This is a genomic window from Streptomyces sp. BPTC-684, from assembly GCF_030028635.1.
GTDB classification, from domain to species: Bacteria; Actinomycetota; Actinomycetes; order Streptomycetales; family Streptomycetaceae; genus Streptomyces; species Streptomyces noboritoensis.
This window is the reverse complement of record NZ_CP124863.1, coordinates 3847917-4078602: the sequence shown is the minus strand read 5'-3', so window position 1 is coordinate 4078602 and position 230686 is coordinate 3847917. Positions and strand designations below refer to the sequence as shown.

At 71.4% G+C, this 230686-nt stretch carries 185 protein-coding genes, 5 tRNA genes, 2 rRNA genes, 1 other RNA gene, 4 pseudogenes and 1 riboswitch (2 of these 198 only partly in view); of the genes and pseudogenes, 82 read left to right on the top strand and 115 right to left on the bottom strand.

Annotation, left to right across the window (positions count from 1 at the left end; genetic code table 11):
- Together QIY60_RS18030 and QIY60_RS18025 are read left to right on the top strand one after the other, a co-directional pair.
- On the top strand, positions 1-224 hold the final stretch of the coding sequence (locus tag QIY60_RS18030; RefSeq protein ID WP_283143375.1) for a carbohydrate ABC transporter permease. It extends 625 nt beyond the left edge of the window; only the last 224 of its 849 coding nucleotides appear in the window; its start codon lies beyond the left edge, outside the window; it ends in the stop codon at positions 222-224.
- A 77-nt stretch (positions 225-301) separates the two neighbouring features.
- Complete coding sequence (locus QIY60_RS18025; RefSeq protein WP_283145988.1) at positions 302-1744, top strand: beta-glucosidase; 1443 nt, start codon at positions 302-304, stop codon at positions 1742-1744.
- A gap of 75 nt (positions 1745-1819) precedes the next feature.
- Here QIY60_RS18025 and QIY60_RS18020 read toward each other — a convergent pair whose 3' ends face one another.
- The 3 genes from QIY60_RS18020 to QIY60_RS18010 form a co-directional block, all read right to left on the bottom strand.
- Positions 1820-3301 carry a cellulose binding domain-containing protein gene (locus QIY60_RS18020; RefSeq protein ID WP_283143374.1) on the bottom strand — a complete coding sequence of 494 codons (1482 nt, stop codon included), beginning with the start codon at positions 3299-3301 and terminating at the stop codon, positions 1820-1822.
- A 552-nt stretch (positions 3302-3853) separates the two neighbouring features.
- Positions 3854-5221 (bottom strand): HAMP domain-containing sensor histidine kinase, encoded by a 1368-nt coding sequence (locus QIY60_RS18015; RefSeq protein WP_283143373.1) that lies wholly within the window; start codon positions 5219-5221, stop codon positions 3854-3856.
- A complete protein-coding gene (locus QIY60_RS18010) occupies positions 5218-5919 on the bottom strand; it encodes a response regulator transcription factor (RefSeq protein ID WP_283143372.1) in 702 nt (233 codons plus the stop codon). The genes QIY60_RS18015 and QIY60_RS18010 overlap by 4 nt, the downstream gene beginning before the upstream one ends.
- A gap of 111 nt (positions 5920-6030) precedes the next feature.
- On the opposite strand from QIY60_RS18010, the gene QIY60_RS18005 reads away from it, so the two are divergent.
- Positions 6031-6594, top strand: a complete 564-nt coding sequence (locus tag QIY60_RS18005) for a hypothetical protein (protein ID WP_283143371.1) — start codon at positions 6031-6033, stop codon at positions 6592-6594.
- Positions 6595-6607: 13 nt separating this feature from the next.
- On the opposite strand, the gene QIY60_RS18000 is transcribed toward QIY60_RS18005, so the two are convergent.
- A complete protein-coding gene (locus QIY60_RS18000) occupies positions 6608-7522 on the bottom strand; it encodes a fused MFS/spermidine synthase (protein ID WP_283143370.1) in 915 nt (304 codons plus the stop codon).
- 7 nt (positions 7523-7529) lie between these two features.
- The gene (locus QIY60_RS17995; protein WP_283143369.1) at positions 7530-7982 is read right to left on the bottom strand and encodes a hypothetical protein; all 453 of its coding nucleotides are present in this window, start codon (positions 7980-7982) and stop codon (positions 7530-7532) included.
- Between the two features lie 230 nt (positions 7983-8212).
- Here QIY60_RS17995 and QIY60_RS17990 point away from each other — a divergent pair, with 230 nt between their 5' ends.
- The gene (locus QIY60_RS17990) at positions 8213-9646 is read left to right on the top strand and encodes a tetratricopeptide repeat protein (protein ID WP_283143368.1); all 1434 of its coding nucleotides are present in this window, start codon (positions 8213-8215) and stop codon (positions 9644-9646) included.
- A gap of 219 nt (positions 9647-9865) precedes the next feature.
- Here QIY60_RS17990 and QIY60_RS17985 read toward each other — a convergent pair whose 3' ends face one another.
- A complete protein-coding gene (locus QIY60_RS17985; RefSeq protein ID WP_283143367.1) occupies positions 9866-10471 on the bottom strand; it encodes a histidine phosphatase family protein in 606 nt (201 codons plus the stop codon).
- Positions 10472-10664: 193 nt separating this feature from the next.
- Here QIY60_RS17985 and QIY60_RS17980 point away from each other — a divergent pair, with 193 nt between their 5' ends.
- The 7 genes from QIY60_RS17980 (at position 10665) to QIY60_RS17950 (ending at position 16994) form a co-directional block, all read left to right on the top strand.
- The gene (locus tag QIY60_RS17980; protein ID WP_283143366.1) at positions 10665-11546 is read left to right on the top strand and encodes a phosphatase PAP2 family protein; all 882 of its coding nucleotides are present in this window, start codon (positions 10665-10667) and stop codon (positions 11544-11546) included.
- A complete protein-coding gene (locus QIY60_RS17975) occupies positions 11467-12642 on the top strand; it encodes a hypothetical protein (RefSeq protein ID WP_283143365.1) in 1176 nt (391 codons plus the stop codon). The genes QIY60_RS17980 and QIY60_RS17975 overlap by 80 nt, the downstream gene beginning before the upstream one ends.
- Positions 12633-14219, top strand: coding sequence for a hypothetical protein (locus QIY60_RS17970; protein WP_283143364.1), 1587 nt, complete (start codon positions 12633-12635; stop codon positions 14217-14219). The genes QIY60_RS17975 and QIY60_RS17970 overlap by 10 nt, the downstream gene beginning before the upstream one ends.
- Positions 14216-15559: an AAA domain-containing protein gene (locus QIY60_RS17965; protein WP_283143363.1), complete on the top strand. Its 1344-nt coding sequence runs from the start codon at positions 14216-14218 to the stop codon at positions 15557-15559. The genes QIY60_RS17970 and QIY60_RS17965 overlap by 4 nt, the downstream gene beginning before the upstream one ends.
- 112 nt (positions 15560-15671) lie before the next feature.
- Positions 15672-16007, top strand: coding sequence for a hypothetical protein (locus QIY60_RS17960; RefSeq protein WP_283143362.1), 336 nt, complete (start codon positions 15672-15674; stop codon positions 16005-16007).
- Between the two features lie 323 nt (positions 16008-16330).
- Complete coding sequence (locus QIY60_RS17955; protein WP_283143361.1) at positions 16331-16930, top strand: bifunctional DNA primase/polymerase; 600 nt, start codon at positions 16331-16333, stop codon at positions 16928-16930.
- Positions 16921-16994: transfer RNA gene (locus tag QIY60_RS17950), tRNA-Lys, on the top strand. The genes QIY60_RS17955 and QIY60_RS17950 overlap by 10 nt, the downstream gene beginning before the upstream one ends.
- A 63-nt stretch (positions 16995-17057) precedes the next feature.
- On the opposite strand, the gene QIY60_RS17945 is transcribed toward QIY60_RS17950, so the two are convergent.
- Entirely contained in the window at positions 17058-18326 is a 1269-nt protein-coding gene (locus QIY60_RS17945; RefSeq protein WP_283143360.1) for a M6 family metalloprotease domain-containing protein, read from the bottom strand.
- A gap of 372 nt (positions 18327-18698) precedes the next feature.
- Here QIY60_RS17945 and QIY60_RS17940 point away from each other — a divergent pair, with 372 nt between their 5' ends.
- Positions 18699-20516: an EAL domain-containing protein gene (locus tag QIY60_RS17940; RefSeq protein WP_283145987.1), complete on the top strand. Its 1818-nt coding sequence runs from the start codon at positions 18699-18701 to the stop codon at positions 20514-20516.
- Between the two features lie 240 nt (positions 20517-20756).
- On the opposite strand, the gene QIY60_RS17935 is transcribed toward QIY60_RS17940, so the two are convergent.
- The gene (locus QIY60_RS17935) at positions 20757-22469 is read right to left on the bottom strand and encodes a glycosyl hydrolase family 18 protein (protein WP_283143359.1); all 1713 of its coding nucleotides are present in this window, start codon (positions 22467-22469) and stop codon (positions 20757-20759) included.
- A gap of 304 nt (positions 22470-22773) precedes the next feature.
- On the bottom strand, positions 22774-23880 hold the full coding sequence (locus tag QIY60_RS17930) for an LLM class flavin-dependent oxidoreductase (RefSeq protein ID WP_283145986.1): 1107 nt from the start codon (positions 23878-23880) through the stop codon (positions 22774-22776).
- A gap of 103 nt (positions 23881-23983) precedes the next feature.
- On the opposite strand from QIY60_RS17930, the gene QIY60_RS17925 reads away from it, so the two are divergent.
- From QIY60_RS17925 to QIY60_RS17880, 10 genes are all read left to right on the top strand, one after another.
- The gene (locus QIY60_RS17925) at positions 23984-25369 is read left to right on the top strand and encodes an amidase (RefSeq protein ID WP_283143358.1); all 1386 of its coding nucleotides are present in this window, start codon (positions 23984-23986) and stop codon (positions 25367-25369) included.
- Positions 25370-25412: 43 nt separating this feature from the next.
- A complete protein-coding gene (ehuB, locus tag QIY60_RS17920) occupies positions 25413-26267 on the top strand; it encodes an ectoine/hydroxyectoine ABC transporter substrate-binding protein EhuB (RefSeq protein ID WP_283143357.1) in 855 nt (284 codons plus the stop codon).
- A complete protein-coding gene (gene ehuC, locus QIY60_RS17915) occupies positions 26264-26923 on the top strand; it encodes an ectoine/hydroxyectoine ABC transporter permease subunit EhuC (protein WP_283143356.1) in 660 nt (219 codons plus the stop codon). The genes ehuB and ehuC overlap by 4 nt, the downstream gene beginning before the upstream one ends.
- A gap of 56 nt (positions 26924-26979) precedes the next feature.
- Complete coding sequence (gene ehuD, locus QIY60_RS17910) at positions 26980-27597, top strand: ectoine/hydroxyectoine ABC transporter permease subunit EhuD (protein WP_283145985.1); 618 nt, start codon at positions 26980-26982, stop codon at positions 27595-27597.
- Positions 27587-28372, top strand: a complete 786-nt coding sequence (gene ehuA, locus QIY60_RS17905) for an ectoine/hydroxyectoine ABC transporter ATP-binding protein EhuA (RefSeq protein WP_283143355.1) — start codon at positions 27587-27589, stop codon at positions 28370-28372. Before ehuD ends, ehuA begins: the two co-directional genes overlap by 11 nt.
- 177 nt (positions 28373-28549) lie before the next feature.
- Entirely contained in the window at positions 28550-29308 is a 759-nt protein-coding gene (locus tag QIY60_RS17900) for an IclR family transcriptional regulator C-terminal domain-containing protein (RefSeq protein WP_283143354.1), read from the top strand.
- 73 nt (positions 29309-29381) lie between these two features.
- A tRNA-Lys gene (locus tag QIY60_RS17895) sits at positions 29382-29455 on the top strand.
- A gap of 113 nt (positions 29456-29568) precedes the next feature.
- Positions 29569-30120 carry a hypothetical protein gene (locus QIY60_RS17890; RefSeq protein WP_283143353.1) on the top strand — a complete coding sequence of 184 codons (552 nt, stop codon included), beginning with the start codon at positions 29569-29571 and terminating at the stop codon, positions 30118-30120.
- Positions 30117-30599 carry a group II truncated hemoglobin gene (locus QIY60_RS17885; RefSeq protein WP_283143352.1) on the top strand — a complete coding sequence of 161 codons (483 nt, stop codon included), beginning with the start codon at positions 30117-30119 and terminating at the stop codon, positions 30597-30599. Before QIY60_RS17890 ends, QIY60_RS17885 begins: the two co-directional genes overlap by 4 nt.
- Positions 30600-30830: 231 nt before the next feature.
- On the top strand, positions 30831-32348 hold the full coding sequence (locus QIY60_RS17880) for an MFS transporter (RefSeq protein WP_283143351.1): 1518 nt from the start codon (positions 30831-30833) through the stop codon (positions 32346-32348).
- A gap of 215 nt (positions 32349-32563) precedes the next feature.
- Here the strand turns inward: QIY60_RS17880 and QIY60_RS17875 are convergent, their stop codons facing one another.
- The 3 genes from QIY60_RS17875 to QIY60_RS17865 all read right to left on the bottom strand — a co-directional run bounded on the left by QIY60_RS17875 (position 32564) and on the right by QIY60_RS17865 (position 36104).
- A complete protein-coding gene (locus QIY60_RS17875; protein WP_283143350.1) occupies positions 32564-33154 on the bottom strand; it encodes a lytic polysaccharide monooxygenase in 591 nt (196 codons plus the stop codon).
- A gap of 146 nt (positions 33155-33300) precedes the next feature.
- Positions 33301-34467 carry an SPFH domain-containing protein gene (locus QIY60_RS17870; RefSeq protein ID WP_283143349.1) on the bottom strand — a complete coding sequence of 389 codons (1167 nt, stop codon included), beginning with the start codon at positions 34465-34467 and terminating at the stop codon, positions 33301-33303.
- Positions 34464-36104 (bottom strand): peptidoglycan-binding protein, encoded by a 1641-nt coding sequence (locus QIY60_RS17865; RefSeq protein ID WP_283143348.1) that lies wholly within the window; start codon positions 36102-36104, stop codon positions 34464-34466. The genes QIY60_RS17870 and QIY60_RS17865 overlap by 4 nt, the downstream gene beginning before the upstream one ends.
- Before the next feature lie 193 nt (positions 36105-36297).
- On the opposite strand from QIY60_RS17865, the gene QIY60_RS17860 reads away from it, so the two are divergent.
- From QIY60_RS17860 to QIY60_RS17850, 3 genes are all read left to right on the top strand, one after another.
- Positions 36298-36371, top strand: a tRNA-Lys gene (locus QIY60_RS17860).
- Between the two features lie 502 nt (positions 36372-36873).
- Positions 36874-38817 (top strand): cellulose synthase catalytic subunit, encoded by a 1944-nt coding sequence (locus tag QIY60_RS17855; RefSeq protein ID WP_283143347.1) that lies wholly within the window; start codon positions 36874-36876, stop codon positions 38815-38817.
- A complete protein-coding gene (locus QIY60_RS17850; protein WP_283143346.1) occupies positions 38814-40754 on the top strand; it encodes a kelch motif-containing protein in 1941 nt (646 codons plus the stop codon). Before QIY60_RS17855 ends, QIY60_RS17850 begins: the two co-directional genes overlap by 4 nt.
- A gap of 223 nt (positions 40755-40977) precedes the next feature.
- Here the strand turns inward: QIY60_RS17850 and QIY60_RS17845 are convergent, their stop codons facing one another.
- The 14 genes from QIY60_RS17845 to QIY60_RS17780 form a co-directional block, all read right to left on the bottom strand.
- A complete protein-coding gene (locus QIY60_RS17845; RefSeq protein ID WP_283143345.1) occupies positions 40978-41988 on the bottom strand; it encodes a glycoside hydrolase family 6 protein in 1011 nt (336 codons plus the stop codon).
- Positions 41989-42289: 301 nt separating this feature from the next.
- Complete coding sequence (locus tag QIY60_RS17840; RefSeq protein WP_283143344.1) at positions 42290-42973, bottom strand: class F sortase; 684 nt, start codon at positions 42971-42973, stop codon at positions 42290-42292.
- Positions 42974-42986: 13 nt separating this feature from the next.
- Positions 42987-43538: a hypothetical protein gene (locus QIY60_RS17835; protein WP_283143343.1), complete on the bottom strand. Its 552-nt coding sequence runs from the start codon at positions 43536-43538 to the stop codon at positions 42987-42989.
- Positions 43539-43647: 109 nt separating this feature from the next.
- Entirely contained in the window at positions 43648-44427 is a 780-nt protein-coding gene (locus QIY60_RS17830; RefSeq protein ID WP_101388451.1) for an HAD-IIA family hydrolase, read from the bottom strand.
- A gap of 90 nt (positions 44428-44517) precedes the next feature.
- A complete protein-coding gene (locus QIY60_RS17825; RefSeq protein WP_283143342.1) occupies positions 44518-46017 on the bottom strand; it encodes an alkaline phosphatase family protein in 1500 nt (499 codons plus the stop codon).
- 181 nt (positions 46018-46198) lie between these two features.
- On the bottom strand, positions 46199-47269 hold the full coding sequence (locus QIY60_RS17820) for a 2-aminoethylphosphonate ABC transporter substrate-binding protein (protein ID WP_283143341.1): 1071 nt from the start codon (positions 47267-47269) through the stop codon (positions 46199-46201).
- 32 nt (positions 47270-47301) lie between these two features.
- Positions 47302-48099 (bottom strand): ABC transporter permease subunit, encoded by a 798-nt coding sequence (locus QIY60_RS17815; RefSeq protein WP_283143340.1) that lies wholly within the window; start codon positions 48097-48099, stop codon positions 47302-47304.
- Positions 48086-48946, bottom strand: a complete 861-nt coding sequence (locus tag QIY60_RS17810; RefSeq protein WP_283143339.1) for a 2-aminoethylphosphonate ABC transporter permease subunit — start codon at positions 48944-48946, stop codon at positions 48086-48088. Before QIY60_RS17810 ends, QIY60_RS17815 begins: the two co-directional genes overlap by 14 nt.
- Before the next feature lie 163 nt (positions 48947-49109).
- Entirely contained in the window at positions 49110-50162 is a 1053-nt protein-coding gene (locus QIY60_RS17805; RefSeq protein WP_283143338.1) for an ABC transporter ATP-binding protein, read from the bottom strand.
- Positions 50159-50848: a phosphonatase-like hydrolase gene (locus QIY60_RS17800; protein WP_283143337.1), complete on the bottom strand. Its 690-nt coding sequence runs from the start codon at positions 50846-50848 to the stop codon at positions 50159-50161. The genes QIY60_RS17805 and QIY60_RS17800 overlap by 4 nt, the downstream gene beginning before the upstream one ends.
- A gap of 8 nt (positions 50849-50856) precedes the next feature.
- Complete coding sequence (locus tag QIY60_RS17795; protein WP_283143336.1) at positions 50857-51978, bottom strand: TIGR03364 family FAD-dependent oxidoreductase; 1122 nt, start codon at positions 51976-51978, stop codon at positions 50857-50859.
- Between the two features lie 135 nt (positions 51979-52113).
- On the bottom strand, positions 52114-52881 hold the full coding sequence (locus tag QIY60_RS17790; protein ID WP_283143335.1) for a GntR family transcriptional regulator: 768 nt from the start codon (positions 52879-52881) through the stop codon (positions 52114-52116).
- Positions 52882-53160: 279 nt separating this feature from the next.
- Positions 53161-53919, bottom strand: coding sequence for a hypothetical protein (locus QIY60_RS17785; protein WP_283143334.1), 759 nt, complete (start codon positions 53917-53919; stop codon positions 53161-53163).
- A 113-nt stretch (positions 53920-54032) separates the two neighbouring features.
- Positions 54033-55172: an ROK family transcriptional regulator gene (locus QIY60_RS17780; protein WP_283143333.1), complete on the bottom strand. Its 1140-nt coding sequence runs from the start codon at positions 55170-55172 to the stop codon at positions 54033-54035.
- Between the two features lie 55 nt (positions 55173-55227).
- Between QIY60_RS17780 and QIY60_RS17775 the strand changes: the two genes are divergently transcribed.
- Together QIY60_RS17775 and QIY60_RS17770 are read left to right on the top strand one after the other, a co-directional pair.
- Positions 55228-56331 (top strand): Gfo/Idh/MocA family oxidoreductase, encoded by a 1104-nt coding sequence (locus QIY60_RS17775; protein WP_283143332.1) that lies wholly within the window; start codon positions 55228-55230, stop codon positions 56329-56331.
- On the top strand, positions 56328-56804 hold the full coding sequence (locus QIY60_RS17770) for a heme-degrading domain-containing protein (protein WP_283143331.1): 477 nt from the start codon (positions 56328-56330) through the stop codon (positions 56802-56804). Before QIY60_RS17775 ends, QIY60_RS17770 begins: the two co-directional genes overlap by 4 nt.
- 164 nt (positions 56805-56968) lie before the next feature.
- On the opposite strand, the gene QIY60_RS17765 is transcribed toward QIY60_RS17770, so the two are convergent.
- From QIY60_RS17765 to QIY60_RS17750, 4 genes are all read right to left on the bottom strand, one after another.
- Positions 56969-57826, bottom strand: coding sequence for a fumarylacetoacetate hydrolase family protein (locus QIY60_RS17765; RefSeq protein ID WP_283143330.1), 858 nt, complete (start codon positions 57824-57826; stop codon positions 56969-56971).
- Between the two features lie 116 nt (positions 57827-57942).
- Complete coding sequence (locus QIY60_RS17760; RefSeq protein ID WP_283143329.1) at positions 57943-58689, bottom strand: YidC/Oxa1 family membrane protein insertase; 747 nt, start codon at positions 58687-58689, stop codon at positions 57943-57945.
- A 135-nt stretch (positions 58690-58824) separates the two neighbouring features.
- Positions 58825-59139, bottom strand: coding sequence for a DUF6412 domain-containing protein (locus QIY60_RS17755; RefSeq protein WP_283143328.1), 315 nt, complete (start codon positions 59137-59139; stop codon positions 58825-58827).
- Positions 59140-59280: 141 nt separating this feature from the next.
- The gene (locus QIY60_RS17750) at positions 59281-60051 is read right to left on the bottom strand and encodes a class E sortase (protein WP_283145984.1); all 771 of its coding nucleotides are present in this window, start codon (positions 60049-60051) and stop codon (positions 59281-59283) included.
- A 188-nt stretch (positions 60052-60239) separates the two neighbouring features.
- On the opposite strand from QIY60_RS17750, the gene QIY60_RS17745 reads away from it, so the two are divergent.
- Positions 60240-61256: an SEC-C domain-containing protein gene (locus tag QIY60_RS17745; RefSeq protein WP_283143327.1), complete on the top strand. Its 1017-nt coding sequence runs from the start codon at positions 60240-60242 to the stop codon at positions 61254-61256.
- Between the two features lie 128 nt (positions 61257-61384).
- On the top strand, positions 61385-61687 hold the full coding sequence (locus QIY60_RS17740) for a hypothetical protein (protein WP_283143326.1): 303 nt from the start codon (positions 61385-61387) through the stop codon (positions 61685-61687).
- A gap of 277 nt (positions 61688-61964) precedes the next feature.
- Here QIY60_RS17740 and QIY60_RS17735 read toward each other — a convergent pair whose 3' ends face one another.
- From QIY60_RS17735 to QIY60_RS17715, 5 genes are all read right to left on the bottom strand, one after another.
- A complete protein-coding gene (locus tag QIY60_RS17735) occupies positions 61965-63275 on the bottom strand; it encodes a DUF445 domain-containing protein (protein ID WP_283143325.1) in 1311 nt (436 codons plus the stop codon).
- A 126-nt stretch (positions 63276-63401) separates the two neighbouring features.
- Positions 63402-64028 (bottom strand): DUF1707 domain-containing protein, encoded by a 627-nt coding sequence (locus QIY60_RS17730; protein WP_283145983.1) that lies wholly within the window; start codon positions 64026-64028, stop codon positions 63402-63404.
- A 54-nt stretch (positions 64029-64082) separates the two neighbouring features.
- Entirely contained in the window at positions 64083-65048 is a 966-nt protein-coding gene (locus tag QIY60_RS17725) for an ATP-binding cassette domain-containing protein (protein ID WP_283143324.1), read from the bottom strand.
- Positions 65049-65060: 12 nt separating this feature from the next.
- Positions 65061-65909: an ABC transporter permease gene (locus QIY60_RS17720; RefSeq protein WP_283145982.1), complete on the bottom strand. Its 849-nt coding sequence runs from the start codon at positions 65907-65909 to the stop codon at positions 65061-65063.
- Positions 65910-65922: 13 nt separating this feature from the next.
- The gene (locus QIY60_RS17715; RefSeq protein ID WP_283143323.1) at positions 65923-66723 is read right to left on the bottom strand and encodes an ABC-2 family transporter protein; all 801 of its coding nucleotides are present in this window, start codon (positions 66721-66723) and stop codon (positions 65923-65925) included.
- Positions 66724-66892: 169 nt separating this feature from the next.
- On the opposite strand from QIY60_RS17715, the gene QIY60_RS17710 reads away from it, so the two are divergent.
- Entirely contained in the window at positions 66893-69385 is a 2493-nt protein-coding gene (locus tag QIY60_RS17710; RefSeq protein ID WP_283143322.1) for a transglycosylase domain-containing protein, read from the top strand.
- A gap of 25 nt (positions 69386-69410) precedes the next feature.
- On the opposite strand, the gene QIY60_RS17705 is transcribed toward QIY60_RS17710, so the two are convergent.
- From QIY60_RS17705 to QIY60_RS17695, 3 genes are all read right to left on the bottom strand, one after another.
- Positions 69411-69731: a multidrug efflux SMR transporter gene (locus QIY60_RS17705; RefSeq protein WP_190091805.1), complete on the bottom strand. Its 321-nt coding sequence runs from the start codon at positions 69729-69731 to the stop codon at positions 69411-69413.
- Positions 69732-69779: 48 nt separating this feature from the next.
- Positions 69780-69844, bottom strand: a riboswitch (guanidine-III (ykkC-III) riboswitch).
- Positions 69845-69926: 82 nt separating this feature from the next.
- Entirely contained in the window at positions 69927-70259 is a 333-nt protein-coding gene (locus tag QIY60_RS17700) for a co-chaperone GroES (protein WP_067159470.1), read from the bottom strand.
- Between the two features lie 62 nt (positions 70260-70321).
- Positions 70322-70645, bottom strand: coding sequence for a DUF3618 domain-containing protein (locus tag QIY60_RS17695; protein ID WP_283143321.1), 324 nt, complete (start codon positions 70643-70645; stop codon positions 70322-70324).
- A gap of 154 nt (positions 70646-70799) precedes the next feature.
- Between QIY60_RS17695 and bcp the strand changes: the two genes are divergently transcribed.
- From bcp to QIY60_RS17680, 3 genes and pseudogenes are all read left to right on the top strand, one after another.
- Positions 70800-71267, top strand: coding sequence for a thioredoxin-dependent thiol peroxidase (gene bcp, locus QIY60_RS17690; protein ID WP_266980039.1), 468 nt, complete (start codon positions 70800-70802; stop codon positions 71265-71267).
- A gap of 145 nt (positions 71268-71412) precedes the next feature.
- Positions 71413-71893, top strand: a pseudogene (locus tag QIY60_RS17685) (HNH endonuclease signature motif containing protein).
- 57 nt (positions 71894-71950) lie between these two features.
- Positions 71951-72036, top strand: a tRNA-Leu gene (locus tag QIY60_RS17680).
- 57 nt (positions 72037-72093) lie between these two features.
- On the opposite strand, the gene rdgB is transcribed toward QIY60_RS17680, so the two are convergent.
- The 4 genes from rdgB to QIY60_RS17660 all read right to left on the bottom strand — a co-directional run bounded on the left by rdgB (position 72094) and on the right by QIY60_RS17660 (position 74442).
- A complete protein-coding gene (rdgB, locus tag QIY60_RS17675; protein WP_283143320.1) occupies positions 72094-72696 on the bottom strand; it encodes an RdgB/HAM1 family non-canonical purine NTP pyrophosphatase in 603 nt (200 codons plus the stop codon).
- Between the two features lie 28 nt (positions 72697-72724).
- A complete protein-coding gene (locus tag QIY60_RS17670; RefSeq protein WP_283143319.1) occupies positions 72725-73114 on the bottom strand; it encodes a hypothetical protein in 390 nt (129 codons plus the stop codon).
- A 114-nt stretch (positions 73115-73228) separates the two neighbouring features.
- The gene (rph, locus tag QIY60_RS17665) at positions 73229-73966 is read right to left on the bottom strand and encodes a ribonuclease PH (RefSeq protein WP_067159486.1); all 738 of its coding nucleotides are present in this window, start codon (positions 73964-73966) and stop codon (positions 73229-73231) included.
- A gap of 242 nt (positions 73967-74208) precedes the next feature.
- Positions 74209-74442, bottom strand: coding sequence for a PTS glucose/sucrose transporter subunit IIB (locus tag QIY60_RS17660; protein WP_018517946.1), 234 nt, complete (start codon positions 74440-74442; stop codon positions 74209-74211).
- 258 nt (positions 74443-74700) lie between these two features.
- Between QIY60_RS17660 and QIY60_RS17655 the strand changes: the two genes are divergently transcribed.
- Together QIY60_RS17655 and QIY60_RS17650 are read left to right on the top strand one after the other, a co-directional pair.
- On the top strand, positions 74701-75996 hold the full coding sequence (locus QIY60_RS17655; RefSeq protein ID WP_283143318.1) for a PTS transporter subunit EIIC: 1296 nt from the start codon (positions 74701-74703) through the stop codon (positions 75994-75996).
- Positions 75997-76256: 260 nt separating this feature from the next.
- Positions 76257-77519, top strand: a complete 1263-nt coding sequence (locus QIY60_RS17650) for a PTS transporter subunit EIIC (RefSeq protein ID WP_190091812.1) — start codon at positions 76257-76259, stop codon at positions 77517-77519.
- Positions 77520-77595: 76 nt separating this feature from the next.
- Here QIY60_RS17650 and QIY60_RS17645 read toward each other — a convergent pair whose 3' ends face one another.
- Complete coding sequence (locus tag QIY60_RS17645; protein WP_283143317.1) at positions 77596-78348, bottom strand: MBL fold metallo-hydrolase; 753 nt, start codon at positions 78346-78348, stop codon at positions 77596-77598.
- 200 nt (positions 78349-78548) lie between these two features.
- Here QIY60_RS17645 and QIY60_RS17640 point away from each other — a divergent pair, with 200 nt between their 5' ends.
- Positions 78549-79007, top strand: coding sequence for a type II toxin-antitoxin system PemK/MazF family toxin (locus tag QIY60_RS17640; RefSeq protein ID WP_283143316.1), 459 nt, complete (start codon positions 78549-78551; stop codon positions 79005-79007).
- 186 nt (positions 79008-79193) lie between these two features.
- On the opposite strand, the gene QIY60_RS17635 is transcribed toward QIY60_RS17640, so the two are convergent.
- From QIY60_RS17635 to clpS, 7 genes are all read right to left on the bottom strand, one after another.
- Complete coding sequence (locus tag QIY60_RS17635; protein ID WP_283143315.1) at positions 79194-80144, bottom strand: cysteine synthase; 951 nt, start codon at positions 80142-80144, stop codon at positions 79194-79196.
- A gap of 14 nt (positions 80145-80158) precedes the next feature.
- A complete protein-coding gene (locus tag QIY60_RS17630; RefSeq protein ID WP_101388485.1) occupies positions 80159-80446 on the bottom strand; it encodes a MoaD/ThiS family protein in 288 nt (95 codons plus the stop codon).
- A 97-nt stretch (positions 80447-80543) separates the two neighbouring features.
- On the bottom strand, positions 80544-80660 hold the full coding sequence (locus QIY60_RS32760; RefSeq protein WP_349253927.1) for a putative leader peptide: 117 nt from the start codon (positions 80658-80660) through the stop codon (positions 80544-80546).
- Between the two features lie 106 nt (positions 80661-80766).
- On the bottom strand, positions 80767-81189 hold the full coding sequence (locus tag QIY60_RS17625; RefSeq protein WP_283143314.1) for a M67 family metallopeptidase: 423 nt from the start codon (positions 81187-81189) through the stop codon (positions 80767-80769).
- Between the two features lie 77 nt (positions 81190-81266).
- Entirely contained in the window at positions 81267-82721 is a 1455-nt protein-coding gene (locus tag QIY60_RS17620; RefSeq protein WP_283143313.1) for an amino acid permease, read from the bottom strand.
- A gap of 340 nt (positions 82722-83061) precedes the next feature.
- Positions 83062-83643 (bottom strand): DUF2017 domain-containing protein, encoded by a 582-nt coding sequence (locus QIY60_RS17615; protein WP_283143312.1) that lies wholly within the window; start codon positions 83641-83643, stop codon positions 83062-83064.
- A complete protein-coding gene (clpS, locus tag QIY60_RS17610) occupies positions 83643-83948 on the bottom strand; it encodes an ATP-dependent Clp protease adapter ClpS (RefSeq protein ID WP_067159503.1) in 306 nt (101 codons plus the stop codon). The genes QIY60_RS17615 and clpS overlap by 1 nt, the downstream gene beginning before the upstream one ends.
- A gap of 89 nt (positions 83949-84037) precedes the next feature.
- Here clpS and QIY60_RS17605 point away from each other — a divergent pair, with 89 nt between their 5' ends.
- Both QIY60_RS17605 and QIY60_RS17600 read left to right on the top strand, forming a co-directional pair.
- On the top strand, positions 84038-85366 hold the full coding sequence (locus tag QIY60_RS17605; protein ID WP_283143311.1) for a nicotinate phosphoribosyltransferase: 1329 nt from the start codon (positions 84038-84040) through the stop codon (positions 85364-85366).
- A gap of 100 nt (positions 85367-85466) precedes the next feature.
- Positions 85467-86054 (top strand): isochorismatase family protein, encoded by a 588-nt coding sequence (locus QIY60_RS17600; RefSeq protein WP_283143310.1) that lies wholly within the window; start codon positions 85467-85469, stop codon positions 86052-86054.
- A gap of 101 nt (positions 86055-86155) precedes the next feature.
- Here QIY60_RS17600 and QIY60_RS17595 read toward each other — a convergent pair whose 3' ends face one another.
- Both QIY60_RS17595 and QIY60_RS17590 read right to left on the bottom strand, forming a co-directional pair.
- Complete coding sequence (locus QIY60_RS17595) at positions 86156-86461, bottom strand: hypothetical protein (protein ID WP_283143309.1); 306 nt, start codon at positions 86459-86461, stop codon at positions 86156-86158.
- A 122-nt stretch (positions 86462-86583) separates the two neighbouring features.
- Positions 86584-88992, bottom strand: coding sequence for an immune inhibitor A domain-containing protein (locus QIY60_RS17590; RefSeq protein ID WP_283143308.1), 2409 nt, complete (start codon positions 88990-88992; stop codon positions 86584-86586).
- A 402-nt stretch (positions 88993-89394) separates the two neighbouring features.
- On the opposite strand from QIY60_RS17590, the gene QIY60_RS17585 reads away from it, so the two are divergent.
- Positions 89395-89658, top strand: a complete 264-nt coding sequence (locus tag QIY60_RS17585; protein WP_101388494.1) for a hypothetical protein — start codon at positions 89395-89397, stop codon at positions 89656-89658.
- Between the two features lie 24 nt (positions 89659-89682).
- Here the strand turns inward: QIY60_RS17585 and QIY60_RS17580 are convergent, their stop codons facing one another.
- Positions 89683-90435 carry an RDD family protein gene (locus QIY60_RS17580; RefSeq protein WP_283143307.1) on the bottom strand — a complete coding sequence of 251 codons (753 nt, stop codon included), beginning with the start codon at positions 90433-90435 and terminating at the stop codon, positions 89683-89685.
- An 80-nt stretch (positions 90436-90515) separates the two neighbouring features.
- Positions 90516-91988 carry an RDD family protein gene (locus tag QIY60_RS17575; RefSeq protein WP_283143306.1) on the bottom strand — a complete coding sequence of 491 codons (1473 nt, stop codon included), beginning with the start codon at positions 91986-91988 and terminating at the stop codon, positions 90516-90518.
- Between the two features lie 278 nt (positions 91989-92266).
- On the opposite strand from QIY60_RS17575, the gene QIY60_RS17570 reads away from it, so the two are divergent.
- Positions 92267-92770, top strand: a complete 504-nt coding sequence (locus tag QIY60_RS17570) for an SsgA family sporulation/cell division regulator (protein ID WP_283143305.1) — start codon at positions 92267-92269, stop codon at positions 92768-92770.
- 43 nt (positions 92771-92813) lie between these two features.
- Here QIY60_RS17570 and QIY60_RS17565 read toward each other — a convergent pair whose 3' ends face one another.
- Positions 92814-94223, bottom strand: a complete 1410-nt coding sequence (locus QIY60_RS17565; protein WP_283143304.1) for an FAD-linked oxidase C-terminal domain-containing protein — start codon at positions 94221-94223, stop codon at positions 92814-92816.
- 97 nt (positions 94224-94320) lie between these two features.
- Between QIY60_RS17565 and QIY60_RS17560 the strand changes: the two genes are divergently transcribed.
- Positions 94321-95853 carry a hypothetical protein gene (locus QIY60_RS17560; RefSeq protein ID WP_283143303.1) on the top strand — a complete coding sequence of 511 codons (1533 nt, stop codon included), beginning with the start codon at positions 94321-94323 and terminating at the stop codon, positions 95851-95853.
- Between the two features lie 245 nt (positions 95854-96098).
- On the opposite strand, the gene hppD is transcribed toward QIY60_RS17560, so the two are convergent.
- Positions 96099-97244 carry a 4-hydroxyphenylpyruvate dioxygenase gene (gene hppD / locus QIY60_RS17555; RefSeq protein ID WP_283143302.1) on the bottom strand — a complete coding sequence of 382 codons (1146 nt, stop codon included), beginning with the start codon at positions 97242-97244 and terminating at the stop codon, positions 96099-96101.
- A 121-nt stretch (positions 97245-97365) separates the two neighbouring features.
- On the opposite strand from hppD, the gene QIY60_RS17550 reads away from it, so the two are divergent.
- The 4 genes and pseudogenes from QIY60_RS17550 to QIY60_RS17535 all read left to right on the top strand — a co-directional run bounded on the left by QIY60_RS17550 (position 97366) and on the right by QIY60_RS17535 (position 100095).
- Positions 97366-97845 (top strand): Lrp/AsnC family transcriptional regulator, encoded by a 480-nt coding sequence (locus tag QIY60_RS17550; protein WP_283143301.1) that lies wholly within the window; start codon positions 97366-97368, stop codon positions 97843-97845.
- A gap of 90 nt (positions 97846-97935) precedes the next feature.
- Positions 97936-98559 (top strand): helix-turn-helix domain-containing protein, encoded by a 624-nt coding sequence (locus tag QIY60_RS17545; protein WP_283143300.1) that lies wholly within the window; start codon positions 97936-97938, stop codon positions 98557-98559.
- A gap of 34 nt (positions 98560-98593) precedes the next feature.
- Positions 98594-98785: a hypothetical protein gene (locus tag QIY60_RS17540; protein ID WP_283143299.1), complete on the top strand. Its 192-nt coding sequence runs from the start codon at positions 98594-98596 to the stop codon at positions 98783-98785.
- Positions 98782-100095, top strand: a pseudogene (locus QIY60_RS17535) (MFS transporter). Before QIY60_RS17540 ends, QIY60_RS17535 begins: the two are co-directional and overlap by 4 nt.
- A 131-nt stretch (positions 100096-100226) precedes the next feature.
- Here QIY60_RS17535 and QIY60_RS17530 read toward each other — a convergent pair.
- From QIY60_RS17530 to QIY60_RS17515, 4 genes are all read right to left on the bottom strand, one after another.
- Complete coding sequence (locus QIY60_RS17530) at positions 100227-101015, bottom strand: S16 family serine protease (protein WP_283143298.1); 789 nt, start codon at positions 101013-101015, stop codon at positions 100227-100229.
- Between the two features lie 56 nt (positions 101016-101071).
- Entirely contained in the window at positions 101072-101716 is a 645-nt protein-coding gene (locus QIY60_RS17525) for a helix-turn-helix domain-containing protein (protein WP_283143297.1), read from the bottom strand.
- A gap of 445 nt (positions 101717-102161) precedes the next feature.
- Positions 102162-103946, bottom strand: coding sequence for a DEAD/DEAH box helicase (locus tag QIY60_RS17520; protein ID WP_283143296.1), 1785 nt, complete (start codon positions 103944-103946; stop codon positions 102162-102164).
- A 429-nt stretch (positions 103947-104375) separates the two neighbouring features.
- Entirely contained in the window at positions 104376-105881 is a 1506-nt protein-coding gene (locus tag QIY60_RS17515; protein WP_283143295.1) for an MFS transporter, read from the bottom strand.
- 200 nt (positions 105882-106081) lie between these two features.
- Here QIY60_RS17515 and QIY60_RS17510 point away from each other — a divergent pair.
- Positions 106082-106153 (top strand) — tRNA-Cys (locus QIY60_RS17510).
- Between the two features lie 64 nt (positions 106154-106217).
- On the opposite strand, the gene QIY60_RS17505 is transcribed toward QIY60_RS17510, so the two are convergent.
- From QIY60_RS17505 to QIY60_RS17480, 6 genes are all read right to left on the bottom strand, one after another.
- Positions 106218-106865: a hypothetical protein gene (locus tag QIY60_RS17505; RefSeq protein WP_283143294.1), complete on the bottom strand. Its 648-nt coding sequence runs from the start codon at positions 106863-106865 to the stop codon at positions 106218-106220.
- Between the two features lie 22 nt (positions 106866-106887).
- Positions 106888-109218, bottom strand: coding sequence for a hypothetical protein (locus QIY60_RS17500; RefSeq protein WP_283143293.1), 2331 nt, complete (start codon positions 109216-109218; stop codon positions 106888-106890).
- Positions 109219-109272: 54 nt separating this feature from the next.
- Positions 109273-109707 (bottom strand): hypothetical protein, encoded by a 435-nt coding sequence (locus QIY60_RS17495; protein WP_283143292.1) that lies wholly within the window; start codon positions 109705-109707, stop codon positions 109273-109275.
- Between the two features lie 168 nt (positions 109708-109875).
- A complete protein-coding gene (gene mycP / locus QIY60_RS17490) occupies positions 109876-111102 on the bottom strand; it encodes a type VII secretion-associated serine protease mycosin (protein WP_283143291.1) in 1227 nt (408 codons plus the stop codon).
- A gap of 19 nt (positions 111103-111121) precedes the next feature.
- A complete protein-coding gene (locus tag QIY60_RS17485) occupies positions 111122-112720 on the bottom strand; it encodes a hypothetical protein (protein ID WP_283143290.1) in 1599 nt (532 codons plus the stop codon).
- A gap of 81 nt (positions 112721-112801) precedes the next feature.
- Entirely contained in the window at positions 112802-113338 is a 537-nt protein-coding gene (locus QIY60_RS17480) for a hypothetical protein (RefSeq protein ID WP_283143289.1), read from the bottom strand.
- Between the two features lie 344 nt (positions 113339-113682).
- On the opposite strand from QIY60_RS17480, the gene QIY60_RS17475 reads away from it, so the two are divergent.
- Genes QIY60_RS17475 through QIY60_RS17460 form a run of 4 tightly spaced genes read left to right on the top strand, consistent with a single transcriptional unit; the run spans position 113683 to position 116536 of the window.
- Positions 113683-114135: a hypothetical protein gene (locus tag QIY60_RS17475; protein ID WP_283143288.1), complete on the top strand. Its 453-nt coding sequence runs from the start codon at positions 113683-113685 to the stop codon at positions 114133-114135.
- 36 nt (positions 114136-114171) lie between these two features.
- The gene (locus QIY60_RS17470; RefSeq protein WP_283143287.1) at positions 114172-115470 is read left to right on the top strand and encodes a hypothetical protein; all 1299 of its coding nucleotides are present in this window, start codon (positions 114172-114174) and stop codon (positions 115468-115470) included.
- Positions 115471-115499: 29 nt separating this feature from the next.
- Positions 115500-115997: a hypothetical protein gene (locus QIY60_RS17465; RefSeq protein ID WP_283143286.1), complete on the top strand. Its 498-nt coding sequence runs from the start codon at positions 115500-115502 to the stop codon at positions 115995-115997.
- Between the two features lie 2 nt (positions 115998-115999).
- Positions 116000-116536: a hypothetical protein gene (locus QIY60_RS17460; protein ID WP_283143285.1), complete on the top strand. Its 537-nt coding sequence runs from the start codon at positions 116000-116002 to the stop codon at positions 116534-116536.
- 52 nt (positions 116537-116588) lie between these two features.
- On the opposite strand, the gene QIY60_RS17455 is transcribed toward QIY60_RS17460, so the two are convergent.
- From QIY60_RS17455 to QIY60_RS17430, 6 genes are all read right to left on the bottom strand, one after another.
- Positions 116589-118916: a xanthine dehydrogenase family protein molybdopterin-binding subunit gene (locus tag QIY60_RS17455; protein WP_283143284.1), complete on the bottom strand. Its 2328-nt coding sequence runs from the start codon at positions 118914-118916 to the stop codon at positions 116589-116591.
- Positions 118913-120700: a 2Fe-2S iron-sulfur cluster-binding protein gene (locus tag QIY60_RS17450; protein WP_283143283.1), complete on the bottom strand. Its 1788-nt coding sequence runs from the start codon at positions 120698-120700 to the stop codon at positions 118913-118915. The genes QIY60_RS17455 and QIY60_RS17450 overlap by 4 nt, the downstream gene beginning before the upstream one ends.
- A complete protein-coding gene (locus QIY60_RS17445; RefSeq protein ID WP_283143282.1) occupies positions 120697-121596 on the bottom strand; it encodes an FAD binding domain-containing protein in 900 nt (299 codons plus the stop codon). The genes QIY60_RS17450 and QIY60_RS17445 overlap by 4 nt, the downstream gene beginning before the upstream one ends.
- Positions 121597-121878: 282 nt before the next feature.
- A complete protein-coding gene (locus QIY60_RS17440; RefSeq protein ID WP_283143281.1) occupies positions 121879-123516 on the bottom strand; it encodes a beta-N-acetylhexosaminidase in 1638 nt (545 codons plus the stop codon).
- Positions 123517-123706: 190 nt separating this feature from the next.
- Entirely contained in the window at positions 123707-123997 is a 291-nt protein-coding gene (locus tag QIY60_RS17435; RefSeq protein ID WP_283143280.1) for a DUF3039 domain-containing protein, read from the bottom strand.
- A gap of 30 nt (positions 123998-124027) precedes the next feature.
- Complete coding sequence (locus QIY60_RS17430; RefSeq protein WP_283143279.1) at positions 124028-124588, bottom strand: YqgE/AlgH family protein; 561 nt, start codon at positions 124586-124588, stop codon at positions 124028-124030.
- Positions 124589-124819: 231 nt separating this feature from the next.
- Between QIY60_RS17430 and murA the strand changes: the two genes are divergently transcribed.
- A complete protein-coding gene (murA, locus tag QIY60_RS17425) occupies positions 124820-126160 on the top strand; it encodes a UDP-N-acetylglucosamine 1-carboxyvinyltransferase (RefSeq protein ID WP_283143278.1) in 1341 nt (446 codons plus the stop codon).
- Positions 126161-126519: 359 nt separating this feature from the next.
- Here the strand turns inward: murA and QIY60_RS17420 are convergent, their stop codons facing one another.
- The 6 genes from QIY60_RS17420 to QIY60_RS17395 form a co-directional block, all read right to left on the bottom strand.
- Entirely contained in the window at positions 126520-126801 is a 282-nt protein-coding gene (locus QIY60_RS17420) for an HU family DNA-binding protein (protein WP_067159632.1), read from the bottom strand.
- 371 nt (positions 126802-127172) lie between these two features.
- Positions 127173-128588, bottom strand: coding sequence for an NAD-dependent malic enzyme (locus tag QIY60_RS17415; RefSeq protein WP_283143277.1), 1416 nt, complete (start codon positions 128586-128588; stop codon positions 127173-127175).
- Positions 128589-128978: 390 nt separating this feature from the next.
- The gene (locus QIY60_RS17410) at positions 128979-131390 is read right to left on the bottom strand and encodes a UvrD-helicase domain-containing protein (protein ID WP_283143276.1); all 2412 of its coding nucleotides are present in this window, start codon (positions 131388-131390) and stop codon (positions 128979-128981) included.
- A gap of 105 nt (positions 131391-131495) precedes the next feature.
- Complete coding sequence (locus QIY60_RS17405; protein WP_283143275.1) at positions 131496-132254, bottom strand: zf-HC2 domain-containing protein; 759 nt, start codon at positions 132252-132254, stop codon at positions 131496-131498.
- Positions 132251-132814, bottom strand: coding sequence for a sigma-70 family RNA polymerase sigma factor (locus QIY60_RS17400; RefSeq protein WP_101388525.1), 564 nt, complete (start codon positions 132812-132814; stop codon positions 132251-132253). Before QIY60_RS17400 ends, QIY60_RS17405 begins: the two co-directional genes overlap by 4 nt.
- 127 nt (positions 132815-132941) lie before the next feature.
- Positions 132942-133508 (bottom strand): ABATE domain-containing protein, encoded by a 567-nt coding sequence (locus tag QIY60_RS17395; protein WP_283143274.1) that lies wholly within the window; start codon positions 133506-133508, stop codon positions 132942-132944.
- 148 nt (positions 133509-133656) lie between these two features.
- Between QIY60_RS17395 and QIY60_RS17390 the strand changes: the two genes are divergently transcribed.
- Complete coding sequence (locus QIY60_RS17390) at positions 133657-133896, top strand: hypothetical protein (protein WP_283143273.1); 240 nt, start codon at positions 133657-133659, stop codon at positions 133894-133896.
- On the top strand, positions 133893-134288 hold the full coding sequence (locus tag QIY60_RS17385) for a type II toxin-antitoxin system VapC family toxin (RefSeq protein WP_283143272.1): 396 nt from the start codon (positions 133893-133895) through the stop codon (positions 134286-134288). Before QIY60_RS17390 ends, QIY60_RS17385 begins: the two co-directional genes overlap by 4 nt.
- Before the next feature lie 18 nt (positions 134289-134306).
- On the opposite strand, the gene QIY60_RS17380 is transcribed toward QIY60_RS17385, so the two are convergent.
- Together QIY60_RS17380 and QIY60_RS17375 are read right to left on the bottom strand one after the other, a co-directional pair.
- Complete coding sequence (locus QIY60_RS17380) at positions 134307-135446, bottom strand: uroporphyrinogen-III synthase (RefSeq protein WP_283143271.1); 1140 nt, start codon at positions 135444-135446, stop codon at positions 134307-134309.
- A gap of 135 nt (positions 135447-135581) precedes the next feature.
- The gene (locus QIY60_RS17375; RefSeq protein ID WP_283143270.1) at positions 135582-136913 is read right to left on the bottom strand and encodes a nitrate/nitrite transporter; all 1332 of its coding nucleotides are present in this window, start codon (positions 136911-136913) and stop codon (positions 135582-135584) included.
- A gap of 346 nt (positions 136914-137259) precedes the next feature.
- Between QIY60_RS17375 and QIY60_RS17370 the strand changes: the two genes are divergently transcribed.
- Positions 137260-138465, top strand: coding sequence for a helix-turn-helix transcriptional regulator (locus QIY60_RS17370; RefSeq protein WP_283143269.1), 1206 nt, complete (start codon positions 137260-137262; stop codon positions 138463-138465).
- A 1054-nt stretch (positions 138466-139519) separates the two neighbouring features.
- Here the strand turns inward: QIY60_RS17370 and QIY60_RS17365 are convergent.
- Both QIY60_RS17365 and QIY60_RS17360 read right to left on the bottom strand, forming a co-directional pair.
- A complete protein-coding gene (locus QIY60_RS17365) occupies positions 139520-139777 on the bottom strand; it encodes a hypothetical protein (RefSeq protein WP_283143268.1) in 258 nt (85 codons plus the stop codon).
- A 102-nt stretch (positions 139778-139879) separates the two neighbouring features.
- On the bottom strand, positions 139880-147139 hold the full coding sequence (locus tag QIY60_RS17360; RefSeq protein WP_283143267.1) for a polymorphic toxin-type HINT domain-containing protein: 7260 nt from the start codon (positions 147137-147139) through the stop codon (positions 139880-139882).
- A 554-nt stretch (positions 147140-147693) separates the two neighbouring features.
- Here QIY60_RS17360 and QIY60_RS17355 point away from each other — a divergent pair.
- Positions 147694-151164 carry an FG-GAP-like repeat-containing protein gene (locus tag QIY60_RS17355; protein ID WP_283143266.1) on the top strand — a complete coding sequence of 1157 codons (3471 nt, stop codon included), beginning with the start codon at positions 147694-147696 and terminating at the stop codon, positions 151162-151164.
- Between the two features lie 57 nt (positions 151165-151221).
- On the opposite strand, the gene QIY60_RS17350 is transcribed toward QIY60_RS17355, so the two are convergent.
- The 4 genes from QIY60_RS17350 to QIY60_RS17335 form a co-directional block, all read right to left on the bottom strand.
- On the bottom strand, positions 151222-152550 hold the full coding sequence (locus QIY60_RS17350; RefSeq protein ID WP_283143265.1) for an acyltransferase: 1329 nt from the start codon (positions 152548-152550) through the stop codon (positions 151222-151224).
- The gene (locus tag QIY60_RS17345; RefSeq protein ID WP_283145981.1) at positions 152547-154676 is read right to left on the bottom strand and encodes a bifunctional polysaccharide deacetylase/glycosyltransferase family 2 protein; all 2130 of its coding nucleotides are present in this window, start codon (positions 154674-154676) and stop codon (positions 152547-152549) included. Before QIY60_RS17345 ends, QIY60_RS17350 begins: the two co-directional genes overlap by 4 nt.
- A gap of 74 nt (positions 154677-154750) precedes the next feature.
- On the bottom strand, positions 154751-155461 hold the full coding sequence (locus QIY60_RS17340) for a hypothetical protein (RefSeq protein WP_283143264.1): 711 nt from the start codon (positions 155459-155461) through the stop codon (positions 154751-154753).
- Positions 155462-155744: 283 nt separating this feature from the next.
- Positions 155745-156704: a LysR family transcriptional regulator gene (locus QIY60_RS17335; RefSeq protein WP_283143263.1), complete on the bottom strand. Its 960-nt coding sequence runs from the start codon at positions 156702-156704 to the stop codon at positions 155745-155747.
- A 127-nt stretch (positions 156705-156831) separates the two neighbouring features.
- Here QIY60_RS17335 and QIY60_RS17330 point away from each other — a divergent pair, with 127 nt between their 5' ends.
- On the top strand, positions 156832-158112 hold the full coding sequence (locus QIY60_RS17330) for an MFS transporter (RefSeq protein WP_283143262.1): 1281 nt from the start codon (positions 156832-156834) through the stop codon (positions 158110-158112).
- Between the two features lie 143 nt (positions 158113-158255).
- Here the strand turns inward: QIY60_RS17330 and ssrA are convergent.
- The 5 genes from ssrA to ftsE form a co-directional block, all read right to left on the bottom strand.
- Positions 158256-158626, bottom strand: a transfer-messenger RNA (tmRNA) gene (gene ssrA, locus QIY60_RS17325).
- 83 nt (positions 158627-158709) lie between these two features.
- Positions 158710-159207 (bottom strand): SsrA-binding protein SmpB, encoded by a 498-nt coding sequence (gene smpB, locus QIY60_RS17320; RefSeq protein ID WP_190091858.1) that lies wholly within the window; start codon positions 159205-159207, stop codon positions 158710-158712.
- An 18-nt stretch (positions 159208-159225) separates the two neighbouring features.
- Positions 159226-160398 carry a S41 family peptidase gene (locus QIY60_RS17315; protein ID WP_283143261.1) on the bottom strand — a complete coding sequence of 391 codons (1173 nt, stop codon included), beginning with the start codon at positions 160396-160398 and terminating at the stop codon, positions 159226-159228.
- Between the two features lie 89 nt (positions 160399-160487).
- Positions 160488-161405 (bottom strand): permease-like cell division protein FtsX, encoded by a 918-nt coding sequence (gene ftsX, locus QIY60_RS17310; RefSeq protein WP_101388536.1) that lies wholly within the window; start codon positions 161403-161405, stop codon positions 160488-160490.
- Positions 161406-161454: 49 nt separating this feature from the next.
- Positions 161455-162144: a cell division ATP-binding protein FtsE gene (gene ftsE / locus QIY60_RS17305; protein WP_101388537.1), complete on the bottom strand. Its 690-nt coding sequence runs from the start codon at positions 162142-162144 to the stop codon at positions 161455-161457.
- A gap of 269 nt (positions 162145-162413) precedes the next feature.
- Here ftsE and QIY60_RS17300 point away from each other — a divergent pair, with 269 nt between their 5' ends.
- Positions 162414-162605: a hypothetical protein gene (locus QIY60_RS17300; protein WP_283143260.1), complete on the top strand. Its 192-nt coding sequence runs from the start codon at positions 162414-162416 to the stop codon at positions 162603-162605.
- An 86-nt stretch (positions 162606-162691) separates the two neighbouring features.
- On the opposite strand, the gene QIY60_RS17295 is transcribed toward QIY60_RS17300, so the two are convergent.
- The 4 genes from QIY60_RS17295 to QIY60_RS17280 form a co-directional block, all read right to left on the bottom strand.
- Positions 162692-163729 carry a hypothetical protein gene (locus QIY60_RS17295; RefSeq protein ID WP_283143259.1) on the bottom strand — a complete coding sequence of 346 codons (1038 nt, stop codon included), beginning with the start codon at positions 163727-163729 and terminating at the stop codon, positions 162692-162694.
- Between the two features lie 284 nt (positions 163730-164013).
- Positions 164014-165117 (bottom strand): peptide chain release factor 2, encoded by a 1104-nt coding sequence (gene prfB / locus QIY60_RS17290; protein WP_283143258.1) that lies wholly within the window; start codon positions 165115-165117, stop codon positions 164014-164016.
- Between the two features lie 68 nt (positions 165118-165185).
- Positions 165186-166415 (bottom strand): serine/threonine-protein kinase, encoded by a 1230-nt coding sequence (locus tag QIY60_RS17285; protein WP_283143257.1) that lies wholly within the window; start codon positions 166413-166415, stop codon positions 165186-165188.
- Between the two features lie 136 nt (positions 166416-166551).
- Positions 166552-168249, bottom strand: coding sequence for a serine/threonine-protein kinase (locus QIY60_RS17280; RefSeq protein ID WP_283143256.1), 1698 nt, complete (start codon positions 168247-168249; stop codon positions 166552-166554).
- Positions 168250-168656: 407 nt separating this feature from the next.
- Here QIY60_RS17280 and QIY60_RS17275 point away from each other — a divergent pair, with 407 nt between their 5' ends.
- The 6 genes from QIY60_RS17275 (at position 168657) to QIY60_RS17250 (ending at position 180683) form a co-directional block, all read left to right on the top strand.
- Complete coding sequence (locus tag QIY60_RS17275) at positions 168657-171899, top strand: FtsK/SpoIIIE domain-containing protein (protein WP_283143255.1); 3243 nt, start codon at positions 168657-168659, stop codon at positions 171897-171899.
- Positions 171900-172284: 385 nt separating this feature from the next.
- Complete coding sequence (locus QIY60_RS17270) at positions 172285-173652, top strand: extracellular solute-binding protein (RefSeq protein WP_283143254.1); 1368 nt, start codon at positions 172285-172287, stop codon at positions 173650-173652.
- Between the two features lie 14 nt (positions 173653-173666).
- Complete coding sequence (locus QIY60_RS17265) at positions 173667-174992, top strand: sugar ABC transporter permease (RefSeq protein ID WP_283143253.1); 1326 nt, start codon at positions 173667-173669, stop codon at positions 174990-174992.
- Positions 174989-175867, top strand: coding sequence for a carbohydrate ABC transporter permease (locus QIY60_RS17260; RefSeq protein WP_283143252.1), 879 nt, complete (start codon positions 174989-174991; stop codon positions 175865-175867). Before QIY60_RS17265 ends, QIY60_RS17260 begins: the two co-directional genes overlap by 4 nt.
- 104 nt (positions 175868-175971) lie before the next feature.
- Positions 175972-178212 (top strand): bifunctional glycosyltransferase family 2 protein/CDP-glycerol:glycerophosphate glycerophosphotransferase, encoded by a 2241-nt coding sequence (locus tag QIY60_RS17255; protein WP_283143251.1) that lies wholly within the window; start codon positions 175972-175974, stop codon positions 178210-178212.
- 257 nt (positions 178213-178469) lie between these two features.
- Positions 178470-180683, top strand: coding sequence for a CDP-glycerol glycerophosphotransferase family protein (locus QIY60_RS17250; RefSeq protein WP_283143250.1), 2214 nt, complete (start codon positions 178470-178472; stop codon positions 180681-180683).
- On the opposite strand, the gene QIY60_RS17245 is transcribed toward QIY60_RS17250, so the two are convergent.
- The 3 genes from QIY60_RS17245 to QIY60_RS17235 form a co-directional block, all read right to left on the bottom strand.
- The gene (locus QIY60_RS17245) at positions 180655-181029 is read right to left on the bottom strand and encodes an EamA family transporter (RefSeq protein WP_283143249.1); all 375 of its coding nucleotides are present in this window, start codon (positions 181027-181029) and stop codon (positions 180655-180657) included. The genes QIY60_RS17250 and QIY60_RS17245 overlap by 29 nt on opposite strands.
- A 34-nt stretch (positions 181030-181063) precedes the next feature.
- Entirely contained in the window at positions 181064-182629 is a 1566-nt protein-coding gene (locus QIY60_RS17240; protein ID WP_283143248.1) for a bifunctional glycosyltransferase/class I SAM-dependent methyltransferase, read from the bottom strand.
- A 244-nt stretch (positions 182630-182873) separates the two neighbouring features.
- Positions 182874-184106, bottom strand: a complete 1233-nt coding sequence (locus QIY60_RS17235) for a hypothetical protein (RefSeq protein WP_283143247.1) — start codon at positions 184104-184106, stop codon at positions 182874-182876.
- Between the two features lie 202 nt (positions 184107-184308).
- On the opposite strand from QIY60_RS17235, the gene QIY60_RS17230 reads away from it, so the two are divergent.
- Genes QIY60_RS17230 through rfbD form a run of 3 tightly spaced genes read left to right on the top strand, consistent with a single transcriptional unit; the run spans position 184309 to position 187309 of the window.
- Positions 184309-185376 carry a glucose-1-phosphate thymidylyltransferase gene (locus tag QIY60_RS17230; protein WP_283143246.1) on the top strand — a complete coding sequence of 356 codons (1068 nt, stop codon included), beginning with the start codon at positions 184309-184311 and terminating at the stop codon, positions 185374-185376.
- Positions 185373-186356 carry a dTDP-glucose 4,6-dehydratase gene (gene rfbB, locus QIY60_RS17225; protein WP_283143245.1) on the top strand — a complete coding sequence of 328 codons (984 nt, stop codon included), beginning with the start codon at positions 185373-185375 and terminating at the stop codon, positions 186354-186356. Before QIY60_RS17230 ends, rfbB begins: the two co-directional genes overlap by 4 nt.
- Complete coding sequence (gene rfbD, locus QIY60_RS17220) at positions 186353-187309, top strand: dTDP-4-dehydrorhamnose reductase (protein ID WP_283143244.1); 957 nt, start codon at positions 186353-186355, stop codon at positions 187307-187309. The genes rfbB and rfbD overlap by 4 nt, the downstream gene beginning before the upstream one ends.
- Here rfbD and rfbC read toward each other — a convergent pair.
- From rfbC to QIY60_RS17205, 3 genes and pseudogenes are all read right to left on the bottom strand, one after another.
- Positions 187300-187914, bottom strand: coding sequence for a dTDP-4-dehydrorhamnose 3,5-epimerase (gene rfbC, locus QIY60_RS17215; protein WP_283143243.1), 615 nt, complete (start codon positions 187912-187914; stop codon positions 187300-187302). The genes rfbD and rfbC overlap by 10 nt on opposite strands.
- Complete coding sequence (locus QIY60_RS17210; RefSeq protein ID WP_283143242.1) at positions 187902-190196, bottom strand: glycosyltransferase; 2295 nt, start codon at positions 190194-190196, stop codon at positions 187902-187904. The genes rfbC and QIY60_RS17210 overlap by 13 nt, the downstream gene beginning before the upstream one ends.
- An 80-nt stretch (positions 190197-190276) precedes the next feature.
- Positions 190277-190660, bottom strand: a pseudogene (locus tag QIY60_RS17205) (CDP-glycerol glycerophosphotransferase family protein); the annotation flags it as partial.
- Between the two features lie 689 nt (positions 190661-191349).
- Between QIY60_RS17205 and QIY60_RS17200 the strand changes: the two are divergent.
- Positions 191350-191736 (top strand): annotated as a pseudogene (locus tag QIY60_RS17200) (CDP-glycerol glycerophosphotransferase family protein); the annotation flags it as partial.
- Positions 191737-191794: 58 nt separating this feature from the next.
- A complete protein-coding gene (locus QIY60_RS17195) occupies positions 191795-193375 on the top strand; it encodes a hypothetical protein (RefSeq protein WP_349253926.1) in 1581 nt (526 codons plus the stop codon).
- A 90-nt stretch (positions 193376-193465) separates the two neighbouring features.
- Here the strand turns inward: QIY60_RS17195 and QIY60_RS17190 are convergent, their stop codons facing one another.
- Positions 193466-194092 carry a TetR/AcrR family transcriptional regulator gene (locus QIY60_RS17190; RefSeq protein ID WP_067159714.1) on the bottom strand — a complete coding sequence of 209 codons (627 nt, stop codon included), beginning with the start codon at positions 194090-194092 and terminating at the stop codon, positions 193466-193468.
- A gap of 186 nt (positions 194093-194278) precedes the next feature.
- Here QIY60_RS17190 and QIY60_RS17185 point away from each other — a divergent pair, with 186 nt between their 5' ends.
- The 5 genes from QIY60_RS17185 (at position 194279) to QIY60_RS17165 (ending at position 200386) form a co-directional block, all read left to right on the top strand.
- The gene (locus QIY60_RS17185; protein ID WP_283143241.1) at positions 194279-195220 is read left to right on the top strand and encodes an ABC transporter permease; all 942 of its coding nucleotides are present in this window, start codon (positions 194279-194281) and stop codon (positions 195218-195220) included.
- Positions 195213-196019: an ABC transporter ATP-binding protein gene (locus tag QIY60_RS17180; protein ID WP_283143240.1), complete on the top strand. Its 807-nt coding sequence runs from the start codon at positions 195213-195215 to the stop codon at positions 196017-196019. Before QIY60_RS17185 ends, QIY60_RS17180 begins: the two co-directional genes overlap by 8 nt.
- Positions 196020-196078: 59 nt before the next feature.
- Entirely contained in the window at positions 196079-197335 is a 1257-nt protein-coding gene (locus tag QIY60_RS17175) for a glycosyltransferase family 87 protein (protein WP_283143239.1), read from the top strand.
- A 67-nt stretch (positions 197336-197402) separates the two neighbouring features.
- Positions 197403-198440 (top strand): serine/threonine-protein kinase, encoded by a 1038-nt coding sequence (locus QIY60_RS17170; RefSeq protein WP_283143238.1) that lies wholly within the window; start codon positions 197403-197405, stop codon positions 198438-198440.
- A gap of 65 nt (positions 198441-198505) precedes the next feature.
- Positions 198506-200386, top strand: coding sequence for a serine/threonine-protein kinase (locus QIY60_RS17165; protein WP_349253987.1), 1881 nt, complete (start codon positions 198506-198508; stop codon positions 200384-200386).
- Positions 200387-200499: 113 nt separating this feature from the next.
- Here the strand turns inward: QIY60_RS17165 and QIY60_RS17160 are convergent, their stop codons facing one another.
- Entirely contained in the window at positions 200500-205470 is a 4971-nt protein-coding gene (locus QIY60_RS17160) for an NAD-glutamate dehydrogenase (protein WP_283143237.1), read from the bottom strand.
- Positions 205471-205973: 503 nt separating this feature from the next.
- Between QIY60_RS17160 and QIY60_RS17155 the strand changes: the two genes are divergently transcribed.
- Positions 205974-206540 carry a DJ-1/PfpI family protein gene (locus QIY60_RS17155; protein WP_101388562.1) on the top strand — a complete coding sequence of 189 codons (567 nt, stop codon included), beginning with the start codon at positions 205974-205976 and terminating at the stop codon, positions 206538-206540.
- Between the two features lie 180 nt (positions 206541-206720).
- On the opposite strand, the gene QIY60_RS17150 is transcribed toward QIY60_RS17155, so the two are convergent.
- Positions 206721-207395, bottom strand: coding sequence for a haloacid dehalogenase-like hydrolase (locus QIY60_RS17150; RefSeq protein WP_190091881.1), 675 nt, complete (start codon positions 207393-207395; stop codon positions 206721-206723).
- A 141-nt stretch (positions 207396-207536) separates the two neighbouring features.
- Positions 207537-208043: a hypothetical protein gene (locus QIY60_RS17145; RefSeq protein WP_283143236.1), complete on the bottom strand. Its 507-nt coding sequence runs from the start codon at positions 208041-208043 to the stop codon at positions 207537-207539.
- Positions 208044-208310: 267 nt separating this feature from the next.
- On the opposite strand from QIY60_RS17145, the gene QIY60_RS17140 reads away from it, so the two are divergent.
- Positions 208311-208769, top strand: coding sequence for an Rv3235 family protein (locus QIY60_RS17140; protein WP_283143235.1), 459 nt, complete (start codon positions 208311-208313; stop codon positions 208767-208769).
- Positions 208770-208797: 28 nt separating this feature from the next.
- Here the strand turns inward: QIY60_RS17140 and secA are convergent, their stop codons facing one another.
- On the bottom strand, positions 208798-211644 hold the full coding sequence (gene secA / locus QIY60_RS17135; RefSeq protein WP_283143234.1) for a preprotein translocase subunit SecA: 2847 nt from the start codon (positions 211642-211644) through the stop codon (positions 208798-208800).
- A gap of 195 nt (positions 211645-211839) precedes the next feature.
- Here secA and QIY60_RS17130 point away from each other — a divergent pair, with 195 nt between their 5' ends.
- Both QIY60_RS17130 and QIY60_RS17125 read left to right on the top strand, forming a co-directional pair.
- Complete coding sequence (locus tag QIY60_RS17130; RefSeq protein WP_283143233.1) at positions 211840-212475, top strand: GNAT family protein; 636 nt, start codon at positions 211840-211842, stop codon at positions 212473-212475.
- Between the two features lie 73 nt (positions 212476-212548).
- Complete coding sequence (locus QIY60_RS17125) at positions 212549-213718, top strand: crosslink repair DNA glycosylase YcaQ family protein (protein WP_283143232.1); 1170 nt, start codon at positions 212549-212551, stop codon at positions 213716-213718.
- 28 nt (positions 213719-213746) lie between these two features.
- Here QIY60_RS17125 and QIY60_RS17120 read toward each other — a convergent pair whose 3' ends face one another.
- From QIY60_RS17120 to mtnA, 7 genes are all read right to left on the bottom strand, one after another.
- The gene (locus QIY60_RS17120) at positions 213747-214499 is read right to left on the bottom strand and encodes a response regulator transcription factor (protein ID WP_190091886.1); all 753 of its coding nucleotides are present in this window, start codon (positions 214497-214499) and stop codon (positions 213747-213749) included.
- 224 nt (positions 214500-214723) lie between these two features.
- On the bottom strand, positions 214724-215413 hold the full coding sequence (gene raiA, locus QIY60_RS17115; protein WP_283143231.1) for a ribosome-associated translation inhibitor RaiA: 690 nt from the start codon (positions 215411-215413) through the stop codon (positions 214724-214726).
- Between the two features lie 314 nt (positions 215414-215727).
- Complete coding sequence (locus QIY60_RS17110; RefSeq protein WP_283143230.1) at positions 215728-216486, bottom strand: ComF family protein; 759 nt, start codon at positions 216484-216486, stop codon at positions 215728-215730.
- Between the two features lie 113 nt (positions 216487-216599).
- Positions 216600-218489 carry an LpqB family beta-propeller domain-containing protein gene (locus QIY60_RS17105; RefSeq protein WP_283143229.1) on the bottom strand — a complete coding sequence of 630 codons (1890 nt, stop codon included), beginning with the start codon at positions 218487-218489 and terminating at the stop codon, positions 216600-216602.
- On the bottom strand, positions 218479-220530 hold the full coding sequence (gene mtrB, locus QIY60_RS17100) for an MtrAB system histidine kinase MtrB (RefSeq protein ID WP_283143228.1): 2052 nt from the start codon (positions 220528-220530) through the stop codon (positions 218479-218481). The genes QIY60_RS17105 and mtrB overlap by 11 nt, the downstream gene beginning before the upstream one ends.
- Position 220531: 1 nt before the next feature.
- The gene (gene mtrA / locus QIY60_RS17095) at positions 220532-221221 is read right to left on the bottom strand and encodes a two-component system response regulator MtrA (RefSeq protein ID WP_188278465.1); all 690 of its coding nucleotides are present in this window, start codon (positions 221219-221221) and stop codon (positions 220532-220534) included.
- A 4-nt stretch (positions 221222-221225) separates the two neighbouring features.
- Positions 221226-222374 carry an S-methyl-5-thioribose-1-phosphate isomerase gene (gene mtnA / locus QIY60_RS17090; protein WP_283143227.1) on the bottom strand — a complete coding sequence of 383 codons (1149 nt, stop codon included), beginning with the start codon at positions 222372-222374 and terminating at the stop codon, positions 221226-221228.
- A 155-nt stretch (positions 222375-222529) separates the two neighbouring features.
- Here mtnA and QIY60_RS17085 point away from each other — a divergent pair, with 155 nt between their 5' ends.
- From QIY60_RS17085 to QIY60_RS17065, 5 genes are read left to right on the top strand one after another with little or no spacing between them, the layout of a single operon-like run.
- Positions 222530-223771: a hypothetical protein gene (locus tag QIY60_RS17085; RefSeq protein ID WP_283143226.1), complete on the top strand. Its 1242-nt coding sequence runs from the start codon at positions 222530-222532 to the stop codon at positions 223769-223771.
- Between the two features lie 28 nt (positions 223772-223799).
- Entirely contained in the window at positions 223800-224492 is a 693-nt protein-coding gene (locus tag QIY60_RS17080) for a DUF4129 domain-containing protein (RefSeq protein ID WP_283143225.1), read from the top strand.
- A complete protein-coding gene (locus QIY60_RS17075) occupies positions 224489-225694 on the top strand; it encodes a DUF4350 domain-containing protein (protein ID WP_283143224.1) in 1206 nt (401 codons plus the stop codon). Before QIY60_RS17080 ends, QIY60_RS17075 begins: the two co-directional genes overlap by 4 nt.
- A complete protein-coding gene (locus tag QIY60_RS17070; RefSeq protein ID WP_283143223.1) occupies positions 225691-226674 on the top strand; it encodes a MoxR family ATPase in 984 nt (327 codons plus the stop codon). Before QIY60_RS17075 ends, QIY60_RS17070 begins: the two co-directional genes overlap by 4 nt.
- A gap of 10 nt (positions 226675-226684) precedes the next feature.
- A complete protein-coding gene (locus QIY60_RS17065) occupies positions 226685-227995 on the top strand; it encodes a DUF58 domain-containing protein (protein WP_283143222.1) in 1311 nt (436 codons plus the stop codon).
- A gap of 93 nt (positions 227996-228088) precedes the next feature.
- Here QIY60_RS17065 and rrf read toward each other — a convergent pair.
- Positions 228089-228205 (bottom strand): 5S ribosomal RNA (gene rrf / locus QIY60_RS17060).
- A gap of 78 nt (positions 228206-228283) precedes the next feature.
- Positions 228284-230686: ribosomal RNA gene (locus QIY60_RS17055) — 23S ribosomal RNA — on the bottom strand; it runs 723 nt beyond the window's last position.

Below are 230686 nucleotides of genomic sequence, written 5' to 3'. Positions count from 1 at the left end.
TCGTGATGGCCTGGAACGACTTCTTCTGGCCGATCATCGCCCTGACCCAGAACGGCAGCCCCACGGTCCAGGTGGCGCTCACCGGGCTCGGCCGCGGCTACATCCCCGACCAGTCGGTCATCATGGCCGGCGCCCTCCTCGGCACCCTGCCCCTGCTGCTCGCGTTCGTGCTGTTCGGCAAGCAGATCGTGGGCGGGATCATGCAGGGCGCGGTGAAGGGCTGACCGGGTGCCTCACATCAACCTCCTTCCGTACGACCGCACGACCGTGCGACCAAGATGGGAGCGCTTCCATGTCTGCCATGCCTGAGCCCGCCTCCGACACCTTCCCGCCCGACTTCCTCTGGGGAGCCGCCACCTCCGCGTACCAGATCGAGGGCGCGGTCGCCGAGGGCGGCCGTACGCCGTCCATCTGGGACACCTTCTGCCGTACGCCCGGGAAGGTGTCCGGCGGGGACAGCGGGGACGTCGCCGTCGACCACTACCACCGCTGGCGGGACGACGTCCGGCTGATGGCGGACCTGAACCTCAACGCCTACCGCTTCTCGGTGTCCTGGTCGCGGGTGCAGCCGACCGGGCGCGGCCCCGCCGTCCAACGCGGGCTCGACTTCTACCGCGCGCTGGTGGACGGGCTCCTGGAGCAGGGCATCCGGCCCTCCCTCACGCTCTACCACTGGGACCTGCCGCAGGAGTTGGAGTCCGCGGGCGGCTGGCCCGAGCGGGACACCGCCCACCGGTTCGCGGACTACGCGGGGCTGGTCGCCGAGGCACTCGGCGACCGGGTGGATATGTGGACCACCCTCAACGAGCCCTGGTGCAGCGCCTTCCTCGGATACGGCTCCGGCGTCCACGCGCCCGGCCGCACCGATCCGGTGGCCGCGCTGCGGGCCGCGCACCACCTCAACCTGGGCCACGGGCTCGCCGCCCGGGCGCTGCGCGCCACGCTGCCGAAGGCCGCCAGGCTGGCGATCAGCCTCAACCCGAGCGCGGTCAGGGCCCGCACCCAGTCGCCCGCCGACCTGGACGCGCGCCGGCGCATCGACGCGCTCGCCAACCGGGTGTTCACGGGGCCGATGTTCAAGGGCGCGTACGACGAAGACCTGCTGCGGGACACCGCGCGGCTCACCGACTGGTCGTTCGTCCACGACGGCGATCTGGGCATCACCAAGCACCCCCTCGATCTGCTGGGCATCAACTACTACGCACCCTCAGTTGTATCCGCCGCCACTGACAATCGCCCCGACAGCGGCCCTGACCTGCGAGAACCCCGGCCCGACGGGCACGGCGAGAGCGCGCACACGCCGTGGCCCGGCGCCGGATCCGTCCGCTTCCACCAGCCGCCGGGCGAGTTGACCGCGATGGACTGGTCGGTCGACCCGACCGGCCTCTACGACCTGCTGATGCGCTACACCCGGGAGGCGCCGGGCGTACCGCTGATGATCACGGAGAACGGGGCCGCGTACGACGACAAGCCCGCCCCCGACGGCTCGGTCCACGACCCGGACCGCATCCGCTATCTGCACGGCCACCTCGCGGCGGTGCGACGGGCGATGCGGGACGGGGCGGACGTACGCGGGTACTTCCTGTGGTCGCTGCTGGACAACTTCGAGTGGGCGTACGGCTATGGCAAGCGGTTCGGGGCGGTGTACGTCGACTACGAGACGCTGGCCCGCACACCGAAGTCCAGCGCGCGCTGGTACGGGGAGGTGGCGCGGACGGGGGTGCTGCCGGGGGTGGTTTCTTGACGCGAGTACCGACGCGCGCCCGCGCCGGGTGGGACCGGCGGGGCGCGCGCGGGGGTTGGGGCTGTGCGGGTCGGGCTACTTGAAGGCGGCGAAGGCCTTCGTGAAGGCCAGCGGGGCCTGGAGGATGGAGGAGCAGGTCGGGTCGGCGGAGTTCTTCGCGCCGCCCGCGCACTGCTTGTCCCGGGCGCCGGACCACATGGCGAGCCGGCCCAGGCCCTTGGACTTGGCGAAGTCCACCAGCTGGGTGGCGTCGTCGACCTTGAACGTCTCGGTGTTGACGTCGTTGACGCCGATCATCGGGGTGACGGCCACGGCCTTCCAGGCGGCGGCGTCGGAGAGCCCGAGGACGCCCTTGATCTGGGCCTGGGTGGCGGTCGCGGCCTGGATGGCGTACGTGCCCATGTCACCGCTGTACGCCGGGCCGTAGTCCATCGCCATGATGTTGACGGCCGAGACGGCGACGCCGTTCTTCTTGGCGTCGGCGACGAGGTCGACGCCGGGCTGGGTGAGGCCCTCCGGCATCACGGGCAGCGTGAACGACACGTCGAGGCCCGGGTGGGACTTCTGAAGCTGGGCGACGGCCTGCGCGCGGCGGGAGTTGGCGGCGGTGTCCGGCAGGGCACCGCCCTCGATGTCGAAGTCGACCTTGGTGAGCTTGTACGCGTCGATGACCTTGCCGTACGCGGCCGCGAGCTCGGCGGTGCTCTTGCAGACGAGGCCGAGTTCGGAGCCGGCCGCGCCGCCGAACGAGACGCGTACGTCGCCGCCCTTGGCGCGCAGAGCGCCTATCTGCGCGGCGACGGCGTCGCTGCCCAGGTCGCTGACCCCGCCCCACTTCGGGGTGCAGCCGCCGCCGGAGGTGATGAAGGCGAGGTGGAACTCCTTCACTCCGGTCTTGGTGGCGGTGTCGACGAGGTCGTACGCGGGGTAGAGCGAGGTGTCGATGTACGGGGCGAAGCGGGTGGTGGTGCCGGGGGTGGGGGGTTGGGGGGTGGTGGGCTGGGTCTGCGTGGGGGTGGGCTGGGGCTTGCTGGTCGCCGTGGGCGTGGGCTTGGCCGTGGGCTGGGTGGTGGGGGTCGGCCGGGTGGTCGGACGGCCGGTCGGGGCGGGGGTCGCGCCGGTGTCGACCGAGCACTTCTCCTGGTTGATGAGGCAGCCGGTGGGGTCGCCCGCGGTGCCGGTGGATTGGGTGACGAAGCCGACGGTGACGGATGCGCCGGGGGCCAGTCCGTTCTTGTCCCATGCGGCGGGCTTCACGGTGACGTGCTGACCCTTGACGGTCCGCTCGGCGTTCCAGAGGGAGGAGAGCTTCGTCCCGGCGGGGAGGTCGAACTCCAGGGTCCAGTCGGCGAGGGCCTTGCCGGTGTCGTTGGTGACGACGTACTGGCCGGTGTAACCGCTGCCCCAGCTGGTGGTCTTGGTGTACGCGGCGCCGACGGAGGCGGCCTGGGCGGTGCCGGTGAGCGCGAAGGCCGCGCCGCCGATGACGGCCGCGGCGGCCACGGCGCCGATCGCCTTCGTCTTGCCGCTCGCGCGACGGCGGTGAGTGCGGGTCATTGTGGGTGCGCCTGCCTCTGGGGTTGGGGGTGGGGGTGGTGATGCGGGTGGGGTGCGGGCAGCACGCTAGCTCTTGGGAAACGGGCAAATGGGGTGTGGGGGGTGGGGGTTGGATCTTTTAGGGTGGGCTTAAGGGGTGGATGGGCCGCGGTTAATCCCCGGGCGGGGGAGGCCCCTCCCCGCCCCTTCCCTAAACCCACCGGGGGTGGGGGTGGGTTGAGGTGGTCTCCCGGTGGCTGCGCCCCCGGACCCCCGGGCGGGGCCGGCGGCCCCTGCGCCCCGCTTCGGGGCTGCGCCCCGGACCCTGTGCTTTGTCTGCGGACCGGTGGGGGCTGGTCGCGCAGTTCCCCGCGCCCCTAAATACGCCCGTCCGGGGCGCCCAGGGATGCCGCGCAGCGGCATTTAAGGGGCGCGGGGAACTGCGCGACCAGCCACACACGGCCCGCAGACAAACGGGGCCGGGGTGCAGGGGCCGCAGGCCCCTCAGCAGGGCCCGGAGGCCGCGCGGCGGAGCCGCAAATGTCACAGCGGGAAGGGGCGGGTGGGGGCCACTCACCTCGGAGACGGGCGGCGTGGGCGGCGGCGGGCTCGGATCCGGGACGTGGGGGACGGCGCACCCAGGCCGATCCAGACCCGGACCTCCGTGCCGCCCAGCACCGACCGGCCCAGACGGACGTCACCCCCCGTCGACTCCGCCATCCGCCGCACGATGTCCAGGCCAAGACCCGTCGAGCCGCCGCCGCTCGACCCGCGGGCCAGCGCCGCCCGCGGGTCCGCGATCCCGGCGCCCGCGTCCGAGACCAGCACGATCACCGCGTCCTCCCCGTTGTGGACGTCCACCGAGAACGCCGTCCCCTCCGGCGTGTGCCGGAACACGTTGCCGAGCATCGCATCGAGCGCCGCGGCCAGTTCGGGCCGCGCGACCGGGATGCGGACCGGGCGGTCGACGCCCGCGAGCCGTACCTCCCGGCCCTCGTCCTCCGCCAGCGCCGACCAGAACGCCATCCGGTCCCGGATGACCTCCGACGCGTCGCACCCGGCGCCCGCACCGGCCGGCTGGGTCTGCGGCTTGGCCTCCCGCGCCGTACGGATGATCGTGTCGACCTCGCGCTCCAACTGCTCGACCGCCGCCCGCGTCTGCTCGGCGGCCGGCCCCTCCCCCAGGGAGGCCGCGTTGAGCCGCAGAACCGTCAACGGGGTGCGCAACCTGTGCGACAGGTCCGCCGCCAACTCCCTCTCGTTTGCGAGTAGTTGGACTACCTGGTCCGCCATCGAGTTGAACGCCACCGCCGCCGAGCGCAACTCCGCCGGGCCCTCCTCCGGCACCCTCGCCCCCAGCTTCCCCTCCCCCAAGTCGTGCGCCGCCCCCGCAAGCCGCTGCGCGGGGCGCACCATGCGTACGCCCAGGCGGTCCGCCACCGCGACCGAGCCGATCACCAGGGCGATGCCCACGCCCGCCAGGACCAGCCACGCCGTGGCCACGCCGTTGGTGACCTCGGCCTCGGGCACGTACACCTCGACGATCGCGATCTCGCCCGAGCTCAGCGCGGTCGGCTGGAGCAGGGTGGAGCCGCCGGGGACACCGGAGATGTACGCGCGGACCACCTTCCGCGTCGCCTCCAGGTCCTTCCGCGGCGCCCGCCCCCGGCCGATCTCGACCGGCGCGCTGTCCGGCGCCGCCGGGATGTGCACGGCCATCCGGCCCGCCGCGCCCGCCTGGGTGGAGGCGACGGCCCGTTCGAGCGCGTCGCGGTCGGCGGTGATGGAGAGGGTCGGGCCGATCGCGGCGGCCTGCCGCTCGGCGTTGGAGAAGGCGCGGTCGCGCGCCATCTCCTTGATGACCAGGCCCAGCGGTACGGCGAAGGCGAGCACCACCATCAGCGTGACGGCGACCGCGACCTTCACCAGCGCCCACCTCATCGGCCGGGCTCCGACCGTGGTGGTTCCAGCTTCACACCCACCCCGCGCAGGGTGTGCAGATAGCGCGGTCGCGCGGCCGTCTCGCCCAGTTTCCGGCGCAGCCAGGACAGATGGACGTCGATGGTCTGGTCGTCGCCGTACGACTGCTGCCACACCTCGGCCAGCAGCTCCTTGCGCGGGACGACCACCCCGGGGCGCCCGGCGAGGAACGCCAGCAGGTCGAACTCGCGGCGGGTGAGGTCCAGGCGCAGCCCGTCGAGCTCGGCCTGGCGGCGCAGCGGGTCGATGGAGAGGCCGCCGACCCGGATCAGCGTCGGCGGCGGCTCGGCACCGGCGGCCCGCGCCCGGCGCAGCACGGCCGTCATCCGGGCGGACAGGTGCTCCACCGAGAACGGCTTGACCAGGTAGTCGTCCGCGCCGTCGTTGAGCAGCCGGACGATCTCCGTCTCGTCGTCCCGCGCGGTCGCGATGATCACCGGTACGTCGGTGATGCCGCGCAGCATCTTCAGCGCCTCGGCCCCGTCGAGATCGGGCAGTCCGAGGTCGAGGACGACCACGTCGAACCGGAAATGGGCCACCTCGCGCAGCGCCTCCAGCGCGGTGCCGACGCTCCGTACGGTGTGGGAGGCCTCGGTGAGGTGGCGGATGAGGGCGGAGCGAACGAACTGGTCGTCCTCGACCACGAGCACACTTGCCATGGGCGGCACCGTACGCCATTCGGAGTACACCGGTCCCGGTCGGGACGGGAGCGGGCGGGCACGGGTGAGGGGGGACACGCGTGGGGCGCGTGGGGCAGTATGGCTCCCGTTATGACCCCCATGCACCGAGGAATCGTCCACGTCTGCGCCTGGTCGCTGGCCACCGGGGCGGCGGTCACGCTCTCCTGGTGGGGCGTCCATACGGTGATGGCCGGGACGGCGTACGACCCTCCGCGCGCGGTGCCGCTCACCGGCGACGGGCACACCACCCAGGGCGCGGTGCGGCCGCTGGCCTCCTCGACGCGGCGGCCCAAGGACTCGCCGTCGCCGTCCGGACCGGGCGGCCCCTCCACCACGCCCTCGAAGCCGGGGGACTCGGCGGACGGGAAGCCGTCCGGAAGCCGCTCCCCCGCCGGGCCGTCCAACTCGTCCCCTTCGTCCCGCTCTTCGGGGAACGTGAAGGGCTACAACGTCGCCGGCGGCCGCGTCGTCTTCGACATCGGCACCGCGTCGGCGGAGCTGGTGACGGCGACGCCGGACACGGGCTGGCAGATGCAGGTGTGGAAGCAGCCGACCTGGATCCGGGTCACCTTCAGCAAGGGCACGCGCGAGGTGTCGGTCTTCTGCACCTGGTACGACCACGCGCCGACGGTGGAGCTGGACGACCGGGGCTGACCAATGGTCCGTCCTACCGGAACACCGACGGCGGCGGTACGGGAGACGGCTTGGCCGTCGCGTCCGTCACCGGGGACGCCCCGCCCGTGAAGTCGGCCAGCGCGCGGCCGTGTTCGACGCGGCCGGGGTGCGGGTCGCCCGCGATGCGGCGGGTGAACTCGGCCACCGGCAGCGGCACGTCCGAGGCGAGCAGGACCGCGTTGCCGAACCGCTTGCCGCGCAGCACGGTCGGGTCGGCGGCGAGCGCCAGCTCGGGGAAGAGCGCGGCGGCGGTGGCGATCTGGCCGCGCAGATGCGCCAGCGGCGGCCCGTCGGCGAGGTTGGCCGCGTAGATCCCGCCGGGCCGCAGCACCCGGCGCACCTCGCCCAGGAACTCGGTGCTGGTCAGGTGCGCGGGGGTGCGGGCGCCGCTGAAGACGTCGGCGACGACCAGGTCGGCCCAGCCGTCGGGGAGCTTGGCGAGCCCTTCGCGCGCGTCCAGGGAGCGCACCCGTATCCGGGCCTGCGGATCGAGCGGCAGCTCTCGGCGCACCAGGCCCACCAGCGCCGCGTCGACCTCGACGACCTGCTGGGTGGAGCGGGGGCGGGTGGCCGCCGTGTAGCGGGCGAGGGTGAGGGCGCCGCCGCCCAGGTGCAGCACCTGGAGGGGGCGGCCCGGCTCGGCGGCGAGGTCGATGACGTGGCCGAGGCGGCGCTGGTACTCGAAGGTGAGCTGCTCCGGCGCGTCCAGGTCGACGTGGGACTGGGGGGCGCCGTCCAGCAGCAGGGTCCAGCCGCGCGGCCGGTCCCGGTCCGGTATCAGCTCGGCGAGACCGCCGTCGACCGGCTCCACGACGGCCTCCGGGGCGGCCGGACGACCGCGCCGCCCGCCCGGCGCGGCCTTCGCCCCGCCCTTCGCCCCGTTCTTCGTACCGCTTCGTGCCGCCATCCGACCATTATCGGCCGCCGGCCTCGGTGATGCCGTCCGCGGCCTCGATCAGCCGGGCCGCCTCGCCGAGCGCGACGCGCAGCACAGCGGGGTCGGTGACCGCCGCCGCGTCCGGCGGCAGCAGCCAGCCGCCACCGGAGACCGGCGGCTCGGCGGGCAGCCCCGGGATGCGCAGGCCCCGCCCGCCGGTCTCGGTGCAGGCGCTGCCCGGCACGTCCCAGGCGGCCGCGGTGCCCGGCGGCACCAGGAAGCCCAGGGTGTCGCAGGCGCCGTCGTGCAGCACCGGGCCCACGGCCGCCGGGGCGACGGCGCGGCGCAGGATGTCCACCGCCTCCAGGCCCTGGCGCGCGGGCACGGTGACGAGGTCGCAGGGTTCCTCGCCGCCCGGCGGTCCGCTGACGTCCTGGGTGGGCCGGTGCCGCGCGGTCGTCGTGGTCGTCCCGGTGCCATTGATGTCCATGCCGGCCTCCAACAAGGCAACCCCCACGTGGTTTTTGCGGGTTGGCGGTATCCGCATGGTTCAACGCGGGTCCGTGTCAACGGCTACGGCGGTACGCCGCCGCAAAGGATGGCAGTTCATAGCAGATCGCGGGTGAGATATCCCTTTTGTAGCCAAACTCCGGTTGTCGGAGCCGATGTTGCCGGTACGTTCTTCCTCCGCACCACCCCGCCAAAGAGAGCTGTTGAGCCATGGCGACGTCAACGGATCCCCGTGCCGGAGCGAACTCCGCCGCACGGGCCCCCGAACGGGGTCCCGCCAAGGGCCCCAACACCGCGTTCCGGGAGCTGCGGGGGCAGCGCTCGCCGGGTGAGTTCGCGGCGGCGGTGCGCCGGGCGGCGCGCGAGATCGGCGAGCAGGTGGCCTGCGACGCGCGGTACGTCGGACGCGTGGAGGCCGGCGAGATCCGCTGCCCCAACTACGCGTACGAGCGCGTCTTCCGGCACATGTTCCCGGGTTTGACGATGGCGGAGATGGGGTTCTCGGCCCGTGAGGAGGTACGGGGCCGGGGGGCGCGTGCGGGGTGTGGTGCGACCCCGCCGTGCGCAACGCATCCGAAACACGACAACGGCACCATCGACCACGAAGTAGAACGTAACGACGAGGAGAGCGACGTGCTGCGTCGCGCATTCATGACCGGCGGCTCCGCCACCCTGGCGGCCGTCTCCCTGGGGCTGCTCCCCGAGCACGCGGCGGCCGCGCCCCAGGACGATGTACGGCAGCCGGTACGGCGGGTCGGCGAGGCCGAGGTGGGCGCGGTCGAGGAGGCGGTGCGGCGGATCCGGCTGCTGGACGACCGGCACGGCGCGAACGGGCTCTACCGCAGGGCCGCCCAGCCGCTGCGCACCGCGTACGCGCTGCTCGACGCGGGCACCGCGCGCCGTTCCACGGCCGACCGGCTGCACGCGGGCGCCGGGGAGCTCGCCATCTCGGTGGGCTGGCTCGCCCATGACTCGGGCCACTACGAGGAGGCCCGCTCGCACTACGCGGAGGCGCTCGCCACCGCCCGGCTCGCGGGCGACCCGGCCCTTGAGGCGCATGCTTTCTGCAATATGTCGTTCCTGGCCAGGGACGCGGGGCGGCCGCGCGAGGCACTGCGGGCCGCGCAGGCGGGCGGGCGCGCGGCGCGCCACCTCGGCTCGCCCCGGCTGCTCGCGCTGCTGAGCCTGCGGGAGGCGGGCGGCTGGGCCGGGCTCGGGGACCGGGGGGCGTGCGAGCAGTCGCTCGCCCGGGCGCACGCGCTGTTCGGGCGCGGCCCGGCCGAGCGGGACCCGGAGTGGATGACGTTCTTCGTGGAGGCCGAGCTGGAGATGCTGGAGGCGCAGTGCTGGTCGGCGCTGGGCGACTGGCCCCGCGCGGCCCGCCACGCCCAGCGCGCGGCGCTCCTCCAGGACCCGCGCTTCACCCGCAACCTGGCCCTGTACCGCGCCGAACTCGCCGACGACCTGGCCCGCGCGGGCGCCCCCACGGAGTCGGCGGCGGCGGGCCACCAGGTCCTGGACCTCCTCCCCGAGGTCCAGTCCACCCGAATCCAGGCCATGCTCGCCGACACGGCCCGCATCCTGGCCCCTCACGCGACGTGCCCGGAGGTGGCGACGTTCCTGGACCGGAGGGCGACGGTGTAGCTCCGCGGCCCGGGGTTTGTCTGCGGGCTGTGTGCGGCTGGTCGCGCAGTTCCCCGCGCCCCTTGAATGCCGCTGCGCGGCATCCTCGGGGCGCCCCGAAGGGGCACTTTTAGGGGCGCGGGGCTGTGACATTGTGCGGCTCCGCCGCGTGGGCGCGAGCAACCCAGCACGGTCCGCAGACGAACGAGGGGTCCTGGGCGAAGCCCCGGTGAAGGGGGCTTACAACTCCAGATGGCCCGTGTCGTTCCACCGCTCGACAGCCGGCGCCCCGTACGCCCACCCAAGGACCGACAGCGACGTCGGATCGAGCTTGATGCGGGCCGCGAAGCCGATCGGCTCGCCGAGCCAGCGCGCCGCGATCGACCGCAGGATGTGCCCGTGCGCGAAGACCAGCACGTCCCGCGAAGCGGACCGCGCCCACGCCACGACCTCGTCCGCCCGGTCCGACACCTGCGCCAGCGTCTCGCCGCCCTCGACCCCGTCGCGCCAGATGAACCAGTCGGGCCGGCCCGCCTTGATCTCGGACGGGGTGAGCCCCTCGTACGCCCCGTAGTCGAACTCCATCAGCGCGTCCCAGTCGGTCGCCCGCTCGCCGAACCCGGCCAGGTCGCACGTCTCACGCGCGCGTACCAGCGGGCTCGTGCGGACCTCGACGTCCGCCAGGCCGTCCCACGGCGCCCGGTGCAGCCGCTCGCCGAGCAGCTTCGCGCCGCGGCGGCCCTCTTCGAGCAGCGGGATGTCGGTACGGCCGGTGTGCTTGCCGGCGAGCGACCACTCGGTCTGCCCGTGCCGGGCGAGCAGTATGCGCGGTTCGGCGGCTGCCATGTCGGGTCACTCCCTGGTGCGCGTGCAGTGCGCCGAAAGTTCGGCGGAGGTTCACCTCCATCATCGCGCACCCTCGCGGCCCGCTCCCGCGTCCCTTGGGGGTGGGTGCACCGCGCACTCACGACCACCGTACGGTTGAACACCTGAACGGGGCCCGACGGGGCCCTGAAGAAGAGATGGAGAGGGTCCGGAGATGCAGCACCCCGCGCCTCGGCCCCGCTGGTGGACCGAGTTGCCGCTCATCGCCATCGTCTATGCCGCCTATTCGGCGGGCCGCCTTCTGGTGAGTGGCAACGAGTCGCAGGCCGTCGACCACGGCCTGGAGATCCTGCGCATAGAGAAATACCTGCACATCAACGCCGAGCACCCGCTCAACCGGCTCTTCACCCGCACCCCGTCGCTGGGCATACCCGCCGACTTCGCCTACGCGTCGCTGCACTACCTGGTGACGCCCGCGATCCTGGTGTGGCTGTTCCGCCGCCGCCCGGTGCAGTACCGCGCCGCCCGCACCTGGTTGATGCTCTCCACCCTCATGGGCCTGGTCGGCTTCTCGCTGCTGCCGACCTGCCCGCCGCGCCTGCTCGACGCCTCGCACGGGTTCGTCGACACGATGGCGCAGTACAGCTCGTACGGCTGGTGGGGCGGCGACGCCAGCGCGCCGCGCGGGATGGGCGGCATGACCAACCAGTACGCGGCGATGCCGAGCCTGCACGTGGGCTGGGCGCTGTGGTGCGGCGTGATGCTGTGGCGGTTCGGCGGCCGCCGCTGGACCCGGGCACTGGGCGTCGCGTACCCGCTGACCATCACGTTCGTGGTGATGGGCACCGCCAACCACTATCTGCTCGACGCGGTCGCCGGGGCGGCCGTGATGGGCCTCGGGCTGCTGCTCTCCCGGCCCGCGATGCGGCTCGCGGACGCGGTGCGCGCCCGCGTCGCACCCGGCTCGTTCGGCGCACGGGCCCCGATTGTCAGTGCCGGATGCAAGACTTCCACGGGTGAGCGAATCCCAGGGCAGCGCACGTCCGACGACTCCACCGCGGGAGCGGACGACAGCCATCCGTCAGCGGCTCGCTGAGCTGCGCGGACCCACCGCCGTGCCGCGCCCGCTGGACGCCCGGGCGCTGGCGGCCCTCGCCGCCAACCCGGGCTGCCGCCGGCGCGCGCTGCTCGACGGGGCGGGCGTCGACAAGGGCGCGCTCGCCGAGGCGCTGGGCTCCCCGTCGGCGGCGTTCGGCCAGTCCCAGTTCGCCATCGCGCGCGGCAACACGTTCGAGGCCCGCGTGAAGTCCGACGGCGGTACGGAACTGCTGCGGCTGCTGCACGAGCGCACCGGCGGCGAGGCCCCGAAGGACGCGGCCGTCCCGGACCTGGCCGCGGCCGGTCCCGAGGGCCGGGCCGCCCGGACCGCGCTCGCCCTGCGGGAGGCGACGGCGTCGGGCGGCTGGACGCTCCTGGACCACCCGATGCTGGCCCTGGAGGTGGCGGGCTCCCCCGCCTATCTGGAGCCGGACGCGGTGGTGGTCGACCCCGACGGCCGCTGGACGGTCGTCGAGATCAAGTCCTTCCCGATGATCGACGCCGCCGCCGACCCGTCCAAGGTCGGCGCGGCGGCCCGCCAGGCGGCGGTGTACGTACTGGCGCTTGAGCGGGTGGCGCGGCTGCTGGGCGACACTCCCGGCCCTGCCGACCGGGTCGCGCACTCCGTGCTCCTCGTCTGCCCCAAGGACTTCTCCAACCTGCCGACCGCCTCCCTCGTCGACGTGCGCAAGCAGTTGTCGGTGACCCGGCGCCAGCTGGCCCGGCTCACCCGGATCGAGGAGATCGCCGACGCCCTGGCGCCGGGTGCCAGCTTCGCGCTCGACCGGCCCGCCCCCGAGCTGACCGAGACGGTCGAGTCGGTCCCGGCGACGTACGCGCCGGAGTGCCTGGCCGCCTGTGAGCTGGCCTTCCACTGCCGCGACCGGGCCCGCGCGGTGGACGCGGTGACGGCCCTGGGCCGGGGCCTGCGGGCCGAGCTGGGCGGTCTGACGAGTGTCGGCGCGGTCCTGGACGCCGCGCGCGGCCGTGCGGGCGACCCGTCGGACCCGGCGGTGGCGGCGCTGCGGAGGGCGGCCGCCCTGCGGGCGGAGGCGCTGGAAGGCGCGGCGGCGGGAGGCACCGCATGTCGCTGATCGCCACCCTGGCCCGCCTTGAGGCCGTCGAGGCCGGGCGGGCCGCGCCGCTGGCCACCGTGCGCCACCGGCACCTGTCCGAGCGCCCGCTCGTCCTCGTACCGCTGACCACCTCGGGCGAGGCCGGGGCGCCGCTCGGGGCACTCGTCGGGACCGACCGCGAGGCGCCCCGCCTGCTCGTCGTGCCGCAGCCGCGCGACCGCGAGCTGCGGTTCGCGTTCCTCGCCGAGCTGGCCGACGCGGTACTGCCGCACCTGGACGCGTACGCGGACGAGGTCGAGGCCGCCGAGCGCAACGAGACCGACCCGGAGACCGGCAAGAAGGTCAAGGTCGAGGTCGAGCTGTGCGCCGACGCGCCGCAGATCCTGGTGCCGGGCCGGGCCGCGATCGACTTCGTACGGCTGCTGGGCCGGTCCATGCGCTTTCGCCGGACCGCCGAGCAGGACCCGGACACCCCGCACCCCGCGCCGCCGCGCGTCCCGCTGCTCGGCCGCTGGCTGACGCACTACGGGGAGCGCGCCCGCGTCCCCGGCTCCGCGCTGCTGCTCGCCGCCACCGACCTGCTGGGCAGGCACTGGGCGACCGGCCAGTCCAGCCTGGAGGACCAGCACCTGGGGGCGCTGCTCGCCTGGATCGACCCGCCCGAGGGCGTGAGCGGCGCCGAGGCGGCCCTGCGGGCCGAGCTCGCCCGCGACCGGGACGGCCGGCTGCTGTGCCCGCCCGCGGGCCCCGCCACCGACCCGGCCTTCGACAACAAGCTGCTCGCCCCGGCGATCGACCGCTACGACCGCGCCCGCCAGGCGCTGTACGCGGCGCAGGACGGCGAGGCGGCCGACGCGCGCCTGGGCGAGCTGAGCCGGGCCGAGCAGGAGATCCGCCGGCTGGTCGCCGACCAGCTGCGGCCCACCTGGGAGGCGGTGTGGCAGGCCCTGGACCTGCTGCGGGAGCTGCCCGGGGCGCCGCGCGCGGCGGACCGCTGGACCCGCGACCGCTGGTCGTTCACCGCGCACCGCGACCGGGTGCGGGCCGGTGAGCCGCCGCAGCCGCGCCGCGACGACGCGGTGACGGCGGCGGCCAAGCTCGCCTCGCGCGAGACCGCGCAGGCCCAGCTGGAGGCGCAGGAGGCGCTGGACGACCCGCTGGTGATGGCGGGGCGGCGGCTGGCCGGGGAGGCGTTCGCGGGCGAGGTCGTCGATGCGGTGATGGCCTGGTCGGAGTCGAAGCGGCCGAGCCCGCGCCCGCTGGTCACCGTCCGCACCGACGACGCGCCGCACCTGGCCGAACGGGCGAAGGTGTTCCGCTCGCTGGACGGCAAGCCCCAGTCGGCGGAGTTCGTGGGGTACGAGGCGGACGGCGCGCTCGTGCTGCGGCTGCTCGACAAGATGGGCCGGAGCAAGGACCCGGCGCCCGGCTCGGTGCCGGAGAAGGGCGACCGGGTGTGCTGGACGCTCTTCGAGCACGACCAGCGCGGCGGGCCCAAGCTGCCCGATCCGGAGGCCACCCCGTGGACCCACGGCGGCCCGCCGGGCGCGGACGCGGAACATCCCGACCCCCTCACCCCGGAGGACCTGCTGTGACCGTTGCCGAGCGCGGCTTCGACCCGGGTGCGGCGGCGGCCGAGGCCACCGGGAGGATCCTGCGCGACACCCTGCACGGCCAGGCCCGGGGCGTTGTCGTGGACTCGCCGCCGGGCGCCGGGAAGTCGACGCTCGTGGTGCGCGCGGCGCTCGAACTGGCCGCCGCGGGGCGCCCGTTGATGGTGGTGGCGCAGACCAACGCCCAGGTCGACGACCTCGTCGTACGGCTGGCGGAGAAGGAGCCCGACCTGCCGGTGGGACGGCTGCACAGCAGCGACGCCGACCCGTACGACAAGGCCCTGGACGACCTCCCGAACGTACGGAAGTCGTCGAAGGCCGGCGATCTGGCGGGCCTGGACGTGGTGCTGTCGACGGCCGCGAAGTGGGCGCACGTCAAGGACGTCGAGCCGTGGGCGCACGCGATCGTGGACGAGGCGTACCAGATGCGCTCGGACGCGCTGCTCGCCGTGGCCGGGCTGTTCGAGCGGGCGCTGTTCGTGGGGGACCCGGGCCAGCTGGACCCGTTCGCGATCGCGGACTCCGGGCAGTGGGCGGGGCTCTCCTACGACCCGTCGGCGAGCGCGGTGACGACGCTGCTCGCCCACAACCCCGAGCTGCCGCAGCACCGGCTGCCGGTCTCCTGGCGGCTGCCCGCGTCGGCGGCGCCGCTGGTCTCCGACGCGTTCTACCCGTACACGCCGTTCCGCAGCGGTACGGACCACGGCGACCGGCGGCTCTCCTTCGGCGTCCCGTCCGACGGCTCGGCGCCGGACCGGGCGCTCGACGAGGCGGCCGAGGCGGGCTGGGCCCTGCTCGAACTGCCGGCCCGGCACACCCCGCGCACCGACCCGGAAGCGGTACGGGCGGTGGCCCAGGTCGTCCGCAGGCTCCTGGACCGGGGCGGCGCGGCGACCAGCGAGCGCTCCCCGGAGCCGGTGCCGCTGACCGCCGCCCGGATAGCGGTCGGCACGGCCCACCGCGACCAGGCGGCGGCGGTGCGGGCGGCGCTCGCGGAGCTGGGGGTGACGGGGGTCGCGGTGGACACGGCGAACCGGCTGCAGGGCCGCGAGTTCGACGTGACGGTGGTCCTGCACCCGCTGTCGGGGCGCCCGGACGCGACGGCGTTCCACCTGGAGACGGGCCGCCTGTGCGTCCTGGCCTCCCGGCACCGGCACGCCTGCATCGTGGTGTGCCGGGCGGGCGTCGCGGACCTGCTCGACGAACACCCCTCGACCGAGCCGGTCCAGCTGGGCGTGACGGTGAAGTTCCCCGACGGCTGGGAGGCCAACCACGCGGTCCTGACGCATCTGGCGGAGCACCGGGTGGTGTGGCGGCGGTAGGGGCGCGGTGGGGGCGCGCGGGGTGGGCGAGGCCCACTTGCGGGGAGCGCGACAATGGAGGGTGGCCCGGGGCGGACTCCGGGCCGTTGAACTGCGGCAGGAGGAGACCCCGATGGCGGAGCCCGAGCGGAAAGAGCAGCGGCTGAGGCCGGCGCCGTTGCTGTTCGAGCCGGCCGAGGCCGCCGCCGACCCGGAGCACTTCTTCGACCTGGAGTCGATCGAGGATCCCCGGGAACTGCTGTCGCGCTCGACGGAGCTGGCGCTGGCGTTCCGCGCGGCGGCGGACCGGGCGGTGGAGTTCCAGGCGATCGCGGCGGCCCAGCTGGCCGACCCGCGCCGCTTCGACCGCCTCACGGCGGCGGACATCGCGGGGCGGGCGCAGTGGACCGAGGACTACGCGAAGAAGATGGTGGAGTTCGGACGGGATCTGGCCCGCGGGGCGCGTTAGGGGGTGCCCGGTCTTTGTCTGCGGGCCGGTGGGGGCTGGTCGCGCAGTTCCCCGCGCCCCTATTTGGCCTGGAGTTCGTCTGCGGACCGTCTGTGGCTGGTCGCGCAGTTCCCCGCGCCCCTGAAGGACTGTGGCTGAGCTGGGTTCTCCGGCTGCGGCCGACTACCTAAGGGGCGCGGGGAACTGCGCGCTCAGCCCCCACCGGCCCGCAGACAAAGACCGGGCACAACAAGCCGCGCAAGATACTCCGACCCGCCCCACCCCGTCCCGGTTTCCGGTAATCCGGCCGGACGGGGGCACCCGGGGCCGTAGATCTGGTGCGTATGAGCATCTTGCAGCGCGACGAGGCCCTGCTCCCCCGTGACGGCGACGGCGTCGGGGACGTGACCCCCGACGGCGCGGCCTGGCTGGCCTCGGCCGCACCGTATCCGCGCAGCACGCTCGCGCTGTGGGAGGACCGGCCGGGCGCCCCCGTCGTCCTCCCCTGCGGCTCGGCCTTCGACGTGGTCAACGTGCCCGCCGTCTTCGGGCGCCGGATGCTCGACCTGCTGTGGGGCGAGGGGGCCGGCTCCGGTCCTGTCGCCCTCCACCGGGGCCGGATGCTGCTCTTCGCCGCCCCCGGCACCGCCCACCGGCTGCCCGCCCTGCTCGACTGGGAGGAGTGGGCCGAGGTGCCGCCGCCGCTCTGCCACGGCACCGGCGACGCGGTCACCGTGCCCGGCCTCGCGCGCCCCGAGCACCCCGGCGCCGCCCGCTGGCTGGTCGCCCCGGACACCCGGCGCCCCTGGCTCCCGGGCCCCGACGTACTGCTCTGGGCGTGCGTCCGGGCCGCCCGGGACACCACCCAGGCCGACCGGCGCTTATCGATTTTTCCTCCCGCCGATCAGGATGCTAAGGTCTACGACGTCAGCAGGCGCCGCTAGCTCAGTTGGTTAGAGCAGCTGACTCTTAATCAGCGGGTCCGGGGTTCGAGTCCCTGGCGGCGCACAGACGGAAAAGGCCCCCCGCGCGAGCGGGGGGCCTTTTCGTGTCCTGCCACGAACACCACGCCTACGGCGTGACCCGCACCGTCCACCCCCCCGACCGCGTCCGCCCCGTCGCCTCGATCCGGATCCCGTCCCCCGGCACGGTGAACGTCTCGCCCACGTTCAGCGGCGCGTCCGCCAGCGCCGGGTAGACCGAGTGCTCCCAGCACGCCCCCGTGTCCGGGTGGGTGTCGAGGACCTCGACGGGGCCGGTCCCCGACGCCGACTCGCTGCGGACCCGGTAGATCAGCAGCCCCGCCGTACAGGTCGTACGGTCGTTGCCCGCCGGGTCCCGCGCCTCGATCGCGACCGCGCTGTCCTCCGAGGTCCGCACGACCGCGAGCCGGACCCCGCCCGGGCCCACCCGTACGGGCGACTCCGAGAGCGGCGCCAGGGTCAGCCGGGTGGATCCGCGCGTCGCCACGCACGCCACCTGGCGCCGGTCCAGCCACCCCAGCTTCCACTTCTGCCAGCCGAACAGGTCGGGCGCCATCCCGAACTGGCTGCCCATCACGTCCCAGTCGCCGACGTACGTGTCCCAGTCGCCCTTGCCGTCCATCGGGCGGTGGTAGAGGTCCGGCAGGTCGAAGACGTGCCCGGTCTCGTGGGCCAGCACGTTGCGGTCCGGCGGGTGCTGCTCGAAGACCGTGACGACCCGCTTGAGGTCCGTGCCGTCGACCCGCAGCGGACGGTCGAAGTTGACGACCTTCGTGGCGTCGGAGTCGACGCCCGGCGCGTACGGGTCCGCGACCAGGTAGACGATGTCGTACGCGGAGAAGTCGACCGTGGGGTCGGCGGCCGTGACGGCGTCGCGCAGGTACTCGGTGCGCCGGTCGGCGTCCCAGTCGCGCTGTATCCGGTACGCGGTGGACGGCTTCGGCATCTTCACCCAGCCCGGCTGCGGATGGGCCTTGAGCCGGAACTTCCCGTACGAGGCGCGGGCGAAGAAGTCGCTGGTCGCGGGGAAGTAGTCGGTGGCCAGGTCCTCGGGGGCGGAGACGGGCGCCGAGTCCGGGAAGGAGAGGAAGACCATCACCGCGTCGAGCGTGCGCACCGGGCGCGGATAGGCGGTGTTCCAGGTGTCCACTCCGAGCGAGTGGTGTGCGGCGGTACGGGGCAGGGCGCAGGGGATCGCGGATCCGGCGGCCACGGCGGGGCCCGCCACGAGGGTGGTGGCGGCGACCGCCGTCAGGGAGGTGAGCGCGGCGGCGGCACTGCGCAGCCGGGCACGCTCCACTCCCCCGGGTGTCAGCTGACGATCCACGTCGACCTCCGGGTACGGAATGCGGGACACCTCACCCACCTTGTGGTGGTTTGTGTGATTACGCCCTGTTCCGCTGCCCCAGGTGGGTGAGGGGCCCGACATCAGCCCGACACCCCGACGCCTTACAGAAAGTCACAATCGGTCACACGGGGATCGCCGCTGGCCAGGCGTGTGCAGAAACGATCGGCCTCGGCTCCCGGGTGCGCATGATCACGGTCGTGGAGCTGGATCGGCCGTTGCGCCTGCCTCTATGATCGGCACACTTTCCTGCGTGGATTCAGCCCCGGGCGGCTGTCGTCCACCCGTCCGACGGCCCCGACCACATCTCTGTACGACTCGAATGCACAGCGGGAGCGAGCGGTGAGCGGAACCCCCGAAGGACCGGGAGCAGCCCCCGGGACCATGCGGCCGCCGGTCACAGAGCGTCATCTGGAGGGGCCCGAGCGGCCTCTCGGCCTACCGCCCGAACGTCACGCGGTCGGGCGCACCACGGCCGGGCCGCGCGACTACCGCGCGGCCTTCGAGGCGGCCCATCTGGCGATGGCCGTCGTCGACCGGGACGGCACGGTGACCGCCGTCAACACCGCGCTGGCCGAGTTGCTCGGCTCCGAGCCCGCCGCGCTGTGCGGCCAGGCCGCCGCCGACCTCGTCGACCTCGCCGCCGACGCCCGCACCTGGCACATCTACCAGGAGGTGCTGGGCGGCAGCCGCTCCCGCTTCCGCTGCACCCGGCGCCTCAAGCACCCCGACGGGCGCTCCCTGTGGGCCGAGGTCACCGTCTCGCCGGTGCGCGGCAGCACCGGCGCGCTGCTCTCGATCACCGACATCAGCGACCGCCGCGAGCTCCAGGCGCGGCTGCGCCACCTCCAGATGCACGACCCGGTGACCCGGCTGCCCAACCGCACGCTGTTCTTCGAGCGGCTCGCGGGCGCCATGGAGGCCTCCACGTACGGGCGCGGCGGCACCGGCCGGATCGGGATCTGCTATCTCGACCTCGACGGCTTCAAGGCCGTCAACGACACCCTGGGCCACCGCATCGGCGACCGGCTCCTGTCGGCGGTCGCGGCCCGCCTCACCCACTGCGCCGACCAGTGCGGCTACGCCCGCAGCGGCGGGCACCTGGTGGCGCGCCTGGGCGGCGACGAGTTCGCGGTCCTGGTCGAGGACTCGACGGGAACCGAGCAGCTGGCGGACCTGGCGAAGTCCGTACTGGCCGTGCTCCAGCAGCCGTTCGACCTGGCCGGGCAGCGGCTGTCGGTCTCGGCGTCGATCGGCGTGGTGGAGCGGGCGGTCGCGGGGACGACGGCGACGGGCCTGATGCAGGACGCCGATACGACCCTCTACTGGGCCAAGGCCGACGGAAAGGCCCGCTGGACCCTCTTCGACCCGGAGCGCAACGCGCACCGGATGACCCGTCAGGCGCTCTCCTCGACGCTGCGGCCGGCCGTGGAGCGGGGCGAGTTCGGGCTGGAGTACCAGCCGCTGGTGGACATGGCGGACGGGGTCGTGGAGGGCGTCGAGGCGCTTGTCCGATGGAACCATCCACAGTTCGGCACACTTGCGCCGAATCGGTTCATCGGAATTGCGGAAGAGGACGGCTCGATCGTCCAGCTCGGCCGCTGGGTGCTGCGCACTGCCTGCCGGCAGGCGCGCCGCTGGCAGATCGAGCACCCCGGGGTGCCGCCGATCTTCGTGAGCGTGAACGTGGCCGTGCGCCAGGTCTGGGACTCCGACCTGGTCGCGGACGTGGCGGAGATCCTGGCCGAGACGGGCCTGGCGCCGCACCTGCTGCAGCTGGAGCTCACGGAGTCCGCCGTGATGGGCTCGGCGGGCCGCCCCCTCCAGGCCCTGCAAGCCCTGTCCGACATGGGCGTACGGATCGCGATCGACGACTTCGGCACGGGCTACTCCAACCTCGCGTACCTCTCCCGCCTCCCCGTCTCCGTCCTGAAGCTCGACGGCTCCTTCGTCCGGGGCTTCCAGTACGACGAGGGCGGCATGCACCCCAACCCCGCCGACGAGACGATCGTCGAGGCGATGGTCCAGCTCGCGCACCGGCTGGGCCTGAAGGTGACGGCCGAGTGCGTCGAGACGTCCCACCAGGCGGGGCGGTTGCGGCGGATCGGCTGCGATACGGGGCAGGGGTGGCTGTATTCGCGGGCGGTACACCCGGAGCTGATCGGGGCGATGCTGGGGGACCCGGGGTTCGTCTGCGGGTAAGTGGTGGGCTGGTCGCGCAGTTCCCCGCGCCCCTAAGAGCGCCCCTCCGGGGCGCCCCCGGGGATGCCGCGCAGCGGCATTTTTCGGGGCGCGGGGAACTGCGCGAGCAACCCAGCACGGTCCGCAGACAAACCCGGCCGCCCGCCAGAGGGCTTTCGGGAAGGGGTGGGGCGGGGAAAGGAAAACCGCCCCACCCCCGGCACGGGGTGGGGCGGCCTCCCCCCAATCGGGGGGCTCAATTCAGCACGCGCCCAGGTCCTGCCACACACCCCACTCCCCCGTGGTGCCCGGCTCCTCGCCCTGCGTCCACCACTTGGCCTTCCAGTTGTGCCCCTTGTAGGAGACCTGCGTACCGCCCGTGTACGTACCGGCCTTGTCCCAGGCCGCAGCCGTGCACCCGGAAGTGGGCGGAGTGGTCGGCGGAGTCGTGGGCGGCGTCGTCGGCGGAGTGGTCGGCGTCGTCGGCGGCGTCGTCGGGTCCGGCGTGGAGGACGGCGACGAACCCACCGCCGTCACGATCTGGTTCAGCAGCGTCGTCTTGTCGTCGAGCCCGAGCAGCGAGTACATCATCGCGCCCGCGAGCCCCCGGCTGTGCGCGTAATCCGCCCGCGCCTGGATCGACTTCTGGTTCAGGCCGGTGAAGAACTCGCCGTCCTTGTAGAAGTAGGACGCCTTCGCCTGGTCGTCCCAGAACGTCGTCGCCGGGTTGTCGACGATCCCGCCCAGCTCCTTGTAGTGGGCGATCCCCGGCTGCTGGCTCAGCGGCCGCGCCCCGGACGGGCCGGTCGCGGTCTGGGCGAGGCCGTTGGCGGAGCCCGCCGGCACGCCCTTCCAGCCGCGGTAGTAGAACTCGTACCCGAGCGTGAGCTTGGACGCCGGGAACCCGCCCGCGATCCCGTACGCCGCGTTCCCGTCCAGCCAGGAGTCGACCGCGTTCGCGATCGAGTACTTCTGGGTGCCCGGCTTGATCACGTCGGTGGGGTCGTTGGCGCCCGAGTACTGCGGCGACTGGTGGTACGTCGGCCCGTCGCCGTCCCAGGCGCCGTGCATGTCGTACGTCATGATGTTGGCGTAGTCGAGGTACTGCCCGACCTTGTCGGTCTCGATGTTCTTGATCTTGTCCTGACCGGCCGGCATCGCCGCCGTCAGCAGGTACTTCTTGCCGCCGTGCGCCGCCCCGTACTCGTCGAGCTGCTTGCGGAACTCGGCGAGCAGCAGCGTGAAGTTCTGCTTGTCCTCGGCCGCGTACTTGTTGCCGAGGTGGCCGTCGGGCGAGCCCGGGTACTCCCAGTCGATGTCGATGCCGTCGAAGATCCCGGCGGCGGTGCCGGGGCCGCCGTAGCCGCCCTCGACCGGCAGGTCGCCCTGGATGTACTGCTTGATGCAGGACGCCACGAGCTTCTTGCGGCTCGCGTCGGTCTTGGCCGCGTCCGAGAAGTACTTGGAGTAGCTCCAGCCGCCGATCGAGATGTTGATCTTCAGCTTGGGGTACTTGGCCTTCAGTTCCTTGAACTGGTTGAAGACACCGACGATGGGCTGGTCCCACTTGTCGGCGGTGCCGTCCACGCTGTCGGCGGCGCTGAAGGACTTCTGGTAGTCGGCGTACGAGTCGCCCGCGCCGTCACCGGCGCTGGCGTTGTTGTCGTCGCCCGCCGCCTTGTTGGCCTCGAAACAGGTGAGGTCGGTGGGGTGGATGTTGCCGAACGAGTAGTTGATGACGTCCAGCTTGCCCGCGATGCCCCGGGTGTCGAGGTGCTTGGGGTAGAAGGCGTTCCCGTACACGCTCCACTGGTCGTAGTACGCGATCTTCACGCCACCGGTGGAGGCGGCGGCGTTCTGGGCGTCCGCGGCGGAGGCCGCGCCGGCCGGGCCGAGGCCCGCGAAGGCGGCCAGCGCGCCGGCGGCGAGCGTCGCGGTCGTGAGGGCTGCGGCTAGAGGTCTGCGGACGGGCACGGTCGGCCTCCGGGGGGTGAGCGGAACGGCGGTTGGAGCAGTGATAGCGATCAAGCCAGGGGCGCGTCAATGGTCTGAACCAAATTGAGGACTAGACCAATTTGGGTACGAAACCGCTCGTCAGGGAGGTGGACCGAACGCAAGAACCGCCCGCCACCATCGGTGACGAGCGGTTTAAGGCTGTCTTATGGATCTTGGGCGGGCGGGTGAACGGGCTGGACCACCACTCCCGCGAAATCCAGGATTTACCGGCCGGTGATCACAGTGCAGACGCCCCGGCGAGCACCGCACGGGCCCCCCGCGATCACGCCGAGGGCGCCCCGTACACGTCCGCGATCAGCTCGTAGGAGCGCAGCCGGGCCTCCGGCCCGTGCGCGTTCGCGGTCAGCATCAGCTCGTCCGCGCCGGTCCGCTTCTGGAGCGCGTCGAGACCGTCGCGCACCTCCTCGGCGGTCCCGGAGACCACGTTGGCGAGCCAGCCGTCGACGAACTCCCGCTCCAGCGGGCTGAAGGAGTACGCCGCCGCCTCCTCCGGGGTCGGCACGAGCCCCGGGCGGCCGGTGCGCAGCCGGACCATCGACAGGGCGTTGGTGAGCGTCTGGCGGCGCGCCTCGTTCTCGTCGTCGGCGGCCAGCGCCGAGACGCCGATCAGCGCGTACGGCTGGTCGAGCACCTCGGACGGCCGGAACGACTCGCGGTAGAGGTCGAGCGCGGGCACGGTGTTCGCGGCCGAGAAGTGGTGCGCGAACGCGAACGGCAGGCCCAGGACCCCGGCCAGCCGGGCACTGAAGCCGGAGGAGCCGAGCAGCCAGATCGGCGGGCGCCCGGTGGGGCCCTGCACCGGGCCGGGGACGGCGTGGATCTTCGCGTACGGGTGCCCGTCGGGGAAGTCGTCGTCCAGGAACCGGGTCAACTCCGCGAGCTGCTGCGGGAATTCGTCCGCGCCCTCGTTGAGATGGTCGGTGCGGCGCAGGGCCGCCGCCGTCGCCCCGTCGGTGCCGGGCGCGCGCCCCAGACCCAGGTCGATCCGCCCCGGAGCCAGCGCCTCCAGCGTGCCGAACTGCTCCGCGATCACCAGCGGCGCGTGGTTGGGCAGCATGACGCCGCCCGAGCCGAGCCGGATGCGGTCGGTGTGGGCGGCGAGGTGGGCGAGGATGACGGCCGGGGACGAGGAGGCGACGCCGGGCATGGAGTGGTGCTCGGCGACCCAGTGGCGGGTGAAGCCGCGCCGCTCGGCGAGCCGGGCGATCTCGACGCTGGTGCGCAGGGCCCTGGTCGCGGTATAGCCGCTGCCGACCGTCACCAGGTCCAGCACGGACAGGGGCACGGGCGCACTGCCGAACGCCGTCCCTCGAATGTCGTCCACGTCCACCGGTCCGCTCCTCCAGTTCGTGCCGTACGGATACGACAGAAGCTAACAGGAGGGTGTCTCCGTTTTATTCCCGCTCATTCCCGGCGCACCCGCCGCCCGCCCGGCCCGCTGTCGATCAGCAAACGCGGGTACGAACCCGGGCATGACCGATCCGACGACAGGCCCCACCTCACTCGCCGATCTGACCGCCCGTCAACTCCTGGCCGGATACGGCAAGGGCGACTTCTCCCCGGTCGAGGCGGTCCGGGCCGTGCTCGACCGGACAGCCGCCGTGCAGCCCCGGATCAACGCGTTCGTCCGCCTCGACGCCGAGGCGGCGCTCGCCGGGGCCGAGGCGTCCACCGCCCGCTGGTGGGCCGGGGAGCCGCTGGGGCTGCTCGACGGGGTGCCGGTGTCCGTCAAGGACGCGCTCCCGGTGGCCGGCGGCCCGACCCTGCGCGGCTCCACGGCCCCGGCGGGACCGGGGCCCTGGGACGTGGACGCGCCCGCCGTGGCGCGGCTGCGCGAGCACGGGGCGGTGTTCGTGGGGAAGACCACGATGCCCGAGTTCGGGTGGAAGGGGGTCACCGACTCGGCGCTCTCGGGGATCACCCGCAATCCGCACGACCCCGCGCGCACGGCGGGCGGCTCCAGCGGCGGCAGCGCGGCGGCGGTGGCGGCCGGGGCGGCGCCGCTCTCGCTCGGCACCGACGGCGGCGGATCGGTGCGCATCCCCGCCTCGTTCTGCGGGGTGGTCGGGCTGAAGCCGACGTACGGACGGGTGCCGATGTTCCCGCCGAGCCCCTTCGGTTCGCTGGCGCACATCGGGCCGCTGGCGCGGGACGCCGCCGACACGGCGCTGCTGCTCGACGTGATCAGCGGCGCCGACTGGCGCGACTGGTCGGCGAACGAGCGCGCCGAGCCCGTCTCGCCGGGCCTGGCGGAGGGCGTGAAGGGCCTGCGGATCGCGTACTCGCCGTCCTTCGGCGGCCAGGTGGCCGTGCGCCCCGAGGTCGCGGCGGCGGTACGGGCGGCGGTGACCCGGCTCGCCGGGCTCGGCGCGTACGTCGAGGAGGCGGACCCGGACTTCGCGGACCCCGTGGCCGCCTTCCACACGCTGTGGTTCGCGGGCGCGGCGCGCGTGGTGGGGCAGCTCCCGTCGGAGCGGCGGGCGGCCCTGGAGCCGGGGCTGCGGGAGATCGCGGAGCAGGGCGCGCGGTACGGGGCGCTCGACTATCTGGCCGCGCTCGACGTCCGGGCGGCGCTCGGCCACCGCATGGCCCGCTTCCACCGCACCCACGACCTGCTGGTCACACCGACCCTGCCGATCACCGCGTTCGAGGCGGGCGCGGAGGTCCCGAAGGGGTCCGGCCTGCACCGGTGGACGGGCTGGACCCCGTTCACGTACCCCTTCAACATGACCTGCCAGCCGGCCCTTACGGTCCCGGTCGGCACGGACTCGGCGGGGCTGCCCATCGGCCTCCAGCTGGTCGCCGCGCGGCACCGCGACGACCTGGTGCTGCGGGCCGCGCACGCACTGGAGGGCTGAACCGGGACGCATGGCGGCGTCGAACGCGGGTAGCGGCGCCGCCATGGTTCGAGCAACTGCACGACGAACGTTTCTCGCCTCAGGGGTCGGCGCGGCCCTCGCCGCCGCCGGCTGCTCCCGGGTGCCCGACGGCGACGCGCTCGGGCGCCTCAGATCGCAGGGCACGGTACGGCTCGGGATCGCCGGAGAGGTCCCGTACGGCTATGTCGACGAGGACGGCCGGTTCACCGGCGAGGCGCCGGAACTCGCCAAAGTGATCTTCAAGCGGCTCGGCATCGACCGCGTCCAGCCCGTCGCCACCGACTTCTCCTCGCTCATCCCCGGCCTCAACTCCCAGCAGTTCGACGTCGTCTCGGCCGGGATGTACATCAACAAGGAGCGCTGCGCGCAGGTCCTCTTCGCCGACCCCGAGTACCAGATGCTCGACGCGTTCATCGTGCGCAAGGGCAACCCCAAGGGGCTCCACTCGTACGAGGACGTGGTGCGCAGCCGCGCGCGCCTCGCCACCGGGACCGGCTACGCGGAGATCAGGTACGCGGTGGCCGCCGGGCTGCCGGAGAAGGACATCGTCATCCTCCAGGACCAGGTCGCCGGGCTGAACGCGGTGGAGTCCGGGCGCGTCGACGTGTTCGCCGGGACCGCGCTCACCACCCGCGCCGTGGTGCGCAAGAGCAGCCGCGCCGAGGCCACCGCCCCCTTCGCCGCCGTCGTCGACGGCGAGAGGAAGGTCGACGGCGGCGGCTTCGCCTTCCGGCCCACCGACACCGCCCTGCGCGACGCGTTCACCACCGAGCTGAACAAGCTGCGCGCCAGTGGCGAACTCCTCCGGATCCTGCGGCCGTTCGGCTTCACCCGGGCCGAGATGACCACCCTCACCGCCGAGGAGCTGTGCCGATGACGGCCGGACTGTGGCAGCACTGGGTGCTGCCGGGCATCTGGATCACCGTCCAGCTGACCGTGTACAGCGCGGCGCTGGCCGCCGCCGTCGCCTTCGGGACCGGCATGGCCCGCACCCACCGCTCCCGGCTCGTGCGGTTCCTGGCCGGTTTCTACACCGAGGTCTTCCGGGGCACCTCCGCCCTGGTCCTGATGTTCTGGCTGTTCTTCGTGCTGCCGCCGCTGGTGGGCTGGCAGCTGGTGCCGATGTGGGCGGCCGTCCTGGCGCTCGGCCTCTCCTACGGCGCGTACGGCGCGGAGATCATCCGGGGCGCGCTCAACGCCGTCCCGCCCGCCCAGCGCGAGGCGGGCATCGCCCTGAGCCTCACGCCGTGGCAGCGGATGCGGCTGGTGCTGCTGCCGCAGGCGGTGCCGGAGATGATCCCGCCGTTCTGCAACCTGCTGGTCGAACTGCTCAAGGGCACCGCCCTGGTCTCGCTGCTCGGGGTCGGCGACGTGTCGTTCGCCGCGTACCTGGTCCGGCTCGCCACCCAGGACAGCGCGCGGATCTACAGCGTCACCCTCGTCGTCTACTTCGTCCTCGCCTTCGGGATCACCCGGGGCATGAAGGCGCTGGAGCGCCGCGCCAAGGCCAATCTGGGGGTGACGGTCAAGTGACGCACTCGGCTGGAGCGGCGCAGTCCTCCTGGGACTGGTCCGCCGTCTGGGACTTCATGCCGCGCTTCGGGGACGGGGTGCTCGTCACCCTCCAGGTCCTGGCGCTCGGCTCGCTCATCTCGTTCTCGCTGGGTCTGGTGTGGGCGCTCGGCCTGCGCGCGCCGTCCCGGCTGGTGCGGTGGCCGGTGACCGCCGTCACCGAGTTCATCCGCACCACCCCGCTGCTGGTGCAGCTGTTCTTCCTGTTCTTCGTGCTGCCCGAGTGGGGCGTGAAGTTCTCCGCCCTGACCACCGGCGTCCTCGCCATCGGGCTGCACTACTCGACGTACACCGCGCAGGTCTACCGGGCCGGCATCGACGCCGTGCCCAAGGGGCAGTGGGAGGCGGCCACCGCGCTCAGCCTGCCCGTGCACCGGACCTGGCTGGCGGTGATCCTGCCGCAGGCGGTGCGCCGGATCGTGCCCGCGCTCGGCAACTACGTCATCTCGATGCTCAAGGACACCCCGCTGCTGGCCGGGATCAGCGTCCTCGAACTCCTCCAGCAGTCGCGCCTGGAGGGCGCCTCGACCTTCCAGTACACCGAGCCGCTGACCGTGGTCGGCATCGCCTTCGTCCTCATCGCCTATCCGGCTTCCCTTCTCGTACGAGCCCTGGAGCGCCGCCTTGCCCGCTGACCCCTCCCCCACGCGCACCCCCGCCCCCTCCGACCCCGACAGCCCCCTCATCACCTTCGACAGCGTCACCAAGCGCTTCGGCTCCACCACCGTCCTGGACGACCTGTGCTTCTCGGTGCGGCCGGGGCGGCACGTCACGCTGATCGGCCCCTCCGGCTCCGGCAAGACCACGATCCTGCGGCTGCTCATGACCCTGGAGACGCCCGACTCCGGGACGATCCAGGTCAATGGGGACCGGCTGTTTCCGGCCGCCGAGCGAGAGCGCCGCCAGGCCCGGAAGAAGATCGGGATGGTCTTCCAGCAGTTCAACCTCTTCCCCAACATGACCGTGCTGCGGAACATCACCGAGGCGCCGGTGCGGGTGCTCGGCCTCTCGCCCGACGAGGCCGAGGCCCGGGCGAAGGAGCTGCTCGACCTGGTGGGGCTCGCCGACCGCCTCGACGCCAGGCCCGCGCAGCTCTCCGGCGGCCAGCAGCAGCGGGTGGCGATCGCGCGGGCCCTCGCCATGCGGCCCCAGGTGCTGCTTCTGGACGAGGTGACGTCCGCGCTGGACCCGGAGCTGGTGGCCGGGGTCCTGGACGTACTGCGGGACATCGCGACGACGACGGACATCACCATGCTCTGCGTCACGCACGAGATGAACTTCGCGCGCGACATCTCGGACGAGGTCATGATGTTCGATTCCGGGAAGGTCATCGAGTCGGGTCCGCCGGAAAAAATCTTCGCGGGACCCGAGCACGAACGCACGCGCGAGTTCCTGGGCGCGGTGCTCTGACCTCACGTTCCGGCCAGAGACCCTGACTCTGGCATATGCCGGGCGGATGCGCCCCAGCTTATGGGCCGGGGCGCATCATCAATCTCGTCAACACCCCCACCAGAAAGGGTGCTTGGCGGTTATCTTGGAACGGTGAAGCTGTCCACCTTCGCAGCCTCAACCTGCTAGGGGGAAACCGTGGCGCTGAAGCCCGAGCCGACCGCGCCGTTCCACTCGGTGCAGTACGCCTTCCGCGTCCTGGAGACGATCTCCAAGCACGCAGGCGGAGTGACGGACGTCCAGATCGCACGAGAGACCGGTCTGCCGACCGCACACCTCGCCTCCCTCCTCCTCATGCTCCGCTGCGAGGGCTATGTGGAACAGGTGGCCGACGGGGCGTACGTCATCGGCGACTCCACCGTCCTGCTGGGCTCCGGCGTGGTGCGCCAGCAGGCCCTGGAGGCCAAGCTCCAGAGCACGCTCACCGAACTGCGCGACTCGGTCGGCGCGGCGGTCTACATCAGCCGGTACATCGACGGCGAAGTGAAGATCACGCAGTACGCGGACGGCCCCCGCGCCCCGAAGGTGAACGAGTGGGTGGACTTCCGCTCGGCGGCCCACGCCAGCGCGGTCGGCAAGTGCCTGCTCACCCAGCTCGACCAGAACGGGCGGCGCGACCACCTCTCCCGCCACAAGATCGCCCGGCTCACCTCGCGGACCATCACCAACGAGCGCATCCTCTTCAGCAAGCTGGACAGCCAGCCCGCGACGGTCCCGGTCCTCGACCTCCAGGAGTACGCGGTGGGCACGGTCTGCGCGGCCGTTCCGCTCACGGCGGGCTCGGCGGTCGGCTGCCTGGCGCTCTCGATGCCGATCGAGCACGCCCACCGGCTGCGCTCGGCGGCGGACACGCTGAACCGGCGGGCGGCACCGGTGGTGCTGTCGCTGGCGATCTAGGCGTTTCGTTTCCGTAATCCGACGGAGTGCAGGAGCACCCCCTCGGACCAGGTAGTATTTTCTCTGTCAGCAGGCGCCGCTAGCTCAGTTGGTTAGAGCAGCTGACTCTTAATCAGCGGGTCCGGGGTTCGAGTCCCTGGCGGCGCACAGACAGCAGAAGCCCTTCGCGAAAGCGGAGGGCTTCTTGCGTTGTCCCTACACGTTTCCGGCCCACGGCGAACACCCTTGGCAGCCCGTCGCGCGCGAGTAATGCTGATTACATGATTACAGCCGAACAGCACGAGCAGCTTCGCGGCTGGTTCTCCGGCCGCATCCCGGACGGTCTCTACGAGCGTCCGGTCGAGGTGGTGGTCGACCGCGAGGAGATCACCGTCATCGGACGCGTCCCCGAGCCGAAGCTCGCGGACGACGCCTCCCCCGCCGAGCGCGCCGCCGCCCTCGACGGCCGCATCCAGGAGTTCCGCGAGCGCACCCGCGACGAGCGGATCGCCGTGGCCCGTGAGGCCGAGCACCGCTACGGGCGCAAGGTGTCGTGGGGCGCCGAGTGCGGCGGCCGGCGCGCGGTGTTCACCCAGGTCGCGGCCCCCGTCATGACCCGGCTCAAGCAGCCCGAACGCCAGGTCCTGGACACCCTGGTGGCCGGCGGGGTCGCCCGCAGCCGCAGCGACGCCCTTGCCTGGTGCGTACGGCTCGTACAGAGTCACACCGACGACTGGCTCGGGGAGCTGCGCGACTCCCTGGAGCGGGTACGGGAAGTCCGCGCCCAGGGACCCGACCGCGCGTCGGGGCCCGCCGAGGAGGAAAACGCATGAGCGACGCTCCGGGGATCCCCAGCGTCTACGAGTGGATGGGCGGCCAGGAGGCCCTCGACCGCCTGACCGAGGTGTTCTACGGGCACGTGCACAAGGACCCGGCACTTGCCCCGGTGTTCGCGGGCGCCCCGGCCGAGCACGCCCACCACGTGGCGATCTGGCTGGCCGAGGTCTTCGGCGGCCCCGCCGACTACACCGCGGCCCACGGCGGCCACGACCACATGGCCGGGCGCCACCTCGGCCGCGGCATCACCGAGGAGCAGCGGCGTCGCTGGATCTCGCTGCTGACGGATGCAGCGGACGAGGTGGGGCTGCCGGACGACCCGGAGTTCCGGGCGGTGTTCGCGTACTACATCGAGTGGGGCACGCGGATGGCGCTCGTCTACTCGGGCCCGAACCCGCCGCCGGTCGAAGGGACGGGTGCGACCGTGCCGAAGTGGGGCTGGAACCAGACCCCGCCGTGGCAGTCGAAGGGCTAAGCGCTCCGCGGGAAGTGGAGTGCGTCATCTGCGGGCCGGTGGGGGCTGGTCGCGCAGTTCCCCGCGCCCCTGAAGGGGCGCGGTACCGCACTGGACTTCCACAAGACCGCTTAGCCTAACCCCCGTCAACTCGCTTGCGTACGGCCCCTCCAGGGATCCCCGGAGGGGCCGTACGCATGTCTTATACATTCGTTCTAGACAGTCGTATTAAACAGCCGTACAGTTCCTGCCATGACGCACTCGCCGAGCACGAACCTCCGCGCCGGGCGCAAGGAGTGGACCGCCTTCGTCGTCCTCCTGCTGCCGCTCCTCCTGGTCTCGATGGACGTCTCCGTCCTCTACTTCGCGATCCCCTCCATCACCCGCGAGCTGGACCCGAGCGCCACCCAGCAGCTGTGGATCTTCGACATCTACGCCTTCGCGCTCGCCGGACTGCTGATCACGATGGGCTCGCTCGGCGACCGGATCGGCCGCCGCAGGCTGCTCATGATCGGAGCGGCGGCGTTCGGCCTCGCCTCGGTGACGGCGGCGTACGCGACCAGCGCCGAGATGCTCATCGCCTCCCGCGCCCTGCTCGGCGTCGGCGGCGCGACTCTGATGCCCTCCACCATGGGCCTGGTCCGCAGCATGTTCCGCGACGACAGGCAGCGCGGCCAGGCGATCGGCATCTGGTCCGCCGCCATGGCGGGCGGCATCGCGCTCGGCTCGGTGCTGAGCGGTGTGATGCTGGAGCACTTCTGGTGGGGCTCGGTCTTCCTGATCAACGTGCCCGCGATGGTGCTGCTGCTCGTCCTGGTCCCGGTCCTGGTCCCCGAGTTCAAGGACCCGGCGCCCGGGAAGTTCGACCTGCTGAGCGTGCCGCTGTCGATGGGCGCGGTGCTGCCGGTGGTCTACGGGCTCAAGGAGTTCGCCGCCGAGGGCTTCAGCGCGGCGCGGCTGCTCTCCGTCGCCGGGGGCCTCGCGGTCGGCTGGGTCTTCGTCCGCCGCCAGCGCACCAGGAAGGACGCGATGATCAGCCGCGAGCTCTTCCGCGACCGGGTCTTCGGCGCCGGGATCTCCCTCAACGCGGTCGCCGCCTTCGCGATGATGGGCTCGGCGTACTTCACCACGCAGTACCTCCAGTCGGTGCTCGGCATGGGCACGATGGAGGCGGCCCTGTGGTCGCTGGCCCCGTCGGTCGCGGTGGGCATCGCGGCCCCGACGGCGACGGCGGTCGCGGCCAGGACCGGCAAGGCCCCGGTCATCGCGACCGGCTTCGTGATCGGCTCGGCGGGCTACGGCATCCTCGCCCTCACCGGCACCGACTCCCTCTGGATCGTGCTGACCGGCGCCGCGGTGATCGCCAGCGGCATCGTGATGGTGATGGCGCTGGTGTCGGACATGGCCCTGGCGTCGGCCCCGGCCGAGAAGGCCGGCTCGGCGGCCTCGCTCCTGGAGACCGGGCAGGAGTTCGGCGGCGCGCTCGGCATGGCGGTCCTGGGCTCGATCGGCACCGCGGTCTACCGCTCCGACATGCCCGACTCGGCCCCGCCGGCCGCCCGCGAGACCCTGGGCGCGGCGGTCGCGAGCGCCGACCACGCGCTGGTGACGACGGCTCGGGAGGCCTTCGTGCACGGCATGCAGTACGCGGCGGTCGGCGGGACGGTCCTGCTGGTGGTCACGGCGGGGGTGGCTGTGGCTCTGCTGCGGGGCACGAGTGCGCGGGCGCCGGAGGCGGTTGCCGCGCGGGAGGGCGAGCTGGTGGCGTGAGCCGCGTACCTACGCGACCGCCGGGCGGGCTCACTTCGAGCCCGCCCGGCGGTCGTCCGCGTGTCGTCTGCGGGCCGGCGGGGGCTTGTCGCGCAGTTCCCCGCGCCCCTAAAGGACTGTGGCTGAGCTGGGTTCTCCGGCTGCGGCCGACTACCTAAGGGGCGCGGGGAACTGCGCGATCAGCCACAGACCACCCGCAGACAAAGACCGGGCACTTAGAACTGCACGTCCGAGCACGCGTAGAACGCGTTGCCCGTGTCCGCGATCGTCCACACCGCGAGGATCAGGTGGTGGCCGGTTCGCCCCGTGGGGATGGTGCCCTCGTGCGAGAGCGTGGGCGGCGGCTGCTTGCCGTAGAACGGGACGGTCAGGAAAGGCTGCGGGTCGAGCGCCGCGCGGGTGAGCTTCCTGCTCGGGTCCCAGCCCTGCTTGGTGAGGTAGTACCGGAAGTCCGTGGTGGCGTGCCGAGCGGTGAACTGCCAGCGGAAGGTGTACGCCTGACCCGCCGTCAGCTTGGTCGTGGGCCAGCCCGTGCCGCCGCGCGGATCGTCGAGCTGGGCGAACCGGCTGTTGCCGCCCGCGCATATCGTTCCGTCGGCGGGGCCCGCGGCCGGGAACCCCTTGGGACCCTCGACGGACTGGGGCTCCCACTGTATTTCGCCGCAGGCGTGGGTGTTGGCGCACACCTTCTGGCGGCTCAGGGGCTGGTCGGTGTAGCCATGGCCGCTGGCACTGGAGGTGGCGAGCAGGGAGGTGCCCGCGGCCGCGAGCGCGACCACGGCCGCGCCCAGCTTCTTCTTGCGCATGCTGACGCTCCTGGAGAACGTGGGGGAGTTCTGGGGACGTGGCGCACGCGTGCAATCTGGTCTGGACCAACTCACAGGCTATTCCCGCCAGTTGAGCATGTCCAGACCAATCACCACGCGGCTTCGACCCCGAGGCTCCCCCGCGTTCAGGCGCCCTGGACCCCGCCCCTGCCCGTGTAGAACGCCACCGTCAGGTCCTTCACCAGCACCCTGCGCTCGTAGTCGTCCAGCCCGACCAGACCGCGCGAGGTGAGCCGGGCGACGGTGTCGTCGACCGCGTCCACCACCGAGCCGAGCACCGCGTCCCGGTGCCGGGCGTCGATCGCCGCGACCCGCCGCCGCAGCATCGCCGCCGCCACCTCGGGCGCGTACTCGATCCGGACGGGCTGGGCCGCGTACACCTCGATCCCGACCGCCTCCGCCTCCGCCTTCAGCAGCCGGGTCAGCGCGTCCCCGACGGCCTCCGCGTCGCGCAGGGTCGGGGTGTCCTCGTGGAAGGCGTCGGCCGGGAGCTGCGAGAGGACCCGGGCCAACGCCGCCTCCACCTGATCGCGCAGATAGACCACGTGGTCCGCCACGCCCAGGGTCGCCCGCGCGGTGTCCCTGACCCGCCACACCACGAGCACCACGGCCCGCAGCGCCGTGCCGTCCGCGTCGACCGCGGGCATCGGCTCACTGCGCCAGTGCCGCAGCCGTACGTCGACCCGGTGGCGCAGCAGCAGCGGGCTCATCCACACCAGCCCCGTGCGCCGCACGCTCCCCCGGTAGTCGCCGCAGAGCGAGAGCACCCAGGCGCACCCGACCCGGCCGCGCCCCAGCCCGCCGAAGCAGACGACCGCGAGGGCCGTGCCGAGCACGAGCAGCGCCCAGCGCCCGGGCCCCATGACGCCGTGCCCACCGGTGTACGTATACGAAGGCAGCCCCAGCGCGCCCGTCACGGCCGCCGGGAGCAGCCCGGCCGACCAGACCACCGCCGCGCACCCCGCGAGCGCGGCCAGCCCCGCCGCGACGGCCACCGCCCCCGGCACCACGGGCCCGGCCCGCTCCACGAGCCCGGGGTCGCCGGGTGTGGCGGGCCGCACCGGCGCCGGCACCGGCCGGGCCGCGCGCCGGGCCGGGGCGGCCCTCGGCCCCGGCCCCGGCTGCGGCACCACGGGAGCGGGCCCGGTGTCGTCCCGGAACAGCAGGTGCACCGGGATCTCGGCGGTGGACTCACCCTTGATCACCGCGACCCGGCGGGCGCCGGGGCCGGGGACCCCGTCCTCGGGGGTGGGCGCGGAATCCGTTGTCGTCTGCATTGATGCCTCCGTCATGATTGGGGTCTCCCCTGCTCGAACGGTGGGGGCCCCTCCCTGCTCGAACGAAGTTGAGAGCTAGGGGGAGAGAGCTTGGGGAAAAGCCGCCGCCAGGTCTCGGGGCCGGGGTAGCCGTCGGCCGCGCCGCCGCGCCAGCCCTGGGCGCGTTGGAACGCCTCGACGTTGCGCCGGTCGGCCTCGCTCCAGCGCGGACCGGGCCCGGCGGTGTAGTACCGCCCGAACCCCTTCCGCAGGAGCTGCCGCCCGAGCTCGGTCACGTACGCACTGGACTGACCCGGCCGGAAGTACGCCCGGCCGGGGAAGACGGGCACCCGCACCCGGCCCGCCTGCGCGGCGACGGTCGGCCCGGCGGGAGCGCCCGGCGCACCCAGCGGGCCTGGCGGGCCCTGGGCGGGAGGCGCGGGGGGTTGGGGCGCGGCGGGCTGAGCCGTCGGGGCCGGGGCTGTCGGGGCCGGGGCCGTCGGGGCCGGGGCCGTCGGGGCCGGGGCCGTCGGCACCTGAGCCGCAGGCACCTGAGCCGGCGGCTGGGGCGGGGTGGTCGCCGCTGGCGCCGTCACCCCGCCCGCAGGTGGGATGTCCTTGCCCGCGCCCCGGACCAGCAGGCTCCACGTCTCGGCGCCGGGCAGGCCGTCGGCGCTGCGGCCCGTCCAGCCCTGGGCGCGCTGGAAGGCCTGGGTGGCCCTGCGGTCCGCCGCGCCCCAGCGCGGGCCGGGGCCCTCGGTGTAGAAGCGCTTGCCGCCGCGCGCCACCAGCATCTGGCCGAGGCGGGTCACGTACGCGTTGTCGGCGCCCGGCCCGAAGGCGCCCGCGCCCGGGAAGGCCACGGCGAGCGCCGCCGGGGCGGCGGGCGGCTCGACGGCGGGGCCGCCGGCGCCGGTGCTGAGGCCCTTGTAGCGGTAGGGCAGATAACGGCTGGAATTGCTCCAGTACCCGTACGGCGTCGCCTGCTTCCGGACCAGCGGGGGCGTCTGCTCGTACGCGACGTAGTAGGTGTGCGTGTAGTCCGTCCAGCCGCCGAAGATCACCACGTGCGAGCCGCGGGTCGGGTTGTCGGGGTTGTGGAAGAGCAGGATGTCGCCGGGCTGGAGCTCCTCCCTGGCGATCCGCACCGCGAAGGCGTCCAGGCTGCCGGTCCACTCGTTGGTGCCGAGGTTCCAGGCCATCGAGACGAACCCGGAGCAGTCCTGCCGGTACCCGTCCGACCAGTACTTCTCCATGCTGTACGGGACCTGCGCGGTCACCCACTTCTTCGCCCGGTTGATGATGTCGGCCCGGGTCATCGGCCGGAGCTTGCGCGGCGGCGGCTCGTCCGGTGGCACGGCGCCGCTCCCGTGCAGCGCGCCGGTGGCCCCCTGCTCGGTCGCGGGCCCGGTGTCCAGGCCGACGGCGTCGCCTCCTGAGGCGGCCCGGTCGTGGCCGGTTTCCGGCCCCGGCGCCCGGACGGTGGCGGCCGCGGTCCCGGCGCCGAGGACCACGCCCGCCGCGGTCGCGAGCACCAGCGCGCGGCGGGCGCCGTGGGCGGCCGGGTGGCCCCCGGCGCGCGGCGGCAGGGCGGCCGTCCGCCGCCGGTCCGCGCACCCGGCGCAGCCGCACTCGCCCGGCGGCTCGTACTCCTCGAACACCGGCACCGTCATGGGCGTCACCTGCCGCTCTCGGCGATCTTGTGGTCGTTGAAGATCTTTTCTGCGCTTCTGCACGGGCCACAGCTTTCCAACCGTCCACATAAATCGCATTTTGACGGATCAAAACGGATGAAACGAACATCTCACCGCGTGGCGCCGGTCAGAACCACCCTTCCGAGTCCGGTAGAGTTCTCGGTGTCAGCAGGCGCCGCTAGCTCAGTTGGTTAGAGCAGCTGACTCTTAATCAGCGGGTCCGGGGTTCGAGTCCCTGGCGGCGCACAGACAGCCACAGCCCCCTCACCATCGGTGAGGGGGCTGTGGTCGTTCCGAGGAGTGCGCCAGCGCCTCCCGCGCCGTGCGGCGCGTGGTACTGCCACGGGAGCTCCGCCCAAAATCCGCACGCCCTCCACAAGCGCCCCGTAAAGCCCGCCTATGACCGGTAAACAGCTCGTTTCACCCTTGTGATCAAGCCGCCGGGCGTAGAAACCTGGCTGGGGACCATCGGTTCCAAGGGGGTGTGCGGCTCCATCAGTTGGAGGCCGCGCGTGGGGTTCGGAGGGGAATGTCCCGGTTGTGCTGGCGGCGGGGTGGGGGCCCTGTTCATGAATCGGTGCCGATGGAGGCATCATGCAACCGGAAGGGCCTCCTCCCGTGTCTGGATCAAGGGGTGAGGCCTGCCCCTGACCGACCATCAGTACGTCCGCGGAGGTCGAGGGGGACCGGCGCGGACGACGGAACAACGACACACGCAAGCGGACCTTTGCGTGCGGGGGGATGACTCATGACGTCGACGCCGACCGGCGCCCGGCACCACGACGACCCGTCCCAGACCACTCAGCTCCGGATCCCGCCGCATCTGCGGTCCGGGTCCCGGCAGCGGCCGAAGAAGGCGCTGCCGCGCTACGACTACGAGCACTACAGCAGGCTGGCCGGCCCGCTCACCCAGCCGGACCCGGCGAAGCCGTACCGCGTGCGCTACCGGTCGCTGCTCTCGCAGGAGCCGCACCGGATACGCGCGGCCCTGCTGCTCGGCGCGGCCCCGCTGGTCTCGCTCGGTCTGTTCGCGTGGCTGATGCAGCCCTCGCACTGGACCGAGCGCGACCACGCCTCGCGGTCCCTGCTGGTCCTGGACATCGTCATGCTGGTCTCGATCGGTCTGATCGAGCTCTTCCGGACGATGAACGTGCTCTCCAACGCGCACGCCACGCTGGTCGCGCGCGACCCGATCCCCGTGGTGCCCGAGACCGGCACCAAGGTCGCCTTCCTCACCTCCTTCGTGCCCGGCAAGGAGCCGCTGGAGATGGTGACCAAGACCCTGGAGGCCGCGGTCCGCATCCGCCACCGCGGCCTGATGCACGTCTGGCTGCTCGACGAGGGCGACGACCCGGCGGTCAAGGAGGTGTGCGCGCGCCTGGGCGTGCACCACTTCTCCCGCAAGGGCGTCGCACGCTGGAACCAGCCCAAGGGCCCGCACCGCGCCAAGACCAAGCACGGCAACTACAACGCCTGGCTGGAGGCGCACGGCGGCGACTACGACTTCTTCGCCTCCGTCGACACCGACCACGTGCCGCTGCCCAACTACCTGGAGCGGATGCTCGGTTACTTCCGCGACCCGGACGTCGGCTTCGTCATCGGCCCGCAGGTCTACGGCAACTACGACACCTTCGTCACCAAGGCCGCCGAGTCCCAGCAGTTCCTCTTCCACGCGCTGATCCAGCGGGCCGGCAACAAGTACGGCGCGCCCATGTTCGTCGGCACCAGCAACGCCGTGCGCATCAGCGCCCTGAAGCAGATCGGCGGCCTGTACGACTCGATCACCGAGGACATGGCGACCGGCTTCGAGATGCACCGCCACGCGAACCCGGCGACGGGCAACAAGTGGCGCTCGGTCTACACCCCGGACGTGCTGGCCGTCGGCGAGGGCCCGACCGCCTGGACCGACTTCTTCACCCAGCAGCTGCGCTGGTCCAGAGGCACGTACGAGACGATCCTCAAGCAGTACTGGAAGGGCTTCGGCACCCTGCCCTCCGGCAAGCTCTTCAACTACACGATGATGATCATCTTCTACCCGATGTCGGCCCTCAACTGGATCCTGGCGGCGCTCAGTTGCGCCCTGTTCCTGGGCCTGGGCGCCTCGGGCGTGCAGATCGACCCCGTCATCTGGATGATGCTGTACGGCAACGCCTCGGCCCTCCAGATCGGCCTCTACATCTGGAACCGCCGCCACAACGTCTCCCCGCACGAGCCGGAGGGCTCCGGCGGAGTGGCCGGCATGGTGATGTCGGCGCTCTCCGCGCCCATCTACGCGCGCTCGCTGATGGACGCCGTACTGCGCCGCAAGAGCTCCTTCGTGGTGACCCCCAAGGGCGACTCGTCCAGCCCCGACACCCTCTTCGGCACCTTCCGCATCCACCTCTTCTTCATCGCCCTGTTCGGCGGCTCGCTGGTCTCGTCGTTCTTCAACGGCCACAGCCACCCCGCGATGATCACCTGGGCCACCCTGGCCATGCTGATCACGGCCGCGCCGATCATCGGCTGGCGGTGGACCGTACGGGCGGAGAAGAAGAAGCGGGGCAAGCGCAGGCGGTCCGGGCCGCCGTCCGCCCCGCACCAGCAGGAGCGCCCCCAGTGGGCGCCGGGGGCGCCACAGGGCGAGCCACAGGAGCCGCCCGCCGAGCCCGCCGACCAGACCGTGCAGATCGCCCTTGGGGGACGTAACCAATGAGATTCCGTCCTACCCGCCGTACCCGCCGCTGGGCGATCGGTACGGCGGTGGTCGTCGCGCTCGCGGGCGCCAACGGGCCCTGGCTGTACCGGTTCTCGTCGGACCAGTACCACGACTACAAGATCAACCAGCCGGGGTACAAGGCGGACAACGGCCACTGGGACATGGTCGCCATGCCCAAGGAGTTCCGGCTCAACACGATCCACGCGGCGCTGCTGCACACCGGCAAGGTCCTGCTGGTCGCCGGGTCGGGCAACAACGCCAAGAACTTCGACGCGAAGAAGTTCGACACGGTGCTGTGGGACCCGGAGAAGAACACCTTCAAGAAGATCCCCACGCCCAACGACCTGTTCTGCACCGGCCACACCCAGCTGGCCGACGGCAAGCTGCTGATCGCGGGCGGCACCAAGCGGTACGAGAAGCTCAAGGGCGACGTCACCAAGGCCGGCGGCCTGATGATCGTCCACAACGAGGACCCGGACAAGCCGATCACGCTGCCCGCGGGCACCCGGTTCACCGGCAAGTCCAACGGCAAGACGTTCGTCTCCAAGGACCCCGTCCTCGTCCAGCGCGCCAAGAAGGTCTTCGACAAGAAGACCGGCAGGTTCCTGCGCACCGAGGCCGGGCTCGGGCGGATCTACGTGGAGGCCCAGGAGTCCGGCACCGAGCACGAGACCGGCACCGAGGACAACTACCGCGTCCAGGGCCTCACCGGCTCCGACACCCGCAACGTCTACGGCATCGCGCAGAAGCTCGCCCTGGACAAGAAGGACTTCCAGGGGATCAGGGACGCCTACGAGTTCGACCCGGTGGCCGAGCGGTACATCACCGTCGACCCGATGAACGAGGCGCGCTGGTACCCGACGCTGACGACGCTCTCCGACGGCAAGGTCCTCGCGCTCTCCGGGCTCGACGACATCGGGCAGCTGGTGCCGGGCAAGAACGAGGTGTACGACCCGAAGACGAAGAAGTGGACGTACACCAAGGGGATCATGCAGTTCCCCACCTACCCGGCGGTGTTCCTGCTGCAGAACGGCAAGCTGTTCTACTCGGGGTCGAACGCGGGGTACGGGCCGGACAACGTCGGGCGCGACCCGGGCATCTGGGACTTCGCCTCCAACAAGTTCACCAAGATCCCGGGGCTGAGCGACCCGGGCCAGATGGAGACGTCCGGGACGGTGCTGATGCCTCCGGCCCAGGACGAGAAGTACATGGTGATCGGCGGTGGCGGGGTCGGCGAGTCGGCCGAGTCGTCGAAGAGGACCCGGATCGTGGACCTCAAGGACCCCGACCCGTCCTTCAAGGACGGCCCTTCGCTCACCGAGGGGACGCGGTACCCGATGACGTCCGTCCTGCCCGACGACACCCTGCTGATCAGCGGCGGCTCCAAGGACTACCGGGGCCGGGGCGGCTCCAACCTCCACCAGGCGCGGATCTACGACGCGAAGACGAACACGATGCGGCGGGTGGCCGACCCTGAGGTGGGCCGCAACTACCACTCCGGGTCGATCCTGCTGCCCGACGGGCGGGTCGTCACGTTCGGCGGGGACTCGCTCTACGGGGACAAGGACGACACCAAGCCGGGGGTGTTCGAGCAGCGCATCGAGATCTACACGCCGCCGTACCTGTACAAGGGCGGCGACAAGCGGCCCGACCTCGGGGAGGGGCCCAAGTCGCTTTCGCGGGGCGGGAGCGGGGTGTACAAGTCGAAGGACGCGGGCGCGGTGAGGACGGCCCGGCTGATCCGTCCCAGCGCGACGACGCACGTCACGGACATCGATCAGCGGTCGGTCGCGCTGGACGTGGCGAAGACGGCGGACGGGGTTCGGGTGACGGTCCCCAAGAACCGCAACCTTGTCCCTCCGGGCTGGTACATGCTGTTCGTGACGGACGGGGAGGGTGTGCCGTCGAAGGCGGTGTGGGTGGAGGTGCCGTAGCCGTCGGCGGCGGGCATTTTCCCCACCCCGCCCCTTCCCTAAAGCCCTCTGGCGGGCGGCCGGGTTCGTTGGCTGCGAGCCGGTGGGGGCTGGTCGCGCAGTTCCCCGCGCCCCTAGCCACCTAGGGGCGCGGGGAACTGCGCGAGCAACCCAGCACGGTTCGCAGACGAACAGAGCGGGGTGCAGGGGCCGCAGGCCCCGCCCCCGGGGGGCAGGGAGGGGCCTACTTCGTGTTGCGCGCCAAGCCCAGCGCGTAATCCGCCCACCACTCCCCCGCCTTCGGCCCCCCCTTGCAGTCCCCGTCCGACTCCCCCGGCCGCTTCACCCACACATACGCGTCGACCAGCCCGTCCCCCGTCCGCGTCGTCGGACGGTCGCCCAGCGCGCGGCCCGGGGGGTTGCACCAGGTCTCCTTGGGGTCGCCCCCCGTGTAGGGGCCGTTCCCGTTGCGGCTCGTGTCGATCACGAAGTGCTTGCCGGACAGCTTCGCGGAGAGCTGGTGGCCGAAGTCCCGACTCGCCGCCGTCGTCTGGAAGTTGGAGACGTTGACGGCGAAGCCGTCGGCCGCCTCCACGCCCGCCCGCCGCAGCGGCTCGTCCAGCGCGTCCGGCCGCTGCCACCCCGCGTTGCCCGCGTCCACGTACACCTTCACGCCGGGCTGCCGCTTCAGCCGCTCGACCGCCTTCTTCAGCAGGTCGTACCGCTCCTCCGCGAACTGCTGCGGCGTGCACCCGTCCACCAGGTGCAGCACCGCGTCCGGCTCCAGGACCACCGTGGCGCCCCGGTCGCCGATCCCCTGCGCCACCTTGTCCACCCACGCCCGGTACGCGTCGCCGTCCGCCGCGCCGCCCTTGGAGAACTGGCCGCAGTCACGGTGCGGGATGTTGTAGAGCACGAGCAGCGCCGTGCGGTCGGCCTTCGCCGCCGCCTCGGTGAAGCCCTTCGCCTCCGACTCCGGGTTCTCCGGGCCGATCCACTCCCCGACCGGCTGCTCCGCGATCTTCCCGATCAGCGCGGCCTTGGAGTCGTCGCCGCTCTTGCGGTACTCGGCGGCCTGCCGCGGCGCGTTGCCGTCCGGATTGACCCAGAACGGGTCGGTCCCCTTCGGCTGCTGCGCCACCTCGGGCTTCTCGTCGGAGTCGGAGGAGGACGAACAGGACGTCAGCACCAGCGCCGCTCCCGCGGCCGCCACCGCCACCCCGACCGCGCCCGTCCGCGTACCACTCCGGAACATCCGACCCCCTCAAACGTACTTTCCCGGACGCTTCCCCCGATCCATCGTGGCACACCCGCACGCATCCCCACGAGCCCGTGCCCACCGAGCGCGCACGGAAGGCGACTTGGCGTTATCCGGCCCTAGGCCGAAAGCGCACACCGGTTCTACAGTGGTCGCATCGGCCCCAGTCCCGGCCCATGTTGGCGCTGGTCCCCACCGAACCTCCCGTGGAAGTGCCGGGCTTCTCCCGCAGCCCGTGCGCCCGCGGTCGAGGACCAGCCCGGCCGGCGGCTCCGGGGGGAGCGGGCCGTCGGCCGGGCTAGGTTACGGATCCGGCCGCCGCGGGCCGTACGTCCGTCAGATAGGCCGACACCACCACGTTCGCCGTGTACGTGCGCGCCTTGCGGTCGTACGTGCCCCCGCAGGTGATCAGCCGCAGCTCCGCGCGCCCCGCCTCGCGCGGCCCGTACACCTTGTGCGCGTCGAACCGGTCCCGCCCGAAGACCTGCACGTCGTCGATGGTGAACTCGGCGACGGAGCCGTCGGTCCTGGTCACCCGCACCTTCTGGCCGGGCCGGGTGGCGCTCAGGCCGTAGAAGACGGCCGGCTTGCTCTCGGTGTCGACGTGGCCGACGAGCAGCGCCGCTCCCGGCCCGCCGGGCTGGACCCCGGCGCCGAACCAGCCGACCGTGCCCGGCCGGTCGTACGGCGGCGGCTCGACCGCGCCCGAGCTGTCGAGGCCGCGCGGCACGACGGGCGCGGTCACGCCTATGGACGGGATCTCGACACGCTGCGGCGGCGCCGCCTTCACCGGGTCGTGCGCGGGCGGCAGGGGTACGCCCAGCGGGCGCCCCACGGCCGCCACGTCACCCGTGGTGGGCGCCGAGCTGCCGCCCGGGCCGTCGGTGGCCTCGCGGCCCCACAGCCACAGGCCGAGCAGCAGGACCGCCCACGCCACCCCGGTCAGCAGCCGTCCGGTGCCGGACGTGTGCTCGGAGGACATCGCCCCGGTCGTCTCAGTCCGTGCGGCGCCGGCGCCGCACGCTGCGGCCCGCCACCGCGACCGCCGCCACGGCCGCCAGGGCCAGGCCGATCACCGCGTGCCGGGTGCCCGGGCCCTGCTCGGTGGCCTGCCGGTCCGCGAGCTGCGCGGTGCCGCCGCCGCCCGCGTGGACGGGGGCGTGCGGGGTGGCCTGGTGGTCGGGGTGCTGGTTGCCGCCGTGCACGACCGTGACGCGGCCGGAGGCCTGGCCCGAGCTGTCCTTGCAGTTCACCCAGATGTCGTAGCTGCGCGCCTGGGCGTCCGAGCGGATGCGGGCCTGTGCGAAGAGGCCCCCGTCCGCCGCCGGCGCGAACTGCGCCTGCGAGACGAAGGCCTCCGAGGTCCCGACGGCCTGCCGGCCGCTGCACACGCTGACCCGCAGGTCCACCTCACCGCCCGGGGCGATCGTGGACGGCGTCACCGTCAGTGACCCGTGCGACTCGGACTCCGCCGTGGCGGCCGCCACGGGCATCAGAGCGGTGGCGGCCGCCACGGCCGCACAGAGCGTGACCTGTCGAAAGCGCATCGTGAACCTCCTGTAAGGAAGATTCACGCGCCCCGGGCCATTCCGCATCCCGGGCGCACCCATAGGGGCGCGGGGAACTGCGCGAGCAACCCAGCACGGTCCGCAGAGACTAGATGAGCTTCACCAGATCGGCGATCGAGTCAACAGTCTTGGACGGCCGGAACGGAAAGTTCTCCACATCCTCGGGCCGAGTCAGCCCAGTCAGCACGAGGAACGTCTGCATCCCCGCCTCCAGCCCCGCGAGGACATCCGTGTCCATCCGGTCCCCGATCATCGCACTGGTCTCCGAGTGCGCCCCGATCGCGTTCAGCCCCGTCCGCATCATCAGCGGATTCGGCTTGCCCGCGAAGTACGGCTTCTTGCCGGTCGCCTTGGTGATCAGCGCGGCGACCGCGCCGGTCGCGGGCAGCGGGCCCTCGGTGGAGGGGCCGGTCTCGTCCGGGTTGGTGCAGATGAACCGCGCCCCGCCGTTGATCAGCCGGATCGCCTTGGTGAGCGCCTCGAAGCTGTACGTACGGGTCTCGCCCAGGACCACGTAGTCCGGCTCGTGGTCGGTCAGGACGTACCCGATGTCGTGCAGCGCGGTGGTGAGCCCCGCCTCCCCGATCACGTACGCCGTGCCGCCGGGCCGCTGGTCGTCCAGGAACTTGGCGGTGGCGAGCGCCGACGTCCAGATGTTCTCGACCGGCACGTGCAGGCCCATGCGGGCGAGGCGGGCCTGAAGGTCGCGGGGCGTGTAGATGGAGTTGTTGGTGAGGACCAGGAAGGGCTTGCCCGACTCCTTCAGCCCGGTGAGGAAGGCGTCCGCACCCGGGATCGGCGTGCCCTCGTGGATGAGGACCCCGTCCATGTCGGTGAGCCAGGATTCGATCGGCTTGCGCTCTGCCATGGGGCGGACTCTCCTGCGGTGTGCGCTGGACGAAGAACTGGACGGTGCCGGGTGCACCGCGCTGTGCCGTGCCGACACCGCCCAGCCTAGTCAGGAAGCCGAGATCTTGACCTGGTCGATCACCCAGTACCAGTTGTTGCCCCCGGTGTAGCGGAACCGCACCTGGGCGGTGGTGGCCCCGGCGGGCACGTTCAGGGTGAGCGACTCGGCCTTGGCGACGGTGTCCGAGGCGTACGTCTTCACCGTCACCGGCGCCGCCCCGTCGTAGGAGACGAGCACCTCGCCCTTCTGCGGGTTCTCCTGGAGGTAGTGCGTGACGTACGAGAGCGTGGCCTGCGCGCCGCCGCGCACCGGCCAGGCGGGGCTGATCAGGGTGGAGTCGAAGGTGCCGGTGAAGGACTTGTCGGTCCACTCGTCGCCGTCGGCCACCGCGAAGACGTTGCGGGCCCGGACGTTGGACTCGCGCTGCTGGTCGCGCTGGGCCTTGGTCCAGAACTCGTCGGTGGTGAACGACCAGCCGCGCCACTCGGTGACCCCGCCGCCGCCCATGCGGGAGTTGTCGACGGACCACCCGGCGGGCGGGGTGTGGGTGAAGCCGACGACGCCCGCGCCGATGCCGCTCTCGTCGACCGGCGGCTTCAGCTGCGGGCGCAGCGCGTCGAAGTCGTCCGGCGATGGCTGCGAGATCGGGCGTCCGTCGAGCCCCCACGCCGGGTCGATGGCGACGCCGAGGTGGGCGAGGGCGGAGGCGGCGACGTCGGGCATGCGGACGTCGTGGCGGACCGAGCCGGGCGTGGTGGTCCCGCCGGTGGCGATCAGGAACGTCTGGCGCTCCTGCCAGGTGGAGCCGCCGTGGCCGCCCGGGTCGGTGTGGCCGTGGTCGGCGGTCACCAGGACCAGCCAGTCCTCGTCGGCGTACGTGGCCCGGGAGGCGACCGCGTCGACCAGCTGCCCGACCTGGGTGTCCACGCCGTGGATCGCGTCCAGGTACTGCCGGCTGGCGGCCCCGTACGTGTGCCCGGCGTGGTCGACGTTGTCGAGCTGGACGAAGACCGCGTCCGGGCCGGGGGCGTTCTTGAGTCGGGCCACGGCCCGGGCGGTGGTGCCCGTGTCGTACTCCGCGCTGGGCGTGGAGACCCGGGTGTCGACCTTCGAGGAGAAGATCGTGTCGGTGATCGGCGCCCAGGAGGAGACCGCGTACGTGGAGAGCGAGGGCTTCGCCGTCTCGATGCGGGTGAGGAAGTCCGGGTACTGGGCGAAGCGCTGGCCGGTGAAGTCGTTGTCCTTGACGTTGTGCTTGTCCGGCCAGACGCCGGTGATGATCGTGGACCAGCCGGGTCCTGACATGGTGGGTGCGAAGGGGTTGGCGTAGATCGAGCTGGCGGCCGTGAGGCCGTTCGCCATCAGGGACTTGAGGCGGGGCGCGTCGGCGTCCTTGACGCGGTTGAGCAGGGTGCCGTCCAGGCCGATCACCAGCACCTTGGGGGTGCGGGCCGCGGCCCGGGCGACGGAGGCGAGGGGGCCCGCGGCGGCCGCGAGGGCGGCGGCGCCGGCGAGCAGCGAGCGGCGGGAGATTCCTGACGGGGTCACGTGGTCCTCCGGGGACGAAAGAGGGCGAGCACGGGCAGGACGACGCCCCTGGCGGTGCAGGGGCGTCGGATGGTGCGGGGCGCTGAGCGGGCTTGCGAGAGTCCGGTGCGGTAACCGGGCGCCGTCAGGGGCGCGGGGAACTGCGCGAGCAACCCAGCACGGTCCGCGGACGAACGACCGCCTAGCTACCGGTCGCGGACTTCCAAGCAGCCACGTACGACGGCAAGTTCGTGCTGATGTCGAGCCAGTTCGGCTCGAACACCTCGACGCCCTGCATCAGCTGGGCGAGGGCCCTCGCGTTGGGGTCGGTGGCCTTCACGTCCGTACGGGCCGCGAAGCCGCCGCCGATGGCGCTGACCTCCTGCTGGGCCTGCTCGGTGAGCATGAAGTCGAGCAGCTTCTTGCCGTTGGTGGTGTGCGGGGCCTTGTCGACGAGACCGGCGGCGTACGGCAGCGCGAAGGTGGTGGGCTTGCCGGAGCCGGTCGCCGGGAACCAGATGCCGAGGTTGGGCATGGTCTTGGACTGGGCGTAGTTCATCTGCACATCGCCGTTGGCGACGAGGAGTTCGCCCTTGTCCACCTTGGGGGCGAGCTTGCCGGTGGAGGCGGACGGGCCGACGTTGTTGGCCTGGAGCTTCTTCAGGTACTCCATGGCTGCCTCCTTGCCGCCGAAGTCGTGCATCGCCTTGATCACGACGGCGGTGCCGTCGCCCGCGACGCCCGGGGTGGAGTACTGGAGCTTGTTCTTGTACTTCGAGCCGAGCAGCTCCTCCCAGGTCCTGGGGGCCTGCGGGAGCTCCTTCTTGTTGTAGATGAAGCCGAAGTAGTTGTTGACGACGGCCGTCCACTTGCCCTTGGCGTTCTTCTGCGCGTCCGGCACCTTGTCGGCGCCCGCCGGGGTGTACGGCTGGAGCAGGCCCTTGGTGTCGGCCTGCTGGATGAACGGCGGCAGCGTGACCAGCACGTCCGCCTGGGTGTTGGACTTCTCGCGGACGGCGCGCTGCACCATCTCGCCCGAGCCGCCCTCGACGTACTTGACCTTGATGCCGGTCTTCGCCTCGAAGTCCTTGAAGACCTTGTCGTACCAGCCGTCGCCCTTCTCGCCCTTCAGACCGTCGGCGCTGTAGACCGTGACGACCTTCTCGTCGGACTTGGAGTCGGCGGACGAGGAGCCGCCGCAGGCGGAGAGGGTCGCGGCGAGGGCGAGGCTGCCGGTGACGGCGGCGAGCGGGGTGAGGAGGCTTCTGCGCATGACGTTTCGAACTCCTGGTGTCTGTCTGCCTGTTATCGGTAGGAGGCTTTGGTACGGATACGGGAGACCGCGAGCAGCACGAGCAGGGTCGTGCCCATGAGGACCACGGCGACGGCCGCGCCGGTGAAGAGCGAGCCCCGGTCGGTGGCGGCGAAGATCTGCACCGGCAGGGGTGTCCAGTCCGGCGGGTAGAGCATCATCGTGGCGCTCAACTCGCCCATGGACAGGGCGAAGCAGAGCCCTGCGGCCGCGTTCAGCGACGGCAGCAGCAGCGGCAGCCGCACGCGCCACAGCACGTACGAGGGCCGGGCGCCGAGGCTGGCGGCGGCCTGCTCGTACATCGGGTCCAACCGCAGGATGGCAGCAGAAACCGACTGGTAGGCGAACGCCGTGACAAGAACGGTGTGCGCGAGGATCACGATCCAGCGCGTCCCGTTGAGCAGGAACGGCGGCTTGGAGAACGCGACGAGGATCGCGAGTCCGACGACCACCGAGGGGACGGCGACGGGCAGCACGAACAAGGCGTCCATGGCCCGCTTGCCACGCTTCTTCAGCGAGGCGGCGGCGAGGGCCGCCCAGGCCCCGACGGTGAGGGCGAGCACGCTGGCGGTGAGCGCGGTGACCAGGCTGGTGGTGAGGGCCTGGAGGGAGTCGCCGGTGGTGGCGGCGTCGTAGTGGCCGGTGGTGAAGCCGGACGGGAAGGCGCCGGACCAGTTGGTCGCGAACGAGGCGGCGACCACGACGAGCAGCGGCAGGGCGAACAGGGGCAGGAAGAGGACGAAGAACACGGTCCAGGTGGCCCAGCGGCCGCCTCGGCTATGCACCAACACGTCGGCTCACCACCCGGTAGAGGCCGTACAGGCCCACGGAGATCGCGATGTTGACGACGGCGACGACACAGGCGGCCGGGTAGTCCGACTCCAGGATCGCCTTGCTGTAGACGAGCATGGGGAGGGTGGTGACCCCTTTCGCGCCGGTGAAGAGCACGATGCCGAATTCGTTGAGGCACATCACGAGGACGAGCGAGCCGCCGGCCGCGAGCGCGGGCAGCGCCTCGGGCAGCACGACCCGCCGCACGATCCGGCCGGGCCGGGCGCCCAGCGAGGAGGCGACCTCCAGCTGCGCGGTGTCGAGCTGCGAGAACGCGGCGAGCAGCGGGCGCATCACGAAGGGCGTGAAGTACGTGATCTCCGCGAGGAGTACGCCCCAGGGCGTGGTGAGGAACTGGAACGGCCCCGAGTGCGCGCCGGTCACGTCCGTCCACAGCCCGTTGGCCATGCCGACGGTGCCGTAGATGAAGAGCAGGGCGAGCGTGATGAGGAAGGACGGGAAGGAGAGGAACACGTCGATGAACCGGGCGACGGCCTTCCCACCGGGGAACGGTACGAACGCGATGACCAGCGCGAGCACGAACCCCAGCACCAGACACCCCACGGTCGACCCCACGGCCAGCCACACGGTGGTCCAGAGCGCGTCCCGGAACGCGGCGGACGCGAACACGTCCTTGTAGGGCGCGAGGGAGACCCCGTCACCGCCGTCGGGCGTCAGCGACTGCTTGACGACGAGGGCGAGGGGATAGAGAAAGACGAGGGAGAGGGCGAGGACGGGGGGCAATGCCCAGAGGGCGGTGGGCAGGCGCCGCGCTTGCCCGGTGGCCCGGGGGCCGCGCCCACGCACGGACCGCAGGCGACCACCCCGTTCCGGGTGCAGGCGCTCACCGCCCAACCGCTGTGGGCAATCGTCCCGCTGGGCTGGGGGTCCCCCCTGCTCCTTAAGAGCTTGGGGGAGGGTGGGCACGCCCCCCGGTCCCGGATGCCCGGACACTGTGGGTCCAGTAGGACTACCCATCCCCGACCCCCGCAGACAGCAGCACCGCGTCCTCCGACGCGAAGTGGAGCGTGACCTCGTCACCGAGCGCCGGGGTCGTCTTGAGCTCGCGCAGGTCGGCTTTGATGCGGTGCCCGTCCACCTCCACGTACAACCGGTGCGTGGACCCGCGCCACTGGACCTCGGCGATCCGCCCGCGCAGGGCGTTCGGCCCGTCCCCGAGCCCGACGAGGTGCGGCCGGACGCACAGCGTCGCCGACGCCCCCACCGCGACCGACTCCGTGGCCACCGCCAGCGCCGTACCGCCGAACGACACGTACCCGGGACCGACCCGCACGGGCAGCAGGTTGGCGTTGCCGACGAAGGACGCCGTGAACTCCGTACGCGGCCGCCGGTACAGCTCCTGCGGCGTACCGCAGTCCCGCAGCCGCGCCCGGTCCATCACCGCGATCCGGTCGGCCAGGGTCAGCGCCTCGACCTGGTCGTGCGTGACGTACAGGATCGAGACGTCCGGCAACTCCCGGTGCAGCCGGGCGAGTTCGGTCAGCATGCCGGAGCGCAGCTGCGCGTCGAGCGCCGACAGGGGCTCGTCCAGGAGCAGCACCCCCGGCCGTATCGCCAGCGCCCGCGCGATCGCGACGCGCTGCTGCTGCCCGCCGGACAGCTCGCGCGGGTAACGCCGCGCGTACGCCGCCATCCCCGTCATCTCCAGCGCCTCGGCGACCCGCCCGGCGATCTCGCCCTTGGCGACGAGCTTCTGCGCCTTGAGCCCGAAGGCGACGTTGTCGGCGACCCGCATGTGCGGGAAGAGGGCGTACTGCTGGACGACCATCCCGATCCCGCGCCGGTGCGGCGGCAGCGCCGTGACGTCCCGGCCGCCGATGAACACCCGCCCGGAGGCGGGCCGCACGAACCCGGCGACCGCCCGCAGCGCGGTGGTCTTGCCGGACCCGGACGGCCCGAGCAGCGCCATGACCTCGCCGGGCTCGACGGTGAGGTCGAGCGAGTCGAGAACGGTGTTCCGGCCGTACGCGACGCTCACCCCGTCGAAGCGGATGCCGGTCACGACGCTTCCGCCCGCGCCAGCACGTCCGGCAGCTCCGCCACCGAGCCGAGCACGTGGGTGGCCCCCGCCTCGTACAGCGCGTCCTTGCCGTGGGCGCCGGTCAGCACCCCCGCGACGACCCCCGCCCCGGCCCGGACCCCGCTGAGCATGTCGTACGAGGTGTCCCCGGCCAGCGCGATCCGCCGCACCGAGTCCACCGCCCCGGTCCGCAGGAGCGCGGCGAGCACCATGTCCGGGTACGGGCGCCCCCGGCCGCCCGCGTCGGCCGGGCACAGGGTCAGCTCGACCAGGTCGCGCCAGCCGAGCGCGCCGAGGATGGCGTCCTGGGTGACGCGGGCGAAACCGGTGGTCAGGACGACCGTGCGGCCTTCGGAGCGCAGCCGCTCGATGGCTTCGCGGGCGCCGGGCAGCGCGCTGACGCGCCCGCCCGCGACGAGCTCCCCGTACGCCTCCTCGAAGGCGGTGTTGGCCTGCCGCGCCCGGCTCTCGTCCCCGAACAGGTGCCGGAAGACGGAGATCTTGGACTCGCCCATGGTGGCGCGGACGTAGTCGACCATCGTCTCGGGGTCCTCGCCGAGGCTGCGCGCGGCGGCCGCGAAGGCCTGCTCGACGAGTCCGCCGTCGGCGACGGTGGTGCCCGCCATGTCGAGCACGACCAGGTTGTACGTGGTGTTGCCCATCTTCATCGACTCCCTTACCAGCCCAGCTCGTTCGCGGTGCGCTCGGCGATCGCGGGCGAGCAGGTCATGCCGCGCCCGCCCGGTCCGGTGACCAGCCACACCCCGTCGCGCACCTGCTGCCGGTGGACCACCCGGGAGGTGTCGGTGCACTGCGCGTACACCCCGGCCCAGCGGTGCCGGATCTTCGGCAGCGGGCGGCCGAGGAAGGACTCGACGACACGGGTGAGGTGCTCGTACGGCTCCTCGGTGACGTCGAAGGCGAAGGGGTGCTCGTACTCGTGCGTGTCGCCGATGGTCAGCCCGCCGTCCTTGCGCTGGACCATCAGCAGCTGCATCTTGTGCGCGGCGGCCGTCGGGTCCTGCGCCTGGCCCGCGTTGAGCGCGTCGAGCGCCTCGCTGGCGTACGCCGGGTAGTAGCGGAAGCTGTCCGCGTCCGCGACGGACGTGGTCAGCGGCTCGCCGAGCGGCTCGGTCTGCATCATCTGCAGGCGTACGCGGCGTACGGGCAGGTCGGGCACCAGCTCCCGGACGAGGCCGCCGAGCCAGGCGCCCGTGCACAGGACGACGGCGTCGCCGGTGTGCACGTCGCCGTGGTCGTCACGCACGCTGTTCTGCCCGATGACCTCGCGGACTTCACGCCCCCCGAGGAAGGTGTACCGCCCCGACTTCAACAGCTCGTTCTTCAAGGCGAGTTGGGCGGTGCGGGGCTCCACGGCCGCGTCGCGCTCGCACCACAGGGCGGCGGCGAAGTCGCCGCGCAGGGCGGGGTTGAGGGCGCGCGCCTCGTCGGCGGTGAGCAGCTTGTAGCCACGCGCTGCCGCGTCCTCGCGCGCCAACGCGGCCTCGGCGACGGCCAGTTCGAGGTCGCCCCGGACCGGGGTGAGCGAGCCGCAGGGCCGGAAGCCCAGCTCCGGCACGCGCTCCCCGATGCCCTCCCACAGCTCACGGGCCCGCAGTGCGGTGTCCAGCTCCTCGCCGCCCGCCCGGCCGCTGACCCATATCTGCCCGAAGTTGCGGAGCGATGCCCCGCGCGCCTCGCTCTCCCGCTCGATCTGTACGACCTCGTGGCCGCGTTCCACTGCGTGCCAGGCGTGCATGGTTCCCACCACGCCGGCTCCAACGACGATGACTCTCACGGCGTGAACGGTCCTCGCGGCGGGTGGCCCGGACGGGTCGGGACGGCGACGGGACGGTGAACGCGCCTTCAATGTTGGGCTAGACCCGTTACCTTTACGTTATCAGCGGTGCGGGCTTTGAGTGAGTATGTCCCCTCAATCTCCCCTGTTCCCGAGGTGGGTGGTGAAGGAGAACCGATCGCCGCGGTAGAGGGTGCGTACGCGTTCCAGGGGCTGCCCGGCGGTGTCGCGGGAGACGCGGTGGATCAGCAGCATGGGGAGCGCGGGCGGGGTGCCGATGAGCAGTGCCTCGCGGGGGGTGGCGAGGACGGTCTCGATGCGCTCGTCGGCGTCCCCGAAGGCGATGCCGAGCCGGTCGTGGAGGTAGGCGTAGAAGGACGAGTCCGGGGTGAACTCGCTGTCCAGGCGCGGTACGCGGGCCACGGCGACGTACGTGCTCTCCAGCCCCATGCGCTCGTCGTCGGCGAGCAGTACGCGCTCCATGTGCCAGACGGGCTCACCGCGCTCAAGCCCGGTCTCGGCGGCGAGCGCGGGCGGGCAGGGGAACCGGTCGAGCGAGATGAGGCTGCGTCCGGGCCGCCGCCCCTGCCGCCGTACGCCTTCGGTGTAACTCGCGAGCGAGAGGGGCTGCTCCAGCTTGGGCCCGGCGACGACGGTGCCGCGCCCCTGCCGCCGCAGCCGCCCTTCGAGCAGCAGCTCGCGCAGCGCCTGCCGCACGGTCTCCCGGGCGACCTCGTACCGCTCGGCGAGATCCCGCTCGGTGGGCAGCGGCCCACCTTCCCCCAACTCATCGATGAGTGCGGCCACTTGGGCCTTCACGGCGTAATACTTAGGAATGCGCCCATGTTCCGGAATGCCGGACCGAATGGGGGCACCGGGGGCTTGGTCGTTCGGGTAGTCCACGGGGGGATCGTTGCACGTGGCGACACCTACGGGCGCAGCCCCCACCGCTGTGGACTGCGCGCGGCTTCCCGACCCCCGCCGCCGCTGTGAGCGTGCCGCCCATCCCCGCGCCGCTGTGGGCAATCGTGCCGCTAAGGGCGGCACGGGTGGGCACAGCGGCACCCCCGTCCCGCCGGGCTGCGCACCCCGCCTTGACCCCGCTCCCGCCGGAGTCGCGTCGTCCGCGGACCGTGCCGGGCTGGTCGCGCAGTTCCCCGCGCCCCTTCGGGGCACGGCACGTCAACGTCGCCGCAGCCGCCGCGCCCCGAAGACCAGCACCGCACCCCCGAGAACAAGCCCACCGGCGGCAACCGGACCGAACGGCGACCCAGGCCCGGTGTCGGCCAGCTCCGGCGGCCCCGCAAGCTGCGCCACCGGCACCTCCGGCGCGATCCCGAACCGATACCCCCCCGACTCCCCGACCCACTCCCCGTCATCCCCCCGCCGCTGCACGACCGCCGCGCTCACGGTCACCTCGTTCGGCCGCGTATCGGCCGCGAACCCGAGCCGCACCTTCACGGTCACGGTCTCCCCCGCCCCGATCACGAACCCGGGAAACCCGTCGTCGAACACCCCGATGTACTCGTCCGCGTCCGTCCGCTCGAACGGAACGGGCCGCGGCCGCCCGCCACCGCCCACCGCGTCGAAGAACTCCAACTTCGCCTGGGAGCCCTTGAGCGTCCGGTCCCGGTCGACGAGGACGACCACGGGGTGGATGTTGCGGCAGGTGTGCGCGCTGGTGTTGGTGAGGTCGACGTACCAGAGCTGCGCGCCCCCGCCGGGACGGTACTCGGCCGGCCCGCCGTGGATCCGCGTGTCCACGGGGAAGTCGGCACCGACCCGGTCCCCGCAGACGGGCTGGTTGGCGACGGAGAACGCCGCGTGCCCGTGCCGCCCGCGCGGCCCGCTCTCGTCGGCCGTCGCGGCCGCCGCACCCGACGTCCCGGTCAGCGCGGTGGCGGCGGTCACGGAGATGGCGAGGGCGTTGCGCAGTCGCATGAGGGACCTCTGCTGCTCGCGGGCGTACGTGCTCCGGGACCCTGCCACGCGGCCGCGCCGCCGCGCCCCAGCCACGCCCGCCCGCGCGGCGCCGGCCCCGTAAATCCGCCCGATCAGCCCAATATCGGAAGGTCGGACCAGCGGCCGGAAGCATGCAGCCGGGCGCCCCCGTCCCCGTCCCCGTGCCCGAACACCGGCCCCAGAATCAGCCGGGCCGCCCCCTCCGCCACCGCGTGCGGCCCGCCCGGCGCCACCGCCACGGGGATCGCCCGCGCGTCCCCGCCCCGGCGGGCCCGCTCCTCCAGGACCGCGCGCACTCCCCGTACGAAACCGTCCTGCGCGCCCATGACCGTACGGCCGCCGAGCAGGACGCGGTCGATGTCCAGCAGGCCGACGAGGTTCGCGGCGCCGACGCCCAGGAAGCGGGCGGCGGCCGCGATGTCGCCGCGGGCCACCGACATCAGGCACAGCGCCTCGATGCAGCCGCGCGCGCCGCAGCCGCAGGCGGGACCGCCGAGCAGGATCGTCTGGTGGCCGAACTCGCCCGCGCCGGTGCGCGAGCCGCGCAGCAGCGTGCCGCCCAGGACGAGGCCCGCGCCCAGGCCCGTACCGAGGTGGAGGTAGGCGAAGGAGTCGGCCGGGCCGCGCAGGGCCAGGCCCAGGGCGGCGGCGTTGGTGTCCTTGTCGAGGACGACCGGCAGGCCCAGGCGCGCGGCGAGCGCGTCGCGCAGCGGGAAGCCGTTCCACTGCGGGAAGCCGGTGATCCGGTGGAGCACCCCGGTGTGGTGGTCGAGCGGGCCGGGGCTGGCCACGCCGACGCCGAGTATCGGACGCCCGCCGATCAGCGACTCCGCCTGCTCGGCCGCGGCCCCCACCACCGTGTCGTGGCCCGCGCCGAGGTCGAGCGGCACGGTACGGACACCGACGAGCGTGCCCGCCAGGTCGACCAGGACCGCGGTGAGCTCGTCGCGGTCGAGGTGCAGCCCTATGGCGTGCCCGGCGGACGGCACCAGCTTGAGCACCGTGCGCGGCTTGCCGCCGGTCGAGGCGCGGCGGCCCGCCTCGGTCGCCGTCCCCTCCGCCCGCAGCCGCGCGGTGATCTTGCTGACGGCCTGCGGGGTGAGCCCGGTGCGCTCGGCGAGCTCCAGCCTGCTGATCCCGGCGTCCCCGGCCGTACGCAGCAGATCGAGCACCAGCGCGGCGTTGTGGCTGCGCAGGGCCGGCAGATTGGCTCCCGAGTTACTCCTGTTCACCCTCCCATTGTCTCCTGCGCTTGCACTTTGGCAACAGCGTTGCTTAAGTGGGCCCATGAACGCTCGTACGGACACCGGCTTCCGCGCCGGAACCGACCTCCGCGTCGGACTCGTGGGCTACGGCCTGGCGGGATCCGTCTTCCACGCCCCGCTGATCGCCGCGACCGAGGGGCTGGTCCTCGACACGGTCGTCACGTCCAGCCCCGAGCGCCGCGCGCAGGCCCGCGCCGAGCACGGCGACGGGCTGCGCTTCGCCGCCTCCCCCGACGAGCTCTTCGACGCCGGCCTCGACCTCGTCGTGATCGCCTCGCCGAACAAGACGCACGTGCCGATCGCCACCGACGCCCTCAAGGCCGGGATCCCGGTCGTCGTCGACAAGCCGCTCGCGGGCACGGCCGCCGAGGCGCGCGGCCTCGCCGCCCTCGCCGAGGAGCGCGGCCTGCTGCTCTCGGTCTTCCAGAACCGCCGCTGGGACAACGACTTCCTGACCCTGCGCGCGCTGCTGGCGTCCGGCGAGCTCGGCGAGATCCAGCGCTTCGAGTCCCGCTTCGAGCGCTGGCGCCCGCAGCCCAAGGGCGGCTGGCGCGAGTCGGGCGACCCGGCGGAGATCGGCGGCCTGCTGTACGACCTGGGCAGCCACCTCGTCGACCAGGCCCTGGTCCTGTTCGGCCCGGCGCTGCGGGTGTACGCGGAGGCCGACGTACGCCGTCCGGGCGCCCAGGCCGACGACGACACCTTCATCGCGATCACCCACGCGGGCGGTGTGCGCTCACACCTCTATGTGAGCGCGACGACAGCCCAACTGGGCCCCCGCTTCCGTGTCCTTGGCTCCACCGCGGGCTACGTCAAGTACGGCCTCGACCCCCAGGAGTCCGCCCTGCGCGAGGGCAGGCGGCCCGGCGACGGCGAGCCGTGGGGCCTGGAGCCGGAGGGGATGTGGGGCCGCGTCGGCTCCGGCGAGTCCCCGCTGACGGGCGGCGGCGGCCCCGCCCCGACCCTGCCGGGCGACTACCCCGCGTACTACACGGCGATCGCCGCCGCCCTGCGCGAGGGCGGCGAACCGCCGGTCACCGCACACGAGGCCGCGGCGGCCCTCGACGTCCTGGAGGCGGCGCGCAGGTCCGCGCGCGAGGGCGTGACGGTGGAGGTGGCGCTGTGACGGCCGTGTCCTTCTCGGTGCCCGAACTGGAGGCGCAGGAGGCCGAGTTGGAGCTGCCACGCTTCACGCACGAGGACGCGTGGGTGCTCGGCTCGCTCCTGCGAGAGCTGGCGGTGGCCCGCCGCGCCCCGGTGACGATCGACATCCACCGCGGCACCCAGCAGCTGTTCCGCTGCGCCCTGCCGGGCTCGACCCCGGACAACGACGCCTGGATCGACCGCAAACGCCGCGTCACCGAGCGGTACGCGGCCGCCTCCTACCTGGTGGGCGCCCGCTTCCGCGCCAAGAACACCACCTTCGAGGCCTCCTCCCGCCTGGACCCCGACACCTACGCGGCCCACGGCGGCGCGTTCCCCCTGCGGGTGACGGGCACGGGCGTCATCGGCACGGTGACGGTCTCGGGCCTGCCTCAGGTGGAGGACCATGCGCTGGTGGTGGAGGGGTTGCGGGTATTCATGGGGCGAGTGGGTTAGAGGGGGGTACGGGGGCGGGGCGACCCGGACCCTGGGGCCCGGTGGTCGGGAGCGGGGCAGCCCGGGCCCCGGCTCCCCGGGGACGGGGGCAGCCCGGGCCCCGGTGCGGAGCACGGCAGAGCGCGATCCGCACACCCGCACCCGCAACCCCGGCCCGGCGGCGCCTACGCGTCCTTGAGCTCCTGACGCTGTCGGCCCAGCCCCTCGACCTCCAGTTCCACCACGTCCCCCGCCCGCAGATACGGCTTCGGCTCCGACTGCCCCATCGCGACGCCCGCCGGGGTGCCCGTGTTGATGACGTCGCCGGGGTACAGGGTCATGAACTGGCTCACGTAGCGGACGACCTCCGCGACCGGGAAGATCTGGTCCGCCGTGGAGCCGTTCTGCTTCAGCTCGCCGTTCACCCACAGCCGCAGCGACAGCGCCTGCGGGTCCGGGACCTCGTCTCGGGTGACCAGCCAGGGGCCCAGCGGGTTGAACGTCTCGCAGTTCTTGCCCTTGTCCCAGGTGCCGCCGCGCTCGATCTGGAACTCCCGCTCGGACACGTCGTGCGACACCGCGTACCCCGCGACGTACGCCAGCGGGTCCTCGTCGTCGGCCACATAGCGGGCCGTGCGCCCGATGACGATCGCGAGCTCGACCTCCCAGTCGGTCTTCACCGACCTGCGGGGCACCAGGACCGTGTCGTTCGGGCCGACGACCGTGTCCGCCGCCTTGAAGAAGACGACGGGCTCGGCCGGGATCGCCGCCCCGGTCTCGGCGGCGTGGTCGTGGTAGTTCAGCCCGATGCACACGACCTTGCCGATCCGGGCGACCGGCGGGCCGACGCGCTGCCCGGCCGCGTCGAGCGCGGGCAGCACACCGGTGTCGGCCGCGGCCCGTATCCGGTCCAGGGCGAACTCGTCGGCGAGCAGGTCACCGTCGATGTCCGCCACGAGCCCGGACAGGTCCCGCAGGGTCCCGTCGGCGCCGAGCAGCGCGGGGCGCTCGTTGCCCGCCGTGCCTACGCGCAGCAGCTTCATGGTCTGTCTCCCTAGGTCGAGCCTGGCCCGGCCGATGGGTGGCGGCCATCGGAAGGATCGTTCGATCCTCCAAGGTCGGCGTCCACTCCGCAAGACCCCGTTCACACACTGGACCGTTACGCGGCAGTAGCCGCGGACGCCTCCCGGTACAGGTACGCCCGCTCCAGCGCCGACCACGCCGTGCTCGTCACCACGTACAGCGCGGCCGCCAGCGGCACCACCGCGACCGTGATCAGCGTGCCGAACGACATCAGCGGCATGAACTTCGTCATCGCGCCCAGACCCGGCACCCCCTCCTGCTGGTCGGCCGGGACCAGCGGCTGGGTCGCGAGCTGCCGCTTCGTACGCCGGTAGGTGAAGGTGGCGATTCCGGCGACGACGAGGAAGAGCCCTATGTAGACCAGGCCCTGGCCGCCTATGAGGCCGCCGTGGCCGAGCGCGTCCGCCCAGCGGCCGCGCAGCGGGGCGGAGAGCAGGGTGTGGTCGAGCAGCGTGGTGTGGCCGCCGCCGAAGCCGGAGTTCGAGAACAGCTGGTAGAGGAGGAAGAACGCGGGCAGCTGGAGCAGGCTCGGCAGGCACCCGGAGAACGGCGACACCTTCTCCGCCGCGTGCAGCTCCGCGACCGCCTCGCGCAGCCGCTCGGGGTCCTTGCGGTGCTTCTTGCGCAGCTCGGCCAGCTGCGGCTGGAGCTTGGCGCGGGCCTGCTGGCCCCGGGCCGCCTGCCGGGACAGGGGGTGCACGGCGAGCCGTACGAGCATGGTGAACAGCACGATCGCGGCGGCGGCCGCGGAGCCGTGGAAGAGCGGCTGGACCAGGTCGGCGAGGCGCTCGACCAGGCTGGCGAATACAGCGAATACGGACATGGGAAGCCTCCGGAGTCACGTCTGGGGGCGCGCGGTACGGAGCTGCGCTTCAGGGCGCAGGGCATACGTGCGTACGCGCGCGGGACAGAGCGGCGTGACAGCCCGGCGGAGGGCGAAGAGGAAAGAGGGGCAGCCCTACGCGGCCGTCATGGCGAGGCGGCCGGGGGCTCGGGGCCTGGGCCGCCCAGAGGCGTCGGGATCGCGCTGCGGCAGGAAGGCGGTGCGCCGCTCGCGGTCCCGTATCGCGGTGCGTATGCGCGTACGCGGCACCTTGGGCACCGCGCGGGAGGCGAGCAGTGCGCAGACGGCGAGGGCGGAGCCGACCGCGGCGGTGGCGGCCAGGGCGACGGCGCCGGAGAGGATGCCGCCCTCGATGAGGAGCAGCTCGGCGAGGAGGAAGAGGAGCAGGCCGAAGGAACAGCGCACCGATGCCATGCGGTTGCCGGTCATGCGTCCCCCCTCGCCCATGTCTTTGAGCATCCGCCCGAGCACATGTTGCCCGAGCGTGTGTGCCAACTCCTGACTCTCCTGCCGTTATACACGACGGCTCGGACAATCGGTCCGGCGGCCGGGAGCCGCACAGGTCAGGGATCAGCGCGGCCGCATCGAGGCGAGCTTCCCCCACACCACGAGCCGGTACCGGGAGGTGAACTCGGGGGTGCAGGTGGTGAGGGTGATGTAGTAGCCGCGCTCCCCGTATCCGTACTTCGTGCGGACGTCACTGCGCGGTACGGGCGCGATCACCGCGCTGTCCCGGGCGGAGGTCTGCGGCAGCGTCCTGTCCACCCGATAGGTGAAAACGGCGTCCCGCGTCTCGACGACGAGCTTGTCCCCGGGCCGCAGCCGGTTGATGTAGCGGAAGGGCTCGCCGTGGGTGTTGCGGTGCCCGGCGAGCGCGAAGTTCCCGGCCTGCCCGGGCTGCGCGGTCCCGGCGTAGTGCCCCGCGTACCCCTTGTCGAGGACGCCGCGCTTGCTGATGCCCTCGGCGACGGGGGCGGTGACGCCGAGGGAGGGGAGGCGGAGGACGGCGTAGGCGCGGTCGGGGTCGGCCGGGGTTTCGCGGGCAGGGGCGGCCGGGGCCGCCGGGTGCGGGGCCGCCGGGGTGGCGGGCCCGACGGCGCCCACGGGCGCGGCCTCGGGGCTCCGCCCCTCCACCTGGCCTCCCCACTCCCGCTCCAGCGACCGTACGGTCTGCCGGGCCTCGTGCCGGGCCTCGCGGTTGGTCCACCACAGCTGATGGGCGACGAGCAGGAGGAGGACGAGCCCGAGGGTGACGACGGCTTCGGCGCCCGCCCAGAGGGTGCGGCCGAGGGGGCGGAGCCGTACGGGCTCCCGGGACGGGGGCTTCCGTACTCCCCGCAGGGCGCGTGCGGAGGATGTACGCACTCCCCGTACGTACCGCAGGGCGCGTGCCAAAAAGGTCCGCCCCCGCGAGCGCCTCTGCACCACCACCGGTATCCGCACGCGCGCACCATAGGGGCTCCCCCGTCAACTCACCAGGGCCGGAACACCCCTCCGCTTGGGCCCCGCACAGCAGTACGGTGTCCCTCATGCGCCCCGACACGCCTGCCGATCACACCGATCACACCGCCGAAGCCGAGCGTCTGCTGCGCACCGCGGCGCAGTACCCCGAGGACCACGAGCCGCTCCTCCTCCAGGCGGCGGCCCACTTGGAGCTGGCCGGCGACCGCGAGCGAGCCACGACGCTCTACGACCGCCTCCTCGCCGCCGAGCCCGAGCACCCGGCCCTGATCAAGGCCTTCAAGGCGGCGAACCTCTGGGAGTACGGCCACGAGCCGGAGGCGCGGGCGATCATCGAGGGCATCCGCGGCTCGGCGCCCCGGGACCCGGCACCGTGGGAGATCGTCGCGGAGACGCTGGAGACGCACGACGAGCTGGACGCGGCGCACGCGACCCTGACGACGGCGCTGACGCTCCTGCTCCCCGCCGACGACCCGACGGCGGACATCCCGTACCCCACCCAGTCCTTGCTGACGGCCCGTCACCGCGTACGTCGTCTGCTGGCCCTGGACCACGACTCCTGGGACGAACTCGCGGACCGCCTCCACCGCGCCGAGATCACCCTGGACGAACTCCACGACCCCAAGCGCCTGTGGTCCCTGGGCTCGGACGACCCGGCGGAGCTGAAGGCGGAACTGGCGCGCCTGCGAACGGAGTTGGGTACGTACCGAGCGGCCCTCTCCCGCCCGTTCCCGGTGGCGGTCCTGCACTGGCCGGCCCCGGAACTGGACGAACTCCTCACGGCCTACCCGTCCTTGTCCACGGAATACCCCACCCACGCGGCCCACCTCCTGGATATCGAGGCGTCCCTACGAGAACTGTCGGCCACGGGAACGGCCAACCTGGGCATCGTGACAGGCACAGTCCCGTCCTACGAGGCCTTCGCAGCATCGGAATCCTCGTCCCCGTCGAACGCGGACCTCCTCCCCCAGTACGCCACGACCCTGGCGGCCCGGGGGCGGGCTGTGGCTTGGCCGCCTCGGCGGGGGGAGGCTTGTTGGTGTGGGTCGGGGGTGGGGTACGGGGAGTGCCACGGGGCGATGTGACCAGCCGCCGTCTGCGGTGTCATGACGGAATCAAAGCCCAGAGGTCAGGCGGGAGACCGGATGCGGGCAGCCTGACGGCGCCCATTAGCCTCGGAGTGGACAGTCCACAGAGGCGCAGGAGGCACGACATGGCCAAGGTTCCGGCAGCAGTTATCGCCGCGGGTGGGCTCGTGGGTGGGTATGCCACCGCCCGGTGGACCAAGAAGCGGCCGCTCGGTGGGGTGGCGCTGGCCGCCGCCGGGGCCGTGGCCGCTCGGGAGTGGAAGCAGGCGGCCGGGACCAAGGCGGCCGTCGGGCTCACCGCGGCCTATGTCGCCGCGTTCGCCGGGTCGCACCCCCTCGCCAAGAAGGTCGGCGCCTGGCCGTCCGTGTTCGCTGTGGCGGGTGGGGTTGCCGTGGCCTCCTGGGCCGTCACCAGGAAAAATGCCTAGCCGAGAACGGGAACCGTTTGAACGCTGGGGACGACTCGTACGTACGTAACACCGCACACTGCGACTCCCCGCAGGATGGACCGCTGGGTGCGTGGCCACGCAGAGCAGGGACAGGACTGCCGGTCACGCGCCCAGCAGGGGAGCTGAAGCAGCCGCTGCCCGCCGGGGTTGCCAGGTGCGCCCAGCACGTGGAGGCCCCCGGTCCCGGGCAACACCCCGCTTCCCGGCCGCCAGGTCCCGCACCACACCCCCGGCCCCCAAAAGAGCGCGCCCCCCCCTACCCCCCAACCCCCCTAGCCACCGCAAAGATCACCACCCCCGCCAGCGCCCCCACCACCGTCCCGTTGATCCGGATGAACTGGAGGTCGCGGCCGATGTGGGCCTCGATCTTGCGGGACGTGTCCGTCGCGTCCCAGGAGCGGACCGTGTCCGTGATCAGGGACGTGATCTCCGCGCGGTACGTGGAGACCACGTACGCCGCCGCGTCCTGGACCCAGCCGTCCACCTTCGACTGGAGGCGGGTGTCCGTCGACAGGCGGGCGCCCAGGGACAGCAGGGACGCCCTCGCCCGCAGGCGCAGCTCGCTGCGCTCGTCCTCCGCCGCCGCGATGATCATCGCGCGGACGGACGACCATGCCGACGCGATCACGTCCTGGACCTCGGGGCGGGACAGGACGTCCGACTTCAGGCGTTCCACCTTCGCCCGCGTCTCCGTGTCCGACTGGAGGTCCGCCGCGAAGTCCGCCAGGAAGCGGTCCAGGGCCCCCCGCGCCGGGTGCGACGGCATGTCCCGCATCTCCGTTACGAAGCGGAGCAGTTCTTTGTAGACCCGTTCGCCTACCTTTTTGTCCACGAAGCGTGGCGTCCAGCCCGGTGCGCCTCCCTGCACCGCCTCCATCACCGAGTCCCCGTGCAGCACCAGCCAGTCGTGCGCCCTCGCGCACACCAGGTCCACCACCCGGCGGTGGCCGCCGTCCGCGACCACCTTCTCCAGGGTCTTGCCGATGCCCGGGGCGATCTCCGCCGCGTCCGCCCGGCGGGTGATCGCCTCGCCCACCACCGCCTGGACGTCCGAGTCCCGCAGGACGGTCAACGCGCCGCGCAGTGCCGTCGCCAGTTCTGACGTCACCCTGTCCGCGTGGGACGGCTCCGCCAGCCACGTGCCCATCCGGGCGCCTATTCCCAGGGCGCCCAGTCGTGTACGGACCACCTCCGGGGAGAGGAAGTTCTCCCCCACGAACGAGCCCAGTGACTCGCCCAGCTGGTCCTTCTTGTTCGGGATGATCGCCGTGTGCGGGATCGGGACGCCCAGCGGGTGGCGGAACAGGGCCGTCACCGCGAACCAGTCCGCCAGCGCGCCCACCATCCCCGCCTCCGCCGCCGCCGCGACGTACGCCGCCCAGGAGCCCGCGCCCGAGCGGTCCGCCCAGGTCGCGAGGGCGAAGACCAGCGCCACGAAGAGCAGCAGGCCCGTCGCCGTGGCCTTCATCCGGCGCACGCCGCGGCGCTTCTCCTCGTCCGCCTCCGTGTACGAGAACGGGGGCAGGTGCGCGGGGTCCGCCGCCCTGGCCGATTCAGTACGTTCCATTCGCTCCGCCCGTCCGCGCGCACGCACCACCCCGTACGCAATTGTCCCTACATGAGGGACTCCCGGGGCGCACGTCGAGTTCCCCCAGGAAGGGTGAACCAGGAAGGGTGAACCCGCCGAAGCCGCTCAGCCCAGTTCCTTGCGGGGCGCCCCGCCCACCCCCCGCTTCGCCGCCTTCCGCGGCTTGCGCTCCACGCCGATGCCGCCCATCAGGGCGAATCCCGTCACCGTCACCCGCGGCGAGCCCGGCGTGCCCTCGCCCGTCGCCTTGTCGCCGAAGCCGCCCATCAGGCCGAAGCCGCGGACCCGCACCGTCAGCTCGGGCGGGACCGTCACGCCCATGCCGCCCATGATCGTGAAGCAGCGGATCACCGTCTCGGCGGACTCGAAGCGGGCCTCGCGCAGGTCGATCTCGCCGCCGCCCCACATCGCGAACGCGGTGAACTTCCGGCCGACCGTCCACGTGCCCTTGCGGCCGAACCCGCCCCAGAACGCGAAGGCGCCCCGCGAGGTCGCCGTGCCGCCGATCCTCGACGGCCAGTCGACGGCTCCGGAATCAGGAGCGGCTGGAGCCGGTGTACGTACGCCCGGCGTCGGCAAGTCCCGTACCAGCGGCGCCAACTCCCCGTGCGTGCGCGCCTTGTACGCCGCCTCCAGGCGCTCCTCGAACTCCTCCATGTCGAGCCGTCCCTCGGCCACCGCGTCGCGCAGCGCCTCCGCCACCCGCTCGCGTTCCGCGTCCGATGCCCGCATCTCGGGGAGATCCGCCCCCGAGGCCCCCGAAGGTTCACTCGTCATACCGCCAGCCTAATGAAGGCCCCGGTCGGCGTACATCCGGGCGATCACCGACTCGATGTCCGGCTCCCGCACCGAAAGGTCGACCAGCGGGTACCGCTCCGCGATCCTCGCCACCAGCGGCGCCGCCGACGCCGACGCCGGGAACGCCAGCCACTGCCTCGGCCCCTCGACCTTCACCACGCGCGCGTCCGCGAGCTCGATCGGCGCCAGCTCGCGCTCCAGGTCGACCACCAGGGTGCGCTCGCTGCCCCCGACCTCGTGCAGCCCGGCCAGCGCGCCCTCGTACACCAGACGGCCATGGTCGATCACCATCACGCGCGCGCAGAGCTGCTCGATGTCGGTCAGGTCGTGCGTCGTGAGGAGGACCGTCGTGCCGCGCTCCTTGTTCAAGTCCTGCAGGAACGTGCGTACTTTCGCCTTGCTCACCACGTCCAGGCCGATCGTCGGCTCGTCCAGGTACAGCACCTCCGGGTCGTGCAGCAGGGCCGCCGCGATGTCGCCCCGCATCCGCTGGCCCAGCGAGAGCTGGCGCACGGGGACGTCCAACAGCTCGCCCAGGTCGAGGAGTTCGACGCAGCGGTCCAGGTTCGCGCGGAAGCGGTCGTCGGGGATGCGGTACATGCGGTGGGCCAGGCGGTACGAGTCGTACAGCGGCAGATCCCACCAGAGCGTGGTGCGCTGGCCGAAGACCACGCCGATGCGGCGGGCCAGGCGGGTGCGCTCGCGGGAAGGGTCGAGGCCCGCCACGCGCACCCGGCCGCCGCTGGGGGTCAGGATGCCGGTGAGCATCTTGATGGTGGTGGACTTCCCGGCGCCGTTGGGGCCGATGTAGCCGACCATCTCGCCGCGTGCCACCGAGAAGGTGATCCCGTCGACCGCCCTGACCTGCTTGCGCTCGCGCCGCAGCCGCCGCCCGTTCTTGCGGCGCACCTCGAAGACCTTCTCGACGCCGTCGAGTTGGATCACGTCACCCATGGCTCACTCCCGTCAGCTTCCCGTGCTCCGGTACGCCCGCAGGCCCGCCCGCCACGCGGCCCCCGCCAGCGCGCAGCAGCCCGCCGCCACCAGTGGCGGGGTGAACGCCAGCCAGTCCGGCAGGTCCAGCGGGTACGGCCGGCCGAGCACGTACATCGCGGGCAGCCAGTTGACGAAGGCCAGCGGGACCACGAAGGTCACCCCGCGCACCATGTCCTTGGCGAAGACCGTCGGCGGGTACTGGAGCAGCGTGTTCCCGCCGTACGTGAAGGAGTTCTGCACCTCGGAGGCGTCCTGCGCGACGAACTGGAACGCCCCGCCCGCCACGAACACCGCCGCGAAGATCGCGCCGCCGCTCAGCAGCATCAGCGGGATCATCAGCGCCCGCAGCGGCGTCCAGTGGACGTCGAGCGTCAGCAGCGCGTAGCCGAGGACCAGCAGGCCCTGCGTGATCCGGCCCAGGCGGCGCAGCGCGAACCGGTCCGCCGCGACCTGGGCGAGCACCGGCACCGGGCGCACGAGCAGCGTGTCGAGCGTGCCGTCGCGCACCCGCCGCCCGAGCCGGTCCATCGACCCCATCACCAGGTCCGCGAGCCCGAACGCGGCGCCCGACGCGCCGTACAGGAACGCCACTTCGGGCAGCGTGTAGCCGCCCAGCGCGTCGATGTGCGAGAACATCAGCAGGATCGCCACGAAGTCGAGCCCGGTGGCCAGGAAGTTGCCCAGCGCCGTCATCAGGAAGGACGCCCGGTAGGCCAGCGTGGAGCGGATCCACATGCCGGCGATCAGGCGGTACGCGCGGACGCCCTCGGCGGCGCCGCGCAGCCGCCCGGCGGGCGCGTCAGTCCGCCGAACCGTCACTTCGGCCACCGTCTCAGCCACCCTGCACCACCACCCGCCGCGTCGCCGCCGCCTGGAGCAGGCGCCCGGCGCCGAGCAGCAGCGCGGCCCAGCCGAGCTGGAAACCGTACGCCCGCGCCAGGCCCCAGCCCGTGTGGCGGCCGAGCAGGACGTCGGCCGGGATCTGGAGCAGCGACGACCAGGGCAGCGCCCGGGCCACCTCGCCGAGGGCGCCGGGGAACACGTTGAGCGGCAGCAGCATCCCGGAGAAGAAGATCCCGCCGAGCCAGGCCATCTGCGCCATGCCCGCCCCGTCGAGCAGCCAGAACGCGGAGAGCGCCACCAGATAGCGGATCGAGAAGCTGACCAGGACACCGAGGAGGACGGCGAGCAGGAACGCCAGCCAGGTGCGCGGGTCGGCGGGCAGCGCCAGGTCGAAGGCGAGCGCGCCGAACGCCAGCGGCACCAGACCCCGCCCGAGCAGATGGAAGGCCGCCCGGCCCACGTCGCCCGCCAGCCACCACAGTTGGAGGTCGGCGGGGCGGTACAGGTCGATCGCGATGTCACCCGTACGGATGCGTTCGATGAGCTCGTCCTCGAAGCCGCCGCCCATCATGGCGACCGTCATCATCAGGGCCTGTCCCAGCCACACATAGGTCAGTGCCTCGGCCTGGTCGTAGCCGCCCAGACGCGGCCGGACGCTCCACAGGGCCATATAGGTGTACGCCATGATCGCGCCGAAGACGGTGTTGGTGAACACCCCTGCCGCCGTGGCGATCCGGTACGTCGTATGGCGCCGGAACCCACCTGCGGCAACGATCGCATAGAGCCGCATCACGCCACCTCCCCGTCCGGTCCGTGTATGAAGGGGCCATGTCCCCGCGCACCAAAGCGCACGACCCTAGTACCGCCCGGCGGCCCACCGCGACGGCTTTTCCACGGCCGGGCGTGCAATATGGGCGTACAACGCGAATCACCCGATACAGCGCAGTGGCGAGAGAGACATGAGCGACGACGAGCAGCCACCCCGGCCCCCTCAGGGCTGGGCCCCTCGGGACCTCAGCGCCACCGGCCCGGACGACGCCTCCGCCGCACCCGGCGACGGCGCGCAGGGCCCGGGCGAGGAGACCGGCCGGGGCAAGGGCAAGAAGAAGCGGCCCAAGCGGACCGGCTGGCGGCGCGCCATCCCCACCTGGCGGATGGTCCTCGGCACCGTCCTCGCCGTCGCCCTGCTGCTCATCGGCGGCTTCATCGCCGGCTACACGCTCGTCCACATCCCGCCCGCCAACGCCACCGCGACCGCCCAGTCCAACGTCTACCTGTACGCGGACGGCGGCCAGCTCGCCCGGGACGGCGAGATCAACCGCGAGAACGTCCGGCTCGCGCAGATCCCGCTCACCGTCCAGCACACCGTGCTCGCCGCCGAGGACCGCGACTTCTACTCCGAACGGGCGGTCGACCCCAAGGCGATGGTCCGCGCCGCCTGGAACACCCTCACCGGCAAGGGCAAGCAGTCCGGTTCCACCATCACCCAGCAGTACGTGAAGAACTACTACCTGGGGCAGGAGCAGACGATCAGCCGCAAGGTGAAGGAGTTCTTCATCGCGATCAAGCTGAACCGCGAGGTCAGCAAGTCGGACATCCTGGAGGGCTACCTCAACACCAGCTACTTCGGCCGCAACGCCTACGGCATCCAGGCCGCCGCCCAGGCCTACTACGGCAAGGACATCGAGAAGGCCACCACCGCCGAGGGCGCCTATCTGGCCTCGCTGCTCAACGCCCCCAGCGCGTACGACGTGGTGGCGCACCCGGAGAACAGGGCGAAGGCCGTGGCGCGCTGGAACTACGTGCTCGACGGCATGGTCAAGAAGAAGTGGATGACCCCGGCCGAGCGGGCCGCCGCCACCTTCCCTACGCCGGGCAAGGTGCGGCCCGCGGCCGGGATGGCCGGACAGCGCGGCTATGTCGTCGAGGCCGTCAAGGACTATCTGACCAGCAACAAGATCATCGACGAGAACACCCTGGCCAAGGGCGGCTACCGGATCACCACCACGCTCCAGAAGGCCAAGCAGGACGCGTTCGTCGCCGCCGTCGACGACAAGGTGATGTCCCAGGTCAGCGCCGACCGCAAGGTGGACCGCAACGTCCGCGTCGGCGGCGCCTCCATCGACCCGGACAGCGGCAAGGTGCTCGCGATGTACGGGGGCATCGACTACACCAAGCAGTACGTCAACAACGCGACCCGGCGCGACTACCAGGTCGGCTCGACCTTCAAGCCCTTCGTCCTCACCTCGGCCGTCGAGAACGCCTCCAAGACGCAGGACGGGCGCACGATCACCCCGAACACGATCTACGACGGCACCAACAAGCGCTTCGTACAGGGCTGGTCGGGCACCCCGTACAACCCGGAGAACGAGGACGGCAAGTCGTACGGGCCGATCACCGTCCGGTTCGCCACCGACCTCTCGGTGAACGCGGTGTACGCGCAGATGGCCATGGACGTCGGCCCGAAGAACGTCCGCCAGACCGCCGTCGACCTGGGCATCCCCGCCGACACCCCCGACATGCCGAACGGGCCGTCCATCGCGCTCGGCACCGCGACCGCCTCCGTCCTGGACATGGCCGAGGCGTACGCGACGCTCGCCAACCACGGCAAGCACGGCACGTACACGATGGTCGAGTCCGTGACGAAGGACGGCGAGAAGGTGGACCTGCCGTCGCAGGACAGCAAGCAGGCGGTGAGCCGCGAGGCCGCCGACACCACCACCTCGATCCTGCAGAGCGTCGTGGAGGGCGGCACCGGCAAGAAGGCGCAGGCCGCGAACCGTACGGCCGCGGGCAAGACCGGCACCGCCGAGGACGACAAGGCGGCCTGGTTCGCGGGCTACACGCCCGATCTGGCCACCGTGGTCGCCGTGATGGGCCAGGACCCCGACACGGCCTTCCAGAAGCCGCTGTACGGCGCGCTGGGCCTGGACCGGATGAACGGCGGCGGGCCGCCCGCGGAGGTGTGGGCGCAGTACACGGCGGCGGCGCTCAAGGGCACCGAGCCGCAGGACTTCGACCTCCAGCTCCAGGAGGGCGCGGCCGTGCCGCCGCCGGTCGAGACGCAGGCCCCCAACCCGAACCCGCCGGGCCAGACCCAGGGCCAGGACCAGGGCCAGACGCAAGGGCAGACCCAGGGCCAGACGCAGGGCGGGACCACCAACGGCGGGACGACCACGGGCGGCACGACGACGGGCGGGACGACCGGGGGCACCACCGGGGCCACCACCAACGGAGGCACCACGACCGGCGGCACCACCGGCGGCCCGACCGATGGAGGCACCACCACGGGCGGCACCACCGACGGCGGCACCACCGGAGGAACCACGGACGGCGGGACCACCGACGGCGGGACCACGACGGGCACGGACGGCGGCATCATCACGGGCGGCACGACGACGGGGACGACGGCGGGCGGCGCCAACCGCCCGCGCCGCCAGCCGCGCGCGTAGGCGCAGTGCGTTCCAGCAGTCCGTCCTAGTGGCCGGAGGTCGCCTTGAGGCCGACCACGGCCACCAGGAGCAGACAGACGAAGAAGATCCGGGCGGCGGTCGCGGGCTCACCGAGCACCACCATGCCGAGCACCGCCGCACCGGCCGCGCCGATGCCCACCCAGACGCCGTAGGCGGTACCGATGGGCAGGGTCTTGGCGGCCTGCGAGAGCAGCATCATCGAGGCGACGATCCCGACACCGGTGAAGAGGCTGGGCCACAGCCGGGTGAATCCGTCGGTGTACTTCATCCCGATCGACCAGCCGACTTCGAGCAGACCGGCGACGAGCAGCAGAACCCAGGCCATGACAGGCACCTCCGAGAGACGTACGCGCGCGTACGTCCGCACGCGCGGGGTGCGTCGTCTTGTCGTAACCCGGTACGACGCGTCTCGTCGGGGTGCTTCAAAGATAGCAAAGTACGGCGAAAGGGAGACGGAAAGGCAGCGAAAAGGGCTGGTGACAGGGGTCACCAGCCCTTTTCGCTGCCTTGTGGGGCGGGGTCAGAGATACAACCCGGTCGAGTCCTCCGACACCCGCTCCGAGGCGACGGCGTGCAGATCGCGCTCCCGCATCAGTACGTAGGCGATGCCGCGCACCTCGACCTCGGCGCGGTCCTCGGGGTCGTACAGCACCCGGTCGCCCGGCTCGACGGTCCGGACGTTCTGCCCGACCGCGACCACCTCGGCCCAGGCCAGCCGCTTGCCGACGGCGGCGGTCGCCGGGATGAGGATGCCGCCGCCGGAGCGCCGTTCGCCCTCGGGTGTGTCGGACCGGACCAGCACGCGGTCGTGGAGCATCCGGATGGGCAGCTTGTCGTGGGTGTTCTCGCTCACGGACCCGAACCTACCTGCCCTGGCCCCCCGCGTATGCCGAAGGGCCGGGTCGGTCTGCTGCGTCAGTCCCGCCGCTTCTTGGCCGACGACATGGCGAGCAACCCGACGAGGCCGACGGCGAGGAGCGCGACCGGCACGATGCGCTCGACGCGGGGCGCGCCGTCCTCGCCCACGAACTGGGCCTTCACGTCCGAGACGGTCCGGTTCACGGCGACGAAGGCCCGGCCCGCGGTGCGGTCCACGGCCGAGGCGACCTTGGCCTTCGCGTCGCCGACGATCGTGCCCGGGTGCAGCCGCACGCCGATCTCGTCGAGCGTCACCGCGAGCTGCTCGCGGCGGCTCCTGATGTCCGCCTCGATCTGCGCAGGGGTCCTGGCTTCCGACACTGCGCCGCCTCCGTCGTTTGCTGGGGTACGGGGTGTTGTACGGGGTGTCCCGTCATCGACAGTCTGTCAGCTCTGCCGCCGATGCACTGTCACAGGCCCCCATTAGGCTCTGCTGGAGTACGCCATACCCCCGCCCCTTCCGGAGGAAGATCCCATGAGCGAGCGACTCGTCCCCGGCGACACCGCCCCCGCCTTCACCCTGCCCGACGCGGACGGCAACGAGGTCTCGCTCGCGGACCACAAGGGCCGCAAGGTCATCGTGTACTTCTACCCGGCGGCCCTCACCCCCGGCTGCACCAAGCAGGCCTGCGACTTCACGGACAACCTGTCCGTCCTGGCCTCCGCCGGCTACGACGTGATCGGCGTCTCCCCCGACAAGCCGGAGAAGCTCGCGAAGTTCCGCGAGAAGGAGTCCCTCAAGGTCACCCTCGTCGGCGACCCGTCGAAGGAGGTCCTGGAGGCGTACGGGGCGTACGGCGAGAAGAAGCTGTACGGCAAGACGGTGACCGGCGTCATCCGCTCCACGGTGATCGTGGACGAGGAGGGCAAGGTGGAGCGCGCGCTGTACAACGTGAAGGCGACGGGCCATGTCGCCAAGATCATCAAGGATCTGGGGATCTGAGGTCCCGTCCCCGGCGAACCTCGACGGCCCGCACCGAGCGGTAAGCGGTGCGGGCCGTTCCGCATTTCGGACGTGACTGTCCGATTAGCGGGTCGTTGGTCCGTACGAGGCTGCGAACGCGTGGCCGGGGGCGGAGGGGATCTTCATGGGTACGAGCCCGTATACGCGCGAGCGGCTCGCGGCGGCGGCCGGGGCTTCGGGGACGTTGTCGGAGGCGTTGACGAGGCTGGGGGTCGATCCGAAGAGCGGGTCGCGGCGCTACATCGCGGAGCGCATGAAGAAGCTGGGGATACCGACCGGCCACTTCGAGCGCGAGGGTGTGCGCTGGACGCGGGAAGTGCTGGAGCCGGTGGTGGCGGAGTCCACGAGCGTGTATGAAGTGCTGCGCCGACTGGGGGTCGACGTGGTCGGGGGCCACCACACGCACATCAGCCGCCGGATCGAGACGTACGGGATCGACACGTCGCGCTTCCGGCCACCGCCCCGCGGGAATGCCCATAACCCTTGAGGTCGACCACATCAACGGCGACTGGAGCGACGACCGCGCCACGAACCTACGGTTACTGTGCCCCAACTGTCATGCGATCACTAGCACTTGGTGCCGGGGAGGCCGCCGCCAGAAGTGAACTGACACCCGCCCAATCCACCGCAGCCACCTGCCCCGGTACCATGGCAGGCGGCTAGCGGCGGTGGTGCAACTGGTTGACACAGCAGACTTAGGATCTGTGGCCCGTGAAAGGGCTTGAGGGTTCGAATCCCTTCCGCCGCACCGCAAATGGCCTGCGAATCGAAGGATCGGTGCGCAGGCCATTTTGCGTTCCACCCCTCAACCCAACAGCTCCCGCACCACCGGCACCAGCGCCCGGAACGCCTTCCCCCGGTGGCTGATCGCGTTCTTTTCCTCGGGGGTCAGCTCCGCGCACGTGCGGGTCTCGCCCTCCGGCTGGAGGATCGGGTCGTAGCCGAAGCCGCCCGTGCCGGTGGGCTCGTGGCGGAGGGTGCCCAGGAGGCGGCCCTCGACCACTCGTTCCGTGCCGTCGGGGAGGGCCAGCGCCGCCGCGCAGGCGAAGTGGGCCCCGCGGTGGACGTCCGCGATGTCCGAGAGCTGGGCCAGGAGCAGGTTCAGGTTGGCCTTGTCGTCGCCGTGGGCGCCGGCCCAGCGGGCAGAGAAGATGCCGGGGGCGCCGTTCAGTACGTCGACGCACAGGCCCGAGTCGTCCGCGACGGCGGGCAGGCCGGTGGCCCGGGCCAGGGCGTGGGCCTTGAGGAGTGCGTTCTCGGCGAAGGTGACGCCGGTCTCCTTGACGTCGGGGATCTCGGGGTACGCGTCGGCGCCGACCAGTTCGTGGGGCAGTCCGGCGTCCGCGAGGATCGCGCGGAGTTCGGTGATTTTGCCGGCGTTGCGGGTGGCGAGGATCAGGCGGGTCATGCCCCCAGTATCGGGGGCGCGCCCGGCGTCACGGTGTGCAGACCTTGCCGACTTCCTTGGCCGCGTCCTTGACGGGGCTGATGTCCGGCGTGTTGTCGCCGTTCTTGATCGCCGAACGGACGTTGGTGACCGCCTTGTTGAGGTTGTCTACCGCCTTGGAGAGGTCGGCATCCCCCGTCTTGCTTTTCAGCGACGACAGGTTCTTGTCGATGTCGTTGAGCGCCTGGTCCGCCTGTGTCGGGTCGTCGGCGGCGTTGGACACCGCGCGGCCGAGGTCGTCCACGCTGGAGGCGATCGCGTCGGCGGTCTGGACGCAGTCGAGCGCCTTGCTGACCGCGCTGCACCCGACGGCGGCGGGCAGGGCGAGGGTCGCGGTGACGGCGGCGAGTGCGAGGGCGCGGCGGCGGCTGCGGCGCATGGGCGGGTCCTCCCCTGGGTGTGCGGACGGGCGTACGGTTCGGCCCGTACGCCCGTGTGGGTAGGGACGCCGGGAGCGGCCCTCTTGGTTGCCTCTTTACTCGCCGTTGCCTCTTTACTCGCCGAGCGTGCGGCCGAGCGCCTCGACCTGGAGGGCGGCGAGGTCGGCGCAGCCGCCGGTGGCGAGGTCGAGCAGCGCGTTGAGCTCCTTGCGGTCGAACGGCTCGGCCTCGGCCGTGCCCTGGACCTCGACGAAGCGGCCGTCGCCGGTGCAGACAACGTTCATGTCGGTCTCGGCGCGGACGTCCTCCTCGTAGCAGAGGTCGAGGAGCGGGGCTCCGTCGACGATGCCGACGGAGACGGCGGCGACGGTGCCGGTGAGCGGCTGGCGGTTGGCCTTGACCAGCTTCTTGGTCTGGGCCCAGCTGACGGCGTCGGCGAGGGCGACGTACGCGCCGGTGATGGCGGCGGTGCGGGTGCCGCCGTCGGCCTGGAGGACGTCGCAGTCGAGGACGATGGTGTTCTCGCCGAGGGCCTTGTAGTCGATGACGGCGCGGAGGCTGCGGCCGATGAGGCGGCTGATCTCGTGGGTGCGTCCGCCGATCTTGCCGCGGACGGATTCGCGGTCGCCGCGGGTGTTGGTGGAGCGCGGCAGCATCGAGTACTCCGCGGTCACCCAGCCTTCGCCGCTGCCCTTGCGCCAGCGGGGGACGCCTTCGGTGACGGAGGCGGTGCAGAAGACTTTGGTGTCGCCGAAGGAGATGAGGACGGAGCCCTCGGCGTGCTTGCTCCATCCGCGTTCGATGGTGACGGGGCGGAGCTGGTCGGGGGTGCGGCCGTCGATACGAGACATGCCCCGAGCGTAGCTCGTGGGCGTCTCGCTCCTGGGGGCATGCCCCCCGGCCCCCCTTCCGGGGCTCCGCCCCATGCCCCGTTCCCGGGGGCTCCGCCCCGGGCCCCTTTTGTCTGCGGACCGTGCTGGGTTGCTCGCGCAGTTCCCCGCGCCCCTTGAATGCCGCTACGCGGCAATCCCCTGGGCGCCCAAAAGGGGCCCCTCCCATCCCGGGAGGGGCCCCTCTCAGCGACTTGCGTCGCTCACATCATGTCTTCGATGTCCGCCGCGATCGGGTCCGCGTCCGTGCCGATGACGACCTGGATCGCGGTGCCCATCTTGACGACGCCGTGGGCGCCGGCGGCCTTCAGCGCGGCCTCGTCGACCTTGCTCGGGTCAATGACCTCGGTGCGGAGGCGGGTGATGCAGCCCTCGACCTCTTCGATGTTCTCGATACCGCCGAGCCCGGCGACGATCTTCTCAGCCTTGCTGGCCATGTCTGTCTCCCTGTTCTTTCAAAGAACGCTGTGGCGGCGCACCGCAGGTCCGGCCGACCGCGGTTCCGCTTTGTCACCGTAACGCACGTTTGGCCCAGTTACGCGAGCGAGCGTCCGCGCGCTGGCCAAGGATGGCGATCACCGGTACCGCGCCCGTGCGGCCAGGCTCCGGACGATACCGCAACTGGTCTACACCAGTGTGCAACGCATCCCGGAACTGGCTTGTTCCGGCGGGACGTAGGGGACGGAGGGTCGCCGATGAGCGCGGACAGCGCGGCAGTGGACCGGCCGAAATGGTGGAACGGTGCGTTCCAGAACCTCCAGAAGATGGGCCGCAGCCTCCAGCTGCCGATCGCGGTCCTGCCCGCGGCCGGCATCCTCAACCGGCTCGGCCAGCCCGACGTCTTCGGCAAGGACGGCCTCGGCTGGACGGACGTCGCCAAGGTCATGGCCGGCGCGGGCGGCGCGCTGCTCGACGCCAACATCGGGCTCCCGCTGCTCTTCTGCATCGGCGTGGCCATCGGCATGGCCAAGAAGGCGGACGGCTCGACGGCGCTCGCCGCCGTGGCCGGATTCCTCGTCTACTACAACGTGCTGCACCAGTTCCCCAAGGACTGCGCCCAGGGGGCCAAGGCGGTCGCCGTGGGCTGCCAGGCCGCCGACGGAAGCGTCGGGGCCTTCACGTACCAGAATCCCGGTGTCTTCGGCGGCATCGTCATGGGCCTGCTCGCCGCCTGGTTCTGGCAGCGCTACCACCGGGTCAAGCTGGTCGACTGGCTCGGCTTCTTCAACGGCCGCCGACTCGTCCCGATCATCATGTCGTTCGTGGCCATCGGCTTCGCCGCGATCTGCCTGTGGATCTGGCCGCCGATCGGCGACGGCCTGGAGAGTTTCAGCGACTGGCTGAGGGGGCGCGGCGCCTGGGGCTCGGGCATCTTCGGCGTCGCCAACCGCGCGCTGCTCGTCATCGGTCTGCACCAGTTCCTGAACGTGCCCATCTGGTTCCAGTTCGGCAGCTTCACCAAGCCGGACGGGAGCGTGGTCCACGGCGACATCACCATGTTCCTGGCGGGCGACAAGGACGCGGGCCAGTTCACCACCGGCTTCTTCCCGATCATGATGTTCGCGCTGCCCGCGGCCGCGCTGGCGATCACGCACTGCGCCAAGCCGCACCGCCGCAAGCAGGTGGGCGGTCTGATGCTGTCGGTCGGCCTGACGTCGTTCGTCACCGGCATCACCGAGCCGATCGAATACTCGTTCCTGTTCATCGCCCCGCTGCTGTACGCGATCCACGCGCTCCTCACCGGCGTCTCGATGGCGGTGAGCTGGGCGCTGGGCGTCAAGGACGGCTTCAGCTTCTCGGCCGGACTGATCGACTACGTCATCAACTGGAACCTGGCGACTAAACCGTGGCTGATCATTCCGATCGGTCTCGCCTTCGCCGTCGTCTACTACGTGATCTTCCGTTTCGCGATCACCAAGTTCGACCTCCCGACGCCCGGCCGCGAACCGGAGGAGCTGGAAGAGGAGATCGAGCGGGAGAACACGAAATAATAACGGCGGGATAACCAAGCGGTTGTACGGCAGAGGCCTCGGACCCCAGGGTCCGGGGCCTTTGTCCGTCATGCCGGAGTGCGTGGCTCAGCACACGAAAATTGCAGGTTCCTTATCTAACCCTCACCGTGCTACAACTGGTCTACACCACTCAATGGTGTAGACCACGCGGGCTTCACCGCGTTCCCCCCTTGAGACGCCGCCGTCCCCCCGTACTTTTCCATGTCCCCGGGCGGCGCCTTGCCAACTGGAGGAAGTTGATGAGTACGGCCACCGCTACGGCGGCGCCCGCGAAGAAGCGGGGTGCCGGCCTGTTCCAGGGTCTGCAGAAGGTCGGTCGCAGCCTGCAGCTGCCGATCGCCGTGCTGCCGGCCGCGGGCATTCTGCTCCGCCTCGGTCAGGACGATGTCTTCGGCAAGGACGGCCTCGGCTGGGACAAGGTCGCCAAGGTCTTCGCGACCGCCGGTGACGCGGTCTTCGCCAATCTGCCGCTGCTCTTCTGCGTCGGTATCGCGATCGGCTTCGCGAAGAAGGCCGACGGCTCCACCGCGCTCGCCGCGCTCGTCGGCTTCCTGGTCTACAAGAACGTGCTCACCGCGTTCCCGGTGACCGACGCCGTGGTCAACACCACCGCGAACAAGGGCGTCGACGTCGCCGCGACGTACAACGACCCCAAGGTCTTCGGCGGCATCATCATGGGCCTGCTGGCCGCGGTGATCTGGCAGAAGTACCACCGCACCAAGCTGGTCGACTGGCTCGGCTTCTTCAACGGCCGCCGCCTCGTCCCGATCATCATGGCCTTCGTCGGCACCGCGATGGGTGTGCTCTTCGGTCTGGTCTGGGAGCCGATCGGCGACGTCATCACCAACTTCGGTGAGTGGATGACCGGCCTCGGCGCCGCCGGCGCGGGCATCTTCGGTGTCGTCAACCGCGCGCTGCTGCCCATCGGCATGCACCAGTTCGTGAACACGGTCGCCTGGCAGGAGATCGGCGACTTCAAGGACTCCACGGGCACCATGTGGCACGGCGACCTGCCGCGCTTCTTCCACGGCGACCCGACCGCCGGCCAGTTCATGTCCGGCTTCTTCCCGATCATGATGTTCGCGCTGCCGGCCGCCGCCCTGGCGATCACGCACTGCGCCCGCCCCGAGCGCCGCAAGGCCGTCGGCGGCATGATGATCTCGCTCGCGCTGACCTCGTTCGTCACCGGCATCACCGAGCCGATCGAGTTCGCGTTCATGTTCATCGCGCCGGTCCTGTACGTGATCCACGCGGTCCTGACCGCCGTCTCGATGGCCGTCACCTGGGCGCTCGGCGTGCACCACGGCTTCAGCTTCTCCGCCGGTGCGATCGACTACATCCTGAACTGGAACCTCGCGACCAAGCCGTGGATGATCATCCCGATCGGCCTCGTCTTCGCCGCGATCTACTACTTCGTCTTCCGCTTCGCGATCACGAAGTTCAACCTCACCACCCCGGGCCGTGAGCCCGAGGAGGAGATCGAGGACCTGACGAAGGCGTAAGCCTCACGGGTTACGTGAAAGGGCCCCCGCACCACTCGGTGCGGGGGCCCTTTCGCGTACACGCGTACGGGCGCGATCAGACCTCGTACACCGCCCCCGGCACCGCCAGCTCCACCGGACCGGTGTACGCCCCACGGGCGTCCGTCAGGTTGACGTCGCCGTCCGTCCACGGGGGGATGTGGGTCAGGACCAGGCGGCCGACGCCGGCGCGGGCGGCGTGTTCGCCTGCCTCGCGGCCGTTGAGGTGGAGGGCCGGGATGTCCTCCTTGCCGTGCGTGAAGGACGCCTCGCACAAGAACAGGTCCGTGCCCTCGGCCAGCTCGTGCAGGGCCTCGCAGACGCCGGTGTCGCCCGAGTACGTGAGGGACGCGCCGCCGTGCTCGATGCGGATGCCGTACGCCTCGACGGGGTGGCAGACCCGCTCCGTACGGACCGCGAAGGGGCCGATGTCGAACGAGCCGGACTTCAGGGTGTGGAAGTCGAACACCTCGCTCATGGAGGAGCTGGACGGCGTGTCCGCGTACGCCGTGGTGAGGCGCTGCTCGGCGCCCTCCGGCGCGTACACCGGCATGGGGGCGCAGCGTCCGCCCTCGTGCCGGTAGTAGCGGGCCACGAAGTAGCCGCACATGTCGATGCAGTGGTCGGCGTGCAGATGGCTGAGGAAGATCGCGTCGAGGTCGTAGAGACCGATGTGGCGCTGCAGCTCGCCCAGGGCGCCGTTGCCCATGTCGAGGAGCAGCCGGAAGCCGTCGGCCTCGACGAGGTAGCTCGAACAGGCCGATTCCGCGGACGGGAACGACCCGGAGCAGCCGACGACGGTGAGCTTCATGGAGCGTGAACCTCCGGGAGCGGCAAGGGAACGGGGAGGGCGGCGGGAGGTCGTGCGGTCCGTCGAGCGTAAGGCGCCGCACTGCCGGTCGCTCCTCAGTGGCGGGCCGTTGTGGGGGAACTCACCTGCGCTGTCACCGGTTCGGGCGGAGTGCGGGCGGAGCGCGCGCGGGGGGTGCGCCGCCGGGTAACGTCTGCGGTATGGACACGTCCTGGTGGCTCGCGGTGATCGCCGTGGTGGTGGTCGCGCTGGGGGCCGCGGTGGTCGACGGGCGGGGGCGCGCCCGCCCGCGCCCGTCCCGTCCCGGGGGGCGCGTACGGCCGCCGGGGCGGCCGGGGGTGCGTGGGCGCAGGCCACAGCCGGGTGAGATCTGGTGGGCGGACGTGCCGTACGAGGACGGGCCCGGCTCGAAGGACCGGCCCTGTCTGGTGCTGTCGGTACGGGGGGACAGCGTGCTGGTCGCGAAGATCACCAGCAAGTTCCACGAGGAGCAGGCCGGGGTGATTCCGCTGCCGCCGGGGACGGTCGGGGATGCGCGGGGCCGTCCGAGCTTCCTGGAGACGGATGAGCTGCGGGATGTGGGGGTGTGGGAGTTCCGGCGGCGGGTGGGGGTGGTGGACCCTACGGTGTGGGACCAGGTCCGTTACCTGGCGGGATGACCCCCACCCCGCCCCTTCCCTAAACCCTCCGGGGGCTGCGCCGCCGGACCCCGTTCGTCTGCGGACCGTGCTGGGTTGCTCGCGCAGTTCCCCGCGCCCCTTCGGGGCACCCAGGGGATGCCGCGCAGCGGCATTTCTAGGGGCGCGGGGAACTGCGCGACCAGCCACACACAACCCGCAGACGCATCACGCCCAGAGTTGCCCCTGCAGCGTCTCGATCGCTTCCTCCGTTGTCTCCGCCGTGTACACGCCGGTCGACAGGTACTTCCAGCCGCCGTCCGCCACCACGAACACGATGTCGGCCGGCTCGCCGGCCTTCACCGCCTTGCGGCCCACGCCGATCGCCGCGTGGAGGGCCGCGCCCGTGGAGACGCCCGCGAAGATGCCCTCCTCCTTGAGGAGTTCGCGGGTGCGGGTCACCGCGTCCGCCGAGCCGACCGAGAAGCGGCTGGTCAGGACCGACGCGTCGTACAGCTCGGGGACGAAGCCCTCGTCCAGGTTGCGCAGGCCGTACACCAGGTCGTCGTAGCGCGGCTCGGCCGCCACGATCTGGACGCCGGGCACGCGCTCGCGCAGGTAGCGGCCCACGCCCATGAGCGTGCCCGTCGTGCCGAGGCCCGCCACGAAGTGGGTGATCGAGGGGAGGTCGGCCAGGATCTCCGGACCGGTCGTGGCGTAGTGCGCGCCCGCGTTGTCCGGGTTGCCGTACTGGTACAGCATCACCCAGGACGGGTTCTCGGCGGCCAGCTCCTTCGCCACCCGTACCGCCGTGTTGGAGCCGCCCGCCGCCGGGGACGGCACGATCTCCGCGCCCCACATCTTCAGCAGGTCGCGGCGCTCCTGGGAGGTGTTCTCGGGCATCACGCAGACGATGCGGTAGCCCTTGAGCTTCGCCGCCATCGCCAGCGAGATGCCGGTGTTGCCGCTGGTCGGCTCCAGGATGGTGCAGCCGGGCGTCAACCGGCCCGCCTTCTCGGCCTGTTCGATCATGTGGAGCGCGGGGCGGTCCTTGACCGAGCCGGTCGGGTTGCGGTCCTCCAGCTTCGCCCAGATGCGGACGTCGTCCGACGGCGAGAGTCTGGGGAGGCGGACCAGCGGGGTGTTGCCGACGGCGGCCAGCGCGGAGTCGTAGCGCATGACGGCGATCAGCCTCAGACCATGCCGCCGGCCACGGCCGGCAGGATCGTCACGCTGTCGCCGTCGGACAGCTCGGTGGTGATGCCCGCCAGGAAGCGGACGTCCTCGTCGTTGAGGTAGACGTTCACGAAGCGGCGCAGCTCCCCGCCGGCGGCCTCGTCGACCAGGCGCTCGCGGATGCCGCTGTGCCGGGTCTCCAGGTCCTTGAAGAGCTCGTCGATGGTCGCGCCGCTGCCCTCGACGGCCTTGGCGCCGCCGGTGTAGGTGCGGAGGATGGTCGGGATGCGGACCTCGATGGCCATGGCGTGGGCTCCAGTCGGAAGGGAGAGAAAAGGGAGGGGGAGGCATGGCGCGCGGCTCGCGCGGGTGCTGCCGAGGTACGGGTGGTGCGGCCGCGGCTCAGGCGGCGGTGGGGCGCTGACACATCGCGCTCGCCAGGCGGCACAGGTCGACGTGCAGGCGCGCCACGAGCAGCGGGCTGCTCGGCTTCTCTTCGCTCACGTCGTGGGGAACCATGCGGTCATCGTATCGATTCCCGGTCCGCTTCCCGGAATGTGATCTCAGATGGCGGACGCATTCCGCTCAGGATGCGGGCGTACACACCGAGTCGGCCGCATATGGCTCAATACGTCTGTACCACCTTGACCTCTTCCTCCTCGATCTCGCCGTCCACGATGCGGTACGAGCGGAACTGGAAGTCGCCGAGGCCGTCGGCGTCCGCCGTCGACACCAGGACGTAGTGGGCGCCGGGCTCGTTCGCGTACGTCACGTCGGTGCGGGACGGGTACGCCTCGGTCGCCGTGTGCGAGTGGTAGACGATCACCGGCTCCTCGTCGCGGTCGTCCATCTCGCGGTAGAGCTTCAGCAGGTCCTGCGAGTCGAACTCGTAGAACGTGGGCGAGCGGGCCGCGTTCAGCATCGGGATGAACCGCTCGGGGCGGCCGGTGCCGGCCGGGCCGGCGACCACGCCGCACGCCTCGTCGGGGTGGTCGGCGCGGGCGTGCGCGACGATCTGGTCGTACAGGGCCTGGGTGAGGGTCAGCATGAGCGCAAGGATAAACAGACGGGCCGTTCCGTACCGAGGAGTGGTACGGAACGGCCCGAATGGCGAGAAACGACCGGCTACGAGCGCTTCGCGAACGCCTTGTTGTCGGGGTTGCGCGCCTTGAGCACCAGGTACGAGACGCCCAGGATCAGGCCCCACAGCGGGGCGCAGTACAGGGAGACCCGCGAGTCCTTGTCGACGCCCATCATCACGATGACCATGAAGATGAACAGCAGCGCGAACCAGCTGGTGAACGGGGCGCCCGGGGCCCGGAAGGTGGACTGGGGCAGCTCGCCGCGGTCGGCCTTGGCGCGGTAGCGGATCTGGCAGACCAGGATCATGATCCAGGCCCACATGCCGGAGATGGTGGCGAAGGAGACGACGTAGTCGAAGGCCTTGCCCGGCGCCTTGTAGTTGATCCAGACGCCCACCAGCATCAGCGCGGCCGAGACCGAGGTGCCGATCAGCGGGGTGCCGCTCTTGGTCAGCTTGGTGAAGATCTTCGGGCCCTGGCCGTTGAGCGCGAGGTCGCGCAGCATGCGGCCGGTGGAGTACATGCCCGAGTTGCAGGAGGACAGCGCGGCCGTCAGGACCACGAAGTTGACGATGGCGGCGCCGACGCCGAGGCCCATCTTCTCGAAGGCCGCGACGAAGGGGCTCACGCCCGGCTGGAACTCGTGCCACGGGACGACCGAGAGGATCATGATCAGGGCGCCGATGTAGAAGACGGCGATGCGCCACGGCACGGTGTTGATGGCCTTGGGGAGCGTCTTCTCGGGGTCCTTGGACTCGCCCGCGGTGACGCCGACCAGCTCGACGGCGAGGAAGGCGAACATCACGATCTGCAGGGTCATCAGCGTGCCGCCGATGCCCTTGGGGAAGAACCCGCCGTCGTTCCAGAGGTTGGCGACGGTGGCGGTGTCGGCGGCGTCCGAGAAGCCGACGGTGAGGATGCCGGCGCAGATCAGGATCATGCCGACGATGGCCGTCACCTTGACCATGGAGAACCAGAACTCCAGCTCGCCGAAGAGCTTCACCGAGATCAGGTTCACCGCGTACAGGATGAGCGTGAAGACCAGCGCGTACAGCCATTGCGGGACGTCGTTGTGCGTCCAGAAGGCCATGTACTGGGCGGCCGCGGTGACCTCGGTGATGCCGGTGACGACCCAGAAGAGCCAGTACGTCCAGCCGGTGACGAAGCCCCAGAACGGGCCGACGAACTCCCGGGCGTACTCCGAGAAGGAGCCCGAGACCGGGCGGTACATGAGCAGCTCGCCCAGCGCCCGCATGATGAAGAAGATGACCAGGCCCGCGATGGCATAGGCCAGGATGAGGCTGGGGCCGGCCTTCGAGATGGCCTTGCCCGCGCCGAGGAAGAGCCCGGTGCCGATGGCTCCGCCGATCGCGATCATCTGGATCTGGCGGGCGCCGAGGCCCCGCTGGTATCCCTCGCCCTCGGCTGCGCCGTGGGCGGTCCCCACGGCCTCATTGCCGGAGCGGTCGTCCTGCTTGTCGACCTGCGCTGAGGTCATGGTGGTGCGCCTTTCTCCATGCTGACCCGCCCGCTTCGCCGAGCGAAGCCGCGGATCAGGTCCTGATCCCCCCGGATGTGGATGGAGTGCCACCGGCGATCAGCCGGTCGAAGCGCCCCCGGGAACATGGGTGGCGTCCCCGGGTGGTCGTGAAGATTTATCACGTCTTTACGGGTGATCCACTGGGGTGACTGTGGCGCACACCACAAGGAGAACCGGACAAAGCGCGCAAGAAACCGCAAACTATACCGTTGTGGTAATCGGATCGTTATGCGGATTTGAGCGTCCGCTGAGCGAACAGAGGGAAAACAGCCGTCTCCGGCCACCCCCGTGGGCGCGGTCAGGCCATCAGCGTCTCGACGAGCGTCTCCTGGAGCCCGCCGAGCCAGAGGTAGGCCATGACCATCGGCTTGCGCGGGTCGTCGTCCGGCAGCCGGTACAGCTCGCCGCCGTCGTCCTCGTCGGAGACCTCCAGGCGGGTCCCGATGGTCAGGCGCAGGTCGTTGAGCGCCCCCAGCCAGCGCCGGGAGTCGTCGGCGGTCAGCTTGAGGACCGCGCCGCCGTCGCCCTGCGGGGTGAGCGAGTCGAGGGCGCGCACCACCGCGAGCGCGTCGTCGCGCTTGCGGGCGCGCAGGTCCCGCTCGGTGAACCGCCTGAACTCAGCCGCCGAGGCGCGCAGTTCGTCGCTCTCGCCGCTGTCGTACGCGTCGGGGAAGAGCCGGGCGAGCGCCGGGTCGGCGGGCGGCTCGCTGGGGCCCTCGGCGAAGAGCGCGGCCAGCGGGTCCTCGCCCTCCATCGGCTCGTCGCCGGGGCCGATCAGCTCCAGGAGCTGTACGGACAGGGAGCGCAGGATGGCGATCTCGACCTCGTCGAGCGCGACGGCCGCGCCGCCGCCGGGCAGCGCCTCGAAGTAGCCGGCCATCAGCCGCGGTCCTGGGTGAGCGTGGCCCACAGCCCGTAGCCGTGCATCGCCTGCACGTCGCGCTCCATCTCCTCGCGGCTGCCGCTGGAGACCACCGCCCGGCCCTTGTGGTGCACATCGAGCATCAGCTTGCGGGCCTTGTCCTTGGGGTAGCCGAAGTAGCTCTGGAAGACGTACTGGACGTAGCTCATGAGGTTGACCGGGTCGTTGTGGACGAGCGTCACCCACGGCACGTCGGGTTCGGGGACGGCGAAGGTCTCTTCCGCCGACTCGGGTCGTTCGATCTCTACAGGAGCCACACTCACTTAGCCAATGCTGCCACTCGGGGACCGCAGTCGCACAAACGGGCCCCCGAAATCGTCACTCTGACGCGAAGAGGGGTAGCATCCGACCTATGAACCCTGCGGACCTTGGGCTGCCGGTGGACGTGCCGTCGACCGCGCTCTTCACGGACCAGTACGAGCTGACCATGCTCCAGGCGGCGCTGCGCGCCGGGACGGCCGACCGGCGGTCGGTCTTCGAGGTCTTCACCCGGCGGCTGCCGGACGGACGCCGCTACGGCGTGGTGGCCGGGACCGGCCGGGTCCTGGACGCCGTGGAGAACTTCCGCTTCGACGCGGGAGTCCTCGGCTTCCTGCGCGAGCGCCGGATCGTCGACGAGCCGACCCTCCAGTGGCTGGCCTCGTACCGCTTCTCGGGCGACATCTGGGGCTACCCCGAGGGCGAGGTCTACTTCCCCGGCTCGCCGATCCTGCGGGTCGAGGGCTCCTTCGCGGAGTGCGTGCTCCTGGAGACCGTGATCCTGTCGATCCTCAACCACGACTCGGCGATCGCCGCCGCCGCGTCCCGGATGTCCGCCGCCGCGGGCGGCCGGGCGCTGGTCGAGATGGGCGCCCGGCGCACCCACGAGCTGGCCGCGGTGGCCGCGGCCCGGGCCGCGTACGTGGGCGGCTTCACCACCACCTCGGACCTGGCCGCCGGGTTCCGGTACGGCATCCCCACCGTCGGCACCAGCGCGCACGCCTTCACCCTGCTCCACGACAGCGAACGGGACGCCTTCCGGGCCCAGGTGGACTCGCTGGGCCGGGGCACCACCCTTCTGGTGGACACCTACGACGTGGCCGAGGCGGTCCGTACCGCCGTGGAGATCGCGGGCCCCGAGCTCGGCGCGGTCCGGATCGACTCCGGCGACCTGCTGCTCATCGCCCACCGGGTGCGCCAGCAGCTCGACGAGCTGGGCGCGACCGAGACGAAGATCGTGGTGACCTCCGACCTCGACGAGTACGCCATCGCCTCGCTGGCGGCCGCGCCCGTGGACGCGTACGGCGTCGGCACCCAGCTGGTCACCGGCAGCGGGCACCCCACCTGCTCCATGGTCTACAAGCTGGTCGCCCGCGCGCAGAGCGCGGACCCCAAGGCCCCGCTGGTGCCGGTGGCGAAGAAGTCGATGGGCGGCAAGACGTCGATCGGCGGCCGCAAGTGGGCCGCCCGGCGCGCCGACGCCGACGGGATCGCTCAGGCCGAGGTCGTCGGCACCGGCCCCATCCCGTCCGATCTTGCCGCCCGGCAGCTCCTCGCCGAGCTGGTCAAGGGCGGCGTGGTGGTGGCCCGCGAGCCGCTGGACACCGCCCGGGAGCGGCACATCGCGGCGCGCGGCGCGCTGCCGATGTCCGCGATCCAGCTGTCGCGGGGCGAGCCCGTGCTGCCCACGGAGTACGCGTGATGCCGTACGTCCGGGGCTTTGCACCCCAATTGCCCCCTGCCGTACCGGGGTTGGAATCTCTACGCTCGTAGAACAGCCCCCTGACCGAAGGACAGCCGACATGCACCGCGCGTTGATCGTCGTGGACGTTCAGAACGACTTCTGCGAGGGCGGCAGCCTCGCGGTCACGGGTGGCTCCGACGTCGCCGCTGCCATCACCGACCTGATCGGCCAGGCCGCCGGGTCCGTGTACCGCCATGTGGTGGCCACCCGCGACCACCACATCGACCCGGGCCCGCACTTCTCGCCGCAGCCGGACTTCGTGCACTCCTGGCCGGTGCACTGCGTGGCCGGGACGGAGGGCGTGGGCTTCCACCCGAACTTCGCCCCGGCGGTCGCCTGCGGCGCCATAGACGCGGTCTTCGACAAGGGCGCCCACGCGGCCGCGTACAGCGGCTTCGAGGGGCGCGACGAGAACGGGGTGTGGCTGGTGAACTGGCTGCGGGACCGGGACGTCACGGAGGTCGACGTGGTCGGGATCGCCACGGACCACTGCGTGCGGGCGACTGCGCTGGATGCGGTGCGGGCGGGCTTTGCCACGCATGTTCTGCTCGATCTGACCGCCGGTGTCTCCGAGGAGACGACCGCTCGGGCGATCGAGGAGATGCGGGTCGCTGGCGCGGAGCTGTCGGGTAAGCCGGTGTGTTGACCGAGGTCACGTTGTGTCTTCACCGCGGGCCGGTGGGGGCTGGTCGCGCAGTTCCCCGCGCCCCTAAAGCGCCCTCACGGGCGCCCCTGAAAAAGCGCCCCTCACGGCCGCAGCAGCGCCCGTATCGGGTGCCAGAGCTCCTCGGCCTCCGGGTGCGGCGCGGTGCGCCACAGGAGGCCGTCCGGGTGGTGGAGGACCGCCGTGATCTCGTCCGGCGTGGGCGGCTCGGTGTTGCCGCGCAGATAGACCGCGCGCAGGCCCAGGTTCCGCAGCCGGGTCAGGGCGCGGGCCCGGTTGGCCGCGTGGACCAGGACGCGCACCTTGCGGCCGTCCCCGGCGGGGCTGGGCAAGGTGAGCGCGACGACGACGCTGCCGTTCGGCAGCTTGCAAAATCCTCCGCCGGGCATGGCGTACCGCTCCCCCGTGAGACGTCGTGTCAATAAGGACTCGTAGGACGCACCTAAACACGATCGGCCGCCGCCCGCTAGAGGGCGACGGCCGATCATGTTTTGACCTGCGGTTTTGAGAACTACTTGGTCGACGGACCAACCTTCACGGTGATCGTCGAGCCGTCCTTGGGCTGCTGGACGATGGAGATCCGGGTGTTGGTGTCAGGAACCTGCACGCTTCCCGTGGGGTTCTCCTTGTACCAGTAGGTGCCCCGGTGGTCGTCGAAGATCGGGACACCGGCCTGCGGGCGGATGGTGGTCGCCACGTCGGCCTTGTGCAGGGTGAGCGCGTTCGTCGGGTAGAAGCCGAAGGTCGCGTCGAACGGCGTGATCTTGTTGCGCATCAGCGTGCCGTCGGCCCACTTCAGCGGCTTGGCGTGAGCGTCGATCGGCAGGATCTGGCCCTGGCCCGGGTGGACCGAGACGTTGTTGTCCTTCTGGGACAGGTCCCACAGCCAGATGAGCAGACCCGGCGTGTACGCGTAGTGCTCGACCCAGCTCGGGCGGGTCTTGGCGAAGCCGAAGTTGTACGGGCCGACCTTGAGGGTCTGGTCGTACGACACGTACTGGCGGTTCTCCGCGATGTAGTACTGCGGGTAGTCCTTGGTGAACGACTCGCCGATGCGGGAGAAGTTCTTCGAGGTCCAGCCGTTGTCGTCGCCCTCGCCGCCGTCGGTGAAGAGCGCGGCGCCGTCGGCGTTCACGGAGATCGCGTCGGCGGTGAAGCCCTTGCCGCCCGCGCCGCCGTCCGTCTGGTAGCGGAAGCGGAGGTCGATCTTCTTGCCCGCGAAGGCGTCCAGGTTGTACGAGAGCTTCTTGTACGCGCCCGACACGTCGGTCAGGGCCGGCTTGTCGCTGGGGTCGCGGCTGATCGGCTTGCCGTCGGCGGTGCCGTCGAGCGCGGTCCAGGTGGCGCCGCCGTCCGTGGAGGCCTCGGCGTACAGGAAGTCGTAGTCCAGCTCGATGTCCCACCAGCCGGACAGGTCCAGGGAGGCCTTGGACTTGCCGGTCAGGTCGACCGGGCGGGTCAGGGTGTTGTTGAGGTTGTCACCCATCCCGCTCCACCACTGCTTGGTGCCCTCGGCGGGCTTCACGACGGTGGTGGTGACGGCCTTCTTCGGCAGCTCGACGACGAGCGCCTGCTTGTCGTTGGTGTTGTACTCCGAGACGCCCAGCTTGGTGGTGGAGCGCGTCGCGGCCTTGGCCGTGGCGTAGTTGAGCCAGCCCAGCTGGAGCTTGTCCCAGGCGGTCATGTCGCCCGGCATGTCGCCGATCGAGTCCTTGCCGGTGCCCAGCCAGGAGCCGGCCGACATCAGGGACCAGAAGCCGACCGAGTTCTCGGCCTGGTTGGTGGTGTCGTAGAGGTCCGGCAGACCGAGGTCGTGGCCGTACTCGTGGGCGAAGACGCCGAGGCCGCCGTTCTCCGGCTGCATCGTGTAGTCGCCGACCCAGACGCCGGTGTCGGCGATCTGCGTGCCGCCGGCCTTGTTGTTGGCCGGGCCGGTCTTGCCCGCGTCCGTGCCGTAGGCGTACGAGCGGTGCGCCCACAGGGCGTTGGTGCCCTGCGCGCCGCCGCCGGCCGACTCGTCCTCGCCCGCGTGGACGATCTGGAAGTGGTCGATGTAGCCGTCGGGCTCGTTGAAGTTGCCGTCGTTGTCGAAGTCGTTGCGGTCCCACTGGTCGTACTGCGCCAGGGCCGCCTTGATCTGCTCGGTGGTCTGGCCCTTGGCCTTCTGGTCCGCGGCCCAGGCGTTGACGCCGTCGCGGACCAGGTCCATCACGTTGGAGCAGTTGGTGGCGCCGCAGTAGTTCGAGCCGTAGCGGGCCTCGTTGGCCGGGACGCGGACCCAGTCCGTGACCGTGCCGTCGACCGAGTAGCGGCCCGAGGAGGTCTTCTCGTAGTACGTCTTCAGGGAGTGCTTCTGGGTGCCGTCGGCGTTCTTGCCGGTCCCGAAGTACAGGTCCTGGAAGTGCTGCCGGCTGTAGTCCTTCTGCCAGGCGGTGGAGTTGTCCTTCGTGCGGTCCGGCTGCTTGATGGTGTTGTGCGCCGGGCCGGGGTCGCCCCCGTACTTGACGACCGGCGGCTTGGGGCCGGCCGGGCCGTCCGGGTCGAACATGGTCGTGCTGTCGACCTGGTCCCCGAAGTCCACCAGGATCGTGAAGATCTTGTCGGTCTTCTCCCGGCCGAGCTCGACGTACTTCTTGTCGTCGAGCTGGACGACCTTGGAGGCGCCGCGCTGCTGCACCTTCTTGTCGCCCGAGATGACCTTCTGCAGCGCCGCCTGGCGCTGCAGCTCCCGCTGCTTGGTGAACGGGCCCGGAATGTCGTCGATGTGCTTGGCCGAGCCGGCGCCCGGGTCCCGCCGCTCGACGGGGGCCGGGGCCTTGCTGTCGGCCTGGGCGGTGGCGAACGCGGAGCCTATCGCGCCGGTCGTGGCCATGGCCACGAGTACGGCGGCAGCTCTGACCGCTCGTCTGTTGCTGGTCACTTGATGATGTCCTCCCCCGCGGCCGCAGGCACGGACCGGGGGTGAGGGGTCTGGTCTCCGGTGCGCGGCACGCGTCTCAAGTGACGACATTGGACCGGAGTTGCCAAAGAAAAGACAGATCTTGACTTAGGTCAGGCAATTACATTATGCAGAGCGGTAGTTCCGGTATCCGAACGCTTCCGATGTGCTACCCAACCCGGACATCGGGTGCGCCTGTCCCACCTGTCGGAACGCGGAATGACTCCGTGCGCCCCCTGTGCTCCGGCACCGTGGGTTAGGTCACGCTTACCACCCGTTCCGCGAGGGCAAGCACCGTCGTAGAGTCGCTTGACAGTGCGATCCGGTTGCCCGGTCGAGAGACCCGCCCCCATCCGATGCCTGCCCCCGAGGACGGATACCGCCATGCCGCGTCCGACTGCAGCACAGCTCGCCTACGGTTCGGCCACCGTCGTCTTCTCGACCGTAGCCATGATTCTGCTCTCCCAGACCGAATCGGGTGTCGGGGTGGGAGTGATAGTGCTCGCCGCGCTCCTGCTCGGACTGCTGGTCGCCGTGACGGTCCCCATGCCGAAAGCGGCGCGCACGGTTCGTACGAACCGCGCCGCCGCCGTCGGGGAGAGCGCCGAGCCGGGAGTGCGCGTACCGGCCGACTCGGTACGGAGCTGACGTTCCGCACCGGCCGACCTCGGGTCAGGGGGCGGTCGAGACCACCACCGTCTTCCCGGCCTTGTCGTGCAGGCCCTGTTTGTAGGGCTTGTCCGTGAGGATCGTGATGATGAGGACGATCTGCCACAGACACGGACAGCACAGCAGGGCGGGCAGCCAGAGGACGGCCGTGCGGGTCAGGGCCGCGCTGGTGGTGGGCACGCTGCCGTCGTTGAGCATCGCGACCCGCAGGTTCAGCAGCTTCTTGCCGACCGTCTGACCGTCCCGCTTCAGCATGATGGTGTCGTACGCGAGGTACGCCACGATGCCGATGAGGTTCCAGGCGAGACCGCTGCCGCTGTACGCGCGGCCGATGACGTCGGAGGCGTCCTCGCCGCTCCTCGTCTCGTACACCCAGCGGTCCGAGGTCGCCCATTCAAGGAGGCCGAGCGGGATCGCGATCAGCAGGGCGTCGATGATGCGGGCGAGCAGGCGCCGCCCGAAGTCGGCGAGCGGCGGCATCCCGCTGAGGGGGTCGGGACCGCCGTACTGGTTTCCCCCGCCGTACGGGTCGTACGGCGGCGGGGTGCTGCCATAGGGCGAACCGGGGGGCGGTGCGCCGTAGGGGCCTCCGGGGGGAGGGCTTCCGTACGGACCGCCGCCGGGGGGAGGGGTGCCGCTGCCCGGAGGTGGGCCGCCTCCGGGGGGCGGGCCCTGGCTCCAGCCGGGGGGCTCGGACGGCTTCTTGAGGAACGGGTCGTCCTCGGGCCGCTCGCCGGGCGGCGGTTCGTTGCTCATGTCCGCAGTGCACCGCGCGGGGCGGGGCCCCGCAACGGTACGGGGCCCGTTCGGGGTACCCCCGCCGCCCGGACCCGGCGTCAGGTGCCCGCGACGAAGGTGCGGGCCGCCTTGTCGTGCCAGCACTGGCGCCACGGGCGGTCGAACAGGCACCACACGACGTTGACCACGCCGACGGCGAGCACGCCGAGGACTCCGTAGACCAGCCAGCGGCGCAGGGCCGCGCCGAAGGCCGGCGGCTCGTGCGACTCGATGCCGCGCACCTGGACCCGCAGCAGCCGCTTGCCCAGCGTGCGGCCCCACTTGGCGGTGGGCAGCGCCTCGTAGAGCACGCCGAGGAGCAGGAAGGCGCCGAGCACGATGGCGAGGTAGCCGCCGGTGGTGCCGTCCAGGAGGTAGACCGTCACCGTCTCGCCGGACAGCTTCGCGGCGTCGATCTTCGCCTGGATGTGGTCCGCGCCCTTGATCCAGAGCGGCACGGCGAGAGCGGCGACGGCCCCGCCGAGCACCACGGTGTCCACGAGCCGGGCGGCGAGCCGCCGCCCGAGACCGGCGGGCCTGGCCGCCGCCTGGGCCCGCGCGGCCCGCAGGAACGGGTCCTCCACGGGCGGCTTCCACGGCACCACGGGCTCCCCGGGCCCCGACCGCTCCTCGGGCCGCGCCAGCTGGTGCACCTGCTGCGCCCAGGACGCGGAGCCCCCGCCGGACCCGGTGGTGACGGGCGAGGAGGGCGCGGCGGCCTGCTGCTGTACGGGAGCGGGCTGCTGGGGTACGGAGTGCTGCTGTTGTACGGGCGCGGGCTGCGGGGCGACCGGCGCCGAGGGCAGCGCGGCCCGGGCGGCCGCCGGGCCCTGCGGCTCGCCCCGGCGCGGGTCGGCCACGCGCGGGTCGCCCCCGACGCGCGGGTCCCCCGGCCGCTGCCGGCCGGGCAACGGCTGAGCGGGCAGCGACTGCACCGGCGCCCCCGACGGGGCCCGGCCGAACCCCTGGCCCGGCGGGACGGGGGCCGGGTCGGCGGGCAACGGCAGAGCCGCCCCGGACCGCTCGGACGCCGACCCGGCGGGCAGCGGCTGCGGCCGCCCGGCCTCGGGCTGAGCGGGAAGCGGTTGCGGGGAAAGCGGCTGCGCGGGAAGCGGCTGGGGCCCCTGCCCCGGCGCCGGATCCCCCGGCTGACCCCACAAGACCCGCCGCGCCGCGTCGTCGCCGAAGCCCGACTGGTGGGAGGCGTCGGCCTGCCAGGCCGGGGCCGGGTCGGGGCGGCTGCCGTGGAGGGGGGCGGGCTCGGGCTCGTCGAGGAAGACGGGGCCCGTCTCCTCGACGGCGGGGGCGGGCGACGGCACCGGCGTCGGCGGGGCCGAGGCGAGGGCGGGCGCCGCCGGGGCCGCGCCGGCCGGCGGCACGGGCATGGCTTCGCCCTCGGCCGGGGCGGGCCGGCTCGTACCGGGCACCCAGGCGGCGCCGTTCCAGTACCGGACATATCCGGGGATGGACGGATCGGGGTAGAAGCCGGAAGCGGGGGTTCCGTCTCCGGTAGCCGGGGTGGGGGCGCTCATCACGGTCCCGTATCTGCTCGTGGGCCTCGTCAATACAGGGGTCCACATCTACCAGACGGGCGACCGCCCCCGGGCGGGTCCTTCGGTACCGACCACTATCCGGTCAACCTGGAGGCGCCCCTCACCCGCCCGTGGACCGGGCCCGGAACCCCCCGTCCGGGCCGTTTCCCAGGCCGCCGGAAAAATTTTCCGGAAGTCGCGTCATAGCAGCGCCGTACCCCGCTCTCACCTGGTGCGGCCCGATCCCGGGCCCGTACGCGGAGAGGAAAGGCACTGTCATGCACACCGTGGTGGAACGCGAGCTGGAACTCAAACTCGTGCTGTCGCCGGAGCGCAGCATCCCGGTCCCGGCCCGGCTGGCCTATCGCACGGACGACCCGTACGCCGTGCACATCACCTTCCACATCGGCTCCGATCACCCCGTCAACTGGACGTTCGCGCGTGAGCTGCTCGTCGAGGGGGTGTTCCGGCCGTGCGGCCACGGCGACGTCCGGATCTGGCCCACCAAGGTGGACGGGCGCAGCGTGATCCTGATGGCGCTCAGCTCGCCGGACGGCGACGCGCTCCTGGAGGCGCCGTCCGCCCAGGTGTCGGCGTGGCTGGAGCGGACCCTGCGGGTGGTCCCCCCGGGTTCTGAGACCGAGCAGCTCGGCATCGACGACGGCCTCGCCGAGCTGCTCGCGCCCACGACCGGCCGCACGCCCGGCCGCAGCCGTGCCGAGGAGCTGTACCTGAACGACCCGTGGCCCTCGGACGAGTCGCGGCCGGAGGAAGGTGCGTGACGGGAGAGGCCACAGACGTACAGGACACAGGAGTAACGGTTGTTCAGAACAGCTTGCCGGGGTTCAGCAGGCCCAGCGGGTCGAAGGTCCGCTTGACCGCGCGCTGCATCTCCACGCCCACCGGGCCGAGTTCGCGGGCCAGCCACTCCTTCTTCAGCACGCCCACGCCGTGCTCGCCGGTGATCGTGCCGCCCAGCTCCAGACCGAGCGCCATGATCTCGTCGAAGGACTCCCGGGCCCGCCTCGACTCGTCCTCGTCGGCGGCGTCGAAGCAGACGACCGGGTGGGTGTTGCCGTCCCCGGCGTGCGCGCAGACGCCGATGGTCAGGTCGTACTTGGCGGCGATCGCCGAGGTCCCCTCCAGCATCGCGGCGAGCCGCGAGCGCGGGACGCAGACGTCGTCGATCATCGTGGCCGGCTTGATGGTCTCCAGCGCGGTGAGCGCCAACCGCCGCGCCTGGAGCAGCAGTTCGGACTCGGCGGCCGACTCGGCCGGGACCACCTGGACGGCTCCGGCGGCGGTGCACAGCTCCCCCACGGCGACCAGGTCGGCGGCGGGGTCGGGGGTGTCGAAGGCGGCGAGCAGCAGCGCTTCGGTGCTGTCCGGCAGACCCATGTGGGCCATGCGGTTGACGGCCCGTACGGTCGTACGGTCCATGAGTTCGAGCAGCGACGGCGTGTGGCCGCGCTCCATGATCGCGCAGACCGCTTCGCAGGCGGCGGCCGCGGAGGGGAACTCGGCGGCGAGCACCAGCTGCTCGGGCGGTGCGGGCCGCAGCGCCAGGACGGCCTTGACCACGATGCCGAGGCTGCCCTCGGAGCCGACGAAGAGCCGGGTCAGGTCGTATCCGGCGACGCCCTTGGCGGTGCGGCGGCCGGTCTCCAGGAGGCGGCCGTCGGCGAGGACGACGTCGAGCCCGAGGACGTACTCGGCGGTCACCCCGTACTTCACACAGCACAGCCCGCCGGACGCGGTGCCGATGTTCCCGCCGATGGTGCACTGCTCCCAACTGGACGGATCCGGCGGGTAGTAGAGCCCGTGTTCCATGACTTTCCGGGAGAGCACGGCGTTGACGACGCCGGGCTCGACGACCGCGACCCGGTCGACCGGGCTGATCTCCAGGATGCGGTCCATCCGGACGAGGGACAGCACGACGCAGCCCTCGGTCGCGTTGGCGCCGCCGGACAGGCCGGTGCGGGCGCCCTGCGGCACGACCGGGACGCGCAGCTCGGTGGCGGTGCGCATGATGTGCTGGACCTGCTCGACCGTACGCGGCAGGACGACCACGGCCGGGGCCCCGGCGGCGCAGAAGCTCGCCATGTCGTGGGCGTAGGAGGCGGTGACGTCCGGGTCGGTGATCAGCGCGTCGGCGGGCAGGCCCGCGCGCAGCCGTTCGAGGAGGACGCCCGGCTCGGGGGCGGGCGGGGCGACGGGCTCGGCTCCATCGTTCATGATCCCAGCGTGGCACCCGGGGCCATCGGTGTGAACCCCGCGCGGTCCGGCGGGCGCGGACGGCATGTGCTCTTCTTATGGACGCACAGTGATCGCCATGGAGACCGAAGACGAATGGCCGCCGCACCGGCGGACCCTGACGCTGCCGCCGCCGGCGCGGCCGACGCCGCTGGAGCCGGCCGGGCCGCCGCCCGCCCGCACCGCGCGCCGCACGATGATCGGCGCGGCGGTGGCCGCGCTGCTGACCGCCGGGGTCCTCGTGGTCCTGCCGCAGACCCGGATCGGCGGCGGCCAGGACGCGCCGCCGCCCGCGCCGGGACCGGCCGCGCGGGCGCTGACGGCCGTCGGGGCGGGGGCGCCCGCGGCGGCCGCCGATCTGACCGCGCTGATCGCGGACCGGCGGGCGTGGGTGCGCACGCACCCCTCGGACGACGCGTCCTGGGCGGTGCTCGGCTCCGCCTATCTGGGGCGCGGGCTGCGGGCGGCGGACTCCTCGTACTTTCCGCGCGCCGAGTGGGCCCTGCGCCGCTCGCTGGCGGTCCGGCCGGCCGCGCGGGGCAACGCGGACGCGCAGCTCGGCCTGGCGGCGCTCGCCAACGCGCGGCACGACTACGGGGCCGCGCGGACGCTGGCCGAGGAGGTCCGGCGGCGCGATCCCAAGCGCTGGACGGTGTATCCGGTGCTGATCGACGCGTACGGGGGCCTGGGCGACCTCAAGGGCGCGAGCAGGTCGGTGGAGCAGCTGCTCGATCTGCGCGGCGGCTCGGTGGCGCTGGCCGAGGCGGGGGCGGTGTACCGGGAGCGGGGCTGGCGCGAGGACGCGGCGGCGACGCTGGCCGAGGCGGCCGCGTACGCCACGACGCCGGTCCAGAAGGCGGACTGCCTGCGGCAGTTGGGCGACCTGGCGTGGGACCGGGGCGAGCCGGCGGAGGCGCTCGCGCAGCACTCGGCGGCGCTGCGCACGGATCCGGGCGGGCACGCGGCGCTGGCGGGCAAGGCACGGGCGGAGCTGGCGCTCGGCCGTACGACCGCCGCCCGCCATGACTACGCGGCGGCGGTCGCGCACCAGCCCCGCCCCGAATACCTCCTTGAACTGGGCGAGTTGTACGAGTCGCTCGGGCTCGGCGCGGACGCCGACGCCCAGTACGCGCGGCTGCGCGCGCGGGCCGCCTCGGACGACGGGCACGGGGTGAGCGACGCGCTCGTCCTCGGCCGCTTCGAGGCGGACCACGGCGCGCCGGAGTCGGCGGTGGCGCGGCTGCGCGCCCAGTGGCGGCGGGCGCCGAGCGCGGCGGTGGCGGATGCGCTGGGGTGGGCGCTGTACCGGACCGGGGAGTCGGAGGAGGGGCTCGTGTTCGCGAAGCAGGCGGCGGAGAAGGGGGGTCGGAGCGCGCTGTTCTCCTATCACCGGGGGGTGCTGGAGCGGGAGCTCGGGCAGTCCGGTCCGGCTCGGCGCGATCTGGAGGAGGCGCTGCGGACGAATCCGTACTTCTCGCCGTTGCTGGTGCCGAAGGCGCGGGAGGGGCTGGAGGGGTTGGGGGAGCCGGCGGAGGGCGGCCCGAAGGACGTGTACGGCTACGTGCCGGATCCGCCGACGGGCTCGGCCAGCCCTCGCAAGCGTAAGCAGTAACCCCGTTCGTCTGCGGGTGGGTGGGGGCTGGTCGCGCAGTTCCCCGCGCCCCTTAGATGCCGCTGCGCGGCAATCCCCTGGGCGCCCCGAAGGGGCGCATCTTTAGGGGCGCGGGGAACTGCGCGACCAGCCCACCACCGGCCCGCGGACAAACTCCGGGCAAAAACGGCTGCGGCCCCACAGGTCAGGTCCGTGGGGCCGCAGGATCTCGACCGTAACTCAACTACCGTGCCCGCACGGCAAGGTCACAGATTGCCCCGCTTCTCCTGCTCCCGCTCGATCGCCTCGAAGAGCGCCTTGAAGTTGCCCTTGCCGAAGCCCATCGAACCGTGCCGCTCGATCATTTCGAAGAAGACCGTCGGCCGGTCCTGCACCGGCTTCGTGAAGATCTGGAGGAGGTAGCCGTCCTCGTCCCGGTCCACGAGGATCTTCAGCTCGCGCAGGGTCTCGACGGGCACCCGGGTCTCGCCCGCCCACTCGCCCAGCGTGTCGTAGTACGAGTCCGGCGTGTCCAGGAAGGCGACGCCCGCGGCGCGCATCGCCCGTACCGTCGAGACGATGTCGTTCGTGGCGAGCGCGATGTGCTGGACGCCCGCGCCCCCGTAGAACTCCAGGTACTCGTCGATCTGCGACTTCTTTTTCGCGATCGCGGGCTCGTTGATCGGGAACTTGACCTTGAGCGTGCCGTCCGCGACGACCTTCGACATCAGCGCGCTGTACTCGGTCGCGATGTCGTCGCCCACGAACTCCTTCATGTTCGTGAAGCCCATGACGTTGTTGTAGAACGCCACCCACTCGTTCATCTTGCCGAGCTCGACGTTGCCGACGCAGTGGTCGATCGCCTGGAACGTGCGCTTGGCAGGCGGCTCGACCATCGGGTCGGCGGCGACGAAGCCGGGCAGGTACGGGCCGGTGTAGCCGGACCGGTCGACCAGGGTGTGCCGGGTCTTGCCGTACGTGGCGATCGCCGCAAGGACCACCGTGCCGTGCTCGTCCTTCAGCTCGTACGGCTCGGCGAGGCCGGTCGCGCCGTGCTCGGTGGCGTACTTGTACGCCGCGCGCGCGTCCGGCACCTCGATGGCGAGGTCGACGACGCCGTCGCCGTGCTCGGCCACGTGGTCGGCCAGGAAGCGGCCGTGGTCGGTGGACGCCTTGATGACGGAGGTGAACACGAAACGGGCGGACCCGTTGGTCAGGACGTACGAGGCGGTCTCGCGGCTGCCGTTCTCCGGTCCGGAGTACGCGACGAGCTTCATGCCGAAGGCGGTCGAGTAGTAGTGCGCGGCCTGCTTGGCGTTGCCCACGGCGAAGACGACCGCGTCCATTCCCTTCACCGGGAAGGGGTCGGCCTGCCGGGCGGTGTCGGGGGTGTGATCGATGGTCTCAGTCATAGCGGCAGGCTCCCCCCGTCCTGCAAGGTGCGCAATAGTTTGTGTTTGAGGTGGGCAATCTGCTCAGCAGAGAGACCACCCCCACCCTCTTTCTGTACATCGTGACCATCCGGAGAGGCTCATGGCGATCGATCATCTGGACGGGCGGCTCATCGTGCTCCTGGCGCGGGAGCCGCGCATCGGGGTCCTTGAGGCGTCCCGTCGGCTCGGCGTGGCGCGCGGCACCGTACAGGCCCGGCTCGACCGGCTTCAGTCGAACGGAGTCATCCGGGGATTCGGCCCGGACGTCGACCCGGCGGCGCTCGGCTACCCGGTGACCGCCTTCGCGACCCTGGAGATCAAACAGGGCCAGGGCGCCGACGTACGGGCGCACTTGGCCACCGTGCCGGAGGTCCTGGAGCTGCACACCACCACCGGGCACGGCGACATGCTCTGCCGTCTGGTGGCCCGCTCCAACGCCGACCTCCAGCGGGTGATCGACCGGGTCGTCGGTTTCGACGGCATCGTCCGGGCCTCCACGGCGATCGTCATGGAGAACCCCGTCCCCCTGCGGATCATCCCGCTGGTGGAGCAGGCGGCGGAGGACTCCGTCAGAGGCTGAAGTCCGCCGCGAGTCACAAAGAACTCCTTGCAAAGAGCTCGATGCAAAGAAACCCTTGCAACAACTTCTTTGCAGGTCTACGGTTGAGTCATGAGCGAGCACGACGACCCGAAGCCCGAAGCCCCGACGCCTGAAACCCCGAAGAGCGAGCCCCGCGAGCGCACGCTCGACGCGCGCTCCCTGCGGGGCCTGGCCCACCCCCTGCGGATCCGCCTGCTGGCGGCACTCCGGCACGACGGCCCGGCCACCGCCTCCCAGCTGGGCGAACGGCTCGGCGAGTCGAGCGGCGCGACCAGCTACCACCTGCGCCAGCTCGCCGCGCACGGCTTCGTCGAGGACGCGCCCGGACACGGCAAGGGCCGCGAGCGCTGGTGGCGAGCCGCCCACGACGGCACCAGCTTCACCGCGGAGCTGCACCACGACCCCGACCCCGAGGTGCGCGGCGCCGCCGACCTCTTCAAGCACGAGATCGCGACCATCCACACCCAGGAGCTCTCGACCTGGCTGGGCACCGCGAGCGACTGGCCCGACGAGTGGTCCGCCAACTCGGACATGAGCGACTTCACACTCCGGCTGACCGTCGCGCAGCTGCGCGAGCTCAACGAGAAGGCGCACGAGCTCATCGAGAGCTACCGCGACCTCGCCCACACCGAGGCCGAGGACACCGCCCAGGTCCGCTTCCACCTGCACTCGTTCCCGCGCAAGAGCCACTGACCCCAAACCACGAGCAGCGAAGGGATCACGCACCATGCTGCCCTCCACGCACCTCACCCTGCACGAAATACGCGCCGCCGAACTCCGCAAGGAGGCCGCCGACTACGCCCTCATACCGCGCGACCGCCACCGCATGCGCACTCAAGTCGGCCTGAAGCTGGTCGAGTTGGGCACCCGCCTCGCCCAGCCCCCCGCGCGCCACCGCCACCGCACCCGTATCGCATGAGCGGCGACGGGGGGCACGCCGAGGAGCGGAGCGCACGTACACGCACTCCACTGGCCGCCGTCCTGACGGCCAACACCATTTCCACCGCGGGAAGTTCGCTGACGCTGATCGGCGTCCCGTGGTTCGTTCTGGAGACCACCGGGAGCGCCGGGCGGGCCGGGGTGGTGGCCTTCTGCGCCACCCTGCCGATCGTGGTGGCCGCACTGGTCGGGGGCCCGGTCATCGACCGCCTTGGCCGGCGCCGAGTGAGCGTGGGCTCCGACCTGGTCTGCGCGTTCGCCGTCGGAGCCATCCCGCTCCTCCACTTCGCGGGCGCGCTCCACTTCTGACTGCTGTGCGCGCTGATGGCGCTGGAAGGGCTGGCCGCCACGCCCGGCCGGACCGCCCGTTACGTCCTGGTCCCCGACCTCGCCGAGCGCGCCGGTACGACCCTGACCCGCGCGGCCAGCCTCTTCGACGCCGTGCAGCGCGGCGCGAGGATGGCGGGCGCCGCGCTCGCCGGGCTGCTGATCGCGCTGGTCGGCGCGGAGTCCGTGCTGCTCCTGGACGCGGCGACGTTCGGTACGTCCGCGCTCCTGGTCGCCCTCGGCGTTCGCGGCATCCGCGCGGCCGAGCCGGTACGGGACGCGGCACCGGTCTCCCTGACCACCTACCGGTCCGAACTCCGCGAGACGTACGCCTTCTTGCTGCGCGCCCGGCTGCTGCTCGCGGTCACCGTGATGGTCATGGCCACCAACGGCCTCGACCAGGGCTGGAACGCCGTCCTGCTGCCCGTGCACGCCGAGCGCGAACTCGGCGGCGCCACCCAACTCGGCCTGCTCACCGCCTCGTTCGGCGCGGGCGGACTGCTCGGCGCGCTGCTGTACGGCGCGGTGGGCCACCGGTTCCCGAGGCGCGCGGTGTTCACCGCCGCCTTCGTCCTGGCGGGCGCGCCCCGCTTCGTGGTGGCCGCGCTGACCGGCTCGGCGCTGCCGCTCGCCGCCACGATGGCGCTCGGCGGCCTCGCGGGCGGCATGCTCAACCCGATCCTGACGACGGTGACGTACGAACGCGTCCCCCAGGAACTGCGCAGCAGGGTCTCCGGCGTGCTCACAGCAGGCTGCGAACTGGCGATGCCGCTCGGCGGCCTGGGCGCGGGCCTACTGGTGGACGCGGCGGGGGCGCGGGGCGCGCTGCTGGCGGCGGGAGCGGTGTACCTGGCGACGACGCTGAGCCCGCTGGTGTTTCCGGCGTGGCGGGGGATGGACGAGGCCGAACTCCCACAGAAGAGCGACGAGTTGACGCTTGAGGGCGCAAGCACCGCACACTGAGCAACTTTACGAGTGCGGCGGCCCCCATTGCCTTTAGGGGCGCGGGGCTGTGACATTTGCGGCTCCGCCGCGTGGGCGCGACCAGCCCCCACCGGCCCGCAGACGAACAACAGCCGCCCAGCGAAGCAGGCTCAGCAGCTCGGAACGTCCCCGCCCTTATCCAGCGCCTTCAGGGCCGAAACCGCCCCCGACAGCGTGGTGACGGGAATCAGCCGCAGCCCACCCGGCAGCTCGGCCTTCGCGTCCGAGCACTCGGCCTTCGGCACGAGGAACACGGTCGCCCCGTCCCGCCGAGCCGCCCGCGTCTTGAGCGACACCCCGCCGACCGCACCCACGCTGCCGTCCGCCTCGATCGTGCCCGTACCGGCGATCGTGCGGCCGCCGGTGAGCTCGCCGCCGGAACCGTTGCCGTCGAGCTTGTCGACGATGCCGAGGGAGAAGAGCAGCCCGGCGCTGGGCCCGCCGACGTCGGCCAGGTTGAGGGTGACCTTGACCTGCTTCGGACCGAGGTGGAGGTAGTTCAGGGCGGCCGCGGTGGCGCTGTCCTGCGACTCCTCCATCTCGGCCCGGTTGTGCTCGGTGATCTCCTTGTCGCTGCCGCCGCTCGGGTAGACCGAGTCGCGGGGCATGACGGCCTGGTCGGTACGGAACCAGGCGCGCACCACGTCCGCGATCCCGACGTCGGCGGACGGCCCGGTCGCCTCGATGGTCGTCATCCGCAGCTGCCCGGTGGTGTGCCGGGCGGGCCTGCCCTCGATGGTGATCACCGGGGTGCCCTTGTCGTCCCCGAGCACGTTCGCGGTCAGCCCCGGCTGCGCCACCGAGAACGGCAGCGGCGCGAAGCCGACGACGGCGAGCAGCGCGACGACGGGGGCCGAGCCGATGGCGAGGTTGCGGAGGCGTGAGTGACGGGGGTGCACGGACCCAATGTATCGGGGCGTGCCCCCCGGCTTGCCGGGGCTCCGCCCCGGGCCGCTCACCGCAGCGCGTCCGCGACCTCCCGCGCCGCGTCCACCACCCTCGGGCCGACCCGCTCCGGCACCGCGTCCGCGAGCATCACCACGCCCACGCTTCCCTCTATCCCGGTGATCCCGACCAGCGGCGCGGCGGCGCCGCTCGCCCCCGCCTCCAGCTCGCCGTGGGTGAGGGTGAAGCCGGGGTCGACGAGGCCGCCCGCCTGGCGGGCGGAGAGGATGGCGCGGCCCGCCGCGCCCCGGTCGAGCGGGTGGCGGAACCCGGCCCGGTAGGCCACGTGGTAGTCGGTCCACGTCGGTTCGACGACCGCGACGGCGAGCGCGTCGGCCCCGTCGACCAGCGTGAGGTGGGCGGTCGCCCCGATGTCCTCGGCGAGCGAGCGCAGCGCGGGCAGGGCCGCCTCCCGTACGAGGGGATGGACCTGCCGGCCCAGCCGCAGCACTCCGAGTCCGACCCGGGCGCGGCCGCCCAGATCACGTCGTACGAGAGCGTGCTGTTCCAGTGTGGCGAGCAGACGGTAGACCACCGTCCGGTTGACGCCGAGTTTGTTGGACAACTCGGTGACGGTCAGGCCGTGGTCGGTGTCGGCGAGCAGCTTGAGGACACGCAGTCCCCGGTCGAGCGTCTGGGAGGTCTCCGCGGTCACGACGCCCACTCCTTATGGTGAGTCGCGGCGGCTCCCCACGGGATCGCGGCACCGGTCCCATCGGCGACGCGCACAGAGGCCGCCGGCAGGCCATGGCACCGGCTGCGCTCCGCGGCGGCGCTGCCACGGGGCGTTTGCATGGCGGGACAGTAGCGATCGGTCCCGCTCAGCGGAAGCCCTCGTCCAGAATCCGGGCGCGCACGTTGACGACCCGGGGCATTGCTCCTGGTTCAGGACCTAAGTCCAGGGTGCCCGGGACCTTGGTCGCCGCGGGCGACTTTGCTTTCCCATTACTGTTGCGGTGTGCGAGGGGCGTCCGTGGGGGACGGCCCTCGCCGCCGCATCCCGTCCCCACGGGAGAAGGCGGGGCCCGCCGTCGCACCCGGGCCCCGCCGAGGGCGTACGGAGGCTCAACTTCCGTACGCGAACACGAGGTTGATGGGCCTCACTTCATCCGAGTGGCCCACTCCTGCACCTTCTTGATCCGCTCCCGGATCTGCCCGGCGGTCGCCTCGGCGCTCGGCGGGCCGCCGCACACCCGCCGCAGCTCGGTGTGGATGACGCCGTGCGGCTTCCCGCTCTGATGGACGTACGCGCCGACCATCGTGTTCAGCTGCTTGCGCAGCTCAAGCAGCTCCTTGTGGGAGACGACGGGCCGCCGCTCGGCGGGCATCTCAAGGAGGTCGGCCTGCTCGGCGGGCTTCTGCCGGCTGTGCGCGATCTGCCGGGCCTGCCGCTTCTGGAGCAGCAGCTGCACCTGATCGGGTTCGAGCAGTCCCGGGATACCGAGGTAGTCCTGCTCCTCCTCGCTCCCCGGGTGCGCCTGCATGCCGAACTCGGCGCCGTCGTACAGCACCCGGTCGAAGACGGCGTCGGACTCCAGGGCCTCGAAGGGAAGCATGTCCTGCTCCCCGGTGTCCTCGTCCTGCTGCTTCTCGGCCTCGGCGAGGAGCTTGTCCTCCTCGGCGTACGGGTCCTCCTCGCCGTCCTTCTTGGGCTTGTCGAGCACGTGGTCGCGCTCGACCTCCATCTCGGAGGCGAAGCTCAGCAGGGTCGGGATGGTCGGCACGAACACGGAGGCGGTCTCGCCGCGCCGCCGCGACCGTACGAAACGGCCGACGGCCTGGGCGAAGAAGAGGGGGGTGGAGATGGTGGTGGCGTAGACGCCGACGGCGAGCCGGGGCACATCAACGCCTTCGGACACCATACGAACGGCGACCATCCACCGATCGTCGCTCTCACTGAACTCGTCGATCTTCTTGGAGGCGCCGTTGTCGTCGGAGAGAACAACGGTCGCTTTACGGCCGGTGATCTCCCGAATGAGCTTGGCGTAGGCGCGGGCGGAGTCCTGGTCGGAGGCGATGACGAGGGCACCGGCGTCCGGGATGCCCTTGCGGACCTCGGTCAGCCGCTGGTCGGCGGCGCGCAGCACGTTCGGCATCCAGTCGCCGCGCGGGTCGAGCGCGGTGCGCCAGGCCTGCGAGATGGCGTCCTTGGTGAGGGGCTCCCCGAGCCGCGCCTCGATCTCGTCCCCGGCCTTGGTGCGCCAGCGCATGTTGCCGCTGTACGAGAGGAAGATGACGGGCCGCACGACGCCGTCGCCGAGGGCGTTCCCGTATCCGTAGGTGTAGTCGGCGGAAGACCGCCGAATCCCGTCATTGCCTTCTTCATACGTGACGAAGGGGATGGGATTGGTGTCGGACCGGAAGGGGGTGCCGGTGAGGGCGAGGCGCCGGGTGGCGGGATCGAAGGCTTCGAGGCAGGCCTCACCCCAGGACTTCGAGTCTCCCGCGTGGTGGATCTCGTCCAGGATGACGAGGGTCTTGCGCTGCTCGCACCGGTTGCGGTGGAGCATGGGCCGGACGCCGACACCGGCGTACGTCACGGCGACCCCGTGGTACTCCTTGCTCAGCGGCCCCGCGCTGTAGTCCGGATCCAGCCGTATACCGATCCGCGCGGCGGCCTCCGCCCACTGCTTCTTCAGGTGCTCGGTCGGCGCGACGACGGTGATCTGCTGCACGACGTGGTGGTGCAGCAGCCACGACGCGAGCGTCAGCGCGAACGTCGTCTTGCCGGCGCCGGGCGTGGCGACGGCGAGGAAGTCGCGCGGCTGCTCCTGGACGTACTTCTCCAGCGCCCCCTGCTGCCAGGCACGCAGCTTGTTGGCGGTACCCCACGGGGCACGGCCGGGAAAGGCGGGTGAGAGGTGGTGGGAGGCGGTAGTAGTCACGGTCTCCGGTTCGTGCGGTCGGGGCGGCGGCGCGGGCGCGTGGCGATGCTGGCTCAGCGCTCGTGGTCGGGGTCACGGTCACGTACGTACGACAACCGGGCCACCTTACCGGTGGGGCGGGGGCGATCCGGGGTCAACGGGGCGGGTGGGGGGTGGGGGGTGAGCGGGTTCACAGGGGTGGGGGGCTCCCCACCCCGCCCCTTCCCTAAAGCCCTCAGCCGGGCGGCTGGGGTCGTCGTCTGCGGACCGGTGGGGGCTGGTCGCGCAGTTCCCCGCGCCCCTTAAATGCCGCTGCGCGGCATCCCCGGGGGCGCCCCGGAGGGGCGCTTCTAGGGGCGCGGGGAACTGCGCGAGCAACCCAGCACGGTCCGCAGACGAACGGGGCCCGGGGGGCGAAGCCCCCCGGTAGCCCACCCACCCCCGGAGGGTTCAGGGAAGGGGCGGGGAGGGGCAACTCACCGCTCCCCCAGCCGCACCCCCCACCCAAGCCCCCACCACCGCAACCCCCGCCATCGGCAGGAACACCGCCGCGAAGGCCCCCGGATGCGAGGAAGACGCGCCCGCCGCCACCGCGTCATGCGCGGCCCCCACACCCCCACCCCCCAGCGCCGCGAACGCCGCCCCACCCCCCGCGAGCAGCAGCACGTTCGACAGCCCGTCCGAGATCTGGAGGGCCGCCGAGTTCGCCCCCGCCTCCTCCGGCGCCGAAAGCTTCAGCAGCAGCACGCTCGTCGAGGCGATGACCATGCCCATCCCGAAGCACCCCACGCCCCAGGCGACCGCCACCACCCACACCGGCACCCAGGAGATCAGCACGCTCGGCGCCGCCGCGATGGCCGCCGCGACCATGATCATCCCCAGCACCATCAGCCGCTCCCGGTACGGCTCGGCCCACGGCCGCGCCTGCACGTACGACCCGAGCGCCCACGTCGCCCCGCCCGCCGCCAGCGAGAATCCGGCCATCGTCGGCGACAGCCCCCGCTGCGTCACCAGCATCAGCGGTACGAACGACTCCGCCGCGATGAACGACCCCGCCGCGATCCCCCGCAGCAGCACCACGGACGGCAGCCCGCGCGCCGCCCGGTACGTCCCGGGCGGCAGCAGCCCGCGCCGCCCCGCGACGGCGGGCACCAGCAGGGCGAAGCCCACGGCCGCCGGCAGCAGCGACAGCCACCGCAGGTCCTGCCCGGCGTACTGGAGCAGCCCCGCCCCCAGCGAGATCATCAGCGCCAGCCGGATCCGCCGCCGGTCGAACGCCTCCACCGGCGCCGAGGGGTCGGCGGGCCCGGAAGCCATCCTCCGTATCGCGGGTAGCGCGAGCGCCAGCGGAAAGACGACGAGCGCCGGGATCCCCACGAACACCCACCGCCACCCGAGGTGCTCGGTGATGGTCCCCGCCGCCAGCGGCCCGACCACCGACGGCACCACCCAGCTCGCCGCGAACGCCGCCATGATCGCGGGCCGCATCGGCTCCGGGTAGGCGCGCCCGACGACGACGTACAGCGCCACGATGACCAGCCCGCCCCCGAGCCCCTGCACGGCGCGCCCGGCGATGAACGTCCACATGTTCACCGCCGTACCGGACAGCAGCAGCCCCGCCCCGAACGCCGATATCCCCACCGCGAGCGCCCCCAGCGGCCCCCGCCGATCCGCCCACTGCCCGGCGACGACCATCCCGAACAGGCTGGTCGTGAAGTACGAGGAGAAGGCGAACGCGTACAGCGACACCCCGTCGAGCTCCCGCGCCGCGACCGGCATGGCGGTCCCGACGGCGGTCGCCTCGAAGGCGATGAGGAGGACGACGGCGATGGTGCCGATGCTGAGCGCGCGGTGGGTTTTGCCGAGAATGCCGGGGCTGCCGCCTGGTTCGGCGGGCACGTCGATGGGGGCTGCGGACGGGGTGACATCCGCATCGGCGGACTCCAGGGCACTCATGGAGCCCACAGTAAGGGCCTACACCACCTTTGACCCCTGTCCAGAGATGGGCCCCCACCTCAGCTTTTGGTCGTACACCTCAGGCCCCACACCGGTCCCGTCCCACCCCACATGAACACAACATGGCAGTCCCATTGCACCCCCCGGCTTCCCCTTCCTCCCGCCCTCCCCACCCCCTACGGTCAAAGAAGTCACCACACGGCCGTGTGCCCGAGTGGCTGAGGGGCTCGCCTGCAAAGCGAGTTACGCCGGTTCGATTCCGGTCACGGCCTCAAGAAACACCCAAGAGCGGGCGCCCCAACGACGCGGGGGCGCCCGCTCTGTCCGTTCAAAGCCTCATGCAACTGGCTGCAGAACCAGCGGATCCGGCAACCCACCGGAGTTCTCGCACTCCATCTTCTTGGCGAGTTTGAGTGAAGCCGAGTGCAACACAGTGAGGTAGGCCTCGCGGTATTCCCGCGAGTCGGGAGTCCTGGCCTTGGACATTCGTATCGACGCGTGGACGCGAAGAGGCCGTGCCGAAGATCCCTCCAACTTCGTGCTCACACATTCGAAGTACACATCCGAGCGAGTGACTCCTGCCCAGGCCTTCTTTCCCACTCGATACGCTTCAACACCCATCGGGTGGTGCTCGTCCGTCACGTCCCAGGGGGCGTAGACATCGAAGTTCATCCGGATTGAATGCCCGCCCCCCTCTCGAGCCACCACACAGAGCGTGGAGGAGGAACGCGACCAGTTCAGGCGCTTGCGGTAGTCGGACTTCAAGAATTGCTCCGTCTTCGACAGCCCGTCAGTAACCGTATGCTCAAAAGCGGTCGCACCGGTCAACTTCTCCAGGGATTTCGCCGCCTGGCCCGAGAACAACTCGCCACATACACGTGTCGCATCCAGGGGCTCATCTGCTCCGTCTCCGCCACACGCAGACAGCGTAAAACCGAGGACTATCGACAACATCGCAAAGCGCGACCTCATCAGCCCGCCCACACCTCTCACCTGCCTGCTCGGATCAACCGGTCTCGGGGTCGTTTCCCTGCTGATCCTCCTTGCTGTTGCCCGTGAGGTAACCGATTTTGAGGGAATCTTGCAAATCTCGGCCGAATTCACTGTTGCGATCAATGCCATACCTCTCGCAAAAGTGGTCCAGCGGCGCCTGAGCGCTGTGTTCTCCCGCCCGATACACCTTGGTCTTGTTGTCTCTGATGTCCCCTTCGATCTTCTCTTTCTGACCTTCCACAGATTTGTCAGACCAGTCGCCCACAACCTGCCCCGCAAGCTGCTCCAGCGCACCGCTACCCGCGTCGACAGCAAGCGGAACAGCGATAGCCGCAGCTCCCGCTGCCGCAGCGGACGCCGGGAGGAAGGCAACGCCTGCGGCAATTGCCGAAGTCGCACCAAACCCCACCCAGGCAGAGCGCTTCGCGTGCGCCTTCTCGTACTCCTCGAACTTCTTGTTTCCTTCCGCTTCGACCTGGTCGGCTCGCGACTGGTCGAGCATGCCCTGCACCTCGGCCCCCGTACTGACCGCAGCGCGTGCCCCACCATGGTCGACCCTGCCGTCCGCCCCCACTTGGGTCTCCAGCACGCTGGTGGTGTAGAGCCGCTCTGCGGTCGAAACCGTGGCGTACGCATCAGGGTGCTGTCCCAGCGTGCTCAAGAATGCCCGAGCGGCATCCCGTCCGAACTTAGCGTGGGCATCTGGTGACTTGGAGGGCGCGAAGACGCTCTTGTGGTCGTTTTCCTCAAACGCCCAGTTGATATCGTCGACATACCCCGCAGCCATATTGCCCAGACTGTCCGCCAACACTTCCTGGTGTTTGAGTAGTTTCGCGTCTCCCCCGTACTTCGAGACGACATCGGCCATGATCTCGGCCGAGGTCTCGTCCCGGTGCAGCTCTGGGCGAGGGTCGTCCCAGGCATGGCCAAGTGTCGCCGACTCCAATGCATGCCCGAACGCATCCGTCGTATAGGCCGCAGACTTCTTGGCTTCACTCGGATCGTACCCATCGGTGTCGGGAAACGACTTGTAGCCCTCGCTGCCGAAGTACTCGAGATATTTGTCGATCGGATCGCCGGACTTATCCTTCCCCAAATCCGCCACTCCGCTCCTGACCGTCCCGTCCTCGTTGTACGCGGTCGGATCGGCCGAGAAGAACTGCTTCGACGCCTCCGGGCTGTGGCCGAGAGCCTCCAGCATGGACGTCACCGGGTCGTAGCCGGAACCGTTCACCCCGGACGGGTTGAACGGGTTCTTCTGCCAGCCCCCGACCGGCTTCGTGTCCGCGAACAGGTACGGGTTCTTCTGGTGCAGCTGAACCACATGCTCGGCGATCGGATTGAGGAACTTGGGGTCGTAGTTCCCGTACCGCATGATCCCGCCGAGCAGCTGATACCCGTACGGCGGATTGGTGTCGTACTTCGCGAGCGGAATGCGCTCGGTACCGAGCTTCCGCAGCTCGCCGCCCCAACTGTCCGGCAGATGCCACTTGTTGTCGGGATCGGTCGCGGTGGCCAGATTGAGTCCGAGGTTCTTCTGCAGATCCTGGACGTCCTTGAGCCGCTCCTTGTCCACCTTCGCGTAGTCGTACGTATCGGTCGACAACTGCCCGAAGAATTCCAGCGCGCCCTTCGGGCCGAGCTTCGCGTAGAACGTCGTGGCGAACTCCGCCGACCCGTGATTGTCCCGCAACAACTCATTGAGCTTGTTGAGTTCGGTGTGGGTGATGGCCCGCCCCTTGGAGGCGAGGTCGACGGCCCGCTGCGCTTCCTCCGCGGCCAGGCTGGAGAACCGGGGCGCGGTGAAGTTGTTGTCGTCCGTGACGTTCGCCGCCAGCGCCAGCCGCAACGCCTCGTCCGCGTCGCCACACTCCTCGACCAGCGCCTCGACCCGCCGCTGCCACTCCGCGAGGTTGTCGTTCTGCTTCTTGAGTTCGAGGGAGAAGTCCGGGTCGTGGCGGGCGGTGTAGTCGCCGGAGAGGGAGTAGCGGGCGGTGACCTTGCCGTGGGAGTCGACGACGATGCCGGACTTCTCCGAACCGTCGACGATCTTCTGTAACTCGTCCTTCGCCCGCTTGAACGCCGCGTACCCGTCGTTCAGGACCGCGTGGATCCCCTTCGCCTCCGCCGCCGCGTCCTCGAACTCCTTGGCCGTCTTGCCGATGAACGCCCTGGTCACACCCGCGTTCACCCCGGCCCAGTCGGCCGCGTCCGCGTGGGCCTTCATCCCCTTGCGGGCCTCTTCGGCGAGGGTCTTGAGCTTGGCGACCATGTCCGACCAGTCGTCGACCGCCGTCTTCAGCTTGTCGAGCGGCGCGTTCACCACGTCGTCGTACGTGAGCATGTTCTGATACCGACCTTGGGTGGCTCGAAGTCTCGAAGTCGCTCTGCCTGTCGCCTACTTCAGGTACTCGTCGATCCGCGACACCGCGATCAGCTCGCCCCCAATGCGCTCGTCGTCCTTGGCGTGGGCGGCCATCGAGTAGTCGAGGTGGTTGGAGATCTGCGCGCAGGCGTCGCTGAGGGTGCGCAGCTGGGTGTCCCACTTGGCGCGGACCTTCGCCAGCTCGCCGCCACTGGTGAAGTTGCGGGCGCTGAGCGCGGTCGCGGCGGCGCCGGTGGATTCGCGTGCGTGATTGCCGTCGCGCTTCAGCCCGTCGTGGAGCTTGAAGGCGTCCCCGCCGACCACGCCGAGATCGTCGCGCCGAACGCTGAGGTCGGCTGCGCCGGGGCCGTTCGTCCCGCTCGGCCCGTTGTCGGCGCGGTTCAGCCGCATGGCCACGTTGGCGGCGGCGCTGGCGTGCGCCTGGCGCCACTCTTCCTCGAACGACATGCGGATCCCGCCCCCGTACGCCCCCGGACGACTCTTTACCGTTTCCAAAACGTACGGACGTCGCGCTCTTCGCGCCAGCACATGGTCCGGCTATGGGGTTACGTGGCCGTTTCATCCCCCCTGAATGGCTGGGATGGGGCGGGTGGGTTGACGGGTCGGCGTCTCGTTCTATGTGGTGCGCCGGCGCCGCGACCGTACGAGCGGTACGGCCACTGCCGCGCCGACGACGGCCACCGCTCCCAGGCCGATCCACAGGCCTGTGTTGCCGCCGCTGTCGCCGTTGTCGCCGGATGCCGTTTCCGGGGCTGTGGGCTTGGGAGTGGCGGTGGTGTTCGAAGGCGCCTTGGGGGAAGGAGAGTTGGCGTTGGTCGCGGCCAGGTCGGGGAGCGGGTACTCGTTCGCCGGGCCGGGGTCGCCGGGGTTCGTCAGGGCGATACGGGGGCGGACGACTCCGTAGCCGATGTAGTCCGTGCGCTTCTCGCCGTTGCGGGGGCCGCCGGCTGTGTTGAGCATGACTCGGAGGACCTGGTTGTTGGTCCACTGGGGGTATTTGGACCAGATCAGGGCGGCGGAGGCGGAGGCGAGGGCGGTGGCGTCGCTTGTGCCGTGGCTCAGACAGATCTGGGTGCCGCCGCCGCAGGCCTCCGTCATCTCGTCGCCGGGGGCGGCGAGATCGACCTGCGGGCCGTGCTCGGACTCCTTGGTTGCCTCGATCTTCTTGTCTACGGCCGCTACGCCTACTACGCCGGGAGTTGCGCCAGGGTATTCAACGCGATTGCCCTTGTCCCCGCTGTTACCAACGGAGGCAAAGACCAAGGCCCCCTTGTTCGAGGCGTACTTCACTGCGTTGGTGAGCTCGTCCGACCCTTCCTCCGCGCCCATCGAAATATTGATCACCTTGGCGCCGTGATCCGCTGCGGAGCGAATGGCTTCGCTCAACTTCTGGACGAACTTGGCGACATCCCTGAGCTTCGACCCTTCGTCCGACGGCGGCATGCGAATCGGGAGAATTTTCACGCCGGGCGCCAAACCGTAGGCTCCGTTCCCTCCCGGCCTCTTGCCGGTGCCGGCGATCAAGGAGGCCATGGCGGTTCCGTGCCCCTTGTAGTCGGTGTGGGCGTCCCCCTGCTGCTTGGAGAGGTCGAACCCGGGCAGCACCTGACCTTGGAGATCGGGCAAAGTGTCATCGACGCCGCTGTCGATGACCGCGACGGTGATCCCCTTGCCCGTGCTGGTCTTCCACATCTCTTCGGCCTGCATGGCATCGAGATGCCACTGCCGCTCGCGGACCGTATCCGCATGCGCGGGCGTCGTGGCAACGCCCACCAGCAGCGCCCCCATGAGGAGGGACACGGCACGGCCGTACCTCATTACCCGATGGCTGCTGGTAGGCATGCGCTTCCTTCGTAGAGGCTCAGTCGATTACAGGCGGCACGATACGACGGTCGCTCTGCTGCCAGGTCTCCTCGTCCTCGGTGAGGTAGTCCGGGCGCTCGCCTTCGCGCTCGTCCCGGCGGGCTGCGGGGCCGTGCATACCAGGCGGAACCATCCCTCGACCGGTCTGCCCGGCTCGCGGGTTGCCTTCGCCAGTGCCGTTGCGTACGAGACCCGAACCGCCCTCCGTGAACGGGCGACCGCTCCGGGCACCCGGCTCGGTCGGACGACCGCCGACGATGCCGCCGGGCTCGCCCGCCAGCCGGCGTCCGCCGGAGAAGCCACCCCGGCTTCCACCGCCGCCCAGGTGGCCGCCTGGACCATGGGCCATCGGCGGACGGCCCTGCATGCCCTGAGTGCCTCTAAGGCCCTGACGACCCTCGTCGCCGACGACGGTGCCCCGGGGGATGCCGCTCGTCGGCCGTCCCTCGCCGGGCGGTAGAGGACGGCCGCCGACGATGCCGGGTTCTCGCGGCAGCGCGCTCGGAGGCAGGCCGCCCACGCGCCCAGGGAGGCCGGGACCACGGAGGCCGCCTGTCGCCTGCCGTCCGCCCAGGACGCCGGGCTCCGGCACCCCGTTCTTCCCGCCTCCGGTGAACGTGGGCGGGACGATCCCGACGGGTGGCATCGGTCCGATGTCCGGCCTGCCGACAGGCGGCGTGGTGGGGGTGATGGTCGGGCCGGTGGGAGTGACATGAGTGGGAGGCGGCAGTGTGTTGACACTGTCGATTGACGTACCAGCAGCCCGATCGTGCAGGGGGGTTGGCGACACCCCGGCCGGTGTGACGGCATGTGGTACCCCTGTGACCCCAGTGGTACCACCTGGCGTCGCCGAGGCGTTGGAGGAGTGCCCGCCGGTCTGCGTGGCAGAAGACCTGCCGCTCCGATTCGACGACGGCTGGCTGCCACCCACATACGTCATCCCGTGACGGCCGTCGTCCTCCGGCACAAACACCGCCGGCGGCGGCGGGAACACCGGCGGCCGCAGCGCAGCTATCTGCTCCCCCGAGTGGACGTACGCGTCAGCGAGCCGCTTCAGCTCCCGTACCGCCTCCTGCCGCTGCCCCTCCATCTTCTCGTTGAGGCCGGTCAGCTTGGCCGAGGCGTCGCGGGCGTCCTTCTGGCCGTCGGGGTCGTGGTGGGCGGCGACGTACAGCTGCTGGGTGTCCACCGCCTCCTTCTTGAGGGCGGGGTCGTACACCGGGACCGAGGACTTGACCTGGGCGATGGCGTTCGAGACGGCGTCGAGGTTGGTCGACGCGGCGTTGCTGTACGCGCCCAGGCCCAGCGTGGCCATCGCCGCGTCGTGGCCCCAGTCGGTGAACGCCTTCGCGCCCTCGCCCGTCCAGACGACGCGGCTCATGTGGGTCTTCAGGTCGTCACCGATCTCGGTGATCGTCTTGGCCGCGTCGGCGAGCTTCTTGGCGAGGTGGGAGGCCGAGTCGCCCTTCATGCCCTGGACCATGGCCCAGAGCTCCTGGTGCGACTTCTGCTCAAAGTCCGTCCGCTCCACCGGCGGGACCTTCGGCGCCCCCTGCCCCCGCTGCTGCCCCGGCCCCGGTCCCTTGTTCTCAGCCATGTCGCCGCACCGCCATCCCCTGGAATCCACGCCCCGTGGGGCCGGCCTCCGTCACATCGACCCCCGTCGCGTCGACCCCCATCAGATCGACCCGCCCGTCGCACCCTTGTCCGGCGCCTTCGGCGCAGGCGCACCAGCGGTACCGGGCGCGTCCGCCCCGTACAGCTCCTGCTGCCGGTGCAGTTCCCCGCTGATCGCCCGCATCCGGTCCCGTACGTCCGCGTCCACGCCGTCGTAGCCGTTCTCCGCCGCCAGGACCGCGATGCACAGGCCCTCGATCTGCATGCCGAGGGCCTTGGAGAGCTGGCCGATCTGGTCGTGGACGACCTCGTACACGCCGTACAGGAACGCGCTCTCCTTCAAGTCCTCCGGGCCCAGCTCGGACTTGGCCAGGCGGTCCGCGTCGATCTTGGTGGACGCCGCCTCCGAGTCGTTGAGCTTGGTGAGCAGCGCGTCGACCCGCTTCTTGAAGGTGAGCATCGACTCGGCCTCGCGCGCGAGGTCGGCCGCCGCCACGACAGCGGCACCGGCCGCCGCGCCGATGCCCGGCATCATCCCGAGCACCGGTGCCAGCGCGTTCACCCCGGGCCCCACGTCCCCGCCGCCGTCCTGCGCCACAGTCGCCTCCCCGTTTCCCACAGCTACGAGCTTCACTGTAGTCAGCAGCAATGACAGTCGCACCCTTCCCCCGGTTCCCGGACCAGGGGCATCCCGCGCGCGCGTGGCCGCGAATCATCCCTGTCCGCACGCCTGTTGGCGGGATCGCGCCTTCACTCGACACCGCTCGGTAGCGAACGAGGCCGGTTTCCCGGACCGCCTGAGCCATCGGGCTCTTGCGTGCGCCGCGGCCCCGGTGTTATGCGCGGCTGTACGTTTTTCGGCCGCGCACTGATTTGCGCTTGTGTAGGCCCACCGCGCCCTCGTTAGGGTCGTTCACAGGTGAAGGCGGGCGGGGAGGGGCAGTGGGGTTCGACGAGGAGTGGGCGGCCGGCAAAGCGGCTGCTCAGGAGTCGGCGAGTACGCGGCTGAACAAGGCGGACGACGGGCCGCTGGGCGGTGGCGGGGGCGGCGACAAGGACCTGAACTCCAGTTCCGCGCGGAAGAAAGCCGCGGCGAACGACATCGAGACCGATTTCGAGCCGGGCACGAAGAAGGCCGGTGGCTGGGCCGAGGAGACCACGGGCACCGCCGCGAAGACCTTCGACGGCTGGGCCACCGCCGCCGGGCTGAACAAGGCCCAGGAGACCTGGGGGAACCAGGCCGAAGCCCTGATGGGGCGGCTGGCCGCGGAGAAAGCCGCGCTGCGCGGCACCAACAGCCTCTTCGTCACGAACGACCAGGCTGTCGGCGACCGGATGGGTGGGCTGTCCCGGCTGTACCAGCTCTCCAAGCCGCCGCAGACACCTCACAACTGACGTCACGGGGACACGTTGCTGACGTACAAAATGGTCATGAAGGTCGACTTCTCGCAGCTGAACACCGCTGCCGACAAGTGGGACGAGATGGCGGGCGAGCTCAAGAAGCTGGAGGACCGCTACCGGGACCGGATCCAGAACGTCAGCCTGGACGGCACCTGGACCGGGCAGGCCTCTCTGTACTCGCGGCCGAACTTCGCCACGACCCGCCACGAGTACGCCTCGGCCCAGGTGGAGGCCAAGGCCATCGCCTCCCTGCTGCGCGACGCGTACGCCCACTTCATCGACCTGAAGAAGAAAGTCGAGCACGCCCGCCAGGACGCCATCGACGCCGGGATGAAGGTCTCCGATGCCGGTGTCGCCGGCATCGACTTCAGCAAGCTCTCCACGGCCGAGGCCAACGCCATCCGCCACGACCCGGATTCGAAGACCATCGAAGCGTCGTGGACCAAGCACATCGACGACGCCGTCGTGGCCGTCGACGAGGCGGACCAGGCGCTGAAGGCAGCCCTGGAGGCCGCAGTGGTCGACACCGACTTCAGCGACGGCACCCTGAACGGCTTCAACGGGCACGCCGAGGGCGACCTGGCAAAGGCCGGGGCTGCGAAGACATCCCAGACCGGCACGAGAACCGACGGGTGGACCGCCGACGGCAAGGCCACGGCGACCGGGCCCGGGGTCGGCGCTTCCGCCTCCGGCCCCAAGTACGGCAAGGAAGGCTCGGCCAAGGCGTATGCCGACCTCGGCCATGCGACCGCGAAGGGATCACTGGCCAACGGAGAGTGGAAGCTTTCCGGGATAGCCGACATCTACGGGGGAGCCAGAGCCACCGCGAACTACGGATTCAGCAACAAGGGCGTCGTCAGCAAGGCCGAGGCGTCCGCCGGGATGCGGGCCTTGGCGGAGGGGCGAGCGGAATACGGGGATCTCGGTGGCGTCTACGGGCGGGCCGAGGGGTTCGCTGGTGCCGAGGTCGGATTCAACGCCAAAGCGACCAAGGACGAGGTGACGGTCGGCGCGAAGGCGTTCGCCGGAAGGAAGGGCAGCGTTGCCGGGGGTGTGGAGTTCGCCGGGATCGGCATCGGCGGGACGGCCGAGGCGGGCGCCGGCGTCGGCGCGGAGGCATGGTGGGGCGTTAAGAAGGACGAGAACGGCGCGTGGCACCTCGGCGGTGACGCATTCATTTCCGACGTCGTGGGCGCGGGAGGGGGAGTCGAGATCACCTTCGATCCGCATAAGTTCGGCAAAGCCGTCGGTGGCGCGGCTGACGCGGTGGGCGGTGCGGTCGGCGGCATCACCGGCTCCGTGAAGCACACCGTCAGCAACTGGTTCTGATCTACTTCGCTTTGGAAGGAGGGCCTGAAATGCCCACGACACTCCCTGTGCCGATCGAGTTCCGGCTGCCCGAGGGCTGGCTCCCGGCCCGCCCTGAGGGGACGGACAGCCCCGGAGTGGCCTTTGCCGCGGTGTATCCGCAGCCGGATGCCGGATTCGCCGCCAACATCACCATTGACGGTGAGTTCCCACCGGGTGAGGCGACACTGGTCGAGCTGGCTGACGAGTCGGTGGAGCGCCTGCGCGAGGGCGCCGAGTCGGTGGTGGTGATCGACCGTCGCGAGGTCGGCTCCCCAGACGTGCCCGCCCTGACCCAGCGGGTGACTTTCTCGGCCGTCGCCAAAGAAACGCGCCGCGACCTCGTCCAGTCACAGGTGTACCTGTCCGTCGTGGACGTCGAGGATCCGCGCAAGCGTGCGGTGATCAGACTTGCTCTGACCGCCACCGCGGCCCAGCACGACGAAGTCCTGGGAGACTTCCAGGACTTCATCCGCACCGTTCGCCCGGACACTGGGGCGGGGGAATAGCGATGGGTGGTCTTCAGGAACGTTGGGCCCGGTTTCGGGACTGGCGGACTGGCACCAAGTACCCCGAGAGCGGCGTCGCATCGCTGTCCACCATGGAGGTCCGGGCCGCGCTGCTCGCGATCAACGGCTCGGACAAGCCGTACCGGGTGCGCAACGCTCTCCCTGCCGAGAAAGCCGACCTGGTGGCGGAATGGCATGCCCTGGAGCCTGCCTGGGGTTCCGGCCTCTCCCGTAGACAAGTCGAGCGGACTCTCAAAACCCGGATGCGCCTGGACCCGTCAAAACACGAGGTGCTGGTCTGCGACGAACTGCGGGAGGTGACGCGGGCCGGAAATCCACCCGGGCGGATCGTGTCCCGCAAGCACGGCCGTGGGCCCCGGATCCACATGGTTTCCTGGCGTGGGCACTACGAGCGGGGACCTGACGGCCGTAAGCAGCGGGTCGAGGAATTCCGTTTCGACTCGCGGAACATGCGGGATCCCTTGCAGAATGCGATCCTCAGCGCGGGATGGACCTGGCGGGGAGTGTCCAAGTTGTGACCGGCCGGTGAGACACGGGGCGCGCGAAGCACCCTGCGGCCATCTCTGACCCTCAGACCGTCCCCGTCACCACCGCAGCCTGAGGCCGAATCGGCAACCGGTTCACCGGCCGCCCCGTAGCCGCCCGTACCGCCGACGCCACCGCCGCAGGCGACGTCACCACCGGGACCGCGCTCGCCGCCTTCGCGCCGAAGGGGGCCACCACGTCGCGCTCCTCGACCAGTTTGACGATGCGGATGTCGGGGGCGTCCAGGGCCGTGGGGAGGGCGTAGCCCGTCAGGTCGGGGTGGCGGACCAGGCCGCGGGCCGTGCGGAGGTTCTCCGTCAGTGCCGCGCCGACCCCCTGCGTCACGCCCGCCTCGATGCGGGCCGCCAGCTGGCCGGGGTTCAGGACCCGGCCCACGTCCTGGGCGACCGCCAGTTCCACCACCCGTACCGAGCCCAGTTCGATGTCCACGTCCACCACCGCGCGGATCGCGCAGAAGGCCAGGCCCACGAACGCGTCGCCCTGGCCCGTCTCGTCCAGGGGCTCGGTGGGGTGCGGGCGGCACTGGGCCGTGGCCCAGAGCTCCTTGCCGTCCATCGCCTCGGTGACCGTCGTGGAGAGGACTCCGTCGTACGACGTGATCTTGCCGTCGGCGATCTGGAGCAGCTCCGTGGACATGCCGAATTTGTGCGCCAAGGGCTGGAGCAGCTGTGTGCGGACCATTTTTGCCGCTCGTTCCACCGCTCCGCCCGACACCCATGTGTGGCGGCCGTGCGACGCCGGGCCCGCGGGGGGCTGGTCCGTGTCGACCGGGGCCACGTGGACCTCCTCGATGCCCAGCGTCTCCTGGACGATCTGGCGGGCCAGCGTCGTGAAGCCCTGGCCCGTGTCCACCGCCGCGCAGATCACCGTCGCCACGCCGTCCTGCACCTTGACCGTGGCCGTCGACACCTCGTCCGTGCCCTCGGCGCCCAGCATGTGCACCATGCCCAGCGCGTAGCCCACGCCCCGGCGCACCGCGCCCGGCTCGCCCGCGCCCTCCGGGCCGCCCGGCAGCAGCCAGTCGTCCTCGGGGTCGTCCTTGGGGAGGGTCGGGAGGGGGAAGTCCCGTACGGAAGTGAGGAGTTCGGCCACGGGAGCCGGGCACGTCACCGTCTGGCCGGTGGGCAGCAGGTCGCCCGTCGCCAGTACGTTGCGCAGGCGCAGCTCCGCCGGGTCCAGGCCCAGTTTGGCCGCCAGTTTGTCCATCTGGCCCTCGTAGGCCGCGCACACCTGCATCGCGCCCTCGCCCCGGACGTGGCCGGAGGGCGGGTTGTTCGTACGGACCGCCCAGCCCTCGACGAAGGCGTGCGGGACGACGTACGGACCGCAGGCGAAGGCCACCGCCGCCGCCAGGGATTCGGACGAGGCCTCCGCGTACGCGCCCGCGTCCAGCAGGATCTGCGCCTCCACCTTCACCAGGCGGCCCTCCGCGTCCGCGTGGTGGCGGTAGCGCAGCAGCGTCGGGTGGCGGTGGGCGTGGCCCAGGAACGACTCCTCGCGGGTCGCCGTCAGCTTCACCGGGCAGCCCGTCCGCAGCGCGAGCAGGCCCAGCGGGAGCTGGAAGCCGGAGTCCTCGCGGTCGCCGGTGGCGCCGGGGACGCCGGTGACGACCACCTTCACGCGCTCCGGGTCCAGGCCGAAGCACGCCGCCGCGAGGTCGCGGTCGGCGTGCGGGTCGGTGGACGCGGTGTAGATCTCCACGCCGCCGTCGGGGCGCGGCACCGCGAGCCCCGCCTCGGCGCCGATCGGGGCCGGGTCCTGGCGGCCGATCCGGTACAGGCCCTCCACCACGACCTCGCCGGTCACGTCCGGGTCGCCGTACTGGAGCGGGATGTGGCGGATCAAGTTGCCGTCGGGGTGCAGGGGTTCGGCCGCGAACGCCTTCTCGGGGTCGGTGACCGGCTCAAGGAGCTCGTACTCGACCGCGATCGCCGCCGCCGCCAGGCGGGCCGTGTCGGGGTGGTCGGCGGCCACCGCCGCGATCGGCTCGCCGTGGTGGCGTACGACGTCGGCGGCGAAGACCGGGCGGTCCGCGACGCCCCGGCCGTGCGCGGCGTCCCCGGGCACGTCGGCGTGGGTCACCACGGCCCGTACGCCCGGCATGTCGACCGCCGCCGAGGTGTCGATCGAGACGATGCGGGCCGACGCGTGCGGCGAGCGCAGCACGGCCGCCCACAGCAGGCCCTCGGCCCACAGGTCGGAGGCGTACGGGAAGGTGCCCTCGGCCTTGGCGCGCGCGTCGGCGGGGCGGAGCGAGGCGCCGAGCCCGTGGCCGGGCAGGGGCGGCTGCTCCGGGCCTGTGCCCGCCCCGTCGACCGCCGCGGTCGTCGCGGTGGCTGCGTCGTTGGTCACGCCATGCCTCCGTCGTGCGTGTGCGGGGGCTGGACGCCGCCCGCGCCGGGCCCTGCCTGATGCGGAATGCGGGCTGCTTCCTCGGCGATCACGGCCGTCGGGTGCCCGGACGGCTCGTGCGCGGCGGCCGTCTGCGCCTCGCGCCCGGCCACCACCTCGCGTACGGCGTCGAGCACGCCCCGGTAGCCGGAGCAGCGGCAGAGGTTGCCGCAGAGCGCCTGCCGGGTCTCCAGCTCGGTCGGCGCGTGGTTGCCTTCGAGCAGGTCGTGGACGGTCATGGCCATGCCCGGGATGCAGAAGCCGCACTGCACGGCCCCGCACCCGGCGAGTGCGCGCTGCACGTCGGAGGGTTCGCCGTCGACCGCGAGGCCTTCGACCGTACGCACCTCGGATCCTGCGGTGGTGGCCGCGGGCACCAGGCAGGAGGCGACCAGACGGCCGTCGACCTGCACGTTGCACGCGCCGCACTCGCCCTGCGAGCAGCCGTCCTTGGCCCCGGCGAGGCCGAGCCGCTCGCGCAGCACGTAGAGCAGCGACTCACCGACCCACGCCTCGGTGACGGGCCGGTCGGTGCCGTTGACGCGCAGGACGTAGGAGGCACGGGGGTGCTCCAGGTCGGCGGCGGGCGGCAGAACCGGCTCCGGCTCGGGGGCGGGGAGGGGGGGCGATACGAGATCGGGCTCGGGCTCGGGGTCCGGTGCCGCTTCCGGTACGGGTTCCGGGGCGGGCTCCGGCTCCGGGAGCGGCTGGGCCTGCACCGCGTGGACGGGCTCGGGCTCGGGCAGCGGCTCGGGCTCGGGGGCGGGCGCCTGCGCACCGGCCTCCTCCGCACCCGGCAGGTCCTCATCGGCCGCGTCCGCGCCGGTCGCGTCCGTCGCGTCCGCCTCGGCCCGCACGTCCTCGCGCGGCTCCTCCCGTACGTCCGTGGCCAGCGCGGCCGACCAGGGCGCGGGCGCGCCGCCGGGCAGGGTCGCGCCGGGGCCCGGCGGGTTCCACGACAGGACCGGCTCCGGGCGTACGGGCGCGGGGGCCGGGAAGTCCACGGGCGCCGGGGCGTCCACCGGGGCGGCGAACTCGGCGGGCGCCGAGAGGTCGAGGGACGCCTGGTGGCGGGCTTCCGCGGCCGCCTGGTGCACCTGGTGCGCCTGTGCGGCGAAGTCCTCCACGCGCGCGTCGGCGGCCTCCGACTCCACAGCGGGCTCGGGCTCGGGCTGCGGCTGCTCCGTCGCCCAGGGCGCGGGCGCGCCGCCGGGCAGGGTCGCCGGAGGCGTCGTACCCCACTGCTCGATGAGCGAGGAGGTGCTGAATTCACCCGATTCGTCCGGCAGTTCGCCGTCGGCGACCGGAATCGTCCACTGGCCGGTCAGCGCGGAGTCGTCCGAAAAGTTCCACTGGCCGGTGGCGTGCCGGTCCCGCAGCGCGTCGCCCAGCGGGTCCGGCTCGGGCTGCGGGGGCGCGGGCACGGCGGACGCGTCGGGCCACTGCACCGACCGCACCTGGCTCTCGCCCCGGTCCGGCTCGGGCAGCGGTCCCGGGATCGTCCAGGCGCCGGTCGCGGCCGGGTCGGTCGCGGCGGCGGGCGTCAACGGCACGATCATCGGCGGCACATAGCCCTGGCCCGGCGCGGCCAGCGGGTCGCCGCCGAGCAGCGCGTCCAGGTCCGCGGGCAGCTGGACGAAGGCGGTCGCGCCGTCGTCGTACTCGCCGCCCTGCGGGACCGGCTGCCAGCCGCCCGTCCCGCGCGCGCGGTTGTCGCCGTAGTCGGCGTCGTGGTTGTCGCTCACGACAGCGCCCTCCCCAGTGCTCGTCGGGCCAGCGCGGCGACCGTGCGCCGCAGGTGCAGTACGGCGGGCGACAGCGCGGGGGGCTCCGTGCCGTCGGCCGCCGGTTGCGGGTCCGGGATGCAGGCGGCGGCCACGTACTCGCCGAAGGCGTTGAGCGCCTCCGGGGCGAGCGCCGCCCGCTCGCCGTCCCAGTCGATCAGTGAGGCGATCCAGCGCTCGGCCTCCAGGGGCCGCAGCGGCATCGGCGCGATCGCGCCCACCGCGCAGCGCACCCCGCGCCGGGCCGGGTCCAGGACGACGGCGACCGAGGCGGTGGCGCGGCCGGGGCCGGTGCGGCCGGTCGCCTTGAGGAAGACCTGGGGGGCGTGCAGCAGGGGCACGCGGACGTGGCCGATGAGTTCGGCGGGGGCGAGCATCTCGCGCCCGGCCAGCAGGTGCGAGACCGGGATCTCCCGGCGTGCGCCCTCGGGACCGGCGATGACCAGGGTGGCTTCGAGCGCGGCGAGCACGGGCAGCGCGTCGCCGGTGGGCGCGGCCGAGGCGATGTTGCCGCCGAGGGTGCCCGCGTTGCGGATCTGCGGGGGGCCGGCGGCGCGCGCGGCGGCCGCGAGCGCCGGGATGAGCGCCGCGAAGTCCGGGCGCCCCATCCGCGCGTGCGTCAGCCCCGCGCCGAGGAGCGCGTGGCCGTCCTGGTACTGCCAGCCGCGGATCTCGTTGATCCGGCCGAGTCCGACGAGGCCGGCCGGGCGCAGCAGGCCCCGGTTCACCGCCGCCATCAGATCGGTGCCGCCCGCGACGGGCACGGCGGCGGGCATGGCGGCGAGCGCCGCCACGGCCTCGTCGAGCGAGACCGGCAGTGTCACCGACTGCGCCGCCTGCGGTGCGTGCGTGGTCAACCCAGCTGCCCCTTCCCGGTGTCCCGGCCGTCCCGACTGTCCCGCCAGTGTGTGCCTCTGTGCGTGGCCGTACCGTACGTGCTCACAGCCCGGACGTGGCAACTCTGGCACATCTTCCGAGCCGCCCGACGCGAGGGTCCGCGAAGGACAGATCCGTCCCCGACCAGGGGAATGGTCCGGATTCACGGTTGTTGTACGACTTATCCGCGCGGGACGGGGCGGGACGGCCACCGATCACGGTTCCAGGGTCCCGGGCGGCGGGACCCCGTCTTGCGCCCCGGCTCACACGTTTGGGGGCGACCCGTCGATCGGGCGTCCGAGCACTCCCGGGCGCTTTTGCCAGGGCAACGGGCCGCCGGGGGGCCGGTAGGCGACGCCGAGGGCGTCAAGTCGGGGGTAGTGCGAGCGCATTCGCCGCTCGAAATCGGCGAAGTCGCGCGCGGCGGGGGCGGGCAGCGCCGACCACGCCACCTCCGCGAACGCCGCGAGCCGGGGGAACACCTGGTAGTCCACGCGCGTCTGGTCCTGCATCACCTCGGTCCAGACATTGGCCTGAGTGCCCAGCACGTGCCGCGCCTCGGCCTCGGTCAGCTGGGGCGGCACGGGCTCGAAGCGGTAGACGTCCTCCAGGGTCCTTACGTAGCCGATGGGCATCGGCTCGTCGGGCCCGGGTGCCTGCCGGTGGTCCAAGTAGACCTGCTGCTCGGGGCACATGACGACGTCGTGGCCCGCCCGCGCGGCCTCGATGCCGCCCGCGTAGCCGCGCCAGGAGGAGACGGCCGCGCCGGGCGCGAGCCCGCCCTCCAGGATCTCGTCCCAGCCGATGAGGCGGCGGCCCCGGTCGGCCAGCCAGCGGTCGAAGTGGCGGATGAACCACGACTGGAGCTCGTCCTCACCGGCGAGCCCCAGTTCCTTGATGCGGGCCTGGGCGGCCGGGGACGCCTTCCACTGGTCCTTGGGGCACTCGTCGCCGCCGATGTGGACGAACGGCGACGTCGCGTCGGGGAAGAGTTCGAGGATCTCCTCCAGCACTCCCTCGTAGAAGCGGAGGGCGTTGTCAGTGGGGGCGAGTACGTTCGGATTGACGCCCCAGGTGTCCCAGACGGAGAGGCGGGTCGTGTCGATGACGTCGGTGTTGCCCAGTTCCGGGTATGCGGCGATGGCCGCCTGCGAGTGGCCCGGGATGTCGATTTCCGGAACCACGGAGATATGCCGCTCGGCGGCGTACGCGACGATCTCGCGGATGTCGTCCTGGGTGTAGAAACCGCCGTGCGGCGTCTCGTCCCACAACTCCGACGCGCGGTGGCCGTACTTGGTCCGCGAGCGCCAGGCGCCGACCTCCGTCAGCCTCGGGAAGCGCTTGATCTCGACGCGCCAGCCCTGGTCGTCGGTGAGGTGGAAGTGGAAGACGTTGAGCTTGTGCGCGGCGAGCAGATCGAGGTAGCGCAGCACCCCGTCCTTGGGCATGAAGTGGCGTGAAACGTCCAGCATCAGACCGCGCCAGGCGAACCGGGGCGCGTCCTCGATCACCTGCTGCGTGATGCCGCGCCAGGCGCCGGGATCCGGACACGCCTTGCGGTACGCGTCGGGGCCGAGCAGCTGACGCAGCGTCTGCGCGCCCCAGAAGACGCCTGCGGCACTGCCGCCGACGATCTCGACGCGCTGGGTGACGCTGAGGCGGTACGCCTCGGGAGCGAGGGCGGAGTCGATACGGAGGGCGATGGCGCCCGGGGTGCCCGCCTCCCCCTCCGGCAGCGGGCGCCCGAGGGCGGCGCCGACGGTGGACCGCAGCCAGCGGGCGACGCCTTCGGTGCCGGGTCCGGCGGCGAGCGCCGTGTCCGGGCCGAGGACGAAGGCACAGCGCCAGGGGCCGTCGACGGAGACCGGCGCGGGTATGAGGTCCGCAGAAGTCATGGCCATGCGCCACACGGTAACCCCGGTTCGACGTCGTCTGCGGACCGTCTGTGGCTGGTCGCGCAGTTCCCCGCGCCCCTAAAAGCGCCCCTCCGGGCCGCCCAGGGGATTGCCGCGCAGCGGCACTTAAGGGGCGCGGGGAACTGCGCGACCAGCCCCCACCGGCCCGCAGACGAATCACCGCGCCCGCAGAGGACTACTTGTCCTTGCCGCCCTTGCCCTTGTCCTTGTCCCCGCCCGCGCCCATGGACTCGTAGATCTCCTTGCACATGGGGCAGACCGGGTACTTCTTCGGGTCGCGGCCCGGCACCCAGACCTTGCCGCAGAGCGCGACGACGGGGGTCCCGTCGAGCGCGCTCGCCATGATCTTGTCCTTCTGGACGTAGTGGGCGAAGCGCTCGTGGTCGCCGTCGCCGTTCGACACCTGCGGCGTCGGCTCTACGAGGGTCCCCGTACCTGCCCCGCGCTCGGGCTCAAGAGTGCTCATAAGTTCCTAGCGTACTGAAGCGCGGCGGCATCAGTTCAGCGAAGGGTCGTCCGGGTACGTCGCCACCATCGCCAGTTCGCTGCGCTGGCGGCGCAGCACCGCCCGCCACAGGGACTCCGGCTCCGGGGACGAGACGTCGCCCGGCTCTGACTCCACCACGTACCAGGCCCCGTCGCTCAGCTCGGCCTCCAGCTGGCCCGGGCCCCAGCCCGAGTACCCGGCGAAGATCCGCAGCGAGCCCAGGGCCGCGGCGAGCAGCTCCGGGGGCGCCTCCAGGTCGACCAGCCCTATCGCCCCGTACACCCGGCGCCAGCCGAGCGGACCCTCGTCGCCCGGGATGACGGCGACGCCGAGCGCGGAGTCCAGGGAGACCGGGCCGCCCTGGAAGACCACCCCGGGCTCACCGGCCAGGGACGCCCACGGCTCCAGGATGTCGCCGACGCCCACCGGGGTCGGACGGTTGAGGACCACACCGAGCGAGCCCTCCTCGTCGTGGTCGAGGAGCAGCACCACCGCGCGGTCGAAGTTCGGATCCGCGAGGGCGGGAGTGGCGACGAGCAGCCGCCCTGTGAGCGAGGACACCTCGGTCATGCGGACATGATCCCGCATCTTCGCCTCCGAGGGGGAGCGCACGGCAGCAATGGGGCGCACCGGGTCCGGACCACGGCCCCCGTGGTGACCCTCTGCCGAACTCTCCTCAGCGGAGCGTGTTGTGGCGAATTCATTACGGTTGCGAACCCCCCTTGGCCTTACAGGACATGGGTAGAAGCCCCTTACCCTTTTCTCTGGCCCCCTGCCCGACGATTCCGGAACGCGAGATTCATGACCGGCACAGACGATGTACTGCTTGTCCACGGCGGAACCCCGCTGGAGGGCGAGATCCGCGTCCGCGGCGCGAAGAACCTCGTGCCGAAGGCGATGGTCGCCGCCCTGCTCGGCAGCGGTCCGAGCCGGCTGCGCAATGTGCCCGACATCCGTGACGTGCGCGTCGTACGCGGCCTGCTGCAGCTGCACGGGGTGACGGTCCGCCCCGGCGAGGAGCCCGGCGAGCTGATCCTCGACCCGTCGCACGTCGAAAGCGCGAACGTCGCCGACATCGACGCGCACGCGGGTTCGTCGCGCATCCCGATCCTGCTCTGCGGCCCGCTGCTGCACCGCCTCGGCCACGCCTTCATCCCGGGCCTGGGCGGCTGCGACATCGGCGGCCGGCCGATCGACTTCCACTTCGAGGTGCTGCGGCAGTTCGGCGCGACCATCGAGAAGCGCGCGGACGGCCAGTACCTGGAGGCCCCGCAGCGGCTGCGCGGCACCAAGATCCGGCTGCCGTACCCGTCGGTGGGCGCGACCGAGCAGGTCCTGCTGACGGCCGTGCTGGCCGAGGGTGTGACCGAGCTCTCCAACGCGGCCGTGGAGCCCGAGATCGAGGACCTCATCTGCGTACTGCAGAAGATGGGCGCGATCATCGCCATGGACACGGACCGGACGATCCGGATCACCGGTGTCGACAAGCTCGGCGGGTACACCCACCGCGCCCTCTCGGACCGGCTGGAGGCCGCCTCCTGGGCGTCCGCGGCGCTGGCGACCGAGGGCAACATCTACGTCCGCGGCGCGCAGCAGCGGTCGATGATGACCTTCCTGAACACGTACCGGAAGGTCGGCGGCGCCTTCGAGATCGACGACGAGGGCATCCGCTTCTGGCACCCCGGCGGCTCGCTCAAGTCCATCGCCCTCGAAACGGACGTGCACCCCGGCTTCCAGACCGACTGGCAGCAGCCGCTGGTCGTGGCGCTGACGCAGGCCACGGGCCTGTCGATCGTCCACGAGACGGTGTACGAGTCGCGGCTCGGCTTCACGTCGGCGCTCAACCAGATGGGCGCGCACATCCAGCTGTACCGGGAGTGCCTGGGCGGCTCGGACTGCCGCTTCGGGCAGCGCAACTTCCTGCACTCCGCGGTCGTGAGCGGGCCCACGAAGCTCCAGGGCGCCGATCTGGTGATCCCGGACCTCCGGGGCGGGTTCTCTTACCTGATCGCCGCGCTGGCGGCGCAGGGGACGTCCCGGGTCCACGGGATCGACCTGATCAACCGGGGCTACGAGAACTTCATGGAGAAGCTGGTGGAGCTGGGAGCGAAGGTGGAGCTCCCGAACGGTGCGCTGAGCTGACCGGAGAAGCCCCCACCCCGCCCCTTCCCTAAACCCTCCGGGGGTGGGAGGGGGCGGAGGTGTTTCCCGGGGGCTGCGCCCCCGGACCCCGTCGCGGGGCCTGCGGCCCCTGCACCCCGCTTCGGGGCTCCGCCCCGGACCCCGCTCGCCTGCGGACCGTGCTGGGTTGCTCGCGCAGTTCCCCGCGCCCCTAGTGGGCGCCCCGAAGGGGCGCATTTAAGGGGCGCGGGGAACTGCGCGACCAGCCACAGACGGTCCGCAGACACACACCGGGCCCCGCGCAAGCCAAAGGGTGGCCACCCCCCTCCACGGGGGTGGCCACCCTTCGTCTTTCAGCTAAGCGGCCTGCAAAGGGGCGCTTACTTGCCCTTCGCGGCTTCCTTGAGCTTCGAGCCCGCGGAGACCTTCACGCTGAAACCGGCCGGGATGTCGATCGGGTCGCCGGTCTGCGGGTTGCGAGCGGTACGAGCGGCACGGTGGGTGCGCTCGAAGGTCAGGAAGCCGGGGATGGTGACCTTCTCGTCGCCCTTGGCGACGACCTCGCCGACCGTCTCGGCGAGAGCGGCCAGAACGGCGTCGGCGTCCTTGCGGGTCACCTCGGCGCGGTCGGCCAGCGCGGCCACCAGCTCACTGCGGTTCATGTTCTTACTCCCGTGTTCTTCTTGCCTGTGGGGCGTGCCACGCGGCGGAAGCCGCATGTTGGGTACAGCGAAGCCGATGCTGCCAGGGCCCTCGGACAGTCCCCGGACCCGGGTCCGTGTCGGACCCTCGCGCCCGGTTACGCATCCTGCCCCCACCTGTGGCGGGAAAGCCAATCCGGCACCCTCCGGAGTCACACGAAAAGCGCCACAGCCCCGTCGTGGTGACGCTCCGTCGACTCCCTGGAGACTCGCTGGAACCAGCCGGGGCGGATGCGGGTGCCGCCACCCTACGGGCGGCCCCACAGCCCCGCATCCCGCGACGCGCCGGGCGCCGGGCGGACGTGGGGCCGGTCACAGCCCCGTACGACCCCTCAGAGGGCGGCCTGCGCCGCCGTCCGCACCGCGCCCGCCACCGCGCCCGCGACCTTGTCGTTGAAGACCGACGGGATGATGTAGTTCGGGTTCAGCTCGTCCTCGGTCACCACGTTCGCGAGCGCGCTCGCGGCGGCCAGCATCATGTCGGTGTTGACCGTGCGCGACTGGGCGTCCAGGAGGCCGCGGAAGACGCCCGGGAAGACCAGCACGTTGTTGATCTGGTTCGGGAAGTCCGAGCGGCCGGTGGCCACCACGGCGGCGCTCTGGCGCGCGACGGCCGGGTCGACCTCGGGGTCGGGGTTCGCGAGCGCGAAGACGATGGCGCCCTCGGCCATCGCGGCCACGTCGTCGCCGTTCAGGACGTTGGGGGCGGAGACGCCGATGAAGACGTCCGCGCCGACCACGGCCTCGCGCAGCGACCCGGTGAGGCCCTCCGGGTTGGTGTTGTCGGCGATCCAGCGCAGCGCCGCCATGTCGGAGTCCGCGTCGGCCCCGGCCAGGTCCGCGCGGCCCGCGTGGACGACGCCCTGGATGTCGGCGACGACCGCGTTCTTCACGCCGGCCGCGAGGAGCAGCTTGAGGATGGCCGTACCGGCCGCGCCCGCGCCGGACATGACGACCCGTACGTCACCGATGCCCTTGCCGACCACGCGCAGCGCGTTGGTCAGCGCGGCGAGCACCACGATCGCGGTGCCGTGCTGGTCGTCGTGGAAGACGGGGATGTCCAGGGCCTCGCGCAGCCGGGCCTCGATCTCGAAGCAGCGCGGCGCGGAGATGTCCTCCAGGTTGATGCCCGCGAAGCCGGGGGCGATCGCCTTGACGATCGCGACGATCTCGTCGGTGTCCTGGGTGTCCAGGCAGAGCGGCCAGGCGTCGATGCCCGCGAACCGCTTGAAGAGGGCCGCCTTGCCCTCCATGACCGGCAGCGCGGCCTTGGGGCCGATGTTGCCGAGGCCGAGGACGGCCGAGCCGTCGGTGACGACCGCGACGGAGTTGCGCTTGATGGTGAGGCGACGGGCGTCCTCGGGGTTCTCGGCGATCGCCATGCACACCCGGGCGACACCCGGGGTGTAGATCATCGAGAGGTCGTCACGGTTGCGGATGGGGTGCTTCGACTGCATCTCGATCTTGCCGCCGAGGTGCATCAGGAACGTACGGTCGGAGACCTTGCCGAGGGTGACGCCCTCGATCCCGCGCAGCTTCTCGACGATCTCGTCGGCGTGCGAGGTGGAGGTGGCCGCGATGGTGACGTCGATCCGGAGCTTCTCGTGGCCGGAGGCGGTCACGTCGAGGCCGGTGACCGAACCGCCGGAGGACTCCACGGCCGTGGTGAGCTGGGAGACCGCCGTTCCGCTGGCGGGCACCTCCAGCCGGACCGTCATCGAGTACGAGACGCTGGGCGCCGTTGCCATGACCGGGTTCCTCTGCTTTCCCTAGCTTCATTGCTAGCGCGCCCGGGCTGTTGCCGGGCAACGCCATCCGATGTTCGCACCTACCGGCGGGTAGCCGGTAACGCGCCAATCATTCTGGAAAACAGTTTCCACCATACGAGAGATGATCGGTCGGCGGAAGCCCTCAAAACGACGACAGGCCCACGTCATCCGCAGATGACGTGGGCCTGTCGCTCACGCTGAGACACCGACCCGCCATGCTCGCCTCGCGGCAAGTGGTCGCTCGAAGCGACTAAGGTTGGGCCCGGGGGCTTGGATCGAGCCGGTGCCGTACCCAGGCTAACAAACCACCCCGGCAAGTGATTCAAGCATCGCGAGTTGACTCCCGCGTATTTTCCCGTTTCTCCGCGTTCAGTCCCGCAGCAGGTCGGGTACCCCGTCCGCGTCCGGCTCGTCGCGCTCGCCGGAGACCACGGTGAGCTGCTGGGTCGCCCGGGTGAGCGCCACGTACAGCACGCGCAGCCCGGCGGGCGACTCGTCGGCGATCTCCGCCGGGGAGACCACCACCGTGGCGTCGTACTCCAGACCCTTCGCCTCCAGGCTGCCGAGCGCCACCACGCGCTCGCCGAGCCCGGCCAGCCAGCGCGCCGCCTGCTCGCGCCGCCGCATGGCGACGACCACGCCGACCGTGCCGTCGACCTGGTCGAGGAGGCGGGCCGCCTCCTCCCGTACGGACTCGGCGAGGTCCTTCCCGGCCACACTGAAGCGCGGCTCGACGCCCGTGGAGCGGACCGCCGCCGGGGACTTCATGCCCGGCATCGCCAACGACAGCACCCGCGCGGCCAGTTCGGCGATCTCGGCCGGGTTGCGGTAGTTCACGGTCAGCTCGAAGCGGCGGCGAGGGCGGGAGCCCAGCGCCTCGTCGCGCGCGGCGGCCGCCTCGTCCGGGTCGGACCAGGACGACTGGGCCGGGTCCCCGACGACCGTCCAGGTGGCCGTGCGGCCCCGGCGGCCGACCATGCGCCACTGCATCGGCGTGAGGTCCTGCGCCTCGTCGACGATGACGTGCGCGTACTCGGTGCGTTCCTGTGCCAGCCGCTCCGCGCGCTCGCGCTGGGTCTCCTCGCGGTGCGGCATCAGCTCCTCCAGGCCCGTGAGCGCGTCCAGCGGGTCGTACTCGCGCTTCTTGCGGGGCCTGGCCGGAGTGCCGAGCAGCGTCTCCAGCTCGTCCAGGAGCGCCACGTCGTGCACCGACAGGGGCCCGTGGCCGGTGGCGTCGAGCCGGGAGAGCGAACGGGCGAGCCGCCGGGTCTCGCCGGGCGTCAGGACGCGCCGGGCCCAGCGGCCCAGGCGCCGCTCGTCGCCCATCGCCGCGAGCACCCCGCGCGGGGTGAGCTCGGGCCACCAGGCGTCCAGGAACGCGATGAAGCTGTCCTCGGAGGTGATGTCGTCGTCGAACGAGGAGCGCAGCTCGGCGGCGAGCTCCGGGTCCGTGTGCCGCCCGGCCGAACCCGATCTGCTCCACAGGGCGTCCAGGAGCAGCTTGCGGGCGCGCGGGCGCAGCAGGTTGACGGGTGCGGTGCCGCCGAGCACGGCGTGCCGGATCCGCCGCAGCTCCTCGGCCTCCAGCTCGATGCGCCGCCCGAAGGCGACGACACGGAGCCGGGTGGGGGTCACCGCGGCCTGTTCGGCCACCGCCTCGTCTTCCTCGCCGAAGGAGAGCTGTCCGGTTTCCTGCGGTGCCCGGGCCGGGGCGCCCCGCCGGGTCCTGCCGCGCGCCGGGTCCGCCGTCTCCAGGGCCCCGCGCGCCGCCTTGCGCAGCACCTGGAGCATCCGGGAGGAGCCCTTGATCCTGGCGACCGCCGGCTCGTCGTACGCGGTGGCCTCGGCGCCGTCGACCAGGTTGCCGACCGCGCGGATCGCCACCTGCCCCTCCTCGCCGAGCGAGGGCAGGACGCCTTCGGTGTACGCCACGAGCAGCGGGGTCGGCGAGACGATCAGGATGCCGCCCGCGTACCGGCGGCGGTCCTGGTAGAGCAGGTACGCGGCGCGGTGCAGCGCGACGGCGGTCTTGCCGGTGCCGGGGCCGCCCTCCACGTAGGTGACGGACGCGGCGGGCGCCCGGATCACCAGGTCCTGCTCGGCCTGGATGGAGGCGACGATGTCCCGCATGGTGTGGCTGCGGGCCTGGCCGAGCGCGGCCATCAGCGCGCCGTCGCCGATCACCGGCAGCTCGGCGCCGTCCAGCGTCGCGGTGAGCTCCGGGCGCATCAGGTCGTCCTCGACCCCGAGCACCTTGCGGCCCTTGGAGCGGATGACGCGGCGGCGCACCACCCGGCCCGGGTCGACGGGCGTGGAGCGGTAGAACGGCGCGGCGGCGGGCGCGCGCCAGTCGATGACCAGCGGCGCGTAGTCCGAGTCCAGAACGCCGATACGGCCGATGTGAAGCGTTTCGGCGATCTCGGCGTACTTGCCGCCCCCGTCCTCGCGTACGGCCCCCTCGGCGGGCTCCACGGCCGTGTAGGCCCCGTCGGGGCCCTTCTTGCCGTCCTTGCCGAGCAGCAGGTCGATCCGGCCGAAGAGGAAGTCCTCGAATTCGTTGTTGAGGCGGTTGAGGTGGATCCCGGCCCGGAAGACCTGGGCGTCCCGTTCCGCCAGCGCTCCGGGCGTTCCCACCTGGCCGCGCTGGGCGGCGTCGTTCATCAGGAACTCCGCCTCGTGGATCTTCTCCTCAAGGCGGCGGTACACCTTGTCCAGGTGTTCCTGTTCGACTCCGATCTCACGGTCTCTGACCGAGTCGACAGCGGCTTCCTGCGCGGCCACCGAGGCCCCCTTCTGACGTGCATTGGGCAGCCGTCAACCGTACGCGAAGGGGGCCGGTCTGTCAGGCGGTGACCGGCCGGTGATCGGCCGGAGATCACCTGCCGGTCAGGCCGGGACGTCCACCAGCGCCTTGCCGTCGAGGGTCCGGACCTCGAAATGATCAATCTGGTCCCGGTTCATGGCGGTACCGCCGTGGACGTACAGCGGGTACTCCGCCTCCTTGTGCGGGCTGTCCTCGATCCCGTACCCCCACTTGGGCACCGCCCAGGTGGTGACGGTCTCCTGCTCGCCGTCCTTGCCGACCGCGATGAGGCTGCACTTGAGCGGCCCCTTCACGTTCTTCAGCTGGAGGACGGTGTGGGTGCCCCAGCCCTTCTTCTCGGTGCCGACGGTCGCGCTGACGCCGGTCGTCGCGTCGGTCGCCGCCACCTTCTGGGTCATGTGGTGGAAGAAGGCGTCCTCGGCGGGGCTGGTCGAGTGCGGCTCGGCGGGCGCGGCCTGGTTCGTGCCGCCGTCGGAGGTCGCCACCACGGCGATCGCCGGACCGCCGATGATCAGCGCGGCGGCGGCCGCCACCAGGTACGTGGTGCGGCGCCTGCGCTTGGCGCGCTGCACCGCCACCTCGTCGATGAGCCGCTCGCTCATGCTCGGCGGGGCCGGGCGCAGCGGGCGGTCGGCGGGGCCGGGGAACTCCTTCAGGGTGGCCAGGAGCGGCTCCATGCCGCCGAGCTGGTCGAGCTCGGCCGCGCACAGGTCGCAGCCCGCCAGATGCGCCTCGAAGGCGGTGGCCTCGGCGTCGTCGAGGATGCCGAGCGCGTACGCCGCGACCGCCTCGTGCTCGGACTGGTACTCCGGCGTGGTCATGCCGTCACCCCCCGTTCCTCCAACGCGAGTTTCATGGAGCGCAGGGCGTAGAAGACACGGGACCTGACGGTCCCGCTCGGTACGCCCAGCACCTCGGCCGCTTCATTGACCGTACGTCCTTTGAAGTACGTCTCGACCAGCGCCTCGCGGTGTGCGGGCGTCAGGTCGTCCAGTGCGTCCGAGAGCGTCATCAGCCACAGCGCCTTGTCGATCTCGTCCTCCGCGGGCATGACCTCCAGCGGCGACGGATCGACCTCCTGCGGCCGGGCCTGCCGGCTGCGGTGGCCGTCGATGACGATGCGCCGTGCGACCGTCACCAGCCAGGGGCGGACCGAACCGGTCGCTCTGTTGAGCTGACCGGCGTTCTTCCAGGCACGGATGAGCGTCTCCTGCACGACGTCCTCGGCCCGCTGGCGGTCGCCGGCGACGAGGCGGAGCACATACGCGAGCAGCGGTCCCGCGTGCTCGCGGTAAAGCGCTCGCATCAGCTCCTCGTCGGGAACGGAGCGGTGGCGGGCGCCTTGCGGACGGTCATCGGCCACGGCGGCATCCTTGCGCACCAGAACCTCCCGGTCGAGACCCTGCCGGCGCGCGGGTCGCGTACCGGCTCATCCCTCCATACGGGCGGTTGTCCTGAACCATTCAAATCAGCGCGGGATTTTTGTTTACGGAGTGTCCGCGGCGTCTTCACAAGGCGGCGGCCGCCGTGCGCCTGCGGTGGCGGGCCACCCGTTCCCGGTTGCCGCACACCTCGCTGGAGCACCAGCGGCGGCGGCGCCCGCGCGAGGTGTCCAGATAGAGCCGGAAGCAGTTGTCGCCCTCGCACTGGCGCAGCCGGGACCGGTCCTGCGGGTCGGTGAGCAGCTCCACCGCGTCCCGGGCGACCACGGCGAGCAGCGCGGTGCAGTCGGGGGCGCCGCTGAGGGTGCGCACGAGCCGTCCGTCGGCGCCCCGGATCGCACGTACGCCCGGGGGTGCGGCGGCGGCCAGGGCATTGACCCGCTCCAGGGCCGCGGCGGCCGCGCCGCCCCGCCCGCCGAGCTCGGCGTGGACCAATTGCCCGATGTGGTCGCGCAGTTCGGCGAACCGGACCAGCCACTCGCCGTCGGCCCCCGGCAGCGGGGTGCCGGCCGGCACCAGCCCGGCGCCGACGAGCCACTGCCCGAGCCGCCCGGCGCTGTCGAGCTGATCGCTGTCGTACGCCCCGGTCGCCACCAGATCCAGACAGATCCGCCCGGAGTCGAACCGCAACATGCGCCACCGCCTTGGGGGTTACCGGTGAGTGCCGTGCCTCCAGAGTGCCCGCCCCGGGGCGGCGCCGGAAGCCCTCCTGCCGGGGCGGCGGGCACGGAGCGGCCCGGGTGCGGTCGACAGCGACCCGGTCGACATGCATAATGCATGCATGGTGGCACTGCAGATCCGGGACGTTCCGGAAGAGGTCCGCGCCATACTGGCCGATCGGGCCGCGCAGCAGGGCAAGTCACTTCAGGCGTACCTGCTGTCGCTGGTCACCGCGGAGGCCGAGCGGGCCAACAACCTGGCGCTGCTGCGGACCTTCGAAGACCGGTCCGACGGGACCGGCGGCTCGATGGCCGCGACGGTGGCGGAGATCGAGGCTGCCAGGTCGGAGCGCGCCTGGTGATCGTCGTCGATGCCTCCGTGCTCACGGAGGCCCTCACCGGCGACGGGACCGCCGGCAAAGCCGCCCGCGCGCGGCTGATGCGGGACACGCACTGGGCCGCGCCGGAGCACCTCGCCGTCGAGACGTTCCATGCTGTCCGCGGGCGGCTGCTCGGGCAGAAGATCACCCCCGAGCGCGCGGACGCCGCCGTGGCGGCCCTGGCCCGCGTCGCCCTGGAGACCGTGGCGGTCCAGCCGCTCGTGCGCCGCATGTGGGAACTGCGGCAGAACGTGTCCGGCTATGACGCCGCGTACATCGCGGCGGCCGAGGCGTTCGGCTGCCCACTCATCACCGGCGACGCGCGACTCGGCCGCTGCGGCGCCGCACGGTGTCAGATCGAGGTCATCGGCTGAGCCCCTCAGCCGGCCCGCTCAGCCGTCGGCGTACTTCGCGTCCGACCCCGGGTCAAGCGCCAGCCGGTAGCCGCGCTTGACCACGGTCTGGATGAGCTTGGGGGCGCCCAGGGCGGTGCGCAGCCGGGTCATCGCGGTCTCCACGGCGTGCTCGTCCGTGCCCGAGCCCGGCAGGGCCCGCAGCAGGTCGGCGCGGGAGACCACCCAGCCGGGGCGGGCGGCGAGGGTGCGAAGGAGCGACATCCCGGCGGGCGGGACGGGCCGCAGCTCGCCGTCGACCAGGACCGCGTGGCCGCGGATCTCCACCCGGCGCCCGGCGATCGGCAGCGCCCGCGCCCGGGCGGGCAGTTCGCAGCAGAGCAGCTGGACCAGCGGCCCGAGCCGGAACCGCTCGGGCGCCACCGTCTTGATCCCGCGCGCCTGCAGCGGCAGCGCGGTGACCGGCCCGACGCAGGCGGCCAGCACATCGCGGTCGAGCGCCCGCAGCAGCTCGTCGAGCATCCCGCGCTCCTCGGCGCGGGAGAACAGGGACGCGGCGGCGGGGGCGCTGGTGAAGGTCACCGCGTCGAGTCCGCGCGCCACGGTGAGGTCGAGCAGCCGGTCGAGCGGGCCGAGGTCCTCGGGCGGCAGCCACCGGTAGACGGGCACCCCGACGACCTGCGCGCCGCCGGCCCGCAGCGCCTCCACGAAGCCGGGCAGCGGTTCGCCGTGCAGCTGGACGGCTATCCGGCGGCCCTCGACGCCCTGCTCCAGGAGCCGGTCCAGGACCTCCGCCATCGAGTCGGACGAGGGCGACCACTCCTCGGTGAGCCCGGCCGCCCGTATCGCGCCCTTCGCCTTCGGCCCGCGCGCGAGCAGCTCGGTGTCGCCGAGCCGGGCGAGCAGCGACTCGCCGAGCCCCCAGCCGTCGGCGGCCTCCACCCAGCCGCGGAAGCCGATCGCGGTGGTGGCCACGACGATGTGCGGCGGTTCGTCGATCAGCTCCTTGGTGGCCGAGAGCAGCTCGCTGTCGTTGGCGAGCGGCACGATCCGCAGGGCGGGCCCCTGCACCACGGCGGCGCCGCGTCGCTGAAGCAGCGCCCCCAGCTCTTCGGCGCGGCGGGCGGCGGTGACCCCGACCGTGAACCCGGCGAGGGGTCCGTGCTGTGTGTCGACCATGGCTCTCCAACCGGGGTGCTGCGGCGGTTCGCACCGAGCCTGTCAACCCCGCGTGACAGGCCCGGTTCGCGCGCGTGTCCCCGGTGTTACGGCGAGGACGGCCGCGGCGCGCTCCCTGTGTCCTATTAGACCTCGTCAGACCTCGGCGTATACGGGCTCGGACGGTGCGGTCGCGGCGGTCGGACGGCGAAGGTACACCGCCCAAGTGGCCGTGAAACAGACCCCGTAGAAGAGGAGGAAGGAGACGAAGGCGGCGGTTCCGGTGCCGTTGCTCAGGAACGACTGGCGGAAGGCGAGGTTGATCCCGAGCCCGCCGAGCGCGCCGACGGCGCCGATCAGCCCCATCGCGGCCCCGGACAGCCGCCGCCCGTACGCCGCCGCGGCCTCCCCCGCCATGCCCTTGGACACGGCCCTGGCCTGGAAGATCGCCGGGATCATCTTGTACGTGGAACCGTTGCCGAGCCCGCTGAGCACGAAGAGCGAGATGAACCCGACGAGGAAGACACCGAGCGACTTCTGCACGGACGCGAAGATCACGACGCTGGTGGCCAGGGCCATGGCGGCGAACGTCCACAGCGTGATCCGCGCGCCCCCGAGCCGGTCGGCGAGCGCCCCGCCCACGGGCCGGATCAGCGAGCCGAGCAGCGGCCCGATGAAGGTGAGCGAGGCGGCCTGGAGCGGGGTGCGCCCGAACTGGGTCTGCAGGACGAGCCCGAAGGCGAAGCTGTACCCGATGAACGACCCGAAGGTCCCGATGTACAGCAGCGACATGATCCACGTATGCCGGTCGCGCACGGCCTCCAGGGCGGCCCCGGTGTCGTTCTTCACGGGCACGAGGTTGTCCATCTTCAGGGCGGCGCCGATGGCGGCGGCGACGATGAGCGGCACGTACACACCGAGCACGATGCGCGGATGGGTGGCCCCGGCGGTCCCGATGACGAGCAGCCCGATGAGCTGCACGACGGGCACGCCGATGTTGCCCCCGCCGGCGTTGAGCCCGAGCGCCCACCCCTTCTTCCGCAGCGGGAAGAAGGAATTGATGTTGGTCATGGAGGAGGCGAAGTTCCCACCCCCGATGCCGGCGAGGGCGGCGACGAGCATGAAGGTGGTGTACGAGGTGCCGGGCTCCATCACGACATACGCGACGGCGGTCGGGACGAGCAGCGACAAGGCACTGAAAATGGTCCAGTTCCGGCCACCGAACCTGGCGACGGCGAAGGTGTACGGGATCCGCACGAGCGCCCCGACGAAGGTCGCCATCGAGATCAGGAAGAACTTCCCCGCCGGGTCGACGTGGTACTTGGGCCCCATGAACAGCACCATCACCGACCACATGGTCCAGATGGAGAACCCGATGTGCTCGGAGAACACGGAGAACCACAGGTTCCGCCGGGCGATCCGCTCCCCGCTCCGCTCCCAGAAGACCTCGTCCTCGGGATCCCACTCCTCGATCCAACGGCCGTTCATTGACGCCTCCCCGATCGACGGGCCCTGCTGACTGTGTGCTGACTGTTTCCGGACACCGACGGTAGGGAGGCCGGGTTTCACCCCCGTGCCGCCGCGTGACCGCCGGGCAACCTTGTGTTCACGGGGGAAGCGATGGTGCGGTGAGGCCCGCCCCCGCGGCTGCGGCGGCAACTCTTCATGGCGGGGCGGGCGGGATGGAACAGGGGGTGTCCGCAGTCGCACAGTGGTGAGGGGTGCACGAGCTGAGGCCGGGGCACGGCCCGCCCTCCGAGGGCCGGGGCCGATCGGCAGTCTTGAGCGGCAGCCAGGAGTAACGTCGGGGTATCGAGATCCGAAGGGTTTCAGGATGCCGTACGCCGACGACAGCACCCCGGACCGCATCGGGCGGCGCATCGCCAGAGCGCGCAGAGCTCGCGGCCTCACCCAACTCCAGCTCGCCCAGCGCATCCCGTGCTCGAAGTCCCTGATCGCTCAGGTCGAGCGGGGCCACAAGCCAGCCACTCCGTCACTCACCGCCGGGGCGGCCCGCGCGCTCGGCGTCCGCCTTGAACAGCTCACCGGCCAGCCGTACGAAGATCCACAACGTGGCCGGGTGCACGCGACGGTTCCGGACATCCAGACGGCCATGCTGTCGTGGGACCTGCCCGAGCAGGACGTGCCGGTCCGCTCCTGTTCCGAGCTGGCCGCCGATGTGACCCGCGCCTCCGCGCTCGGCCGGGCGGGCCGGTACGCCGCCCTCGGCCGGATGCTTCCGCCGCTCCTGGACGAGTTGTCGAGCGCCTGCCACGCGGCCGGCGGGACCGAGCGTGAGCGGCTGTTCGGGCTCTTGGCCGAGGCGTACTCGGGGGTGACGGCGATCGCGTACACCGTGGGCCTGTTCGACCTGCGCTCCCAGGCGATGGACCGGGTGCAGTGGGCGGCCCGGGAGTCCGCCGACCCGCTGCGCTTCGGCCGGACGCAGTGGCAGCGCGCCACGCTGTTCTTCCAGGCAGCCGCGTACGACCGTGGCCTACGGCTCCTGGACCGGGTGCGCCACGACTTGGGCGAGGACGTCGCGCGGATGGACGGGCCCGCGCTCAGCGTGCACGGGGCTGTACACCTGCGCTCGGCCATGTTCGCGGCGCGGGCCGGGAACGCGGGCGAAGCCCACGCTCACCTCGATGCGGCGGCGGATGCGGCCCGCCTCCTCGGCCGCGACGCCAACCACTACGGCCTGGAATTCGGCCCCACGAATGTGGCGATGCATCGGCTGGGGGCAGCGGTGGAACTACACGACGGCCCGGAGGTGGCGCGTCTGACCCGCGAAGTCCGGTTGCCTGCCACGGTGGCTCCCGTGCGAGCAGGCCACTGGTACATGGACGCGGCGAAGGGGTGGCTCGACCACGGCAACCGCGAGAAGGCGCTCACTGCTCTCCAGGCCGCCCGAAGGGTGGCACCGGAGCAGACCCGCAACCACCCGCAGGTACGCGAGACGTTCCTGACCCTGATGCAGCAGGAGCGCCGCACCAAGGAGTCGCTGTCGGGCTTCGCCGCCTGGCTCGGCGTCACGTGACGATGTTTCACAAGCTGTGAAACTCAGGCGCTTCACGTCGCAGGAGCATGTGCCGACGAGAGCCTCCGCGGTCGCGCGACCGAACCGGAGGCGTGGCCATAGCTGACGAGGAGCATCGCCATGTCGCGCCGCACTTCCCGTATGTTCCATCCGCCTGAGCACAGGATCGGCGCGGAGCCGGGTCAGCTCGACGGGGTGCTGGGCTGGTGAACACGACAAGCCATACCGCAGAGGATCTGGCCGGTTCAGGCAAGGGCAAGCCGGTCAGCCTTGGCCTGTGCTGGGTACCAGCGCCGGGCAATCCGGCCCGCAACTGCACACTCGGGGACAGGCACGACGGGCTGCACTTCCACGAGTATTCGAGCACCCGTTGGGACCGTCCGGGCGGTCGGACATGACCGTGCCGGTGAGAGGGGAACCGCGCGTCGCCCTGACCCTCCGGGTGTCGCGGGACAGCGGCCGGATCTGGGGACCACGGCGGGCGATCCCTCTAACCGATTCCCTCGTACCCCTGCTCACCTCCGCGTGGCCGCCATGCCAGTGCCCCCGGTGCGTCCCAACATCACAACGGCGATGAGGTCCGCCCTGTCGATGTGCCGACCACAGCCGTCACCGAGACGTACGGCCCCTCAGCCAGGACCATGAGTCCGAGCAAGCTCGCCCACACCTCACCGCGCTGCTCTGCAAGGTCGGCCTCCGCCGCCTCCGGCACTTGGTCCTTACTCTCCTAGAACAGGGCATCGAACTCGTTGCAATCAAAGAACGCCTTGCGCAAGCGCACTTCGGCGTCACCGCCACCATCCACGTCCGACGCCCCTCCGCTGTGACGCCATTAACGCCGTCGGCACCGAACTCGGCAGCCCGGAGACCACCGAGACAGCCAACGGCGACGGCGCTCAACCGTCCCAGTGCGCAGTCTTCGTCCGCTGGCGTTTCCGTGAACTACTGCGGTCAGCCCGCTCAGAAGCCCTACCAGGGCGCTGACAGGGCTTCAAGTGGCGATATAGAATAGGCACCGGCTCCACCCAGGGGCCACATTTAGAGGGCAATTAGATCACTTCTTGGCAAGCCAAGGCAAAAGGACGGCCGTGAACTCTTCGTCCGTTATCTGTAGCCCTCCCCAACCAAACCCCTCCCACGCTTGTGCACGCTGCAGAACAGGCAACGGAATATCAAAAGCAAGACGAAATGAAGCAATAAATGAAATGACACCAAATCCCGAACCCAGCTTCTCTCTTGAGAGCAATGCGAGCTCCACCACACCCTTCCCTTCAGCGTGAGCCTTTTTCAGTTCGCGCGCGATTTCTTCCATACGATCCATCTCGACTCCAACCTAACATTCTCTAAGCTAAAGAAATTACCGTGGACTGAAGCGGGGACTCAATCCTTACCTCGCAAATCAAGCGAACACTCTCTACCGGAAGATCACACCCACGTTGGTATAATCTCCCGGCATACCTCGAAGTTCGGTTATCTCCACACTCCCCGAAAAGCCCGCCCTTCCGGACATCTTCCCGGTAAACGTGGCCCGCGCCGCATCCTCAAGCGAAGCGCCATTTCGCACAGCCGCGTTAAAGGAGTTCAAGTTGTCGCTCAGCGTCCCCCCATTCTGCCAGTACGCCTTAACACCCTTCACCTTGTTGCCAAAATGAGCAAGAGCGGCGTTAAACATCTCGCCACCTCGCGGCGTATCCGGGCCAGAATTGATCACAAGCGAGAAGAGTCCGTCACTGTCAAGGTCGGCAACGACTCCCTTACCACTCGGCGCCACGTTCATGTACGTCGGGCACCCGTTGCTGTTATGAACGAGGACCGGCGTCTCACCCGCCAGTACATAGTACGTGTGAAGGTCATCCACCGTCAGGTTGTACGTCCGAGCATGCTGCGCGTACCCCCTATTGGCAAGGACCCTTACAACCCCGCCCACAGGGGTACGCAGTTTCGTGCCCGGCTCGATCTGCCCCGCTTCAACCCAAGCGTTGGCGGAGACGGACCAGAAGGGATGCTCATGAGTGGCGGTAAGCTTCTTCGGCCCATCCTTCGTCGCGATGGTGAGCTCATTGAAGTATTTATCGCCGTCGGTGACGATCAGTCGCGTGACTTTACGCTTCCCGGATGTACCTGTTCTCGGGTCAGTCGCAACGACTTCGTCGCCTACCTTGACCGATTCGATGCTCTTGCCATGCCCATCAGCCATGAGCACCTTGGTGCCTGCAAGGAAGCACTTAGTACATCCAGGTGGCCTCGAAGAGCTGAGTTCTGCAGCCATCCCCCTGCCCGAGGCTCCAGCTCCCATGCCCCTCGCCCCTGCCCCCATCTCACCACCAGCGAAGAGGAATCCTCCCCTGCCAGTGGAATTGAGGACCATTCCCTTGGCGCACTCCATGACCATGCATACGAGGCGTACCCAGTGCCGCAGCTGCGCCTGAGCGTCAGGATTGTCGCGTTCGACCAGGTAGTCATCCTTCTGCGGGTATCGATTGGCGTCCAAGTAATAGCGGTAGAAGAGCCTCGTGAATTGGTCTTCGTTCTGCCAATTGTTCGGAACCCAAACACCCGGAAATATCTCGTGACGCTTTGTGTCTTTGTGCAGGGATCCGCTGTCGTCGCCCTCCCCACAACTACCCTTGTGGCACGATCCCGCCCCCGCGTTTCCGGGGTCCACGGGACCATCAGTGATGATGGTCCCGCTGCCATCTCCCTTCGGCGTGCCGACGCCACACTGATCGGCCCGGCACAGACCGGAAGGGTCGCTCGTCGTGACCGGGTTGTTCCCGCTGTACGCGTACCCGTTCATCTGCACGGGGTCCGAGTCGATGATGATCGGGTCGGCCGAGAGGAAGCGGCCGTTGGCCTGGTCGTACTCCCGAGCGCCCATATGCGTGAGACCGGTACTCGTATCGTCTACGCCGACACCCAAGTAGCTCCGCTTATTAGGCCAAGCCCCCGGCTTCGCCCCCCGCACCTCCCCGTACGGCTTGAACGCCCGCCGAGTGATCGGCTGGCCCGGCGACTGCTCCACCGACGTCGACGCCGTCCCCAGCTGGTCGCTCAGCAGGACGCTCAGCTTGTGGCCTGACGTCGCGCCGTCCGTCGTCGAGCGGACCACCGTCGGCGCGCCCGCCTGCGCATAGGCACGACTCGCGCGCGTGATCTTCCCCGCCGCCGTCGTCAGTTCCGTCTCGCCCAGGTACAGCACGCTGCCCGAAGGCGAGTTCTCCAGGACGCGGTTGCCCTCGGCGTCGTAGACGTACTGCGTCTTGACGCCGTCGACCGTCACCGTGTCGACCTTGCGCTCCTGGGTCCAGGTGAAGCGCTGAGTGACGTCCGCCAGGTCGCGGACCGTGGTGTTGCCCGTGCGGTCGTACTCATAGGCGCTGCCGCTGCCCGACGGGGTCGAGGTGACGTCCGTCAGCACGTGGGGCTGGATCAGCGTGCTCGGGCTCGTTCCGTTGCCCGTGATCGTCGTGCCGTAGCCGTAGCGGAGGGAGACGTCCTTCGTCGGGTCGGACGGGTCGTGTCGCACCTGCGTCGCGCGGTTGCCCAGGACGTCGAAGGTGTAGCTGTCCCAGTAGCCCGTCGCCCCACCGGCCACTGAACCCGTCGCCGGGGCAGCCGACTTGAGCGAAGCGGTGAGCGCCGCATCTGGGCTGCTCTTGTCGGAGGAAGCGTCGGCCGCATTGGCGACCGGTCCACCCGACGCCGTTCCGTCCCCGTTGTACCCCCACTGCTGGCCGCTGTCGGACTTGCAGCCCACCGACGTAGTGCCCGGGGTCAGGTTGGACGTCCAGGCGTGGACCAGCTGCCCCATCGCGTCATACGTGAAGCACTGGTTGTCCCAGACGGACGTCCCCGCGTCCGTGAGCTGGCGGGCGTTGGACGTGACGTTGCCCGCGACATCGTAGGAGTAGTAACTGCTGTTGACCCTGTGCGAGTTCGTCGTCTCGCGGTCCGTGACCGTGCGCTGGAGTCGGCCCGTGTGCTCGTCGACGAAGTTCGTCGTCCAGACCCGGTACGGCTGGGGGCCGCTCACCACGCGCAGCGGCTCGCCGTACGGGGAGTACGTGACGTCCGTCGTGTACCAGCTCTGCCCCGACGTCGACTCCGCCAGGCCGTCGCTGTTGTAACGCGTGACGACCTTCTCTGCCGCCAGACCACCCACCGCCGGCAGCGTCACCGACAGTGGCTTGCCGGTCGGCGTGTACTCGTACGCGTACTTGTACGTGCCCGACACTCCCGTCGTCATCGCGTTGGCCGGGACGACCGTCTCCTTGCCCGTCGGCCGGTAGCCCGTGTCGTAACCGGTGACCCGGTTGATGTAGTCGCCACTCTTGTCGTGGCGGATCGACTCGACGGGCTGCCCGAGCGCACCCGGCAGGGTGTCGAACGAGAACTCCTTCACCGGCGGGGCCGTCGTGGAGCCTTCGCGGACCGCGACGATCCGGCTCAACTCGTCGTACGACGTGTACGTGCTGCCCCGGGAGTCGGTCACGCTCACCAGGCGGTCCGCGTCGTCGTATCCCGACGTCGTCTCACCCGTGTCCGGGTCGGTCGAGGCGATCAGACGCTTGCGGGCGTCATAGGTGTACGTCCAGGCGTTGCCCGCCGGGTCGATGACCTTCGAGCGGTTGCCCCGGGCGTCGTACTCGTAGCTGGTCTGGCGGTACTCGGTGGACTGCGGGTTGGTGAAGTGCTGGATCGCGGTGACACGGCCGCGCGCGTCCGTGAGGGTCTTCACCGCGGGGGCCGCGCCGCCCGCCGGGACGGCGAACGTGCTGGTGTCCTGGTAGCTGGTGGTCGCCGCGTAGACGGACTTGCCGCTGAAGAGCGTGGACACCCGGACCGGCCGCTCCAGGCCGTCATACGTCGTACGCGCCATGCTCGGCACCAGGCTGTCCGAGGCGCGCTTGAACTGTGCGGACTGCGGGTCCCCGGCCGCCAGATAGGGGTTCGTCTGCTCCCGGACGAGGCCGTGGTCGTCGTAGCGGGTGTCCGCGATGATCCGGCCGGGCCCGTGTGCCTCGCTCTGCGTCTGCACGGCGCGCATCAGGCCGTCGTAGACGGTGACTTGCTTGGCGTAGGTGCCGTCGTCCTTGATGTTCTCGACGGTGACGGCGGTGGGCTTGGTCGTCGTGTCCGTCGCCACCGCCATCTGGTACGTGATCTTGACGTCCGGCGTCTGGGTGCCCGAGGAGCGAGCCGGGGTCCAGCCCTTCACGAGGCGGCCGAGCGCGTCGTACTCGGTGCGTGCCACCCGGCCGTTGGGGTCGGTGACGGTCAGCGGCAGGGCGCGGCCGGGGTCGAGAGTCGTGGTGGTCGCGAATCCCTTGGCGTTGATGACCTTCGTCGAGGTGACGGGTCCACCACCGTCACCGGGCGTGTACTGGGTCTCGGTGCTCCCGACCAGCGGCTTCTTCACCGTACGGACGCGCCCCAGCGGGTCGTACGTCATGGTCACCGCAGGGCCGAAGGCGCTGCCCGCGCCATTGGTCTCCGTGATCGTGGTGGCGAGCCCCTTGGTCGGGGTGTCGCCGTAGTCCAGCCCGTCGTACGACGTCCGGGCGGCTCCCGTCAGCTGCGTCGACGCATCGGCGCCGGCGTAATCGGCACACGACGTGCTCGTCGAGCGGATCTGCTTGGGGAGCCCGATGAGGTTCGCGCTCTCGTTGTGGACGTAGTCCGTCTTGGCGCAGGTGTAGTCGCTGAGCGTCTCGCCGCCGGTCCCGTTGGGCCGGACCACGGCGGTCTGGACCTCGATGGGCAGACCGTGGTCGTCGTCGACCTTGGTCGTGGTGCGGACCGCCTGCCAGCTGGTGTCGACTGTCTGGATCGCGTCGGTTCGCTCCACCCCGGTGCGGTGGGCGAGCAGGGCCCCCGCACCGCCGTCCCGGTCGCGCGAAGCCGTCTGCTTGGACCAGGGGAAGCTGAGGGTGCGCTTGAGCACCCTGCCGCCGCTGCCGTCGTACGTGATCGACTCGGCAGCCATCCCCCCGTACTGGGGCTGGTCGTCGGCGATCAGCGTCACCGTGCCGGTGGAGTCCTTGACCGCGCCGCCCGCACCGCGGAAGTAGCGGGTGACGGAGTACGACTGCGTCTGCGGGTTTCCGGTGGAGGGCGTGTTCTTGCTGCCCTTGGTGGTGGCGACCTGCTGGAAGCCGCGCCACTCGCTGTACGTGCGCAGGTCGGGCTTGGTGAACTCGTCGTCGCTCTTGCCCCAGGCAGCGCCCGAGTAGGAGTAGTTGGTCGTGATGCGGTCGGAGACGCCGGTGATCCGGTCGGTCTCGGTGACCGAGTCGACGAGGTACTTGTTGAACCAGGAGAGCGCGGGCTTCTCCTCCTCGCCGTCCGGCGACCATCGCACCGGGTAGCACGTGCCGGTGTTCTTGTCCTGGTCGACCGACGGCTCGGTGCGGCAGCCGCCCTTGTACCGGACCTCGATGTCCGCCCCGTGCTCCGTGGCGACCGTGCCGATGCGCGGACGCGTGAAGCCCGGCCGGGAGTCGCTCGACGACTTGGGGACCAGGTTGGGGAGCTGCTTGTCCTTCAGGTAGCCGCGCAGAGGATGGTCGCTGCCCACGACGTACGGGCCGAAGCTGACGCCCGCGCTGGACATGAGCGTGCCGGTGCTGTCACCCGGGGCGTATCCCCGACGGGTGATCTTGGTTAGCCACAGGCCCGGCGAGGTGTCGTACCAGTCGCGCGGGAAGCTCTGCTCAAGGTTGTACGTGTCGACCTTCGCCAGACCCGTGACGCCCGGGCGGGCGGCCTCGGTGGTGACCGACTCCAGACGCTTGCGGGTCCAAAACGACGGGAAAGCCGGGCAGAGCTTGGAGTCGGACTTACAGTTCAGGTTGCCGGGGACGTCCCACCACGGGCGGTACGAGGCGGGGTCCGCCGTGTTGTTGAACTTGGCCTCGTCGCAGGCAGTCGCGCCGACCAGGCAACGCTCCTTGGTGTTGAAGACGACGCGGGCCGAGGGCGTGGTGAGCGATCCGGTGCGCAGCCCGTACTCGATGCTCGTCGGATAGCCGCCGCGGATGTACTTCTCGGGCGACTTGAACTTCTTGTTGGGGGCGTAGTAGTTCGTCTCCTGGGCCCAGTTGACGATCATCGCGTTGCCGTGGACGTCGACGACCTTGTCCAGGCCCCAGTGCCAGGCCTGCTGCTTCTTGGTGGTGCCTTCGGCGCAGCGGGAGTCGGCGAACGCCGTGGCGTAGCAGGGCTCGCCGGGGTGGTTGCCGTAGACCGGGACGGTGAAGACGGAGTTGGTGTCGGCGTGGCTGCCGCCGACCTTGTTGAGGCCGTAGAAGTACTGGGTTCCGTCGGTGGTGGTGACCACCCAGTACTCGCCGTTGTTGTCCCCGTTGTCGCCGCCGGACTTGAGCTCGACGCGGGTGCCGTCGTCGTTCTGCGGGCGGTAGGTGTCCGTGGTACCGACCCGCACCAGCTCGGTCGTCCGGCCGCCGAGCGACATGACCGCGTTGTACGAGACCCAGCACAGGTCGGACGTCTTGTACTTCTTGTCCTTGTTGTTGGGCGCCCCGGCGTCGGTGTCCTTGCGGTCGTCCTGGCAGGCCCGGTAGCGGCGCTCGATGTGGCCGGGCTCGTACGTCCAGCCCTCACCGATCCACGAGGCCTGCGGGGAGCTGGTGGACGTCTTGCCGTCGACGGTCTGGGACGAGTACTCGAAGGAGATCTTCGGGGCGGGGCCCGCGGGGGCGGGCGGCACGGTCACGGGGTACGACCAGGTGAAGGCGCCGGACGAGTTTCCGGCCGCCCACTTGCCGTCGCCCGCGAGCGGGGTGGCCTTGAACGAACCACCGTTGCCCGCGCCGGAGTCGACCGCGCCGATGACCGCCTTGTCCCCGCCGGCGGCGACCGGCTGGACGTACGCCGCCTGCATGACGCCGGAGGGAGCGGCGGCCCGGGGGGCGGCAGCCGGGGTCACCGTGCCGTCGGCGGCGGTGTCGACGGTCGCGGTGATCGTCTTGCCGCCGGTGTCGTTGACCGTCTCCAGGTCCTGATAGGCCCGGCACTCCTCCACGTCGGGCGTGGTCAGGTAGCACTCGGGGAACTGCACGAAGTGCAGCCGGGAGGCCCAGTCGGCGCCGTAGAGGTTCTCGTACGTCTGGTAGTCGAGCTGCACGGACACCGGCACGGAGGCGCCCGCCGGGGCCGTCACGGTGACGACCGCGCCGTCCACACCGTCGGACTCAATGGCCGTACGCGCGGACACGCCCACCTGCCACGTGCCCGTGGGCACGGAGGCTCCCGGAGCCTGGCCGAGCTTCACCGGGAGCGTTCCCACGGGCTCCAGACCGGCCGGAGTCGCGGCGGCGGACCCCGTGCGGAAGGCCGTCTGCTGCGCGGCGGAGGAGAAGGTGACCGAAGCCGTGCCCGCGGCGGGGGGTGTAGTGGTGCCCGCGGGAGCGTCGGTGGTGCTCGTCGGAGCTGCCACATCGATGCGGTCGAGCTTCGGGTCCCGGGTTCCGCCCTTGATCAGCTGGTCCTGGTGGAGGTTCTCCAGAACCAGGGCGTCACGCGGTACCTCGTCCCTGGCCGGGTCCGGCGGCTGTGCCAGCGCGGGCGTGGGCAGCAGGGCGATCGCCAGGGCCGTGCACACGGCTGAGAGCGCGGAGGCACGGCGGCGCCGACCACGTGCGGACGGCGGCATGACAAACACGGTGAAGTCCCCCCGGACGTCAACGGACGGCGCCTGGAAGAAACACAGGTGATGCCGCTTCAGAACGCGCTGATTCTGTGTGCCCGTTGTGAAGAAAGCCAGGGATATACGTGATCAGTGAAAATAACCACGCCGCGTATCGCCCCAACTACACCATTGAGGCAGGGAGTGCAGTATGCCGCCCAGGTGAGCAGGAATAGAACCTGAGCGGCGGAGAACAGATAGCTCAGCCCGTTCGGGATCAACTGTCACTAATCCGCTCACGGATATGCACCGTTCAGCCATGAAAAGTGAGCAATGGATGGGCTCATTTCCGTTCGGAGGGCCGGGTTCGACTTTCGCGGGCACAGCAACCGCACAGCCGCCGAAGGTGAGGCAGCGAGTGCGTGGGGTGACAGATTGGGCGTGACGACGCTCCCCTCTTGAGCAATGATCTGGTCGCATCTTCACGTCTCGCGCACAGAAGCGGCAGGGCGTGACGACAGGAAGTGCCCGGTCGGTGGTCCGTCGCGACGCCGGCACGAGGGGGGAAGGGAACCTCGCGCATGACGAGCAGAGCGCGCCGCATGCCCGGACGCAGAGCAACAGCAGCCATAGCGGCGGCTGTTGTGGTGGGTTCGGGCGTGACCTATATCGGCCTGAATGATTCCGGGGGCAGCCACAAGAAGCCGCGGTCCACCGAAAACGCCGCACCACTGGACGAGGCCGGGGCTGCGGCCAAGGCGAAGCGGACCGGAAAGGCGGTGGAGGCAGCGGCACTGCGTACCGCGTATTCGACCACCTGGGCCCGCCCGGACGGAATGCTCCAACGGCGCATCCACGCAAGTCCGATCCGAGCCGAAGTGGGTGGCGAATGGAAGGCGATCGACCCCACTTTGATCAAGGTCAACAACGGCTGGTCCCCCAAAGCGACGAACGTGCGGATGGCCTTCTCCGCCGGCGCCTCCGGCAGCGGGACCGAGCGCGCCTCGCGTGACCAAGCCCGCCGCGTTCCCCTGCTCGCACCCGCCGCGCCCAACGCCGCCACCGCGACCGGCAACGCCCTCGTCACCCTGTCGACCGGCGGCCATGACATCGTGCTGACCTGGCCGGGACCGATCCCCCAGCCGGTGATCGACGGCTCGCGCGCGCTCTACCCGGAGATCCTGCCGGGCGCGGACCTGGTCCTGACCGCCGACGACGGCGGCTTCGCTCAACTCCTGGTGGTGAAAAGCCGTCAGGCCGCTGCCAATCCGCAGGTGGCGCGCCTCGCGTACGGGCTCTCCTCGCCCGATCTCAACTTCGTACTCGACCCCACCACGCGCATCCTCACCGCGAAGGACAGCGGTGGAGATGACGTCGCCGAGTCACCCACCCCGCTGATGTGGGACAGCGCGGGTGTTCCGGCCAGCACCGACAGCGGAGGCGGGGGAACGGGTACGCCGCCACCGCCCGAGCCGACCCCGACGGACACACCGGACGGCTCGGCGTCGGACGGTGAGACGCCCACGGCCTCGCCACAGCCGTCCGGCGCAGGCGACGACACCGACCGGGGCGACGTCTGGAAGGAGGTGCTGCCCAGGCCGTCGGACGACGCACCCGACCCTTCGTTCGTCCGGCCCAACCTCACGCCTCCGCCGATCCCTCCGGAGGCGTCGCCCGAGCCCACCCGGACCGGGCCGGACGCGACGCTGGGCCTGGCCGCCCTCTCCGGGCCGCAGCCCGCCTCCCACGGCGCACTCGCGGACGTCGATCTCCAGGGATCCGACTGGGTTCTGACGGCCGATCAGGACTTCCTCAACGACTCGTCCACCGTGTATCCGGTCTTCATCGACCCGTCCGTCAAGAAGCACACCAACGACTGGACCACGGCCTACGACCGGCACCCGAACGCCAACTTCTACAACGGCCGGAACTTCAACAAGGGCGGCACCCACGAGGCCCGGGTGGGATTCGAGTCCGACACCTGGGGGACGTCCCGGTCCTTCTTCACCATCGACTGGGACGACGACCTCAAGGACGCCCTCGTCTCCGACGCAACCTTGCGCATCCTGGAGACCTACTCGTGGTCGTGCGACGCGCGACGGATGGACATCTATCTCACCGGTCAGATCAGCCCCAAGACGACGTGGAACACCGCGCCGAAGATGACCAGTGGCAACAAGCTGGCCAGTCGTAGCTTCGCCCACGGCTGGAAGTCCGGGTCCTGCCCGGACGCCTACGAGGCCTTCAAGATCACGCCCACCGCACAGCGCGCGGTCGCCAACGGCTGGAAGACGCTGACCATCGGCATGCGCGCCGCGACGGAGGACTCCCAGTACGCCTGGAAGAAGATCCAGGCGGACGGCGGCAACGACCCGTACGTCGACCTCACCTACAACCGGCGCCCCGAGCCCCCGACCGGGCTCGACCTCGACCCGGATCTGAGCTGCGACACCACCGCGCCGTACGTCAACGTCGGCGCGTCTCAACTGACGTTCTGGGCCGGCGCCAAGGACAGGGACGACAACCTCGCCTCCCTCCGCTTCCAGCTCTGGAAGGCGGGCACCAGCCCCACCAACAACAACCTCCTTGGCAGCAAGGGCAACGTCTCCGTCGGCAGTCAGACGTCTTCCGCGAGGGTGCACACCGACCCGTTCTCGACGAGCGGACTGCAGAGTGGCGCCACGTATTCGTGGCGCGTCATCGCCGTCGACAAGTACGGCGCCACGTCGAGCAGATACTCCCCTGCCGACATCCCCTGCCGGTTCGTCTTCGACAACCAGCGACCGAGCCCGCCCATCGTCACCTCGACGGACTTCCCCGACGCCGACCAGAGCGACAACGGCTTCTGGAACGACCCTGAGGACTCCGTATGGAGTGCCAGGAAGTTCGGTGAAGACGGTTCGTTCACGTTCCGCACGGCTCAGAGCGATGTCGTGAAGTTCGAGTACAGCTACAACGGCGGCGCGTACAACTTCTCGGTCAGCCGGACCGCCGGGTCGCCGACCACCGTCGTCTCCAAGGCCAAGCCGCCCATGGCAGGCCCGGTCGTCCTGTACGTACGGGCCGTTGACGCGGCGAACAACAGGTCCGAACCCCGCAAGTACCTCTTCTACGTGACCCCACGGGACTCCGCCGACACCCCGGGCGACCTCACCGGCGACAAGCTCCCCGACCTCATGGTCGTGAGCGGCGACGGCGATCTGCGCACCTACCCCTCCCAGGCCCTGCCGGACCTGACCAAGGGCAGCGGCAACCTCGGATACTCCATGTCCGGTGGCTACCGGGGTAACCCCGACAAGGACCCCAACGGCTCGGACGGCAGGCCGATCTACACCGCGGCCCCGAGCGGCTACTGGAAGAACACGCTCATCGCGCACCTCGGTGACGTCTACGGGGGCGACGGCCTCCAGGACCTCGTCGCCGTCCGCGAAGGCAAGCTGTGGGTCTATCCCGGCGACGGATACGGCGCCGTCAACATCGACAAGCGCCAGGAGATCCTGCTGCCGTCGAACGCGCCCAGCCCGGCCTCCATCACGCAGATCGTCTCCGCCGGAGACGCCACCGGTGACGGCAAGCCGGACTTCTTCCTCCGGGTCGGCGACGCCTTCTGGGCGCTGGTCGGTTACAACGGCGCCACCGTCGACCAGGCGGTCCAGCTGTCACCCGATGCCTGGAGCGGCCGCGACATCGTCACGGTCCAGGACGTCACGGGCGACGGCACCGCTGACCTGATCTACCGCAGTGACAGCGCCGGGCAACTCGCGCTGCGCGTCGGCAAGAAGGCCGCCACCGGCGGGGTCGATCTGAAGTCGCTCGCCAGCGCCGCCGGTTCCGCCAACGGCTCCGACGGCGTCTACGGAGCCTCCAGCTGGCAGCGCGCCAACATCAGGCTCCTCTACGGCACGCCCGACGCCGACGGAGACGGCGTCCCCGACATCTGGGTGGTCAAGGCCGACGGGACCGTCCGCTTCTACTCCGGTGGCCGCACCACGATGCCGACCGCCGGGATCCAGATCAACAGCGGCTGGCAGTCGAAGCTCGCCATCGGCTGAACACGGAGGAGGGGCCCGGACACGCAGTCCGGGCCCCTCCTCGTTTTCCTCACGCGCTCAGCGCTTCCCCCCTGTGGACCTGCCGTCCGGCCACAGTCTGGGGCTGCGCTTGGCCGCCACGTCCTCGATCCAGCCGAAGCTCAGGACGCACAGGCCGATCAGCACCCAGGTGAAGGCGAGCACCGGCCAGGGGCTGTCCAGCAGCCACGGCACGCTCTCGCCCAGGGAGCCGAAGCCCCACAGCTGGTCCCACATCGTCGCCGCGGCGAGGATGCACACGTTGTGCCAGAGATAGACCGTCACCGCACGGGAGTTGAGCAGGATGATCAGCCGGTCCCAACGGCGCAGCTTCGGCGGCCACTCGGACCACGAAGGGCTGAAGTGGAGGAGCAGCAGTACGGCGCCGAACGACCAGAGGGCCTGGGCGAGCGGGATGCCGTCCAGCTCGTTCTCACCCCCGAAGTCGTTCCGCATGGCCCACCAGAGGCCGACGCCGAGGATGAACGGGACCACCGCCGGGACGATGTACCGCGGAACGCGGCTCAGGACGCCCTGCTGGTGGGCCATGCCCAGGACCCAGCAGGCGCCGAACGTGGAGAAGTCGGTGATCGTGGAGTCGATCCGCTCCGGCAGGTCGAAGCTGCCGAAGGTCATGACCGCCGACAGCACCAGCGGCGCCAGGATCGTCGTCCACGGCACCTTGCGCAGGTATCGCAGGATCAGCGGCGACAGCAGGACGTACCAGAGGTACGCGCGCAGGTACCAGAGCGGCTCGGCGACGTTGCCCGCCCAGGAGCCGTCCAGGAACCCGTGCACTCCGGGAAGGTCGGACGCGTACGGAGGGTCGCTCAGCGGGACGATCCAGAAGAGGAGGTGCGTCCACCACCATCCCGGGTGGCCGTCCGCATCCGGTCCCCAGCCCTGGGCGATCATGCCGGTGACGCCGATCGCGCCCAGCAGCCACATCGGCGGCAGCAGACGCCGCATCCGGCTGCGGATCACCTGGGGGGCCGGACGCTTGAGGGAGCGCCCCATGAGGTTGCCCGCGAGCGCGAACATGACGCCCATGGAGGGGAAGGCCAGCGGCAGCCAGGCCCAGCCCATGAGGTGGTAGAGGACGACGCGGAACAGGGCCAGCGCCCTGAGCAGGTCGAAGTAGCGGTCGCGGCCGGGCTTGGCGGGCGCGGGCGCCTCGGGCTTGTGGCGCAGGGCCGCCGCCGGCGGAGACAGGTAGCGGGGTTCCCCTGCCGCCTGCCCAAGGTGGTGGCCCGCGCCGTGCTCGGCATAGGGAGCCGCCCCCTGCTCGGCGTGGGGAGCCGCGCCGTGCTCGTTCGTTCCGTACGGGCCGGGCTGCGGCCAGGCGCCCGTGGGCTCGGTGGTGGTCATGCGACGGGCCTCCGGTCGACGTTCTCCTTGCTGCCGCGCTGGGTCGGGATCCCCCCCGGCGCCTCCACAACCCCCGTCCGCCGCAGCTTCTGCCACCGCAGCCGGCCCCCGGTGAGGGCCGTGATCCAGGACTGGAGGAGCACCACGTACATCAGTTGGCGGTAGAGGACCTGCTGGAGCGGGAGGGAGACCAGGTGGGTGAGGCGTTCGCGGTCCAGGCGGAACGCGTAGGCCGCGCAGACCAGTTGGATCACCAGGACGCCCAGCCACGCCACCACGGTCTTCTGCGTCGGGCCGAAGACCAGGCCGTAGAGGAGAAACACGTCGATCAGGGGGGCCAGGAGGGGGGCCAGGACCATGAACAAGGACACCAGCGGGAGGCCCACGCGGCCGAAGCGGCCCGACGGGCCGCGCTCGAAGACCGCTCGGCGGTGCTTCCAGATCGCCTGCATGGTGCCGTACGACCAGCGGTAGCGCTGCGACCAGAGCTGCTGTACGGACTCCGGCGCCTCGGTCCAGGCGCGCGCGTTCTCCGCGTACACGACCCGCCAGCCGTCGCGGTGCATCGCCATGGTGACGTCGGTGTCCTCGGCGAGGGTGTCCTCGCTGATGCCGCCGACCCGCTCCAGGGCGGTGCGGCGGAAGGCGCCGACCGCGCCCGGGATGGTCGGCATGCAGCCGAGCACGTCGTACATCCGGCGGTCCAGGTTGAAGCCCATGACGTACTCGATGTGCTGCCAGGCGCCGATGAGCGAGTCGCGGTTGCCCACCTTGGCGTTGCCCGCGACCGCGCCGACCCTCGGGTCGCCGAACGGCTGCACCAGCTCGCGTACGGTCGACGGCTCGAAGACGGTGTCGCCGTCCATCATCACGACGATGTCGTAACGGGCGTTCCTGATGCCGTTGTTGAGCGCCGACGGCTTGCCGCCGTTGACCTGGCGGACCACCCGGACGTTCGGCAGCCACATCGCCTCGACGATGTCCGCGGTCCCGTCGGTGGAGCCGTCGTCGACGACGATCACCTCGATGGGGTGGTCGCTGGCCATCAGCGAGCGCACGGTGTTGGCGATGCACTCGCGCTCGTTGTACGCGGGGACGATCACCGAGACCGGCTCGGTGACCTCGGGGCCCCAGCGGAACCCGCGCGCCCGCACCTTGCGCGCGTGCAGGAACGACAGGATCAGCATCAGGCCGAACCGGGCGAAGACCAGCACGCCGATCACCGCGAGCCCACCCACCAGGACGTCGGTGGTGTGCTCGGAGACCTGGACGGCGAAGACGAACGCCTTGCCCTTCCACAGGTCCATGCCGGTGACCGGGGTGTGCGCGCTCGGCGCGTTCAGGGCCTCGGTGAGGTTCACGAACGCATAGCCCTTGCCCTGGAGCCCGGGCAGGAAGGTGTCGAGCGCGGCCACGGTCTGCGAGCGGTCGCCGCCCGAGTCGTGCATCAGGACGATGGCGCCCTTGCCGTGCTTGGGCGTGGCGTTCTTGATGATCGTCTTGATGCCGGGGCGCTGCCAGTCCTCGCTGTCCGTGGAGTCGAGCGCGGTGATGTACCCGCGGCTGCCCACGTACTTGATCACCGGCCAGTTCTGGTCGTCGATCGCGTCCGCGAACGACGAGTACGGCGGCCGGAAGAGGGAGGTGCGGATGCCGGCGGCGCCTTCGAGGGCCAGCTGGTTCTGCGCGAGCTCCCAGTCGATGCGGGCGTGCGACTGGTAGGAGAGGTCGGGGTGGTTGAAGGTGTGCAGGCCGACCTCGTGGCCCTCGTCGACCATCCGCTTGATCAGATCGGGGTAGCGGGCGGCGTTGGCGCCGGTCACGAAGAAGACGCCGTGCGCGTGGTACTTCTTCAGCTGGTCGAGCACCTTCGGGGTCCAGGTGGGGTCCGGGCCGTCGTCGAAGGTGAGCACCAGTTTGTGCTTGGGGATGTCGAGGCTGGTGGGCTTGCCCGGGCCCCGCGCGTCGATGACCGGGCCGCCGTCCAGGATGCGCTCGGGCACCGTGTCGGTGGAGGCGTCCGGGCGGATGCGGTGGTCGGCGAGTATCTCGTTGTGGACGTACCCGCGCAGCATCAGCATCGCGAAGAGGGCGACGAGGAAGAGCAGGGGCAGCAGATAGCGCATCGGCAGTCTGCGGCGTCTCCGCTTGCGCGGGGTGGTGGGGGAAGTCGTACGACGGGTCGTACGGCGAGGGGCTTTCACGTGCTGGCTCCAGAGTGCGGAGTCGGCTTCGTCGACAGGCCCGTCGGGCTGCCGGACGGGCCGGTGGGGAGGCCGGGGCTCGCCGAGCGGCCGCCGGTCGGCTTCGCGCTCTGCGAGGTGCCGGGGTGCGGGGAGGCGCCGGTGGGCTTGCCGGAGTTCTTCGTCCTGCCCGGCTTGGGGGTGCCGGAGGCCTTGGCCCGTGCGGAGCCGCTGGCCGAGGGGTGCGCCTTGCCCTTGGCGGGGGCGCCGGGCTTGGTTCCCGGGCGGGGGGCGCGGGAGTCGGTGGGGGCCGGGGTGACCTGGACCGTCTCCGTCTTCTTCTCCTTGGCGGCGGGGCCCGGTATGCCGAGCCAGGGCGCGCGGGAGCTGCCGCCGACGAGGCTGCCGACGAGCATCACCGCGTAGCAGGTGCATGCCAGGCCGAAGACCCAGCCGAGCCGGCGCAGGTTCTTGCCGCGGCGGCCGCTCTCGTCCACGAAGACGGGGCCGTCGGGGTCGCCGGCGGGAACCGGCGCCTGCGCCAGGTCCTGAGCCGGGAAGGGGACCTGGGCCTGGACCTGCGTCCGGTCCTGGGTCTGGAACTGAGGTTGCGCCTGGGTCTGGAACTGGGGCTGGAACTGAGGCTGCGCCTGGGTCTGGATCTGGTCCTGAGTCCGGTCCTGTGCCTGGGGGTTGCCCGGCAGGCGTCCGGCGACGTTCAGTTCCATCGTGAAGTCGTCGAGAGGCCTACGGGGCTCCTCGAACGGGTTCCGGGGTCGCCCCTGAGGGGCATCTTTTTGCCAATTGTCCACTTTGCGTACGCACTTCCCCACTGGATGATTCGCGGGTTGCGCGCACTCCTCTAGCGGGCGCTGCGTTCCGGACCGGGTCCCCACCCGCTCCACGCACCCCCACTACCACACCGCACCCGGGGAATGAATGTAGCGCACGCCGATGTGAGCCATGTTCACGCGCCAAGTCTTGTTCCTCAACTGGAACAACAGAGGGGAATCAGTGGGACATGAGGGACAGTTCCCCCTCCGGAAGCCAGTAATCAGGGGGCAGTTCGAGCCATCCAGCGGCCTTTCCCATCCGCCGGGCGACCTCCCTGAGAACCTCCAGGCCGGGGTGGTGCAACCCCTTGCGCCACACCAGCGACACCGGTGACAGCGGTACGGGACCGATCAGCGGCCGCAGCACCATCCCGGATATCTCCATGAAGTCCGTGCTGGCCAGCACCGACCAGCCGCGCCCCAGCACCACCCGGGTGAACTCCTCCTGCCCGGAGATCTCCGGGAACGGCGCGGCCAGTTCCGCACCCCGCCCCGCGAAGAGCCGCGCGGCCAGATCCGTCCACTCGGCGGTGGCCGGATTGCCCGCCCCCGCGTACAGCGTCTCGCCCGCGAGCGCGTCCACCGGCACCTCGTCCAGGCGGGCGAGGCGGTGGCCCTCGGGGAGCAGCACCGCCATCCGCTCGTACCGCACCGGCTGGTGCGAGAGTCCGGCGCGCACCGACGGGTCGAGCCCGGCGACCCGGCCGAAGGAGACGTCGAGGCGCCCGGCCAGGATCTCGGCGGCGGCCCCGGTGAGCCCGCTCAGATAGCGCGCCACGAACTCGTGCCCGGCCGCCGCCTCGCGGGCCCGCACCAGCACCCGGTGGCCGGTGCCGACCGAGGCGCTGACGTCGACGAGCAGCGGACGGGCCTCGGCCGCCCAGCCCGCCCGCAGCTCGTCGTGCGCGGCGAGCACCCGCCGCGCGTACGGCAGCAGCCGCGCGCCGTCGGCGGTGAGCTCCACCGCGCGCGTGGTCCGTACGAACAGCTCGGCGCCCAGGTCGCGTTCGAGCCGCCGCACGTCCCGGCTGAGCGCCTGCTGGGCGACGAAGAGCCGGGCGGCGGCCCGGGTGAAGTGCAGTTCGTCGGCGACGGCGGTGAACGCGCGCAGCAGCCGGGGGTCGATGTCCTGGGTCACGGACGGCAGTCAACCGCACGGACGCCGACAGCAGAAGACCTTCACCGGGCAACTGACAACACAGGTGCGTGAATGGCCTCTGATCAGGTGTTGGACGCCCGCGCCCCGCCCGGGCGAAGCTCGGTGCATGCCGCAACTGATGACCGTCTCGGGCTCGACCCTGGTGCTCGCCGGGCCCGCTCCGTACGAGCGCGAGCCGCGCCGCAAGGCCCGCGCTCCAAAGGTGCGGACCGCCCCCTACCGCCGCCTGTTCGCCGTCCCCGGCGCCCGCGCCTTCACCCTGGGCAACCTCATCGCCCGGCTCCCCATGGGCATGTTCAGCGTGAGCGCCGTGATCATGATCGCCGGGTCACGCGGCTCGTACGCCCTCGCTGGAGCCGTCACCGCCACCGGCCTCGCCGCGACCGCCCTGGTCGCACCCTGGACGGCCCGCCTCATCGACCGCCACGGCCAGGCCCGGGTCGCCGTGCCCGCCACCGCGATCGCGGTCCTCGGCTCACTGGCGCTGCTGCTCTGCGTACGCCTGGACGCGCCGAACTGGACGCTGTTCGCCGCGTACGCCGCGACCGCCACCACCCCGAACACCGGCGGGATGTCGAGGGCGCGCTGGGCGCACGTCCACCGGGGCGACCCGGCGGCCCTGCACACCGCCAACTCCTTCGAGCAGGCCGTGGACGAACTGTGCTTCACGCTCGGCCCGGTGGCCGCCGCGTTCCTGTGCACGGCCCTGTTCCCGGAGGCGGGCACGCTCACCGGCGCGGTGCTCCTGATGACGGGCGTGCTGATCTTCTCGGCCCAGCGCGCCACGGAACCCCCGGTGGCCCCGCGCACCACCGCCCGCTCCCCCCTGCGCTCCCCCGGCCTCGCCCCGCTGCTCGCCGTCTTCCTCGCCACGGGCGCGGTGTTCGGCTCGATGGAGGTGGTGACCCTGGCGTACGCGTCCGGGCTCGGCCACGGTCCGTCGGGCGGCGCGGTCCTGGCGCTCCAGGCGGCCGGGTCGGGTGCGGCGGGCCTGGTCTACGGCTCGGTGCGGCCCGCGCGTTCCGTCTCCCGGCGGCTGCTCATGTGCGTCGGCGCGATGACGGCCCTGATGTGCCTGCCGCTGCTGGCGGCCCGTACGGGTTCGCTGGTCGTCCTCGCGGGTGCCCTGCTCCTTGCGGGCGCGGCGACCGCGCCGACGATGGTCACCGGGATGACCCTGGTCCAGCGCCTCACCCCCGAGGGCCGTCTCAACGAGGGGATGACCCTGGCGGTCACCGCGATCCTGGGCGGCATCGCGGCCGGCTCGGCCACGGGCGGCTGGCTTACCGACCACGCCTCCGCCCCGACCGCCTACCTCGCCCCGGTCTGCGCGGCGGGCCTCGCGCTGGCGGCGTGCGCGGCGGGCCCGGCTCGGCGCCGGGCGTGAGGGCGTACGACGAAGGCCCGGTCGCTGCAATAGCGGCCGGGCCTTTGTCTCACATGGGATGAGGGGGTCTGGGGGTCATGCCCCCAGAAAGAGGACGAGGTGGACCGGGCTCGCGCTGTTTGCGAGCATGGTCCACCTTCACCTCGTGGAGATGGCGGGAATCGAACCCGCGTCCAACGGTGCGGAATCAGGGCTTCTCCGTGTGCAGTTCGCTGCGATTTTCTCAGCCCCGGAGATCACGCGAACAAGTCTCCGACGGGCTCAGTCACTGTTTGATTTCCTTCTGGGCCCCGTGACCGGGCTCAGAAGTTTAGATCCCTTGATGATGCCAGGATCCGGGTCGGGATCACCCCCGGGCTGACACTTCGCAAAGTCGCTACTTAGGCAGCGAGGGCGAAGGAATCGCGCTTGGTGTTGGCGATTATTGGTTGCGACATATGGTTTACGAGATCATTGCCGCTTCCTCGACACGCTTCCCCTGCTTCGACATCCGCTGTCGAAACCGATCATCCCCATGTTTTGTTAACAATGTGCTCCGCCCCGGGGGGCGGTGCTGAAGCCATGGTACGCGACGCGCACCACCGCTCGCCAGGATATTTACGCCCGCTGCCGCCGCCGGGCCGCCGAGATCGCCCGGTTCGTCTCGCGGGTGTCCTGCTTCTCCCGCAGCGTCTGCCGCTTGTCGTACTCCTTCTTGCCCTTCGCCAGCGCGATCTCGATCTTCGCCCGGCCCTCCTTGAAGTACAGGACGAGGGGCACGATCGTGTGACCCGACTCCTGTGACTTGGACTCCAGCTTGTCGATCTCGGCGCGGTGCATCAGCAGCTTCCGCTTGCGCCGCGCGCTGTGGTTGGTCCAGGTGCCCTGGGCGTACTCCGGCACGTGGACGTTGTGCAGCCAGGCCTCGCCCCCGTCGATCTGCACGAACCCGTCGACCAGCGACGCCCGCCCCTGGCGCAGCGACTTCACCTCGGTACCGGTGAGCACGAGACCGCACTCGTAGGTGTCGATGATGGTGTAGTCGTGCCGCGCCTTCTTGTTCTGCGCGACGAGCTTGCGCCCGCTGCCCTTGTCCTTGTCTTTTGCCTTAGCCATAGTGCGGCCATTTTCGCACTACGACCGCCCCCCGAGGCCACTCAATACCGCCTGGGCCCGCTCCTGGGCCCGGTCGGTGACCGGTACGTCCGGGGTGATGCCCTTCCCGTCGACCCCGTGGCCCGCCGGGGTGCGGTAGTGGCCGACGGTCAGCTCGGCCACCGAGCCGTCCGGCAGGTCGGTCGGCATCTGGACCGAGCCCTTGCCGAAGGTGCGCGAGCCCACCGTGACGGCCCGGCCCCGGTCCTGCAGGGCCCCGGTCAGCAGCTCGGCCGCGCTCATGGTGCCGCTGTCGACCAGGACGACCAGGGGGCGGCCGGTGTCGCCGGCCCGCTCCGCGTACAGCGCGCGCTGGCGGCCGTGCACGTCGTACGTGGCGACCAGGCCGCCGTCGAGGAAGGCGGAGGCGGCCGAGGCGGCCTCGGTGACCAGGCCGCCGGTGTTGCCGCGCAGGTCGAGGAGGACCCCGGCGCCGCCGGGGGCCGCGCGGACCGCCGTGCGCACCCGCTCGCCCGAGCCCTTGGTGAAGGCCGCCACCTTGATCATCACGTCGCCGCCCGGCAGCGCGCTCACCGTCACGGCCTCGGTGGTGAGCTCGGCCCGCCGCAGCGACTCGCTCCAGGTCCGACCGCCGCGCTCCAGGCCCAGGACGACCCGGCTGCCCGGGGTGGCCCCGTCGCCGCGCAGCAGGGCGACGACCTCGGTGACCGGCAGGGTGTCGAGGGCGCGGCCGTCGATCGTACGGAGCCGGTCGCCCGCCCTGATCCCGGCGCGGGCGGCCGGGCCACCGGGCTGGAGGCGGGTCACCTCGACGCGGCCGTCGGCGGTGCGCCGGGCCCACAGGCCGACGCCCGTGTACCGGCCGTCGAGGGCGTCCTCGAACTGCTCGTACGCGCTCGGGTCGTACACCGCGCCCCAGCGGTCGCCGCTGCGGCTGACGGCCTCGGCGGCCGCCTCGGTCGCCGACTTGCCGTCGGCCACCGCCTCGGCGGCGGCCCGGGCGACGTCGGCGCCGCGGTCGCGGGGCTCTGCGGCGGAGGCGGGCAGCGCGTGCAGCGGGGCGCGGCGCTCCTCGGCCTGCGGCAGCGAACCGGTCACCGCGGCGGTCGCCAGGACCGCGACGAAGACCAATGTCAGAGTCGCCCCGCGGCGCACTCCGCGGGACCTGGGACAGCTGTCCGGACCTGACATGGCGTCGAGTCTAGGACAACGCGAGGGCGCCGCAGGGGCTGTTGCTCCTACGGCGCCCGGGGCGCACCTCACACAGTGAAGCGCGCGCGTCACACCTTCAGGTACTTGCGCAGCGCGAAGAACGCGGCGAGGGCGGGCATCAGCACGCTCGCCGCGAGCACCAGCGGCAGCTTGGCCAGGACCGCGTCCCAGCCGATGAAGTTGATCAGGTTCAGCTTGTGCGACAGGTCGAGGCCGTGGTCGATCATGAAGTAGCGGCCGACGATCAGCATCCCGGAGGCGGCGATGCCGCCGAGCACTCCGGCGAAGGCGGCCTCCATGATGAACGGCGCCTGGATGTAGAAGCTCGACGCACCCACCAGGCGCATGATGCCGGTCTCGCGCCGTCTGCTGAACGCGGAGACGCGGACCGTGTTGACGATCAGCATCAGCGCCACGACCAGCATCACCGCCATGACCAGCACCGCGGCCACGTTCATGCCGCCGAGCAGGCTGAACAGGTTCTCCAGGATGCCCTTCTGGTCCTGGACGGACTGCACGCCGTCGCGCCCGGCGAAGGCGGTGGCGACCACCTTGAACTTCTCCGGGTCCTTGAGCTTGACCCGGAACGACTCCTGCATCTGGTCCGGCGTGATCGAACCGGCCATCGGAGAGTCGCCGAACTGCTCCTTGTAGTGCTTGAACGCCTCGTCGGCCGACTCGTAGGTCACCGTCTGGACGATGTCCAGCTTCTTCAGGTCGCCCTCGATGTCCTTCTTCTGCTGGGCGGTGACGGCGCCCTTGGAGCACTTGGCGACGGACTCGGCGTCGGCCTTGTTGCAGAGGAAGATCGAGACGTTGACCTTGTCGTACCAGTAGCCCTTCATGTTGTTGACCTGGTCCCGCATCAGCAGCGAACCGCCGAACAGGGCCAGGGACAGGGCCACGGAGACGATGACGGCGAACGTCATGGTCAGGTTGCGGCGGAGACCGACGCCGATCTCCGAGAGTACGAACTGCGCGCGCATGGCGACTGGTTAAGCCTTTCCGTGCTTTACGGGCTCGATGCTCAGCGCATCAATGCTGGTAGCCGTAGACGCCGCGCGCCTGGTCACGTACGAGACGGCCCTTTTCGAGCTCGATAACACGCTTGCGCATCTGGTCGACGATGTTCTGGTCGTGGGTCGCCATGATCACGGTCGTCCCGGTCCGGTTGATCCGGTCCAGGAGCTTCATGATGCCCACGGAGGTCTGCGGGTCCAGGTTGCCGGTCGGCTCGTCCGCGATCAGCAGCATCGGCCGGTTGACGAAGGCCCGCGCGATGGCGACGCGCTGCTGCTCGCCGCCGGAGAGCTCGCCCGGGCGGCGGTCCTCCTTGCCGCCGAGCCCGACGAGGTCGAGCACCTGGGGCACGGCCTTCCTGATCTCCCCACGCGGCTTCCCGATGACCTCCTGGGCGAAGGCGACGTTCTCGGCCACGGTCTTGTTGGGGAGCAGCCGGAAGTCCTGGAAGACGGTCCCGAGCTGGCGCCGCATGTGCGGCACCTTCCAGTTGGAGAGCCGGGCCAGGTCCTTGCCGAGCACGTGCACCTGCCCTTGGCTGGCGCGCTCCTCGCGCAGGATGAGTCGGAGGAAGGTCGACTTGCCGGAGCCGGACGAACCGACGAGGAAGACGAACTCACCCTTCTCGATGTCGAGGGAGACGTCCCGCAGAGCGGGATGGCTCTGCTTGGGATATGTCTTGGAGACGTTGTCGAATCGGATCACGGTGCACCACGGTCGCCGGGAATAGGTGTGCGTGACACTACGCGAACCGGCCTGGGCCGTGCAGGCACCGTCCGGGGATGTTCCGGGGATGCGCCTTATGTCCTGTTGACGGCGGCCCACGGGCCCCCTCAGGGGGGCAGAATCCGGCGGGGCGCGCCGAAACGCGCGCGAGCTGGCACAGTGGTAGGGGGAACGGTTGCGTTTCCCTGAGCGTTGTGCGGAGCAGTAGGTGCATACGGCGGCTCCGCCGCGCGGGAGGAGGAAAGCGCATGACCTATGACCGATTGGTGTGCGCGAACTGCGCGGCGCCGGTCAGCGAGGGCCGCTGCCCCGTCTGCCGGGCCAACCGCGAGCGGTTGCAGCAGGAAGGCCCCTGGGGCGGTCTGAGCCCGGCGGCGCTGGTGACGCTGCTCGTGGTGCTCGTGGCCGCGGTGGCCCTGCTGGCGCACCAGACCGTGTGACGGAGGCTTTACGCAGGTGGGGCCCGGGGTGCGATTGCGCCCCGGGCCCCACTGTCGTTCTGCGTGCCGACTGCCGCGCGTGTCGCTTACGCGACGTTGCGGCCACCGACCAGGCGCGGCATGAACCGGAAGCCGATGCCACCGGCGATCATCGTCGCGGCGCCGAGCAGCAGGAACGTGGTCTCGCCCGCACCGGTCTCGGCGAGCTCGTCCTTGGCCTTGCCCTGCTCGACCGGCTTCGAGCCGACGGTGTCGGTGTCGGTGTTGTCCGGGCAGCTGGCGCCGTCGAGCGAGACGGTGCAGGTGCCACCGGTGCTGGAGCCGCCGGTGCTGCTGGAGCCGCCCGTGGCGGAGGAGCCGCCGGTCGAGGAGGACCCGCCGGTGGAGCTGCCACCGGTGGCGGTGGTGCCGCCGGTGCTCGTGGTGCCACCGGTGGACGTGGTGCCGCCCGTGCCGGTCGTACCACCCGTGGTGGTGGAGCCGCCGGTGGTGCTGGTGCCGCCCGTGGAGGACGAGCCACCGGTGGACGAGGAACCGCCCGAGGCGGTGGAGCCGCCGGTGGACGAGCCGCCCGTAGTGCTGGAGCCACCTGTGGACGACGAACCACCGGTGGACGAGGAACCGCCCGAGGTGGTGGAGCCGCCGGTGGAGGACGAGCCACCCGTGCTGCCGCCGGTGTCGGCGCCGCCGATGCCACCGGTCGACGACGTCGAGCCGCCGCTGGTGGAGCTGCCACCGGTCGAGCTGCCGCCGGTCGACGACGTCTCACCCGTGGTGCTGGTGCCGCCGGAGGACGAGCTGCCGCCCGTCGACGACGTCTCGCCCGTGGTGCTGGTGCCACCGGTGGAGGAGCTGCCGCCCGTGGAGGACGAACCGCCCGTGCTGCCGCCCGTGTCGGCGCCGCCGATGCCACCGACCGTGCCGGTGCCGCCGTCGGCCTCGCCGTCGACGCCGAGGCCGACGTCCACACCGCTCTTGTTGGCCTCGGCCTTGGCGCTGATGCCGCCGATGTTGACGTCGACACCGGCGGCCTGGGCCGCCCCCGCGGCGGTCAGGGACGCGCCTGCCGCGATCACCGCGCCCGCGGCTATCCGTGCAACGCGGACCCGCGTCATTTTCGTCATCTGCCTGCTACCCCCAGTAGCTCAATCGTCATGGAGCAGCGCCCGGGGGCCGCGGGACCGGGGGATCCGATTTTCCGTCGCCCCCGTCACACGCGCCCCGGAAATACGCATGCCGCGCGTCACCCTTCCGCACTCTTAAGAAGGGCGTCAAGGCCGTTGCGCACGGAATGCCCGGAATAGTGCGACTTGCCCGTCGTACGGGATTGCGACTGTGACGTAAAAAGAGAACTGCCGCTCAATGAACGGCAGTTCCCTTGTCGACAAAGCCCCGAAAAGGCCGTCGGTTACTTCTCCTGCTGCTTGCGCCAGCGAATTCCCGCTTCCAGGAAACCGTCGATCTCGCCGTCCAGAACGGCCTGCGGGTTGCCGACCTCGAACTCGGTGCGCAGGTCCTTGACCATCTGGTACGGGTGCAGGACGTAGGAGCGCATCTGGTTGCCCCAGGAGCTGCCGCCGTCCTTGAGGGCGTCCATCTTGGCCTGCTCCTCCTGGCGGCGGCGCTCAAGGAGCTTGGCCTGGAGGACGTTCATGGCGCTGGCCTTGTTCTGGATCTGCGAGCGCTCGTTCTGGCAGGAGACCACGATGCCGGTCGGGAGGTGCGTGATGCGCACGGCCGAGTCGGTGGTGTTGACGCCCTGGCCGCCGGGGCCGGAGGCGCGGTACACGTCCACGCGCAGCTCGGACTCGTCGATCTCGACGTGGTCGCTGGTCTCGACGACCGGCAGCACCTCGACGCCCGCGAAGGAGGTCTGGCGGCGGCCCTGGTTGTCGAACGGCGAGATGCGCACCAGGCGGTGCGTGCCCTGCTCGACGGAGAGCGTGCCGTACGCGTACGGCGCCTTGACCACGAAGGTGGTCGACTTGATGCCGGCCTCTTCCGCGTACGAGGTCTCGTACACCTCGGTCGGGTAGCCGTGGCGCTCGGCCCAGCGCAGGTACATGCGCTGGAGGCGCTCGGCGAAGTCGGAGGCGTCGACGCCACCGGCCTCGGCGCGGATGTTGACCAGCGCCTCGCGCTCGGCGTACTCGCCGGACAGGAGGGTCCTGACCTCCATCTCGTCCAGCGCCTTGCGCACGGAGACCAGCTCGGCCTCGGCCTCCGCGAGGGTGTCCGCGTCGTCCATCTCCTGGGCGAGCTCGAAGAGCACCGCGAGGTCGTCGATACGGCCGCGCAGGGTCTCGGTCTTGCGGACCTCGGCCTGGAGGTGCGAAAGCTTGCTCGTGATCTTCTGAGCGGCGTCCGGGTCGTCCCACAGGGACGGCGCGGCGGCCTGCTCCTCGAGCACGGCGATATCTGCCCTCAGCTTGTCGAGGTCCAGGACGGCCTCGATCGACCCCATGGTCGAGGAGAGGGACTTCAGCTCTTCGGATACATCGACGACTGCCACGGGTCCAGCGTAACGGCTGTGCGCAAGGACGTTTCCCCGGTGCCGTGCCAGGGGCGTCGGGGCCGGGCCTACGGGGGCGCCGGAGCCGAGTGCTTGGAGTCCTGCGGGGGCTTGTCGTCGCCGCCCGACGCGACCAGCCAGCCGCCGACCGCCACGGCCGCCGTCAGGGCGACCGCCGAGGCGCCCAGGATCAGGCGGCGTCTGCGGAGCTGGTCCGCGCGGTGGCGGGCCGAGCCCGGGCGGGGCGTGCCCGACGGGCGGGGGGCGCGGGCCGTGCCGAGGGGGCCGCCCGCCAGTTCGTCGGGGGCGGGGACGCGCATGCTGGTGTGGGTGTCGCGGTTGGAGTCCAGGGGGGCGCCCGGCACCAGCGGCACCGCGCCCCGGCGGGGCCTGCCGGAGGGGGGCGCCGGCTCCTCGTACACCGGCTCCTCGGGCTCCTCGGCGTCCGGCTCGTCCACGTCCAGCGGCGGCATCCCCGCCACCAGCGGCAGCAGCTCGCGCAGCCGGACGGAGAGCTCGGAGGCGCGCAGCCGGGAGGCCGGGGCCTTGGCGAGGCACTGGACGACCAGCTGCCAGAGCTCGTCGGGGATGCCCGGCAGCGGCACCACGGTCTCGGTGACGTGGCGGCGCAGGACCGCGCCGGGGTGGCCGCCGCCGAACGGCGTGAAGCCCGCCAGGAGCTCGTACAGGACCGTCGCCAGGGCGTAGATGTCCACCGCCGCCCGGGGCGGGAGGCCCTCGACGATCTCGGGGGCCAGATAGTCGGGCGTGCCGATGATGCGGGTGGCCTTGGTGCGGCGCGGGGTGTCGATCAGCTTCGCCACGCCGAAGTCGGTGAGGAGCGCGGGGTGCGAGCCGCCGGGGCCGAGCGGGCCCTGCATGTCCAGGAGGATGTTCTCGGGCTTGACGTCGCGGTGCACGACCCCGGCCGCGTGGGCCGCTGCCAGGCCGTCGGCCACGTCCGCGACGATCGCCACCGCCGCCTCGGGGGCGAGCCGGCGCTCGCGGTCGAGCCGGGTGCGTACGTCCGTACCCCGCACCAGGTCCATGACCAGGGCGAGGTCGTTGCCGTCGACGACCAGGTCGCGCACGCCGACGACGTTGGGGTGGTCGAGGCCGAGCAGCGCGGTGCGCTCCTGGACGAAGCGGCCGACCAGCTCCTGGTCGGCGGCGAGGTCCTCGCGCAGCAGCTTGATGGCGACGGGCCCGTCGGGCCCCTCGCCTAGCCACACCGTGCCGGCGCTGCCCCGCCCCAGGATCTGGTGGGCGGTGTACCGGCTGCCGATATTCCGTGCCAAGACTGCTCCCTCAGCGGCTGGCTGTGCACGCCGAGGCTACGCGGCCAGAAGGGCAACCTTCACTTCCGAGGGGGAAATCACCCCCTGGAAGTCGACAAATCCATGAAGTCGGCGTGGCGCACGCCTCGGTCGCCGCTCAGTTGCCGCCGAGTTTGCCGATCCAGCCCGACACCTTGTCGGCGGCGTCGCCGATCGCCTGCCAGTAGCTCTTGCCCTCGGCCACCCAGTCCTGGAGCGGGGTCAGCTCCCAGATCAGCCAGCCCGCCACGAACAGCAGGACGAGCGTGAACAGGCAGCCCTTGAGGCAGCCGAGCCCCGGGATCCGCATCGGGTTCGCGCTGCGCCGGCGCGGCTCGCGGGGCGCGGGGGCCTGCGGCTGCTGCGGCTGGGGCGCCTGCGGCGGCGCGTACTGCTGACGCTGCTGGTGCTGGGGCGGCGGCGCGTACTGCTGGTGCTGCGGGGGCTGCGCGTACGGCTGGGGCTGCTGCGGCTGCCGGTACTGCTGATGCTGAGGCTGCTGCTGCGGGGGGTAGGGCTGCTGGGGCCGCTGCTGCTGTTGCGGGTGGGGCTGCTGCGCCTGGCGGTGCGGGCGGCGGCGCAGCGGGTCCTGCTCCGGGTCCAGGTACTGGACCTGCGTCTGCTCGTTGCGGTCGCGGGCCGCCTGGAGCTGGGACTGCCAGGGGTGCGGCTGCTCGGGCTGCTGCGGGTCGGGGCTTCCCTGGCCGTACTGGCCCTGCGGCACCGGCGGCAGCACGGCCGTCGGGTCGGCCGCGCCCCGGCTGGGCAGGACGGCGGTCGGGTCGGCGGCGCCGGGCGTGTTCGGCAGGTACGAGGTCGCCGCGTTGGGGTCGTACAAGCCCGCGTTGCTCGGCAGCACCTGCGTCGGGTCGGCCGCGCCGGGCGTCTCGGGGACGGGCGCGGGCGCCGGGTCGGGCGCCAGCAGCGCGCCGACGCCGTCGGCCGCCTCGACCTGCGCCGGGGTGGAGTGCACCCCGATGCCGTCGGCCACGACGCGCAGGGCGCGCGCGAGGTTCTCGGCGCTCGGCCGCTCGTCCGGGTTCTTGCGCAGACAGCGCTCGATGACCGTCCACAGCGGGCCGGGGACGGTGGTGGGGCGGCGCGGCTCCTCGCTCAGGTGCCGGTGCAGCACCTCGAGAGCAGTCCCGCCCGCGAACGGCGGACGCCCGGTGACCAGCTCGTACATCAGGATTCCGGCGCCGTAGACGTCGACGGCGGAGGTCTGCGGGCGGCCCTCGGCGGACTCCGGCGCCACGTACGCGGGCGTGCCCACGAACTCGTGCGTACGGGTCAGACCCGGGGAGTCCGCCAGGCGCGCGATGCCGAAGTCGGTGAGCATCGGGTGCATGGCGCCGCCGCGCTCGTCCAGCAGCACGTTGGCGGGCTTCAGATCGCGGTGGACGACGCCGTCGGCGTGGCTGGCGGCGAGCGCGTCCGCGATCTGCGCGGTGAGCAGGGAGGCGGCGACCGGGGTGAACGGGCCGTTCTCGCGCAGATAGCGGTGCAGGTCCGGGCCGTCGACCAGGTCCATGACCAGGGCGAGCAGATCGCCCTCGACGACGAGGTCGCGGGTGCGGACGATGTTGGGGTGCGTCAGGCGCAGCAGCACCGACCGCTCGCGCAGGAACCGCATCACGACGTCGGCGTCGTTGGCCAGCTCCTCCTTGAGGACCTTGATCGCGACGGTCTCGCCGGGCTGGCCGGCCACGGCCGCCTCGGCGCCCGCCGCCTCACGCTGGCTCGCGCGCCAGACGGTGCCCGTGGCACCGCGTCCGAGCGGCTCCTCGAGCAAGTACTTGCTGCCTACCGGCCGCACGTCATGCGCTCCCTGCTGGTCTGGCTGGATCCGGGTCTCTTCGGGTGTCCCCGAGCCGCCCACTGTAGTGCCGCCGTCTGTCACGAGGACTGCGGCGACGGCGGTGGCGGTGCGGGCCCACACGCTCCGGGTGTTCGAAGGGAAGACGTCACCGTCGTACGGAAGGTTGCCGAACGGCCGTGCCGAACCGGGGTGAGCGATTCCGGCGAGGTGCGCAACCGGCCACTTTGCGGCCACTTTTGCGCCTAGAGCCGACCAATCAAGATCACTTGGAGGTGGGGGGCGGGCGTGTTGTCAGTGGCAGGTGCGAGGATGCCCTCAGCACGACATGTGTGCCTGGTGGGGGGAATCACAAGGGCCTTTCCCTCCGTGCCCGGCACCCCCGCGCAGAAGGGACCGCCGAGGCGATGCAGATCCGGCTGACCGTCCTCGCGCCGCGCAGCGGCCACGCTGCGGCGCGCGCCTGCGACGTGCTCGTGACCGCGCCCGCCGGGACCGCGCTCGCGGCCGTCGCCTCGGGCCTCGCCACCGCGGCATGCGGCTCCGAGGTGTCCAGTGCGGTGGTGCTCTACGCGGGCCGGGAGCGCCTCGATCCCCAGCGCCGCGTACTCGGCGAGCCGCCGCTGGTGGACGGGGCGGTGCTGTCCCTCTCCTCCCCGGCCGACTCTTCCTCGTACGCGTACGAGGAGCACGAGGAGGCGGCCCCGGCCCGGCTGTGCGTGGTCGCGGGGCCGGACGCGGGCGGGGTCCATCTGCTGCACGGCGGCCAGATCCGCGTCGGCCGCTCGGCGGACGCGGACGTTCCGCTGGACGACCCTGACGTGTCCCGGCTGCACTGCGCGGTGACGGTCGGCGAGGGCGGCCGGGTGTCGGTGGCCGACCTGGGCTCGACGAACGGCACGCGCGTGGACGGCGCCCCGGTCGGCCGGCACCCGGTGCGCCTGCCGGTGGGCGCGCTGCTGCGCCTCGGGGAGTCCGCCCTGCGGCTGAGCACCGGCACCCCGGCCCCCCAGCCGCTGCCCACGGCGCCGGACGGGGAGGGGCACGTCCGGGTGACCCCGGCCGCCTCGTCCCCGCGGCCGCCGTCGGGGCCGGTGGCGTACGGGGAGGGCGCCCCGGCCGCCGCGGAGGCCCCCCGGGTGCCGTCCCCGCGCGCGTCGAGCGAGCCGGGCCCCGCCGGACACGGCCCGACGACCCACGGACCGACGACCCACGGCACGGGCTTCGCCGGGGAGAGCGGCGGGCGGCCGCACGGACAGGACGGCCAGGAGGGCTTCGACCCGGGGCGCACGGAGGGCGGGTACGGCACGTACGGCGGCGTATCCGGGCCGCAGGGCGGAAGCGGCCACGCGCGCGTGCCCGGGGCGCGGGGCGCGGACGATGAGATGGACGGCCAGGGCTGGGACGACCATGCGTACAACCCCGGCGCGAGCAGGCGGGTCGGGACGCCTCCGCGCGGGACCCGGCTGCCCGAGGACGTCGAGCACGCGCGCGTGGACGACGGGGCGCCGTCCCGGCGGCGCGGCGGGATCGGGGCCTGGGCGCGGCGGCTGACCGGAGGCCGCGGGGAGGACGTGCACGAACCGGCGCCCGCCGAGGCCGCGGCCGTGGCGCCGGGCGCCCCGCCCGCGCCGGAGCGGTGGCCCGACCCGGCCGCGCTGCTGCTGACCGCGCTGGGACCCGGGCCGCGGCTGTGGGAGCGCCGCCCCGGGCACCCGGAGGAGCTGGCGATCCGGGTCGGGACGGCGGACCGGGGCGAGCTCGCGGCCGTGCCGGTCACCGTGGGGCTGCGCGAGGCCGGCTCGCTCGGGCTCGCCGGGCCCCGCCCCCGGCTGAACGGTCTGGCGAGGGCGATCGTGGCCCAGCTCGCGGCGCTGCACGCGCCCGCCGACCTGGAGATCGTCCTCATCAGTACGGAGCGCGGCCGCAGCCTCCAGACGCGGACCGCGGAGTGGGGCTGGCTCGGCTGGCTCCCGCATGTGCGCCCCGGGCACGGCCAGGACTGCCGGCTGCTGCTCGCGTACGACCGGGAGCAGGCCACGGCCCGGACGGCCGAGCTGGTCCGGCGCCTGGACGACAGCCCGCTGGGGCCGGGCTGGGCGTCCGCCGACGCGGCGGCGGTGGCCGACGCGACCCGCCGCCACCGGGGTCCGTACACGGTGGTGGTCGTCGACGGCGACCCCGGCTCGTCCGCGCTGCGCGAGACGACGGCCCGGCTGGCGTCCGCCGGGGGCGCGGCGGGCATCCATCTGCTCTGTCTCGCCGAGACGCCGGCCGCCTCGCCGGTGTCACCGGTGGAGGCGACGTACGAGTCGGCGTGCGCGGTCTCGCTCCCCTTCCGCGAGTGCGGGGCGGCGGCGCTGCTGAGCGGGGACGTGGCCACGGCGCTGCGGCTGCTGCGCACGGCCGGGGGCCGTCCGGCCGGGCACGGCACGCTGGCGGCGGTGGACGCGGTGTCGGTGGCGTGGGCGGAGCGGTTCGCGCGGGCGCTGGCGCCGCTGCGGGCGGGCGACGGGACCACCGCGCCCGGGCGGCCGCCGGTGGCGCTGCCCCCCTCGTCCCGGCTGCTCGACGAGCTGGGCCTGGCCCGGGCCACCCCGGCGTCCCTGATGGCGCGCTGGGAGTCGGCGCCGGACGGCGCGGTGGTGCTCGGCACCGGGCCGCGCGGCCCGGTCGGCGTCGGCCTCGCCTCCGACGGGCCGCATCTGATGATCGAGGGACCGGCGGGCAGCGGGCGTACGGAGCTGCTGCGGGCGGTCGCCGCGTCGCTGGCGGCGGGGGCGCGGCCGGACCGGCTGGCGCTCGTCCTGGTCGACGGGGCGGGCGGGGAGCGCGGCGAGGGCCTGCGCGCCTGTACCGAACTCCCCCATGTCTCCACGCACTTGGTGGCCTCGGACCCGGTCCGCATGCGGGAGTTCGCGCAGGCGCTGGGGGCGGAGCTGAAGCGGCGGGCGGAGCTGCTGGGGGAGCTGGGGTTCGCGGAGTGGGTGGCGCGGCAGGCTCAGGAGGTGGCGGCGGAGCGGATGGTCGGGCCGCGGCCGCCGTCCGCCGGCGAGGGGGACGTGGACGCGCCGTCCACCAGCACGCTGCGGCTGCGGCCGCTTGGGCGTACGCGTACGGAGGCGGGGCCGCCGCCGCTGGCGCGTCTCGTCGTCCTGGTGGACGACCTCGACGCGCTGGTCGCGCCCGCGCTGGGCAGCCCCGGGCGGCCCGCCGCGGGGTCGGTGGTGCGCGCGCTCGAAGCGGTGGCGCGGGACGGGGAGCGGCTGGGGGTCCACCTGGTCGCGACGTCGGCCCGCCCGGAGCGTACGGCGGACACGGAGCTGGCGCGGGGGGTGCGGCACGTGGTGCGGCTCGACGCGCCGCCGGTCGTGCCGTCGCCGGAGGAGCCGTCGCCGGGGCGGGGGCGGCTGTTCCTGTCGGACGGTTCGGTGACGCCGTTCCAGGGCGGGCGGGTCACGGGGCGGATACCCCGGACGGCGACGCTTCGTCCGACGGTGGTGCCGCTGGAGTGGGAGCGGATGGGGGATCCGCCGGCCCGGCGGCCGGTGCGGGAGCTGGGGAACGGGCCTACGGATCTGGCGTTGCTGGCCAGTGCGTTGGAGAGGGCGGGGCGGGTGGTGCACGCGTCCGCACCAACGGGCCTTTGAGCCCCTCCCCGCCCCTTCCCTAAACCCTCCGGGGGTGAGTGGGGGTGAAGGCGGCCCTCCCGGGGGCTACGCCCCGGACCCCGTTCATCTGCGGGCCCGGTGGGGGCTGGTCGCGCAGTTCCCCGCGCCCCTGTAGGGGCCCGGTGGGAACTGCGCGAGCAACCCAGCACGGTCCGCACCTGACCGACGACCGGTCCCTTCAGGGGCGCGGGGAACTGCGCGACCAGCCACAGACGGCCCGCAGACAAACACCGGGCCATCCTGACGGCACGTCACGAGCCCATCACGATCCGCCAGTTGAAAGCGATCGCGCTATTGCGGGCCCCCCGCACCCGGCGTAGGACTGTCCGGACGGGACGACCTCGGCGGCGGGAGGCGGCAAGCCATGCGTACAGGCACGCGTACGGGTCGGAAGCTGGTCGGAATGGCCATCGTCGGGGCGCTCGCCCTCACCGCCACCGCCTGCGGGGACGACACGAAGGACGACGGCGGGAAGCCGGAGAAGAGCAAGTCCGGCAGCCCCGCAGGCGCCGTCACCCTCCCCCGGCTCGACGGACAGAAGATCGAGGTCGCCGCCGTCTGGACCGGGCCCGAGCAGGCCAACTTCGTCAAGGTGCTGAAGGAGTTCGAGAGCCGGACCGGCGCCACCGTCACCTTCGTTCCCGCCCAGGACCCCATCGTCAACTTCCTGGGGACCAAGATCGCCGGTGGGAGCCCGCCCGACGTGGCGATGCTGCCGCAGGTCGGAGCCATCCAGCAGGCCGTGCAGAAGAAGTGGGTCAAGCCCGTCGGGCCGGAGGCCAAGGCTCAGCTCGCCAAGAACTACGCCAAGGTCTGGCAGGACCTGGGCGCGGTCGACGGCACCCAGTACGCCGTGTACTTCAAGGCCGCCAACAAGTCCTTGGTCTGGTACAACACCAAGGTCTTCGAGGCCGCCGGGGCCCAAGTCCCCAAGACCTGGAAGGACTTCCTCTCCACCGCCGACACCGTCTCCGCCTCCGGCGTCACCCCCGTCTCCGTCGGCGGCGCCGACGGCTGGACCCTCACCGACTGGTTCGAGAACGTCTACCTCTCCCAGGCGGGGCCCGAGAAGTACGACCAGCTGGCCAAGCACCGGATCAAGTGGACCGACCCGTCCGTCAAGGACGCCCTGACCACCCTCGGCGGGCTCTTCGGCAAGCCCGACCTCATCGCCGGCGGCGCGACCGGCGCCCTCCAGACCGAGTTCCCCGCCTCCGTCACCCAGACCTTCACCGGCGGCGACCAGCCCAAGGCCGCGATGGTCTTCGAGGGGGACTTCGTCAGCGTCAACATCGCGCAGACCACTGCCAAAATCGGGACCGACGCCAAGGTTTTCCCCTTCCCGGCCGTCGGCGCCAAGGCGCCCGTCGTCACCGGTGGCGACGCCGCCGTCGCGCTCAAGGACACCAAGGGCGCCCAGGCCCTGCTGACCTGGCTCGCCTCCCCGGACGCCGCCAAGGTGTGGGCCGCCGCGGGCGGCTACATCTCGCCCAACAAGGCCGCCGACCTCGCCGCGTACCCCAATGACGTACAGCGTGACATCGCCAAGGCGCTGATCGCGGCCGGGGACGACGTGCGGTTCGACATGTCCGACCAGGCGCCGCAGTCCTTCGGCGGGACGCCCGGGAAGGGCGAGTGGAAGGACCTCCAGGACTTCCTGAAGAACCCGAAGGACGTCGGCGGTGCGCAGGCCAAGCTGGAGGCCGACGCGGCCGCGGCGTACAAGGGCTGACCGGGCCGCCCGCCGTGACCGCCGCCCCCGCGCCCTCCCCCCGCGCCCGCAAGAGCGTCACCGGGACCCGCGCCTACTTCGCCGCCGGGTTCCTGCTGCCCGCGCTCGTCCTGCTCGGCGCGCTCGTGGTCTATCCGATCGGGTACTCCGTCTACCGCTCGTTCTTCGACCAGTCGGGCGACGGCTTCGCCGGGGTCGACAACTACAAGACCCTCTTCACCGACGACACCATCCTGACCGCCGTCGAGAACAACGCGATCTGGGTGGTCTGCGCCCCGACCATCGCCACCGTGCTCGGGCTGATCTTCGCCGTACTGACCGAACGGGTGCGCTGGGGAACGGCGTTCAAGCTGATCGTCTTCATGCCGATGGTGATCTCGATGCTCGCCGCGGGGATCATCTTCCGGCTGGTGTACGAGCAGGACCCGGACCGGGGGGTCGCCAACGCCGTCTGGGTGGGGGTGCACGACACGTTCGCCGAGTCGGCCGGGTTCCCCCGGGCCCATCCGCTGCCCGCCGCCCCGCTCAAGCCGGGCGGCAGCGGCGCCTTCGTGACCAAGGACGCGGTCCACGCCGGGCGGCCCGCGCTGCTCCCGCTCGTCGGGGTCGCCGCCGACAAGCTGCCCTCGTCCGCGAAGGCGGCGAAGGCCGCGGCCGCCGACCCCGGCGAGATCACCGGTACCGCCTGGCTCGACTTCACCAAAGGGGGCGGCGGCACTCCCAACACCATCGACTCCAAGGAGCTCGGCCTCAAGGGCCTCAAGATCGAAGCGGTACGGGACGGTCATGTCGTCGCCACCGCCGCCGCGCGCGCCGACGGTACGTTCACCCTGCCCGCCAAGGCCGACGGGGCCCAACTGCGGCTGCCCCGCAGCAACTTCCGCGAGCCCTACAACGGTGTGGACTGGCTCGGCCCGACCCTCGTCACCCCCGCCATCATCGGCTCGTACATCTGGATGTGGGCCGGGTTCGCGATGGTGCTCATCGCGGCCGGGCTCGCGGGGCTGCCGCGCGAACTCCTGGAAGCGGCGCGGGTGGACGGCGCCAACGAGTGGCAGGTCTTCCGGCGGGTGACCGTGCCGCTGCTGGCGCCCGTCCTCGCCGTCGTCCTCGTCACGCTGATGATCAACGTGCTGAAGATCTTCGACCTGATCTTCATCATCGCGCCCGGCTCCAGCCAGGACGACGCCAATGTGCTGGCGCTCCAGCTCTACCGCTCCTCCTTCGGCACGGACGCGGACCTCGGCGTCGGCAGCGCGATCGCGGTCCTGCTGCTGATCCTGGTCGTACCGGTGATGTTGTTCAACATTCGGCGGATGCGGCGGGAGGCCCGGCGATGACAGTCGTGGGAATCGTCAAGGCCAAGCAGTCCCTGCCCGCCCGGATCGCCGCCCGGGCCGGCGGCGGCGCGTTACGCGTCTTCCTCATCCTCGTCGGGCTCTTCTGGCTGATGCCCACCGTCGGGCTGCTGCTCTCCTCGCTGCGCAGCCCCTCCGACATCGCCTCCACCGGCTGGTGGAAGGTCTTCGGTGAGCCGTCGCAGCTCACCTTCCACAACTACTCCAACCTGCTGGACAACAGCACGATCACCGACTCGCTGCTCTCCACCGTCGTGATCACCGTGCCCGCGACCGTCCTGGTCGTCGTCATCGGCTCGTTCGCCGGATACGCCTTCGCCTGGATGGACTTCCCCGGCCGCGACTGGTGGTTCATGGTCGTGGTGAGCCTGCTCGTCGTCCCCGTCCAGGTCGCCCTCGTACCGGTCGCCAAGCTCTTCGGGAAGATCGGGATCTTCGAGACGACGGTCGGTGTCATCACCTTCCACGTCGCCTTCGGTCTGCCCTTCGCGATCTTCCTGCTGCGGAACTTCTTCGCGGAGATCCCCCGGGAGCTCCTGGAGGCCGCGCGGCTCGACGGGGCGGGCGAGATACGCCTGTTCACCCGGGTCGTGCTGCCGCTGGGCGGCCCGGCGATCGCCTCGCTCGGCATCTTCCAGTTCCTCTGGGTCTGGAACGACATGCTGGTCGCGCTGATCTTCGCGGACTCCAAGCACCCGCCGATCACGGTCGCCCTCCAGCAGCAGGTACGGCAGTTCGGCAACAACATCGACGTCCTGGCGCCCGGCGCCTTCGTGTCCATGGTCATCCCGCTGGCCGTCTTCTTCGCCTTCCAGCGCCAGTTCGTGTCGGGGGTGATGGCGGGCGCCGTCAAGTAGCCACGTCAAACGGGCAAGTGGCCCACGTCAAACGGGCGCCGCGGCTTTACCCCGTCTGCCACCATCGGCGTAACCCGGTCGCGCCATCCGCCGTTCTACGGGCCATGCCCCGGTTCAGCGTGATCGTCCCCGTGTACAAGGTCCAGGCCTATCTCCACGACTGCCTGGGCTCGGTGCTCAGCCAGTCGTACGACGATCTGGAACTGATCGCGGTGGACGACTGCTCACCGGACGCGTGCGGCGCGATCATCGACGAACACGCCGCCCGCGACCGCCGCGTCACCGCCGTGCACCTGGACGCCAACACCGGCCTTGGCCCCGCCCGCAACGCCGGACTCGCCCACGCCACCGGCGACTACGTCGTCTTCCTCGACGGCGACGACACCCTCACCCCGGGCGCCCTCCAGGCCGTCGCGGACCGGCTCAAGGAGACCGGCGACCCGGACGTCCTGCTCTACGACTACGCGCGCACGTACTGGTCGGGCGAGCAGGTCCGCAACAAGTCGGCCGCCCAGCTCGCCGAGGCCGGGCCCGCCACCTTCCGGCTCGCGGACCGGCCGGGGCTGCTCAAGCTGCTCAGCGTGGTGTGGAACAAGGCGTACCGCCGCGAGTTCATCGAGGAGCAGGGCTTCAGCTTCACGCCCGGCTTCTACGAGGACGCGCCCTGGACGTACCCGGCGCTGATGGCCGCCGATTCGCTCACCACGCTCGACCGGGTCTGCGTCCACTACCGCCAGCGCCGCCAGGGCAGCATCCTCTCCACCACCAGCCGCCGCCACTTCGACCTCTTCGACCAGTACGACCGGGTGTTCGCGTTCATCGACACGCGCCCCGAGCTGGCCCCGCTGCGGCCGCTGATCTTCCGGAAGATGGCCGACCACTTCCTGACCGTGTTCACCACCCGGGTGCGGCTGCCGCGCGGCAGCCGCGCCGAGTTCTTCCGCCGCGCCCGCGCCCAGTACCGCCGCCACCGCTCCCCCGGCGGCGGCCCGCGCACCCTCCGCGTCCGGGTGCGGCACGGTCTGGTGCGGCTCGGCGCCCACCGGACCTATCTGGGCCTGGGGGCGCTCAGCGCGCTGCGCGCCCGCGCGGGCAGGCCGCTGCGCGCGCTCGGCCGTGCTCTGCGCTCCGGAGTGCTCCACTTGCACTACCGGGTCCAGCGGCGGCTGCCGGTGCGGGACGAGGCGGTCTTCAGCGCGTACGGGAACCGGGGGTACGCCTGCAACCCGGCCGCGATCGAGGCGAAGGTGCGCGAGCTGGTGCCCCGGGTGCGCACCGCGTGGGTGGCCGCGCCCGCGCACCTGCACACCGTGCCGCCCGCCACCCGCAAGGTCGTGCCGGACACCTTCGCGTACTGGACGGCGCTCGCCCGCGCCAAGTACCTGGTCAGCAATGTGGAGTTCGACGGCCGGCTGGTCAAGCGGGACGGCCAGGTGCTGCTCCAGACCCATCACGGCACCCCGCTCAAGACCATGGGCCTGGACCTGATGGACCGCCCGGCCGCCGCCCGCGACACCGACTTCGCGCATCTGGTCGCCCGCAGCGACAAGTGGGACTACAGCCTCTCCGCCAACCTCCACTCCACCCTCACCTGGGAGCGCACCTACCCCTCGGGCTACACCACGCTCGAATACGGCTATCCCCGCAACGACGTCTTCCACGAGGCGAGCGCCGCGGACGTGGCCCGGCTCCGCGACTCCCTGGGCATCCCCGCCGACGCCACCGCCGTCCTGTACGCGCCGACCCACCGCGACTACCGGCGCGGCCAGCACCGCCCGCTCGACCTGGAGCGCGTGGCGCGCACGCTCGGCCCGGAGGTCGTCCTGCTCACCCGCGCCCACTTCGCGTACGGGGCGCCGCTGGCGGACGAGGACGTGCACCCCCGGATCATCGACGTCAGCGGGCACCCATCGGTCGAGCAGCTGTGCCTGGCCGCCGACGCGCTGATCACCGACTACTCGTCGCTGATGTTCGACTACGCCAACCTGGACCGCCCGATCGTCATCCACGCCGATGACTGGGAGGCCTACGAGGCGGCCCGCGGCACCTACTTCGACCTGCGGGCGTTCCCGCCGGGCGCGGTCGCCCGCACCGAGGACGAGCTGATCGACATCTTCACCACGGGCCACTGGCGCGGCTCCCGCTCGGCCCAGCTGAGGGCCGCGTTCCGGGCCCGCTTCTGTCCGTACGACGACGGGCACGCGGCGGAGCGGGTGGTGCGGCGGGTGTTCCTGGGGCAGAGCGCCGTCCTCCCCCCGGTCACCCCATCCGAGGACCGCCGCCCGGCCCCATCGGCGGCCCTGCCGACGACCGCGGTCCAGCGGGAACTGGCGGGCCTGGTCTAGAGCCCCGGTGATTCGACTGCGGGCCGTCCGTGGCTGGTCGCGCAGTTCCCCGCGCCCCTAAACCCCCTCCGCCGCCGCTGTGGGCAATCGTGCCGCTAAGGGCGGCACGGGTGGGCACAGCGGCACCCCGTCCCCGGGCACCTCCGCACCCCGCACCGCCGCCCTACGTGCAGTGATTCGCCTGCGGGCCGCCTGTGGCTGGTCGCGCAGTTCCCCGCGCCCCTCAGTGGCCTTCGGCCCCCGAAAGAGGTCTCCCGTTGCCCCGTTTCACCGTCGTCGTCCCCGTCCACGAGGCCCGCGGGCTGCTCCGCGAGTGCATGGAATCCGTGCTGCGGCAGCGGCTCGCCGACGTCGAGGTCATCGGGGTCGACGACGGCTCGGCGGACGGCTCGGGCCGCCTGCTCGACGAGCTGGCCGCCGCCGACCCGCGCGTACGGGCGGTCCATCTCGCGGCCCCGGTCAGCGCGGGCGAGCGCCGCGACGCCGGGGCCGGGCAGGCCCGCGGGGAGTACCTGCTCTTCCTGGAGCCGGGCCTGGTCCAACTGCCGGGCGCGCTCGACGCGATCGACGGGCGCCTGAAGGCGGCCGGAGACCCGGACATCCTGCTCTTCGGCCATCTGCGCACCCCCTTCCTCGGCACCCCCGAGCCGACCCGCTCCCTCGACGTACTGCGCGCGACCGGGGACGCGGTCACCACGGCATCCGCGCGCCCGGACCTGCTCGGCGTGGCCCCGGTGAGCTGGAACCGGGCGGTCCGGCGGGAGTTCTGGCGCGACGGAAGCCCCCGGTTCGGCCCGGGCGAGCGATCCGAGGCGATGTGGGCGCTCGGCTCGCTCGTCGCGGCCGGATCGGTGGCGGCCCTGGCCACACCGTGCGTGGACCACCGCCAGCAGCGCCCGCTCCCGGGGGCGCGCCGGGACCGCCGCGAGGTCGTCGCCGCGTACGACACCCTCCTCGCGGACGTGGCCGCCCGACCCGGGACCGAGGCCCTGCGCGGGCCGCTGTACGCCCTGGCCGTACGGGAGTTGCTGAAGACCTACGCGGGGGCGCATGAACAACGGCGCGCGTACGTCCGGGCCGTCGCCGCCTTCAGCCGGACCCACCGGCCCACCGGGCACCGGCCGGGCGGCGGCCGGTCCGGGGTGCGCGGGCGGCTGCTCACCGAGGGCCGGTCCCGGACGCTGGCCGCGCTCGACCGGGCCCTGGCGGCCCGCCGCAGAGTGCGCTCACGCGCCCGCGCCCTGCGCAAGTCCGCACTCCGCGCGGCCTCCCGGCACTACTATCGCCTCCAGCGGCTGCTCCCGCTCGACCCCCACCTCGCCGTGTACGCCTCGTACTGGAACCGGGGCGTGAGCTGCAACCCGGCGGCCGTCCACCGCAAGGCCGCCGAACTCGCCCCGCACATCAAGGGCGTGTGGGTCGTCGCCAAGGCGGAGGCGGCGGACGGGCACGCCTTCGTGCTGCCGGACACCCTGGCGTACTGGCGGCTCATGGCCCGCGCCACCTACTTCGTCAACAACGTCAACTTCCCCGACCACCTGGTCAAGCGCCCGGGCCAGCTGCACCTCCAGACCCACCACGGCACCCCGCTCAAGCGCATGGGCCTGGACCAGCTCGCGCACCCGGCCGCCGCCAAGGGCTTCGGCTTCCGCCGGCTCCTGGGCCGCGTCGACCGCTGGGACTGGTCGCTCTCCGCCAACCCGCACTCCACCGAGACCTGGTCGCGCGTCTATCCGAGCGCGGTGCGGCACCTGGAGTCCGGCTATCCGCGCAACGACGTGTACGCGACGGCGACCGCCGAGTCCGTCGCCGCCGCCCGCCGTTCGCTCGGCATCGCGCCGGGCCGCCGCGCGATCCTGTACGCGCCGACGCACCGCGAGTACGAGCGCGGCTTCAGCGGCGCCCTGGACCTGGTCCGCGTCGCCGACGCGCTGGGGCCGGACACCCTGCTGCTGGTGCGCGCCCACTACTTCTACGCGTCGGCCGGGCTGCCGGAGCACCCCGGGCTGCTCGACGTCTCGGCGCACCCCCGGGTCGAGGAGCTGTGCCTGGCGGCGGACGCGCTGGTCACGGACTACTCCTCGGTGATGTTCGACTACGCCGACCTGGACCGCCCGATCGTCGTCCACGCCCCCGACTGGGAGGTGTACCGCACGGTCCGCGGCGTCTGCTTCGACCTCCTGTCGGGGCGCCCGGGAGACACCCCGGGCGCGGTCACCACCAGCACGGACGAGCTCATCTCCTGCTTCCGGGACGGTAGTTGGGACAGCCGCGCCAACGCCGGGCTGCGGGCCGCGTTCCGGGAGCGGTTCTGCCCGTACGACGACGGGCGCGCGGCCGAGCGCGTGGTGCGCGCGGTGTTCCTGGGCGAGCCGGCCGACGCGCTGCCGCCGGTGGAGCCCGCCCGGCGCACGGTCCCGCCGCAGCCGGGCGCCCGGCGGGTCAGCGCCGCTGGCCGGCCATCACCGTGAACAGCCCGACCACCACGAGGAACGAGCCCGCCCACGTCCACGCCGACGTCCGCTCGTGCAGCACGGTCGAGCTCGCCAGGACGATCAGCAGGTACCCGAGGGCGTTGAAGGGGTACGCGACCGACAGCGGCACCCGGGCCAGCGTCGACATCCAGGCGACGGCCGAGACGGCGAAGACGACCAGGCCGACCGCGATCCACGGGCTGGTGGCGGCCCGCAGCGCGATCGAGCCGCCGCCCTGCTCCACGGCGGCCGCGGCGGTGCGCATGCCGTGCTTGAGCATGATCTGACCGCCCGCCGAGGAGAACACCGCGAAGAGCAGCAGGGCGAGGCCGGGTAGGTTCAACGTCCTTCTCCTGACCGGGACTTCACAGGGGACCTCAGACACCGACGCGGTCGGCGGGGGTGTACTGACGGTTGAGGATGTCCTGGACATCGACATGCTCCCCAGCAATGATCGTCTCCGCCGCGTGCGGCGTGAGCAGGGCGATGTGCTGATAGCCGAAGAGAGTCGGCCGCAGCCGCACGAGCAGCCGGGAGAGACCGCCGAGCGCGCCCGCCACCGCGCGCCCCACCGGGCCCGTCCCGCCCAGCAGCGCCCAGAAGGGCGCCCCGGTCGAGGTCACCGCGAGGATGTCGTACCCGGCGCCCTGGACCGTGCGGCGCAGGCTGGCGCGGGTGAAGAAGCGCAGATGCGTCTCGTCGAGGATGCCGCGCCGGTCGTACCCGAACACGCCGAGGACGACGCGCAGCCGGGCGTACCAGTGGCTGAAGTTCGGCACGGAAAGCAGCACATGGCCGCCCGGGCGCAGGACGCGGGCCATCTCGGCGAGGACGCGCTCGGGCCGGGAGAGGTGCTCGATGACGTCCCCGGCGACCACGTAGTCGTACCCCCGTCCGATCTCCTCGGGCAGGCCCTCCTCCAGGTCCGCCAGGAAGAACCGGGTGCACCGCTCGCGCACGCCCGGAACCTCGACGCAGTCGACGCCGGTCACCTCGTGGCCCAGCGCCTCCAGACGCTCGGCGAACAGCCCGCCGGAGCAGCCGAGGTCCAGGACGCGGCCCGGCGGGAGGGCGCGCATGCGGTCCAGGATGACGGAGTGGGAAGAGCCGTCGCCTTCTTTGAAGGCGTATCCGTCGGGCTTGGGAATCCACGGGCAGGTGCCGAACCCCTTGGCCGCGAGCCGGTATTCGAGGACGTCCTTCACCACGTCCTTGGCGTACTTGAGCCCGTTGACGTAACAGATCTCGTCGCCGTAATAGGTGGGGATCGGGATTTCCCTGATCCGCATTCCCGCGTCGATGAGCTGGACGATGATCTGGGTGTCGAAGTCGAAGGCGTCGGTGTTGCGCTCGATGGGCAGGCGGCGCAGGGCGGCGACGCTGTAGGCGCGGTAGCCGGAGTGGAATTCGGTGAGCCGGGAGCCGAGCAGGGAGTTCTCCAGGCGGGTGAGGATACGGTTCCCCAGCCATTTGTAGAACGGCATTCCGCCGCGCAGGGCGCCGCCCCGGTCCAGCATGCGCGAGCCGAACACGGCGTCGGCCTCGCCGCTCTCGATGGGCGCGACCATCTCGGGGAGGAGTTCGGGGGCGTACTGCCCGTCGCCGTGCAGCAGGACGACGATGTCGAGCCCGCGCTCGGCCGCGAGCGCGTACCCGGCCTTCTGGTTCCCGCCGTATCCGAGGTTCTTGGTGTGCCGCATGACGACGGTACGGGGCATTCCCTCGGCCTGGGACCAGCGGCAGCCGGCGGTGAAGGTGCCGTCGTGGCTGGCGTCGTCGAGGATGAGGATCTCGTCGATACGGGAGCGGAAGTCGGCCGGGATCCGGTCGAGGGTCTTCTCCAGAGTGGTCTCGGCGTTGTAGGCGACTACGAGGATGCCGATGCGGGGGTTTTGACCTGAGCGGTCGACGGCTTCAGGAGTACGGGCCGGGGTCGGCTGCACGTGCGTCTCCAGGGTTGAGGTGGGTTGGGGGCGCGTGTTTGTCTGCGGACCGGTGGGGGTTGGTCGCGCAGTTCCCCGCGCCTCTGAAAATGCCGCTGCGCGGCATCCCCTGGGCGCCCCGAAGGGGCGCATCTCAGGGGCGCGGGGAACTGCGCGAGCAACCCACCACGGTCCGCAGACGAAAACCGGGCCTATAAGGGGCGCGGGGAACTGCGCGGCCAGCCCCCACCGGCCCGCGGACGAATCACCGCACTTCCAGCGGCGCGCTGGGAGCCGGAACCGTGGTGGCCGTGTTCGGAGCGGGGGCACCCGGGCCCCGCTCGCGCGACCGGAACACCGCCGCGTACCCCGACGCCACCCCCACCAGCAGCGCCGCCCAGGCAACCGCGCCCAGGACCTGCTGGTCGTAGGTCCAGCGGGTGGGCTTCTGGATCGTGTAGACCCAGGAGGCGAGGACTCCGGCGAGCACGCTGTACGCGAGGCCCTCCCAGAAGCCGATCGCGAAGAGCGCCGCGACCGGCCAGGCCAGGTACTGCACCCCGGACGCGGTGCTGAGCAGCAGCAGCACGCTCAGCGTGATCGCGACGGCCAGCGGCGCGCGGTCCGGGCGGCGCCAGGCGGGCCAGACGCCCGCCGCCACGCAGACCAGGACCACCACGAAGTGGCCGGGCCCGCGCAGCACGGCGATCGACTCGTTGGAGAAGCCCAGCCACTCGGCGAACTTGACGATGCCCCACAGCCGGAAGTTGCCGCCCTTGTACTCCAGGACGTTGGCCCGCAGCGCCCCCGGCACGGTCGCGAGCACCGGCCCCCACACCACAAGGAGCACCGCGCCGAGCGCCGCCGAGAAGCGCATGAACTCCCGCCGCCCGCCCCGCCAGGCCGCCACCGCAAGGACGGGCAGCGCCACCACCGGCACGAACTTGACGCTGATGGACAGCGCCGCCACCACTCCGGCGGCCACCGGCGCCCGCCGGTCCGCGAGCAGCCAGGCGGCGGCGAGCGCCAGCGTCACGGCGACCGAGTCGGTGTTGCCGTGGTAGCCGGAGGCGGGGATGAGGACGGGCGAGAGCGTCACCCCGATCCCGCAGGCGACGGCCGTCCGTACCGAGCGGCGCCGCCGTACGATCTCGAACACCAGGAGCGCGGCCGCGAAGTCCGCGAGGCAGGCGGGGGTGCGGATCAGCGTGCCGAACTCGACGCCGAGACGGGCGATACGGTCGAGTCCGAGCAGCATCCAGCCCGCCAGCGGCGGATGGTTGTAGACCGGCAGCCTCGGCATCGGATGGGCGTAGATCCGTACCGGCCCGACCTTCTCGATGTGCTGGGCGAAGGCCCAGAAGAAATAGACGTCGGCGGGGCCCCGGGTACGGGCGGCGAGCACCGTCTTCGCGAGGAATCCGACGGCGGCGACGGACCCGACGATGAGCCTGCCATGCCGTACGTACCGGTTCATCCCGAATGTCTGCTCGCTCATGGCGGTCGAACGTACCAACCACCAGGCCGAATCCACCGGATCGATCAACGCACTTTCACCCGGGGGCCGTTGCTCCGCCTGCGGATCCTGGCCAAATGCACCCGTCCGGAAATCACCCGTATGGTTCACCACCAGGCGTAATCCCCGGCTTCAGCTCTCGTTCACTACCTGTCCCTCGCCTCCCAGACTCCGGTGGTCCCCAGTGAAAGCACTCGTCCTCTCCGGCGGCGCCGGCACCCGGCTGCGGCCGATCACCCACACCTCGGCCAAACAGCTGGTGCCGGTGGCCAACAAACCGGTGCTGTTCTACGGCCTTGAGTCGATCGCGGCCGCCGGGATCACGGACGTGGGCATCATCGTCGGGGACACGGCCGAGGAGATCCGGACGGCCGTGGGCGACGGCTCGCGCTTCGGCATCACTGTTACTTACATCCCGCAGCACGCGCCGCTGGGCCTGGCCCACGCGGTGCTGATCGCCCGCGAGTTCCTCGGCGAGGACGACTTCGTGATGTATCTGGGCGACAACTTCGTCGTCGGCGGCATCACCGATCTGGTCGACGAGTTCCGGGCCGCCCGCCCGGACGCCCAGATCCTGCTGACCAAGGTGCCCGACCCGCGCTCCTTCGGCGTCGCGGAGCTGGACACGGACGGGCGGGTCGCGCGCCTGGAGGAGAAGCCGTCGCACCCCAAGAGCGATCTGGCGCTGGTCGGCGTCTACCTCTTCACCCCGGCCGTGCACGAGGCCGTCCGCGCCATCGCCCCCTCGGCGCGCGGCGAGCTGGAGATCACGCACGCCCTGCAGTGGCTGATCGACCGGCGGCTGAGGGTGAGTTCGACGGTGATCTCCGGCTACTGGAAGGACACCGGCAACGTCGAGGACATGCTGGAGGTCAACCGCTCCGTCCTGGAACTGCTCGCCCCCGCGCACGAGGGCTCGGTCGACGACGCCACGGAGATCATCGGGCGGGTGCGGATCGGCCTGGGCGCCACCGTGCGCGGCTCGCGGATCGTGGGCCCGGCGATCATCGGGCCGCGCACGGTCGTGGAGAACTCCTACATCGGCCCGTCCACCTCGATCGCGGAGAACTGCCGGGTGACCGACAGCGAGATCGAGTACTCGATCGTCCTCAGCGGCTCCTCGCTGCACGGCGTCGGCCGCATCGAGGCGTCCCTGATCGGCCGTGACGTGGAGATCACCCCCGCCCCGCCCACTCCGGCCGCCCACCGGCTCGTCCTCGGCGACCACAGCAAGGTGCAGATCTCCGCATGACCCACCGCATCCTCGTCACCGGCGGCGCCGGGTTCATCGGCTCGCACTACGTCCGTACGCTGCTGGGCCCCACGGGCCCAGGCGACGTAGCGGTGACCGTCCTCGACAAGCTCACCTACGCGGGCTGCGCGGCCAACCTCGACGAGGTGCGCGCCCACCCCGGATTCGCCTTCGTCCAGGGCGACATCGGCGACGCCCGGCTCGTCGACAAGCTGATGGGCGAGCACGACCAGGTGGTGCACTTCGCCGCCGAGTCGCACGTGGACCGCTCGATCCTGGGCGCCGCCGAGTTCGTACGGACCAATGTGCTCGGCACCCAGGCCCTGCTCGACGCGGCACTGCGCCACCGGCTCGGGCCGTTCGTCCACATCTCCACGGACGAGGTGTACGGGTCGATCGACTCGGGCTCCTGGCCGGAGGAGCACCCGCTGCGGCCCAGCTCCCCGTACGCGGCCTCGAAGGCCTCCGCCGACCTGGTGGCGCTCTCCTACCACCGCACCCACGGCCTGGACGTGCGGGTGACGCGCTGCTCCAACAACTACGGGCACCACCAGTTCCCCGAGAAGCTGATCCCGCTGTTCATCACCCGGCTCCTGGACGGCGGGACGGTGCCGCTGTACGGGGACGGGCTCAACGTCCGCGACTGGCTGCACATCGACGACCACGTGCGGGCGATCGAGCTGGTCCGCACCGGCGGGCGCCCCGGCGAGGTCTACAACATCGGCGGCGGCACCGAGCTCACCAACAAGGAGCTGACCGGGCTGCTCCTCGAAGCGTGCGGCGCCCAGTGGGACAAGGTGGTGTACGTCGAGGACCGCAAGGGCCACGACCGGCGCTACTCGGTCGACTGCGCCAAGGTCCGCGCCGAGCTCGGCTACGCCCCGCGCAAGGGCTTCGCCGAGGGCCTCGCGGAGACCGTCGACTGGTACCGCGCACACCGGGACTGGTGGGAGCCGCTGCGCCGGAAGGCCGCCCTGTGAGCGGAAGTTGGCTGGTCACCGGGGCGGGCGGGATGCTCGGCCGGGACGTGATGGCCCGGCTCGCGGGCCGCGACGCGCTCGGGCTCGACCGCTCGGCGCTCGATCTGACGGACGCGGAGGCGGTGGCGGCGACGGTGGCCGGCGCCCGCCCGGACGTCGTCGTCAACTGCGCCGCGTGGACGGCCGTCGACGACGCCGAGACCCGTGAGGGCGAGGCGCTGCGGATCAACGGCGGGGGCGCGTCCCATCTGGCGCGCGCCTGCGCCCGCGCCGGGGCGGTGCTGCTGCACGTCTCCACCGACTACGTCTTCGCAGGCGACGCCACCGCCCCCTACCCGGAGAACGCCCCGCCGGGCCCGCGCACCGCGTACGGCCGCACCAAGCTGGCGGGCGAGCGGGCGGTGCGCGCACTGCTGCCGCGCACCGGCCATGTGGTGCGGACCGCCTGGCTGTACGGGGCGGGCGGCGCCAATTTCGTACGGACCGTGATCCGCCTGGAGTCGGCGCGCGAGCACCTGGACGTGGTGGACGACCAGCGCGGCCAGCCCACCTGGACCGCCGACCTGGCCGACCGCCTGGTCCGACTCGGCGAGGCGGCCCTCGCCGGAGCCGCCCCCGCCGGGTACTGGCACGCCACCAGCGCGGGCCACGGCACCTGGTACGACCTGGCCCGCGAGACGTTCCGCCTACTGGGCGCGGACCCGACGCGGGTACGGGCGACGACGAGCGCGGCCTATGTCCGGCCCGCGCCACGCCCGGCGTACAGCGTGCTGGGGCACGGCCGGTGGCGGGAGGCGGGGCTGGAGCCGATGAGGGAATGGCGGACCGCCCTCACCGAGGCACTTCCGGGACTGGTCGCGGCGGAGCGCCCCAAAGGGGCGCGGGGAACTGCGCGACCAGCCCCCACCGACCCGCAGTCGAATAGCCAGCCCCCATCAGCGCGTCACGGCTGAGCCGGGATCAAGGCCGCCCGCTGCCGCGCGTACCAGGCCGTACAGGCGGAGTACGACGGCAGCAGGCCCCGCTCCTCCGCCTCCGCAAGGCAAATGGCACTGGAGTCCTTCGGTGAAAGCAGCGGCGTGAGATGCGTAGGCCACTCGATGGCCAGATCGGGGTCGAGCGGGTGGATGCCGTGCTCGCGGGAAGGCGCGTACCCCTCGGAGCACAGGTACACGACCGTCGCATCCTCGGTGAGCGCCATGAACGCGTGCCCGAGGCCCTCGGCGAGGTGGACGGCCCGGTGGTCGCGGTCGTCGAGCAGGACCTGCTCCCAGCGCTTGAAGGTGGGCGATCCGGTCCGCAGGTCCACCACCACGTCCAGGACCGCCCCGCGCACGCACTTGACGTACTTCGCCTGGCCGGGCGGCACGTCCGCGAAGTGCACGCCGCGCAGGGTGCCGCGCGCCGACACCGAGCAGTTGGCCTGCGCGAGGCCGAGGCCGTGGCCGGTGGCGGACGCGAACCGGTCGCCCTTGAACCACTCATGGAAACTGCCCCGGCCGTCCAGGAACACCTGCGGCTCGACGACCCAGGCACCCTCGATACTCAACTCCCGCACGAGAAAGCCCCCTTGGAGACGACCAGGACCAGGTGGTCGTGGCTCTGGCGTCGCACGCCGACGTCCCGTCCGGCGATCGCGCGGGGGGCGGGGAGGACGGGATGGGCGGCGGCCGGGATCCGGACCGGGGCCTCGCCCAGGGACAGCTGCCACTCCCCCTCCCCGATCAGCGTCAGCGCCTCGTACGCCGACTCGACCCGGAAGCGGCCGTCCGCGCACCGGACCGGCAGTTCGACCTCTTCCTCCTCGGCGCCGGTGCGGCGCAACTGGAGCGGGACGGCCGGGCCGCCCCCGTAAAGCCCTTGCAGCACCAGCGAGTTGTCGGTCCAGGTCACGCTCTCGGTGTACGCGTGGGGCAGCTGGTCGGTGAGGACGGCGTTGCCCCAGGCGCTCACGGTGAAGGCCAGCTCGCGGCCCCCGGGGACGGCGTGGCGGCCGAGCGGCAGACCGGGGGGCGCGGCGACGGGGAGCCGTTTGCCGTCCGGCTCGACCAGCTGGACGCTGTACGCGTCGGCGGGCCGGGACTCGCCGTGCGGCGCCCTGACCGGGCCCCGGCCGCGCACGGCGGCGAGCTCGTCGAGCGGCACCTCGGCGGTGAACCGCTCGCCGTCGCGCGCGAGGGGGACCTGGATCGCCGCCTCCGAGTGCCAGTGGCCTAGGCGCAGCGCGCTCGCGCGGGTGCGGGTCTCGCCGGTGAGGGTGAGCACGCCGTCACGGCTGTCGTGGCCGGTCAGCCAGGTCTGGACGCGCTCGGCGTTCAGCTGGAGGCGGCCGCCCGCGAAGACCGGGACGATCCTGGTGTGCTCGTCGAGGTAGTGCACCTCCAGCTGCGCGCCCCCGTCCCCGACGCCGCCCCGGCGCGCCACGCCGTGGCCGAGCACCCCGAGCACCAGCTTCCAGGTGGTGGTGGCGGACTCGGTCAGCAGTCGGGCCGGGTCGACGGCGATCTCGAAGCCCGCCCAGTCGTAGCCGTGCAGCTGCTGCCCCGAACGGGCGGTGATGGAGGGGTCGTTGACCCGCTTCAGCCGCAGCGGCAGGGCGCGCCGGTCGGGCGTGCGCAGCCAGGCGGCCTTCAGCGCGTGCCGCCGCGCCCGGGCCGGGAGGTTGCGGATGTAGCCGTACCCGGTGAGCCGCAGCACGCCGTCGCGCCACTCGGCGCCGGTGAGCCGGGCCTCCAGCGGCAGGTCGCCGGGGGCGAGGGCGAGGACCTCGCGCGGGAGGGGCGCGGTGAGCGGCGGATACTCGGCGGTGCGGCGGCGCAGCCCGCGCACCCGGTGCGTACGGGGGCTGCGGCGCTCGAACTCCAGCAGGCCGAGCAGCTCTTCCAGGCGCCGCTCGCGGGCCAGGTGCCACTTCACCCGGTGGTGCAGCGGCAGCCCGGCGAGCACCTCGGGGTCCACCTGCGCGGTGAACTCCCCCGTGCGCTCCAGGAACGCCTCCCGGTACGCCGCGTCTCCCTCCGGCAGGACCCGCATGAAGTACCAGAGGTCCTCGCGCAGCACCGACTCGTCGTAACGTTTCTTGTGCTCGGGCGTCCCCGCGAGCCCCCGGCTGACGCCGAGCACCGCCGCCGTACGGTCCGCCACGCCGCGCACGACCGCCCGCCTGTTGGTGATCGAACTGTCCCTGAAGCGCCAGTAGTAGACGGCGTCCTGGAGGACGTCGACCGAGCGGGCGGCGAAGTGGGCGGGCAGGACGACCGGGATGTCTTCGTACAGCACCCCTTCGGGGAAGGCGAAGGAGTGCTCGTCCCAGAAGGTCCGGCGGAACACCTTGTTGCAGGCGATCCGGTCCAGGAGCAGCGACCAGTCCTTGGTGACGTGGGTGGCGGGGCGGGTGGAGCGCATCGGCCTGGTGAAGAGCGGATGCTGCTGGAGGCGGCCGCCGCCGGTCAGCCGCAGGACGTTGCCGGAGGCGAAGTCGGAGCCGGACTTGTCGAGCGCGCCGGTCAGCAACTCGAAGGCGCGCGACGGCAGTACGTCGTCGCTGTCGACGAAGGCGAGGTACTCGGTCCCGGGTACGGCGTGCGCGACGCCCGTGTTGCGGGCCGCGCCGAGGCCGCCGTTCTCCCTGCCGACCACCCTGAACCGGCCGTCCCGCGCGGCGAATTCGCGGGCGACGCCGGCGCTGCCGTCCGTCGAGCCGTCGTCCACGAGCACCACGTCGAGGTCCTTCAGGCTCTGCCGGGCCAATGACTCCAGACACGCGCCCAGATGCTCCTCGACGTTGTGGACGGGGACGACGACGCTGAGGCGGGGTGTCAGGGGCGTCAGAGGCGTCATACGGGGAGCACCTTCCTGCGGCGGACGGGGGCGCGTCCCGCCCCACGCGTGCTCAACCCCCGAACGCGGGGGCGGTCACCTCACCCCGTCCATCCGGGTGACGGGCTCTCGTTCAGGAAGAGGCGGCGCACGACCCGTTCCGCCGCGCGCCCGTCGTCGTACGGGCAGAAGCGCGCCCGGAACGCGTCGCGCAGCTCGCCGCTCGCGTCCGAGTCCCAGCCGCCGTCCCGGAACAGCCCGATCAGCTCGTCGTCGCTGGTGGAGACGGCACCCGGGGTGTCGCCGGGACGCCCCGAGAGCAGGTCGAAATACGTGCCACGGGTGGCCCTGTAATCCTCCCAGTCCGGGGCGTGCACGACGATCGGGCGGTCGAGGCAGGCGTAGTCGAAGAGCAGCGACGAATAGTCGGTGATCAGCGCGTCCGAGACGAGGCAGAGGTCCTCGACGCGGGGGTGCGCGGTGACGGGCCGCGCCGCCCAGGTGCGACGCGGCGAACTGCCGGTGGTGGCCCGGCTGTCGGCGGTGGAGCGGCAGCCGGACGGAACCCTGCGCCTGACCGGCTTCGCGTACGTACGCAACGCCGGTCCGGGCAGGCTGGTGCTCGCGCTGGCCAAGGAGCACGGCACCCGCCGACTGCGCCGCTTCCCGACCCGCACCATCAGCCTGCCACTCGCCACTGACAACGCCGCCCAGGAGCTCCACGACTACGACCGCTCGGGCTTCGAGACGACACTCGACCCGGCCCGCCTCGGCGACGGCGAGTGGACGGTGGGCGTGGTCCTCGCCGGAACCGGGGTCGGCGGCGGCACGCTCCGACGGGCCGCCATCCGCCCCCTCGGCCGCTCCGAGGACCAGCCCCGGGTGTACGAAGTGGCCGACGGGAAAAGGCTGGTGGCGGCGTACCGGGAGGGGCGGCTGGTGCTGTCGGTACGGCGGTACGGGGCGCGGGTGGAGGCACACCGGATCGTCGCGGCAGACGAGGCGGAGGCATACGCGGAGGCCTGCGGGGCCGAGGCGCCCGAGGCGGAGCCGCACCAGGGCGAGGGCCACCGGGTCGCGGACGCGGGCACGGACGGGCGTGTGGGAACGGATGGGGGCGTGGGAACGGACGGGCGTGTGGGAGCTGACGGGGGCGCGGGAACGGGCGCGGCCCCGGCGCCACGCGCGCGTAGGCGGGAGTCTCGCCCGGCGGCCGTGACGTCTCGGCGCACCCCACGACGTCCGGGCTGCTGCTGGCCGCCGACGTCCTGGTCACCGACTACTCCGGGCTGATCTGCGGCTTCGCCCACACCGGCCGCCCGATGCTCTTCCACACGTACGACCTCGCCCACTACCGCGACACCGAGCGCGGGTTCTACGCCGACTTCGAGGCGCTGGCCCGCTGCTCGCGGACAGCGGCGCCGTGGCGGAGGCGCTGCGGGAGCCGGAGGCAGCCGCCGCGGCCCACGCGGACGCGTACGCCGCCTTCCGCACCGCGTTCTGCGACCTGGACGACGGCCAAGCGGCGGCCAGGGTCGTCGACCGGCTGACGGGGTGCTGATCGGGTGATCGACGCGGGATGCCGGGACAGATGCGGACCCCCACGGAACCGATGACCTGTGCGCACGTTTCCCCCCACCGGCCCCGCCCGGCTTCCGGCGCCCCGGCGCGCGGCCGTCCGCCCCGCCGACGCGCCGCCCCCGGGTCCCGCCTGGCGCGTCACGCCGTACTTCGTGCTCGGCGGGGTGTTCTGGCTGGTGATATCGGCGGCGGCCTGGCGGGTGCCGATGTGCTGCGACCTCGGTACGCACGCCGCCGTGGTGGAGCGGCTGAAGGCCGATCTGCTCCACCCCGCCCACCCGATGGCCGACCTGCCGGGCACGGGCAGCCCGTACTACTCGCCGTACTCGGTGGTCCAGGGCCTGTTCGCTCAGCTCACCGAGCTGCCCGGCCGCCTGGTGGTGCGGCTCTTCGGACCGGTCAACCTGCTGGTGCTGATCACCGGACTCGGCCGCTTCACCCGGCTGTTCTCCACGCGCGCGTGGGCGCCGGTGTTCGCGCTGGCCTTCTCGGCGGTGCTGTGGGGCACCGCGGTGACGTGGTGGAGCGGGTTCCTCGGCCTGCTGTCGATGACCGGCAACCTCTCCTATCCGAGCACGTTCGCCATCGGACTCACCTTTCACATCTGGGCCCTGACGGGCCGTTTGACGGAACGTTCTTCCCGCGGCGCCCGGTGGCGTGCGGCCCCGCTGGAGTACGCCGCGCTCGGCGTGCTCACCGGCGTGGTCGTCCTCGTCCACCCGATCACCGCGATCGGCGCGGTGCTCGGCACGGCCGGGCTCGCCATCGCGCGGAAGGGGGCGTGGAGCCGCGCGGCGGCCGTCCGCTGGGCGCTGGCGGGGGCGGGCGCGCTGGCCGTGACGGTGACCTGGCCGTACTGCGACATCTTCACACTCGTCGGCGACACCGGCATCGATTCCATGCACAGGGCCCTGTATGAAGATCTGACCGGCCGCTACTGGCTGGCGGCCCTGCTCGGCGGACCCGCCCTGCTGCTGCGGCTGCGCCGCGACCGGCGCGATCCGCTGGCGCTGATGACGCTGCTGTTCTGGCTGGTCGTCCTGTACGGCTGGGCCAGCGGCCACTACACGTACGGCCGGCTGCTCGCGGTCGCCCCGTTCCCCGCGCAGGTCGCGCTCGCCGTCGAACTGGCCCGGCCGCGCCCCTGGTCCACGGCCCGCCGCACGCTGGCCCCGCTCGCGGCGGCCGGGGCGTGCCTGGGGTTCGTCTCGGCCCAGGCCGGGGCGGTGGCGCCGAGCCTGGGGGTGCGGGGCGTCGAGCGCCCGTCGCACTGGGACACGTACGGCTGGGCCGCCCAGCACGTCCCGCCCGGCGAGACGGTCCTCGCGGACGACTACTACGTAGTCCGTTCACTGCCCGGGTACGGGCCCTTCCTGGTGGCGCCGGTCTGGCCCGACCCGGCGCTCGCTGAGCCCGAACGGCTGCGCCGCAAGGCGGCCGTGAAGCGGTATCTGTCCCCCTCGACCCCCCGCCACGCGCGCGCGGCCATCGCCCGCCGCTACGGCGTCCACTGGCTGCTGCTCACACCCGAGGAGCGCCTCCCCGAGGAGGCCGTGGTGGTCGCGTTCAGCCCGCACAGCGGCGAGGTGCTGGCACGGGTCGAGTACGGGAGGAGGTGACGGGCGGGGCCCGGGCACGACCCTCCGTACGCCGAGAACGCGCGCGCCCTCACGTACGTAGTACGTAGTGGACGCCCGCCCCCTGGCGCCTCAGCCCGTCGCCTTCAGTGCCGCCACCGCCGACGTGGCCAGATCGTCCAGGTACCCCTTCGGCAGGTCGCCCCGGACCACCACGAGCCGCCAGTACAGCGGCCCGACGATCAGGTCGAGGGCCCGGTCCGGGTCGGCGCCCTCGGGGAGCTCGCCGCGCTCCACGGCCTCGCGCACGACGACCGCCGCGACGCCCTTCTGGCCGTCGAGCAGCGCCTTCTTGATGGCGTCGGCGATCTCCGGGTGGCGGACGGACTCGACGAGCAGGTCCGGGATGACCTGGGAGGCGACCGGGTGGCGCAGGGCGAGCGACGCCACCGCGAGCAGCGCCCGGATGTCCCCGTACAGCGAGCCCGTGCGGGGCACCGGCAGGCCCTGCGCGGCGAAGGCGGACACCAGGTCGAGGACCAGGCTCAGCTTGGACTTCCAGCGCCGGTAGACGGCCGTCTTGCCCACTCCGGCGCGGCGCGCGATGCCCTCGATCGACATCCGGGCGAACCCGACCGCCGCCAGCTCCTCGAACACGGCCTTGCGGATGGCCTCGGTCACGTCCGAGCGCAGCACGGCGGCACCGGCCGGGGCGCGGCGCTGGGGTTCGGCGGGGGCCGGGGCGTCCGAGTTGGTCATGTCTTGAGCATAGCGATACGACGAGACGGTTGCGTTGCGACGTCATCACGTCCTACTCTCACCGTTACGACGATACGGACCCGTCCCGTCGTAACCCCGGGTTCACCGCCCGGCCACGTCCCGGCCTCGAACACCGCGTCCCCGCGAAGACCGACCGCCCGCGAAGCCACGTCGAAAGCGATCGTTGTGAGCCAGACCGCAGCCCCGCCGGCCCCGCCGGCCCCCGCGCAGGACACCCGGCCCGTCGACCCCGACCAGGGCCTGGGCGCCGCCGAGCTGGCCGCCAAGTACGGCCTGACGGTCAGCGGCGCCCGTCCGTCCCTGAAGGAGTACGTCCAGCAGCTCTGGGAGCGCCGCCACTTCATCTCGGCGTTCGCCACCGCCAAGCTCACCGCGCAGTACAGCGAGGCGAAGCTGGGGCAGATCTGGCAGCTGATGACCCCGCTGCTCAACGCGACGGTCTACTACTTCATCTTCGGCGTCCTGATGGGCACCAAGCAGGGCGTCCCGGACTACATCCCGTTCCTGGTCACCGGCGTGTTCATCTGGACCTTCACCGCCAACTCGATCATGTCGGGCACGCGCGCGATCACCGGCAACATGGGCCTGGTGCGCGCCCTGCACTTCCCGCGCGCGTCACTGCCCATCGCGCTCGCGCTCCAGCAGCTCCAGCAGCTGCTCTTCTCGATCGCCGCGCTCGCGATGATCCTGGTCGCCGTCGGCGTCTACCCGGCGGTGTCCTGGCTGATCGCCGTCCCCGCGCTGGTCCTGCAGGCCATGTTCAACACCGGCCTGTCGCTCGCCATGGCCCGGGTCGCCAGCAAGACCCCGGACGTCTCGCAGCTGATGCCGTTCGTCCTGCGCACCTGGATGTACGTCTCGGGCGTCATGTGGAGCCTGCCGCAGCTGATGACCCGCAGCTCGCTGCCGCACGGCCTGGTGAAGGTCCTCCAGTACAACCCGGCCGCCGTCTACATCGACCTGATGCGCTTCGCGCTGATCCACAGCTTCAAGGCGAAGCAGCTCCCGCCGCACGTGTGGGCCGTCGCGGGCGGCTGGGCGCTCCTCGCCCTCGTCGCCGGGTTCATCTACTTCTGGAAGGCAGAGGAGAAGTACGGCCGTGGCTGACAGCACTCCCGCCGTGACCGGCACCCCCACCGCCCTCGGCGCCCCCACCGTGATCGCCGACGACGTCCACGTCGTCTACAAGGTCAACGGCGGCTCCACCAAGGGCAAGGGCAGCGCGACCTCCGCGCTCAGCCGGATCGCCTCCCGCAAGGCCACCCCGGGCATCCGCGAGGTGCACGCCGTCAAGGGCGTCAGCTTCGTCGCCCGCAAGGGTGAGGCGATCGGTCTGATCGGCTCCAACGGCTCGGGCAAGTCGACCCTCCTGAAGGCCGTCGCGGGGCTGCTCCCGACCGCCGGTGGCAGGATCTTCACCCAGGGCCAGCCGTCCCTGCTCGGCGTCAACGCGGCGCTGATGAACGACCTCACCGGCGAGCGCAACGTCACCCTCGGCGGGCTCGCCATGGGCATGTCCCGCGAAGAGGTCCGCGACCGCTACGACGACATCGTCGAGTTCTCCGGGATCAACGAGAAGGGCGACTTCATCTCGCTCCCGATGCGTACGTACTCCTCCGGCATGGGCGCCCGGCTGCGGTTCTCCATCGCCGCCGCCAAGTCCCACGACGTGCTCCTCATCGACGAGGCGCTCTCCACCGGCGACGCCCGCTTCCAGCGGCGCAGCCAGGAGCGGATCGAGGAGCTGCGCGCCGAGGCGGGCACGGTCTTCCTGGTCAGCCACAGCAACGGCACCATCAAGCAGACCTGCGACCGGGCCATCTGGCTGGAGTCGGGAGTCCTGCGGATGGACGGCCCGGCCGAGGAGGTCGTCGCCGCATACGAGGAGTACACCAAGAAGAAATAGGACCGACCCCGTAAAACCAGTACGAATAAATATCCCAAACCGGTCTAAACTGCTGGTCGATGACGACCCAGCAGCTGCGCATCCCCGCCCCGTCCGCCGCCCCCGACCCGGGCGCCGCCGACCGCCGCACCCGGTACGCCGCCGTCGCCGCCACCTGGCTCGCCACGCGCGCGTTGATGCTCTACCTCCTAGTCGACGACTCCATCGGTGTCGGCGGAGTGACCGGCGAGGTGTACGTCCTGTACCGCCAGTGGTACGAGCAGCTGACCGCCGGTCACTTCCCTTACGGCGACTCCACCTGGCAGTACCCGCCGGGCGCGGGCGCGGTGATCCTCGCCCCCTCGCTGCTGCCGTTCCTGACCTTCTTCCAGGCGTTCGTCGCGCTGACCCTGGCCGCCGACGCGCTGATCGCCTTCACGCTGGTACGGGCCGGGGCCCGGGCGGGCGGCAGCCCGGCGGGAGCCTGGCTGTGGGTGGGCGGTCTGCCGCTGCTGCTCCACCTCCCGTACGGCCGCTACGACGTCCTGGTCACCGCCCCGGCCGTGGCCGCGCTGCTCTGCGTACGGCGCAGACCGCGGCTCGGCGGGGCGCTCGCCGGCCTCGGCGCCCTCGTCAAGGTCTGGCCCGCCCTGACCCTGCTCGGCACCCCGCGCGGTCGCACCACGCGCGCGTCGTGGACGGCGGCGCTCGGCGCGGCCGCCGCCCTGCTCGCCGTCCTCGCCCTCGGCTTCAGCCACACCCTCGACTTCCTGCGCCAGCAGGGGAACCGGGGCGTCCAGATCGAGTCCCTCGGCGGCACCGCCCTCCAGCTCGCGCACCTCTTCGCGCACTGGCCGGGCCGGGTCGTCTACCGGTACGGGGCGATGGAGTTCACCGGCCCGTATGTCTCAAGTGTGGCGCGGCTGGCGCTCGCCCTGACCGCCGCCGCGTTCTGCTGGCTGCTGCTGTGGCGGGTCAGGGCGCGCCGGTGGACGGCGGCCACCCCGGCGGACGCGGCGCTCTGCGCGGTCCTGCTGTTCACCGTGACCAGCCGGGTGATCAGCCCGCAGTATCTGATCTGGCTGCTCGGCCTCGCCGCCGTGTGCCTGGCCTCCCGGCAGACCAGCCAGCGGCCCGTCGCCCTCCTGACGCTGCCCGCCGCGGCCCTCAGCGCCCTCGCCTTCCCGACCCTGTACGACCAGGTCATGGCCGGGACCGCGGTCGGCACCTCGCTGATGGTCCTGCGCAACGGACTGCTGCTCGGCGCCGCGCTGCTCTCCTGCCGCCGCCTGTGGACGGCGACGGCCGCGCAGCCCGTTGTCAGTGGGCCGCGATAGTCTCGTTCCTGATCGGCAGTAGGGCCTCGGCAGCACCGCAAGAGGCCCTGTGGGAAGGGGGATCGAGGTGTCCGACACGCGTTTTCCGCCGCTGCGCGCGGACGACCCGCGCCAGATCTCCGGCTATGTCCTGGAAGCCCGCATCGGCGAGGGCGGCATGGGCACGGTCTACCTCTCCCGCACCCGGGGCAACCAGCCGGTGGCCCTCAAACTGATCCGCAGGGAGTACGCGGAGAACGAGGAGTTCCGTCGCCGCTTCGCGCGCGAGGTCGAGGCCGCCCAGCGGGTGTACGGAGCCCATGTCGCCCCCGTCCTCGACCACTCGGCGCAGGGCCCCCTCCCCTGGCTCGCCACCCGCTACATCCCGGGCGTCCCGCTGGACGACGCCCTGGAGGCGCACGGACCGCTGCCGCCCGGGGCCGTGCTGCACCTGCTCGCCTGCGCGGCCCGCGCGCTGGACTCCGTGCACCACGCCGGGGTGATCCACCGCGATGTGAAGCCCGGCAACCTGCTGCTCGCCGCCGACGGCCCCTGGCTGCTCGACTTCGGCATAGCCAAGGCCGCCGGGGCGGTCCGGCTCACCACCACGGGACGGCTGGTGGGCACCCCGAAGTACATGTCGCCCGAGCACGCCCTCGGACGTGAACTCACCCCGGCCGCCGACGTCTTCGCGCTCGGGCTGCTCGCCGGTCTCGCCGCCACCGGGCAGCATCCGTACGGGCGGGGCAGCGCCCTGGCGGTCGCCGCGCGCATCGCGGGCACCGACCGCGAGCCGCCGGACCTCACGCCGTACCCCGAACCGCTGCGCGAGGTGCTCCGGCTCTGTCTGGCCGCCCGGCCCGAAGACCGGCCCGCCGCCGCCGAGTTGGCCGCGCTGTGCCGTCGGCTGTCCGGCCGGGGCCCGCTCGACTTCGCGGGCTGGCTGCCCGCGCCGCATCTGGCCGCGATCGGCGCCAGGGAGGCGGCGGCCCGGCTGCGGATGGCGCTGCCGGACGCGCCGACGGTCCCGGCGATGCCCCCGACGGCGCCGCTGACGGTCCGCGATCCCGACGCGGCCGAGTTCATCCGGCGGGTGCGCGGGACCAGGCGGTCAGGAGCTGAGTAGTACCGGCGACCGCCGCCCGCGTAGGCTCTGCGCCCGCAGCAGTTGACGGCACGTCGGGTGCCACGATCGGGGGAGGAACCATCAGCAGATCCGGCGACACACTCAGTCCACTCGGGCCCGAGGACCCGCGCGAGACCGCCGGCTACCAGCTCCTCGCCCGTATCGGCGAGGGCGGCATGGGCACGGTCTACCTCTCGCACACCCGTGGCGGACAGCCGGTCGCGCTCAAGGTGATCCGCCGGGAGTACGGCCAGGACGCCGACTTCCGCCGCCGCTTCGAGCAGGAGGTGCAGGCCGCCCGCCGGGTGCAGGGCTACCACATCGTGCCCGTGGTGGACCACGACACCAGCGGCGCCCAGCCCTGGCTCGCCACGCAGTACGTGCCGGGCCTCTCGCTGCACGACGCGCTGACCTCGTTCGGCCCGCTGCCGCTGCCCGCCGTCTTCCAGCTCGTCGGCTGCGCGGCGCAGGCGCTGACCGCCGTGCACGCCGCCGGGGTGATCCACCGCGATCTGAAGCCCAGCAACGTGCTGCTCGGCTCCGGCGGCCCGTACGTGATCGACTTCGGCATCGCGCGCGCCGCCGACGCCACCCAGCTCACCGCGAGCGGCGGCATGATCGGCACGCCGCAGTACATGTCGCCCGAGCACGCGCTGGGCGAGCAGCTCACGCCCGCCACCGACGTGTTCTCGCTCGGCCTGATCGCCGCCGTCGCCGCCACCGGCCGCCACCCGTACGGCGACGGCGGCGCCATCACCGTCGCCGCGCAGATCGCCAACTCCGCGCACCGCCCGCCGGACCTGAGCGGCTACCCGGCCGAGCTGCGCCCGCTGCTTGAGTGCACGCTGACCGCCGACCCGGCGCTGCGCATCACCCCGGCCGACCTCGCCCCGCTCTGCGAGCAGGCGTCGGGGCGCGCCCTGCGGGACTTCACCGGCTGGCTGCCGGAGGCGGTGGCGGCGGAGATCGCCCGCAGCGAGCAGGCGGCCGCGGCGCCGCCGAAGCCCGCCCCGGCCCAGCCCCCGCTGCCGCCCACGGCGGCCCCGGCGATGCCCCCGGCCCCGCCGACGGTGCCCCCGGCCGCCCAGCCGACGCCCGCGCCGCAGACGGGTCCACAGACCGGTCCGCAGACGGGTGCCGTTCCCGGGTACGGCACGGCGTACGGCACCCCGTACGACACGGGGTACGGCGCGGGCTACGGCACGGCACCGCAGCCCGCCGTCCACACCCACCCCCAGGCCCACCCCCAGGCCCACGTCCCGGCGCCCGCCCCGGCGCCGGTCGTGCCGCAGAAGAAGCCGAAGCGCCGGATCCGTACCGTCCTCATGGCGGCCGCCCTGGTCGTGGCCGTCGGTGCGGGCGCGGCCGCGGCGGTCTGGTTCACCAAGGGCAAGAAGGACGACGACGCCGAGGCGAAGGGCGGCACGACGCAGTCGCCCGCCGCGAAGAACCCGCCGAAGGAGTCCCCGGCGGCGGACTCGACGCCCTCGGACGGCGCGAGCGACGACAGTTCGGCGCCGCCCGCCAACGTCACGTACACGGTGGTCTTCCAGGACAAGCCGATCACCCTGCGTACGCCGGAGTCGCTCTCCACCACGCAGATCGACTTCGACGTCCCGGCGGTGGACCCGACCGGCAAGCTCGCCTACGACAACACCGAGTTCGAGGCGCGTGACGACCGGCTGGACTTCAAGCAGGCGCTCGGCAAGGCGAACGGCACCACGCCGGAGCTGTGCCGCGAGGGCGCGCTGCAGAACCCGCTGCCCAAGTCGGCCTCGGCCCAGGCGCTCAACGACGACCACCTGATCAAGGCGGGCGACACCATGTGCTCGGTGACCACCAAGGGCAATCTGGCCATGTGGAAGATCACCAAGGTGACCCCGTCCACGGACAACAACATCCCGGCATTCGAGGGCACGGTAACGCTCTGGAAGGTGACGCGCTGAGGCATAAGGAAGGGGGGCACCCACCTTGCGGTGGGTGCCCCCCTTCCTTATGCCTTTAGGGGCGCGGGGAACTGCGCGACCAGCCCAGCACGGTCCGCAGCCGAAAGACGGACTCAGCTATGCGTACGCAGCAGCGTCCGCATCGTCCGCATCGCAACCGACAGATTCGCCAGATCGAACGCGTCCGACCCCTGGATCTCCTCCAGGGTCGTACGCGCACGGCCGAGGATCGCCGCGTTCTTCTCCTCCCACGCCTTGAACCGCTGCTCGGGCGACGACGTGCCGTTGCCGACCGAGAGCACGTCCTGGGTGAGACCCGCGTGCGCCGCGTACAGGTCCTCGCGGATGGAGGCGCGGGCCATGGACTGCCAGCGGTCGGCCCGCGGCAGCTCGATGATCCGGTCCATCAGCTGGGTGATCCGCAGCCGGTCCGCGAGGTCGTAGTACACCTCGGCGACGGCCAGCGGGTCCTTGCCGGTGCGGCCCGAGATCGCCACGACGTCGAGCGACGGGAACGCGGAGGAGAACCCGGCGACCCGGCGCGCGAGCTCGTCCGGCACCCCGGCCGCGGTGAGCTCGTCCAGGATCGACTGGTACCACTCCAGGTCCGCGCCCTTGAGCATGTTCGCCAGCTCGCCCCAGACCTTCTCGACGCCCTCGCCGAAGTCCGCGATGGTCTCGGCGATCTGGAGCGGCTGCGGCCGGTTGTTGAGCAGCCAGCGCGTGCCGCGCTCGACGAGACGGCGCGAGTGGAGCCGGATGCGGGTCTGGACGTCGGCGTCGACCTTGTTGTCGAGCGCCTCGACCGCGTCCCACACCGCGCTCAGGCCGAAGATCTCGCGGGCCGCGGTCTGCGCCCGGACGATCTCCTCCAAGGACGCGCCGGTCTCCTCCCGCAGCCGGTGCAGGAAGGTCGAACCGCCGGTGTTGACCGTGTCGTTGACCAGGACCGTGGTGACGATCTCGCGGCGCAGCGCGTGTCCGTCGATGGCCTCGGGGAACTTCTCGCGCAGCTGCTTCGGGAAGTACGCGTGGAGCAGCTTCTGCAGGTACGGGTCGTCCGGCAGGTCCGTGTGGACCAGCTCGTCGGCCACCGTGATCTTGGTGTACGCGAGCAGGACGGCGAGCTCGGGCTGGCTGAGCCCGCGCCCGTTGCTGAGCAGCTCGCGGATCTGGCGGTCGGTCGGCAGGAACTCCAGACCCCGGTCCAGGTGGCCGTCGCGCCCGAGGCGGCGCATGAACCGCTGGTGGGCGTGGAGCAGCGACGGCGACTGCGCGACCGCGTTGGCCAGGGCCGTGTTCTGCGCGTAGTTGTTGCGCAGCACCAGCCTGCCGACCTCGTCGGTCATCTGGGCGAGGATCTTGTTGCGCTGCTTGACGGTCATGTCGCCTTCCGCGACCAGGCCGTTGAGCAGGATCTTGATGTTCACCTCGTGGTCGGAGGTGTCCACGCCCGCGCTGTTGTCGATCGCGTCGGTGTTGACCTTGCCGCCGTTGCGGTCGAACTCGATCCGGCCGAGCTGGGTCAGACCCAGGTTGCCGCCCTCGCCGACGACCTTGACCCGCAGGTCCTCGCCGTTGACGCGGATCGCGTCGTTGGCCTTGTCGCCGACGTCCGCGTTGGACTCGGCGGACGACTTCACGTACGTACCGATGCCGCCGTTCCACAGCAGGTCCACCGGCGCCTTGAGGATCGCCTGCATCAGCTCGGCGGGCGTCAGCTTGGTGACGCCCTGCTCGATGCCGAGGGCCGCGCGCATGTGCGCGTTGACCGGGATCGACTTGGCGGTACGCGGGTGGATGCCGCCGCCCGCGGACAGCAGCTCCTTGTCGTAGTCCGCCCAGGAGCTGCGGGGCAGGTCGAACAGGCGGCGGCGCTCGGCGTACGAGACGGCCGCGTCCGGGGCCGGGTCGATGAAGATGTGGCGGTGGTCGAAGGCGGCGACCAGGCGGATGTGCTCGGAGAGCAGCATGCCGTTGCCGAACACGTCACCGGACATGTCACCGACGCCCACGACCGTGAAGTCCTGGGTCTGGCTGTCGTGGCCGAGCTCGCGGAAGTGCCGCTTGACGGACTCCCAGGCACCGCGCGCGGTGATGCCCATGCCCTTGTGGTCGTATCCGGCGGAGCCGCCGGAGGCGAACGCGTCGCCGAGCCAGAAGTCGTAGCTGATCGCCACGTCGTTGGCGATGTCCGAGAAGGTCGCGGTGCCCTTGTCGGCGGCGACCACCAGGTAGGTGTCGTCCTCGTCGTGGCGCACCACGTCGGACGGCGGCACGACCTCGCCCGCCACCAGGTTGTCGGTGATGTCGAGCAGCGCCGAGATGAACGTCTTGTACGAGGCGATGCCCTCGGCCAGCCACGCGTCGCGGTCCACGGACGGGTCCGGGAGCTGCTTGGCGACGAAGCCGCCCTTGGCGCCGACCGGCACGATGACGGTGTTCTTCACCATCTGCGCCTTGACCAGGCCGAGGATCTCCGTACGGAAGTCCTCGCGGCGGTCGGACCAGCGCAGACCACCGCGCGCGACCTTGCCGAAGCGCAGGTGCACGCCCTCGACGCGCGGCGAGTACACCCAGATCTCGAACGCCGGGCGGGGCGCCGGCAGGTCCGGGATGGCCTGCGGGTCGAACTTCATCGAGACGTACGCGTGGGGGTTGCCCTCGGCGTTCTTCTGGAAGTAGTTCGTCCGCAGCGTCGCCTTGATGACGGTGAGGAAGGAGCGCAGGATGCGGTCCTCGTCGAGCGAGGCGACCTGGTCGAGCGCGCCGTCCAGCTCTTCGAGCAGACCGTCGATGAGCTCGGTGCCCGCGCTCTGGCGGCCCGGCGACATCCGTGCCTCGAAGAGCGAGACCAGCAGCCGGGTGGTGTGGACGTTGTCGCGGAGGGTGTCCTCCATGTAGTCCTGGCTGAAGGTCGAACCGGCCTGGCGCAGGTACTTGGCGTAGGCGCGCAGCACCATCGCCTGGCGCCAGTTGAGCCCGGCGCGCAGCACCAGCGAGTTGAAGCCGTCGTTCTCGGCGGCGCCCGTCCAGGTGGCGGCGAAGGCCTCCTGGAAGCGCTCGCGGGCGTCGTCCGCGAGGTAGTCGCCGTTGCCGTTGAGCTTCTTCGGCAGGCGCAGGCCGAAGTCGTAGATCCACGCGTGCGTACGGTCGGCGCAGCGCAGCTCGTAGGGGCGCTCGTCGGTGACCTCGACGCCCAGGCGCTGGAGGACCGGCAGCACGGCCGAGAGCGAGACCTGCTCGCCGATGCGGTAGATCTTGAACCGGCGCTCGCCGGGCGCCGCGTTGACCGGCTCGTACAGCGAGAGCGCGAAGTCCTTGCGGCCGTGGGTGAGCTGCTCCAGGTGGACCAGGTCGGCCACGGCGGCGCGCGGCGAGTGGTCGGCCTTGTAGCCCTCGGGGAAGGCGTGGCCGTAGCGGCGCAGCAGCTCGGCGGCGCGCTCCTCGCCGCACTCGGCGTTCAGCGCGTCCGAGAAGCCGTCGGCCCAGGAGCGGGCGGCCTCCACCAGGCGGGCCTCGATGCGCTCGGTGTCGGCGTCGGTGAGGTCGGGCAGCTCGGTGCCGGCGGGCACCCGCACCACGAAGTGGAGCCGGGACAGGATCGACTCGGTGTTCCAGGCGGTGAAGTCGACGCTGGTGCCGCCGAGCTCCTCCTTGAGGATGTCGATGAGCCGCAGCCGCACGCCCGTGGTGTAGCGGTCGCGGGGCAGGTAGATCAGCGCCGAGTAGTAGCGCCCGTACTCGTCCTGGCGCAGGTAGAGGCGCAGCCGGCGCCGCTCCTGGAGGTAGAGCACCGAGGTGACGATGGAGCGCAGCTGGTCGGCCGGGGTCTGGAACAGCTCGTCGCGCGGGTAGGTCTCCAGGATCTGGAGCAGGTCGCGGCCGTCGTGGCTGTTGGGCGAGAACCCGGCGCCGCGCAGCACCTCGGCGACCTTGCGGCGCACTACGGGGACGCGGCGGACCGACTCGGTGTACGCGGCCGAGGAGAACAGGCCGAGGAAGCGGCGCTCGCCGATCACGTTGCCGTTGTCGTCGAACTTCTTCACCCCGACGTAGTCGAGGTAGGAGGGCCGGTGCACGGTGGCCCGGCTGTTGGCCTTGGTGAGCACCAGGAGCTTGTGCTCGCGGGCCTTGGCGCGCGCGTCGGCGGGCAGCCGCTCGAAGGACGGGCTGACCGGGTGGCTGTCGTCGCCGCCGTGGTGCGGGTCGGAGCGCAGGATGCCGAGGCCGGTGCCGGGCACGGCCGCCAGCGAGTCGTCCTCGTGCAGCTCGTACTCGCGGTAGCCGAGGAAGGTGAAGTGGTCGTCGGAGAGCCAGCGCAGCAGCTCCCGGGCCTCGTCCACCTCCTCGTCGCGCAGGTCGCCGGCCTTGGGCTCCTTGGGGAGCTCGTCGGCGATGCGCGCCGCGGCGTCGCGCATCTTCTCCCAGTCCTCGACGGCTTCCCGTACGTCGGACAGCACCCGCAGCAGGTCGGCGGTGATCTGCTTCAGGTCGGCGCGGTCGGTCTCGCGGTCGATCTCGACGTGGATCCAGGACTCGGTGAGCGCGTCGTGCGGCAGGCCGCCGGTCTGCGCGCCGGTGTCCAGGACCTCGATGAGCTTGCCGGTGAGGTCGCGGCGGACCACGACCTGCGGGTGGATCACGACGTGGATGCCGCGGCCCTGGCGGGAGAGCTCGTTGGTGACGGAGTCCACGAGGAAGGGCATGTCGTCGGTGACGACCTCGACGACCGAGTGGCTGCACGTCCAGCCGTTCTCCTCGACGGTCGGGGTGTGCACCCGCACGCTCGCGGTGCCCTGGGGGCGGTTTTCGGCCAGCCTGTAGTGCGACAGGGCGGCGCCGAAGACGTCGACCGGGTCGCGGTCGGCCAGGTCCTCGGGAGCGGTGTGCAGGTAGTAGCGCTGGAGGTACCCGAGGACGGCGTCCTGCCCAGGACCTTCCTCCCCCGTGGTCCCGGTAGTGGCTGCCCGGTCCTGGGGGGCGCCCCCCAGACCGCCGGGGCCCCCCACCGGGCTGTTCTCAGCTACCCGGGCGGCCCGTGCGAGCAGCTCGGCCTTGGCTTCGTCCAGCTTGGTCTGCATGTCCTCTGGCTCCTGTCGCGCGCCGTTGCGTGACGTAGGTAGAAGCAGCGCAACGCCACGACGCGGGGTGTCCGGTCGGAGTCGACGTTATGCCGCGATGAGAGATGCCCGGGTCGTTATTGGCCATTTTCGGCGAAGGGCCCGGGATACGGGAATCAGCGAGGGCCCGGGCACTGTGGCACTCCGGGCGCAGGGCAGGGGCGTCAGTGCCCCTGCGGGATATCGCGCTGATCACGGGTCAAGGCTATCGCCCCGCCCCCCCGAACCGTCATGAGCCGTATGTGTACAAAAGCAGGGCCCGAAGTTTGACACTCTGGACAGCGACGCGCGCCGTCCGCGTGCCCTCTTGGCAAACCGGCCGGGCCGGGGCACGTTTGCCCCGTACGCGCGGTGCGCCGAGCGGCACCGGGCGCCGCACCGCGCACACCCCGAGGAACGGCGGGGCGAACAGCCCCGCGCACCCTGTACGAGCCAGGCACGCACGGTCGACTCCGGGAGCACCGATGGCAGCCAAGATCCTGATCGTGACCGGCGACGCGGCGGAGTCGCTGGAGGTCCTCTACCCCTACCAGCGGCTGCGCGAGGAGGGCTACGACGTCCACATCGCCGCCCCCGCCCGCAAGAAGCTCCAGTTCGTGGTCCACGACTTCGAGCCGGGCTTCGACACGTACACCGAGAAGCCGGGCTACACCTGGCCGGCCGACCTGGCCTTCTCGGAAGTCGATCCCGGCCAGTACGCCGCACTGGTGATCCCGGGCGGCCGGGCGCCCGAATACCTGCGCAACGACCCCGAGCTGCGCAAGATTCTCAAGGCCTTCTTCGACACGGACAAGCCGGTCGCCCAGATCTGTCACGGTCCCCTCCTGACCGCCGCGATCGGCGGCCTCAGCGGCCGCCGGGTCACCGCGTACCCCGCCCTCGAACTCGACATGCAGGCCGCCGGCGCCAGCTTCCGCGACGCGGAAACGGTCGTCGACGGCACCCTGGTCTCCGCCCGCGCCTGGCCGGACCACTCCACCTGGATGCGGGAGTTCCTCACGGTGCTGCGGGCGAAGGCGCCGGTGACGTAGCCGGGGCGCGGCACGGATCCCTCCGGGCGCCTCCAGGTGGCCCGGGGCATCCCTGAGCACCCTTTTGGCGGCCCGGAGGCCGGTTCCCCGCCAGACGCCCCTGCGGCGCCGCGTGCGGGGCGTCTCCGGGCGTCCCGCACCATCCGGCGCGGCAGAGCCCACCCCGTCCGTACGAGGCCGTCAGCCCGCCAGCAGCTCCGCCGTCTCGACCGCCTCCGCCAGCGTGTCCACCACCGGCACCCCCGCCACCGCGAGGCTGGCCCGGCTGTGCGACCCGCCGGTGAACAGCACCGCCCGCGCGCCGACGTGCGCCGCGGCCACGGCGTCGTCCACCGCGTCCCCGATCACCACGACCCGGTCGGCGGATATCCCCTCGCCCGCCTCCCGCAGCAGCGTCAGATGCCGGACCATGTGCTCGGCCTTGCTGCCGTGCGAGGGGCCGGTGCGGCCGTCGACGCGCAGGAAGTGCTCGGTGATGCCGTGCCGCCGCACGATCGGCACCAGGTGCTCGTGCGGCGCCATCGACAGCAGCGACTGGCTGCGCCCGGCGGCGCGGCGCGCGGCGAGCAGCTCGGCCGCGCCCGCCGTGAGCGCGCAGGCGTCCGCCCGGCGCCAGTAGTGCTTGTGGAACGCCTCGTCCATCACGAGCCACTCCGCCTCGGTCGGCAGCCGCCCCATCAGCCGCTCGTAGAAGCGGGGTATCGGCACGCAGTACAGCTCGCGGTACCGCTCCAGCGTGATCGGCTCCAGGCCGAGCTCCGCGAAGGCCGCGTTGGTCGCCTCGATGACCGCGGTGATGTCGTCGAGCAGTGTGCCGTTCCAGTCCCAGACCAGATGCGTCGTGCGCTTCCCCATGCCAGAACGGTACCCACCCCCACTGACAACGGACCCCGCTCCGGCCCATGAGGTGCCCAAGAGCGCAGGTCAGCCGGGCTGTCAGCCGATCCGGCGGGGAGTCCCCCGCACTCGGCCGATGAGGTCGGGGTTCTCCCGCACTCAGCCGATCAGGTTGGGGATCTCCTGCACCCCGAACCACAGCAGCTCGTGGTCCTCGGCGCCGTCGACCGTGAACTGCGCGTCGTCGTCGCCCTGGTCCGCCGCGCCCAGCGCGTCGGCCGCCGCGGCGACGTCGGTGACCGCGTCGTCCGCGTCCACGTGCACCGCGGCCGCCTTGGCCAGCGGCACCGGGCCGGAGATCCGCACCTCGCCCAGCGCGCTCGCGTCCAGGCTGCGGTCGGGGTCGGCGGAGGCGGCCCCGTCGGGCACGTCCACGGCGACCACGACCCGGCGCCTGGCGGCCTCCGGGTCCCCGGCGAGCAGCCGCAGCGACGCCGCCGCGGCCCGGCTCAGCGCCGCGTACTCCAGCTCCTCGATGTCGTCCGAGACGTACCACTCGCGCAGCCCGGGCGTGACGGCGTAGGCGGTCAGCGGGCCGGGGCCGAGCTCTCCCGCCGTGTGCGCCGTCGCGAGACCAGGGAGGGTCAGAGGGAGGTACACGCGCATGACAGGCCGCTCTTTTCTGGTCGGAAGACGCCCTCAGGATACGTGCGGGAGTCCCCCTTCGGGTTGCCCGCGCGACGTCCGGGGCCTCGGGGCGCGTGGCGCCGGATTCCCCGTCGCCACCGGCCCCGCCGGGCCTCGCATCACCCTGATAGGTGAATTACGCGGGCCCCGCCCCGCCCGCCCGGCCGCCCTTGCGACAGGCGCCGCCGCCCCCGTACAAGATCCCCAACAGAAAGCTACTGGCCGGTATCAAAGGGGGCGACAGAGATGAACAGGACCGACAGGACGCGGGCCGACGTGCGGACCGACAGGACCCGGCCCGCGGGGCGCAGCGACCGCGTGGGGCCCGGCAGACCGGGTGCCACCTCCGCGTACGCACGCCGGCAGCGGCTGCCCCGCTATTGGTTCGCGGAGCGCCTGCTCGCCGTCCTCAGCGGCCACCGGCCGGTCCACTGGATGCTGGGGCACACCGTCGGGGAGGCGTACGAGCAGCTGGTGCTCCTTGCCCCGGCCAGTCCGCTGCGGGCCTCGTGCCGGCCGGTGGTGCGGCACTGCGACGAGTACGTGCCCCAGCCGGGCGTCATCGAGGCCTTCGCCCGCATCGGGGCGGGCGACCACGTACGCGCCATGGCCTTTCGCCTGGAGCAGGGCGCCGACCTGCGCTGGCGCTGTGCGGCCGTAGAAGTGGGGCCGGGCACCCGTACGGTGCCCGGCCCCACCCGGTGACTGCGCGACCCTCGGCCGCGCCCTGCGGCTACTTCTTGCGGCGGCGGCCGCCCGTGCTCTTCTGGGCCTTGCGGCGCTCCGCGCGGGTCATGCCGTCCGCCTCGGAGCGGGCCGGCTCGTCGCCGTTGTCGAAGTCGCCCTCGACGACACCGCCCTCGCCGTCCACCGTCGGGGCGGAGAAGTGCAGCCGGTCCGGGCGCTGCGGGGCGTCCAGGCCCTTGGCCCGGATCTCCGGACGCGCCCCGGCCGGCTCCTTCTCCAGCGACGGCTTGTCGGAGGGCGCCGCGTCCTCGACCGGGACCTCCTCGACCTGCTGCTCGACCTGGACCTCCAGGTTGAACAGGTAGCCGACGGACTCCTCCTTGATGCCGTCCATCATGGCGTTGAACATGTCGAAGCCCTCGCGCTGGTACTCGACCAGCGGGTCCTTCTGCGCCATGGCACGCAGGCCGATGCCCTCCTGGAGGTAGTCCATCTCGTAGAGGTGCTCGCGCCACTTGCGGTCGAGCACCGAGAGGACCACGCGCCGCTCCAGCTCACGCATGATCTCGGAGCCGAGCTGCTCCTCGCGCGCCGCGTACTGCTCGTGGATGTCGTCCTTGATGGACTCGGCGATGAACTCGGCGGTGATGCCCGCGCGGTCGCCCGCCGCCTCCTCCAGCTCCTCCACGGTGACCTTCACCGGGTAGAGCTGCTTGAAGGCGCCCCACAGCCGGTCCAGGTCCCACTCCTCGGCGAAGCCCTCGACGGTCTCCGCCTGGATGTAGGCGTCGATGGTGTCGTCCATGAAGTGCTGCACCTGCTCGTGCAGGTCCTCACCCTCCAGAACGCGGCGGCGCTCGCCGTAGATGACCTCGCGCTGGCGGTTGAGCACCTCGTCGTACTTCAGGACGTTCTTGCGCGTCTCGAAGTTCTGCTGCTCGACCTGCGACTGGGCCGACGCGATCGCGCGCGTCACCATCTTGTTCTCGATCGGCACGTCGTCCGGCACGTTCGCCATCGACATGACGCGCTCGACCATCTGGGCCTTGAACAGGCGCATCAGGTCGTCGCCGAGCGACAGGTAGAAGCGGGACTCGCCCGGGTCGCCCTGACGGCCGGAGCGGCCGCGCAGCTGGTTGTCGATCCGGCGCGACTCGTGGCGCTCGGTGCCCAGCACGTAGAGACCGCCGAGGTCCTTGACCTCTTCGAACTCGGCCTTGACGGCCTGCTCGGCCTTCTCCAGGGCGGCGGGCAGCGCGTGCGCCCACTCCTCGACGTGCTCCACCGGGTCCAGGCCGCGCTGGCGCAGCTCCGCCTCGGCGAGGTCGTCCGGGTTGCCGCCGAGCTTGATGTCGGTGCCTCGGCCGGCCATATTCGTGGCGACCGTGACGGCGCCCTTGCGGCCCGCCTGGGCGACGATCGTCGCCTCCCGGTCGTGCTGCTTCGCGTTCAGCACTTCGTGCTGGATGCCGCGCTTGGAGAGCTGCTGCGAGAGGTACTCGGACTTCTCGACCGAGGTGGTGCCGACCAGGATCGGCTGGCCCTTCTCGTGCTTGTCGGCGATGTCGTCGACGACCGCCTCGAACTTCGCGACCTCGGTGCGGTAGATCAGGTCGGACTGGTCCTTGCGGACCATCGGTCGGTTGGTCGGGATCGGGACGACGCCGAGCTTGTAGATCTGGTGGAACTCGGCCGCCTCGGTCATCGCCGTACCGGTCATGCCGGAGAGGCCGGGCTCTTCCTTGCCGTCCTGGTCGTGACGCTTGTAGAGACGGAAGAAGTTCTGCAGGGTGATCGTGGCGAGGGTCTGGTTCTCGTCCTTGATGTCCACCCCTTCCTTCGCCTCGATCGCCTGGTGCATGCCCTCGTTGTAGCGGCGGCCGGCGAGGATACGGCCGGTGTGCTCGTCGACGATCATGACTTCGCCGTCCATGACGACGTAGTCCTTGTCCTTCTTGAACAGTTCCTTCGCCTTGATGGCGTTGTTCAGGTAACCGACGAGCGGGGTGTTCACCGACTCGTAGAGGTTGTCGATGCCCAGCCAGTCCTCGACCTTGGCGACGCCGGGCTCGTGGATGGCGACGGTGCGCTTCTTCTCGTCGACCTCGTAGTCGCCGGTCTCCTCGATGCCCTTGAGCGGGTTGCCCGCCTCACCCTTGGTGAGGCGCGTGACCAGCTTGGCGAAGTCGCCGTACCACTTGGTGGCCTGGTCGGCCGGGCCGGAGATGATCAGCGGCGTACGCGCCTCGTCGACCAGGATCGAGTCGACCTCGTCGACGATCGCGAAGTTGTGGCCGCGCTGGACGAGCTCCTCCTGGGACCACGCCATGTTGTCGCGCAGGTAGTCGAAGCCGAACTCGTTGTTCGTGCCGTACGTGATGTCGCAGGCGTACTGCGCGCGGCGCTCGGCGGGCGACATGTTGGCCAGGATGCAGCCGACCTCGAGGCCGAGGAACCGGTGCACGCGGCCCATCATCTCGGAGTCGCGCTCGGCCAGGTAGTCGTTGACCGTGATCAGGTGCACGCCCTTGCCGGAGAGCGCGTTGAGGTAGGCCGGGAGGGTGCCGACGAGGGTCTTGCCCTCACCGGTCTTCATCTCGGCGACATAGCCGAGGTGCAGCGCGGCGCCGCCCATCATCTGGACGTCGTAGTGGCGCTGTCCGAGGACGCGCTTGGCGGCCTCGCGGACGGTGGCGAAGGCTTCCGGGAGCAGGTCGTCCAGGCTCTCCCCGTTCGCGTACCGCTCCTTGTACTCGTCGGTGAGGGCACGGAGCTCGGCGTCGGAGAGGTTCACGAAGTCCTCTTCGATGGAGTTGACCTGGTCCGCGATGCGGTGCAGCTTGCGCAGGATCTTGCCTTCGCCTGCACGCATGAGCTTTGAGAGGACGGACACGGGGGTTGGTCTCCTTGCCGGTCGGGCCTGGCGCGGTCGAGTACGGTTGATTACTTCTGGGCAACGGCCATCGTATGCGAGGACCCGCCCGCGCCGGGAGGTCTGCCATGACGACAACGGACAGGGCGCCCGGAAGGTGCCGGGAAACACGAAAAGCCCTGGCGTCCGTTCCGCCCCGGCGCGGAGAATCAGCCGATGGACCCAGTCACCCTCAGCACCGAGCGCCTGCTGCTGCGCCCCGTCGGCCCGCAGGACGCGGACGCGGCGTACGCGGCCTGTCAGGACCCCGACATCCAGCGCTGGACCACCGTCCCCTCGCCCTACCTGCGCGAGCACGCCGAGGCCTTCACCGGCACCTTCGCGCCCAACGGCTGGCGGGACGACTCCGAATTCACCTTCGCGGTACTCCTCAGGGACGCCACCGGGACGGGTGAGGCCGAAGAGGCCACCGGGACCGGTGAGGCTCAGGGGGCGGCGTCGGAGGGCCCGCTGGTGGCGATGGTCGGCGTCATGCGGCGCGGTGAGAACGTCGCCGAGCTGGGGTTCTGGGCGGCCAAGGAGTACCGGGGCCGCGGCTATATGACCGAGGCGGCGGTGGCGGCCGCCCGCTGGGCCTTCGAGTCGGCGGGCGTCGAGCGCCTGGAGTGGCGGGCGGAGGTCGGCAACGCGGCCTCGCGCGCGGTGGCCGAGAAGGCGGGCTTCACCATGGAGGGCACCCTGCGCGCGGCCCTCGTCCACGGCGGCACCCGCCGCGACAGCTGGGTGGGTGGCCTCCTCCCCTGCGACCTGGGTCTGCCCACCACGCGCGCGTACTTGCCGTCGCGGGGGTGAGGCGAGCGCGGGCGGGTTCCGGCCGGGGGCTCTCCCCGGTGGATTGTCAGTGCCGCCGTCTATCGTGCGGAGCATGACCAGCCTGCCGCGTCCCGCCGCCCGACTCTCCGCCGACGAGGCCCGTCGCATCGCCCTGCGCGCCCAGGGATTCATGGGCGCGCCCGACCGCAAGGGAGGGGTGCGGGGCGTGCTGCGCCACCTGGGCGCGGTCCAGCTCGACACGATCTCGGTCCTCGCCCGGTCGCACGAGCTGATTCCGTACGCGCGCCTGGGCGCGGTGGGCCGCAAGGCGGTGGACGAGGCGTACTGGACGGACGGCCACGCCTTCGAGTACTGGTCGCACGCCGCCTGCATCCTCCCCGTGGAGGAGTGGCCGCACTTCGCCTTCCGCCGCCGCGCCTACCGCTCCCGCCCGCACTGGCACCACGACCTGCCCGACGGGGCGTACGAGCAGGTGATCAAGCAGCTGCGGGCCGAAGGCCCGCTGACCGCGACGGACTTGGGCGGCGCCAAGAACAAGGGTGAGTGGTGGGACTGGTCGGAGTCCAAGGTCGCCGTCGAGCGCGCGCTGATGTACGGCGAGGTGGTGTGCACCGAACGACGCGGCTGGAAGCGGGTGTACGACCTGGCCGAGCGCGCCATCCCGGACGTCTTCCTCCACGACGAGCTGGACGACACCGAGTGCCTGCGCCGGCTCGTCGCGCTGGCGGGCCGCTCCCTCGGCGTCGGCACGCGCGCGGACATCGCGGACTACCACCGTCTCAAGGGCGAGCAGGTGGACGCGGTGATCGCCGACTCCGGTCTGATGCCCGTCACCGTCCAGGGCTGGGAGAAGGCCGCCTGGGCGGACCCGGAGGCGCTTGCCACCGAGCCGCGCGGACGCCACCGCACGACGCTCCTGTCGCCCTTCGACTCGCTCATCTGGGACCGCGCGCGCACCGAGCGGATCTTCGGCTTCAGCCACCGTCTGGAGGCCTACACGCCCAAGCCGAAGCGGGTGTACGGATACTTCGCGATGCCCCTGCTGGCGGGCGGCAGGCTGCTCGGCCGCGCCGACCCCGCCCGCGAGGGCCGCACGCTCGTGGCCAAGCAGGTCTCCCTGGAGACGCCGAAGGCCATAGCCCCGATGGCACAGGCCCTGCTGGAGGCGGCGCGGTGGGTGGGCTGCGACGCCGTACGGATCGAGCGCGCCGACACGCCGGGGCTCGCCCGAGAGCTGACGGCGGCGATCGCGGCGGCCTGACGCCCAGGCCTGTGGCGCCGCGAGGCGGCTAGCGGATCTCCAGGATCTTCTCGCGCATCGCGTACACCACCGCCTCCATCCTGGAGTGCAGCTGCAGCTTCTCCAGGATGTTGCGGACGTGGTTCTTCACGGTGTTCTCGGAGATGAACAACTCCTTGGCGATGTCCCGGTTGTTCATCCCCGTGGCGACGAGCTTGAGCACCTCCAGCTCGCGGTCGGTGAGTCTCGGCGCGGGCACCAGCCGACGCTCGTCGGTGCGCTGGATCATCGACTTGAACTCGGTGAGCAGCTTCGATGCCATCGACGGGCTGATCTGGGACTGGCCGTCCGCCACCGCCCGGATCGCCGTCGCCACCTCGTCGGTGGAGATCTCCTTGAGGAGATAGCCCGTCGCCCCCGCCTTGATCGCGTCGTAGAGGTCGGCCTCCTCGTCACTGATCGTCAGCATGATGATCTTCGCGCTGGGGGCCACCTCCTTGATGGAGGTGCAGGCCTCGATCCCGCCGCGCCTCGGCATCCGTACGTCCATCAGCACGATGTCGGGAAGCAGGTCCGCCGCCTTGTCCACGGCCTCCGCCCCGTCGCCCGCCTCGCCGACGACCTGGATGTCCTCCTCCGCGGCCAGCACGATCTCCAGGCCCCGGCGGAACAGCGCGTGGTCGTCGACGACCAGGACCCGGATCGGCTCCTTGCGCGATCCGGCCGCTTCCATGCCGGTGGGAGCCCCGTCAGAACCGTCCGCGGCCGACCCGTCGTGCACCGGCCCGAAGCTGTCTGCCATCGTTCCTCCCCCTGAAGGCCATGGCCCGAGTTGGTGTGGCTGCACCAACCGCGCTCCAGGGAGCAGTGGTTGGCGTGCGACGCCATGATTTCATGCCCGGCCGACAGAGCGGTGGTCCACCGGTCGCACAGTGGTGCCCCTGGGGGCGCACAAGCGCTCCAGGGGCACCACCGCACTCTGGTACGGCGCGCCGCACGGATCCGTTCAGCGCGCCGCCGACCTGGTCATCCGCCGAGTGCTCCGCCTGCGCCGCCCGCGTCCTCACCGGCGAGCGGGTCCGATTCCAGATGGATCACGCCGTAGTCGTAGGCGTGCCGCCGGTAGACCACGCTGGGCTGCTTCGTCTCGGAGTCGACGAAGAGGTAGAAGTCATGCCCGACCAGCTCCATCTCGTAGAGCGCCTGGTCGAGCGTCATCGGGGCGGCCACATGGGTCTTCTCGCGGACCACGAGCGGGCCTTCGCCCTGTACTTCGACCGATCCCATCCGGGTGATGGGGACGCCCTCGTCCATCGAACCGTCCACGAGCTCCCCGCTTCCGTTCAACTGGGCGGCGTCCGGCACCACGACGGCCACTTCGGCAGCCGACAGCCGACCGTTGCCCCTGCGGGTGTAGCGCTTGTCGTGCTGCTTGCGCAGCCGCGCCTCCAGCTTGCTGTGGGCCAGGTCGAGGGCTGCGTACGGGTCGCCTGCCGCCGCTTCCGCCCGGATCACCGGGCCACGCGAGTGCAGCGTGATCTCCACTCGGTCGGAACGGTCGGCCTGCCGCGGGTTGTGTTCCTTGGACACCTCGACGTCGAGGCTGATTACCTTGCCGTCGAGCTTCTGGATCTTCTCCAGCTTCAGCTTCTCGGCCACGTGCTTGCGGAACCGCTCGGGCACCTCGGTCTTGCGGCCCTTGACGACGATGTCCACGCAGAACTCCGTTCCCGGATCACTCCGCCTTCACCGCGGAGCATCTCCCTCTTGCACCAGACTCCGGTGACACCGGAGTCTCGGACTGGGCGACTTTCACCTCCTCCTCCCCCGTGGGGAAGATCGCCACCCCACCGACTTCAGGGTCGGGGAAATACCCAGAAGCGAGGCCGTGCATTCAGTGAGGCTCAGCTCTCGCCATTCCTCACAACCGAACATAGCTCGCTCGGACGGATGTCGGCACCCGCTACCCGCACGTACCTCCGTTCAGGTGTTTTCTCCCTCTCACTACCTGCAACGATGCAGCTTCCCTGTCAGTTCCGGTTTATTTCGAAAGATGCCGGAGTGGACGCGACAACCGCGGCTGCGGCCGTCCGTTGCGCGAATCCCGGAATTGCGTGCGCCGGGGCACCGCCGACCGCCCCGGTCGCCGTCCCGCCGGCGGCCGCGACGGCCCGGGCCGCCTCCACCAGCGAGGCTCCGGTGGTCATCAGGTCGTCCACCAGGACCACCCGACCGCCCTCCAGTAGCCTGTCACCACCCGCCGACACCTCCAGCGCCCCGCTCAGATTCGCCAGCCGCTGCCGGGCGCTCAGCCCCGACTGGTCCGCCACCGCACGCCGCTGGCGCAGCACCGCCGCCACGCGCGCGTCCGTACCCGTACGCCGCAACTCCCCGGCCGCCGCCAGGGCGATCCGGCGCGCCGGATCATGCCCGCGCGCCCGCACCGCCCGCCGCGCCGACGGCACCGGCACGAGCAGCAGCGGCCCGTCCCGGGGCGCTCCGGCGGCCGCGCGTACCGCGCCCACGAGCGCCTGCCCAAGGGCCCCGGCCAGGCCCAGGGCACCCCGTTCCTTGTGGGCGAGCAGCACCGCCCGTACGGCGTCCTCGTACACCGCCGCCGCGTACACCACCGGCAGTCCCGCGGGCTCGGGGGCAGGCCGGACCCGCCGTGCCCGCGCACCGAGCAGCGCCGCCGCGCACCGCTCGCACAGCGCGGTACGGGGACTGCCGCAGCCGCCGCAGGCAACCGGCAGCACCAGCCCGGAGATCTCCTGCCACCATCCCCGCATGGCATCCACTCTGCCAACAGGACGGCTGCCCGGCCACCCCTGTGGAAAACCCACCGGGGCGACCGAGCCACTGCCGGAACCATTGGGCGACCACCGCCGGGGCGGCGGAGCCGTCAGCCCGGGTAGACCGGCGACGAGCCCTTCTTGACCGCCGTCTTCCAGTTGGCGCCCGGCGGCAGCCGTACGATGCCGTCCTCCTTCGAGTGCGCCACCAGCGGCAGCCGCTCGTCGTCCGCCGCGGCGATCTCCGTCACCCGGTTGGCGCCCGGCAGATTGCCCGCGGCCGACAGCGAGCCGTCCGTCTGCATGTAGCGAAGCTGCTGCTGGAGGCCGCCGGACTCCTTGCCGACCACGACGAGGCGGCTGCGACCGGCCCAGGAAACGGCCGTCACGTCCTCCATCTGCGGCGCTCCGGGGCGCAGCTCCACCACGGAGACCTGCGGATGCTCCGGGTCGCCGATCCGCTCCACTCGGCCGATCCGCAGCGTCGTGTGACCGCCCTCGTTCACCAGGAGCGCGATGCGCACCCCGTCCGCCGACATCCGCACCTGCTCGATGCGCGCCCCGTTCAGACCGGCGACATCGACCTCCTGCGGCTGGCCCTCACCGTGGTCGAGGCGGAGCAGCCGGGAGTGGTCCCGGTCCCGGTCGGCCACCCACAGATCGTTGCGGCCGTCCCAACTCGGCGCCGAGAGGCCGTCCTTCGGATCCTTGCTCTGGCTGGTCACCAGCGTCTTCACCGACTCGCCGTCGGACACGATCGGCGCCACGTACATCGACCGGCCGTCGGTCGTCACCCCCGCAGCGCGCCGCTCGTCCCGCTCCACCGCGACCGTACGCAGCTGCTGCCCGGTCCGGCCGAACGGCCCGGACACCAGCTCGGTGACCACGTCCCCGTCCGTGCTGTCTGCGCCGTCGGTACCTTCCGTGCTGTCACGCGCACCGGCGCGCATCCGCGCGAGGCGCCCCTGCTCGTCCACGAAGTACTGGCCGGGCTTGGGCGAGATGCGGTCCGGGGCGTACCCCTCGGCCTGATCGCCACCGAGCACGCACAGCTGAGAGCCGTTCGCCCGGTCCAGCTCCACCTGGCCGACCCGGGTGGCCGTCAGATCCCGCAGCGTGAACAGCAGTTGGGCCGCCATCTTGCGGCACTGGCTCCCGCCCACGTTGGACGCCCGCTCGTTCAGCGGCACCTTCAGCGCGTTGCGGTCGTCGAAGGACAGCGACTTGGTGCCCTCCTTGAGCGCCGTACCGCTCGGGAAGCGCGAACCCACCACCGGCCGCAGCCAGTTGGTCGGCCCCTCCAGAACGGCCATGACCGTCTGGGTGACCAGGTTCATCTGCGTCTCGGGGTCGTTGCGCTGACGCACGTACACCGGATCGGCGACCAGCCGGTCCTGCCCCGACGCGAAGTAGTACTTGTTGACGGAACGGTAGATGCGCTGGAAGTCCGACTGGCCCAGCAGCAGCCCCTCGGGCAGCGCGTCGATGCGCCACTCCTTGCCGTTGGGCGTGTTCTGCCGTACGAGATGGATCGTCTCGTTGTACGCCGACTTCGGCCCGGCCGGCTGGTAGGCGTGCTGCTTGTCGACCACGGCGACCGGCTTTCCGGTCACCGTGAACGTGAAGCTCGAACTGTCGCCCTTGTCGTTGGTCCGGTTCGGCTGCGGGTTCGGCCCGTCGGCCAGCACCGTGGTCGCCAGATCCGGCTTCCAGGTCCGCGCGGCCTGCGGCGTCAGATACTTGCGCGCCGTCGCGAACTGCGGGTCGTCACTGGTCATCGCCTCCAGGAACCCGTCGACTATCTCGTCGGCGGCCGCCCCTTCGCGCGGCGGCACCGCGTACACCTGCACCTGCGAGTCGGCGCGCTGCGAGGCCTGCACCGCGTGCACGTCCCCGCTGTCGGGCATCGACGCGCACCCCGCCACCAGCACACCGCCGCAGCCCAGCAGCGCGGCCGACCGCAGCCGACGGCCGCGGCCCCTCCCCCGATCAGCGCCCACGAGCCGATTCCTCCTGGTCGGCGGCTGCCGGGGCAGCCGCTGTGTCAGCAGCCTGCGATGGTACGGATTCGCCCTCCACGCGCGCGTCGCTGACCCGCGGCACCACCCTGGCCCCGCCGCCACCGGGCAGCGCGGTCGGATCGGCGGCCGGCCCGGACGTCCTCGGCGGGACCGGTGGCCGGGGCGGCACGGGCAGCGAGGAGCGGGTGGCTGCGGGCTGGACCGGCACGCTCGCCAGCCGCAGCCCGTTGCCCTGCTCGGCGCCCGCGCCCTGGCGGGCCCGCTCGCGCGCGGCCCGCGAGTCCTCCGGCTCCAGCGGTATCGGGGATCCGCGCAGCGGCTCGTCGGCCGTTCGCGGCAGCGTCAGCCGGAACTGGGAGCCGCCACCGGGCTCGCCCCAGGCCTGCAGCCAGCCGCCGTGCAGCCGCGCGTCCTCGACCGCGATCGACAGTCCAAGGCCCGTGCCTCCGGTCGTCCTGGCCCGGGCCGGGTCGGCCCGCCAGAACCGGTTGAACACACGGGTCGCCTCGCCCGGCTTCAGGCCCACTCCGTAGTCGCGCACCGCGACCGCGACGGCGCCGCCGGCCGTGCCCATGCGCACCACCACGTCCCGGCCCTCGCCGTGCTCCACGGCGTTGACGACGAGGTTGCGCAGCACCCGCTCGACCCTGCGGGCGTCGGCCTCCGCGATCACCGGCTGGTCGTCCCCGACCACCCGTATCCGCGTGCCCTTGCGCTCGGCGAGCGGCTCGGCGCCCTCGATCACCCGTCGTACGACGTCCCGCAGGTCTATCGGCTCGGCCTCCAGCGCCGCCGCGCCCGCGTCGAACCGGCTGATCTCCAGCAGGTCGGCGAGCAGCGACTCGAACCGGTCCAGCTGCCCGGCCAGCAGCTCCGCCGACCGCGCCGTCACCGGATCGAAGTCGACGCGCGCCTCGTGGATGACGTCCGCCGCCATCCGTACGGTCGTCAGCGGCGTCCGCAGCTCGTGCGAGACGTCCGAGACGAACCGCCGCTGCATCCGCGACAGCTCCTCCAGCTGCTGGATCTTGATCTGGAGGTTCTGCGCCATCTTGTTGAAGGCCTCGCCGAGCCGCGCGATGTCGTCCTCGCCGGTGACCTTCATCCGCTCCTGGAGCTTGGCCGCGGAGAGCCGCTCGGCGATCTGCGCCGCCATCCGGACCGGGGTGACGACCTGGCGCACCACCAGCCAGGCGATCGCGCCGAGCAGCACCACCAGGAACAGCCCGGCGGTCGCAAGAGTGCCCTTGACCAGACTCAGCGTCTTCTCCTCCTGCGCCAGCGGGAAGAGGTAGTACAGCTGGTAGGCCTGGCCGTCGACGTCCTTCAGCTTGGTCCCGATGACCAGCCCCGGCTTGGGCTCCTGGCCGTCGAGGTACTTGATCGAGGCGTACGTCTTGTACGCGCCCGTGCCCTGGTCGACGTCGTCCCGCAGGCTCTGCGGGACGCTCGCGACCGGGTCCACGCCGCCCGAGGCACGCGGGCCCCGGTTGCTGGAGGGCGAGTCCTCGGAGTCGGCGCTCAGCGCGACCACGTAGAACGCGCCCTGGCCGCCACTGGCGAGCTGGGTCACCAGCTCACTGCGCCAGGTCACCGAGCTGCCGGCCCGCCCGTCCGAGCTGCCGTCGTCCTGCCCACCCGGCGCATCCGGGGCGCTGGCCTTGTCCTTTGCCACGGCGAAGCCGCCCGCGGACTGGCTCTCGGACGCCTTCTCCTTGGTGACGAGGAGCCCGTTGCGCACCTGACCGATGACAACGAACCCGAGCAGCAGCACCACACCCAGCGACATCAGCAGGGTGGAGGCGACCACCCGCAGCTGGATGTTGCGCCGCCACAGCCGCACTGCGGGCAGCAGCGGACGCCGCACCCAGCGCACGAAGAGCCGCAGCACGGGGCTGCCGGGCGTGCCCTCCTGGAGGATCCGCCCGCCCCATGCCGTCGTCTTGCGTCCCACACCAGCAGCCCGCCCCCCACGGACCCCGGGCTTCCCGGGCTTCGGAGCAGCACCGCCGCGGGACATGTCAGCTCGGTCCGGCCTTGTAACCGACACCACGGACGGTCACCACGATCTCCGGGCGCTCGGGGTCCTTCTCGACCTTCGAGCGCAGCCGCTGGACGTGCACATTGACCAGCCGCGTGTCCGCCGCGTGCCGGTACCCCCACACCTGCTCCAGAAGCACCTCGCGGGTGAACACCTGCCACGGCTTGCGGGCCAGCGCGACCAGCAGGTCGAACTCCAGCGGAGTCAGGGCGATGGACTGCCCGTCCCGCTTCACGGAGTGACCCGCCACATCGATCACCAGATCGCCGATCGCCAGCTGCTCCGGCGCCGGCTCCTCCGACCTCCTCAGGCGCGCCCGGATACGGGCGACCAGTTCCTTCGGCTTGAACGGCTTCACGATGTAGTCGTCCGCCCCGGACTCCAGGCCGACCACCACATCCACGGTGTCGCTCTTGGCGGTGAGCATCACGATCGGCACACCTGACTCGGCCCTGATCAGCCTGCAGACCTCGATGCCGTCCCGTCCGGGCAGCATGAGGTCCAGCAGCACCAGGTCCGGCTTGGCCTCACGGAATGCCGCCAGTGCCTTGTCGCCGTCCGCTACGAACGACGGCTCAAAACCTTCTCCACGCAGCACAATGCCGAGCATCTCGGCCAGCGCGGTGTCGTCGTCGACGACAAGGACGCGTCCCTTCATAAACGTCATCATCCCATTAGCTAATCGTTACCTGGCGTGACCTGGCACACAGCTCTCTCAGCCCGCCCCCCGTCACGGGGGAGAGCACACCCTCCTCGGTGACGATCGCCGTCACCAGCTCGGGGGGCGTCACATCGAACGCGGGGTTGTACGCCTGCGTCCCCAGCGGCGCCACGGGCAGTCCGCCGCCGGCCCCCCACCCGGCCGCAGAGACCTGCGGTCCGGTGAGCTCCGTCACCTCCTGCCCGGGGCGCTGCTCGACCTCGATCGCCGACCCGTCGGGGGTTTCCAGATCCACCGTCGTGACCGGCGCCACCACGATGAACGGCACGTGGTGGTACTTGGCGAGCACGGCGAGCGGATAGCTTCCCACCTTGTTCGCCACCGATCCGTCGGCGGCGATGCGATCCGCCCCGATCAGAACGGCGTCCACCTCCCCCGCCGCGAACAGCGAACCCGCAGCATTGTCGGTCAGCAAGCTGTACGCCATCCCACTGCGCGCCGCCTCGTACGCGGTCAGTCTGGCTCCTTGCAGCAGCGGCCGTGTCTCGTCCACCCACAGCCGCCGCAGCCGGCCCGCCCGGTGCGCGGCCAGCGCCACCGCGAACGCGGTGCCCTCACCGCCGGAGACCAGCCGCCCGGTGTTGCAGTGCGTGAGCACCCGATGGCTGCCGCCGGGCAGCAGCTCGTCGAGCAGTGCCAGCCCGTGGGCCGCCATCCTGGCACTGGCCTCGGCGTCCGCCCGGTGCAGGGCCTGCGCGGCCGCCAGCGCCGCCGCCCCGGCCTCCTGCGGGCCCGCGCCCTTGTCGAGGGCCGCCTGGTACGCCCCCAGCGCCAGCCGCACCCCGTACCCGAGGTTCACCGCGGTGGGCCGCGCCCCCGCCAGCAGGGCTGCGGCATCCTGTACGTCGTAGCCGCGCACCCCGGCCAGCGCCACCCCGTACGCCCCGGCGATCCCCAGCAGCGGCGCCCCGCGGACGGCCAGCGTCTGGATGGCCCGCACCAGCCCCGGCACATCCGTACAGACCAGCTCGACCTCCTCGACCGGCAGTCGGGTCTGGTCGAGGAGCACCAGCACCGGCCCCTCCGGCGGCTCGTCCCAGCGCAGCTGTGCCAGTCCCGACGGCTCGGAACCCACGGTGGATCGCACCTCGTGATCAGCCATCCGCCCAGTCTGCCCGGTGAGCCGCCGACAATTGAAGGTGCTAACGAGATACGGGGGCCGGTCCGCAGCCCGGAACCGCATGGCACGATGGCTGCCAACCCCAACGAGCCGGCTCGCCGAGCTGGTCCCACGACCAATCCACGAGGTGGACGACCGTGAACGACTCTCCGGGCTGGGCTTCGCCCGGATCGGCCCCCTCCGACGGCGAGGACTCCGGCACGTCCGGACAGCCCGAGCCCTCCGACCGGGCCCGCGCGTCCTCGCAGTGGTCCCGGAACCAGCCTCCGGCGGGCCAGTGGTCGCCTCCGGCCGCCACTCCGGGCCAGGGCACGCCGCCGCCCCCGCCGGGCCCTCCTGGGCCCCAGCAGGGCGGCGGCTGGGGCCGGCCTCCCGCCCCCGGCGGCAACTGGAACCACGGGTGGGGCCCCGCACCCGCCGCCAAGCCCGGCGTCATCCCGCTCCGCCCGCTCGGGGTCGGCGAGATCCTCGACGGCGCGGTGTCGACGATGCGCGCCCACTGGCGCACGGTCCTCGGCCTGACCCTCACGGTCGCCGTGATCACGCAGATCGCGGACATCCTCATCCAGCGCTACCTCCTGCCGGACCCTCCGGAGATCGACCCGAACGCCACCGGCACCGAGGCCATCGACCAGGCCTTCGACTCGCTGCGGTCGAGCCTGCTCAGCCTGCTGCCCATCGGCGTCCTCGCACTGATCGGCACGCTCTTCGTCACGGCGGTCCTCACCGTCGTCATCAGCCGCTCCGTCCTGGGGCGCCCGGTGACGCTGCGGGAGGCCTGGGCGGAGGCCCGGCCGAGGCTGCTGCCCCTGCTCGGCCTCCTTGTGCTGCTGCCCGTGATGGCGGGCGCGGTCGTCGGCATCGGCATCCTTCCCGGGGCGCTCATCGGATCCGACGCGGGTGCGGCCCTGGCCGGGCTCGGCGGGCTGGCCGCCGTCGTGGTCGTCATCTGGCTGCTGGTCCAGTTCAGCCTCGCCGCGCCCGCGCTGATGCTGGAGCGCCAGGGCCTCGTCAAGTCCCTGCGCCGGTCCGCCAAGTTGGTCCGCGGCGCCTGGTGGCGGATCTTCGGCATCACGCTGCTGACGCTGCTCCTGACGTTCATCGTCTCGATGATCATCGCGATCCCGTTCACGGTGATCGGAACGCTCGTGGACGACGGCGGCGCCAGCAGCCTCTTCTCCGGGGCCACTTCCGACTTCGGCTGGCCGTTCCTGATCATCACCGGGATCGGCGCCGTGATCGGCTCGGCGATCACCTACCCGATCTCCGCCGGCGTGGCCGCACTGCTCTACATCGACCAGCGCATCCGCCGCGAGGCCCTCGACCTCGATCTCGCCCGCGCCGCGAACCTGCCGGGCTACGAGACTCCCGGGAGCTGATGCGGTGTCCGCAACGGGGGGCACAACCATGGTGCGGCTGCTGGTCCTAGCGGCCGGAGAACCACCGGTGGACACTCCGCGCGTGCCCGCCCGCGAGGCGGCACGGCGCGAACTGACCAAACCGATGTACCACGAGAACGACCCGAACCTCCTGGAGCGCGCCCTCAACCGGTTCTGGGACTGGGTCGGCGGCCTGTTCGACGCCGCCTCGGGCGCTGCCCCGGGCGGCGCACTCGGACTGGTCGCCATCGCCGTGTTCGTCCTGGCCCTGATCGCCGCCCTGTGGTGGCGGCTGGGCACCCCGAAGCGCGCTGTCTCCACCGTCGGCACGGTCTTCGACGACCGCCCGCGCAGCGCCGCAGAGCACCGCGCCACCGCCGAGGCCCACGCCGCGGCCGGCCGCTGGACCCAGGCCGTCCAGGAACGGATGCGCGCGATCGTCCGCTCCCTGGAAGAACGCGCCCTCCTCGACCCGCGCCCCGGCCGCACCGCCGACGAGGCCGCCGACGAGGCAGGCCGCCCGCTGCCCGGCCACGCCGACCGACTCCGCACCGCCGCCCGCGAGTTCGACGACGTCACATATGGAGGGCGTACGGCGAACGAGTCCGCGTACCACCGCCTGCGTGACCTCGACACCGATCTGGAGCGCACGAAGCCGGACCTCAGCGCCCTCGCCCAGCGCCCCACAGCGGAGGCGACTGCCCGGGGAGCCGCCGAGTGACCGCCACCCGGCCCCCCGCCACCGCTGCCTCCCCCGCCTCCACGTCCACCGACGCGACGCCCCGTCAGATCTGGACGCGCACCCGCGGGCTGCTGCTCGCCGCCGTGATCCTTCTGGTCGCCGGGATCACGCTCGCCGCCACCCGCTCCGGCGACCAGCACGGCCGCCTCGACCCCCGGTCGGCAGACCGCTACGGCAGTCGCGCCGTCGCCGAACTCCTCAAGGACCAGGGCGTCTCCACGCGCGTGGCCACCACTCTCGACGAGGCCGCCCGCACCACGGGTCCGGACACAACGCTCCTGGTCACCGTCCCCGATCTGCTCACCGCCACCCAGCAACGCCGACTCCACGCCGCCACCACCGAGTCCGGCGGCCGCACCGTGCTGCTCTCCCCGGGCGCGCCCTCCCTTTCCGCACTCGCCCCCGGCGTACGGGAAGAGGGCTCGTCCTCGGTCGGCAACCGCGAGCCGAACTGCTCCCTGCCGCTGGCCGTCCGCGCCGGCAGCGCCGACACCGGAGGCGTCCGCTACGCCACCGACGGCCAGGCCGACGACGCCTGTTACCCCGCAGGCGGACTGCCCACGCTGCTCCGGATACAGACCCCGGCCCACGGCGACACCGTTCTGCTCGGCGCCCCGGACATCCTCTACAACCACCGTCTCGACAAGCAGGGCAACGCCTCGCTCGCCCTCCAACTCCTCGGCTCCCGCCCCCATCTGGTCTGGTACCTCCCCTCGCTCGGTGATGTCTCGGCCACCGACGGCGGTGACCGCACCTTCTTCGACCTCATCCCGTCCGGCTGGCTCTGGGCCACCCTCCAACTCACCCTCGCGGCCGCCCTCGCCGCCATCTGGCGAGCCCGCCGCCTCGGCCCACTGGTGACCGAGCAACTCCCCGTCGCCGTCCGCGCGTCCGAGGCCACCGAGGGCCGAGCCCGCCTCTACCGCAAGGCCAACGCCCGCGACCGCGCGGCCGACGCCCTGCGCTCGGCCACCCGCACCCGTCTCGCTCCCCTCCTGGGCGTGCCCGCCGCCTCGGCGCACGCGCCCGAACTCCTCGTCCCCGCCGTCTCCGCCCGGATCCCGTCAGCCGAACGGGACCTTCAGGTCCTGCTCTTCGGCCCGGCCCCGGCCGGCGACGCCGCACTGGTCCGCCTCGCGGACGAACTCGACGCCCTCGAAAGAGAGGTACGCACCTCATGAGCGACCGAACCCCGGCGACCGCAGCGAACCCGGACAGCGCCCGCGCCTCCCTGGAGGCCCTGCGCACCGAGATCGCCAAGGCCGTGGTCGGCCAGGACTCCGCCGTCACGGGCCTGGTCGTGGCCCTGCTGTGCCGCGGCCATGTCCTCCTCGAAGGAGTCCCCGGCGTCGCCAAGACGCTCCTCGTGCGTTCGCTCGCCGCTTCGCTCGAACTCGACACCAAGCGCGTCCAGTTCACCCCCGATCTGATGCCCAGTGATGTCACCGGTTCGCTGATCTACGACGCCCGCACCGCCGAGTTCTCCTTCCAGGCCGGCCCGGTGTTCACCAATCTGCTGCTCGCGGACGAGATCAACCGCACGCCTCCGAAGACCCAGTCCTCTCTCCTCGAAGCCATGGAGGAGCGTCAGGTCACGGTCGACGGCACGCCGCGTCCGCTTCCCGAGCCCTTCCTGGTCGCCGCGACGCAGAACCCCGTCGAGTACGAGGGCACCTATCCCCTGCCGGAAGCCCAGCTGGACCGCTTCCTGCTGAAGTTGACGGTGCCTCTGCCCTCGCGCGCGGACGAGATCAACGTCCTCGCCCGTCACGCCGAGGGCTTCAACCCTCGTGACCTCCAGGCGGCCGGAGTCCGCCCGGTCGCGGGAGCCGCCGATCTCGAAGCGGCTCGCGCCGCCGTCGCCAAGACCTCGGTCTCCGCGGAGATCACCGGCTATGTCGTCGATATCTGTCGTGCCACGCGTGAATCCCCCTCACTCAGCCTCGGCGTCTCTCCCCGAGGCGCCACCGCTCTGCTCTCCACCGCTCGCGCCTGGGCCTGGCTCACGGGCCGGGACTATGTCACCCCCGACGACGTAAAGGCCTTGGCCCTCCCCACACTTCGCCATCGCATCCAATTGCGTCCCGAGGCGGAGATGGAGGGCGTCACCGCCGACTCCGTCATCACCTCGGTCCTCGCCCACGTCCCCGTCCCCCGCTGAGGCGGCAATTGTGGCTCTCACCGGACGCACTGCTCTGCTCGCTGCTCTCGGCTCCGTCCCCGTCGGCGTATGGGCCCCGAGCTGGGCGGGAATGCTCGCGGTCAACGCCCCCCTCACACTCGCAATGATGTGCGACTACGCCCTCGCTGCGCCAGTGCGAAAGCTTCAATTCACCCGAAACGGTGATACATCAGTTCGACTGGGTGACGCCGCCGAGGTCGTCCTCACCGTCACCAACCCCTCGGGCCGCCCGTTGCGGGCCCAGCTCCGCGACGCCTGGCCGCCCAGCAGCTGGGCTTCCGGCACCGAGCAGGCCGCTTCCCGGCACGCGTTGACGGTTCCGGCCGGCGAACGCCGCCGCATCACCACGGCCCTGCGCCCGAACAGGCGGGGCGACCGCCACTCCCAGCAGATCACCGTCCGCTCGTACGGACCACTCGGCCTCGTCTCCCGGCAAGGCAGCCACCACGTCCCCTGGACCGTACGCGTCCTGCCTCCGTTCACCAGCCGCAAGCACCTGCCGTCCCGGCTGGCCCGGCTGCGCGAACTCGACGGCCGCACCAGCGTGTTGACCCGAGGGGAGGGCACCGAGTTCGACAGCCTGCGCCCCTACGTCCCCGGCGACGACACCCGTTCCATCGACTGGCGCGCCACCGCCCGGCAGAACGCCGTCGCCATACGCACCTGGCGACCCGAGCGCGACCGTCACATCCTCGTCGTCCTCGATACGGGGCGTACGTCGGCGGGCCGCGTCGGCGACGTCCCCCGCCTGGACGCCGCCATGGACGCCACACTGCTTCTCGCCGCACTCGCCTCCCACGCAGGCGACCGCGTCGACCTCCTCGCGTACGACCGTCGCGTACGAGCCCAGGTGCAGGGACGCGCCGTCGGCGAACTCCTGCCTTCTCTGGTCAACGCGCTGGCGCCGCTCGAGCCCGAGTTGGTGGAAACGGATGCCCGAGGCTTGAGCGCCGCCGCGCTCGCCAACGCTCCTCGGCGTTCCTTGATCGTGCTGCTGACCAGCCTGGACGCAGCCCCCGTGGAGGAAGGCCTGCTCCCCGTCCTCCCACAGCTCACCAAGCGTCACACAGTCCTGGTCGCAGCGATTGCCGACCCTCATATCAAGACGATGGCGGAGTCACGTGGCACTGTCGACGCCGTTTACGAGGCAGCCGCTGCCAGCCGCACGCAGGAACAGCGCCGCCGCACGGCTGAACAGCTGATGCGCCACGGCGTTACCGTCGTGGACGCTACCCCGGATGAGCTTGCTCCGGCGTTGGCGGACGCGTATCTGGAGTTGAAGGCTGCGGGCCGACTCTGATCGAGAGGGGAAGGGGCCAGCCTTAAGGGGCCCTGAACGCAAAAATGCCTCAACCCCCGGCCCAAAAGGGCACGGGGGTTGAGGCTAAAATTTGTTCGGCGGTGTCCTACTCTCCCACAGGGTCCCCCCTGCAGTACCATCGGCGCTGAAAGGCTTAGCTTCCGGGTTCGGAATGTAACCGGGCGTTTCCCTAACGCTATGACCACCGAAACACTATGAAATTAACGAAACCGGGCAACAACACGGCCGTTCGTTATTTCAGAACTAACACAGTGGACGCGAGCAACTGAGGACAAGCCCTCGGCCTATTAGTACCAGTCAGCTCCACCCCTTACGAGGCTTCCACATCTGGCCTATCAACCCAGTCGTCTACTGGGAGCCTTACCCACTCGAAGGTGGTGGGAGCCCTCATCTCGAAGCAGGCTTCCCGCTTAGATGCTTTCAGCGGTTATCCTTTCCGAACGTAGCCAACCAGCCATGCCCTTGGCAGGACAACTGGCACACCAGAGGTTCGTCCGTCCCGGTCCTCTCGTACTAGGGACAGCCCTTCTCAAGACTCCTACGCGCACAGCGGATAGGGACCGAACTGTCTCACGACGTTCTAAACCCAGCTCGCGTACCGCTTTAATGGGCGAACAGCCCAACCCTTGGGACCGACTCCAGCCCCAGGATGCGACGAGCCGACATCGAGGTGCCAAACCATCCCGTCGATATGGACTCTTGGGGAAGATCAGCCTGTTATCCCCGGGGTACCTTTTATCCGTTGAGCGACGGCGCTTCCACAAGCCACCGCCGGATCACTAGTCCCGACTTTCGTCCCTGCTCGACCCGTCGGTCTCACAGTCAAGCTCCCTTGTGCACTTACACTCAACACCTGATTGCCAACCAGGCTGAGGGAACCTTTGGGCGCCTCCGTTACTCTTTAGGAGGCAACCGCCCCAGTTAAACTACCCATCAGACACTGTCCCTGATCCGGATCACGGACCCAGGTTAGACATCCAGCACGACCAGAGTGGTATTTCAACGACGACTCCCCCTGAACTGGCGTCCAGAGTTCACAGTCTCCCACCTATCCTACACAAGCCGAACCGAACACCAATATCAAACTGTAGTAAAGGTCCCGGGGTCTTTCCGTCCTGCTGCGCGAAACGAGCATCTTTACTCGTAGTGCAATTTCACCGGGCCTATGGTTGAGACAGTCGAGAAGTCGTTACGCCATTCGTGCAGGTCGGAACTTACCCGACAAGGAATTTCGCTACCTTAGGATGGTTATAGTTACCACCGCCGTTTACTGGCGCTTAAGTTCTCAGCTTCGCCCCACCGAAATGGAGCTAACCGGTCCCCTTAACGTTCCAGCACCGGGCAGGCGTCAGTCCGTATACATCGCCTTACGGCTTCGCACGGACCTGTGTTTTTAGTAAACAGTCGCTTCTCGCTGGTCTCTGCGGCCACCCCCAGCTCACGGAGTAAATCCGATCACCGGTGATGGCCCCCCTTCTCCCGAAGTTACGGGGGCATTTTGCCGAGTTCCTTAACCATAGTTCACCCGAACGCCTCGGTATTCTCTACCTGACCACCTGAGTCGGTTTAGGGTACGGGCCGCCATGAAACTCGCTAGAGGCTTTTCTCGACAGCATAGGATCATCCACTTCACCACAATCGGCTCGGCATCAGGTCTCAGCCTTAACGTGTGACGGATTTGCCTACCACACGGCCTACACCCTTACCCCGGGACAACCACCGCCCGGGCTGGACTACCTTCCTGCGTCACCCCATCGCTTACCTACTACCACCTCGGGTCGACGGCTCCACCACTTTCCTTTCCCCGAAGGGTCCGGAACGGCTTCACGGCCTTAGCATTAATGGATTCGATATTGGGCGTTTCAAAGCGGGTACCGGAATATCAACCGGTTGTCCATCGACTACGCCTGTCGGCCTCGCCTTAGGTCCCGACTTACCCTGGGCAGATCAGCTTGACCCAGGAACCCTTAGTCAATCGGCGCACACGTTTCTCACGTGTGTATCGCTACTCATGCCTGCATTCTCACTCGTGAACCGTCCACCACTAGCTTCCGCTGCGGCTTCACCCGGCACACGACGCTCCCCTACCCATCACAGCACCCGTTGGGGCTTAATTGCTGCAATGACACGACTTCGGCGGTACGCTTGAGCCCCGCTACATTGTCGGCGCGGAATCACTTGACCAGTGAGCTATTACGCACTCTTTCAAGGGTGGCTGCTTCTAAGCCAACCTCCTGGTTGTCTCTGCGACTCCACATCCTTTCCCACTTAGCGTACGCTTAGGGGCCTTAGTCGATGCTCTGGGCTGTTTCCCTCTCGACCATGGAGCTTATCCCCCACAGTCTCACTGCCGCGCTCTCACTTACCGGCATTCGGAGTTTGGCTAAGGTCAGTAACCCGGTAGGGCCCATCGCCTATCCAGTGCTCTACCTCCGGCAAGAAACACACGACGCTGCACCTAAATGCATTTCGGGGAGAACCAGCTATCACGGAGTTTGATTGGCCTTTCACCCCTAACCACAGGTCATCCCCCAGGTTTTCAACCCTGGTGGGTTCGGTCCTCCACGAAGTCTTACCTCCGCTTCAACCTGCCCATGGCTAGATCACTCCGCTTCGGGTCTAGAGCGTGCAACTCAAACGCCCTGTTCGGACTCGCTTTCGCTACGGCTT

Coding starts and splice junctions, on each gene's coding strand:
- QIY60_RS17540 (WP_283143299.1), top strand. CDS start 98,594: ATGCTGCCCTCCACGCACCTCACCCTGCACGAAATACGCGCCGCCGAA.
- QIY60_RS17890 (WP_283143353.1), top strand. CDS start 29,569: ATGATTACAGCCGAACAGCACGAGCAGCTTCGCGGCTGGTTCTCCGGC.
- QIY60_RS17595 (WP_283143309.1), bottom strand. CDS start 86,461: ATGCCCGGCGGAGGATTTTGCAAGCTGCCGAACGGCAGCGTCGTCGTC.
- QIY60_RS17600 (WP_283143310.1), top strand. CDS start 85,467: ATGCACCGCGCGTTGATCGTCGTGGACGTTCAGAACGACTTCTGCGAG.
- QIY60_RS17800 (WP_283143337.1), bottom strand. CDS start 50,848: ATGAAGATGGGCAACACCACGTACAACCTGGTCGTGCTCGACATGGCG.
- QIY60_RS17840 (WP_283143344.1), bottom strand. CDS start 42,973: ATGTCCTCCGAGCACACGTCCGGCACCGGACGGCTGCTGACCGGGGTG.
- QIY60_RS17765 (WP_283143330.1), bottom strand. CDS start 57,826: ATGAAGCTGCTGCGCGTAGGCACGGCGGGCAACGAGCGCCCCGCGCTG.
- ftsX (WP_101388536.1), bottom strand. CDS start 161,405: ATGCGCGCGCAGTTCGTACTCTCGGAGATCGGCGTCGGTCTCCGCCGC.
- QIY60_RS17775 (WP_283143332.1), top strand. CDS start 55,228: ATGAACGCTCGTACGGACACCGGCTTCCGCGCCGGAACCGACCTCCGC.
- QIY60_RS17355 (WP_283143266.1), top strand. CDS start 147,694: ATGACGAGCAGAGCGCGCCGCATGCCCGGACGCAGAGCAACAGCAGCC.
- QIY60_RS17955 (WP_283143361.1), top strand. CDS start 16,331: ATGAGCATCTTGCAGCGCGACGAGGCCCTGCTCCCCCGTGACGGCGAC.
- QIY60_RS17545 (WP_283143300.1), top strand. CDS start 97,936: ATGAGCGAGCACGACGACCCGAAGCCCGAAGCCCCGACGCCTGAAACC.
- QIY60_RS17585 (WP_101388494.1), top strand. CDS start 89,395: ATGCCGCGTCCGACTGCAGCACAGCTCGCCTACGGTTCGGCCACCGTC.
- QIY60_RS17365 (WP_283143268.1), bottom strand. CDS start 139,777: ATGGAAGAAATCGCGCGCGAACTGAAAAAGGCTCACGCTGAAGGGAAG.
- QIY60_RS18010 (WP_283143372.1), bottom strand. CDS start 5,919: ATGGCAAGTGTGCTCGTGGTCGAGGACGACCAGTTCGTTCGCTCCGCC.
- QIY60_RS17485 (WP_283143290.1), bottom strand. CDS start 112,720: ATGGCTGAGAACAAGGGACCGGGGCCGGGGCAGCAGCGGGGGCAGGGG.
- rfbB (WP_283143245.1), top strand. CDS start 185,373: ATGACCCACCGCATCCTCGTCACCGGCGGCGCCGGGTTCATCGGCTCG.
- QIY60_RS17855 (WP_283143347.1), top strand. CDS start 36,874: ATGACGTCGACGCCGACCGGCGCCCGGCACCACGACGACCCGTCCCAG.
- QIY60_RS17430 (WP_283143279.1), bottom strand. CDS start 124,588: ATGACCGAGGTGTCCTCGCTCACAGGGCGGCTGCTCGTCGCCACTCCC.
- QIY60_RS17655 (WP_283143318.1), top strand. CDS start 74,701: ATGAGCGCGGACAGCGCGGCAGTGGACCGGCCGAAATGGTGGAACGGT.
- QIY60_RS17330 (WP_283143262.1), top strand. CDS start 156,832: ATGCCGCAACTGATGACCGTCTCGGGCTCGACCCTGGTGCTCGCCGGG.
- QIY60_RS17565 (WP_283143304.1), bottom strand. CDS start 94,223: ATGAACGATGGAGCCGAGCCCGTCGCCCCGCCCGCCCCCGAGCCGGGC.
- QIY60_RS17405 (WP_283143275.1), bottom strand. CDS start 132,254: ATGACCACGCCGGAGTACCAGTCCGAGCACGAGGCGGTCGCGGCGTAC.
- QIY60_RS17160 (WP_283143237.1), bottom strand. CDS start 205,470: ATGCAGACCAAGCTGGACGAAGCCAAGGCCGAGCTGCTCGCACGGGCC.
- QIY60_RS17820 (WP_283143341.1), bottom strand. CDS start 47,269: ATGCGCAGAAGCCTCCTCACCCCGCTCGCCGCCGTCACCGGCAGCCTC.
- QIY60_RS17120 (WP_190091886.1), bottom strand. CDS start 214,499: ATGGCAGACAGCTTCGGGCCGGTGCACGACGGGTCGGCCGCGGACGGT.
- QIY60_RS17570 (WP_283143305.1), top strand. CDS start 92,267: ATGCACACCGTGGTGGAACGCGAGCTGGAACTCAAACTCGTGCTGTCG.
- QIY60_RS17730 (WP_283145983.1), bottom strand. CDS start 64,028: ATGCGGGCATCGGACGCGGAACGCGAGCGGGTGGCGGAGGCGCTGCGC.
- hppD (WP_283143302.1), bottom strand. CDS start 97,244: ATGACTGAGACCATCGATCACACCCCCGACACCGCCCGGCAGGCCGAC.
- QIY60_RS17360 (WP_283143267.1), bottom strand. CDS start 147,139: ATGCCGCCGTCCGCACGTGGTCGGCGCCGCCGTGCCTCCGCGCTCTCA.
- rdgB (WP_283143320.1), bottom strand. CDS start 72,696: ATGACCCGCCTGATCCTCGCCACCCGCAACGCCGGCAAAATCACCGAA.
- QIY60_RS17190 (WP_067159714.1), bottom strand. CDS start 194,092: ATGACCAACTCGGACGCCCCGGCCCCCGCCGAACCCCAGCGCCGCGCC.
- QIY60_RS17785 (WP_283143334.1), bottom strand. CDS start 53,919: ATGCGACTGCGCAACGCCCTCGCCATCTCCGTGACCGCCGCCACCGCG.
- QIY60_RS17260 (WP_283143252.1), top strand. CDS start 174,989: ATGACAGTCGTGGGAATCGTCAAGGCCAAGCAGTCCCTGCCCGCCCGG.
- QIY60_RS17885 (WP_283143352.1), top strand. CDS start 30,117: ATGAGCGACGCTCCGGGGATCCCCAGCGTCTACGAGTGGATGGGCGGC.
- QIY60_RS17735 (WP_283143325.1), bottom strand. CDS start 63,275: ATGGAACGTACTGAATCGGCCAGGGCGGCGGACCCCGCGCACCTGCCC.
- QIY60_RS17370 (WP_283143269.1), top strand. CDS start 137,260: ATGCCGTACGCCGACGACAGCACCCCGGACCGCATCGGGCGGCGCATC.
- QIY60_RS17980 (WP_283143366.1), top strand. CDS start 10,665: ATGCAGCACCCCGCGCCTCGGCCCCGCTGGTGGACCGAGTTGCCGCTC.
- QIY60_RS17125 (WP_283143232.1), top strand. CDS start 212,549: ATGACCAGCCTGCCGCGTCCCGCCGCCCGACTCTCCGCCGACGAGGCC.
- QIY60_RS17560 (WP_283143303.1), top strand. CDS start 94,321: ATGGAGACCGAAGACGAATGGCCGCCGCACCGGCGGACCCTGACGCTG.
- QIY60_RS17130 (WP_283143233.1), top strand. CDS start 211,840: ATGGACCCAGTCACCCTCAGCACCGAGCGCCTGCTGCTGCGCCCCGTC.
- QIY60_RS17340 (WP_283143264.1), bottom strand. CDS start 155,461: ATGGAACTGAACGTCGCCGGACGCCTGCCGGGCAACCCCCAGGCACAG.
- QIY60_RS17880 (WP_283143351.1), top strand. CDS start 30,831: ATGACGCACTCGCCGAGCACGAACCTCCGCGCCGGGCGCAAGGAGTGG.
- QIY60_RS18020 (WP_283143374.1), bottom strand. CDS start 3,301: ATGACCCGCACTCACCGCCGTCGCGCGAGCGGCAAGACGAAGGCGATC.
- QIY60_RS17990 (WP_283143368.1), top strand. CDS start 8,213: ATGGCGACGTCAACGGATCCCCGTGCCGGAGCGAACTCCGCCGCACGG.
- QIY60_RS17870 (WP_283143349.1), bottom strand. CDS start 34,467: ATGACGGAGGCATCAATGCAGACGACAACGGATTCCGCGCCCACCCCC.
- QIY60_RS17500 (WP_283143293.1), bottom strand. CDS start 109,218: ATGCTCACGTACGACGACGTGGTGAACGCGCCGCTCGACAAGCTGAAG.
- QIY60_RS17495 (WP_283143292.1), bottom strand. CDS start 109,707: ATGTCGTTCGAGGAAGAGTGGCGCCAGGCGCACGCCAGCGCCGCCGCC.
- QIY60_RS17435 (WP_283143280.1), bottom strand. CDS start 123,997: ATGAGCACTCTTGAGCCCGAGCGCGGGGCAGGTACGGGGACCCTCGTA.
- QIY60_RS17670 (WP_283143319.1), bottom strand. CDS start 73,114: ATGCGCCGCAGCCGCCGCCGCGCCCTCGCACTCGCCGCCGTCACCGCG.
- rph (WP_067159486.1), bottom strand. CDS start 73,966: ATGTCTCGTATCGACGGCCGCACCCCCGACCAGCTCCGCCCCGTCACC.
- QIY60_RS17550 (WP_283143301.1), top strand. CDS start 97,366: ATGGCGATCGATCATCTGGACGGGCGGCTCATCGTGCTCCTGGCGCGG.
- QIY60_RS18000 (WP_283143370.1), bottom strand. CDS start 7,522: ATGGCGGCACGAAGCGGTACGAAGAACGGGGCGAAGGGCGGGGCGAAG.
- QIY60_RS17270 (WP_283143254.1), top strand. CDS start 172,285: ATGCGTACAGGCACGCGTACGGGTCGGAAGCTGGTCGGAATGGCCATC.
- QIY60_RS17145 (WP_283143236.1), bottom strand. CDS start 208,043: ATGCGCGTGTACCTCCCTCTGACCCTCCCTGGTCTCGCGACGGCGCAC.
- QIY60_RS17315 (WP_283143261.1), bottom strand. CDS start 160,398: ATGTCAGGTCCGGACAGCTGTCCCAGGTCCCGCGGAGTGCGCCGCGGG.
- QIY60_RS17175 (WP_283143239.1), top strand. CDS start 196,079: ATGACGACCCAGCAGCTGCGCATCCCCGCCCCGTCCGCCGCCCCCGAC.
- QIY60_RS17140 (WP_283143235.1), top strand. CDS start 208,311: ATGAACAGGACCGACAGGACGCGGGCCGACGTGCGGACCGACAGGACC.
- QIY60_RS17970 (WP_283143364.1), top strand. CDS start 12,633: ATGTCGCTGATCGCCACCCTGGCCCGCCTTGAGGCCGTCGAGGCCGGG.
- QIY60_RS17275 (WP_283143255.1), top strand. CDS start 168,657: ATGCAGATCCGGCTGACCGTCCTCGCGCCGCGCAGCGGCCACGCTGCG.
- mtrA (WP_188278465.1), bottom strand. CDS start 221,221: ATGATGACGTTTATGAAGGGACGCGTCCTTGTCGTCGACGACGACACC.
- QIY60_RS17620 (WP_283143313.1), bottom strand. CDS start 82,721: ATGACCTCAGCGCAGGTCGACAAGCAGGACGACCGCTCCGGCAATGAG.
- QIY60_RS17580 (WP_283143307.1), bottom strand. CDS start 90,435: ATGAGCAACGAACCGCCGCCCGGCGAGCGGCCCGAGGACGACCCGTTC.
- ehuC (WP_283143356.1), top strand. CDS start 26,264: ATGACGGCCGGACTGTGGCAGCACTGGGTGCTGCCGGGCATCTGGATC.
- QIY60_RS17345 (WP_283145981.1), bottom strand. CDS start 154,676: ATGCGCTATCTGCTGCCCCTGCTCTTCCTCGTCGCCCTCTTCGCGATG.
- QIY60_RS18015 (WP_283143373.1), bottom strand. CDS start 5,221: ATGAGGTGGGCGCTGGTGAAGGTCGCGGTCGCCGTCACGCTGATGGTG.
- QIY60_RS17985 (WP_283143367.1), bottom strand. CDS start 10,471: ATGGCAGCCGCCGAACCGCGCATACTGCTCGCCCGGCACGGGCAGACC.
- QIY60_RS17715 (WP_283143323.1), bottom strand. CDS start 66,723: ATGCGGCTCTATGCGATCGTTGCCGCAGGTGGGTTCCGGCGCCATACG.
- QIY60_RS17440 (WP_283143281.1), bottom strand. CDS start 123,516: ATGGCCATGACTTCTGCGGACCTCATACCCGCGCCGGTCTCCGTCGAC.
- QIY60_RS17375 (WP_283143270.1), bottom strand. CDS start 136,913: ATGAACGGCCGTTGGATCGAGGAGTGGGATCCCGAGGACGAGGTCTTC.
- QIY60_RS17745 (WP_283143327.1), top strand. CDS start 60,240: ATGCGCCCCGACACGCCTGCCGATCACACCGATCACACCGCCGAAGCC.
- QIY60_RS17605 (WP_283143311.1), top strand. CDS start 84,038: ATGAACCCTGCGGACCTTGGGCTGCCGGTGGACGTGCCGTCGACCGCG.
- QIY60_RS17380 (WP_283143271.1), bottom strand. CDS start 135,446: ATGGTCGACACACAGCACGGACCCCTCGCCGGGTTCACGGTCGGGGTC.
- QIY60_RS17155 (WP_101388562.1), top strand. CDS start 205,974: ATGGCAGCCAAGATCCTGATCGTGACCGGCGACGCGGCGGAGTCGCTG.
- QIY60_RS17705 (WP_190091805.1), bottom strand. CDS start 69,731: ATGGCCTGGGTTCTGCTGCTCGTCGCCGGTCTGCTCGAAGTCGGCTGG.
- QIY60_RS17390 (WP_283143273.1), top strand. CDS start 133,657: ATGGTGGCACTGCAGATCCGGGACGTTCCGGAAGAGGTCCGCGCCATA.
- QIY60_RS17755 (WP_283143328.1), bottom strand. CDS start 59,139: ATGACCGGCAACCGCATGGCATCGGTGCGCTGTTCCTTCGGCCTGCTC.
- murA (WP_283143278.1), top strand. CDS start 124,820: ATGACCGGCACAGACGATGTACTGCTTGTCCACGGCGGAACCCCGCTG.
- ehuD (WP_283145985.1), top strand. CDS start 26,980: ATGCCGCGCTTCGGGGACGGGGTGCTCGTCACCCTCCAGGTCCTGGCG.
- QIY60_RS17625 (WP_283143314.1), bottom strand. CDS start 81,189: ATGCTGACCCTCACCCAGGCCCTGTACGACCAGATCGTCGCGCACGCC.
- QIY60_RS17760 (WP_283143329.1), bottom strand. CDS start 58,689: ATGTCCGTATTCGCTGTATTCGCCAGCCTGGTCGAGCGCCTCGCCGAC.
- QIY60_RS17470 (WP_283143287.1), top strand. CDS start 114,172: ATGAAGGTCGACTTCTCGCAGCTGAACACCGCTGCCGACAAGTGGGAC.
- QIY60_RS17515 (WP_283143295.1), bottom strand. CDS start 105,881: ATGAGTGCCCTGGAGTCCGCCGATGCGGATGTCACCCCGTCCGCAGCC.
- QIY60_RS17420 (WP_067159632.1), bottom strand. CDS start 126,801: ATGAACCGCAGTGAGCTGGTGGCCGCGCTGGCCGACCGCGCCGAGGTG.
- QIY60_RS17960 (WP_283143362.1), top strand. CDS start 15,672: ATGGCGGAGCCCGAGCGGAAAGAGCAGCGGCTGAGGCCGGCGCCGTTG.
- QIY60_RS17725 (WP_283143324.1), bottom strand. CDS start 65,048: ATGGGTGACGTGATCCAACTCGACGGCGTCGAGAAGGTCTTCGAGGTG.
- QIY60_RS17845 (WP_283143345.1), bottom strand. CDS start 41,988: ATGTTCCGGAGTGGTACGCGGACGGGCGCGGTCGGGGTGGCGGTGGCG.
- QIY60_RS17640 (WP_283143316.1), top strand. CDS start 78,549: ATGGACACGTCCTGGTGGCTCGCGGTGATCGCCGTGGTGGTGGTCGCG.
- QIY60_RS17650 (WP_190091812.1), top strand. CDS start 76,257: ATGAGTACGGCCACCGCTACGGCGGCGCCCGCGAAGAAGCGGGGTGCC.
- QIY60_RS17875 (WP_283143350.1), bottom strand. CDS start 33,154: ATGCGCAAGAAGAAGCTGGGCGCGGCCGTGGTCGCGCTCGCGGCCGCG.
- QIY60_RS32760 (WP_349253927.1), bottom strand. CDS start 80,660: ATGGTTCCCCACGACGTGAGCGAAGAGAAGCCGAGCAGCCCGCTGCTC.
- mycP (WP_283143291.1), bottom strand. CDS start 111,102: ATGCCTACCAGCAGCCATCGGGTAATGAGGTACGGCCGTGCCGTGTCC.
- mtrB (WP_283143228.1), bottom strand. CDS start 220,530: ATGTCCCGCGGCGGTGCTGCTCCGAAGCCCGGGAAGCCCGGGGTCCGT.
- QIY60_RS17465 (WP_283143286.1), top strand. CDS start 115,500: ATGCCCACGACACTCCCTGTGCCGATCGAGTTCCGGCTGCCCGAGGGC.
- QIY60_RS17070 (WP_283143223.1), top strand. CDS start 225,691: ATGAGCGACCGAACCCCGGCGACCGCAGCGAACCCGGACAGCGCCCGC.
- QIY60_RS17210 (WP_283143242.1), bottom strand. CDS start 190,196: ATGACGCCTCTGACGCCCCTGACACCCCGCCTCAGCGTCGTCGTCCCC.
- QIY60_RS17080 (WP_283143225.1), top strand. CDS start 223,800: ATGGTGCGGCTGCTGGTCCTAGCGGCCGGAGAACCACCGGTGGACACT.
- ehuB (WP_283143357.1), top strand. CDS start 25,413: ATGGTTCGAGCAACTGCACGACGAACGTTTCTCGCCTCAGGGGTCGGC.
- QIY60_RS17255 (WP_283143251.1), top strand. CDS start 175,972: ATGCCCCGGTTCAGCGTGATCGTCCCCGTGTACAAGGTCCAGGCCTAT.
- QIY60_RS17635 (WP_283143315.1), bottom strand. CDS start 80,144: ATGCGCTACGACTCCGCGCTGGCCGCCGTCGGCAACACCCCGCTGGTC.
- QIY60_RS18025 (WP_283145988.1), top strand. CDS start 302: ATGCCTGAGCCCGCCTCCGACACCTTCCCGCCCGACTTCCTCTGGGGA.
- QIY60_RS17350 (WP_283143265.1), bottom strand. CDS start 152,550: ATGACCACCACCGAGCCCACGGGCGCCTGGCCGCAGCCCGGCCCGTAC.
- QIY60_RS17660 (WP_018517946.1), bottom strand. CDS start 74,442: ATGGCCAGCAAGGCTGAGAAGATCGTCGCCGGGCTCGGCGGTATCGAG.
- QIY60_RS17940 (WP_283145987.1), top strand. CDS start 18,699: ATGCGGCCGCCGGTCACAGAGCGTCATCTGGAGGGGCCCGAGCGGCCT.
- QIY60_RS17865 (WP_283143348.1), bottom strand. CDS start 36,104: ATGACGGTGCCGGTGTTCGAGGAGTACGAGCCGCCGGGCGAGTGCGGC.
- bcp (WP_266980039.1), top strand. CDS start 70,800: ATGAGCGAGCGACTCGTCCCCGGCGACACCGCCCCCGCCTTCACCCTG.
- QIY60_RS17575 (WP_283143306.1), bottom strand. CDS start 91,988: ATGAGCGCCCCCACCCCGGCTACCGGAGACGGAACCCCCGCTTCCGGC.
- smpB (WP_190091858.1), bottom strand. CDS start 159,207: ATGGCTAAGGCAAAAGACAAGGACAAGGGCAGCGGGCGCAAGCTCGTC.
- QIY60_RS17835 (WP_283143343.1), bottom strand. CDS start 43,538: ATGCGCTTTCGACAGGTCACGCTCTGTGCGGCCGTGGCGGCCGCCACC.
- QIY60_RS17645 (WP_283143317.1), bottom strand. CDS start 78,348: ATGAAGCTCACCGTCGTCGGCTGCTCCGGGTCGTTCCCGTCCGCGGAA.
- QIY60_RS17460 (WP_283143285.1), top strand. CDS start 116,000: ATGGGTGGTCTTCAGGAACGTTGGGCCCGGTTTCGGGACTGGCGGACT.
- QIY60_RS17235 (WP_283143247.1), bottom strand. CDS start 184,106: ATGAGCGAGCAGACATTCGGGATGAACCGGTACGTACGGCATGGCAGG.
- QIY60_RS17740 (WP_283143326.1), top strand. CDS start 61,385: ATGGCCAAGGTTCCGGCAGCAGTTATCGCCGCGGGTGGGCTCGTGGGT.
- mtnA (WP_283143227.1), bottom strand. CDS start 222,374: ATGGCTGATCACGAGGTGCGATCCACCGTGGGTTCCGAGCCGTCGGGA.
- QIY60_RS17110 (WP_283143230.1), bottom strand. CDS start 216,486: ATGCGGGGATGGTGGCAGGAGATCTCCGGGCTGGTGCTGCCGGTTGCC.
- QIY60_RS17395 (WP_283143274.1), bottom strand. CDS start 133,508: ATGTTGCGGTTCGACTCCGGGCGGATCTGTCTGGATCTGGTGGCGACC.
- QIY60_RS17830 (WP_101388451.1), bottom strand. CDS start 44,427: ATGGCAGAGCGCAAGCCGATCGAATCCTGGCTCACCGACATGGACGGG.
- QIY60_RS17615 (WP_283143312.1), bottom strand. CDS start 83,643: ATGGCCGGCTACTTCGAGGCGCTGCCCGGCGGCGGCGCGGCCGTCGCG.
- QIY60_RS18005 (WP_283143371.1), top strand. CDS start 6,031: ATGACCCCCATGCACCGAGGAATCGTCCACGTCTGCGCCTGGTCGCTG.
- QIY60_RS17630 (WP_101388485.1), bottom strand. CDS start 80,446: ATGGCCATCGAGGTCCGCATCCCGACCATCCTCCGCACCTACACCGGC.
- QIY60_RS17300 (WP_283143260.1), top strand. CDS start 162,414: ATGACCTATGACCGATTGGTGTGCGCGAACTGCGCGGCGCCGGTCAGC.
- QIY60_RS17295 (WP_283143259.1), bottom strand. CDS start 163,729: ATGACGAAAATGACGCGGGTCCGCGTTGCACGGATAGCCGCGGGCGCG.
- QIY60_RS17415 (WP_283143277.1), bottom strand. CDS start 128,588: ATGGCAACGGCGCCCAGCGTCTCGTACTCGATGACGGTCCGGCTGGAG.
- QIY60_RS17850 (WP_283143346.1), top strand. CDS start 38,814: ATGAGATTCCGTCCTACCCGCCGTACCCGCCGCTGGGCGATCGGTACG.
- QIY60_RS17150 (WP_190091881.1), bottom strand. CDS start 207,395: ATGGGGAAGCGCACGACGCATCTGGTCTGGGACTGGAACGGCACACTG.
- QIY60_RS17710 (WP_283143322.1), top strand. CDS start 66,893: ATGAGCGACGACGAGCAGCCACCCCGGCCCCCTCAGGGCTGGGCCCCT.
- QIY60_RS17925 (WP_283143358.1), top strand. CDS start 23,984: ATGACCGATCCGACGACAGGCCCCACCTCACTCGCCGATCTGACCGCC.
- QIY60_RS17995 (WP_283143369.1), bottom strand. CDS start 7,982: ATGGACATCAATGGCACCGGGACGACCACGACGACCGCGCGGCACCGG.